Here is a 224756-nt window from a genome sequence, read left to right as displayed (position 1 = left end):
AAGGACAATGAAGCGATCCTGCGCCGCGTGATCGCGCGAGGCCGCGTGTATCTGTCGAATGCAACGGTCAATGGCCAGTTCGCACTGCGAGCGTGTTTCGTCAATCATCGAACGAACGGGGATGACGTACAGGCGATTGTGTCCGAAGTCCTTGCTGCTGCCGACGAGCTCAATCGCTGAGCCGCAGGCGAGTCTTCGACCTTGGCTTGCGCTCAAACCACCTCTGCCCGCAGCCATGCCTTCAAACCCGCGACATCGCCGTCGCCGACGGCCGCTGCCACCCGCCTGCCGACGGCGGCGCCGAACTTGTAGCCATGGCCGGAACAGGCGGAGACGATCAGGCACTTGCCCTTTTCACGCGCCATGAATTTGTCGTCGGCGGTGAAGGTGTAGGCGCAAGTGACAACCTCGGTCACCCTGTACTCCCCGATACGGGCGATCGGCGGCGAAAACAGGTTGCGGATCGCCTCGCCCTCGCCCGGCACCGGCTGGCGGTTCCCGTCGGCGTCGCTGGTCGGCACCCGGTGCAACCCTGAGCCGAATTTCATGCCGGCGCCGCGCGTGAGCGGGATCATGTAGCCATCAGTCGCGCCGCCGACGAGGATGGCCGGCGCCGCCTCCCATGCCGCCTTGAGATCCGCCGGTGGTTCGACATAGGCGAGCGCGGTGCGATAGGTCTTCAATTCGCCGCCCAGTTCCGGAAACAGTTTCAGCACCCAGGCGCCGGCGGTGACGACGATGCGGTCGGCCTGCATCGTCTCGCCATGCGCCAGTACGATGCGCCCGGCATCAGCGTCGACCTCAACCACCTTGCTGTTTTCGTAGACGTTGGCGCCATTGGCGCGCAGCCAACCTGCCAGCCCCGCTGCAATCTTGCGGCAATGCAATGCACCACCCTCCGGCGAGAGGAAGGCATAGCGGAACGAACCAGCCTCGAGGAACGGCCAGCGTTTCACGGCGGCGTCCGCCTCCAGCAATTCGAAAGGAAAGTTCCCCTCCTCGAGGCCCTCGCGGTATTCATCGCCCTTGTCGCCCGGTTCGAGCGAGACGCACAGCACGCCGCGCGCATCGAGATGGTTTTCCCTCAGGTCGGCCCACATCTCGTTCCAGGCCGCAAAAGCTTCGGTGATCAGCTGGCCATAGCCGGTTCCGGCGCGGTAGGCGCGGCGGATGATGCGGTGATGGTCGCCGGACGCAGCCAGCGGATTGGGGATCGGCCCTTGCTCGACGATGGAAACGCTGTGGCCGGCCTTGACCAGCGACCACGCCGTCGAAAGCCCAGCAATACCCGCGCCAACCACGATCACATTCATCAAAACCGTCTTTCCGCAGCCGCGTCGGCTGGCTCAACGCATTGGGCCGTCGGGCGCCAACATACGGTCTGGCGCCTGTCTGGCAAGCCGCGCTAATGATCTGGAATGACCGATTTGACGCCACCCTACCTGGCCTTTGATCCAGCCAGCCGCCATGTGCGACTGGATCCACACGAGCCGGCTTTTTTCCAGAACCCCTACGCGGCCTATGCCTTTTTGCATGGCGCATCGAACGCCTTCTTCTGGGAAGACTACGGCTTCTGGTGCTTTGGCGGCTTCGACGACGTCAACCGGTTGTTGCGCGACCGCCGTTTTGGCCGCCAGAACCCGGCGGGCATTCCCGACAGCCGCGGCGTCGGTCAGGACCGCACGCATCTCGCCGCCTTCGACGGCATCGAGGCCAACTCGATGCTGGAACTGGAGCCCCCGGTTCACACCAGGCTCAGAACGCTGGTCAACCGCGCCTTCGTATCGCGCCAGGTCGAGCGGCTCAGGCCGCGTGTCGAGGCGCTGGCCAACGAACTGATCGACCGCTTCGAACCGGGCGAGGTCGACCTGCTGCCTGCCTTCGCCGCACCCTTGCCGATCACCATCATCGCCGAAATGCTCGGCGTTCCCATCGAAATGGGGCCGCAATTGCTCGACTGGTCGCACGAGATGGTGGCCATGTACATGCATCGCCGCACGCGCGAGACGGAGGTGACGGCCAATCGCGCTGCCCGCGATTTTTCCGATTTCCTGCGCGGCTATGTTGCCGAGCGACGCAAGAAACCTGGCGACGACCTGTTGTCGCTGCTGATCTCGGCGCAGGAAGACGGCCAGAAACTGTCGGAGGACGAACTGGTATCCTCGGCCATCCTGCTGCTCAACGCCGGCCATGAAGCCACAGTCCACCAGACCGGCAATGCCGTGCGCTCGATCCTGGCGCAAGGCGGTGACATCAGGCGCTTCTTCACGTCGCCGGAGGCGACCGCGGCAACCGTCGAGGAGTGCCTGCGCTTCGACGCCCCACTGCACATGTTCCTGCGCTATGCCTATGAGGAGATCGAGGTCGGGCCTGGAATCGTGCTTAAGCCCGGCGACAAGATCGCGCTGCTGCTCGGCATGGCCAATCATGACCCCGGCGCCTTTGCCGAACCTTTCGCCTTCAGGCCCGGCCGCACCGACCAGAAGAATGTTTCGTTCGGCGCCGGTATCCATTTCTGCATCGGGGCGCCGCTCGCCAGGCTCGAATTGCAGGTGTCGCTGAAAACCCTGTTCGAGCGGCAACCGCGGTTGCATCTTGCCGAACAGCCGCGCTTCCGCGACACTTATCATTTCCATGGGCTGGAAAGGCTTGCCGTCAGTTTTTGATGTCGCGGGCCGGGGGTCGCGACATGAGACTGTCTTTCACGCGGGCGACGGCATTCGCCCTGGCGCTGGTGTGCGCAGGCATCGCCGGCGCGTTCGCCCAGCAGCAGCCTGAAAACATCCCGCAGGAAAACAGCGATGCCATAGCTCGGGCAATGGCTGGCAGACTGCTCGAACGCCAGACGGGCGCGGCCGTGCCGGCGGACAAGTTCTGGGCGTACGAGGTCGATTTCAATCTCGACGGGTTTTCCGAACTCTACGTCTATGTCGCCGATCCCGCCTGCGACGGGGTGAAGTGCGGGCTGTTCCTGTTCGTGCTCGAAGGCGACAGCTACCGCGAGGTTCTTGGCGACATTCCAGGCGCAAGGCTGACGGCCACGGACAGGGTCGGGCTCGGCGCATTCAAGCGCAACGGCTTCATCGATCTGCAACTCGACCAAAAACTGTTTGGCTGGACGGGCGATCGCTACGCTGAAGTCTCGACCTTCCCCGCCACGTCGCTCGACGGTACTACCTTCATCGCGGCCTGCCAGAAAAGCAAATCGAGCGAACAGCCTGAAGAAGGCGAGGCCGAACAGGTCGCCAACGAATGCCAATGCCAGTTCAACCGCTTTCAGGCGATCGGCTTTGCACAGGCCGACCTCGACCAATATGCCGCCTCCCTGGGCGAGAAATTCGACTATCCCGTCGGTGACAAGGAGAAAGCCTGGCTAGCCGTCTCCAGGGACGCCGGCGACGTCGCAACGGGCTGCGAGGTCGTCGCCGGCAAGGGCCAATGGCAGCCGGCCTATTTCAATCACGGCGACCAGCCGCAGGAGAAACTGAGCTTCGATGGCTTCATCGAAGCTTGTCCAGGCCAGGATTTTATCCTCGCCAACCGCAAGATCGGCTCGCCCGATCGCGCGCTTGGCCTGTGCGGTTGCCTTGCCCGGGAAATGCCGACCCAGGGCGTCACGCAGATCGGACTGGACCTGTTGGCGCAGTATTATCGCGACGAGATTTCCGATTCGGATGTCGAGGCTGAAGACGTCGATCTGCTGGCAAAGCACGACAAGGCTTCCGAAGCCTGCCTCAGCCAGTTTCCTGGGAAGTAGGTAACGAGCCGCCCTCAAGGAGGCCATCGCAGGACCGAGATCGCATGACTGAAAAAATGAGATTCGCTTTTTTGCAGGAGCCTCCCTTCTGCTTCACCGACGGTTCGGGAACTCTCGGCGGCTGCGACGCCATACTCGCGCAGAAGCTCTGCCAGGCGCTGGGACTGGAAGCGTTTTCACCCGTCGAGACCGAGTTCGCCAATTTGCTTCCCGGCCTGATCGATGGCCAGTGGGACATGACCACAGGCCTCTTCGTTTCGGACGAACGCAGGAAGCTGGTCGATTTCTCGCGGCCGATCTGGGTGTTGCAGGACGGATTGCTGGTGGCGAAAGGCAATCCGCGCAATCTCAGGGGCTATCGTTCCATCGCAGGCGACCCGGCGGCTCTGATCGGCGTCATATCAGGCCAGGTCCAGCATCAGACGGCTTTGCAAAATGGCGTTCCGCCGGAGCGGATAAGGATTTTTGCCACGCAGGCGGAAGCGGCAGCGGCCGTTACTGCCGGCGTGGTCGATGCCTATGCCAGTGTCGCCCTGGCACATCGCGGCTATTTGGGCAGGCGACCCGACGCGCCGCTTGAGGTGATCGACGTTCCGGTGACGGAGAAACAGCCGGCCGCAGGCGCCTTCGCGCTCGCCAAAGGCAATGCAGCGCTGCGCCAGCGCGTTGATGCAGGTCTGGACGATCTGCTGGGAAGTCCCTGGCACAGGGCGATGATGGGTGAGTACGGATTTTCCGATACCGACATCGATCGGCTTTTGTGATTGCTATCCTTTTGTTTGACCATGATCTTTTCCGAAAACCGGCGACCACTTTTCGGGATCATGGTCTAAAGCTTGATCACATACTCCTTGCGGGTCGTTTCAAGCACTTCCCAGCTACCGCTGAAGCCGGGCCTGAGCACAAAGCTGTTGCCGGCCCTGACGGTGCGCGTCACGCCGCCCGTCTCCGATATCACCGAGACGCCTGACAGGATATGGCAGAACTCCCACTCGTCATATTCGATGCGCCATTTGCCCGGCGTCGCTTCCCAGATGCCGGCATAGAGCCCGCCATCCCGTTCCTCGACGTTCCAGGTGCGGAATTTCGGATCGCCCGCAATCAGACGATCCGGCGCCGGCGCGCCAGGTTCCGGCGCGACGGTATCGACGCCGATGGTGAGAAATTTTGGCGCGGTCATGGGCGCTCCTTGTTTGCCCGGGGTCAGACCTTGGCGAGGGCCTGTTCCAGATCGGCGACGATGTCGTTGACGTCCTCGATGCCGACCGAAAGCCGGACCGTGTCCGGCCCAGCGCCCGCCTTGACCTTCTGCTCGTCGGAAAGCTGGCGGTGTGTGGTCGAGGCCGGATGGATGACCAGCGACTTGGTGTCGCCGACATTGGCGAGGTGCGAGAACAATTCCAGGGCCTCGACGAACTTGATGCCGGCGGCATAGCCGCCCTTCAAGCCGAAGGTGAACACCGCACCCGCGCCAAGCGGCGAGTATTTCTTCTGCAGCGCGTTGTTCTTGTCGCTGGGCAGGCCGGGATAGTTCACCCAGGCAACCTTGGGATGATTGGACAGCCAGCCGGCGACGGTGACCGCATTGTCGCAGTGACGCTGCATACGCAGCGGCAAGGTCTCCAGGCCGGTGAGGATGAGGAAGGCATTGAAAGGCGAAATCGCCGGACCGATGTCGCGCAGGCCGAGCACGCGCGCGGCAATGGCGAAAGCGAAATTGCCGAAGGTCTCGTGCAGGACGATGCCACCATATTCGGGACGCGGCTCCGACAGCATCGGATATTTGCCCGACTTCGACCAGTCGAAGGTGCCGCCGTCGACAATGGCGCCACCGATCGAATTGCCGTGACCGCCAATGAACTTGGTCAGCGAATGGACGACGATGTCGGCGCCATGCTCGATCGGCCGCACCAGATAGGGCGAGGCCAGCGTGTTGTCGACGATCAGCGGCAGGCCGTGCTTGCGGGCGATGTCGCCGATCTTCTCGATGTCGACGAAGACGCCGCCCGGATTGGCCAGGCTCTCGATGAAGATCGCCTTGGTCTTGTCGTCAATCTGGCTTTCGAAGGTGGAGACGTCGTTGGTGTCGGCCCAGCGCACTTCCCAGCCGAAATTCTTGAAGGCGTGGCCGAACTGGTTGATCGAGCCGCCGTAAAGCCTTGTCGCAGCAACGAAATTGTCGCCGGGCTGCATCAGATTGTGGAACACCAGAACCTGCGCGGCGTGGCCCGAGGCGACGGCAAGTGCCGCCGTGCCGCCTTCAAGGGCGGCGATACGCTCTTCCAGCACCGCCTGCGTCGGGTTCATGATACGGGTGTAGATGTTGCCGAACGCTTTCAGCCCGAACAGCGAGGCGGCATGGTCGGCATCGTCGAAGACGAAGGAGGTCGTCTGGTAGATCGGCGTGGCCCGCGCGCCGGTCGCCGGATCCGGCTTGGCGCCGGCATGGACGGCGAGCGTGTTGAAACCGGGCGTGCGGGTCATCGAAAACCTCCCTTTCTGAAAACGTCTGAAATCGCCGGGCATTGTTGGCGAAGCCCGGGTGTGAATGCAAAGAAGAAAATACCTTTCGGCGGACGATCTTCGGTGAACGCGCGAGGAAATCCACTTCTTCCCGGAATAAATTTGCGCCTACTTCTGGCGCACTCCGAAGCTCTGGAAACCCGCGCGCATCAGCGGCTTCTTCGACGACAGCACGCCGGAATTGACGCCGGTCCAGCCGATCTCGCCGGAGAGCTTACCGTATTCGATCTTGGGGCAACGGTTCATCACCACCTTGATGCCGGCGGCCTCGGCACGCGCCGCCGCCTCGTCATTGCGCACGCCAAGCTGCATCCAGATGACTTTCGGCAGCGGATCGAGCCGAAAAACCTCGTCGACAATTCTCGGTGCGGCGGCCGCGGCACGAAAAACGTCGACCATGTCGATCGGCTCGGGAACATCGGCAAGCCTGGCATAGGTCATGCGGCCGAGGATTTCCTTGCCGGCCTGGCCGGGGTTGATCGGAAACACCGAGAACCCCTTGCCCAACAGGTATTTCAGCACGAAAAAGCTCGGCCGCACGTCGTTGGCCGACGCGCCGACCATGGCAATGGTTTTCACCGAATTTAGAATACCGCCGATATAGGCGTTGTCGTAGGCGTCGTGATTCACTCGTCGGTCTCCCTCAGCGCTTCCTCCATAAAGGACTGCGGGTCCGTGCAGAAGTCGCGCATCATGCGAAAATGATCGGTGTCGCTGAAATCAGTCGGATCGAGCCCGAAGCGGCTGATGCGGAACAGCCGCGCGCCGGGACAGGCCATCAGCAGCGGCGAATGCGTCGCCATGATCACCTGCGCCGTGCCTGACTGGTCCATGCGCCGCAGCATCTTCAGCAGTTCGATTTGTCTCGACGGAGACAGCGCGCTTTCCGGCTCGTCGAGGATGTAGATGCCTTGCCTGCGGCAGCGCTCCTCGAAGAAGCGGATAAAACCCTCGCCATGCGACCAGGACAGGAAATCCGGTGGCGTCCCGCCTGAACTCAGCGCCGCCTGGTCGAGATAGCGGGCTACCGCGTAAGATTCGGCGCGGAAGAACCAGCCCGCAGTGACCTTCGGCAGCCAGTGGCCGCGCAACGTGTCGGCAAGCGCCGCACCGCTCTTGTCGATGGCGCCGGAGTGGTCGACGGGCATGTAGCCCTTGCCGCCGCCTGCCTCGTCATAGCCGGCCAGTGCGCCGATTGCCTCGAGCAGCGTCGATTTGCCGGTGCCGTTCTCGCCGACGATGATGGTGATCGGCGTGGTGAATTCCAGTTCGAATTCACGGCCGCGGAAGAGCGGCAGGTTCCAGGGGTATATTTCCCAATCCTCGACGCGCGCCGGGTCAATCAGGATGCGCTTGAGGTAGGGCGCCTTCAATCGGGTCAGCTGCTTGCGATAGGCCACTGGCGAGCGTCAATCCGGCAGCGAAATCGATCCGTCTTCCGCGATCGGAAAAGCCGGATTATGCGCCACTTCCCAGACATGTCCGTCCGCATCGGCGAAGTAGCCATACCAGCCGCCCCAGAAGGCACGACCGGCCGGCTTGACGATTTTGCCGCCGGCCTTCTCGGCCGCCGCCAGCACCTCATCGACTTCGGCGTCGGATCGGGTGTTGTAGGCGAGGTAGACCGCCGACGGTGCGCTGCCGAAGGCGATGCCGGAATCCTCCTCGGCGCTTTGGCGCGGAAACAAGCCGAGAATGGCGCCGCCCATCTGGAAGAAGGCAACGCCATCGGTGATGCCGGCGTGACGCTTCAGCCCCATCGCCTCGTAGAAGCGCACGGCGCGGCCGAGATCGTCGGTGGCGACGGTGATGATGGAGATGCGCGGTTCCACCTCTATTCCTCAGGCCATTCCGGCTTGCGCTTGCCGATGAAGGCGCCGATGCCTTCCTCGGCATCCCGCGCCAGCATGTTCTCGACCATCACGCGGCCGGTATAGGCATAGGCGTCGGCCAGCCCCATTTCGGCCTGCGCGTAGAACGCCTCCTTGCCGGTCTTGACCACCAAAGATGATTTGGAAGCAATGGTTTGCGCGTATTTGGTGACAATCTGATTCAGGTATTCGCGCGGCACGACGCGGTTGACCAGGCCGAATTCCTTGGCCGTTGCGGCATCGATCGTCTCGCCGGTCAGCAGCATCTCCATGGCGTGCTTGCGCGAGACGTTGCGCGACAGCGCCACCATCGGCGTCGAGCAGAACAGGCCGATATTGACGCCCGGCGTGCAGAAGGTCGCTTCATGCGAGGCGATCGCCAGATCGCAGCTGGCGACCAATTGCAGCCCGGCGGCGGTGGCCAGGCCATCGACCTCGGCAATCACCGGCAAGGGATGGCGCACGATCGCCTGCATCAGGGCCGCGCAGGCGGCAAACGTCGTCTCGAAGAACGCCTTGCCCTTGTCCGCGTCAGCGCGGCGCGCGGTCATTTCCTTGAGGTCGTGGCCGGCACAGAACACTTTTCCGGCCGCCGACAGAATGATGACGCGCACGGATTTGTCGGCCTTGGCCAGCTCGAGTTCCGCCGTCAGCGCCGCCATCACCGCCAAAGACAAGGCATTCGCCGGCGGATTGGCGAGCGTCAGGCGCAGCACGCCCTTGTCCAGCCTGGTGACGACAGGGCCTTCGGCGACAGCCGGCTTGATGGCGACGATTTCGGCCATGGGTCGCTTCTCCGCGATTCTGGATCAGGTTGGATCCGACTAATCTAGTATGCCGCCTCGCTTCGTCCAACACCTTGCGCGGTGACAGACAGGGGTGTTGCCAGAAATGCCGCGCTGCGTTCATACAGGCATGGCTCAAACGGAGACAGACATGCCCGCCCAAAGCAATCTCAAGCCGGTGCTGAACGCGGCGCAGGTCAACGCGCTGATGGCAACTGTCTATCCGCAGCTCAACGACCAGTTCGCCTTCTATCAGGCGCTTGAGGTGTTTCCCGGTGGCTGCACCGTGCGGCTCAATGCCGACGAGCGGCATTTGCGCCCCGGCGGCACCGTGTCAGGCCCTTCCCTGTTCACGCTGGCCGACATCGGCGGCTATGTCTGCGTGCTCTCGCATGCCGGGCCGGACGCGCTTTCGGTGACCACCAATCTCAACATCAATTTCGTCCGCAAGGCCGAGGCCGGGCCGATCGACGGCCATTGCCGTATCCTGAAGCTCGGCAAGAACCTGATGGTGTTCGACATCGACATCGTCGCCGGGCCGGAAGGACAGACGGTGGCGCACGCCACGGGAACCTATTCGATCCCGCCGAAGCGCATTGTCGATGTGGTAAAATAATACCTTTTACCCAAGACATTGTTTTTGCTTCACTTTACCTGCCACAAGGCTTTTCTCTCGCCTTGACGCACACACCACCCTCGCCTATAAGCCCTCACGAAGCAGCGGCTCGCAAAGGCCGCCGTTTTGTTATTGGCGACGAGCAAGCAGCTTGGCGCCAATCCAAGCAACAAGAAACGCCTTCTCCGGAAGGTCCGAACCGAAAGCAGAAATCCATGACAACCTTTTCGCAGAAGCCTGCGGATGTGGTGAAGAAGTGGGTGTTGATCGACGCCGAGGGTCTCGTCGTTGGTCGTCTCGCCACTGTCATCGCCAATCATCTTCGCGGCAAGCACAAGCCCACCTTCACCCCGCATGTCGACGATGGTGACAATGTCATCGTCATCAATGCCGACAAGGTGGTGTTCACCGGCAAGAAATTCACCGACAAGGTCTATTACTGGCACACCGGTCACCCCGGCGGCATCAAGGAGCGTACTGCGCGCCAGCTGCTCGAGGGCCGTTTCCCCGAGCGTGTCGTCGAAAAGGCCGTCGAACGCATGATCCCGCGTGGCCCGCTCGGCCGTCGCCAGATGAAGAACCTCCGCGTCTATGCAGGCACGGAACATCCGCATGTCGCCCAGCAGCCCGTCACCCTCGACGTCGGCGCGCTGAACGCCAAGAACAAGAAGGTTGCATAAGATGGCTGAGCTTTCCTCGCTCGCAGAATTGGGCGCCGCCACCGGCAACACCAACACCCAGCCGGCAGCACCCGTCCATGTCCAGAAGCTCGACAAGTCGGGCCGCGCCTATGCCACTGGCAAGCGCAAGAACGCCATCGCCCGTGTTTGGGTGAAGCCAGGTTCGGGCAAGATCGTCGTCAACGACAAGGAATTCGCGACCTATTTCGCGCGCCCTGTCCTGCAGATGATCCTCAACCAGCCGATCATCGCCTCCAACCGCGCCGGCCAGTACGACATCGTCGCCACTGTTGTCGGCGGCGGCCTCTCCGGCCAGGCGGGTGCGGTTCGTCACGGCATCTCCAAGGCGCTGACCTACTACGAGCCGGCGCTGCGCGCCGTGCTCAAGAAGGGCGGCTTCCTGACCCGCGACAGCCGCGTCGTCGAGCGCAAGAAGTACGGCAAGGCGAAGGCCCGCCGCAGCTTCCAGTTCTCGAAGCGCTAAGCGCCTCGAAACTGCCAATCTCCAAAGGCCGCCTCCGGGCGGCCTTTTTGTTTGGGTTTCGGCAGTCACCCCACCCGCGCCTTCGGCGCGACCTCCCCATCAAGGGGAGGTAGAAGGTCGCGTGTTTTCGCCGTGCCAGCGCAATGTCGGAATGATCGGGGTTCGCGGTGGGCGGTCCAGAACCTAGCGCCCCACCTCCCCTTGATGGGGAGGTCGGCGCGCAGCGCCGGGTGGGGTGACGGCGCCGGCGCAGTACATGCCCGGCGACAGATCTCAGGGCTCGCCGGCCTTGATGAAGTCGATGAACGCCCTGAGCGGCGCGGGCACGAGGCGCCGGCCAGGGTAGTAGAGGAACGGCCCGGAGAAACTCTGCCACCATGGCTCGAGCACAGGTTCGAGCGCACCACTCTCGAAATGCGGGCGCAGCCAGTCTTCGAAAAGCCATAGAATGCCCAGGCCGGCGATCGCCGCATCGACGACGAGATCGATGCCGCCGCCGATCCCAACGATCAGCGGACCCGTAGGATCGACCAGCACCACCTCGCCGTCACGCTCGAATTCCCACGACGGCATCGCCCCGCTGGGGAAACGGCCGCGCAAACAGGCATGGCCGAGCAATTCGCTGGGGTGTTGAGGCCGACCATGGCGATCAAGGTAGGCCGGCGAAGCGGAGGCGGTGAAGCGCTGGACGCGTGGTCCTATCGGCACGGCAATCATGTCTTGTTCCAACCGCTCGTCGTAGCGGATGCCGGCGTCGCAACCAGCCGCCAGCACATCGACGAAACTCTCCTCGTTGACCACCTCCAGCTGGATGCCGGGGTAGGCAAGGAGAAACCTCGGAACGATGCCGGGCAATACCAGCCGCGCCGCGCTGACCGGCACGTTGAGGCGCAGCGTGCCCGTCGGCCGGTCGCGGAAGCCATTGACCACGTCAAGTGCCGCCTGGACTTCGTTCAAAGCTGGGCCGAGCCGCCCCAGCAACCCGGCACCCGCGTCGGTCAAGGCGACGCTGCGCGTCGTGCGATTGAGCAGCCGGACACCGAGCCGTGTTTCCAGGCGGCGGACCGCCTCGCTCAGACCCGAGGCGCTGCCGCCGCTGGCGCGCGCGGCTTCGCGAAAGCCGCCAGCGCGCGCCACCGCCAGGAAGGCGTTGAGATCACTCAGTTCGACATTCACTGTTCGCAATCCTGTACAGCCCGTGCAGATTATACAGGGTTATCAGGACAGCGGACAGCGCCTATTTCTGCCTGGTCATTCAAGGAGAAAGATCATGGCCAACATAGACCAGTCCGGCACGTTCACCCTCGGCAGCCACACCGTAAAGCGGCTCGGCTACGGCGCCATGCAGCTCGCCGGACCCGGCGTGTTCGGCCCGCCCAAGGACCGCGACGCCGCATTGGCGGTGCTGCGCGAGGCGGTTTCGCGCGGCGTCAACCATATCGACACCAGCGACTTCTACGGTCCGCATGTCACCAACCTGCTGATCCGCGAGGCGCTGGCGCCCTACCCCGACGGCCTCGTCATCGTCACCAAGATCGGCGCCCGCCGTGGCGCGGATGGCGCATGGCTGCCGGCCTTCTCGCCGGAAGCGCTGACCCAGGCGGTGCACGACAATCTCAGCAATCTCGGCCTCGAGGCGATCGACGTGGTCAACCTTCGCGTCATGTTCGACACGCGTGGCCCCGCCGAAGGGTCGATCGAAGCGCCGCTCACCGCCCTGGCCGAGCTGCAGCGGCGGGGCCTGGTCAGGCATATCGGGCTGAGCAACGTCACCCCTGCGCAGATCGCGGAAGGACGCGGGATCGCCGAGATCGTCTGCGTGCAGAACCAGTACAATCTGGCGCATCGGGACGACGACGCCCTGATCGACGACCTTGCCCGCGACGGCATCGCCTATGTGCCGTTCTTTCCATTGGGTGGCTTCAATCCGTTGCAGTCGTCCACCTTGTCGGCTGTGGCCAGGCGCCTCGGCGCCACGCCCATGCAAGTCGCGCTGGCGTGGCTGCTGCGTCGCGCTCCCAATATTCTTTTGATCCCCGGCACCTCGTCGGTCGCGCATCTCAGGGAAAACCTCGCCGCGGGCGATCTTGAGCTGTCGAAGGACGCGCTGAGCGAACTTGAAGGCGTGGCGATGGCGGCGTAAGGGCGCGGGACCAATCTCCCCCCTTGCGGGGGAGATGTCGCCAAAGGCGACAGAGGGGGTCGGTACGACCGGGCGCTGCTGCCTGCGGCAGATGGAGGTTGGCGCTCTGTGCGCGGTGACCCCCTCTGGCCTGCCGGCCATCTCCCCCTCGAGGGGGGAGATTGCAGTTCCAGCGGCGAGCCTCAGTTGATGCTTGCCGTGTGCGCCGGCTCCGCTTCGGTGGCATAAGGCACGCGAAAGCCGTTGGCTGCCAGCCATCCGATCGCCGCCTTCGGCTCGTCGGTCTGGATGATGGTGGCGCCGCGCTCGACCCAGAACCCCCAGGTTTCGCGCGGCAGGCTGGCGAGCACCGCCAGCTCGTCGCCGCGGCCGCCGGCCAGGAAGCCGCCCGGCTTGTTGACGATGGCGTAGGTGTCGGCCCAGATGTGCCAGTCGCCCCTCGCGGCCTCCGCGCGCATGTGCGGGCTGAACAGCGGCCCGCCGGTTTGGGTCAGCGTCTCCGCGCCGGCGCGCCAGTTGATCAGCTCGATGGCATGCACCGGAAAGGCGTGGGCGACAGTTTCGGCGAAGCCGGCATCGTGAACAGCATCGTCGGCGATGATCGGCATGAACTGGAAGCCGCCGCCGATCGCATCCATCGCCGCTTTCACCGTGGCGATCCGCTCCTGGTTCCAGAGGTTTTCCTTGACGATCACCTGCTCGGCCATGCCGAGGTCGCGGGCGACCGCGATCATGTCCTGGAGGTCTCCGACGGCGAGCTTGTTGTCGAGGTTGATGAGGATCCGGTCCCTGGTCGCCATCAGCATCTCGCGCAGCGTCGAAACCGTCTCGTTGGTGGCGACGCCGGTGCCTTCAATCACCAGCCGGCACGTCTTGAGTTCGGCCAGCGTGCGCTCGACCACCTCGCCCTTGCAGGTCGTGGTGCGGTCGAGCCAGCTGTCATGCATGACGACGAGCTGGCCGTCCTTCGAGCGCCTGATGTCGACCTCGACGATTTCGGCGCCCATGGCGATCGACGCTTCGACGGCGGCGATCGAGTTTTCCGGGTAGAGCGTCTTGCCGGCCTGCATACCGCCGGCGCGGTGGGCGGCCACCAACACATGGTCGCGCCATTGGTTGGCGTGTTCGAAGCGGTCGAGGATCTGCCTGGCCCGGGTTTCGCCGGCCACGGCCTGGCCGACGGAGACCGCCAGTGCGGTTGAAAGCAGAAGGCTCAGCCAAATGGTCCGCATCGAGAATCGTTCCTTGCCGGATCGAACCGGGGATAGGCGATGCCCGTGACATCTCGGTGAACGAAGCCGGCTTCGGAAGATGTGGAAGTTAGGTCAACGCCGGCTGGAGCAGCCGTTTGTCGACATCGTGTGGATGGCCGACCGGCCCAAACAGGCGGCCGGCGAGGCGCCGGAAGAGGCGCTGGCCCGGTTGCTCGATCAGCCGATAGGTCACGTAGCTGGCCGCGATGGTGACCGCCACCATGGCGACAATCAGCAGATCGCCGGCAAACAGGCTACCGAGATCGATGCCGTCGCCATAGCGGTCGGTGCGGCCGACCTGCCGGACGAGGGACATTCCGGCGATGATGTCCACCAGCCGGGCCACGTTCAGCAGCCGCAACTGGATGAACAGGTGGATCATGTAGATCGAATAGGACAGTGTGCCGATGAAAATGAACGGGCGCAGGCGCAGCAGGCGGCTGACCATCCCCCTCTCCCTGGCGAAAACCCAGACCAGCAGCGCGAAGACAAAGGGCAAGCCATAGCTCAGCGGGGTCGCATGCGTCTTCCAGGCGACCACGACGGCCAACGCCGTCACCGACAGCTCGATCACGGTCCAGCGTAGCGATCCCGCCCGGCTGGCGGGAGCGGCATGCTGCAACAGCATCGAGCGGAAGGAAACCACGTACAAAAGCGCGCCAATGGAAAAGCCGTAGATGGCGCGCAGGAAGCCGGTCCCCGATGCCGAGGCCATGCCTTGCGCCGAGGCCTGCCAAAGCACGAGTGGTGCGGCGAACATGGCGAGGACAAGCCACAAAACGACCCGTTTGCGCTGTGTCAGCACCGCGACGGCGAACAGGACATAGGCCAGATACTCCGCCGAAATGCTCCATGACGGCGTGTTCCAGCTCAGCGAATCCGCAGGCCAAAAAGCCTGGAGCAGCAGCGCGTTGCTGGCGAGATAGGAGAGATCGTTGGTGCCGGAGAATGAGGGATCGGAAGCGTTGACCAGTCCCGGCAGGAAGGTTTTGGCGATCTCGAACAGGAGGAAGAGCGCGAGCATGAAGATGTGCAGCGGATAAAGCCTACCCAGTCGCAAGACGAAGAAACGTCCCATGTCGCGAGGGGTCGAAAGCCTGTCGAGGTAGGCATGGGCGATGACGAAGCCCGACAGGACAAAGAACAGGTCGACGAAGGCTTCGCCCGAGCGGACGATGCCGATCAGTCGAATGTTGCTGACGATCTGGGCGTGAAACAGCACCACCATGATTGCGGCGAGGCCGCGCCAGCTGTCCAGCGCTTCGAACCTGATTGGTGCAGGTCGCGCCACATCCGGCGATCGGGCGGAAGTTCGCAACGCTGGCGCGCCCATAGTTGTTCCGTTCCCCGGCCGATTCCGTCCCACGACGGGACGGATGCTTGCTTTCGGCTGTCTTCATGCTTGTTACCGCAATTTGCGTGCCAGCACCGCAGTTCGCCCGGCACGCAAGAATTTGTGACCGAGTTCCAGCGGCCATCGCCTGCGGAAGGGGTCGCATTTCTGAAAATTATGTCCAATAAGGTCCGCGTCGACGCATAGGAGATCGCTATATGGCCAACCAGAACATCGACCACGCCTTCACCGCCCGCTCCAAAACGGGCGCTGCCTTCGAGCCGACCTATGCCGGCGCGCTGTCGTTCATGCGGCGCAAATACACGAAGGACGTGAAGGGCGCGGACGCCGTGGTGTGGGGCATTCCCTTCGACGCCGCCGTCACCAACCGGCCGGGCGCTCGTTTCGGGCCGCAGGCGATCCGCCGTGCTTCGGCCATCCTCGACAACGACCCGCAATATCCGTTTTCGCGCGATCTGTTCGAACAGCTCGCGGTGGTCGACTATGGCGATTGCCTGCTCGACTCAGGCAACCACCAGAAGACGCCAGGAACGATCGAGCGCGAGGCGGCGAAGATTCTGAAATCCGGCGCCTTCCTGCTGACGCTGGGCGGCGACCATTTCGTCACCTGGCCGCTGCTCAAGGCGCATGCCGCCATTCACGGGCCGTTGGCGCTGGTGCAGTTCGACGCCCACCAGGACACCTGGCCGGACGACGGCAAGCGCATCGACCATGGTTCGTTTGTCGGCCGCGCCGTCAATGAAGGCATCATCGACCCCGACCGCTCGATCCAGATCGGCATCCGCACCCACGCGCCGGATACGTTCGGCATCAAAATCCTCTATGGCCATGAAATCGAAGAGATGCGGGCGTCCGACATCGCCTATGCCATCGTCGATCGCACCGGTGGCAGGAAGACCTATCTCACCTTCGACATCGACTGCCTTGATCCGGCCTTCGCGCCGGGCACGGGCACGCCGGTCGCCGGCGGACCGTCGTCGGCGAAGATCCTGTCGACGTTGCGCCAGCTCGGTCAGGTCGACATTGTCGGCGCCGATGTCGTCGAGGTTGCGCCGGCCTATGACCATGCCGATATAACGGCGATTGCCGGTTCGATGGTGGCCATGCAGTATCTCGGCCTGCTGGCCGAGCGAAAGGCCCGGCTTGGAGAGATGAACAACGGCAATCATGCTGCAGTGAATCACGCAAGCGGCATATAGCTTTGAACTAGCAGGGAAATTGGACAGGCAATGAAACCGAAAATCTTCATCGACGGCGAGCACGGCACCACCGGTCTGCAGATCAGGGCGCTGCTTGCCGAACGCGGCGACCTCGAGATCATCTCGATCCCGACCGAGCGCCGCAAGGAAACGGCGGCGCGCGCCGAGTTCCTCAATGCCGCCGATGTCGCGATCCTGTGCCTGCCGGACGCCGCCGCCAAGGAGAGCGTTTCGCTGATCACCAACGACACCACCAAGGTCATCGATGCGTCGACCGCGCACCGCGTCGCCGAAGGCTGGGAATACGGTTTTGCCGAAATGGACAAGGGTCAGGCGAAAAAGATCGCCGGGGCCAAGCGCGTCGCCAATCCCGGCTGCTGGCCGCAAGGGCCGATCGCAACGCTGCGGCCGCTGCTGACGGCCGGGCTGCTGCCGCCTGATTTTCCGATCACCGTCAACGGCATTTCGGGCTATTCGGGCGGCGGCCGGCCGATGATCGAGGAGTATGTCGCCAAGGGCGAGGATGCCTCGGAGTTCCTGCCCTACGGGCTGACCCTGCAGCACAAGCATGTGCCGGAGCTGAGGACCTATGCGAAACTCTCACATGATCCGATCATGCAGCCGGCGGTCGGCAATTTCGCGCAAGGCATGATCACGGTGGTGCCGCTGCAACTCGGCGGCCTCGACCATGTGCCGACCGGTGCCGAACTACATGCGGCGATCGCCGACCACTTCGCGGCAATAGAAGGCGGCGTGGTCGAGGTGGCGCCCTATGCGCATCTCGAGCGCATGCCGGAGATCGATCCGGAAATCTACAACGGCACCAACCGCATGAAGGTCTATGTCTTCGCCAATGACGATCGGGCGCAGGCGCTGCTGCTCGCCGTCTACGACAATCTGGGCAAAGGCGCCTCGGGTGCTGCCGTGCAGAACATGGATCTGATGCTCGGCCTTTGATGGACGCGCCGGCGCTGGCAGGTCGGCGCCGGATGTGCAGGTAACCGCCTGTTCACCATGATGATCTACTGAAAGACCGGCACCTTTCAGGGAATTCCCATGGTCAGCGCGATTTCGGCTTCGTCCCAGGCGACACAGATTTCTTCGTCCGGCGCGTCGAGCAACGCCTCGCAGGAGGCCGCGCTCGAAAAGCAGATCAAGGCCAAGGAAGACGAGGCCAAGACGGTCGAGGATCAGGTCCAGGCGGCCAAGCTGCAGCAGGAGATTGCGGCACTCAAGGCCAAGCTCGATGCGCTCAAGGCCGCCGACAAGGCCGCTGCTGCCGGCCAAGGCCAGTCGGCCCCATCCGCCGCGGCGCTGCGCCAGGCCGAGTTCGACGGCGAGACGAAAGACACGTCGACCGTACTCTGGATTTGACGAAGCAGCGAGCCCGCCGTCAGCCTCTGACGGCGATCCGGTTGGGCAAGGGATAAGCGCCCTTGGTGCCGCGCCAGTGCGCGGCGGCAAAGCCGAGCACCACCAGCGCAAACCCCTGATGTGTTAGCGCCATGTGCAGCGGCACATGCATCAACAGCGTGCCGATGCCGATCGAGGCTTGCACCAGCACCAGCAGGAAGAGCAGCGTTGCGCGACGGGCATGTGTCGAGCCGGGCAGACGCCAGCGCGTGGCGATCATGTGCCAGAGCGCCACGGCGAAAAGCGTGTAGGCGCCGACCCGGTGAACGAACTGCACCGTCTTCGGATTCTCGAAAAAGTTGCGCCATGCCGGTTCGAGCAGCAGCAGGTCGCCTGGCACGATCTTGCCGTCCATCAGCGGCCAGGTGTTGTAGCTCAGGCCCGCGTCGAGCCCTGCAACGAGGCCGCCGAGATAGATCTGGATCAGCGCCAGCAGCACCAGGAAGCCGGCCAGCCGTTGCGTCGAACGGTCGGCGGCGGGCTCCGAATGCGGGGCGAGCCCGCGCGCGACGACCATGGTCGCGGTGAAGATCAGTGCGGCAAGCGTCAGATGCGTGGCCAGCCGGTACTGGCTGACGGAGACACGGTCGACCAGTCCTGACGCCACCATCCACCAGCCGATGGCGCCCTGCAGGCCGCCGAGCAAGAGAATGCCCAGCAGGTTCGGCCCCAGGCCGCGTTCGACGCGGCGCGTCGCCCAGAAGAACAGCAGCGGCAAGGCAAAGACGACGCCGACGCTGCGCGCCAGGATGCGGTGCGCCCATTCCCACCAGAAGATCGTCTTGAACGCCTCGATGCTCATACCCTTGTTGAGCTCGGCATATTGCGGGATCTGCCGGTAGCGCTGGAATTCCTCCTGCCATTCGGCGTCGTTGAGCGGCGGGATGACGCCGTGGATCGGCTGCCACTCGGTGATCGACAGGCCGGATTCGGTGAGCCTGGTGGCGCCGCCGACCAGCACCAGCGCAACCAGCACCAGGAGCACGACATAGAGCCAGCCGCGCACCAGCGCCCGGTTGCGCAGGTCGCGGTCGCGAGCGATGTAAGGCGCGGCAGCTGGTATGGCAGCCATGGGCTTGTTCCAACGGTTTGAAGTCGCGGATTGGTGAACCATCGCAACCCGGCTGACAAGACCGGACGGCGCGGCACGCCGTCGCGCCGTCTGTCGCGGGTTGCGCGTCGCTGTCCCAGGGCTTATTCGAGGCGCTTGCAAGAGGCCGGACAATGCCCATTCGCCTGAAAAAGCTGATCGGAACGTTTCTGCTGGTGGCACTGGTCATCGTCTACGCGCTGGTCGCGTCGATCGTGGCGGTCGCGCAGCTGTCGCAGTCGGGACCGCTGGCGCATTTTCTGTTCTTCCTGCTGAGCGGCCTGCTGTGGGTGCTGCCGGCCATGGGCATCATCAAGTGGCTGATCCTGGAGCCACCAGCGAAGAGCTGACGTGCCTAGACCGTTACGACCATCTTGCCGGCATTGGCCAGCGGCGTCGTTACCCCCGACAGCATGGTGCGAATGTGGGCGACACTCTGGTAGCGGCCATTGACCGAAATGCGCGGCAGCGCGTGCAGGAAGCCTGAATGCTCGGCGCGCAGCACGCCGTGGCGCGTCGTCACCGCCGAGGCATAGCCGGCATCGCGGGCAAAACCGACTTCGCGACAGCCGACGGCGCTGGCATAGCCATAGGGATAGGCGAGATGGCGCGGCTCCTCGCCCAGTTCCGCCTGCAAAATACACCTAACGTCGCCGATCTCGTGGCGGGCATCGGCTTCGGAAAGCCGCTTCAGATTGCGGTGGTTGACCGTATGGGCACCGATCGTCACCAGCGGATGCGCCGCCATGGTGCGGATATCGTCCCAGTTCATCAGCGTGCTCGAGCGCAGCCCGTCGAGCTCGATGCCGTTGGCGCGCGCCAGGTCGCGCAACACCGCGCGCTGGTCCTCCTCGCGGATCTCCAGCGTCAGATAGCTATGCAGGCGCGCATTGGCCTGGAGCTTTTTGCCTGGGGTCGAGCAGTCTATGGTCACCGGGCCGGCCGGCGTCGGCAGCGTCAAGCGGTCGCGCGCGTTGACGATGTCCTCGACCACGTCCCACCACAGGTCGGCGGCACCATTGATCAGCCCCGGCGCGACATAGATGGTGATCGGCGCGCCATGCTTTTCCAGCACCGGCAGCGCCTCGGTCATGTTGTCCCGATAGGCGTCGTCGGCGGTGATGGTGGCGAACTGGCCGCCCTTGCCGCCGGCCTTGATGCGCTCGATGGCCTCGTCAAGCGTGACGAAGGCATAGCCTTTCGCCTTCATGTCGGCGATCACGGCGTCGAGGAAGTCGGGCGCGATGTTGAGATGCCGGTTGACGCCATTCGGTTTCTCCGGCGTCGCGGTCACCCGGTGCAGCATGAGGATGGCGCCGATGCCGCCGACGAACGGCTTGGCCAACGGTGCAAGGCCGGTATAGCGGGCGACATTGAGCGCCAGTTTCCGGATTGCCTCGCCTCCGTCGATCATTCATTCACCTTTTACGCCTAGGCTCATCCAAGCACGGAACGCGCCTATGCGAACCTCCAAATCGCGATGAATACGCCCTAAGGATTGAGGTATGGTTGACGCCACCGCGTCATTTGACGGCAATCGGCTTGCGGCAACCGAAGCGTCGCCGCGCGCGGTTTCCGTTGACCAGGCCGGCCTGTCGGCCTCGGTCTCCGACGGCACAGCCCTTGCGGCCTATGGCGAATTCAGCCGTTCGGCCTTGGTCGCCCCGGCGCAGAGCGCGTCGTGGATCCGGAACTGGACGGCGCAGGCCGGCCCGGACGTTGTCGTGGCAACCCTTAGCATTGAGGACAGGCCGGTTTTTGCGCTGGCGCTGGAAGTCACCCGCACAGGCCCGTTTCGTGTCGCCCGCTTCATGGCCGGCCGCCATGCCAATGGCAATTTCGCCGCCGCCGATCCGCGCTGGCTGGCCAAGCCGGACGGTTCGGCCATTCGCTCGATGCTGGCGGCAATCGGCAAGACCCGGCCCGATATCGACCTGCTCGCGCTGGAACGGCTGTTGCCGAAGCTCGACGGCGCTGCCAATCCGCTTGCCAGCTTCCCGCATTTTCCGAGCCCCAATCTGTCGCTCGCGGTCGACCTTGCAGGCGGTTTCGATGCCTTGCTGTCGCGCGCCAGCGGCAAGCGCAAGCGCAAGAAGCACCGTTCGCAGACTCGAAAATTCGAAGCCGTCGGCAGCTACCGCCGCATCGCGGCCGGCACGGCGGACGAGGTGAACCGGCTGCTCGACGCCTTCTTCGAGATGAAGGAATTCCGCTTCCGCAAGATGGGCATCGCCAATGTGTTCGGCGACGCGCCAGTGCGCTCCTTCTTCCGGGCGCTGTTCGTGGAAGCGCTTCAAGAGAAAAACCCGCCCTTCGTGCTGCATGGACTCGAGGTCGCCGGCAAGCTGCGCGCCATCACCGGATCGAGCCGTTCGGGCAAACGACTGATCTGCGAATTCGGGGCGATCGCCGAGGACGATCTCGGCCACACCAGCCCCGGCGATTTCCTGTTCTTCGACAACATCCAGGAGGCCTGCGAGACGGGCTTCGACGTCTATGATTTCTCGGTCGGCGACGAACCCTACAAGCGGCTGTGGTGCGATATCGAGACTCAGCATTTCGAGGTGCTGGTTCCCCTGACCTTGAAAGGCCGCGCGCTGGCGCTTGTGCTGCAGCAAAGCGCGCGACTGAAGGCCTTCATCAAGAACAGCCCGACGATCTGGAAGCTGACCAAGATGCTACGCCGCAAGGCCGCCGGACAGGCTGCGCCTGCGGCTGCCGAGGACGACAGCTGAAGCTGGATGCGGCGCAGAAACTGCCTGATCTCCCCCCTTCCGGGGGAGATCGGATGTCACGCCTGCTTTCGCCAATCGCCGCGCCGCCAGAGTAGGTATCGCATATCTCAGGCGGCGCTACGTCGTCCCGGCACCGGCGTTCCCGGTGTCTCGTGGCCGATCGGCGTCACCAGCGTGAGCTCGGGATAACCGTTCTCGATCAGCTTGACCGCCGCCTGCGCCACCTCGTCATGGGGTTCCAGCATGGAGAGGAAGACCTCGGTGCCCTCGCCCACCAGGCGGCTGATGCCTTGAGCGTCGGTGGGGCCGCATTCGACGACGACCAGATCGTAGGCGGTGGTCAGCGACTGCATGATGATCGGCAACCGGTCGGCGGCACGCATGGCGCGGACCGGGTCGGCGGTGCCGACGGGAATGACGTGGCAGTCAGAATAGAGATCGGGATGGATGACGTCGCTGAACTGCGCCTCGGAGGCGAGCAGATTGGTGATGCCGGGGAAAAGCCCGCTGTCGAGCATCGGCCGCGAGGCGGCGCCCGAAGCGGTGAGATCGAGCAGCAAAACGCGCAGCCCGGCGTCGGAGACTTCGCGCGCCACCAGCACCGCCGAGGCCGCCGCTTCGTCGCCTTCCGGCGACACGAATATGGCGCGGGCCGCACCGCTGGCGATCAGCTTTTCGGCTGCCTTTTCGACGTCGACTTCGCCGAGGCTGGAGCGCACCGGCTCGGCCCTCGCGGCAGCCGTTTCCGCCACGGCAGCCGCTGCCGGTTCCGCGGCGGTTTCAGCCAAAACCGGTTGCTCGTCCTGTTTCGCGATCTCGACAATCGCCGGCTCCTGGCGAGCAGCCGGCATCGCAACCTGCCCGATGTGCTCGAAACGGGCGCCGGGGGCCGGGCGCATGGCGCGACCGGAGAACAATTCCTGGAGAAGCGTCACGATCGCCATAAGCAGTAGCGAACCGACGAAAGCCGCGCCGACGATCGGGACGATCTTGGGGAAATAAGGCTCCGACGGCATCCGCGCTTCGGAAAACACACTGGCATCGACCGGCAGATAATTGCGGTCCTTGCGCGAGGACGCCTCACGGAAGCTGGTCATGTAGGATTCGAGTTGCTGGCGCCGGGCGGTCGCTTCGCGCTGAAGCGCATCGAGTTCGACCTGTTCCTCGCCGGCGCGCGCCGATGCAGCCTTGAGCGTATTGACGTCGGCGATGAGCTGGCTTTCACGGGCCTTGGCCGTCTGCGCCTGGGTCAACAATCCGCGCATGATCTTTTGCGCCTCGTTGCGAATCTGGCCGTCGAGATCGGCGAGCTGCGACCGCAGCGCCCGGATGCGCGGATGGTTGTCGAGCAAGGTGGTGGAGAGGTCGGCGATGTTGGTCTTCAGCTCGACCTGGCGCTCGCGCAAGCGCTGGATCAGATCGGACGACAGCACCTCCGGCACCGCATCCAGCGAGGCGCCGTTCTGCAATGCCTTGCGCACGCTGTCGGCAGTCGCTTCGGCCGCGGCGCGATTGGCGCGCACCCGCGACAGTTCGCTCGACAGCTCGGACAGCTGTTGTGTCGCCAGCACTGAATTGTTGCCACCCATCAACAGGTCCGACTGCGCCCGGTAGGCAGCAACCTTGGCCTCGGCAGCTTTCACCTGCGCCTGCAGGTCGGTAATTTCCGGCCCCAGGAAGGCCGTGGCCGCGGAATTCGATTTGGTCTTCGCCGCCGCCTGGTAGGCGATGTAGGCGGCTGCAATGGCGTTCGGAATGTCGGCGGCAAGCTTGGGATCTTCGGAGGAAAATTCGATGGCGATGGCGCGCGTCTTCTCGACGCCGTAGACATTGAGCTTGTCGCGCATCTTCTTCAGCACGCGCTCTTCCTGCTGCATTTCTTCCGGATCGCTTTTCAGGCCGGCAATGACCAGAAAGCGGGTAACCGGCGACATGTTCAACGCATCGTCGAACTCCGGCTTATTTGCCAAATTGAGCTGTTCGGCCACCTTATTGAGGATATCGGATGAGGAAATGACCTGAACCTCGGTGGCCACACCTTCCGCATCAAGGACCGGCTTGTCGTCGTCATTGGTGCCGGCAGGACGGGTGAAGGCCGATTCGTTCATCTGGATCTTCAGCAGCGTCGTGGCCTTGTAGTGCGGCGTGGCGAGCCAGGCAAAGGCGAACGCCAGCCCTGTCACCACCAGCGTGACCACAAGAATACGCAGCCAGTTCCTCGCAAGACTTGCGAAGAGCTGCCTGAGATCGACATCGACATCTGCGGCCGCGGACTGAACGGACATGCATTCCTGCTCCGGTACTGAGTCTAGATTGCACGGTAAACAACTATGGTAACTCAGCCGTTAAGAACGCAGTAAGCAGCCGTCAGAGTTTGGCGCGCAGGCGGCAAACAACGACCGGAAAACAAGCCGGTTTCTATCGATTGCCGCCACATCGGCCGCGCCCCTTTACCGGCCATTAACCCTAACGGGATGATAACGAACCCGGATCCCTTAAGGTTTGCCGCGATGTCCTGGCGGCCAGAGTGATGAAGGTTCGTGTCCGCTCATGAAAAGCACTGCTTCCCTCTTTCGCGCTCTGCTTGCCGTGTCGATGCTTGCCGGCTGCTCCAGCTACAGGCCGACGCCAGCGGCGTTCCACGAAGTGCTCGATCAGCCCTACCGCCTTGGCGCCGGCGACCGTGTCCGCGTCACCGTGTTCGAGCAGGAGGGATTGACCAACACCTATAGCGTCGACCAGTCCGGCTACCTCTCCTTCCCGCTGGTCGGCGCCGTGCCGGCACGTGGCCACACGGCCGTACAGCTGGAGAAAGAGATCGCCGACAAATTGCGCCAGGGCTATCTGCGCGACCCCGATGTGTCGGTCGAGATCGACCGCTACCGGCCGATCTTCGTCATGGGCGAAGTCGGTGCCGCCGGCCAGTATTCCTACGTGCCGGGCCTGACCGTGCAGAAGGCGATCGCGATTGCCAGCGGCTTCTCGCCGCGCGCCAATCAGGAGAGCGTCGACATCACCCGCGACATCAACGGCAAGGTGATGACCGGGCGCGTGGTCACCTCCGACCCGCTGCTGCCCGGTGACACCGTCTACGTCCGCGAACGCCTGTTCTAGACCACGTGGCGGACACGCTCAGGATCGTCCACTGTTTTCGCTCACCCGTCGGAGGGATTTTTCGGCATGTGCGCGACCTGACCGAGGCGCAGGTCGCCGCCGGTCATTCCGTCGGCATCGTCTGCGATTCGACGACGGGTGGCGATTTCGAGGAACACCTGTTCGAACAGATGAAAGGCAGCCTGGCGCTCGGCATCCATCGCACGCCGATGCAGCGTCATGTCGGGCCGGGCGACCTCGCCTCGGCCTGGCGCACCTACAAGATTATCAAGGAATTGCGGCCGGACGTGCTTCACGGGCACGGCGCCAAGGGTGGCGCCTATGCCCGTTTGTTCGGCTCATTGTTGCGGGTATCAAGGTCTCGCGTAGCCCGCCTTTATTCGCCGCATGGCGGCTCTCTCCACTATGACGAAACCACGGCCACGGGAAAACTGTTCTTCGCGCTCGAACGCTTCATGGGCCGCTTCACCGACTGCCTGCTGTTTGTCTCCGATTATGAGAGGCGAACCTATCGCCGGAAAGTCGGCGAGCCGCCGATCCCCAACAGGCTGGTCTATAACGGCCTGCGCGCCGCCGAATTCGAACCGGTCGGCACAGTGCCGGATGCTGCCGACCTGCTCTACATCGGCATGATGCGCGACCTCAAAGGGCCAGACATTTTCATCGATGCGCTGGTGCTGGCCGCAACCCGGCTTGGCCGTCGCTTGAGCGCCGTGATGGTCGGCGATGGCGACGACCTGCCGCGCTATCACGCACAAGTGAAGCGGCTCGGGCTCGACGGCCAAGTCCGCTTCCTGCCGCCGATGCCGGCAAGGGATGCCTTTGCGCTGGCCGATTTGGTCGTCGTTCCGTCCCGCGCGGAAGCCATGCCCTATATCGTGCTAGAGACGCTGGCGGCAGGCATGCCGATGATCGCCACAGCCGTTGGCGGCATACCGGAGATTTTCGGCGAGACCTCCCCTGCCCTGATCCGCCCCGACCCTAAGCAGCTCGGCGACAAGGTCAGCGAAGCGCTGGCCGACCTCGGCGCCTACATCAGCCTGATGCCCGGCACCGCCGACCTCAAGGCGCGCTTCGGCGCCGACGTCATGGCGGCCGAGATCGAGAAAGCCTACTTCGCCGCCCTCGGGCGCTGAACCCTTTCCAAAGCCACCTGTTGCTTCAAGGCTTTCTTAGCTCTCTTTTGCTAATCCAGTTGGGCGAAGCCCGCGGGAAAGTTCCATGAACGAAATCGACCCCACGCGCCGTTTTTCTGCCGACGCGGTGCGCAAACTCGAGAGTCCTGCTGAAGGCGATGCGCCCGGCAGCCTGAACATTGTCGCCCGTCAGGTCGCTTCACAGTACCGGCGCGATACGATGTCGCCGATCATGGTCAGCGGCGTGTTGCGCCTGGTCGAATTCGGGCTGCTGTTCGCGTCCGGACTCCTGCTCTATTTCCACTATGTCGGCTTCTTCAACTATCTCGCCTGGCAGTATCCGCTGACCATCGCCGCCGCCTCGTTCGTCGCCGTGGTGCTGCTCGACGTCAGCGACTGCTACCAGATCGTCGCCTTGATGCGGCCGATCGCCAATTTCGGCCGCATGCTGCTGGTGTGGGCCGGCACCTATGCGCTGATGGCGCTGACGGCGTTCACCTTCAAGATATCCGAGGACTATTCGCGCCTGCTTTTCGGCGCCTGGTTCGTCGTCGGTTTCGTGCTGATCTTCTGCCTCAGGCTGGTGATGTCGAAGCTGATCCGCAGTTGGGCGCGCAACGGGCGCATGGAGCGCCGCGCCGTCATCGTCGGCGGCGGCAAGGCAGCGGAGCAGCTGATCCGTTCGGTCGAAAAGCAGCCTTACAACGACATCCGCATCTGCGGCATCTTCGACGACCGCGACGACAAACGCTCACCGCCCATCGTTGCCGGCTATCCCAAGCTCGGCAATATTTCCGAGCTGATCGAGTTTGCCCGCATCGCGCGCATCGACATGCTGATCGTGTCGCTGCCGCTGACCGCCGAATCGCGCGTGTTGCAGCTGCTGAAGAAGCTGTGGGTGCTGCCGGTCGACATCCGGCTGTCGGCGCATTCGAACGCGCTGCAGTTCCGCCCGCGCGCCTACTCCTATATCGGCTCGGTGCCGATGCTCGACATCTTCGACCGGCCGATCAACGACTGGGATTCGGTTGCCAAGCGCGCCTTCGACATCATCTTCTCGATCATCGGCATCATCCTGTTCTCGCCGGTCATGCTGGCCACGGCCATCGCCATCAAGCTCGACAGCAAGGGACCGGTGCTGTTTAGGCAGAAGCGGCACGGCTTCAACAACGAGATCATCGAGGTCTACAAATTCCGCTCGATGTATACCGACCGCTCGGACCCGACCGCCAAGCAGACGGTGACCAAGAACGATCCGCGCGTCACCCGCGTCGGCCGCTTCATCCGCAAGAGCTCGATCGACGAGCTGCCGCAGTTCTTCAACTCGCTGCTCGGCTCGCTGTCGCTGGTCGGTCCGCGCCCGCACGCCATTGCCGCCCAGTCGCACAACCTCCTTTATAACGAGGTGGTCGACGGCTATTTCGCCCGCCACAAGGTCAAGCCCGGCGTCACCGGCTGGGCGCAGATCAATGGCTGGCGCGGCGAGATGGACACCAACGAAAAGATCCGCATGCGCACGGAGTACGACCTCTACTACATCGAGAACTGGTCGCTGCTGTTCGATCTGCGCATCCTGCTGTTGACGCCGGTGCGGCTGCTCAACACGGAAAACGCGTATTGAACGCCTTCACGCATGCGCCGGCCGCGGTCAACACGTTGCCGCCTTCGGCGGTCAACGCCAAGCTGATCGCGCTGATTGCGTCGGGCGCGGTGTTCCTCGGCGTGTTTCTCTCCGGTTTCGTCATCGACGAGCCGGCACCCTATGATCTCTACATGGTCGGGCTGATCGGCGTGTGGGCGCTGTTTGGCCTGCGCATCTCGCGCGCGGCGGTGCCGCTGCTGGTGCTGTTGCTGACGATGAACATCGGCGGCATGATCGCGATGACGCAGATGTCGGACCTCGCCAACACGCCGCTCTATCTCGCCGTGTCGCTGTTCCTCGCCTTCACCGCGGTGTTCTTCGCCTCGGTGACAGCGGTGCAGCCCAACCTCTACCGGCTGATCTTCATCGCCTATGTCTTCTCCGCGGTAGCGACTTCGCTGCTCGGCATTGCCGGCTATTTCCACGCTTTCCCCGGCGCCGATATCTTCACCAGATACGACCGCGCCCAGGGCGCTTTTCAGGATCCGAATGTGTTCGGGCCGTTCCTGGTGCTGCCCGGCATCTATCTGCTCTATCTCCTGCTGACCGGGTCGATCGCGCGCATGCCGCTGTTGGCGGTGCCGCTGCTGATCATCACCGCCGGCATCTTCTTCTCGTTCTCGCGCGGCGCCTGGGGCATGTTCGCCGTCTCGGCAATCCTGCTCACCGGCTGCCTGTTCCTGCAAAGCAACAGCGGCAGGTTCCGGCTGCGTGTCGTCGTCATGACCATCGCGGCACTTGCGCTGCTGGTGATCGCGATGATCGTCATTCTGCAGCTTCCCGGCGTTTCCGAGATGTTTTCCAGCCGCGCCCAGCTCGAACAAAGCTATGACACCGCTCGCCTTGGCCGCTTCGCCCGCTACACGATCGGCTTCCAGATGGCGCTGGAACATCCGCTCGGCATCGGCCCGCTGGTCTTCGGCACGATCTTTGGCGAAGACACGCACGACATCTGGCTGAAGACGCTGATGGACTATGGCTGGCTCGGCTTCGTCTCTTTCCTGTCGCTGACCTTGTGGACGATCGCTGCCGGCTTCCGCATCCTTTTGCGCGACCGGCCATGGCAGCCCTATCTCTTGTGCGCCTATGTCGCCTTCATCGGCAATATCGGGCTCGGCACCTTCATCGACATCGACCACTGGCGCCACGTCTATCTGCTGCTCGGCCTGATCTGGGGCGCCATCGCGCTCGAATACCGCCACCAGCGGCTGTTGCGGCCGGCGCTGCAGCCCGTGCCGAAGGCGCCAAATCCATCCAGCAGAAAAGCCGCCGAATTCGGTTGACCCGAACCGGCTTATCACGATACATCGCGACCGGTCCGGAGTGTAGCGCAGCCCGGTAGCGCACTTGACTGGGGGTCAAGGGGTCGTCGGTTCGAATCCGGCCACTCCGACCATTAGTTCCTTGAAATCCCTAGTTTTTATTGAAGGCGCCCTCCGGCGCCTTTTCTCGTTTTCGGAACGAAAGGCGCCCATATCGCCCGTTTCGGAACCCGGAGTCCCGAAAAAGTCCCGAACTAACCGCGCGAATGTTCTGCATCCGTGCACGTTGCGATTCCGGAATTCGCCTACCAATCGCTCCCAAGGAACCCGAAATGCTAAGTCCGTCAATGGTTGATAATGCAACGGCCTGGCTGGCCTTCGCAGGCGTCGTTCTGTCGCTTGCGTGGTGGTGCTGAAATTGCTTACTCCGCCGCCCCCTTGGCAAAAGGTGACGCGCTCGGCACGCACAGCAGCGACCAACCGGCAGGCGCCGGCTGTTTTTGATATTCGGTGATAGCAGCAGCGCATTGTTCATGTGTGTCGAAAGAGCCGGGCAGAATGGCCATTCCCCCTTGCGGACCGGCGACTACCAAATACCAGATCAACGCTGCGGTCGAAGCCATGGCCTTCCTCGTCAGGGGGTTTGGAGCAGCAAACTAGTCGCCTAGAGGATGCTAGATATGCAGGACTGACCAGTGATAACACCCGCACTCCCGTCGCCCCAATGGGCGACGGGCTGCAGCCGTCTGCTGTGTTCAGTCGTAGACTTTGATGATCTTGTGCGTGCCCGGATCGACCACCACCGTCCGATTGTCGATCACGGTGTAGCGGTACTTCACATTCGGAACTTCATGAAGCTCCACCGTATCGGGGAGAGCCGTGCCGATATTGAGTTCCACACCGGGCAGCTTCAACGAAGCCAGGGGCTGCTTCTTCACGTATTCCCGGATGACCGTTTCCTGTTCCGGCTGAATGATGATGTCCTCGGCCGCGGCTGCGCCGAGACCGGCAAGCAACAAAACCGCCGCAGCGGTGCTGGTAAGATGGGTTCTCATAATCTGCTCCTTTCTGGGCTCGGCAGAGCGATATTGGCTCCGCGCAAAACCAACCGGACCTGCGAAAAAATGTTCCCCGGGCTGGACTTCGGTCGGAAGTGAGTCAGACCTAGGTCTGATGATGACAAGCAATGGTCTTACCAAGCGCGCTGGCCGGAACGAGGCCCCATCTGCAGCCGTTGTTTCACGTCTTCAACGGGAGGAATTCATGGATAGGAGTGTTGGCCAAGCGCGCTGGTTGCTCGCACCAATCTTCGGTGTGGCCATCACCGTCATGGTGATTGGATTGGCCCTTGGCTGACAGTTTGCACATTGGCGCAGCTGTGTACCATTCCTGCGCCAATAGGGGTTCGCCCGCTACGGCGGGATGGCGAGCGAACCCGCATTTTGGTGAGGGAGAGGCGGACCTAATGTTCAACGATAAGGAAACCCGATTTTGGGAAACTGGGCTGGTCCTGGCGGTGCCGCTCACCGTGTTGATCGCAAGCCTCCTTGGCCTATTGTGCATGCCTGGACTGATATGAACGCGGTCGTCGCTTTTGCGTGAAGAAGCCTCGTCTAGACCCGCGCGAAGTCGGCAAGCCCTAGACGTCGCCGCTGGCCTTCCGCGAACACGAGCGCGAATGCCTCCAATTCGAATGAGCGGGTAAGTTCCTGGTCTTCCTCGACCACGCGGACGAACCATTCGCCGCAGGCCTCAACCACTTCAACACAAGCACGGACCTTGTCTCTGCCTGTCACGTTGTCCACCGCAACCTCCTTAGAAAGCAATGGGGAACGCCGTTTTTTATGTCCGTCAAAACGGGTCTTTCAATTAAAAAAGACATACGCTTGCATTTTTCGAGCGGCCTTCAATAGGAACCATCGCCGCCGGGTTTCGTTTTCGTCCCGCGGATGGCTCCGTGACTGCCGGGCCTTCCACTGTTTGTTGGGAGCGACAAATGATCAGAAAGCTCAAATCCGGGAAATACCGTCTCTATTCGCGCAAGAAGGATGAAAAGACCGGCCGCCGACGCAATCTCGGTACTTTTGATAACCGCGAGGCCGCCGAAAAACATGAACGCGAAGTCCAGTATTTCAAGCGTCATTGAGGCGGATCCCGCCAATCACGAACTAGCGACCTGTTTCGTGATTGTCGTCGGTTCGACCCTAGTTGTTATCGAAGGGTGCCCGCAGGCGCCTTGTTGTTCCCCGAACGAAAGCCGCTCGAACCGCCTGACGGCGGCCGGTGGAACAAGTGCGGCGATGCCGACACGCTGTTGATTTGCCAGATCGGCAAGAGGTGCCAGTGACTCCTGGCCAGGCTCGAAAAGAGATCCCGTTGGTTTCCTCTCCGATCGAAATGCACCGCGAGGCCCTGGTCCGCTGCGAACAGGACCACGTAGCGCTCGATCTGATCGTCCGATAGCTCGCAATCGCAGACTGTATCCCGCACCAACTGAACTGCCGAAAACGTTGAGATGATGCGTCCGGGAGCACAGCAGTCGATATATCGCGCGACAGCGTCGATGACGTCGTCAGGAACGAGAAAGTTGAATTGGCGCGAACTGGTTTTGGTCGGCGCTACGATCCGCTTTAGCATTTCGCCTTCTGAAAGCCCCGCGCGATGCTAGTCTGGGGCAGATACATCAGCAAGGACTAATGGACAGCAGGTGGATGTTATGCACCGGATTCTAACATGCCCAGGAAACACCCGTCCCGCGCATCACCCTACTGGCAGACATCGACCCACTCGGCGTCGACGATTTGCGCCATAAGCTGCGGGTTGAGCCGCACGGCTGCGTTGGTTGCGCCTGCCGCGGGCACAACCTCGTCAAAGCCGCGCAGCGACACGTCGCAATAGACCGGGAGCGGCGCCGGCAGACCAAACGGGCAGACCCCGCCGACAGGATGGCTTGTCGCAGCGAAGACCTGCTCGGCGTCCAGCATGCGCGCCTTGCCGCCGAAGCGGTCCTTGAATTTGCGGTTGTCCAGCCGGGAAATCCCGCTGGCGACGACGAGCATCGTTTGATCGCCAACGCGCAGGCAGATCGTCTTGGCGATCTGCGCCGGCGTCACGCCATGCGCCTCTGCCGCCAGAGCCACCGTCGCCGAGCTGGCCTCCGTCACGAGGACCTCGACGTCGGGGGCACGGGCAGCGAGAAAGGCACGGACCGATTCAAGACTCATTTCGCCGTTGTTTCCTTCGAAATGGGGGCTGGAGCTTACTGGATAGCTTCCCCATCAACCGGCGGCAACCTTGCCGCCTTTCGACGCCCGCGGCGAGAACAAGCCGCTCGAATACAAAAAGCCCGCCAGGGCAAACCGTGGCGGGCGTGTTGAGAAGACGCTTGCCGTCGCTGCTATCAGACGGCTCGCCTTTCCGCGGGTTGCGCCAGCACTGCCGGATCGATCAGCGCACTTTCCGGAAGTCGAAGTGCCGCGGCGATGCGTCGAAGCCTCGACGGATCATGATCCTTGCCGTTCTCGATGTTGGCAATCTCATCGGTCGACAGGCCGCATGTCAGGGACAGCTCTTCCAAACTGTATCCCCGGCTTTCCCGTATGGCGCGCAGCGCGCTGTGGTCGGGCGCAATGTCAGTCGCCGCCAGTTCGGAGAGGGCTTCGCGTTTTGCATTTTGGGGCATTGGCAACTCCGTGGGCTGAAAGGGTTTGGATCAAATCATGGGTGTTGCCTGAGACGCGGGAGAATGCCTGCTCACTAACTATTTGCCAAGTGGCAATGGAAGCGTCACGGCATCGTGAACCAACGCTGGAACGGCCGTCTTGCCGACGAAGCCGGCGCTCCTCAAAGACTGTCCCATCAAATTCTTTTGAAGGACTGCGGATCGAATTGTTCGACGGTTTCAGGCCGCCCGTTCGTTGAACTGCTGTGGCTGGCAAACCAACCATCCTGGCCAACCACCCTGGCCAGCTTTTCGCAGAAGGACAAAACCCATGAATTTGAAGACATTCGCGATCGTGCTCGGCACGATTTCAAGCCTCGCCGGCACCAGCCTCGTCGCGGCTCAGGCAGCGGACACCACGCGCGTGCGCGGCACGGCGGTCGGTTTTGCCGGATCGACGCTGACGGTGAAGACCCGCGAGGGCAACACGGATGCGATCACGCTGGCACAGGGGTGGAAAATCTCCGGCGTCGCCAAGGCATCCGCCCAGAACATCAAGCAAGGCGACTTCCTCGGCATCGCGTCGGTCTCGAAAACCGACGGCGGCAGCGGCGCGCTGGAAGTCGTGGTCTTTCCGGCTGCTCTGAAGGGTGCCGGCGAAGGCGACCGCCCGTGGGATCTGCAGCCCAACAGTCGCATGACCAACGGCACTGTCGCCGATGTCACCAACATCGATGGCCGGACGGTGACGCTTACCTATGACAATGGCCAGAAGAAGCAGATCGCCATTCCGCAAACGACGCCGATCGTCACCTTCGCCCCGGCCGTCCCTGGCGACCTCAAGCCCGGCGCGACAGTGTTTCTCACCGCCGAGCGGGGCAGCGGTGGCGCACTCACCTCCGCCAGGGTCGTCGTCGGAAACAACGGCATCGTGCCGCCGATGTGAGGTGTCGAGCCCGTGAACCCCTCGGACACAATCCGGAAACAAAATTCTACAGTCGGGAAAACCTGTCGAAAAAATCCAGGAGGATAGTTCCAATCGCGGCGCTCATATCACCGGCATGATCCGGTGCCCCTCAAAGGCGGTCCGCGCAGAAAAGGAACCGAAGTCATGAAGAAGTCTCTCCTGTCGGCCCTCGGCCTGGCTTTTGCCCTGGCCGTCTCGCTGCCGGTCATCGGCGCCAGCAGCGCCGATGCAGCGCCGCTGCACAAGAAGCATCACCACCATCATCGTCATCACCACAAGCATCACTGGCATCACTACCACCACCACCACCATCATCATCACAAGAAGGTGGTTGCGAAGAAGATTTAGTATCCGTCTTGTCCAGTGGGAAGGCTGGCTTTGGACCTCTAACCAGGCTGCCTTTCTGCTGGTTTTTCATGCGCCGTGCTCGCCTCGCCAAATGAGGGCTTGATGCGGCCAGGGTGATGTATGCTAGGGGGATGACTTCGGGTCGATCGGCCCGCTTGCCGGCCTGACAGGGACTTTCCCGAGAGGTATCCCTAGTGAAGGCCAACATCCCGGTCAGACACCGTCTCGTTCTGGTTGTTGCGCGCCTGCTGCTGACGCTTCGCCACCCGGCCCTGGTCGTTCGGTTCGTCATGAAGCTGGGCTATTTGCCCAATCCGGCCGCCCCTGAGAGCTATCACGAGCGATTGCTCTGGCGAAAAATCTTCGACCGCAATCCACTGTTCGTGACGCTGACCGACAAGCTCGCGGCCAAGGCCCATATCCGCGACGCCTGCCCGGAACTGGCCTTGCCGCGGACGCTCTGGTCCGGACGCGACGCCATAGACATTCCTCGCGACCTGCTGGCCGGCGATGTCGTCGTTAAGACAAACCACGGCTGCGCGATGAACATATTCGTTGCCAGTGGCGACCCCAATCCCGGCTTCATCGTCGCCAAGGCGAAGCACTGGCTGAGAAAACGCTATGGCCGCCGCGATGGCGAATGGGCCTATTGGCCGATCGTTCGCACCGTGTTCGTGGAAGAGCGGCTGGCGCTCTCCGGCGCAAGGATCGCAACCGATATCAAGGTGCATGTCTGCGGCGGCGTGGTAACGCATGCCTGGGTCGAAGATAAGGCTGCGGAGCGTTCGCTGCTCTTGGATCGAGACGCCAATCCATTGCCCGGGCGCGATCCGGACTATCCCCGCGAGGATCAGGCGGTGCCCGTCAATGCGCGACTTCTCAGCTATGTCCGCCAGGCGGTGTCGATCGCCCCTGCCATCGCCGGCGACCTCGACTACCTCCGCATCGACTTCCTGGTCACCGATCATCGTCTCTATGCCGGCGAGATCGTCGTCTATCCCGGCGCCGGCTATGGCACCACCACCAATCCGGCGTTCGCCGGCGAAATCGAGCGGCTCTGGCGGCTCGATCGGTCGCATTTCATGGGGCGGCGGCACAGCGGTCTGGCGCGCTTCTATGCTGGCGCGCTGCACGCCAAATGCATGATCGATGCCGGCCATTCCCGACAGATACCGGCAGATTGCGAAGCCTGAAATTGACGCCGAGAATGACGCTTTGATGCCTGCGGCGCTCAAAAAAGTTTGAACCGCCGCGTGAACCTTTCCCCTCTGGGCCGCACCAAGTCGGCATGGACGCCAAGAAGGCGATCCCAATCCAGAAGGACGCCACAACGGCGATCCACGATCCAGAGAAGGAAATGCTCAAATGACCAACTATTCGAACTTCAAGCGCCTGTCCCTTGCCGCTGCTGTCGCCATTTCGGCGCTCGGCTCGATCTCGGTGCCGGGCTCGGCTTTCGCCAATGGCACGCATCCCACCGGCGACGGCGGCGCGGTTTGCAAGGGCGCAGGCCACTGTCTGGTGCTCGAGATCGAGTGCAAGGGCACCTACACGGACGCCACCGACAAGAACGGCACCGTCTATGGCAAGTGCAGCCAGACCGCGCAGGTTTCGCCGCAGGGCAAGATCAAGCTCGCGAAGTAATCGACTGCCGATCAAGGAAATGGCGGTCGTCCGCGGGACGGCCGCCATTTTCTTGTGTCCGGTACAGAGCGCCGCTACCTGCGGCTGAAGAGCAGGCTGGCGACCAGCCCGACCACCACTAGGCCCACGGCAGCGGCAGTCGCGGGATGATCGCGCGCCGTCCTTTCGATCGCCCTGCCCTGCTTCCTGATCGCGGGCAAGGCGTCACTGATGCGGTCGGCAAGCTGCGCATAATAGTCCGACGCGGCATCACGCCCGTCTTCGTAATAGGCGCCGCCCCGCTTGGCCACGACCTTGCGCAGTGCAGCCAACTCCTTGGAAAGGACAGCGACCTGCTTGTCCAGGTCGATATCGGTGATGGTCGAAAGCGATGCCATGATGTGTTTCCTTCATTGCAGAAGGAGAGGTAACGCATGGCTGCAAAGCCGGTTCCGGCTTTTGGAGGAACAAGGCGCTGACGCAGCGATCGGCCTGCGGTCAGCGCACCTGATCCAGCAGGCGCTTGCACTCGAGAAGGTCGAACAGCGCCTCCTGCAGCAAAGCGCGGTTGTCGCGCGACAGTTTCGACGCGCCCGGCTGGACAGGACCTTCGTCGTCGGTCTTGCCGAGGCCGAAGAAGCGGCGGCTGGGTTTCACCTTGGGTTGGCCGACCAGCATCTCGTCGTCCATGCCGCGCGGCTGGGCCGCAGGCGTCAGCGGCACGGCGTCGGCCTGCCGGCGCTGCGAGATCGCCTCGACCGCCGCCATGTCGCCATTGCCGATGGCGACCAGGAAATGGTTGCCGTTCTCGCGCAGCAGTTTTTGCACGCCCTTGATCGTATAGCCCTGGTCGTAGAGCATATGACGGATGCCCTTGATCAGTTCGACATCCTGCGGCCGGTAGTAGCGGCGGCCGCCGCCGCGCTTCATCGGCTTGATCTGGTTGAAACGCGTTTCCCAGAAGCGCAGCACATGCTGCGGCAGGTCGAGATCCTCGGCGACCTCGCTGATGGTGCGGAAAGCATCGGGGCTCTTGTCCATGGGCGAATCCTCTCGCTGGACGGCGATCCGGCTCATTTTGCCGAATCGAGCTTTATTTCAGCGGTTTATGAAACAACATTCAAGCCCGGCGTCAAAGAGGACCACCGTTTTCAACCACAGCTTTGAGGCGGTGCCTATTTGCTGCCCTTGGCCTTGCTGTTCTGGTGAGAGCGCAAGATGCGGCTCTTCAGCACGTTCGACGACTTGAAGGTCATCACCCGGCGCGGCAGGATCGGCACTTCCTCGCCGGTCTTCGGGTTGCGGCCGATGCGCTCATTCTTGGAGCGGACGTGGAACGTCGCAAAGGACGACAGCTTCACCGTCTCGCCGCGAACGATCGCTTCGCAAATCTCGTCCAGAACCGCTTCGACAAGCTCAGCCGATTCCGTGCGCGACAAACCGACCTTGCGGTAAACAGCTTCGGCAAGGTCGGCGCGCGTAAGTGTCTTTCCCCCCATGCGACCGTCCCATCAGCTCAAAAACATAAATCGATACAAGCAAAGGCAGAGCCTAAGTAATTGATCCGGCAAGGTCAAGGACCGAACCCGTCCGTTCGGCACTTACCAGCGGACCAGCACCGCGCCCCAGGTGAAGCCCCCGCCCATCGCCTCGAGCAGCACCAGATCACCCTTCTTGATGCGGCCGTCGGCGACCGCCACTGAGAGAGCCAGCGGCACAGAAGCAGCCGAGGTGTTACCGTGCAAATCGACGGTGACCACCACCTTTCGCTCTTCTATCCCGAGCTTTTTGGCCGAAGCGTCAATAATCCGTTTATTGGCCTGATGCGGCACGAACCAGTCGAGGTCGGCGGCGGTGATACCGGCCTGAGAGAACGTCGCCTCGATGACGTCGGTGATCATGCCGACGGCGTGCTTGAAGACTTCGCGACCTTCCATCCTGAGATGGCCGACCGTCCCGGTGGTCGATGGTCCGCCGTCGACAAAGAGCTTCTCCTTGTGGACGCCGTCGGAACGCAGGCTCATCGCCAGCACGCCATGGTCGGCAATGCTGCCTTCCCCCTCGCCGGCTTCCAGGACGATCGCGCCGGCGCCGTCGCCGAACAGCACGCAGGTCGAGCGGTCGCTCCAGTCGAGGATGCGCGAGAAGGTTTCCGCGCCGATCACCAGAACCCGCTTGGCCTGGCCGCCGCGGATATAGAGGTCGGCGGTGGTCACCGCGTAGACGAAGCCCGAGCACACCGCCTGCATGTCGAAGGCGAAGCCATGATGCATGCCGAGCCGGTTCTGGATCTCGACGGCGGTCGCCGGAAAGGTGTTGTTGGGCGTCGATGTCGCCAGCACGATCAGGTCGATATCGGCTGGCGTCAGGCCGGCGCTGTCGAGGGCGGCACGCGCCGCAGCCTCGCCCAGCGAAGCCGTCGTCTCGTCATCGGCCGCGATATGGCGCTGGCGGATGCCGGTGCGCTGGGCAATCCACTCGTCGGAGGTCTCGACCATGCCTTCGAAGTCGGCATTCTTCATGATGCGGCGGGGCAGCGCGGCACCGGTGCCGCGCACGACTGATCTGATCAAAGCTCTGTCCTATTCCTTCGCGTCGACAACGACGTCGGATTTCCTGTTTGCCTGGGCATGCGGATTGCGCGCATGGAACAGATCGAGGTCGGCCTCGATGCGGTCAAGCAAATTGTTGCGCACCATGTCGTAGCCAAGCTCGATCGCCGCCGCAAAACCATTCGAATCGGCGCCGCCATGGCTTTTCACCACGATGCCGTTCAGCCCGAGGAAGACGCCGCCATTGGAGCGGCCGGGATCCATCTTTTCGCGCAAGCGGTCAAAGGCGCCCTTGGCGAAGACGTAGCCGATCCTCGCCATCAGCGTCCTACTCATCGCCGCGCGCAAATAGCCGGCGATCTGCCTCACCGTGCCTTCCGCCGTCTTCAGCGCGATGTTGCCGGCAAAGCCTTCGGTGACGACCACGTCGACCGTGCCCTTGCCGATGTCGTCGCCCTCGACGAAACCGTGATAGTTCATCGAGGCCAGATTGGCCTCGCGCAGCATGCGCCCGGCTTCCTTGACCTCTTCCTGGCCCTTGATCTCCTCGACGCCGACATTGAGCAGGCCGACCTTCGGCCGGTCGATGCCGAAAACCGAACGCGCCATGCCGGTGCCGAGAATGGCAAAATCGATGAGCTGGTGCGCATCGGCGCCGATTGTGGCGCCGACGTCCAGCACCACGCTTTCGCCACGCATTGTCGGCCAGATCGCCGCGATCGCCGGACGGTCGATGGTCGCCATGGTGCGCAGGCAGAATTTCGACATCGCCATCAGCGCGCCGGTGTTGCCGGCCGAGATACAGGCTTGCGCCGTGCCGGATTTGACCGCCTCGACGGCTTTCCACATCGACGACTTCCAGCGGCCGTGGCGCAGTGCCTGGCTCGGCTTGTCGTCCATCCTGACGGCGATCTCGCAATGGACGAACTCGCTGACATCGGCCAGCTTGGGAAATTTGGCGAGCTCCGGGCGCACCACGTCCTCGCGCCCGTAGATGATGAAGCGGATATCAGGACGCCTTGTAGCGACCGTCATGAGCGCCGGGATGACCACGCCTGGTCCGTGATCGCCGCCCATGGCATCGATGGAAATCCTGATCACGCGGTGTTCATCTCACTTGCTTGGGGCCAGCGGCCTCGCGAAATACGGGGCTCGCGAAGGTTCGGCGAAAATAGCGGTTTTGGGCTGCCGCACAACCGACTTTTCTAATATTGGATCGGCTTTTAGGATTTTCCCAACAAGGATCGCAGCTTTTTCTGGAAATCGCTCTCCGCGGGCTCCGAATCGCCAACGGCGTCCAGGGATACACCTTGCTTGCGCGGATAAGGGTCGATGGCCAGTCCGAAGAACTGTTCGGCGAGCGCCCCGACATCGATCGTGTCGCCGGAAAATGTCTCCGGGCTGTCCGGCCCTTCGGCATCCAGCAGGATTTCGCCGCCGCCGTCAAAGCCCTGCCGCCCAAGCTTGGACTGCTCCGGCAGCAACAGTGCATCGACCGGCTCTTCGATGTGCGCCGCGACCGGTTCGAGGGTGACGATGCAGGCCTGCGTGATGTCGGCCACCACATGGCCGCTGACCTTGACCCCATTGCGCTTCCACGGCGCCACCAGCAGTTCGGCTCGGTAGCTTTCGACCGAAAGCAGATCGTGCTCTTCGGCCAGAGCGATGCGCTGCGCGGCATCGGCGTCGACCACCACCATCAGGCCCTTGTGCGGCAGGCGGGCGACATTTGCCTTGAAGGAGACGGGGCTTGGGAGATCCGCAGGGTTCATCGGATTCCTCCTTCAGCCTGGCCTGGGACAGGAAACACCAGCGTGCCGGAAACGATCGATTCGGTCGGCTGTGCCGCCAGGCGCTGGTCGACATTGACGACATAGGACGCCAGCAGCGCTGCTTGCGGCCAGGCGCCGGCGTCGGGCCTGATATTGCGGGCAAGGGCTACAGCAAGCGCTTCGCGGTCGTCGCGCTCCAGCGCGTCGTCATAGGCGGCAGTGCGGCCATAGAACATTTTCGCCAGTTTCTTCATGCGCTTCGGCACGCCGACGTCGCCAATGCCGAGTTCGCGCAGCGAATGCTCGACATCCAGGAAAAACTCGTCGATCAGCACCTGCGCCACCTCCGCGGCAACGCCGCTCTCGCCGCGCAGCCGGTGCTGAAACAGGAACATGTGCAGCGACAGCATCTCGAAACGGCCGAGCGGCGTGTCCGGCACATTCCATTCGGAATAAAACAAAGTCTGCCGCGCCGCTGCCACGATTTGTGCGTAAAGCGCCTCGGTGATAGCGCGGTTGGCGTGACGTTCGCGGCCAAAAAGGCGCTGGAACATTGAGGGTGGTCTCCTGGGGACCGTATGTTGAATGGGCCTTGTTGCATCGGCAAGCAAGCTGGTTTACCGGTTTTGCGGCCCAGCGCAAGTTGCGGCCAGCTTATGGAGTTGTAGTTGCGCGCGCTGAAATTCAAGTCGACTTTTTTACCCATGCCTGCCGGCGCGATTTCGCTGCTGGTGATCGCTTCGGCGCTCTCCGCCTGCAACTCGTCCAAGATGATCGGCGATCTCAATCCGAGTGAGACGCTGACTCAGGGTTATGTCATCGATCAGCAGGCGGTCGACTCGGTTCCGGTCGGTTCCAGCCGCGAACAGGTGCTCCTGGCGCTTGGCACGCCGTCGACGACGGCGACCTTCGACAACGAGGCGTTCTATTACATTTCGCAGACGCGCAAGCGCTACGTCGCCTTCGACAAGCCGAGGCTGGTCGATCAGAAAGTGCTGGCGGTCTATTTCGGCCCTGACAGCCGTGTCACCCAGATCGCCAATTACGGCCTGAAGGACGGCAAGATGTTCGATTTCATCTCGCGCACCACGCCGACCGGCGGCAAGGACCAGAACTTCCTCAGCCAGATCATCAACGGCGCCAGCAAGCTGGCGCCCGGCCTGCCCGGCGGCGGCGGCACGCCCTGATCACCAGATTCTGCGTTCCCTCCAGGGAAAGCAGCACCACCTCAGGCGACCAAAAACCCGTGGGAGCAATCCCACGGGTTTTTGTTTTGAGACGGCAAGCTATGGTCGCCAGACATCAATCTCCCAACACGCAAAGAAAAACCCGCGGGATTGCTCCCGCGGGTTTGTTTTCGAGCGTTGGGCGCTGATCAGCCGTGCGCGAGCACGGCCAGCAGCAGCAGCGCGACGATGTTGGTGATCTTGATCGCCGGGTTGACCGCCGGACCGGCCGTGTCCTTGTAGGGATCGCCGACCGTGTCGCCGGTCACCGAAGCCTTGTGCGCCTCGGAACCCTTCAAGTGCTTGACGCCGTCCTTGTCGACAAAGCCGTCCTCGAAGGACTTCTTGGCGTTGTCCCAGGCGCCGCCGCCCGAGGTCATCGAGATGGCGACGAACAGGCCGTTGACGATGACGCCGAGCAGCGAGGCGCCGAGGGCGGCAAAAGCAGACGCCTTCGAACCCGAGATCAGCAGCACGCCGAAATAGACGACCAGCGGTGCCAGCACCGGCAGCAGCGACGGGATGATCATTTCGCGGATCGCCGCCTTGGTCAGCAGGTCGACGGCGCGCGCATAGTTCGGCTTCGAGGTGCCGGCCATGATGCCCGGATCCTCGCGGAACTGCTTGCGCACCTCCTCGACGATGGCGCCCGCCGCGCGGCCGACGGCCGTCATGGCGATGCCGCCGAACAAATACGGGATCAGGCCGCCAAAGATCAGGCCGGCGACGACGTAAGGGTTGGAGAGGTCGAAGGAGACATCGCCCATGCCCTGGAAGTAGGGATATTTGTCGCCATTGGCGGCAAAGAACTTCAAATCGTTCGAATAGGCGGCGAACAGCACCAGCGCACCGAGGCCGGCCGAACCGATGGCGTAGCCCTTGGTCACCGCCTTGGTGGTGTTGCCGACCGCGTCGAGCGCGTCGGTGGATTGGCGCACTTCCTTGGGCAGGCCGGCCATTTCGGCAATGCCGCCAGCATTGTCGGTGACCGGGCCGAAGGCGTCGAGGGCTACGATCATGCCGGCAAGGCCGAGCATGGTGGTGACCGCGATCGCCGTGCCGAACAGGCCGGCGAGCTGGTAGGTCGAGATGATGCCGCCGACGATGACGATCGCCGGAAGCGCCGTCGATTCCAGCGACACCGCAAGGCCCTGGATGACGTTGGTGCCGTGACCGGTCACCGAGGCCTGGGCGATGGAGTTCACCGGACGCTTGCCGGTGCCGGTGTAGTATTCGGTGATCACCACGATGAGGCCGGTCACCACCAGGCCGATCAGGCCGCAGATGAACAGGTTCTTGCCGGTGATGACCATGCCGGCGACGGTGCCGACTTCGCCCCAGCCGAGGGTTGCCGAGGTGGCGACACCGAGGCCGACGATCGACAACAGGCCGGTGACGATCAGGCCCTTGTAGAGAGCGCCCATGATCGAGCCGTTGGAACCGAGCTTGACGAAGAAGGTGCCGACGATCGAAGTCAGGATGCAGGCGCCGCAGATGGCCAGCGGATAGAGCATCGCCGCACCCAGGGCGGCGGTGCCGCCGAAGAAGATGGCGGCCAGAACCATGGTGGCGACAACGGTCACCGCGTAGGTCTCGAACAGGTCCGCGGCCATGCCGGCGCAGTCGCCGACATTGTCACCGACATTGTCGGCGATGGTGGCCGGGTTGCGCGGATCGTCTTCCGGAATGCCGGCTTCAACCTTGCCCACGAGATCGCCGCCGACATCGGCGCCCTTGGTGAAGATGCCGCCGCCGAGACGGGCGAAGATCGAGATCAGCGAGGCGCCGAAGCCGAGCGAAACCAGCGCGTCGATGACGATGCGATCGTTGGGCTCGAGGCCCATGAAGTGGGTCAGGATGAGGTAGTAGATCGAAACGCCGAGCAGTGCGAGGCCGGCCACCAGCATGCCGGTGATGGCGCCCGACTTGAAGGCGATGTCGAGACCAGCGGCGAGGCTGTTGGAAGCCGCCTGCGCGGTGCGCACATTGGCGCGCACCGAGACGTGCATGCCGATGAAGCCGGCAGCGCCCGACAGCACGGCGCCGATCAGGAAGCCGATCGCAGCGGTGATCGAAAGCAGCCACCAGGCGAGCAGCAGCACGACCACGCCGACCATGGCGATGGTGGTGTACTGGCGCGCCAGATAGGCCTGCGCGCCCTCGCGGATGGCCGCGGAGATTTCCTGCATGCGTGCATTGCCCTGATCGGCCGCAAGGACCGAACGCGTCGCCCAGATGGCGTAAAGGATCGAAAGCAGGCCGCAGGCGATGACAGCGGAAATTATGGTCATTGCCGAATTTTCCTCGATTGGTGGCCCAAAAGAACCCCTCCCTGGGCCGTTGAGACGGAGAGCGGATGCCGCCAGGCGGAATCCGTCCCTTCGCAGCGGCTTATGCGAAACAGGGCTCGGAACGTCAAGATATTGTTCGGTTTTTGCCCGGCTTTCACCGAAAAGGCGTATGTGCCAGCGCGTCTGCGGGTGCCGTCGTCCTATTAGATCGATTGAAATTGGTTCTGGCGCCGTACGGAACTACTCTGCCTCGCGCCCCATCCGGCGCGCGGTGTAGCGCTCGATCGCCGACAACCCGTCATAGATCAGCACCGCAAGGGCGGCGACGATGAGGCCGCCCTGCAGGACGAAGGCAAGGTTGTTCGACAACAGCCCGGCGATGATCACCTCGCCCAGCGTCTTGGCGGCAACGGTCGAGCCGATGGTGGCAGTGGCCAGGCTGATCACCACCGACAGCCTTATGCCGCCCAAAATGATCGGCGCGCTGAGCGGCAGCTCGACCTTGACCAGCCTCTGCCAGCCGGTCATGCCGGCGCCGCGCGCCGCCTCCACCACATTGCCGGGCAATGCCGTAAGGCCGGTCAGCGCATTCTCGAAGATCGGTAGCAGGCCGTAGAGAAACAGAGCGATCAGCGTCGGTTTTTCGCCAAAGCCGACGGCCGGCACGGCCAGCGCCAGCACCGCGACCGGCGGAAAGGTCTGGCCGATATTGACCAGGCTGCGCGACAGCGGCAGGAACTCGACGCCGGCCGGACGGGTGACCAGGATGGCGAGCGCCACCGCAACGATGGTGGCGGCCACGGTGGCAATCAGCACGGTCCTCAGATGCAGCAGCGTCAGCGTCAGCAGGCTGCCCTGATTGTAGATCGCCGGCGCGTTGTTTTCGGTCAACGGCTTCAGCAGCGGCTCGAACCAGCCGGGATTGGTAACAAAGGCGACAAGCAGCACCACCAAAGCAAGCCTGAGCAGTGACGGCAGCCAGGCTTTCATGCCGGCCTCGCCGCGCGCTTGACAAGCCCGTCGATGGTGACGCGGCCGAGCGGCTTGCCGTCGGCGCCTTTGACCGGCAGCGCCGGACGGCCCGACCACAGAAGTTCCGCCAGCGCATCACGCTGGCTGGCATCGCCGGGAATGGCTTCGCCTTCGGCGGCGCCTTTTTCTACGGCGTCGCGCACGCGGCCGAGCGACAAAAGCCGGAACGGTCTTTCGCTGGCGCCGACCAGGGTTTCGACGAAGGCGCTGGCCGGCCGCGCCAGGATCTCTTCCGGCTTGGCATATTGCACCAGCTTGCCGGCATCCATGACGGCGATCTTGTCGCCCATGTGCACGGCTTCTTCCATGTCATGGGTGACGAGGATGATGGTGGTGCCGAAGCGTTCTTGGATCGCCAGCAGATCTTCCTGCGCCTTGGTGCGGATGATCGGGTCAAGCGCGCCGAACGGTTCGTCCATCAACAGCACGTTGGGTTCGGCGGCGAGTGCGCGGGCAACGCCGACGCGCTGCTGCTGGCCGCCTGACAGTTCGTGCGGATAACGCGGCCCGAAGGCATCGGGATCGAGCTGGTAGAGTGTCATCAACTCGTCGACGCGGGCCTTGATGCGGCCCGCATCCCAGCCGAGCAGCACCGGCACCGTGGCGATGTTCTGCGCCACCGTGCGGTGCGGAAACAGGCCGTGGCCCTGGATGGCATAGCCGATGCTGCGGCGCAGCTGGTAGCCGGGCAGCGAGCGGTTGTCGGCGCCGTCGAGCTTGATGACGCCCGCGGTCGGCTCGACCAGCCGGTTGATCATGCGCAGCAACGTCGTCTTGCCGGAGCCGGAGGTGCCGACGATGACGCAAACCGTCCGCGGTTCGATCACCATCGACACGTCGTCGACGACCGTCGTCGCGTCATAGCGCTTGGTAATGCCTTCGATCTCGATCATGCCGTTTCAACCCTGCGTTTGGTCGTCGTCATTTCGATCACCGCGTCGAGGACGATGGCGGCGGCAAAGGCCAGCGCCACCGTCGGCACGGCGCCGAGCAGCACCAGGTCCATCGCCGTCTGGCCGACGCCCTGGAACACGAACACGCCAAAACCGCCGCCGCCGATCAGTGCGGCAATGGTGGCGAGGCCGATGTTTTGCACCAGGACGATGCGGATGCCGGTGAGGATAACCGGGAAGGCCAGCGGAAACTCGACACCGAACAGGCGCTGGCGGTCGGTCATGCCCATGCCCCGCGCCGCATCGTTGGCCGCGCGGGGTACACCTGCAAGCCCAACCACGGTGTTGGCCACCACCGGCAGCAGCGAATAGAGGAACAAAGCGACGAAGGCGGGCGCGGTGCCGATGCCGCGAATGCCGAGCGCGGCTGCCCCCGGAACGTGCGTCGCAACCCAGCCGAGCGGCGCGATCAAGAGGCCGAACAGCGCGATCGAGGGAATTGTCTGGATGATGTTCAGCACATTGAGCACGCCGGCGCGCAACCGTTCGACGCGGTGACAGAGGATGCCGAGCGGCAGGCCAATGATCACCGCTGCCGCCAGCGAACCCAGCGCCAGCGTCACATGCTTGGAGCCTTCGGCCCAGAAACTGTCGGCGCGATTGGCATATTCCTTGAGGATGGAGAGACTGTCCCAGCTCCCCGACACCAAAAGCAGGCCGATGGCCGCAGCCGCGACGACAAGCACGCCGACCCGTCCCCAAGGCGACAGGTTAAGCCTGGTCAGCACATCGGCGAGCAAGAGCGTGAAGGCGAAGATCAGCAGCCAGAAGCCCGAGGCCGGCGAGATGCGAGCGAAAGTGTTGCCCGCCGGGGTCAGGAAAGTGCCGGCGACACCGATCAGAAACGTCAGCGCGGCGAGCGCGACAACACTGGCGGCAAGGCGCAGAACCAGCGGCGTCTTCAGCAGCGCGATGAGCGCCGCGACGGCGACGACCGCCAGCAGCAGCAATCCGGTCGTTGCCGGCAGCGCTTCAAGAATGGAGCGCGCCTGGCCGGGAACGATGCGGTTGGCGCGAAAGGTGGCGAACGGGGCGAGGAATGCCGCATAGGCCATGATCGCGGCGATGACCACGCCGAGCTTGTCGAACCGGATGCGCACGCCCTGCCCCGTCAGTCGATCCGGCGCGCCACGAATGCGGCGCGCCGGGATCGCCCTATTTCAGGAAGCCGTTCTTCTTCAGGAAGTCCTCGGCGACGCCCTTGACCGGCTCGCCGCCGACCTGCACGCGGCCATTGAGTTCCTGCAGCGTGACCAGGTCGAGCTTGGCGAAGACCGGCTTCAGCAGCGTCTCGATCTCGGGATGCTCCTTGAGCACCGCCTCGCGGATGATCGGGGCCGGCTGGTAGACAGGCTGCACGCCCTTGTCGTCGTCGAGCACGACCAGTCCGGACGGCGCGATGCCGCCGTCTGTGCCGTAGACCATGGCGGCGTTGGCGCCGTTGGTCTGGTTGGCGGCCGCGGCAATGGTCGCCGCCGTGTCGCCGCCGGACAGGGTGATCAGCTGTTCCGGCTTCAGCGTGAAGCCATAGGTGGTCTGGAACGCCGGCAAGGCTGCCGCCGAATTGACGAACTCGGCCGAGGCAGCCAGCACGACCGTGCCGCCGCCCGCGATATATTTGCCGAAGTCGGACAGGGTCGCCAGCTTGTTGCTGTCGGCAACCTCCTTGCGCAGCGCGATCGCCCAGGTGTTGTTGGCCGGCGATGGCGACAGCCAGACGATCTTGTTGGCGTCATAGTCGAGTTTTTTCGCCGACTCATAGGCTTTCGCGGCATCCTTCCAGACCGGATCATCGGCCTTTTCGAAGAAGAAGGCGGCGTTGCCGGTGTACTCAGGATAGATGTCGATCTCGCCGGCGGTGATCGCCTTGCGCACCACCGGCGTGCCGCCGAGCTGGATGCGATCCGTGGTCTTTATGTTGTTGGCGTTCAGCACCAGCTGGATGATGTTGCCGAGCACGCCGCCCTCGGTGTCGATCTTCGAGGAGACAACCACCTGGGCGCTGGCGGAGGCGGCGGTGATGCCGAGCGCAAGGGCTGCGCCGGCGAGAGCCTTGATTGAAAACATTGTGAAAACCCCTTGCTGTGAACCGAAATTCGGTGGCCGCATATGAGCATGGCTTCAACGCCCAGTCGGGGCACACGGTTTCATATCAAAGGGGATCAGCGCAATAATTTTGTTCGGAAGCGGCCATTCCGGCTTGGCCAGTCCCGACAGCGTGTTGTCAGCTGGGTTGGCGCAAGTCCGTGAACTTCAATGTCCCCAGCGCGACGAAACACAGCACCGTCACCGGGAAGACGATCCAGTTCAGCATTTCCCAGCCCCAGGTATTGTAGATCATGCCCGACATCAGCGACGCGAAGGCGACGGAGCCGAACAGGACGAAGTCGTGAAAGCCCTGAACCTTGCTCTTTTCGGAAGGATGGTAGCTGTCGGCGACCATGGCGGTGGCGCCGATGAAAGCGAAATTCCAGCCGAGGCCAAGCAGGATCAGCGCCGTCCAGAACTGCCACAGATGAAGGCCCGACAGCGCCACCGCGGCGCAGCCGATGAGCAGGACCAGGCCCGTTGCGACGATGCGTTCGGCGCCGAAGCGGTGGATCAGCGAGCCGGTGAAAAAGCTTGGCGCAAACATCGCCATGACATGCCAGGAAATGCCGAGCGTGGCGTCGTCTGTCGTCAGGCCGCAGCCGACCATGGCCAGCGGCGCGCCGGTCATGACGAAGCTCATCAGCGCATAGCTGCCGACGGCGCAGAACAGCGCCGCGACGAAGCGCGGCCTGGTGACGATCTCGGATAGCGGTCGGGCGTCGCTGTCGGCGATCTCCGCCTTGCCGGCGGTTTTCGCAGGAATGCGCAGGAACGACAGGATGATGGCGCCGACCGCGGCCAGCGGCAGGATGGCGGCGAACGAGCCGGCAAACATCACCGGCGCAAACAGTTCGCGGGTGAAGATGACGATCTGCGGCCCGAGGATGGCGGTGATGATGCCGCCGGCGAGCACGAAGGAGATGGCGCGCGCCTTGAATTCGGGCGGCGCATTGTCGGCGGCAGCGAAGCGGAACTGCTGGACGAAGGCGCCGCCGACGCCGATCACGGCCAGACTGAACGCGAACAGCCAGAAGCTTGACTGAAACAGCGCCAGCGTGGCGACCAACCCGCCGAGTGCGGTGATGACCGTGCCGGTCATGAAGCCGCCGCGCTGGCCAAGCTGGCGGATGATTGCCGCGGCCGGCAGCGCACCGACCGCCACGCCGACATTGAAGCCGGTGATCGGCGCCGTCGCCAGCGACTTGTCAGTGGCAAGCAGATATTGGCCGGCCAAGCCGCCCATCGAAATGGCGATCGGCGCAGCCGAACCGATGATCGCCTGCGAGACGGCCAGGATGATTGCCGTCCGACGCGCTTCCTTTGCGACCCCGGCGGCGACAGTCATACAGCGTCCTTGCCGCGCCCCTCGCCGCGCACCCGGCGCGACACGCGATCGAGCACGGCATTGACCAGCTTCGGCTCGTCGTCTTCGTAGAACGCCTTGGCGATATCGACATATTCCGAAACGATGACCGCCACCGGCACATCCTCGCGCTTCATCAATTCGTAGACGCCGGCGCGCAAGATGGCGCGCAACGTCGAGTCGAGCCTGGAAAGCGGCCAGTCTTCGGTCAGCGCCTGGCGGATGATCGGATCGATGCTTTTCTGGTTCTCGACGACGCCGGCGAGGATGGCGCGAAACCATTGCGCGTCGGCCTCGCGGTAGAGCGCGCCGTCGACTTCCTTGCCGAGCCGGAAGGCCTCATATTCGGCCGTGATTTCGATCACGCCGCTGCCGGCAACGTCCATCTGGTAGAGCGCCTGAACGGCGGCAAGACGGGCGGCGCCACGCTTGTTGGCGTGGCGGATCGCGGGCTGGCCGGGCGCAGCGGGTTCGCTCACGATCCGGCTCCCAGCTGCTGTTTGAGCGCGATCATGGTCAGCGCCGCACGCGCGGCAAAGCCGCCCTTGTCGCCTTCCGAACGCTTTGCCCGCGTCCAGGCCTGTTCGTCGTTCTCGGTGGTCAGGATGCCGTTGCCGATGCAGACGGAGTCCTGCACGGAGATATCCATCAGCGCGCGGCTGGATTCATTGGCGACGATGTCGAAATGATAGGTGTCGCCGCGGATGATGGTGCCGAGTGCGACAAAGCCATCATAGTTTGTACCGCCTTCGGCCATGCCGTCGAGCGCGAAGGAAATTACCGCGGGGATTTCGAGCGAACCGGGAACGGTGACGACGTCATAGGTCGCGCCCGCGTCCTTGAGCGCGCTTGTTGCGCCGTCGAGCAACGCGTCGGCAAGATCGTCGTGAAAACGCGCCTCGATGATCAGAAGGTGGGCCTTCTTCTTCGGACGGATGAACGCTTTGCCGTGTTGGGATGTACCAGCCATAGATGTCTCCGGGGGTAGCCGGTGACTTAGGCCGAAGCAGGTTTGATCGCAAGCGGAAGATTGCTGAAGGTGTCCGTCCTATCGATCCTCTCGGGTGTGCCACAAGCGCAGCACATAGATCGTCGACTTTTGAATCTCGTAGCGCATTTCGTAATTCCCCACCAAAATACGGCGCACTTCACGTGGCTCGAATTCTTCCAGTCTTTCGCCGATGCGTGGATGTTCGGTCAACCGGGCGGGCGCAGCAGTCAGAGATTGCACAACGTGAGCGGCTGCTTGGCTATTTACCGGCGCGAGAAAATCATGAAGCCTCACCAGATCGGACAGAGCCTTGCTGGTCCACTTCAGCTCCATCAACGTGGTGCCGGCAGCGGCTTTTCGGTATCGAGGCTCTCGGCCCATGCCTGCACGGCTTGGTGGTCGATAACGCGACCGGCATCCACATCGGCCAGCGCTTCGAGCGTGAGACGCCGACGCTCGTCCTCCATGTCGACCCAAGCGGAAAGGGCCTGCTTGACGATCCAGCCACGTGGACGCTCGAGGCGTGCGGCCAATTGGTCTACCCTTTCTGCGAGCGGCAGCGGCACATGTGCGGTAATTACTTTGGTGTCCATCGGGAGTCTCACTTAATCACGCCTATTGATAGCGATTAAACGTGATTAAGTCGAGACCAGAGTGCCAGCGCCCACCTTACCTCAAAGCCCCTCTTTGGCCGCCTCGACCAGCCGCGCCGCGTAGCGGGCCATGGTGTCGATCTCGAGGTTGACGCGGTCGCCGACGTTTCGCTCGCCCCAGGTGGTCACGGTCAGCGAATGATGGATCAATAGCACGTCGAAGCGCGTGCCTTCGACCTTGTTGACGGTAAGCGAGGTGCCGTCGAGCGCGACCGAACCCTTGGGCGCGATGAATTTTGCCAGTTCGCGCGGCGCCTCGAGCGTGAAACGCACGGCGTCACCCTCTTCCTTGCGCTCGACAATCTCGGCCATCCCGTCGACATGGCCCGATACGATGTGGCCGCCGAGCTCGTCGCCAATCTTCAGCGCCCGCTCCAGATTGATCCTTGTGCCGGATTTCCAACCCATGGCAGTCGTCAGCCGGAGCGCCTCTTCCCAGGCCTCGACCTCGAACCAGCGCGCATTGGCGCCCCTTTCCGGCAGTGCCGTCACCGTCAGGCAGACGCCGCCGCAGGAAATCGAGGCGCCGATTGCGATGGTGTCCGGGTCGTAAGCGGTGTCGATGCGCAAGCCGACCCCTTCCCGCAGCGGCCTCACGGCAGCGACGGTTCCGACATCGGTGACAATTCCGGTAAACATCGATGCTGATCCTAGAAGTTTCGTATCCACTCGGCATAGCTGTCTTCGCCGAACTGCATGTCGCGCAATTTGCGAAATCCTGCCGGGATATGGTTGGCGTCGATTGGCGATGGAATGCCGTCCTTGCCGATCGCTTCCGGCCCCTGGAATAGGATGATGCGGTCGACCAGCCCGTCGGCTAGGAAAGCGCCGGCGACCTTGGCGCCGCCCTCGACCAGGACGCTGGCCATGCCAAGCGCCGCAAGGTCCTCGAGCAGTTCCGGCAGGGCGACGCCGCCTTCATGCGTTTCCGTGCCGATGAAGCGTACGCCGGCACGCTCCAGCGCTGCGCGCCGCTGCGGATCGGCCTCCAGGCACGCGGCGACATAGAGCGGAACCCGGTCGATGCCGGAGACCAGCTTCGACGTCTCCGGCAACCGGATCTGGCGGTCGAGCACGATGCGTGCCGGCGAGCGGTTTTCCAGTCCTGGCAACCGCACGGTCAGCGCCGGATCGTCTTCCAGAGCCGTGCCGATGCCGACCAATATGCCGTCGGCCTCGGCCCGCATCAGATAGACTTCTCGCCGGGCGATGTCGCCGGTGATCGAGACCTGCCCCTCGCCTTCCACGCCGATTTTGCCGTCGCTGGAGAGCGCAAGCTTCACAACCACTTCCGGGCGTTTTTTGAGCGATCGAATCAGATAGCCGGCCATCTGCTCGGCGGCTTCCGCCGCCAGCACCTTTTCGACCACCTCGACACCGGCGGCGCGCAGGATGGCATAGCCCTGGCCGGACACGCGTGGATCGGGATCGCTCGCCGCCCCCACAACCCGTGCCACGCCGGCATTGACCAGCGCGTTGGCACAAGGCGGCGTGCGGCCGTGATGGGCGCAAGGTTCCAAAGTAACGTAGGCGGTGGCGCCACGCGCAAGTTCACCGGCCTCGGCCAGTGCTTCTGTCTCGGCGTGCGGCCGGCCGCCGACAGCGGTGACGCCGGTGCCGACGATCATCGGACCTTCGCCATCATCGCGCACGATCAGCGTGCCGACGGAAGGATTGGTCGAGGTCCGCCCGGCATTTTTGCGCGACAGCCTGAGTGCTGCCGCCATAAACCGGCGATCAAGAACCTCTTGCGCGGCTTTGTCAGGCCTTGCCATGCTCAGCCGGCTTCCTCTTCGCCCTTGGCCTCATCGCCCTTGAGCTCGCCCAGCACGTCATGGAAATCCTTGGCCTCGCGGAAATTGCGATAGACCGAGGCGAAGCGCACATAGGCGACGTCGTCGAGCGACTTCAGCGCCTCCATCACCAGCCGGCCGACCTCACCAGAGGCAACTTCGGTCTCGCCCGAGCTTTCGAGCTGGCGCACGATGCCGGTCACGGCGCGGTCGATGCGTTCGGGATCGACATTGCGTTTGCGCACGGCGATCTCGACCGAGCGCAGCAGCTTGTCTCGGTCGAACGGTACTTTGCGGCCGGATTTTTTCACCACCACGAGATCGCGCAGTTGGACGCGCTCGAAAGTGGTGAAGCGGCCACCGCAATCGGGGCAGACGCGCCGCCGGCGGATCGCCGCGCCATCTTCGGCGGGGCGCGAATCCTTCACCTGCGTATCTTCGGACTGGCAGTAGGGACAGCGCATGAGAAGCCTTCGGTTCGAGATTCTTAGTGGGCGAAAGGCTTAAAACCTTCCGCGCCTCAGAGATAGCGAGGCGCGAGGAAGATTGCCAGCACCGCCATCAGCCAGACGGCAGTGCCGCCTTGCTCAAGGCGCGACGTCCTTGGTCGGGAAACCGCAAGATGTGCCGAGATTGCGATAGGCCTTGGTGAAGCCGTCCATTGGGATACTGGTGACAGTCTGTTTGCCGAAAACGACATCGAGCGAGACGACTTTGCGCATGGCGCGCAACAATGCGAGGCTGGTCTTGGCTTGATTGTCGACCGTCCAGCTCGGGCGCCCTTTGATGGCATCATTGGAATAGACCGTCGCGGAAACCTTGACACCGGGATCGCCGAAGGTCGCCGCGATCTTCTTGCCAGTCGGCAGGTCCTTGTTGCCGACGGTGATCACGATAGAAGGATAGGCGTCGGGCGGCAGCGCATCGCCGGTCGAGATCGAAAGCGTCAGCGTGCCCGCATTGCCGCTGCCATCGACAAAGGCCGTGGAGGCGGCACAGGTCTTGTGCGAGTCCTGGCCGGTGTCGAGCCTATCGATGATGGTGGTCCACCTGCCAAAGGTGTTGGTGGCCGGACCATCCGTGCTCGGCTGCTCCTGGGCAACCGCTCCTGACACAGCGAAGGCGGCAAACGCGCCGAAAAGGGCCAGAATGGCAAGACGGAAAGTGCGCATCATCAAGTCTCCAGTAAGCCGCGCCGCCCGATCAAGGAGCGGCGCAGAATGCAGGATAAAAGAGGACGCGCCGCTGGCGGTCAACCGAGATAGGGATAGAGCGGGAAACGATCGGTCAGTGCCACAACCTTGGCCTTCACCGCCGCCTCGACCGCCGCGTTGCCTTCGTCGGAATTGGCGACTTTCAGCCCGTCCAGCACTTCGGCGATCAGCTTGCCGATCTCGCGGAACTCGGCCTGGCCGAAGCCGCGCGTGGTGCCGGCCGGCGTGCCGAGACGCACGCCCGAGGTGACGAAGGGCTTTTCCGGATCGAACGGAATGCCGTTCTTGTTGCAGGTGATGTTGGCGCGGCCAAGGGCTGCCTCGGCGCGCTTGCCGGTGGCGTTTTTAGGGCGCAGATCGACCAGCATCAGGTGGTTGTCGGTGCCGCCGGAGACGATGTCGAGCCCGGTCTCCTTGAGGCTGGAGGCCAGCGCCTTGGCGTTGGCGGCGACACTCTCGGCGTAAACCTTGAAGCTCGGCTTCAACGCCTCGCCGAAGGCCACTGCCTTGGCGGCGATGACATGCATCAGCGGGCCGCCCTGCAGGCCGGGGAAGACGGCCGAGTTCATCTTCTTGGCGATGTCCTCGTCATTGCACAGGATCATGCCGCCGCGCGGACCGCGCAGCGACTTGTGCGTGGTGGTGGTCACGACATGCGCATGCGGCAGCGGCGACGGATGCACACCCCCGGCAACCAGGCCGGCAATGTGGGCCATGTCGACCATCAGATAGGCGCCGACCGCGTCGGCGATCTCGCGAAACCGCTTCCAGTCCCAGACGCGCGAATAGGCGGTGCCACCGGCCAGGATCAGCTTCGGCTTGGTCTCATGCGCGGTCTTCTCGATCGCGTCCATGTCGAGCAGGTGGTCTTCCTTGCGCACGCCGTAGGAGACGACCTTGAACCATTTGCCGCTCATATTGACCGGCGAGCCGTGGGTCAGATGGCCACCGGAATTGAGGTCGAGACCCATAAAGGTATCGCCGGGCTGCAGCAGCGCCAGGAACACCGCCTGGTTCATCTGGCTGCCGGAATTCGGCTGGACGTTGGCGAAGTTGCAGCCAAACAGTTTTTTGGCGCGCTCGATGGCGAGCTCCTCGGCCACGTCGACGAACTGGCAGCCGCCATAGTAGCGCTTGCCCGGATAGCCCTCGGCGTATTTGTTGGTCATGATCGACCCTTGCGCCTCGAGCACGGCGCGCGAGACGATGTTTTCCGACGCAATCAGCTCGATCTCATGGCGCTGGCGGCCGAGTTCGTTGCGGATGGCGCCGAAAATCTCCGGATCGGCGTCGGCCAGCGTGGTTTCGAAGAAGGATTCGAATTTGTTCGACACTGCCGCTGCTGTTGCCATGGCCTGAAATCCTCGGGTTCGGGGGCAATTTACCTATGCATATCGTTGCCCCAAAACCGCTGCACACGTTTGGGCGACATGCATTGCCGCGCCATTAACACAGTTGTTTTCGCCTCGCCACGTTTGCAGCGCGAAATTTGCTGGCCGGTTTGCGCCAGCAGGGCGGGTAGTCGCTATTTCCTGGACTGCCGGCCTTTCAACAAGGCCTCGGTCAGCGTGATCTCGGCAAACAGCGCCTGTGCCGTATGGTCGTTGATTTCGCCGCTGCGCAACATGGCGCGTATAGCGGTGCGCTCAGCCTCGATGGCTGAGAACCGGAGTTCCAGCTCCAGCCGCCCGGCTTCGCGAGCCTCGGCTCGGGCTTCATTGGCTTCGTCGGAGGCGGCGATGCGGCGGCGGTAGCCGGCAACGATGCTGTCAGCCACCGCCAGGCGGGCATCGGCCGCCTCCCCTTCGCTTGCGTCATTGGCGACGGCCTCGATGCGGGCGATGGCGGCATTGGCCGCACCGACGCGTGCCCGGCGCTCCTCGGCGGCGCCCGGATCCTCGCCCGGCTCGACCAGCCCGCGGGCGATCTTCGGCAAAGCCAGGCTGGCGATGACCAGCGAGCAGATGATGACGCCGGCGGCCAGGAAGATCACCAGATCGCGCGCCGGAAAGGGCGAACCGTCCGGCATGGCGAGCGGCAGCGACAGGATGCCGGCCAGTGTTATTGCGCCACGCACGCCGGCCACGGAACCGGCGAGACGCACGCGCAGCCCGAACGGCTCGGCCTCGCGCTTGCCCAGGCGCGCCGCGATACCGGCCGCGATATCGCCGACCCAGATCCACAGGAAGCGCAACGCGATCAGGCACAGCGTCAGGATCAGCACCGTGGCAACAGGCTCGACCAGCCAATGCCGGGTCGAAAGTTCGGGTGGCACTTTTCGGATGATATCCGGCAGCTGCAAGCCGAGCAGGATAAAGAGCGCGCCGTTGAAGACGAATGACAGCGTCGTCCAAAGCGACATCGTCTGCATGCGCGCCGAGACGCCGAGATAGCGGAAAACGCCGGAGCCACCGGTGAGCAGACCAGCGGTGACTGCCGCCAGAATGCCGGAGGCGCCGGCATGTTCGGCGCCGAGATAGGCGATGAAGGGGATCAGAATCATGACCAGCACCTGAGCCTCGGCCGGCACGCCGCCGATGCGGTTCAGGAGCTGAAGCGTCTTGGCGGCGGCGAACAGCGCAGCGACGCCGACCAGGATGCCGACCGCGACGGCGTAGAGGAAGGTCAGGGATGCGGCGGCGAAAGAAAAACTGCCGGTCAGCACTGCCGCCACGGCGAAGCGGAACATGACCAGGCCCGACGCATCGTTGAGCAGCGACTCGCCTTCCAGAATGTGCATCAGCCGCGCCGGCACCACATTCCGGTCGACGATCGACGACACCGCCACCGCATCGGTCGGCGACAGCACTGCGGCAAGCGCGAAAGCGACGACAAGCGGTATGCTCGGCACCAGCCAGTGCAAGGCATAGCCGAAACCGACGATGGTGAAGAAGACCAGCCCGATGGCAAGGTCGAGGATCGGCCCGCGCAGTGCCAGCAATTCACGCTTCGGCGCGGTCGCGGCGTCGCTGAACAGTAGCGGCGGGATGAACACCAGCAGGAACAGTTCGGGATCGATCTCGACATGCAGGCCGCGCATCGGCCAGGCAAGTGCGGCGCCTATGGCAATCTGCAGCACCGGCAGCGGTACCCGCACCAGCCGTACCAGCGCGCCGGAGACGGCGACGAAGACCAGCACGACCAGGATGAAGACGGCGACTTCCATGTTGCGGTTCCAGACGCGTTGTTGCCGAGCATGCGCAAAGCCGGCCGATCCGTCCAGCCGGCAGGAAACAGCCGCGCCGACCAGGAATTCAAAAACAAAAGGCCGCCATATCGGCGGCCTTTTAATAAATAAAATCAGTTTCTTAGAGCGCGGAAGTGATCTGCAATTCGCTGGCTCCGTCGAGGCCGTAAATGTCATCGCGCAGCTGCACGACGCCTGGCCCCGTCGACCAGGCCGAGACATAAAGAAAATGAACCGGTACCGGATTGGTGACCTGCACCGGCGTGTTCTCACCGGTTTTGATCGCCGCCTCGAAGTGCTGGCGATCCCAGCCTGGCGTGTCGCGCAGGATCCAGGTGACGAGGTCGCGCACATTCTGCACGCGCACGCAGCCCGAGGAATCAAACCGCATCATCTTGCCGAACAGGCTCTGCTGCGGCGTATCATGCATATAGACGCCATCCGGGCTCGGGAAGTTGATCTTGACCGAGGCCATGGCGTTGCCGGACCCCGGATCCTGGCGGAAACGGTACTTTTCTGCATCGTCGGTCGACCAGTCGACCGTCATCGGATCGACTTCGCTGCCATCCGGCGCGAACAGCCGGATATGGCTGTCCTTGAGATAGTCGGGGTTCTTCCGCATCAGCGGAATGATGTCCTTGCGCACGATCGAGACCGGAGCGTTCCAGTAAGGATTGACGATGATCTCGTTGATCTTGGAATTGACGATCGGCGTCTGGCGGTCGATCTTGCCGACGATGGCGGTGTGGCGCAGCACGACACGATCGTTCTCGACCGCCTCGATCTGGGCGCCGGGAATGTCGACCAGTACGTAGCGGTTGCCCAGCGTACCGGCCTTTTCGCGCAGGCGCTGCAGATTGGTCTGCAACTGGCCAAGCCGGATTTGCGCCGATACATTCATCGCCGCGTAAGTGTATTTGCCCATCGAGCCGTCCGAAGGCAGGCCGTGGCGCGCCTGGAAGCGCTTGACGGCCGCGTCGACATAGGAATCGAAGGACGTCGAAATGCCGGCGCTCTGCGCCAGGTCACCCGACATCATCAGCCGCTTGCGCAGCGGCACCACGTCGGGATCATCGACGCCAAGCTGCAGCTTCTTGGTCGCGGGAACCTCGACCCAGCCGCCTTGGGCGACGATGTTCTGATACTGCGCGACGGCCTGCTCGGTGAAGGCAACGGTCTGCAGGCTGAAGATCGGCAGCGTCGAGGCTACCTTACCACCTTCTGAGGCGCGGGCATCGAACTGGTCGTCCCAATTGCCGCGGGCCGAGGATTTCAGGATATCCCCGATCACATCCTGCGCATTGGCGCTGTTCGCAACCATTGCGACGGCGAGCGCGGAGGCTCCGGAAAGGAAGAAACGGCGGCTGGTTCTCATGGACGTTCCAGACATTCTTGTAGCAATCGGATCACCGGGCGATCTCGCCCGCACTCTAAGATTGGCAATCTTAACAATTAGCCAACCATGGCTTGCATCACTTGGGCGTGAAACGCACGGGTGCGATGCCAGTTCCGGATGAGCACTCTGCCTTGTGAAATCTTGGCCTTCACCGCAGCATCACCCGTATCCTCGCTTTCACCGGGAATATGGCGGCAACGTGGCTGCTGCCCGAATTTGGATTGGCCGGAGCGGCGAAAAGCGGGGACCGGTGCTTTTCGGCACCGTCATCGCTCAGCGCGAAGTCTCAACCCTTCGGCTCCTGACCCGGCGGCGCCTTCAATTCCGAGCATCGCTGTAACACCTCATTTTGGGGATAGCGCAGGACCTTGTTGTCCAATTTGAGCAGCATCTCCCGTCTCTTGTCCGGGCTGCCCTCGCCGTCCGTGCAGCTCATGTCCAGAATGATCGCGTCCAGGCGGTTGATCTTCTGGACTTTGATCAATGTGCAGCGGACTTCCCACATCTCCACCGCCTTGTCGGTGAACGTCACGATGGAGTCATTGTTGTCGCATGGGGCGCTGCCTTGCGCGGCAAAGGAATCCTTCCACCACTCCTCCGCAAACGCCGGTTGCGCGGCCAGCAAAAACACCGCGGCAAGCGAGCAAATCGTCGAGCGGTTCCCCAGGTCCATCATGCGCTCCCTCCAGGCCGCGACAATTAAGCACCGTTGCCGCAACCCTGCCAAGGAGGCTGCCGACGAGGCGGCTGAGCTTTGGGCAAGGTTTCTGCGCCACCAAAGAAAAAAGGACCGGTGCCCCCCGGCGCCGGTCCTTGATTTCCTTCTGCCCCGGCCGCGCTTCTTTCTGGCGCGGCTCGAATCTTGCTGCCTGGGATGCCTTACATCCGGTAGGCGATGGTGTCGTTCCAGAAGCGATCGAGCCGCTGCAGCGCGCGGTTCATCTGCTTGAACTCTTCGCTGTTGATGCCGCCGACCTGTTCGATCGAACCAACATGGCGCTCATAGAGACCGGCAACGACATCTGCCACCTCATTGCCTTTCGGCGTCAGCGAAACGCGGACCGAACGACGGTCGATGCGCGAGCGCTGGTGGTTGATGAAGCCAAGATCGACCAGCTTCTTCAGATTGTAGGAGACGTTCGAGCCGAGATAATAGCCACGCGAGCGCAGTTCGCCGGCGGTCAGCTCGGAATTGCCGATGTTGAACAAAAGCAGCGCCTGGATGGCATTGATGTCGGAGCGGCCGTTGCGGTCGAATTCGTCCTTGATCACGTCAAGCAGACGGCGGTGCAGACGCTCCACCAGCTGCAGCGATTCCATGTACAGCGAACGGATCGCCTCGCGGCGGTCGTCGGATACGTTGGCGGTCTTCGCCGCCGGACGCGAATTGATCATTGTCTTTGCCTCTCGTTTGTCGCCCTGGTGATTTTTTGTTTTTCACCTTGATCGCGACACTATCGAATACTCATAAAATTCGACTTAAACGCTAGGGCTAACAAGAGCTTACCGGTAATAGGTTTCGCAAGAGGCTTAACGAACGGTCACCCGAGCAAGGATAATTAACCTAAAGATTTAGCCAATGATTTCGAGCCAACCAGGGCTCACGCTCGCGTCGGGCGTTTGCGCATCCAGATCACGACGCGGAAGACGATATAGAGCAGCGCCGCCGCCACGTGGGAAAAGATGATCAGCGGCCGGTGGCCGAAAAGATCAGGGAAACCGGCATACATGATGGTCTCGGTGATCGCGCAGATGAACCAGATCACGGGGCCCCACGACGCCAGCATCCACAGGCCGGCGGCGGCGAAGGGAAAGAACACGGCGAGCACCACGGCCGCCACCTGCCAGTGCACCGGCATCAGATCGAAGCGCCACAGCGGGCCGGGATAGAAACCGATCAGCCGGATCCAGTAGAGAATGCCGAACAGCAGGCAGTAGCCCGCTATGACGCGCTGGAACCAGGCGAAGATGATCTCGACGCCGGAGGGCTGCAGCACGATGCGTCTCGAGGCGGCCTCGCTCACAGTTCGAGCTCCCGTTCGAGTGGAGCGAAATAGGCATCGATGTCGGCAGTGCCGACCGCATCGATGCTGGCCGGCTGCCAGTGTGGCTTCGAGCCCTTGTCGATGATGACGGCGCGGATGCCTTCATAGAAATCGCGGCCTGACAGCATGCGGTTGAGGATGCGGAACTCCATCTTCATGCATTCGTCCATCGACAATGTCAGGCCGGCGCTGATCTGGCGCCAGGCGACATGCAGGCTGGTCGGCGAGCGGGTGCGGATGGTCGCCAGTGTCTTGGCGGCGAATTCGTCGGCTGCTGCCGCCCGCTCCAGGCTGTCGATGATATCCCTGAGCGAGGCTTGCGCAAAATGCTGGGCGATTGCCGCCAGCGTCGGCCTGTCGGTCTCGCGCCTAACCGAGATGAAAAACCCGCGCAGCACCGATTCCGGATCGCCAGTCGCCGCCAGCCGGTCGAGAAAGCCGGCCTGGTCCTCTGCCTTGATGGTGTGCGTGGCGAGGCCCGACCACAGCGCGTCGCCATAGCGGATGCGGTTTCCGGTCAGCGCCAGATACATGCCGAAGCTGCCGCCGAGATCCGGCAGCAGATGGCTGCCGCCGACATCGGGGAAGAAACCGATGCCGACTTCCGGCATGGCGAACTGGGCGTTCTCGGTCAGCACACGCTGCGAGCCGTGGAAGGAAATGCCGACGCCGCCGCCCATGACGATGCCGTCGATCAGCGCGACATAGGGTTTTTTGAACCGCTTGATGCGGGCGTTCAGGCGGTATTCGTCGGCGAAGAACTCGACCGGCGGCTTTCCCGCCCGGGCCTCGTAGACGTGCATTATGTCACCGCCTGCCGAAAACGCCCTGCCCTCGGCCTTGACGACGACGACATCGACGCCGTCATCGCGCTCAAAGGCGTCGAGCGCCTTGTCCAACGCCTTGATCATGCGATGCGTCAGCGCATTGAGCGCCTGCGGCCGCGTCAACGTGACGACGCCAGCCTTGCCCAACCGTTCGAAGCGAATTTCGTCGCCTCCGCCAAAATCCATCGTGAAAGAATCCCTCCCCGCGCCTGCGGGACTGAAGTGCTAAAGCGTGGCGCATGGGTGCGTCAATGGCGCGAGTGTATTCACCCCACCTTGGCCACCGCCACCGCCCGATGTTAGAAAGTCCGCCGCCATCGCAGCCGGGGCGTACTGTCTTTCAGCGGCTATGACCGTCTTCGGGGGATTGTGAGCCATGCCTGGACATTCGCGCCTCTCGCTGGTGATGATCGGACTGATGGCCGTTTACGCAACAGTTCGGCCTGTGTCCGCCACGTCACTCGACGAACTCTACCAGGCGCAGACCATCGTCACCGGCCAGGGCGAGGTGAACCGCCAGATCGGCTTCAAGGCCTGCCTGGACTCGGTTCTGGTGCGGGTTTCCGGCGACCAGCGCCTGCCGAACAGGCCGGAAATGGCTGATCTGCGCGACAAGGCCGGCAGTTTCGTCGCCGAGTTCCGCTATCACGACCGGCTGGAAGGCATTCCGGTCCATGACGAACAAGGCACGCACGACCGGCCGCACGACCTCACCTGCCTCTACAAGCCGGCCGCAATCGACCCGGTGCTTGCCACGCTCGGCAGCAAGCCTTGGCTTGGCGAACGGCCGCGCCTGGCGGTGTTTTTGACGACCGAGCAAGGCACAAGGCATTTCGCGCTGACCGCGGATGATGAGCACGGCCAAGCGATGCGCGAATCCTTCGTCAACGCCACCGGCCCGCTGGTGATGCGGATCGCCTTTCCCTCGGCATCGCTGCTCTCCGGTGCCGGTCTCGACGACAAGACGCTGCGCAATGCCGATTTGGCGATGCTGGATCAGTTGGCCAAGAAAGCCGGCGCCGACCAGGCGCTCGCCGGCAGCATCGTCTGGAGCGACAAGGATCTGGGCTGGATCGCCGACTGGCGGCTGGCCATGGGCGGCAAGACCTACACTTGGCAGGTGCGCGGCGTCAGCTTTGATGAGGCGTTCCGTGTTGCGATGCGGGGCGCGGCTCAGGTTCTGAGCGGCAACGGTCAGCCTAAGTCAGGCTGATATTCAGGTGATGCCGGTCTGCAAATGGCGACTTCTTGCGCTTCCGGTGCTCACGTACCCAAAAGTACGCTCCGCTCCGGATCTTAAAACCCACCATTTTCGACTCGGCCTGACCTGAAACTCAACCTGCCTTTGCCTCAGAGCGCACCCGCATCCCTGGCACAATCGTGTCGCATTGGTCAGCGGCAAGGGCTCGTGGTAAAAGCCGCCGATCCGGAGTCTTGGCGATGAACAAATTCACCCCTGCAAAAGCTGCCGGCGCACGCAGCGTCGACGATATCACCGGCAGCCACCGTCTGCGCCGCATGCGCAAGGCCGATTGGTCGCGCCGCCTGGTCCAGGAGAACCGGCTTTCGGTCGACGATCTGATCTGGCCGATCTTCGTCGTCGACGGCAAGAATATCCGCGAACCGATCGCCGCCATGCCGGGCGTCTTCCGCCTGTCGATCGACCTTGCGGTGAAAGAGGCCGAGCGTGCGGCCAAACTCGGCATTCCGGCCATCGCCACCTTCCCCAATGTCGAACTGGGCCTGCGCGACCAGACCGGCTCGCACATTCTCGACCCGGAAAACATCATCAACCGCACCACACGCGCCATCAAACATGCGGTGCCGGAGATCGGCATCATCACCGATGCCGCGCTCGATCCGTTCACCTCGCACGGCCATGACGGCATTTTGCGCGACGGCATCATCGTCAATGACGAGACGGTGGAGCAGGTAACGGCGGCAGCCGTCATCCAGGCGGCGGCGGGCGCCGACATCATTGCCCCCTCCGACATGATGGACGGCCGCATCGGCGCCATCCGCGACGCGCTCGACGCCAATGGTTTTCAGGATGTGGCGATCATGTCCTATGCGACGAAGTTCGCTTCGGCCTTCTACGGCCCCTATCGCGAGGCGGTCGGCACCGCCGGCCTGCTCAAGGGCGACAAGAAGACCTATTACATCGACCACGCCAATTCCGACGAAGCGGTGCGCGAGGCAGAGCAGGACATCGCCGAGGGCGCGGACATGCTGATGGTCAAGCCCGGCCTGCCCTATCTCGACATCATCCGCAGGCTGAAGGACGAGTTCCAGATGCCGACCTTCGCCTACCAGGTGTCGGGCGAATATTCGATGATCAAGGCCGCCGCCGCCAATGGCTGGATCGACGGCGAGAAGGCGATGCTGGAATCGCTGCTCGCCTTCAAGCGCGCCGGCTGCGACGGCATTCTTACCTACTTTGCGCCAGAGGTGGCGGCGATTCTGAAGGGATAGGGTGGCCGCCGCGGCCGCCCTGCTCCAGCGTTCTCAAAACTCCACGTCGAGTTCGATGATGTCCTCGGGCTCGGCAAGCGCGTCCTGCGTCCATTCCTGCATCAGCGGCCAGGCGAGGATCGCCTCGCAATAGGCGGCGAGCGGTGCTTCGAGCTCAACCGCGTAGGTGCGAAAACGGGTGCAGACCGGTGCATACATCGCGTCGGCAACGGTCGGCGAGGAACCGAACAGCCAGGGACCACCATAGGTCGCCAGACATTCGGACCAGATCGTCTTGATCCGCTCGACATCGGGGCGCGCGCCGGAAAAGATCTTGAAGCTCTGGTGCCGGGCTTTGAGGCTCATCGGCAGCGCCGAGCGCAAATTATGAAAGCCTGAATGCATCTCGCCGGACACCGCCCGGCAATGCGCTCGCGCCACGCGGTCGGCCGGCAGGAGGCCGGCACCCGGCATTGTCTCGGCTAGATATTCGGCGATCGCCAGCGTGTCCCACACCGTCACCCCATCATGGGTCAGCCGCGGCACCAGCACCGATGGCGACAGCAGCAACAATTCCTGCCGCTGCTCGGGGTCATCGATATCGATGCGCTTCTCCTGGAACTCCAGCCCCGCCATGCGGCAGAGCAACCAGCCGCGCAGCGACCAGGAGGAATAGTTCTTCGACGATATCGTCAACGTGGCCTTTGCCATGCGATCGGCCCTCCGAGCCCCTTTGCCGGCAACAATCCTCTCGCAATGCACAAAATTTTGCACTAGATTTTTTTGCACTGCCACATGGCCGCTTCGGAACGGGATGCATCTCGATGCTGTACCAGGCCTACCAGCTACAGGACGATCTCATCGCCCCGTCGCGTTTTTTCGCCGATCTCATGCGCTCGGCGATGAGCAGCATGGTTTCAGGCGACAGCGTGAAGCAACGGCTGGCCGCCGGACTGGAGATGATCGGCCGCTTCAAGCTCACCCATGCACGACCGGATTTCGATATCAAATCGGTCAAGGTCGGCAATCGCGATGTACCGGTCACCGTCGAGACGGCGCTCGAGCTGCCGTTCGGCACGCTTCTGCGCTTCGCCAAGGACATGGATACGCGCCAGCCCAAGGTGATGGTGATCGCCCCTTTGTCGGGCCACTTCTCGACCTTGTTGCGCGGCACGGTGGAGACGCTGCTGGCCGACCACGAGGTCTACATCACCGACTGGGCCAATGCCCGCGACGTGCCGCTTGCCGCCGGCCGTTTCGGCGTGGACGACTATGTCGACTACGTCATCCGCTTCCTGGAGGCGATCGGCCCGGGCGCGCACATACTGGCGGTCTGCCAGCCCTGCGTCCAGGCGCTTGCCGCCGTCGCCGTGATGTCCGAGGACAGGCACCCCGCGACACCGCGCTCGATGACGCTGATGGCGGGACCGATCGATCCGCGCGAAAGCCCGACCAAGGTCAACGAATTCGCGGTCAGCAAGTCGCTGGCCTGGTTCCAGAGCTCCGTCATCTCGCGTGTGCCGTGGCGGCACGCCGGCGGCGGACGCCGGGTCTATCCGGGCTTTCTCCAGCTTGCGGCGTTCATGGCCATGAACATGGACCGTCACAACAAGGCTCACCAGAAACTCCACGACCATCTGGCGGCCGGCGAGACCGCCGAGGCCGAGAAGATCAAGACCTTCTATGACGAGTATCTGGCGGTGCTCGACCTCACCGAAGAGTTTTATCTCGAAACCATTGATAGGGTGTTCCAGAAGGCGGAGCTCGCCACCGGTACGTTCACGTTCCGCGGCAGCCCGGTCGACCCGGGCGCAATCCGCAACACGGCGCTGCTCACTGTCGAGGGCGGACGCGACGACATCTGCGCGCTTGGCCAGACCTCGGCCGCGCATGAATTGTGCCGGTCGCTGCGCCCGCATCTGAAGCGCCATCATCTGCAGGCCAATGTCGGCCATTACGGCGTCTTCAACGGCAAGCGCTGGGAGCGCGAAATCTATCCGGCCGTGCGCAATCTCATCCTGTCGATGGAATAGTTTTTGCTCGACAGGGATAGAGACTCTGAAGAGGTAGCCGGAACCCGGAAACGCCGGGTTCCGGATGCTCCTTACGCCTTGGGCAAATAAGGTATCGTTCCGGCCAGATCGGTATTGTCGATCATCTGGAAGCGGCTGTCGCTGCCGGCCTGACGCGCCGCCACGAACGGAGCGTATTGCGGATCGGTGGTGAAGGCCTCGGCGGCCTGAGCCGAGGGAAACGCCATGATGGCGATGAGGCTGGTGTCCAGCGGCTTGCCCTCAAGCGTCTTCACATTGCCGCTGCGCGCCAGATATCGGCCACCATGCTTGTGCACGAGATCGTGCACCGAAGCGGCATACGCCGGCACCCACTTGTCGTCCTTCACCTTGATGTCTGCGATCACATAAGCGGTCATTGTCTTTCAAACTCCTCATTGATCGGCACCGGACTGCCCGGTGACGTGACCGCTGCTTCCCACGGCGATGACGCATCCCTCCAGTCACCGAACTGTACCAGGGGGCCAGTACAGGTTCTGTACTGGCCCCATGATCGGCTTTTGGGTAATGTCGGTCATCTTCTGTTGGAGATCACCACATGACCCAAGCCGGATACAAACAGTTCTGTCCGCTTTCGATGGCCGCCGAACTGCTCTGCACACGCTGGACCATGGTGCTGCTGCGCGAACTGGTGGCGGGATCGACCCGCTTCAACGATCTGCGCCGCGGTGTTCCGAAAATGTCGCCAACCCTTCTGTCGCAACGGCTGAAGGACCTTGAAGCCGGCGGCATTGTCGAGCGCACGGAGGTCAAATCCGAGAAGGGCGTGTTCGAATACCGGCTGACCGAGGCCGGCAGAGATTTGCGCCCGGTGGTCGAAGCGATGGGCTTCTGGGGCCAGAAATGGGTCGAGGCCCGGCTCTCGCTGAAGAACCTCGATCCGTCACTGCTGATGTGGGACATGCGCCGCAATCTGAACCCCAGTCCGCTGCCCGACGGACGCACCGTGATACAGTTCCTGTACCATGACCTGCCGGCGACAAAGCGGTCCTGGTGGCTGATCGTCGAGAAGCAGGGTGATGTCGATCTGTGCTGGTACGATCCGGGATTTGACGTCGATCTCTACGTGTCGACCGACCTGTGCACCATGACCTCGATCTGGATGGGGCTGACGACAGTGCACAAGGAACGCGACAAGATCAGCCTGACCGGAGACCTCGATATCGCCGCCAAAATGCAGACCTGGCTTGGCCTCAGCCCGTTTGCGGTGATGCCGAAGCGTGCCGCGGCGTAGCTGACGTCACCGGCCTCTCGACTAACCGCTTGCAATTCGCAATCAGTTTGCTACAAAGAAGGCAATTGCAAATCACAATCGGTTATCTCGGAGGCACTCATGTCAAAGCTTCGCGTCAATGCATTCACCCTGTCGCTCGACGGCTACGGCGCCGGTCCAGACCAGACCCTGCAAAATCCGCTCGGCGTTGGTGGTGAGGAGCTGCACAAATGGATGACAAGCACCCGCAGCTTCCACCAAATGGTCGGCAAGGATGGCGGCACCACCGATGTGGACGACCGCTTCACAGTCCGCAGCTTCGACAATCTCGGCGCCTGGATCCTCGGCCGCAACATGTTCGGGCCGATCCGCGGCGACTGGCCGGACGACAGCTGGAAAGGCTGGTGGGGCACCAATCCGCCCTACCACGTGCCGGTCTTCGTGCTGACGCACTACAAGCGCGACCCTATCGAAATGGAAGGCGGCACCATTTTCCACTTCGTTACCGGCGGCATCCATGATGCGCTCGACCGGGCGAAAACCGCTGCCGCCGGCAAGGATGTCCGCGTCGGCGGCGGCGTCTCCACCATCCGGCAGTATCTCCAGGAGCAGCTCATCGACGAGTTGCATCTGGCGGTTTCGCCGATGCTGCTCGGCAAGGGCGAGAACCTGTTTGCCGGTCTGGATATGCTGAAGCTCGGCTATCGGTGCACCGAGCAAGTGGCGACGGCGCTTGCCACGCATGTGACGATCAAGCGGGTGTAGGCTCCTTTCTCCCCGTCCCTATGCGGGGAGAAATGCCCGGCAGGGCAATGAGGGGCGGCGCGACCTTTGGAGACTATCGGCAAACTACCAATGGCAACGAATTGGGGCTCAATCGCCCGACGCTGGCGCCGCCCCTCATCCGCCCTTCGGGCACCTTCTCCCCGTTAGACGGGGAGAAGGAAGAACCCCTCAATATTTCTCCGGCACGTAAAGCTCGCGTGGTAGCGTCTGGCGCTCATATTCGGGATTGAAGACGCGATCGGGTAGCGTGATCTCCTCGTGCGGTACTTCCTCATAAGGCATCTGCTTGAGCAGATGATCGATGCAGTTCAGCCGCGCGCGCTTCTTGTCGTTGCCCTCGACGATGTACCAGGGCGCTTCGGGAATGTTGGTGCGGGCGAAGGTCTCTTCCTTGGCCTTGGTGTACTGCTCCCAGCGCACGCGCGACTGCAGGTCCATCGGCGACAGCTTCCACTGCTTCATCGGATCGTGGATGCGCATCAGGAAGCGCATCTGCTGCTCCTCGTCGGTGATGGAGAACCAGTATTTGACAACCGTGACGCCGGAGCGGACCAGCATGCGCTCGAATTCCGGCACGTCGCGGAAGAACTCCTCGACCTGATCTGGTTCGGCAAAGCCCATCACGCGCTCGACGCCGGAACGGTTGTACCAGGAGCGGTCGAACAGGACGATCTCGCCACCGGCCGGCAGATGCGGCACGTAGCGCTGAAAGTACCATTGCGACTTCTCGCGCTCGGTCGGCGCTGGCAGTGCCACGACGCGGCAGATGCGCGGATTGAGCCGCTGGGTGATGCGCTTGATGACGCCGCCCTTGCCGGCCGAGTCGCGGCCCTCGAAAATGACCACCAGCTTCTTCTTGTGATAGGCGACCCAGGACTGCAGCTTGATCAACTCGGACTGCAGGGTGATGAGGTCACGAAAATACTGCATGCGATCGATCGAAGGCGGATGCGCGTTCTTGTAGATCTTGGCAATCTCCATCGACAGCGCCGGCTCCGACATTTCCAGTTCGTAGTCTTCGTCGAGCGTGTCGGCCAGCTCCGCTTCAAGCCAATCCCTGGCTGGAGAATTCTGTTTTAACTCGGTCATTTGCGCTGCTCCGCTTGCCGGCTGACATGAAACCCTGAGCCGACTTGATATAGGCCGGTAGTGACGGTTTTATTGCAGCCACCGGACGCCGCAAATCCGCGAGGCATGGTCGATCCGTCGCCGTGGCATGGCGACAAGCCACTCATATTGTCCTACAAATGCCGAACCCGTTCGGGCTCCCCTGCCCTCCCCACCGAAATTGCGAGGATTTGACATGGAATACCGCACGCTTGGCCGTTCCGGCCTGAAAGTTTCGACGCTGACGCTGGGCACCATGACCTTCGGCGGCACCGGGCCGTTCGCCGCCGTCGGCAATTCCGACGTGGCGGAAGCCAGGCGCATCATCGACACCTGCATCGATGCCGGCATCAATCTCATCGACACCGCCAATGTCTATTCGAACGGGCTTTCGGAAGAGATCATCGGCGAAGCGCTCGGCGGCAAGCGCAAGGGCGATGTGCTGATCGCCTCCAAGGCGCGCATGCGGATCGGCAAGGGTCCGAACGACGAAGGCCTGTCGCGCTACCACCTGATCCGCGAGTGCGAGAAGAGCCTGAAGCGCCTCAGGACCGATGTCATCGACATCTATTTCCTGCACGAATGGGACGGCGTGACGCCGCTCGAGGAAACCATCGCCGCGCTCGACACTTTGGTGGCGCAGGGCAAAGTCCGCTATGTCGGCTGCTCCAATTATTCCGGCTGGCACGTGATGAAGGCGTTGGGGATCAGCGACAGAAGTCATCAGCCGCGTTTCGTCACCCAGCAGATCCACTACACGCTGGAAGCGCGCGAAGCCGAATACGAACTTCTGCCAATCTCGGTCGATCAGGGGCTTGGCGTGCTGGTATGGAGCCCGCTTGCCGGCGGCCTCTTGTCGGGCAAATACCGGCGCGACAGCCCGACCGCGCGCCAGCTTGCCGGCTGGTCGGAACCGCCGATCCGTGATGGGGACCGGCTGTGGCGGATCGTCGACGTGCTGGTCGAGATCGGCAAGAGCCGTGGCGTTTCGGCGGCGCAGGTGGCGCTGGCCTGGCTGCTCGGCCGCCCCGCGGTCAGTTCGCTGGTGATTGGTGGGCGCACCGAAGCGCATTTCAAGGACAACATCGCCGCTGCGAGCCTGGTGCTTGCCGAGGACGAGCGCAGCCGACTCGACGCCGTCAGCCGGCCGCCCTTACTCTATCCCTACTGGCACCAGCAGCTGACAGCCAAGGACCGGTTCGGTCCCGCCGATCTGGTTATCGACCGGAGCGATGTCTGAGCGGCTTGGGTTTCGGGAGCGCCGGCGCTAGCCCGAGATATAGCGCCAGACCTCGGCGTCGGGCTCCACCTGGCCGCTGAGCACGAAATATTTGTAGAGCACGAGCAGCGAGATCGCCTGCTCGGTCTGCTCGTTGCAGAACTTTCGGCAATAGGCGTTGGCGGCGGCAATGATGCGTTCGGCCTCCGCCGGATGCTGCTCGAAATACCGCATTTTTTCGGCAAGATCGGAGAAATCCGCTGCGAGCGGCACATAGTGGATATCAGCTTCTATCTGCTTTTCGGCGAACCAGGTCTCGTATGTCGGCGGCGGCATAAGGCACAGCGAATTCGAACTCATGATCCATTTGAGGTTGGTCGCCACATCATTGCCTTCGAGCGAAACGATGTAGCGGTAGTGCCGCTGCTGGTCGATGCTGAGATATGGCTTGCGGTAAGCCGCCGCGGTCGACTTGGGTGAGCCGACATCGCAGAACGGCAGATCGCGCACCGCCTTCAGGAACAGCGTCCGGATCGGATTGTTGAGTTCGCCGCGCCAGACCACGGCCGGACGCTTGTCCGCGAAACGCATGGTGTCTGCGGGCATGTTGAAATGCCGAAACTTGTCGAGCTTCATCAGCACGGCATTGCTGTTGTCGTCCTGGATTGGCCGATCCTTGACGATCGAAGGCACTTTTGGCACGTCAATGACGTCGCCGAACTCCAGATCGATCAGCAGGCCCGGATCGAAATAGCGGGCGAATTCCTTCAGGTCGTAATAATACATGCTCGGCCTGAACGGCAATCGGCGGACAGGCACGGCATTCGGGCTCGGCACGAAGGCGTGCTGCAGCTTGTTGTAGTAATCCAGCCGTTCGCGCACCGCCGCGTCGGAAAGGCTTGCCTGGCGAAGCCGACCGGCCAGCCTGCCGCGGAACAATGCCTGCGGCGCCAGATCGCGCACGACGTTGCGTGCGTAATAGAACACCTTGACTGAGTTGCGTAGGACTGTGGCCATCGGTCACTTGATCAAAACAGACTGGCGGCCCCAGCATTTCGGCGCCTCAAGTCTTTCCTACACCATTGTGCCGCCTATCTTGCAAGCCCGGAACCACTCGGAAGCTCACCGCAGGGCATCTATGGGTGCCGATCGTCCCCTGCGGTGTTGTGTTTGCAGCCCAATGCTCCTAGGCAGGGGCAAGTCGAGAGAAAGGATACGACATGGCACGACCACCGAACTACGGGCAGGAACGCAAGGAGCGTGACCGGCAGAAGGCTGCCAAGAAGGCGGAGAAGCTGGCGGCCAAGGTCGCGGCCAAGGATCGTTCGACGCCCGAGAGCGAGACCAACGCTGAAGCCGAGACCGAAACGGCAGAATAGAGCGGCATCCGACCCGGCGCGGCAGACCGGCTTACGCCTCCCGGTTACGCCAAGCTCGAGCCGGTCCTTGCCGTGCTCAGGCCGGCATCTTGTCGCTGACGAAGACGTTCACTTCGCGCGCGGCGGCGATGAAGGCGCGCCTTGCGTTCATCGCCGGCTTGTCGCCGGCCAGCGCGTCATGACAGGCCTGCAGCGCTTCGCGGTGCTTCATGCTGCGCTTGCCGGGCCAGCTGTTGAGCAGATAATCGGAAGCCTCGCGCGCCGTACGCAAGAGCTGAGTGCTTCCCTCCGCGACCGACTTGACGGTCACGGGTGTTTCAAATCGGTTGTTTTCCATGGCCGCTCTTACGCCATCGGCGTTCGCGAAGCGAGGCCGAAAGTGATTGCACTGCCCGTTCTGCCTTTTTCTTGATGACGTGCGTCAGGCGGCGACGACGGCAAATCCCCTGGCGCGCAGGCCGCGTCGGTCATTGTGCAGCGACGTCACCAGCCGGTCGCGGCTGCCCACGATGTGGGTTGAGAGCCGGCCTGCCGCCTCGTCGGCGTCGCCAGCCCGCACCGCCGCCAGAATGGCGTGGTGCTCGGCCCAGGCCCGGCCAAGGGCTGCCTCGTCGCGGACTTCGAGCCAGCGGGCGCGCGACAGACGCGTCATCGCATCGCGCACCGCCCTGAACAGAAACTCGTTGCCGGACAGACGCGCCAGCTCGATGTGGAAATCCATGCCGACGCGGTGCCATTCCTCGCGCGGGGTGCCGGCATCGCAGGAGTCGAGCATCGCTTCGATGACGTCGACGGCGCTCCTGTCCTCAAGGGCGCAGGTCAGGCGCAGCGCCCCGACCTCGACCGCCTCGCGGTAGACGGCGATCTGCTCGAGCTCGGCAAGGTTGATCGGCGACACCGTCCAGCCGCGCCCGTCGCGGCAGATCAGCCCCTCCGTCTCCAGCCGCAGCAGTGCCGCCCTGACCGGCGTGCGCGACGCGCCGAAGCGGCCTTCTATCCAACGCTCCGTCAGCCTCTCGCCAGGGCCGATCTCGAGGCCGAGAATCATCTCGCGAAGCTGTTTTTCGACATTCTGCATCTGCGACATTTTTATTCCGTTGTCCTTGTGAATGGACCAATCGGCCGACCGTTCGAGGAGGCCGCATTGACAGCAGCCGGACTTGCGTCCATGACGGATACCAGATTGGTATCCCAAAATGGTATCCGCAGCAAGCCATCGGCTGCCCGGGACAGGACAAAGACATGCCGCAAGACAGCGCAGGCACATATAACGCCCATTGGCGGCGCAATCTGTTCGTCTGCGTTGCCGGCTCGTTCAGCACGCTGATCGCCATGACGCTGCTGCTGCCGTTCCTGCCGCTTTATGTCGAGCAGCTCGGTGCTGAGGGCCACGCGGCAATCGTGCAATGGTCCGGCATAGCCTATGGCGCGACCTTCTTTGCCGCAGCACTGGTCGCGCCGCTGTGGGGACGGCTGGGTGATCGCTATGGCCGCAAGCTGATGCTGGTGCGCGCCAGCTTCGGCATGGCCATCTGCATGTCGCTGACCGGCATGGTGCAGACTGTCTGGCAACTGGTGCTGCTGCGCCTGCTGATCGGATTTGCCGGCGGCTATTCCTCGGGCTCGACCATCCTGGTGGCCATGCAGACCCCCAAGGAGCGCTCCGGCTGGGCGCTCGGCGTGATGTCGGCCGGCATTACCGCCGGCGCCTTGGTCGGCCCCCTGCTCGGCGGCGTGCTGCCGCCATTGATCGGCATCCGCACCACCTTCCTCATCTCTGGCGGCGTCATTTTCCTGGCCTTCCTGGCCACGACCTTTCTCATCAAGGAGAACCCTCGCCCCGTCGTTGCAGAGCCGAGGTCGAAGGAGAAACCCAGAGGCGGCTGGGCGCAGATTCCCGACAAGCGTCCCGTGGTCGCCATGCTGGCGACCGGCATGCTGTTGAGTTTCGCCACCATGTCGATCGAGCCGATCATCACCGTCTATGTGCAGCAGCTCATCGAGAACCAGAGCCGGGTCACGCTGATCTCCGGCGTCGTCATGTCGGCGGCCGCGCTCGGCGCCATCCTGTCGGCCTCGCGTCTCGGTAAGCTCGCCGATCGCATCGGCCACTGGAACGTCGTCGTCGGCGCTCTTGCTGTCTCGGCGCTGCTGCTCATCCCGCAGGCTTTCGTCACCGAGGGCTGGCAGCTGGTGGCCTTGCGTTTCCTGATGGGCCTGGCGCTGGGCGGTCTGTTGCCCTGCATCACCAGCGTCATTCGCCACAATGTTCCGGACGGCGTCGGCGGCAATGTGCTTGGCTTGTCGATCTCGGCGCAGTATGTCGGACAGGTTGCCGGGCCGCTGCTTGGCGGCTTTGTCGGCGGCCATTTCGGCATGCGGGCGGTGTTTCTCGGCACATCGGTGCTGATGGCGGGCGGCGCGGTGTATAACTGGCTGGTCCAGTCACACCGCACACGCGACATGCTGGCGCAAGCCGGCAAATCCTGACACTGCTATTTCAGATCACGGAGACATTGACATGGCCGAGCAGCTTGCTGGCAACAATGGCCGCATCCTGGTTTTTGCCGGCGGCCTGTGCGGCGCGGCGGGCGTAGCGCTGTCGGCCGCGGCGGCGCATCTGGGCGGCGCTTTCGTCGGCACGGCCGCGTCGTTCCTGATCATGCATGCGCCGGTGTTTCTTGCCGCCGGCCTTATCGGCGCAAACCGGATGCTGCGACGCGGAAGCTTCATCCTTCTCGCCGGGCTGCTGCTGTTCGCGGGCGATCTTCTCGCCCGAGACTTCCTTGGCTCAAGGCTGTTTCCGATGTCGGCGCCGATCGGCGGCACCTTGCTCATCGCCGGCTGGCTGGTGATTGCCGGCTCGGCGCTGGTGCGCCAGCGTTCCTGACGCGACAGACCCAAGCCCCACCCCGCCAGCCGGCAAGGCTCAGTCCTGCCGCTGTTCAGTCCTGCCGGCGTTCAAGCCTGCCCAGCAGCTTCCAATTGCGCGGGACACGCTTGGCTGCCCGCCGCTCTTGCCGATTGGTGGCCAGCGGGATGCCCCAATAGTGGCGAAAGATGTCTTCGAACACTTGGTTGACGGGATGCATGGCTTGGTCTCCTCAAAAAATTGAATCGATCCAATCGGTTGGCAAAAAAGATGCCTTGCCGATCAGCTCCGCTTGCGCCCCGCCAGAAGACGTGAATCACGCTTCCACGGTCCGGTCCTGACACGGCGCTTCTCAGTTGCGGCCACCGGGGCGATACCCCAGTCGTTGCCGTAAATGTCTTCGAACAGATAGTTGACGGGATGCATGGCACCCTCCTCTTCAAGCGATCCAACCACAATTGGCACGACACTTGGATCGATTCAAACATAGGTCTTGACAGGCGGATGTCAAGCAAAAATTTGAATCGATCCAACGAAAGTGCTAGATGCTGCCAGCGAACGTGCTAGATGGGAGCTGGAGGCAAGCAACAATGGCGCTACGCGGCGAAGGCAGCACAAGACCCATCCGGCTGGCGGACATCGCCAGAGCCGCCGGTGTTTCGCACGGCACTGCCTCCAATGTCTTCAGCCGTCCCGAGATCGTACGCGAGGAAGTGCGCGAGCGGGTCAAGGCGGCGGCGGAAGCGATGGGCTATGCCGGGCCCGACCCCAAGGGCCGGCTGCTGCGCGCCGGCAAGGTCAATGCGATCGGCGTCGCGACAGGCGAACCCCTCGCCTATTTCTTCGACGATCCCTATGCCCGGGCCATGATGGCCAGCATTTCCACGGCATGCGACGCCACCGGCGCCGGCATAGCACTGGTGTCCGCCAACAATGAGGAAAAGCTTGCCTGGAACATCCAGAGCGCGCTGGTCGACGGCTTCATCCTGTTCTGCATCGAGGGCGGCTCGCGCCTTGTCGAGCTGACACGCGAGCGCAAGCTGCCCTTCGTTGCGCTTGAGCTCGGCTTCGAGGACGAGACGGTTTCGGCGATCGGTGTCGACAATGTCGCCGGCGCCCGCATGGCGGCGCGCCATCTCGCCGAGCTTGGCCATCGCCGCTTCGCCGTGCTGTCGCTGCAGTTCGCCGACGGCCGCACCGGCCTTGTTTCGCCTGAGCAGGTCGCGGCGGCGGTCTACACCGGCACGCGCGACCGCCTTGCCGGCTACTTCGAGGTGCTTTCAGGCTTCGGCGTCGACACCGCCAAGGTGCCGGTTTACGAGACCGAAAACGACGAAGCCAGCACGAGAGCCGGCCTCGAAACCATTTTCGCAAGCGGTGAGAAGCCCACAGCTATCCTGGCGATGTCGGACCGGATGGCCATGATCGCCATCGAATGGCTGGCTGCGCGGGGTATAGCGGTGCCCGGCGATGTCTCCATCGTCGGCTTCGACGGCGTGCCTGGCGCCGCACTTTGCGATCCTGCGCTGACCACGGTCGCCCAGCCGATTGCCGAGATGGGCCGCCGGGCGGCGCGGGCGATCCTTGATTTCGACGGCAAGGTGCTGCGCGAAATACTCGATGTCGAGCTGATCGTCAGGGCTTCGGCCGGGCCGCCCAAGAAAGCTTGAACCCGAATCTATCGGTTGGCGCCTGCCGCCGCCGGCTGCGCGCTGAAGGAGGCCCGCCCGGAGGCTGCTTCGCTGCGTATCGGCCTCTTGCCGGATGCACCAACGGTCGAAAACCATTCGAGATAGAAGGCGAGCGCGAACTGCGTGGCGATGCCTGCAGCGATCAGCAGACTGTCATAGGCAAGGCCTCCGGGATTGATCAGCTTCAGCACCTGCGCTGCCATGGCGAGCACCGTGCCGGCGATGAACACCGGCAGCGAGCGCTTGCCGAGTACGGCGAGCGGATGATCGCGGGCAGTGCGAAACAGGTTCGAGATGGCCGGAAAGGCGACGATCAAATAGCTCACCGCCAGAATGTGCAGCAACCGCGGCAACGACAGGAACGTCTTGTCGAAGCCGGTCAGCACCACCGGCAGATCCAGCCATGACACGTGCCCCCAGAGCGGGCTGTGCACCCAGACAAGCGCTCCCGCGACATAGATTGCCGCCGCGCCGACCAGCCAGCGATTGACTGGAATGGTGCCGCCGCGCCTGACATGCAGCGTGCCCGCCAGGCCGATGTTGAAGAGGAACTGCCACGACAGCGGATTGAGAAACCAGAACCCCGGCTCGGGATAATTGGGCGGCGCGATCTGGTAGATTCCGGCAACCAGCCACAACGTGCCGGACACGGCCAGCGCCAGCAGCGGCCGGTAGCTGACGAACAGCAGGAAGGCCGGCGCCATCAGCAGCAGCGCTGCATAGACCGGCAAGATGTTGTTGTAGCCGAGCTGATGACCAAGCGTGACGATGCCGATCAGCACCTCCGGCGTGTTTTTCATCAGCGGCTCGATGTTGATCAGTTTCAGCAGCTCCGGGCGCCGGGCGAACACCGCTGCCGCGCAGAACATGGCCATCACCGCCATCGTGGTGACGATATGGGCGGCATAGAGCACACCCGCCCGCCGCCACATTTTCAGCGTCGCCAGCAGCCGGCCTCCCGGCTGAAACTTGCTGCCATAGGCAAGGGCGACCGACATGCCCGAGATCAGCACGAACGCTTCCGCCGCGTCCGAAAAGCCGAAATTCTTGTAGGTCAGGGTTTCGAAAGCGGTGCCTGGCACGTGGTCGATGAATATTGTGATCAGCGCGAGTGCGCGAAACACATCGATACGCGTGTCGCGTTCGGACGAAACTGGCATGGACATCGACAAAAGGCCTCAAAGCTGGTCGTTCATTGGGGCAATGCGACCCCCGACGCACCGCTTCGATTCATCCCGTGAGGGAGTGTATCGGCACAGAAACGGACTGAAGTTAGCCTGGTTCAATCAACTTTCACGGAACATGAAAATATTCCGTTTTGAAGCCGGCAAATGAACAAAAGTGACGTTATATCAAAAGGATGTGATGATGACTGAAGAAGCCGCCGAAGACGGACTTCTGAGGCGCGACCTGGATTTTTTCTATCGCGTCTACAGGCCTGCCGATGCAACCGGCGAAGTGCTTTTTCTGCTGCATGGTTCCGGCGTCGACGAGACCACGCTGGTCCCGCTCGGCCGGCAGATCGCGCCGCGCGCGGTGCTGGTGGCGGTGCGTGGCCGCATCCCCCAGGAGGACGGGTTCCGCTGGTTTACACGCATCACGCCGACGCGCTTCGAACAGAACAGCATCCGCACGGAGACCGATGCATTCGCGGACTTCATTGCCGAAGCCGCGAAGCGCCAAAACCTCGATCTCTCCCGCTCCACATTTCTCGGTTATTCGAATGGCGCCAATCTGGTTTCCAGCACCATGCTGCTGCATCCGGGCCTCGTCGAACAGGCGGCGCTGTTACGCGCCATGCCGGTGCTGGACGATGTGCCGCCGGCAGACCTCAGCAAGGCGCGGGTGCTGATCATTGCCGGTGCCGCCGACCTGACCTACGCACCCTTCGCGCCGGCGCTGGTGTCACTGCTCAGCCAGCGCGGCGCCGAGATCGACGCCCGGATCATCCCATCAGGTCATGAATTCGGCGACCGGGATGCCGAAATCGTCAGGCAATGGCTGGCCGATCCAGCGGCCATCACACAGGCGGATTGACCGCTCAGCGCGCGGCGACGGCCACAGGGCGTTCGGCGGCGAGATCGACTACGCCATGCGGGTCAAGATTTACGGCACGTCGCCGGAAAGCGTTGGGAGATTGCAGACATCGTTGCGCTTCATTGGAGCTATCTAGCGGAATGTGCTATGATTCCTGCCGTGGGCAAGAAGGCAAAGCAGAGGATCGAACCCCTGGCAGATCGCGAAATGGCGATCGAAGCCGCCTTCTTTGCCCGCAAGTTCGGCCTCACCAAAGAGGAGGCACTCAAAACCCTCAAAGAGGCCCGCGTCGTGAAACCTAGCAGAAATCTGACAAAAACTCGATAAGCGCTGGGTTGGACGACAACCGCCTTTTGGCAAGAAATCGAACGGCACTTCAGGCCATAGATTTTGCGTCAGATCTCTATGGACGCCTCATCGCCCATATTCAGATTTCGGCGCCCGCTCCGCGTCAGCCGCCCAGGCGCGTGACAAAATAGGTGAGGGCCGAAATGGCGGCCGTGGCCGGCAAAGTGACGATCCAGGCAATGACGATGTTCCCGGCGATGCCCCAGCGTACGGCCGAGATGCGGCGGGCGGCACCGACGCCGATGATGGCGCCGGTGATGGTGTGCGTGGTCGACACCGGAACGCCGAGCCAGGTGGCGGCAAACAGGGTGATCGCGCCGCCGGTCTCGGCGCAGAAGCCCTGCATCGGGTTCAGCCGGGTGATCTTCGAACCCATTGTGTGGACGATGCGCCAGCCGCCGAACAAGGTGCCGAGCGCCAGCGCCGTCTGACAGGTGAGGACGACCCACAGCGGCACATAGAAATTGGCGCCGAGCATGCCTTGCGAATAGAGCAGCACGGCGATGATGCCCATGGTTTTCTGGGCGTCGTTGCCGCCATGGCCGAGCGAATAGAGCGAGGCGGAAAAGAACTGCAGGACGCGGAAGGTGCTGTCGACGGCGAACGGCGTCTGGCGCACGAACAGCCACGAAACGACAAGGATCAGGGCAAGCGCCAGAACAAAACCTGTCGCCGGTGACAGGACGATCGCGGCGACCGTCTTGCCAAGCCCCGTCCAGACGATGGCGCCAACCCCACCCTTGGCAACGCCGGCACCGACCAGCCCGCCGATCAGCGCATGCGAACTGCTCGACGGGATGCCGGCAATCCAGGTGACGATGTTCCAGACAATGGCGCCGACAAGGGCTGAGAAGATCACCGCCGGCGTGACGATAGAGACGTCGACAATGCCCTTCCCTACTGTCTCGGCGACATGAAGGCCGAAGAACATGAAGGCGATGAAATTGAAGAAAGCCGCCCACAAAACCGCATATTGCGGCCGCAGCACGCGGGTGGAGACGATGGTGGCAATGGAATTGGCGGCATCGTGCAGGCCGTTGAGAAAATCGAAGAACAGCGCCACGGCGACAAGGCCGATCAGCACGGGAAAGGCAATGGTGGCTTCCATCACCTAAACATTCTCGATGACGATGCCGCTGATCTCGTTGGCGACGTCCTCGAAACGATCGACCACCTTTTCCAGCTGGCCATAGATCTCTGAGCCGATCAGGTAGGCCATCGGGTCGCTGCGGCCGTGCCGCTTGAACAGGTCCTTCAGCCCTTGCTCGTGCAGATCGTCGGCTCGGCTTTCGACGCGCATGACCTCTTCGGCGATGGCGTTGAGGCGCACGGTGTGGGTGCCGACCTTGCTCAGCAGGGGGATCGCCTCGGCGACCAGCTTGGCGGCAGCGACGATGACGCCGCCCATTTCCTGCATCAGCGGGTCGAATTCCTTCTTTTCGAACAGCTTCACCGTCTTGACGGTCTTGTGCATCATGTCGATGGCATCATCCATCGACTGGATCAGGTCCTTGATGTCGCCGCGATCGAAAGGCGTGATGAAGGAGCGCCGCACCGCCAGCAGGACTTCGGCGGTGATATGATCGGCCTCATCCTCGAGATCGATGATCTTCTGACACCAGCGATCGATGTCCTTGCCCTGGAGAAGCTGCTCCAGCGCCTCGGCGCCGCCGACCACGGTGCGGGAATGTCGCTCGAACAGCTCGAAGAAACGATCCTCGCGCGGCAGCAGCTTGCGGAACCAGCCCAGCATGTCCGACCTCCCGTCGCGCTTCCATGACCCTGTCCATTCACATAGCGCCCCAGCGAGCCACTGGAAACAGTAAGCCGGCTGAAAGATGTGGATGCGGACGACGAGGCTTGAGACGGAAACCGACTTTCGAGAAGCGCAGGATATCTGCGATGAAGATCGCCGGCGTGCGGCCGGCGGAAATCGAAGCGGTGCTGCCGATGCCTTCGGCCGACGTCATGCTGTCGCTGCTCGCCCAGATGGAAGGCTGAGCAGAAGTAACCGCCTACCCTCGCCCGATCCTGTTCCAGGCATCCAGCCCGGCGATCTTGTAGGCTTCGGCGAGCGTTGGATAGTTGAAGGTGTTGTTGACGAAGAAATCGACGGTGCCACCGAGGTTGATCACCGCCTGGCCGATGTGAATGAGTTCGGTGGCGCCCTCGCCGACGATGTGCGCGCCGAGCAGGCGGCGGGTTTCGATCGAGAACAGCAGCTTCAGGAAGCCGGTGTTGACGCCCATGATGTGGCCGCGCGAGGTCTCGCGGAAGCGCGCCACGCCGACTTCATAGGCAGCGCCGCTGTCGCGCACCTGTTCCTCGGACTGGCCGACGGTGGAGATTTCCGGAACCGCGTAGATGCCATAGGGAAAGGTTTCAGGCGGCGGCGGCAGCGGCACGCCGAAGGCATGGCAGGCGGCCACCCTGCCCTGCTCCATCGAGGTGGAAGCGAGGCTGGGAAAGCCAATGACGTCGCCAGCGGCATAGATGTTGGGCACGCTGGTCTGGAAAGTCTGCGGGTCGACCTTGATGCGGCCCCTGGAATCGGCGTCGATGCCGACCAGGTCGAGGCCCAAGGTTCCGACATTGCCGGTGCGACCGGCGGCGTAGAGTACGACATCCGAACGGATGGTGCGGCCGTCGGCCAGTTCGACTTCGGCGGCTTCCGGCTTGGAGCGGATTTCCTTCACCGCGCTGCCCAGCCGGATCGTCATGCCGCGGTCGCGCATCTGGTGGATGAAATCGTCGACGATCTCGCGGTCGACGAAATCGAGGATGGTGTTGCGCGGCTCGACCAGCGTCACCGGCACGTCGAGCGCGGAAAAAATCGTCGCGTATTCGACGCCGATGACGCCGCCGCCGATCACCGTCAGCGTGCGCGGCAACTGGCCAAGCTCCAGCATCTCGTCGCTGTCGAAGACACGGGTCTTGTCGAAGGGCACGTCACGCGGCCGATGCGGCCTGGTGCCGACCGCGATCAGCGCATGGGCGAATCCGACTTCGCTGTAGTCGCCGGTGTCGGTGGTCAGGCTGACCTTGTTGGGTCCGAGGAACTTTACCGCGGCGCGCGCGCTCTTGACCGTATTGCGCATGAACTGGTGCTGCAGCACCTCGACCTCGTGATCGAGCGTCTTGTGCAGGCGTTCGACCAGATCGCCAACCGAAATGTCCTGCTTGACCCGGTAGCCGCGTCCGTAAAAGCCACGCTCGCGCCAACCGGAAAGGTTGAGCACCGTCTCGCGCAGTGTCTTCGACGGGATGGTGCCGGTGTGTACGGACACGCCGCCGAGGCGCCGCCCCCTGTCGACCACCAGCACCGATTTGCCGAGCTTGGCCGATTGCACCGCGGCGCGGCGCCCGGAAGGCCCGCTGCCGATGACCAGCATGTCATAATCCATATTGCCCCGTCCCTCGCCCCTGGCGCCTGACTGCCTTTGTTGCGCCGCAGCAAGCTAACGCCATCCGTGCGGTGAATTCAACCGATTCGCACCGCGCCGGCGCAGCTTCGTCATCGATGCCGCTGAAAGGCCCGATCTTGATTATGCCGCAGGCCTTCACCATTTCATCACAGCCAGGTCCGCACCCTATTGCGGCCCCGATTACGAGGATATGACATGAACGCGCGCGTACTTGACGGCGAAATCATCACCAGCAGGCTCGAAGATATCAGGGCCTATGAGGGCGTGCGCTCTCGGCGCATCTTTGCCTTCATCATCGACTATTGCATCGTCGCGCTGCTGACCATTCCGTTCGCGATCCTGGTGTTCCTGTTTGGGCTACTGACGCTCGGTCTCGGCTGGATGCTGTTCTCAATCCTCGTGCCGGCTGTCGCCATCCTCTACATTTGGAACACGCTGGGCAGCATCGACCAGGCCACGACGGGCATGAAGATGATGGGCATCCGGCTCGACCGCCTCGACGGCACCCGCATCGACGGGCTTACCGCCGTCGTGCATTCGGTGCTGTTCTGGGCCGGCAACGTCATGCTGACGCCGCTCGTGCTTCTGGTGACCCTGTTTTCCGACCGCAAACGCACTCTGCACGATCTGCTGCTCGGCACGGTGGTCAGCCGCAGCGACCGTTGAAACAGCTTTTTGCGAGTCCCGGGAGCCGCTTTTGCATAAATGTGAAGGCGTCCGGTCAACCAAGCGTCTATAATCCTGTTGAATTTTTCGCCGTCCGCGCCAAAGGTAGGACGATTCGCAGGAGTGTTTCCAAGGCTCGATGACGCAGCACCCGACCCAGTCGCCGCAGTTCTTCCTGACCGCGCCGTCGCCGTGCCCGTATCTTGAGGGCCAGTTCGAGCGCAAGGTGTTCACGCATCTGGTCGGCGACAAGGCGCCGGAGATGAACGACCTGCTGACGCAAGGCGGGTTCCGGCGCTCGCAGAACATCGCCTACCGGCCGGCCTGCGAGACCTGCCGAGCCTGCGTCTCGGTGCGCATCCTGGCGCAGGAATTCACCGCCAGCCGCAACATGAAGCGGGTGATCCAGCACAATTCCGATCTCGTCGGCGCCATGCACGACGCGCAACCGTCGACTGAGCAGTACTCGCTGTTCCGCAGCTACCTCGACGCCCGCCACCGCCGTGGCGGCATGTCCGACATGACGGTGCTCGACTACGCCATGATGGTTGAGGACACCCATGTCGACACCAAGGTCATCGAATATCGCCGACGCGGCCCCGACACTTTCATCACCGGCAAGGGCCAGGGCGAGCTGATCGCCGTGGCGCTGACCGACAAGATGGCCGACGGCCTGTCGATGGTCTATTCCTACTTCAATCCCGACTTCGAGGACCGTTCGCTCGGCACCTTTATGATCCTCGACCACATCGCCCGCGCCAGAGCCATGGGCCTGCCCCATGTCTATCTCGGCTACTGGGTCAACGGCTCGCGCAAGATGAACTATAAGATGCGCTTCATGCCGCAGGAGCATCTCGGCCCGAAAGGCTGGGAGCGCTACGACCACGAAGCGGTTTCGCGCTGATTTTTTCCTTCGCTGTTCATCCTTAGACTGTTTCAAGGGGATGCCGCTGGTCTTCCGGTCAATCGACTGGAAACAGACGCTGGGCCGGTTTACGGCTGCCTCAAATTCATTGAGAGAACTGCCCGCATGTCGGCCCACCACGACCACCAGAAAGGCCTTCTCATCACCGCCATAGGCGGGCTGGCGCTGACTTTCGACATTCCGCTGATCCGGCTCGCCGACGGCGGCGCCTGGACAATCCTCTTGCTGCGCACCGGCACAACTTTCCTCGCAGCGCTGGTCATCTGGGCCGTCTGGCGCTCGCTGAGCAAGGACGCGCCGCAGCTCATCCCCGGCTGGTCGGGGCTGATGGTCGCCGCGCTCTACGGGCTGGGCTCGATCTGCTTCGTCACCGGCGTCTTCAACACCTCGACCGCCAACCTTGTCTTCATCCTCGCCTTCACCACCATGTTTTCAGCCCTGCTGTCATGGCTGTTCCTGAAGGAGCGGCCGCGGCCGATCACGCTCGCCGCTCTCGCCCTGATGATCGTCGGCGTCGCCATCATCGTCGGCGATTCGATCGGCACCGGGCATCTGTTCGGCGACCTGATGGCGCTGTGTGCGGCGTTCATGATTGCCGCCGCCATCACCATCTCGCGCGCCAGCGGCAAGGACATGGGTTTTACCGCGCTGATCGGTGTCATCCTGCCCTGTGCCGTCGCCGCGTTCATGGTCTCGAGAACCGGTGTTCAGGTGAACGCGCCGTGGTGGATCATCTTCAACGGCGCCGTCATCATGCCGATTTCGTTCTTCTGCCTCGCCAACGGCCCGAAATACATTTCCGGCCCGGAAGTGGCGATGTTCTATCTGCTGGAAACCGTGCTGGCGCCGGTCTGGGTGTGGGTGATCTTTGCCGAGACGCCGTCGCGCAACAGTCTGATCGGCGGCGCCATCCTCATCGTCACGCTGGTCGCCCATTCGCTGTGGCAATTGCATGAGGGGCGCAAGCGCCGCGCCACGCTTGCCGTGAGTCACCCGGCTTAGAGCGCGGACAGCGGTCGTTCCAGAGCTGTCGCGATGCAAGTGCGATCAACGCGTTGCCGTATCTGAAAAAGGCTCTGCAACGATCTGGTATTCGTCCTCGTAAACGACATATCCCAGACGGGAACTCTTCATGACATCGACATGATGCCCATGGAGCGCAAGGAGCGCCGCGAGGTCATAGGCCCTTGCCAAATGTTCCGCTGCCGTTGGCTTGAACCAGCTTAATCCTTGGGTCGTCTGTTTCCGGTAAAAACCTTTCGATCTTGAGAGATTGAAACGTGGCGGTATCGCTAGGTTCTGTCGAAACCAGGCAAGACTATCTTCCAGCCGATCCAACGTGTGTTGATCGACATCCGTTTGCCCTCGCAATTCGTAGGCAGCGCCAAAAAAACCTTCGCGCGCCTGCGTTCCCGCGATGGTTTTTGACCGAACAAATCGCAAAAACATGCGCAGGATACTCCCCAAACGCGACGTCACGTGACCTACGTTTTGATCCTGACGATCATGCCCTGGCCTTTTTCTCGGCAACAATTTCGATCTGCGGTGGACCACCCGCCGGCTCCTCGGGCGCAACGACGGCAAGTTCGTCCACCAGTTCCACCTCGCGCAACCATTCGCGCCAGATCGCGACCAGCAGCGCCATCAGCACCGGGCCGATGAACAGGCCGAGAAAGCCCATCGTCTTGACGCCGCCGATCAGACCGAAAAAGGTCGGCAGGAAGGGTAGCTTGATCGGCCCGCCGACCAGCTTCGGACGCAATGTTTTGTCGACGATGAACAGCTCGACCGCGCCCCAGATGAACAGCGCCAGCCCGGCCATCGGCGAACCGCTGGCGGCGAGGTAGATCGACACCAGGGTGAACGAGAGCGGGGCGCCGCCGGGAATCAGCGCCATGACGCCGGTCAGCGCGCCGAGCGTCACCGGCGACGGCACGCCGGCCAGCCAATAGGCGATGCCCAGCACCAGCCCCTCGCCGATGGCGATGACGGTCATGCCGGTGACGGTCGAGGAGATCGTTGCCGGCACCACACGCGAAATCCGCTCCCACCGCGTCGGCAGGATGCGCTCGCCGAGACGGTCGACCTGGCCCGCGAAATGCTCGCCGTCGCGATAGGCGAAGAACAGCGCGATCATCATGAACAGCAGCGTCAGCAACAGGCCGAAGGCGCTGCCGCCGGCGGCCAGCACGCCGCGATAGATGCTGCCGATATTGGCGCCGCTGATCAACTGGATCAGCTCGCCGATGCCGCCGGGATGGCCGATATTGGTCGTCCACTGATCGTTCAGCCACTCGCCCACTACCGGCAGTGTCGCTATCCAGTGCAGCGTCACCGCGCCGTGCCGGTTGGTCTCGATCGCCCAACCGACCCATTCGCGGACCTCGTTGATGGCATAGGTGCCGGCAAGTGCGATCGGCACCACCAGGAAGGTGAGAATGAACAGGATCGCCAGGGTGGCGGCAATGGTGCGATTGCCACCAACACCGGCGAGCAGCCGCCGATAGAGCGGCCAGCTGGCGAAGGCGATGACCAGAGCGGCCAATACCGGGAACAGGAAGCCATGGAAGAAATAGACGCCGGCGGCAACAATCAGCACCAGCAGCCAGCGCGCCGCCGACAGCGGCGGGATGACGGCGGACCGAACCGGCGTCGACAGGCCGAACAGGCGCTGATGCCGCTCCGGTTTCTGGATTTCAGCCTGCTTCAAACGCCCATCTCTTCCCTGCCATCTCAGCGTTTATGCACTGTTATAGTGCCGCAATCGTGACGATAGTCCAAATGCGTGGGAATCTCCCCCCTCGAGGGGGAGATGGCCGGCAGGCCAGAGGGGGTCGCCGCGCGTGAAGCGCTAGCCTCTCCTGCCGGCAAAGGGGTGTCGCGTCTGGACGTACCGACCCCCTCTGTCGCCTTCGGCGACATCTCCCCCTCGAGGGGGAGATACCTACCCAAATTTCCCCGTCCTCGGGAATCCCTTCGGCACCATGCGCCCTGCCGAAGCGCGAGCCCCGATCCACTCCGCCAGTTCCTCTCGCGATCTGGTGAAGGTGCGGTCGGCCGAATCTTGCCACGACAGGCCGCTCTCCAGCACGAAAGGCTTGAGGTCGAGCACGCCGCCATCCTTGTATTTCTGCAGGCGAACGCCCTTGCCGCGGCCCATTTCCGGGATCTCGGAGAGCGCGAACACCAGCATCTTGCGGTTCTCGCCGACAATGGCGAGATGATCGCCGGTGACCGGCACGCAGCGCTTGGCCTCGTCGGGCGCCTTGACGTTCATCACCTGCTTGCCCTTGCGGGTGTTGGCGATGACCTCTTCCTCCGGCACGACAAAGCCGTTGGCGTCGTGCGACACCAGGAGCAGCTTGCGCTTGGGATCGTGGATAAAAGCGGTGACGATGTCCTGGTCGTTGTCCATGTCGACAATGATGCGGATCGGCTCGCCATGGCCGCGGCCGCCCGGCAGCCGGTCGGCGCCGATGGTGTAGAACTTGCCGCCGGTGGTAAACACCAGCACCTTGTCGGTGGTCTGGGCATGGAAAGCGAGCTTGAGGCTGTCGCCCTCCTTGAAGGTCAAGGTGGAATGATCGGTCAGGTGACCTTTCATCGCCCTGAGCCAGCCCTTTTCCGAGACCACCACGGTGACCGGCTCGCGCTCAATCATGGCGTGCGCGATGTCGGTCAAATCGTGTTCGGGCGCGTCGGCGAACTGGGTGCGGCGCTTGCCGAGATCGGTCTCCGGTCCGAATTTGTCGCGGATGCTGGTGACTTCCCACTTGATCGTCGACCACTGCTTGGCGTCGGAGGCAAGCAGCGCCTCGATCTGCTTCTTCTCGGTGGAGAGGCCGTCGAATTCCTTGCGGATCTCGAATTCCTCCAGCTTGCGCAAGGCGCGCAGCCGCATGTTGAGGATGGCTTCGGCCTGGGTGTCGGTGAGCGACCAGCGCGCCATCATCACTTGCTTGGGCTCATCCTCCTCGCGGATGATCCTGATCACCTCGTCGATGTTGAGGTAGGCGATCAGATAGCCGGCGAGGATCTCGAGGCGTCTTTCGATCTCGCCAAGGCGATGCTTCGAGCGGCGGACCAGCACCTCGCGGCGGTGCTCCAGCCATTCCCTGAGCACGCCCTTCAGCGACAAGACGTTGGGCACCTTGCCGCGCGACAGCACGTTCATGTTGAGCGGGAAACGGCTTTCGAGCTCGGTCAGCTTGAACAGCGATTCCATCAGGATGCCGGGATCGACCGAGCGGCTCTTTGGCACCAGCACGACGCGGATGTCTTCGGCACTTTCGTCGCGGATATCTTCCAGCAGCGGCAATTTGCGCGCCATCAACAGCTCGGCGATCTTCTCGATCAGCCGGGCCTTCTGGACGCCATAGGGGATTTCGGTGACGACGATGCTCCAGGTGCCCCTGCCCTGGTCCTCCTGGCTCCATTTCGCCCTGACGCGAAAACCGCCGCGGCCGGTTTCGTAGGCTTCGAGGATCGAAGCGCGGCTGTCGACGATGATGCCGCCGGTCGGGAAGTCCGGTCCCTGGACGAAATCCATCAGCTTGGTCACCGGTGCATCCGGATGCTCGATCAGATGCAAGGCAGCATCGCAAAGCTCGGCGGCGTTGTGCGGCGGGATCGAAGTCGCCATGCCAACAGCAATGCCGGACGAGCCGTTGGCGAGCAGGTTCGGGAAGGCGCCCGGTAGGACGACCGGCTCTTCGTCCTCCTCATTGTAGGTCGGCCGGTAGTCGACCGCGTCCTCGGTGATGCCGGCAAGCAGCTCGGTCGCCACATCGGTCATGCGCGCTTCGGTGTAACGCATGGCGGCGGCGTTATCGCCGTCGATGTTGCCGAAATTGCCTTGCCCGTCGACCAAGGGGTAGCGCATCGAAAAATCTTGCGCCAACCGCACCAGCGCGTCGTAGATCGACTGGTCGCCATGCGGATGGAACTTGCCCATCACCTCGCCGACGATGCGGGCGCATTTGGCAAAGCCCTGGTCGGGGTTGAGCCGCAGCAGCCGCATGGCATGCATGATGCGGCGATGCACCGGCTTCAGCCCGTCGCGCACATCCGGCAGCGCCCGGTGCATGATGGTCGACAGCGCATAGGCGAGATAGCGCTCTTCCAGCGCCTTCTTCAGGTCGACCGGTTCGATATGATCGCCGCCGCCATCTTGAGGCGGCAAAAGCCTTTTTCCCATGGGCTGGGACTAGCCGAGCGGGTGATTCGCGGCAAGCCGCCGGTGTGGGAATCCGCGTTGGCGCGACCCTGGACGGTCTATGAGCCCACATTCCGGCAATGGGAGCACCGCCATTGACCGCGCTGTGTGATGGATTTCACTGAATTGCCGGCGCGAGAACTCCAATTTGCCGACCTTGTGCAACAGCATCGGAAGCGGTGCGGGGGCCTGCCAACATCAATCTGTTACACGCGCTGTCTAAGGCATGTCGCGACGACGCATGGACCCGATCTTCATGACAAATTCACCGCATCACGCAAAGGCTGGCGATCGGGTTTGCGTTTCGCCGTGATTTTCGGCCATTCTAATGGACAAATGCCTTTATCCGGTCCAGTTCGTCACGGAATGGTGACGACGCAACGAATGAAACCATTCTTTCAAGGACATCTCAGGGGACTTGCAATGACAATCCAACGCTCATTTTACAAACTCGCTTTTTCGACCTTTCTGCTGACGTTGCCGCTGAATGCGGCCCTTGCGCAGAACACGGCGGTCGCCGACCGGCTCAAGGCTCTGGCTGCCGCCCAGGGCATGGACATCTCCTGGACCGGCGTGACCGGTGACGACTCCAATTTGGTGCTGCAGGGCGTGACCGTGAAGCCGGCGGCAGAAAAGGAAGCGCTGCCGATCGGCGACGTCAAACTTGAAGGCGTGACCGAGGCCAATGGCGGCTACGATATCGGAACCGTCTCGACCTCCGCGTTCACGCACAGCAAGGATGGCGTCACGCTCGATCTCAGCCCCTTCGTGATCCACGACATGAACGTTCCGGCCGAGGGCGCCACGGGCCCGATGGGTTCGATGATGATGTACAAGTCGGCCGAACTCGCCAACATGACGGTGAAGGTCGCTGACAAGACGGCCTTCTCGATGGACGGGCTCGCCGTCGAAATTACCCCGCCGGCCGACGGCAAGGCGATGGAGTTTTCCTTGACGACGGAAAAATTCAACGGCGACCTCACCCTCGTCGACGATGCCCAGTCCAAGGCAGTGATCGAAGCGCTCGGCTACCAGAACATATCAGGCAATATCGAAATGGCCGGCACCTGGCAGCCCGCGGACGGCAAGATGGAATTGTCGAAATACGACATGTCCGTCGACAATGCCGGTACGCTCGGCATGACTTTCGATATCGGCGGCTACACGCTCGATTTCGTCAAGTCGATGCAGGAGATGCAGAAAAAGATGGCGGCACAGCCCGAAGGCGCCGACAATTCGGCGCAAGGCATGGCCATGCTCGGCCTGTTGCAGCAGCTTTCGTTCAACGGCGCCTCGATCCGCTTCGACGACGATTCGCTGACCGGCAAGCTGCTGGACTATTTCGGCAAGCAACAGGGCATGTCCGGCAAGGACATTGCCAACCAGGCCAAGGCGATCGTGCCCTTCGGCATGGCGCAGCTCAACAATCCCGAGCTGACGGCTGAAGTGTCGGCCGCCGTAAACAAATATCTCGACGATCCGCAGAGCCTCGAGATTTCGGCAGAGCCGCCGGCATCGGTGCCGTTCGCGCTGATCATGGCCGGCGGCATGTCCAACCCGTACGACCTGCCGAAGACGCTCGGCGTCCACGTCAAGGCGAACGAAGACTGATAAACGCGCTTTCAAATACAAAAAGCCCGGCAGCGATGCCGGGCTTTTTTGTGGGTCGATTCTCGAATCGAAAGAACCGGTTGAGCCAGGTTCTTAAACCTCTTTCTTCGTCACCGCGACGCGCAGCGACAAGTCGCGAAGCTGCTGCGGGCTCGCTTCCGACGGCGCGTTCATCAGCAAGTCGTAGGCCTGCTGGTTCATCGGGAACATGGTGATTTCGCGCAGGTTCTTGGCCCCGACCAGCAGCATGACAACGCGGTCGACACCCGCCGCCATGCCGCCATGCGGAGGCGCGCCGTACTGGAAGGCACGATAGAGACCGCCGAAGCGTTCCTCGACCGTCGCACGGTCCAGCCCGACCGTCTCGAAAGCCTTGACCATGGTTTCCGGCAGATGGTTGCGGATACCGCCGGAGGCGATCTCGAAGCCGTTGCAGACCATGTCGTACTGGAACGCCTTGATGCCGAGCAGATCCTCGCCGTTGAGCGCGTCGATGCCGCCCTGCGGCATCGAGAACGGATTGTGGGCGAAATCGATCTTCTTCTCGTCCTCATTCCATTCGAAGAACGGGAAGTCGACGATCCAGCACAGTTCAAAACGCTCGCGGTCGACAAGGTTCAGCTCCTCGCCGGCCCGCGTGCGCGCAGCGCCGGCGAAGGACACGAACTTCTTCGGATCGCCGGCAACAAAGAAGGCGGCGTCGCCGTCGGCGAGGCCGAGCTGGAGGCGGATCGCTTCGGTGCGCTCCTCGCCGATGTTCTTGGCCAGCGGTCCGGCGCCTTCGAGCTTTTCGCCCTCCTTGCGCCAGAAGATGTAGCCCAGTCCCGGCTGACCCTCGCCTTGCGCCCAGGAATTCATACGGTCGCAGAAGGCGCGTGAACCACCGGTCCTGGCCGGGATGGCCCAGATTTCGGCCTTCGGGTCGTTGGCCAGGATGTTGGCGAACACCTTGAATCCGGACTCGCGGAAATGATCGGAGACAGCCTGCATCTCGATCGGGTTGCGCAGGTCCGGCTTGTCGGAGCCGTATTTGCGCATCGCCACGTCATAAGGAATGCGCTGGAAGTTCTGCGTCACCGGCTTGCCGTTGGCAAAAGTCTCGAAGACGCCGCGCATCACCGGCTCCATGGTCGACAGCACATCATCCTGCTCGACGAAGCTCATCTCCAGATCGAGCTGGTAGAATTCGCCGGGCAATCGGTCGGCGCGCGGGTCCTCGTCGCGGAAACATGGGGCGATCTGAAAATAGCGGTCGAAGCCCGACACCATGATCAATTGCTTGTACTGCTGCGGCGCCTGCGGCAGCGCGTAGAAGGTGCCGGGATGGATGCGCGACGGCACCAGGAAGTCGCGCGCGCCCTCGGGCGATGAAGCGGTCAGGATCGGCGTCGAAAATTCGGTGAAGCCGACCTCGCCCATGCGCTTGCGCATCTCGGCGATGATCCTGGTGCGCGCCACGATGTTCTTGTGCAGCGTCTCGCGGCGCAAATCGAGGAAGCGGTATTTGAGGCGGATGTCCTCGGGATAATCCGGTTCGCCGAACACCGGCAGTGGCAATTCCTTGGCCGCTGACAGCACTTCGATCTCGCGCGCGAAAATCTCGATCTCGCCGGTTGGCAGATTGGCATTCGCGGTCTCGGCCAAACGTGCCTTGACCTCGCCGTCGACGCGGATGACCCACTCGCCGCGCACGGTCTCGGCGATCTTGAAAGCCGGCGAATCCGGGTCGGCGACGATCTGGGTCAGGCCGTAGTGGTCGCGCAGGTCGATGAACAGCAGGCCGCCATGGTCGCGCACGCGATGCACCCAGCCCGACAGGCGAACGGAAGCGCCGACGTCGCTCTTTCGCAATTGGGCACAGGTATGGCTGCGGTAACGATGCATTGTCATAGGGATTAAGTCCGGATGCTGGGGTTGCGGGCCGACGGCCCGGCTCGAAATTTGCGCGAAAAGCGCATGAGAGCCCAGCTTTGTCAAGGCAAGCGGGTGCGGGCGCTGCCTGTTCAGGCGAAGTGGATTTCGGCGCCCTGCCGTTCGAAATCCGCGAGGATCGCTGCCGGCGCGGTCTTTTCAACCACCAGATGGCGGATCGCTTCAGGCCCAGTGACGCGGTAGGGCGCGGCGGTGGCCAGCTTGTCGTTGGTGACGGCGATGACGATGCCGGCGCTGTTCCTGGCCATGGCCCGCTTCACTTCGGCCTCTGCCGAATCGAAAGCGGTGACGCCGCGTGAGGCATCGAGACCGCAGGAGCCCAGGAAAAACAGATCGGCGCCAAGCTGGGCGACGGCCGCCAGCGTATCGCCGCCGACACAGGTTCCAAGGTCGCGATCGAACCTGCCGCCCAGCACGATCAGTTCGACCAGGGGATGATCGGACAATGCCGAAGCAACACTGAGCGAATTGGTGGCTATGGTCAGATCGAGGTCGCGCGGAATGGCCCTGGCGATCGCGGCATTGGTGGTGCCGCCATCGATGAACAGGCTCTGCCCGCTGGAAAGCAGCGCCACCGCCGCGCTCGCCAGCCGCATCTTCTCCTCGACCGCATGGCCACCGCGCTGGCCGACCGGCGCCGCGGCGAAGGGCGCCGGAGCGACCGCGCCGCCATAGACGCGGCGGCACTGCCCGGCCTTTGCCAGCTCCCTCAGGTCGCGGCGGACCGTGTCTTCCGAAACGCCGAACCGGGTTGCCAGCTCGCCGGCCAATACCCTGCCCTGCGCCGCAAGCCGGTCGCGGATGAGCTGATGCCGTTCATCGGTGAGCATTGCATGATCCTGTTTCTTTATGCACGTTCTTGCATGTTTTGCACGTTTATGCAAGAAGCGAGGCGCGCCTGCAGTTGGACAAGCCAACTGACGGCCCCCTCCTTCGTTGAAAGCATTGCGATGATTTTTGACCTCAGCCTCGCCCCTCAACACCGGGTTTATGCCGGGTTTGCGATCTATTCGTTTGGCATGGGCAACATCTTTCCGCGACTGCCTGACATCAAGCACGCCATGGACATCCAGGACGGCACGCTGGGGCTCAGCCTGATCGGCACGCCGATCGGCACCTTGACCGCGCTCACCCTGGCGGCGCCGATACTGGAGCGCGTCGGCTTCCGCCGCGCGCTGCTCGGGCTGGTTCCGCTGCTGACGGTGGCCTATGCGATCGCGGTGCACGCACCGGGGCCTGTCTCCCTGTTCCTCATGCTGTTTCCGGTCGGGCTGATGATCGGCAGCATTGAGATCATGCTCAATGTCGAGGCCGACAGGACGGAATTCCTGGTCAAGCGCCGGATCATGAACCGGGCACATTCGTTCTGGAGCATCGGCTTCTTCGGCGCTGGCCTGTTCGGCGCGGCACTCGCGCATCTCGGCGTCTCGCCGCAATTGCACCTGGCGATGGTCGTGCCGATGGTAGCAATATCGACGGCGCTGTTTCTCGGTGGTTACCAGCCTGCGCCAAGCCGCTTTGCCGGCAATGGCGACGAGCCTCCCATGCGGGCACCCACGCTGGCACGGCCGACGCTGCCGATCCTTGTCCTCGTTGCGGTGACGCTGTCGGCAATGCTGATGGAAGGCGCCAGCATGGACTGGTCGGCGATCTATATGCGCACCGTGTTCGAATCGGGGCCGTTCGTCGCCGGGTTCACGGTGGCGCTGTTTGCATTCTCGCAAGCAACCACGCGCTTTTTCGCCGACAGCTTCGTCGAACGCCACTCGCCAAGCGGCGTGGCGCGCGTGCTGTTGGCGAGCATGGCGGCGGGCGTGCTGCTGGTCTTCCTGTCGCCTGCCCCATTCCTGTCCATGCTGGGCTTTGCCCTTCTGGGCATCGGCAGCAGCGCGCTCTTTCCGCTGGCGATTTCCGCGGCCGCCCAGCGAACGGATCGCCCCGCGGCAATCAATGTCGCGGCGCTGTCGCAGATCTCCTTCGTCGCCTTCCTGCTCGGTCCGCCGCTGCTCGGCTTCGTCTCGGAGCATTGGGGCATCCGGTCGGCCTTTGCCATCGGCATCCCGTTCATCGCGCTCAGCCTGCTGACCGCCGGATCGCTTGGCCGACGGGCGCCGTCGGACAAGCCTGAGGCGCCGTCGAGCGAGGCGCCCGACCCGGCCCGGCGGAAAATGTCGGCGCAGGCCAGCGAGGCATGAACGGCTCTCACTGCTAAAAGCACAGGTCGTCGCAACAAGACGCCCTGTTGGCGGATAAGCCGCTGGCAATGGCCGCACCGATGGTTCAGAAAAGCATAGCCATCCAACCGCGGTCCTCCATGTCCTCGATCCGCCCGCTGATCCCGCTCCTTCTCGCCGCCGGCATCCTGCTTGGCGGCAATGGGCTGCAGAGCACGTTGATCGCGCTGCGCGGCGCGCAGGAAGGCTTTCCGGCCTCATCCATCGGCCTCATGGGCACCTTCTATTTCGCCGGCTTCCTGCTCGGCTGCCTCGCCGTCACCCGCATCATGAAGGCGGTCGGCCATGTGCGTGCCTTCGCGGCGCTGGCCGCGATCGCCTCCGCCGGCACGCTGCTTCTGGTGCTGGTCATCGATCCGGTGATGTGGTGCGCGGTGCGTTTTGCCGGCGGCTTCTGCTTTGCCGGTTTGTTCACCATCATGGAAGCCTGGCTCAATTCCGGAGTCACCAACAAGGATCGCGCACGGGTTCTGGCCATCTACCGCATGGTCGACATCGGCTCGGTGACCGGCGCGCAGTTCCTTATCCCGATCTTTGGCGCCGGCGGTTTTGCCATCTTCGCCATCATGTCGATCATGATCACTTTGTCGCTGGTGCCTGTCTCGCTCGGCGACCGTTCCAACCCTGCGCCACCCGAAGAGGTCAAGCTCGATCTGGCGCGCGTCTGGCGGATTTCGCCGCTCGGCTGCTTCGGCTGCATCGCCGTCGGCGTCACCAACAGCGCCTTTCGCACGCTGTCGCCGGTCTATGCCGAACAGATCGGCATGTCGGTCGCCGATGTCGTCACCTTCGTCAGTGTCGGCATTTTCGGTGGCGCCATCATCCAGTATCCGCTCGGCTATCTCTCCGACCGCTGGGACCGACGCCGGGTGCTCTTGATCACCACCTGCTGCGCCATGTTTGCCGCGCTGGCGCTGGTGTTCGTGGCGGGCACCAACCCGACGCTGAACTTTATCATCATCTTCATCTTCGGCTGTTTTGCCATGCCGCTCTATTCGCTTTCGGCGGCGCATTCCAACGACCGCGCCGACAAGGGCGAGTTCGTGCTGATCAACGCGGCCTTGATGCTCTTTTATTCCTTTGGCGCCATTGGCGGCCCGTTTGCCGCTTCGACGGCGATGCAATATTTCGGGCCAAGCGCGCTGTTCGTGTTCAGCGCCACCGTCTACGCTGTCTTCATCGTCGTCATCCTCTACCGCATGCAGGTGCGCTCCGGCGTGCCGGCAGGCAAACGCAGCCGGTTCATCGCGCTTTTGCGCACATCGACGGTTTTCGCCCGGCTGGCGAGGCGCAGCGGCGATTCCGACGGGTCCGCTGAGCCCTGATAAAGGGGCTGCGGCTTGACGAAAGCCCGCGCGGCTGAAATTGAAAGAGACCGTACCCTTGCCAAAAGCGATTTGATGCACGTCATCACCACCCAGAATGAACTTGAGACCGTTCTCGCCGCGTTCGAAAAGTCGGAGTTCGTCACCGTCGACACCGAATTCATTCGCGAAACGACCTTCTGGCCGATTCTCTGCCTGATCCAGATGGCGGCGCCGGGCGTGACGGCGCTGATCGATCCGCTGTCGCCCGACATCGACCTGAAGCCATTCTTCAAGCTGATGGCCAATGAGGCGGTGGTCAAAGTCTTCCACGCGGCGCGCCAGGACATCGAAATCATCGTCCATCTCGGCGATCTCGTTCCGCATCCGGTGTTCGACACCCAAGTGGCGGCGATGGTGTGCGGCTTCGGCGACAGTGTCTCCTACGACCAGCTGGTGCAGCGGATCACCGGGGCGCGGCTCGACAAATCCTCGCGTTTCACCGACTGGCGCCATCGGCCGTTGTCCGACAAGCAGCTCGACTACGCGCTGGCCGACGTCACCCATCTGATCGATGTCTACCAGCACCTCAGCGCCGAACTGGTGCGGGAAAACCGCGCCCATTGGCTGAACGAAGAGATGGAGGTGCTGACCTCCCGCGAAACCTACGATCCGCATCCCGAGGATGCCTGGAAGCGGCTGAAGATGCGGCTGCGCAAGCCGCAGGAGCTGGCGATCGTGCAAGCGGTGGCCGCCTGGCGTGAGCGCGAGGCACGCGAACGCGATGTGCCGCGCGGCCGGGTGCTGAAGGACGACGCCATCTACGAAATCGCCCAGCAGGCGCCGCGCGATGCGGCCGCACTTGGCAAGCTGCGCACCACGCCGAAGGGCTGGGAACGCTCGTCGACAGCAACGACGCTGCTTGGCGTGACCGCCACGGCGCTTGCTTTGCCCAGAGAAGAGATGCCGAAGCTGCCGAAGAGTTTTCAGCCGCCGGAAGGTTCAAGTGCTGCAGCCGAACTGCTGAAAGTGCTGCTGCGCATCGTCGCCGAAAAGGAAGGCGTCGCCTCGAAGGTGTTGGCCTCCAGTGACGATATCGACCGCATCGCCGCCGAGGGCGAGGCCGCCGACGTGCCGGCGCTGCAGGGCTGGCGGCGCGCCGTGTTCGGGGACGCGGCGCTCAAGCTGGTGCGCGGCGAGATCGGCATCAAGTTCGACAAGCGCAGAATAGCGGTGTTCGACCTCTAGACGCCGTGACCCCGCTCCGCTCGGCGGAGCGACCCTCCCCACAAGGAGGAGGGTAAACAACTTCCCTACACCGCTCCGAGCAGGTGCAGTGCGAACCAGATCCATGCCAGCAACAGAATCACCGCGCCCACGTAGAAGGCGCGGCTGCGAAAGCGCAGATTGTTGCTGGTGAGATGGACCCAGGCGTGGGCATAGCGCGAGATCACGAAGATCCACATCAGCGTCAAGGTCAGGTAGTTGACGCCGTTGGTCACGTGCAACGTCAGGCATAGCACGTAGAAAAGCACCGGCAGCTCGAACTGGTTGATGAGATTGTTGGCGACGGTGACGCTGGACGCCGGCTCGGTGGTGCGCACCTTGTATTGACCAACCCTGGCCTCGCCTGATCTGACCGCGCCGTAACGGCGCCGGGCCATCACGCCATAGACGAGATAGATCAGCAGAACCTGCGCCAGCATCGGCCAGAAGATCGCAGTCTGGTTCACAAGCTGTTCCCTGCCCCGTTAGATTATTTTGCTCACGCCTGACGCCGGCGCTGGCCGGCCAGCGTGAAGGCCGCAATGACGATCGCCGGCACCGCCAGAAGCGCGAATTTGGTGACGATCAGCGACGAGGCGAAAGACAGCGAATCCGGATTGGCCGACAGGAAATCGGACAAAAGCCGCGCAACCGCGATGTTCTGCGCGTAGTCGGCAAGCGTATAGGGCAGCACCAGCACCAGTGCGACCAGCGATTGTAGCTGCGTCGACAAGGCGCGAAAATTCGTCAGCCGCCGCCCGGTGGCGAGAATCAGGCTGACCATGGTCACCGACAGCAGCGCCGGGAACAAAAGGTCAAAAGTCAGATAATGCCAGACCAGGATGATCTCGCTGCCGCGCCGGCCGAGCGCCGTCAGCCAGGCCATGCCCTCGTCCGGGGTGAAGCCGGCAAAGCGCAGGTCGAGCGACGGCAGCCCACCGCTCAGGCTGCGGAAATAGAAGAACTCCATCGCCGTCATGGCGATGAAAACCGCCGCTGAGACCACGCAGAGTGCGGCAGCATGGCGCGACAGCCGCAGGATCATGGCCGTCAGGCCGCGCCAGAGCGCATACTGATCGGGCTGATCAGGCTCCGCCGGGATAGTTCGGGCTTTCGCGGGTAATCGTGACGTCATGGGCGTGGCTTTCACGAAGTCCGGCATTGGATATGCGTACAAAGGTGGCGCGTTCGCGAAAATCTGCAAGGTCGCGGCCACCGACATAACCCATAGCGGCTTTCAGGCCGCCTGCAAGCTGGTGCAGCACGCCAGACACAGGTCCTTTGTAGGGAACCTGCCCTTCAATGCCTTCCGGGACCAGTTTCAGCGTGTCGCGCACCTCGGCCTGGAAGTAGCGATCGGCCGAGCCGCGGGCCATTGCCCCGACCGAACCCATGCCGCGGTAGGCCTTGAAAGAGCGGCCCTGGTGCAAATAGACCTCGCCCGGGCTTTCATCGGTGCCGGCCAGCAGCGACCCGATCATGGCAGCACTCGCGCCGGCGGCGAGCGCCTTGGCGAGATCGCCGGAAAATTTGATGCCGCCATCGGCGATGACCGAGACACCCGATTTGTGCGCGGTCTCGACCGCCGACATGATCGCCGACAGCTGCGGCACGCCGACACCGGCGACGATGCGGGTGGTGCAGATCGAGCCAGGGCCGATGCCGACCTTGACGGCGTCGGCGCCGGCGTCGATCAGCGCCAGTGTGCCTTCTGCCGTGGCGACGTTGCCGGCCAGGATGCGCACCGAATTGGAGAGTTTCTTGGCCCGCGTCACCGCGTCCAGCACGCGCTGCGAATGGCCGTGTGCTGTGTCGATGACCAGAAGATCGACGCCGGCATCGATCAGGCGCTCGGCGCGCTCGAAACCGTCATCGCCGACGCTGGTGGCGGCAGCAGCGCGCAGGCGGCCCTGCGCGTCCTTGGTGGCGTGCGGGTTGAGCTGCGACTTCTCGATGTCCTTGACGGTGATCAGGCCGACGCAATTGCCGTCCTTGTCGACAACGACCAGCTTTTCGATGCGGTGCTGGTGCAAGAGCCGCTTGGCCTCGTCCTGGTCGACGTTTTCCTTGACCGTGATCAGGTTCTCACGGGTCATCAGCTCGTAGACTTTCTGCGTCGGGTCCGAGGCAAAGCGGACGTCGCGGTTGGTCAGGATGCCGATCAGCCGGCCAACCTTCTGGCCGCCTGAGCCGCCATTCTCGACCACCGGAATGCCTGAGATCGAGTAGGTGCGCATCAGGCCGAGCGCGTCGGCGAGCGTGGCTTCAGGGCCGATGGTGACGGGATTGACCACCATGCCCGATTCGAACTTCTTGACCTGCCGCACCTGCTCGGCCTGTTCGGCCGGCGAGAAATTGCGGTGGATGACGCCAATGCCGCCGGCCTGGGCCATGGCGATGGCCAGCCGCGCCTCGGTGACGGTGTCCATGGCGGCCGACAGGATCGGCACGTTGAGGTCGATGTCGCCAGCGATGCGGGTGCGGATATCGGTTTCACCGGGCATGACCTCGGAATGACCGGGCTGCAGCAGCACGTCGTCAAAGGTCAGCGCCAGCGCGCCGGTGGACGTTTCGATGATTTTTGCCATGGCCAGTCCTCGGAATACAGAAAAAGCGCTTGACCAGAATGGACAGCGCCGACTCGTCTTCTTCCCTTTCAGGATTGGCGCTGGCTCGTAACACGTCGCGGCGCCGATGAAAAGCCGATGATTGCACGCTCCCGGAAAGGTGACGTTTCGCTCAGGAAGACACCACCTCTGGTTGCCGGTCGCGCAAACGTGACAGCAATTTAATGCGACATGCGGGCCAAGCCATGATAACCGCCCCTCGTGTCGGCTTGCCCCCAGTCGGCGACACAAGAATCAAGTCCGGACGCGTTCGTTGAACCGCACCATTCCGCTCATCCTGGCGGTCGCCCTGTTCATGGAAAACATGGATTCGACCGTCATCGCGACGTCGCTGCCGGCGATCGCCATCGACATCCATACCAGCCCGATCGCGCTCAAGCTGGCGCTGACCGCCTATCTGGTGTCGCTGGCGATCTTCATTCCGATCAGCGGCTGGATGGCCGACCGCTTCGGCGCCAAGAACGTGTTTCGAGCCGCGATCGGCGTGTTCATCGTCGGCTCGGTCGCTTGCGCGATCTCCGATTCGCTGCCGGCTTTCGTGGTCTCGCGCTTCCTGCAAGGCATAGGCGGCGCGATGATGACCCCGGTCGGGCGGCTGGTGCTGGTGCGGGCGACGCCCAAGAGCGAGCTGGTCGCCGCCATGTCGTGGCTGACCGTCCCGGCCCTGGTCGGGCCGCTGGTCGGGCCACCGATCGGCGGCTTCATCACCACCTATTTCACCTGGCACTGGATTTTTCTGATCAACGTGCCGATCGGCCTGGTCGGCATCTGGCTCGCCACCCGCTTCCTGCCGCAAACCGAAGCGACCGAGACGCCGCCGCTCGATTTCATCGGTTTTGTGTTGAGCGGGCTCGCCGCCTCAGGCGTCGTGTTCGGCCTGTCGGTAGTCAGCTTGCCTGCGCTGCCGCCGATGGCCGGCTTCATCACCGTCGCCGTCGGATTGGCGTCGGGCGCGCTTTACCTCCTGCATGCGCGCCATGCGAAAAACCCGCTGCTTGCGCTCGAATTGTTCCGCCACCAGGTGTTCCGCTCCTCGGTGCTCGGCGGCGGGCTGTTTCGCATCGGCATTGGTGCCGTGCCCTTCCTGTTGCCGCTGATGTTCCAGATTGGCTTTGGGCTGACGCCGTTCCAGTCGGGCATGATCACTTTCGTCTCGGCGATCGGCGCCATCGGCATGAAATTCGCCACCGCGCTGATTTTTCGGGTTGCCGGGTTCCGCCGCGTGCTGGTGGTCGGTTCGCTGGTCGCCGCGGCGTCAATCGCCGTCAACGGCCTGTTCACGCCCGACACGCCCTATGCGCTGATGCTGGCCATGCTGCTGGCCAGCGGCTTCATCCGCTCGATGTTCTTCACCGGCGTCAACGCGCTCGCCTATGCCGAGATTTCGGCTGCCGACACCAGCAAGGCGACGCCGATCGCCGCCGTCTTCCAGCAACTGTCGATCGCGCTCGGCGTCGCCGTGGCGGGCGGCATCCTGGAGGTGTCGCAGACGCTGCATGGCGGGCCGCTGACGCTGGCCGACTTCCACACCGCCTTCTTCATCGTGGCCGTGATTTCGGCAGCGGCATCACTGTCGTTCATGCGGCTGGCGCCCGATGCAGGCAACGCCGTGTCGGGCCATGGCAGGCTGACAACGCCCAAGGAATTGGAGCCGATTAGCCCTCCCGGCAATTGAGGCCACGCAACGGCGACCTCAACCTTCGGTCGGCGCGCGCCCCTTGAAGTCCTTCGCCAGCAAATACAGCTCCACCGACTCATCACGCGAAGCCGGCGGCTTGACGTGATGGACCGAACGGAAATTCTGCTTGAGCAGGGACAGCAGCTCGTTTTCGGCGCCGCCCTGAAAGGTCTTGGCCAGAAAATGGCCGCCCGGCTTCAGCACCGCCAGCGCGAAATCTGCCGCCACTTCGCACAGATACATGGTGCGGATGTGGTCGGTCCTTTTGTGGCCGGTGGTCGGTGCCGCCATGTCGGAGAGCACTATGTCGGGCGGGCCGCCCAGCGTCTCGGCAAGCTTTTGCGGCGCCTCGGGGTCGAGGAAATCCATCAAAAGCACCGGCGCGCCGGGCACCGCGGCCATTTCGAGATAGTCGATGCCAACGACATGCGGGCTCTCCGCCGTCGATTTCGTCCGCGCCGCGGCCACCTGGCACCAGCCGCCGGGGGCGGCGCCGAGGTCGATGACCTTCATGCCGGGCTTCAAGAGATGATGCTTGTCGTCGATCTCGATCAGCTTGTAGGCCGCGCGCGACCTGTAGCCGTCGGCCTTGGAGCGTTGGACATAGGGATCGTTGATGTGGCGCTGCAGCCAGCGGCGCGACGATTCCTTGAGGCCGCTTTTCTTCTTGATCCGCGTCTTCAGCACGCGAATGCTGGCGGAGCCTGGTTTTTCTGGTTTCTTGGTCATTGTTTGATTTCTTGTTTGAGCATGATCTCTTCCGAAACCCGCTCCCCACTTTTCGGGATCATGCTCTGCCCCGCCCGCTGTTGCGCCAGACACCGTCGTCGGCCATCAGTTCGCTCAGTATGCCTTCGCGCAGGCCACGGTCGGCGACACGCAGCCGCTCGGATGGCCACACGGCGCGGATCGCTTCCAGGATGGCGCAGCCGGCCAGCACCAGATCGGCGCGGTCGGCGCCGATGCATGGGTTGGCGACACGCTGCTGAAAATCCCAGCCGACCAGTTTTTCGACCATGCGGTCGACGCTGTCGCGGTCCATCCACAGCCCGTCGACGCGGCGACGATCGTAGCGTTCCAAATCAAGGTGAACGCCGGCCAGCGTCGTCACCGTGCCCGAAGTGCCCAGCAGGTGAAACTTCGGGCTGGACAGAACATGGGCCAGCCGGTCGCGGCCGTCGAAGGCACGAAGGCGCACCGCGACATCCTCGACCATGGCGGAAAAGATCTCGCGCGTTACCGTGCGGCCGCCAAAACGTTCGGCCAGCGAGACGACGCCGACCGGCAGCGATGTCCACGAGACGATGTGGTTGGCAAGCCGTGGCGAGCGATGGCCGGTGAGATCGATCAGCGCGATTTCCGACGAGCCGCCGCCAATGTCGAACAGCACGACGCCTTGCGTGTCGCGCTCGACCAGCGAGCCGCAGCCCGACACCGCCAGCCGCGCCTCGGTCTGGCGGTCGATGATCTCGAGTTTTAGCCCGGCCTCGCGTTCGACCCGGTCGAGGAACTCGACGCCGTTTTCGGCAGTGCGGCAGGCCTCGGTGGCGATCAGCCTGGCTTTCCTGATCTTGCGGTTGCGCAATTTGTCGCCGCAGATCTTTAGCGCCTCGACGGCGCGGTCCATCGCCGGCTGGCCAAGCCGGCCATTGGCGGTGAGCCCCTCGCCCAGCCTGACGATGCGCGAGAAGGCGTCGATGACGCGGAACTGGCCATGGCGCGTCGGCACCGCGACCAGCAGCCGGCAATTGTTGGTGCCGAGATCGAGCGCGGCGAACACCGGCAGTTCCTGCATCGGCGGCCGGTAGTCGCGCTGCTCCTGCCTTGCCGGCGCGGTTGCAGGCGAAGGGGCCGCCACGGGCGGCTGGATTGCTGGAGCGAGAATAACCGCTGGCGCCAAGAGCCCACCGGGCTGATTCTCGTCGCGCGCAAAAACCTTGCGCCCGCGCCGGCGCTTGCGCCGCTTTCTCGCCTTGCCCTTCTGATGTTGGGCGTCTCCTGCCTGCCCGTCTCCGGACTGCGGACCCGCCCGGCGGTCGTGATGCCGCCCGGCGGATGGGCTTGCCTGGCCTGACGGCGGCGAAGCCCTGGACACGCCCACTTCCGGCGCGCCAACGCCGGTGTCGTGGTCTTCCACTTCAGTTCCTTCCGGCGCCGCGCGAACCGGAAACCGGACGCAGCAGGCGCTTTCATGTGTTTTAAGTTGCCGCCAGACTAGCAGCGCCGGGCCGGATCACCAAGAGTGCAAGGGCCGAATTTTGCCGGCGTCAGGCAGCGGCAAGGTCATGCCGGTTGAATAGCCGGCTTCAATAAGGCATTTCTCAAGTGAAGGGGTGAATGCTGATCACATCTTTGCGCCCCGACCCCGGAACCGAGCTGCAACGCATGACGACACCGCCATGAGGGCCATGAACTGGAGGCGCTATCTCTGGCCGGCCATCGGCATTGCGGCGGTGATTTTTTCACTGCTGCTACTCTGGCACGAATTGCGCGGCATCTCGCTCGACGATGTCTGGGCCGGCATCGTCGCCATCCCGGCGCGCGGCTGGGTGCTGGCCGGCCTGAGTTCGGTGGTCGCCTATGCCTCACTCGCCGGCTACGACCACATCGCGCTGCTGCATATCGGCAAGAAAGTGTCGTGGCTGTTCGTCACCTTCTGCTCCTTCACCACCTATGCGCTGTCGCACAATATCGGCGGCTCGGTGTTTTCAGGCGCGGTGATCCGCTACCGCGCCTACGGCACCAGGGGCCTGACGGGACAGGATGTCGGCATTCTGGTGGCGATCTGCTGGATCACCTTCATGCTGTCGACGATCTTCGTCTCCGGCATCGTGCTGGTGCTCGAACCCGAAATCATCGACCGCTTCTCCGGCGCCCCACACCATGGGCTGGCGATCGCTGCCGGCCTCGCCATGCTGATCCTCGTCGGCGCCTACATCTTCGGCAGCTGGCTGCATCTCAAGCCGCTGACGGTCGGTCGCTTCCAGCTGCACTACCCGGCGCTGCCGATCGTCGCGCGGCAATTGCTGATCGGCCCGATCGAGCTTTTGGCGGCGGCAGCGATTATCTTCTTTGCCCTGCCCTCAGGCAATCCCGGCTATTTCGTCGTGCTCGGCGTCTTCCTGGTGTCGTTCTCGATCGCTCAGATCTCGCACGCGCCGGGCGGGCTCGGCGTGTTCGAGGTCGTGTTCCTCGCCGGTCTGTCGCATATGGACCCGGTCGGCGTGCTGGCGGCATTGCTGGTGTTCCGGCTGTTCTACCTGATCATCCCGCTGCTGATCGCGCTCGGCATCGTGCTGTTCTTCGAACGCTCGCAATTTGGGCGGGCCGAGAGCTGAGGCGCTGCGCCTAAAGCGCTTGCCTGAAACAGATCGATGAAACCCGGTGATTGAAACGCTCGGCAGGCTTGACTATTTTCCGTCGGCGGCTACAAGGCACGCGCAGCTGCTTTGGCGGCCACCAGCGCGACAAGCGCCTGCTGGGGAATAGGTTAACGGTAGACCCACGGACTCTGACTCCGTTAGTCCTGGTTCGAATCCAGGTTCCCCAGCCAGACATTCCATAAGAAAAACAATCGTTTAATGGGACAGTTTGACCCCGTTTCATTTTTTGCATCGGCGAGATCCCCCGGCGCGAAAAAGATCGCTGGCCGCTGGCGAGTGCCATTGGCTAAGCTTCCTTAAAGGTCCCCAGACGAGGCCGCTTCATGCCCACCGATAGCCAGTACATTCTCGACAGCATCAGCCAGGGATGCGTGGCGCTGTCCGATGACGAGTTCGTCATCGACAGGCTGGTGAAATATTTCGGCAACGGCAGAATCCGGTGGCACGTTGAATTCCGTGGGCATCGCATCGAACTGACGACAGGCCAGCTCAAGAAACAGCCTGCCTTCCGCAGGAAGGTGCTCGAACAGGCTGGCGTATTGCCGCCGCAGCGTGCGGGGGTCGACTACAGGCGATGGGCACTCGATCTGAGAAAGAATGCCATCGAGCTTCCCTGGCGGGATAGGCCGGTCGATGTCGATTTCGCCATCGACAGGCTCACCAGCCACGGCGATGGGCGCTGGACGGTTGAATACCAGGGCAAGCCAATCAAGTTCACGACCACCAAACTGCGCCGGCAAGTCAGCTTCCGCAAACGTATGCTGGCCAAGGCCAAGGTGCTGCCGCCCCAACTGGATCCGGTTGCTTATCGGAAGTGGATGGACTGGCTCATTCAAAACGCCACCGAGACTGCGCCGCAGGCCGGCGATGCCTTGATGACGGAGAAAAGCTGGCTTGACGACCTGCCGGAGCTGGCGGGCTGGCAAGAATGAAGCGCCGCCCCAAGGGACCAACTTGAGAAAGTCCGACCCGCTCAAATCCCGCCACCGGCAGAGGCGCCTAACTCCGTCACCTCCCCCGCGCGGGGGATGTGCTCAGGCATGGGCCTTGGTAGGCCCCGGCGGTTCGTGGCTCAGCCTTGACGCTTGGGTGCCACGCCTTGTGAAAGATGGAGAGATTTCGATGCTTAGATTTGCCTCGACGCTGGCGCTGCTGCTTCTTGCGACGGCACCGCTGTTTGCCGACGACATGCCTGTGAACGCCGACAGCATCAAATGGGGCCCTGCTCCCGCTGTCCTGCCCGCTGGCGCCGACATGGCCGTTGTCGCCGGAGATCCGTCAAAGGATGGCATCTATGTGCTGCGGCTGAAGCTGCCCGCCGGCTACAAGATCCCCGCGCACAATCACCCGACGTCGGAATATGTGACGGTGATTTCCGGCAACTTTCATATCGGAATGGGCGACAAGCTCGACGAGGCGAAAGGCGTCGAACTGACTGCCGGCGGCTTCGGCGTGGCCCCGACCGGAATGAACCACTACGCCTGGACAACAAGCGATACGATCGTCCAGGTTCATGGCTTAGGGCCCTTCGCCATCACCTATGTCAACCCGGCGGACGATCCGAGCAAAAAGTGACGGTTCGCTGTCTGGCTTTGAACAGTCGAACGGCCGAACGCCGTTCTGATCTGCCGGGCTAGCCAGATCTTAACCCCGGCCCGGTGCCGGGGTTCTTTTTCTAAACTTACTCCGCTACCTGCACCCGGTTGGCCTGGATGATCGCCCGGATTTCGGCGCAGCAGAAGCCGCAATTGGTGCCGGTCTTCCGCGCGCTGCCTATGGCTTCGCCGGTCGCGCAACCCGTCCGCACCGCCGCTGCGGCTAGCTGCCAAGCTGCTGTGATGCAAGTTATATTAGCAATCAACGATATGTTAACAGCTATGGTGCAGCCTTTCCGTATCGGGGACGAGATGCAACCTCCGATCGACGTTCCAGCGCCTCTCAGCGCCTGGACGTGCGACCGATGCGGAGCAAAACGCATGAGTGTCGGAATAGGACTGGCACAGCTGCTGCGGATGATTCACCGTCGCGCCCTGAAAATAGCGGCGTTGCCAGACGATGAGAGAGATCCGCACTACGATCTCATCCGCCTGTCATGCTGCGGAGCCGCTGAACAGATTGGGCAAAGTCCCGATAAGGCAGCTGTCACGGCAAACAGTATGGTTGAATTTACGCGCGCGATGGTTGGGATCATTGAGTTAGGCCGCGGATCAGACGCGCGGCGAAGCGCCAATTGGCCGCTGGGCGAGAGTTCGACAGTTTGGCGGCCTGGGCGATCGCAGTAGGCATGGTCGCTGGCCCGCTTCATCACCCATAGCTGCTAGCCTTCTAGAGGTCGACGCTTCACGAAAACCTAGAGCCTGTTCCATCCCGATGGGATCGGGATGGGGCTCTATCTCTTCGTTTGAGCATGATCTCTGGACAAAACGGTTCCCGTTTTTGTCCGAGAAAACCGGATTCCACTTTTCGGGATCATGCTCCAGCAGCCTGGGCTCTGCGCCTTCACTCCGCCGCCTGCACCCGGTTGGCCTGAATGATCCCCCGCATTTCGGCACGGCAGGAGCCGCAATTGGTGCCGGCCTTCAGGGTGTTGCCGATGGCTTCGACGGTCGCGCAGCCCGCCGCCACCGCCGCCGCGATCTGATTGGCGCCGACGCTGAAGCAGGAGCAGACGATGGCGCCGGCATCCGGCCGCTCGGCCCCTGCGCGGCCGGCGACGATGCGGAAGCGCTCGCGCTGGCCGGCATGGGCCGCCTCAAGCTGCTCGGCCGCCCAGCCGCGAGACACGGCGACCGGGCCGGGTGCGACGAACAGGGCTCCCGACAAGCGGTCGCCGTCGAAAGCGGCGATGCGATGCTGGCCGGCGTCGCGGTCGTGATAGGCGAGGATATCGGCACTAGGTGACGTGTCGAATAACGATCCGGCGAAGGCGGCCCAGTCGATGTCGTCATCGGCAAAGGCCAGTTCGACGCGCCAGCCGCCCCGGCATCTGGCCACGGCCCAGTAGCTTGCGGCAACCGCCACCGGCAGCCTTTGCATCACCGCGAAGCCGAAGGCTTTGGCGGCGAATTTCTCGATGCGGGCCGCGACATGTTTTAGCGCCGGCTGGCCGGAAATCGGGTCGGTGAGCGGCGCGGTCAGCGCGTCGAGCCGCCCTTTTGCGGCAAACTGGTCGGTCCAGTGCATCGGAGCAAACACGCTGCCCTGGCGCTGGCGTGACGTCACCAGGGCGCGGACCAGCACCTCGCCGCGCGGGCTGGAGACGCGCACGATGTCGGCGTCGCCGATGCCGTAGTGCTGTGCATCCACCGGGTGGATTTCGACAAAGGGCTCGGCGATGTGCTGGGACAGGCGCGGGCTTTTGCCGGTCCGCGTCATCGTGTGCCAATGGTCGCGGACGCGGCCGGTGTTGAGGATCAGCGGATAGTCGGGGCTGGTGCGGGTGTGTGTAGTCGGGCGGATGGCGATGAAGCGCGCCCTGCGGTCGGGCGTGTAGAAATTGCCGTTGGCGAAGAAGCGGGTGCTTTCGCCTTCCGGCTGAAGTCGAGCTTGAGCACCCCCCTCTGGGCTCGGAGCAGGCCATTGGAAGGGAGCCAATTGCTCATACGCCTGCGCATCGATCCCGGCATGGTCACCAATGTCGAAATCCCGCGCGCCGTTATTCTCGAATCCCGACAGCGCGGCGTGTTCGGCGAAAATCTCCACTGGCGCATCATGTGCAAACGCCTCGGCAAAGCCCATCCGCTTGCCGACTTCGGCGATGATCTGCCAGTCGGGCCGCGCTTCGCCCGGCAGGCCCAGAAACGCCCGCTGGCGCGAGATGCGGCGCTCGGAATTGGTGACGGTGCCGTCCTTCTCGCCCCAGGCGGCGGCGGGCAGCCTGACATGGGCATGGCGGACCGTGTCGGTGTTGGCCAGCACGTCCGAGACCACGACGAAGGGACAGGCCTTGATCGCCGCTTCGACGGCGTCGGCGTCCGGCATTGAATCGACCGGGTTGGTGGCCATGATCCACAGCGCCTTGATGCGCCCGTCGGCCACCGCTTGGAACATGTCGACCGCCTTCAGGCCGGGTTTTTCGGCCACGGCCGGCGCGTTCCAGAAGCGCTGCACGCGGTCGCGATGCTCCGGGTTTTCGATTTCCATATGGGCGGCGAGCATATTTGCCATGCCGCCGACCTCACGGCCGCCCATGGCATTGGGTTGGCCGGTCACCGAAAACGGCCCTGCCCCCGGTCTGCCGATGCGGCCGGTGGCGAGATGGCAGTTGATGATGACGTTGACCTTGTCGGTGCCCGACGAAGACTGGTTCACGCCCTGGCTATAGACGGTCACGGTTTTCGCGGTGGCGGCAAACAGGCTGTAGAAGCGGCCAAGCTCGTCCTCGCTCAGGCCGGTGGCGGCGGCGATGCCGGCAAGATCGAGCGCTGACGCAGCAAAAAGCGCTTGCCCGAAGCCGGTCGTGTGCTTGGTGACATAGGCGCGGTCGAGCGCGTTGTGCTGGCCGAGATAAGCGAGCAACCCGGTGAACAGGGCGACGTCGCCATCCGGTGCGATCGCCAGATGCATGTCGGCGATATCGGCGGTCATGGTGCGGCGCGGATCGACCAGCACGATCTTCATCTCGGGCCGCTTTTCGCGTGCGGCCGCGATGCGCTGGTAGAGCACGGGATGGCACCAGGCCAGATTGGAGCCGACCAGCACGATCAGATCAGCGAGTTCGAGATCCTCGTAATTTCCCGGCACGGTGTCGGAGCCAAAGGCGCGGCGGTGGCCGGCAACCGAAGAGGCCATGCACAGGCGCGAATTGGTGTCGATGTTGGCCGAGCCGATGAAGCCTTTCATCAGCTTGTTGGCGACATAGTAATCCTCGGTCAGCAACTGGCCGGAGACGTAAAAGGCAACTGAGTCAGGGCCATGCTCGGCGATGGTTTGCGAGAAGGTCGAAGCGACGCGATCGAGCGCCTCGTCCCAGCCGGCATGGCGGCCATGGATTTCTGGATAGAGCAGCCGGCCGTCGAGATCGATGGTTTCGGCCAGCGCCGAGCCCTTGGAACAGAGCCGGCCGAAATTGGCCGGATGGTCGGGGTCGCCGCGGACGCTGACTTCACCGTCCGCGGCGACCTTCGCCAGCACGCCGCAACCCACCCCACAATAGGGGCAAGTGGTCCTCACCTCGCGCGCTGTGTCAATTTCCATGGTTCAGGCCGCGCGGCTGGCCAGCGCTTCCAGCGCAATGAACAGAAGCTCCCCGTCGATCCTGACCGGAATGGTTCGCACCGCGCCCTCGTCGGCGCCGAGCGCCTTGCCCGTTTCCAGCGAAATCACCCAATTGTGCAAGGGACAGGTTACCGCCGTGCCGTGGACGATACCCTGGCTGAGCGGCCCGCCTCTGTGCGGGCAATGGTCGTCAATGGCATAGACCTGATCGTCCTGCGTGCGGAAGACGGCAATTTTTCCCTGAGGTGTGGCGACGCAGCGCGCGCCGCGGCGCGGAATATCTGAGATTGAGCCGATCGATATCCAGTTCATTTGCTCCATCCCCCTACTCCGCCGCCTGCGCAAATCCGACCGAAGCCATCGGCCGGAATTCGTGCTTGTCCTTGCCGGAGACGCGTTCCGACCATGGATCAACCTGGGCAAATTTCTGGCTGAACACGAAGCGCTCGTAATAGGCCTTTCGCTTCTCGCCATCGTCCATGATCTGGCGCTTGATCTCCGGGATGCCGATGCGCTTGGCCCATTTGTAGATGCGCTCGAGATAGCGGCCCTGCTCGCGGTACATCTGCGTCAGCGCCACGATATGTTCCAGCGCCTCGTCCTCGGTCTTGACCATGCCGAGCACCTCGGTGCCCTTGATGTCGAGGCCGGCGGCCCCGGCGAAATGTATCTCGTAGCCACTGTCGACGCAGATGACGCCAACATCCTTGCAGGTCGCCTCGGCGCAATTGCGCGGGCAGCCCGACACCGCCATCTTGACCTTGGCCGGGGTCCACGAGCCCCACATGAACTTTTCGATGCGAATGCCGAGGCCCGTCGAATCCTGCGTGCCGAAGCGGCACCAGTCGGAGCCGACGCAGGTCTTCACCGTGCGCAGGCCCTTGGCATAGGCATGGCCGGAGACGAAGCCGGCCTGGCCGAGATCGGCCCACACCGCCGGCAGGTCTTCCTTGCGGATGCCCAGCATGTCGATGCGCTGTCCCCCGGTGACCTTGACCATCGGTATTTCGAACTTGTCGACAACATCGGCGATGGCGCGGAGCTCCGCGGCATTGGTGACCCCGCCCCACATGCGCGGCACAACCGAATAGGTGCCGTCCTTCTGGATGTTGGCGTGGACGCGCTCATTGATGAAGCGCGACTGGTAGTCGTCGGCATAGTCGTTCGGCCAGTCGCAGACGAGGTAATAGTTCAGCGCCGGCCGGCATTTGGCGCAGCCGCAGGAGGTCGTCCATTCCAGTTCCTGCATGACGGCGGGAATGGTCTTCAGGCGCTTGGCGATGATCAGCCGGCGAACCTCGTCATGGCCGAGCGTGGTGCAGCCGCACATCGGTTGCACGGCGGCCGGGTTGTACTTGTCGCCGATGGTCAACACCATCAGCTTTTCGACCAGCCCGGTGCAGGAGCCGCAGGAGGCCGACGCCTTGGTGTGGGCGCGCACGTCGTCCAGCGACGTCAGACCCTTGGCAGTGATCGCGCCTGTGATCTTTCCCTTGCAAACGCCGTTGCAGCCGCAGATTTCCGCATCATCCGGCAAGGCTGCAACGGCCGCCATAGGGTCCAGCGGGGCACCCCCCTGGTAGGACTGGCCGAAGATGAGCGTGTCGCGCATTTCGGAAATATCGGTCTGTTTTTTCTTGAGGTCGTTGAACCAGGCGCCGTCGGCCGTCTCGCCATAGAGCACGGTGCCGATGATGCGGTCGTCTTTCAGCACGAGGCGCTTGTAGACGCCGGCCGCGGCATCGCGCAGCACGATCTCCTGGCGGTCTTCACCTTCGGCGAAGTCGCCGAGCGAAAACAGGTCGATGCCGGTGACTTTGAGCTTGGTCGGCGTGTCCATGTGGACGAAGGCCGCCGCCTCGTTGCCGGCCAGCTGGCTCGCGGCGACGCGCGCCATCTCGTAGAGGGGTGCCACCAGCCCATAGACCTGGCCGTTGACCTCGGCGCATTCACCGAGCGCGTAGATGTCGGGATCGTTGCTGCGCATGCCGGCGTCGACGACGATGCCGCGATTGACGGCAATGCCGGCCTGTTTGGCCAGTGCAGAATTCGGCCTGATACCAACCGCCATGACGACCAGCGTCGCCGGAATGACGGTGCCGTCGGCGAGCTCCACCTGGCCGACCTTGCCGTTGCCTGTGATCGCCTGGGTGTTGGCCTTGGTGATGACCTTGATGCCGCGTTGCTCGACGGCGCGCTGCAAGAGATAGCCTGCCGCCGGATCGAGCTGGCGCTCCATCAGCGTCGGCATGACATGCAGCACGGTGACGTCCATGCCTTGCGCATTCAGCCCGGCCGCCGCCTCCAGCCCCAGCAGCCCGCCACCGATGACGACCGCCTTGGCCCGCGACTGTGCCGCGAGCATCATCGCCTGCACGTCGTCGAGATCGCGATAGGTCAGCACGCCCGGCAGATTGTGGCCGGGCACCGGAATGATGAACGGCACCGAGCCGGTGGCGATGACGAGCTTGTCGTAGGGCTCGGTGACACCGTGATCGGAGGTGACGGTCTTTGCCTCGCGGTCGATGGCGACGATCTTGTGGCCCTTGTAGAGGGTGATGTTGTTGGCGATGTACCAGCCGTCGCCGTGGATGATGATTTCCTCAAATGCCTTTTCGCCCGACAGCACCGGCGACAGCATGATGCGGTCGTAATTGACGCGCGGCTCGGCGTTGAAGATGGTGACGGTGTAGCGGCCCGGCGCCTGTTCCAGGAGATGCTCCAGCATCCGCCCGGGGGCCATGCCGTTGCCGATGATGACGAGTTTTTCGCTCATGATGCTACTCCGCGGCTTCGACGAAGCGGTGGCGTTCGTAGAGGAACTTCAGCACCGCCTCGCGGCAGCGCAGGAAGGTGCGGTCGGAAGAGAGCTCGACGCGCCGGCGCGGCCGGGCGAGCGGCACTGGCAGCACCTCGCCGATGGTCGCCGCTGGACCGTTGGTCATCATGACGATGCGGTCGGACAAAAGCACCGCCTCGTCGACATCATGGGTGATCATGATCGTCGTCGAGCCGAGCCTGGAATGGATGTCCATCACCGCGTCCTGCAGATGGGCGCGGGTCAGCGCGTCGAGCGCGCCGAACGGCTCGTCGAGCAGCAGGATCTTCGGCTCCATGGCGAGCGCCCGGGCAATTCCGACGCGCTGCTTCATGCCACCCGAGATTTCCGCCGGCCGCTTGTCCTTGGCATGCGCCATCTGCACGAGATCGAGATTGCGCATGATCCAGTCATGCCGCTCGGCCCGGCTCTTGCTGCGGCCAAACACTTTCGACACGGCCAGGTTGATGTTTTCGTAGACGGTGAGCCACGGCAAAAGCGAGTGGTTCTGGAACACCACGGCGCGTTCGGGTCCGGGGCTGTCGACCTCCTTGTCCTGCAGCAGCACGGCGCCGGCGGAGACCTTGGTCAGCCCGGCGATCAAATTGAGCAAAGTCGACTTGCCGCAGCCGGAATGGCCGATGATCGAAACGAATTCGCCCTTGTCGATGGTCAGCCTGATGTCTTTCAACACCTCGCTGACCTGGCCGCCACGGGCAAAGGATTTGTCGATATGGTCGAGTTTCAGATAGGCCGTCATCGCCCTCTCCTCACTTTGCCGTTGTGCCGCGGGTGACGAAGGCGCCGACGCCAGCGACCAGGCGGTCGAGGCAAAAACCGGTGACGCCGATATAGGCGAGCGCGACGATGATGTCGGGCAGCCGCGACGAGTTCCAGGCGTCCCAGATGAAGAAGCCGATGCCGACGCCGCCGGTGAGCATTTCGGCGGCGACGATGGCGAGCCAGGACAGGCCGATGCCGATGCGCAAGCCGGTGAAGATGTAGGGGGCCGCCGCCGGCACCATGATCTTCACGAAGAATTCGAGCTGGTTGAGCCTGAGGATGCGCGCGACGTTGCGGTAGTCCTCAGGGATGTTGCGCACGCCGACGGCGGTGTTGATGATGATCGGCCAGATCGAGGTGATGAAGATAACGAAGATCGCCGACGGGCTGGAATCGCGGAACGCCGCCAGCGACAGCGGCAGCCAGGCCAGCGGCGGCACGGTGCGCAGGATCTGGAACACCGGATCGAGGCCGCGCATCGCCCAGATCGACTGGCCGACCAACGCGCCGAGCGCAACGCCGACGATAGCCGCCAGGCCAAAACCGATGGCGACGCGCTGCAGCGAGATCAGCACCCGCCAGGCCAGACCGATGTCTTGCGGGCCATTGTTGAAGAACGGATGCGCGATCAGATCGTAGGCCTCGTTCCACACCTGGCTGGGCGGCGGCAGGCTCGATGTGGGTGACGAACAGGCGATCTGCCAGACGACCAGCATGAGGGCGATGACGATAGCCGGCGGCACCAGCGCGCTCGCCAGTCTGCCGGCGATCACCACCGGGTCGAAACGGCGTCGCGTCTTGGCGGTGAAGGCGATGACCTCGGCCGGCTTGGCCGGCGCGGGAAACGCCTTCACCTTGGTGTCCTCGATGGCTTGGATGGACATGTTTTCGAAAAGCTCCTTGGGCGGCATTTGGGGCGGCAAGCGGCGCTAATGGCGCCGCTTGCCATCAGGCTTAAGCGGAAGCCTTGATCTTCAGGCTGTCGAGATAGGCGGACGGGTTGGCCGGATCGAAGGTCTTGCCGTCGAAGAAGGTCTCGACGCCGCGCGACGAGGATGCCGGAATATCGCTTGCCGCGACGCCGAGATCCTTGGCCGCCTCGCGCCAGATATCCTCGCGATTGACCTGGTCGACCAGCGCCTTGATGTCGGTGGTCGGCGCGAATTTGCCCCAGCGGATGTTTTCGGCGAGGAACCACGTATCGTGGCTCTTGAAGGGATAGGACACGCCGCCGTTCCAGAACTTCATGTAGAGGTCGGTGCCGTTGGCGACGCGGCCATTGCCGTAGTTGATGTCGCCCTTGAGGCGGCCGATGATGTCGGCGACAGGCACGTTCATCCACTGCCGCTTGCCGATAATGGCGGCCATCTCGTCCTTGTTTTCCTTGGCCTCGCACCATTGCTGGGCGGCCATGACGGCCATCACGATCGCCTTGGTGGCGTTCGGGTTCTTGTCGATGAATTCGGCACGCAGGCCGAGCGCCTTTTCGGGATGGCCCTTCCAAAGCTCGCCTGTCGTGGCGGCGGTGAAGCCGACGCCCTGGTGGACAAGCTGCTCGTTCCACGGCTCGCCGACGCAGAACACGTCCATGTTGCCGACCTTCATGTTGGCGACCATCTGCGGTGGCGGCACCACGATGGTGGAAACGTCCTTGTCGGGATCGATGCCGCCGGCGGCCAGCCAGTAGCGCAGCCAGAGGTCATGCGTGCCGCCCGGGAAGGTCATGGCGGCCTTGACGTCCTTGCCGGCCGCCTTCTTGGCGGCAAACGCGTCCTTCAGCTTGGAGGCGTCGAGGCCGACGCCGGTAGCGGCGTATTCTTGCGCCACCGAGATGCCCTGGCAGTCGTAATTGAGCCGCGCCACGATCGCCATCGGCATCGGCTGGTTGTTCTGCGTCACCTTGCCGGTATGCATGAGGTAAGGCAGCGGCGTCAGGATATGGGCGCCGTCGATGCCGTTGGCTTGCGCGCCGAGCATCAGATTGTCGCGCGTCGCGCCCCAGGAGGCCTGCTTCAGCACCTCGACATCGGGCATGCCGAATTTGTCGAAAAACCCCTTCTCCTTGGCGATCATCAGGGGCGCCGCATCGGTTAGCGCGATGAAGCCGAGCTTGGCGCCGGTGACTTCCGGAGCTGCGGTGGCGGCATAGGCGCCGGAGGGCAGCAGCGCACGCGCGGCCGCCAGGGTTGCCGCGGTGGCAGCACTTGCCATCAGAAACTTGCGGCGGGTCATGCCCTCGAGAGGGACTTCGGTCTTGATGCGGTTCGTCATCGTCGTCTCCGGTTGGGCGCAGCTTGGGATTCGCGCCATCGATTGCGTTTCGATCAAAACAAAAAAGCCGCCAGCCAGGTCTTCGCGTCCGGGGTTCCGGGAGCGCGTATTACCTGAGCGGCAGCTTTGCCTGTGGCGCCCGCCATTGGACGCCTGTTCCGTGGTCCAGCAGAGGACCTGACTATCTCAAAGCAGGAACCGTGCCAGTTTTGAACGGCACGGGAATTATCAATGAAATCAGCGGTATTGCCCGATCATGCACTCATCCATCTACAAGCCGGACAGGCCAAAGATTGTTCATTAGCGCATTTGCACGCACAATTTTTGTGCAATGCACAAGAATGGCGCGGAAATGATCAAGCCTCTGCGCGGGCCAATTTCTGGCCGGCGATGTAGGCGTCGATCTCGTCGGGATCGAAGATCTGGCCATCGAAGAAGCCGTCGGGACCGAGCACGAGGCTTGCCCCTGCCGAACCGACCGGAGTCGCCGCCTTCAGCGCGCCCTCGACCTTGGCATTGGCGCCGGGAAGCGCGACGCCAAGCGGCTTCAGCGCCGAGCGGTAGAGGTCGGGACGGTAACAGTCGCGGGCAATGGCGAGGTTTTCCGGCGTGTGCGCCACATGCCCCCAGCGCACCATCTGCGTGTAGAACCACAGCGCGTGGCTCTTCCAGGGAAAGTTCGCCGCCTTGTCGAAGGGCAGGAAAAAATCGTCGATGGTCCGCTCCGCGCCCTCGCCCAGCCTGAGATGCCCGGTCAGGATTGGCATCTGCACCGCCGGCGGCAGGCCAAGGAATCCGGGCTGCGCCATCACGGCGGCCAGTTCGCCATGGTTGGCCGGGTCCTGGCACCAACGGGCGGAATGATGCAGCGCGCGCAGCAGCGCCGCCAGCGCCTCGGGGTTTTCGTCGGCCCAGGCCTTGCGCACGCCGATCACCTTCTCCGGGCTGTTCTTCCACAGCAGCGCCTTGACGGTGACGATGTGGCCGGTGCCGGCGGCGACCGCAGCACTGTTCCAGGGCTCGCCGACGCAGTAGCCATCGATGCGGCCCGCCGCCAGCGCGTCGGCCATGAAGGGCGGTGGCACGATGACGATCTCGATCTCTTGGCTGGGATCGATGCCGCAGGCGGCGAGCCAGTAGCGCAGTTCGTAATTGTGCCCGGAATGCGGATGCACGACGGCGAAGCGCAGCGGCTCGCGGCCGGCGGCGGCGCGCTCACGGATGAAGGCACCGAGGGCTGCACCAGCCCGCGCGGGCTCGAGATCGGGCACAGCACCATGCACCGCCATGCCTTTCCAGACGGCGTTGGAGATGGTGACGCAATTGCCGCCCAAGCCCAGCGAGAACGGCACGATCGTCTCGGAAGCGAGCGGCGTCAGCCCGAGATTGCAGGCGAGCGGCATCGGCCCCAGCATATGGGCGAGATGGAAATGGCCGATGGCGATGCGGTCACGAATGTTGGCCCAGGATGTCTCGCGGTGTAGCGTAAGGTCGACGCCCTCGCGCGCGGCAAACCCCAGTTCGCTCGCCGCGACCAGCACGGCGCTGTCGAAGAGCGGCATGAAACCGGCGGTGATCTGGTGTATCGCGCTCATTCGTCCTCCGACGACCCGAGCAGCCCGGCGGCGGTCACCAGGCTCTGGGCGATGTCGCTGATCTTGCGGTTCTGGTTCATCGCCGTCTTGCGCAGCAGTGTGTAGGCGGCCTCTTCGGAGAGGCCGCGCGACTTCATCAGGATGCCCTTGGCGCGGTCGATGACCTTGCGGCCCTCGAGCTCGCCGCGAACCTCTTCCAGCTCGCGTGCCATGCGCGAAAAAGCGTTGAAGCGGCTGACCGCCATGTCGAGGATCGGCTTGACGCGTTCCTGCCGCAGACCGTCGACGACATAGGCCGACACGCCGGCATCGACCGCCGCCTCGATCGAAGCCTGGTCGGAGCGGTCGACGAACATGGCGATCGGCCGCTTTACCGCACGCGACAGCTGGAACATGTTTTCCAGCATGTCGCGGTTCGGGTTTTCGAGGTCGATGACGATGACGTCGGGCTCGATCTCGGCGATCCGCCGCGCAATACCCGACACGTCATGGATGACGGTGACCCGCTCATGGCCGGCCTCGCGCAAACCGGCCTCGATGATCGAGGCACGGATGCGGTTTTCGTCGATCACCAGAACGGCGAGTGAGGAACGGACCATGCCTCAATATGTACAAGCGGGCAGATTGTGCAATGCGGCATGGGGGGGGTCGGCGCTCGCCGTGCGTGGCGGGGCGATAAAAGCGGATGCTGGAATGGATAGCCAGGATTTGTTGGAGCTGTTGGAACCGACTGCGGCTAACGCATTCACTACTTCTCCCGGTCTGGGACGACCGGAACAGCAACTGAAAGGCGGAGATCAAGAAGCCTATGCCGCTGATCGCGTTTGAGATTACAAACGACGACGACACTAAGCACGCTTGAGGACAAAAATGATCGACAAGAAATCTGAGACTGAGGCTGAAAAAGAGATCTGTGAAGTCGTGGGCCGAATCGTACTAATGGCTTCACTATTAGACAATCAGTTAAATGCTGTCTTGGTAGCAGCTCTATCTCTTGGCGGGAAGGCACTGACGCTCGCGGTTGTCGCTGCCCTGGACCCGGCCCGAAAAGTCGAAATCCTAAAGGCATTTGTTAGCCAGATCTCCAACGACGAATGGAGGAAGCCAGTCCTGCGTTATGCAGACGGCGTCGAAAAAATAAACCGGGCTCGGAACCTCGCAGCTCATAGCATGGTTATCGACAGCGGTGGAGAACATGTTCTAGCGACCAATAGCGTTGCGAAATTATTGAAGGCCACTGATCGCAAAAGCCGAGCGATCCAACGTGTGCCACTCAATACGCTGAGTGATGCTTCAGATCTCGCCCTGAAAGTCTATAAAGAGGGTGAGAACGTTATCGTCAATTTTGGTCGAGTTGAGTTAGAGAGAAATCGGCGGGTTCTAGTCAAAACCCCGCAACATTAGATGGTTCGGAAATCCAGGGGGCTGTGAGCGTGCGGCTTCGCTGGGCCCAATCAGCCGCATCATGGAAAGTGTGGCACTAGCGATCTCCTAGATCGGTCGAGGCTTATGTGTTCTGCGCCGACCGCTAAACGATCCATGCTGGGAAATGAGCTTCTTTGATGAATTGGAATGTACTCGCTGCGCTTCCGAACATCGTCGTCACTGACGCGATTGATGCGGAGTACTTCTCTCTCATCGGCAGCGACGACACTCGCCTGTCCGACAATTTTGCTCATCATCCAAATGTTCAAACATTCTTCAGAAGTTTTACAGACAGCCACGGAGTCAAAATTACGCCTGCGGCGCTCGTTGCGAAATCTAACACTCCCGCCGAGTTTTTGAACAGCGAGGCTGTCGCGGGTTTTCGTGATGCTGTAGCCGCGTCCGTCATCCCATTTGCACGTGCAGCGGCCATAACTCATCGTCATAACTTTCGACCGATGTACTCAGACTCTTTCGATCTTTATCCTTGGATGATCGATCGGAATGGCGAGCACCTTATCGCAAACACTCCTGCCGTAAGCGCGCTTCATCAAATCAAAGGATTTAGAGGACTTTCCTCGCCAGGTCTTTCGGTTATCGAGATTCGCGATTGGGACATCGATGAAGTGTTGCTGAAAGCTTTGCTAGATCGATGGAGTAAGCGATTTTCCGGTGAAACAGGTAGCTGGGAACAGCTTGCACTATTTCGCTCCTTGAATGCCGCGAATGCCGCAATGCAAATGCCTCAGAGCGCTGGGGCCACAATATATGACTGGGGCCGATCTCTTTCGCTCTGGATAAGTGCATTCGAGATACTTGTGCACCCTGGCCCTGGCGGTGAAGCCAATCGAACTAGAGTCTTTGCTTTGATTGAAAGCAGCGAATGGGAGCGGGAAGCTGTTCGCGATCAAATCCATGACGTGCGGTTGAGCAAAACGAATGTCGTGAAAAAAGCATTCCCCAGCTACCTATATAATCTCGCTTACCAGGCAAGAAACAATTTCCTCCATGGCGAGCCAGTTGGACGCGAGCACTTGGTTTTGCCTTCCGGTCAGCCAGTGGTGTTTCTAATCTCAGCGCTTTTTCGAAGCGCGCTGGCCACTTTCCTAGGCTTGAAAGCTACCGTAGGTATCAACAGAAAAGCATCTGCTAAGGCAATCGCTCAGGCAATATCCGAAATGTCCGACCTTCGTAGAGTTCCGCGCGTGGTCGAGGATGCCTTCATAAAGGCTATGGCACCTCAGCCTGAAGACGATGATGATGACGAGTAGCGACAAATGGAATGATGGCGTTCAGTTCGGTCATCGAACAGTGGCGCACACCGCCAACATGCGGCGAAGCGGCAATCCTGCCGATAGGCTCTTAGTTGCCGCAGCCGAGGGCATGCGGGCCGCGACTTCGCGGGCTTTCTGGATGTCCTTGGCCTGGATGTAGGAGGCTAGGCCGTAGACGGTGTCGTTGGCGGTATGGATAACCTCGCCGACAATGTCATAGGCGTGATCGTCAGCATCGGCCCGAAGATTTGTTCGCGCGCAGCACACACGCAGTCGACCCCCAAGCCTACCTTGTCGGCTAGCCCAGCGAGGCGGCTGAGGTGCTCGCCAAGATCTTGCTTCGCGCCTGCGCATATTCCCAAGCGGAGAACGGTGGATCAATCTTCTGCCGAGGTTCTGCCAAGACGAACGGATCCGGGCCAAACAGACTGTATAGTTCAAACAGTTTCTCGGCGGTCATGCCCGGTTTGAGTGCGTTCTCCAGGTCGGCGTCGACTATGGCTCGACATCGCTCCACTGCCTCATCGTAAGTCGGAAATGTTGCGTCCAGGTAGCGTTCACTCTCATCCCTGTAATGAAAGTGGTCATCGACAAAGACCTGGTATTGAACGATTTGCGACAACCACTTGCCCCCCGGCAAAATCCCTCGGGACTCTAGCTCGTCCATTGTGGCTCAGACAAGGAGGTGGCTCCTGGCGGCGATATTGGTCGAGCGGCGGCCGCCCTTCCCGGAGGCCGACACCCATCGCCGGCCCCAAGCAGGTCAAGCCTACGAAACGCTCACTCCTCGAAGGAACTCGCCGCGACATAGATCGAAGCCAGTTGCTCGATGCCGGCCTGGTCGGCCTTGTCGAAGCGGCCGGGTGACGGGCTGTCGAGATCGAGCACGCCGAAGACGCCGTCATTGTCCCTGAGCAGCACGACCAGCTCCGAGCGCGAGGCGGCGTCGCAGGCGATATGGCCGGCAAAGTCGTGCACATCCTTGACCAGCATCGACATTTCGAGATCGATCGCGGTGCCGCATACGCCCTGGCCGACGGCGATGCGCACGCAGGCCGGCTTGCCCTGGAAAGGCCCAAGCACCAGTTCTTCGTCGGATGCCATGAAATAGAAGCCGGCCCAGTTGAGATCGGGCACCATCTGGAAGATCAGCGCTGATGTGTTGGCGGCATTGGCGATCGAGTCTCGCTCGCCGTCGAGCAGCGCCTTCAGCTGCGTGGCGAGGTCGCGGTAGAATGCTGCCTTGTCGGTGCTGTCGATGGCCTTGGCCGCAAACATCGTGGGTTCTCCGTTGCCGGCGTGCCGAAACGCCCGCTCCCTGTCTGCCACCAATGCAGCGGTTGGGAAATACACAAACGCGAATGTATGTCGCCAGCCGAAAGCGCGACCGCGCTCAGCGATCCACGCCACCTGATCCAAGCAGCAGCTGTCAGTTCGGCCGGCGGCCAAAGACGCGAGCGGCGCGCCCAAGCAGGCCGGAGCCGGCACTGGCTGACGGGGCCGGTTGCGCCGCATTGTCGGCTGGAGGATGATTTCTTTTGTCGGACGCCATTGCCATGACCGCTTTGTTGGCGTCGAAGGCGGAGGTTGGCCGGGCGTCTCTCATTCTTTGCTGGGTCAGCGGCGAACAGGTCGGCTGGCCGTCGGCGCCGAGAATCTCTCCGACAGTCAGTTGGTTGGTGAAGCGGTAAATATCCCAAACGGCATATTTGACGGCCTGTGCGTCATAGGCGCCGCTTCTGTGCTTGGCATGCATGTCCATCAATTGCGGGATCAGGAATTGCGCCTTGTCCGGCGCGGCTTCGCCTTCGTATGGCAGCGTGCTCCAGCCAGACTTTATCAATGTCGACCTGAGTTCGGCCGGCCCTCGCCACAGCGCGACAGAAGTTGCCGGATCGACAAAGGCCGCGACGTAATTGCCCTTCATGTTGTGGGCGATGCCGACCTGGGCCAGCAGGTCCTTGCATTCGGGGACGAGCCAGACGGCCTTCGGAAAGATCGATTGCAGTTCGAAGTCGTAGTTGAGTTCCACCGCCATCGTTCCATCGCCATGACCTGCTGCCAGTCTCGCCGTTTCCGCTTAAGGTTTTGCTATCCCGCTTGGTGAACGGTTGGTTCGCTGGCAGACAGGGCGGGGCGTAACATCGTTTGTCGTCTCCGTTGCCAGCGTGCCGAACCGCCCGCTACAGTTCCCCCTGTCAGCCACCCATTGCGCGAAAGTCACCATCGTGAATGTCACCAGCCGAAAACGCGACCGCGCGCAGCCGACGACAAACGAAGGCCCCCTTACCTTCGCCGTGCTGGTGTTTCCCGGCTTTCCGATGATGGCGTTCAGTTCGGTGATCGAGCCGCTGCGCGCGGCCAATGTGCTGGCGAAAAAGGACTGCTACCGCTGGGTGATCGTTGGCGCCGCCGAGGGGGCGGTGGAGGCCTCCAACGGTGTCGTTATCCAACCCGGCTTTTTCGCCGGTGATGCGCCCAAGGTCGACCGCATCGTCGTCTGCTCGGGCGGCAATGTCGACCATGTCGTGGCGGACGACGCGATGAACTGGATCCGCAAGAGCCTGCGCAATGGCGCTCATATCGGCGCGGTGGCGGATGCCGCGTTCTTCCTCGCCCGCGCCGGCCTGCTCGACGGCCATGCCTGCACATTGCACTGGACCAGCCAGGCGGCCTTCACCGAGGCGTTCCCGGACATTGAGCTCAGGCGCGATCTCTATGTCATCGACCGCAAGCGCTTCACCTCGGCCGGCGGCGTCGGCAGTCTCGACATGATGCTGGAGATCATCACCAACGATTATGGTGCCGAGCTGGCGGCCGGCGTCGCCGAATGGTTCGTGCACAGCCCGCTGCGCTCGAGTGTCGACCGCAAGCTGATGCCGCTGCGCCTGCGCACCGGCGTCCAGAACGAACTGGTGCTGTCAGCCATCGCCATCATGGAGGATGCGGTGGAGGAGCGCCTCGCCATGACGGAACTGGCGGAGCGGCTCGGCGTCTCCTCCGACAAGCTCGAACGCAATTTCCGCTCCGAGCTGAGCATCTCGCCCAATGGCTACTACCGGCGGCTCAGGCTGAAGCGCGCCGCCGACCTTTTGGCGCATTCAACGCTGATGGTGCGCGACGTGGCGCTGGCCTGCGGCTTCGCCTCGATGTCGAGCTTTGCCCGGGCGTTTCGCGAAGAGCATGGGCATGCGCCAAAGGTGGCGCGGCGGCATTAGCTGTAGCGGCATTTCGCACGACATTTGCGGGAATCCGCACAGAAATTGTCCGACGCACCGCTATGTTCTAGCCTTCAGGAGGCACCCATGAGCATCGTCGTTTTCGACCCCGACAGCACCGAGGATGTGGACTTCAAAGACCGCATGCGCCACCCGGCCACCGCGGACCCGGCCGGCGGTATGTGGCTGTCCGACACCGAGCCGTCCTTTATCGACGCGGATGCTTTGCGCAAGGGGCGGTTGGCCAAGCTGCGCGGCTGGATGCGCGAGGCCGGCTATGGCGGCGTGGTGCTGTTCGACCCCTACAACCAGCGCTATGCCACCGGCTCGCGCAACATGTTCGGCTATTTTCTGCGCAACTCGACCCGCTATTTCTTCATCCCCGCCGATGGGCCGATCGTGCTGTTCGAATACCCGCAGAGCTACCATGTCTCAATGGTGCTCGACACGATCGACGAGGCGCGGCCTTCCAAGCTCGTCTGGTCTTCGGTGTCGGGCCGCGACGACGAGACCGCCGGCCCCTTCGCCGACGAGATCACCGAACTGTTGAAGCAGCATGGCGGCGGCTCGATGAAGCTCGGCCTCGACCGCTGCAGCCACCTGCAGGCGCTTGCTTTGGAAAAGCGCGGCTGCGACGTTCGGGACTGCCAGGGCGAGATCCTGGCGGTGCGCGCGGTGAAGACGCCGGAGGAAGTGAAATGCCTGCAAGTGTCGATGGCTGGCGCCGAGGCCGCCGTCTATGCTGTGCGCGAGGCGATCAAGCCCGGCGTCTCCGAAAACGAGTTGTTCGCCATCATGTATGGCGAGGTGATCCGGCAAGGCGGCGAGTTCATCGAGACGCGGCTGCTGACCTCGGGCCAGCGCACCAATCCGTGGTTCAACGAGGCGAGCGGCCGCAAAATCCGGCCGGGCGAACTCCTGGCGCTCGATACCGACACCATCGGCTGCTACGGCTATTATTCGGATTTCTCGCGCACCTTCCGCTGCGGGCCGGGCAAGCCGACCGATTATCAGAAATCGCTCTACCGCATGGCGCATGACCAGGTTCAGCACAACATCTCGATCGTGAAGCCGGGCATGGCGTTTCGCGAGATCGCCGAAAAAGCCTGGAAAATCCCGGACCGTTTCGTCGACCAGCGCTATACCTCGGTCATGCACGGCGTCGGCATGCATGGCGAGACGCCGTTCATTGCGCATGCCATGGACTACGAGACCTATGGCCGCGACGGTTTTGTCGTGCCCGGCATGGTGGTGAGCGTGGAAAGCTATATCGGCGAGAAAGGCGGCCGCGAGGGCGTCAAGCTGGAAGACGAGATGCTGATCACCGAGACCGGGACGGAGCTTTTGTCGCGCTTTCCCTATGAGGATGAGTTTCTGGAGAAGCAGGTTTGATGAAGGTTGCACGCCTCGATGAACCATCGCCGGCTGTTGGGAATAGCCGCAGCGCCCATCGCTTCGTCATCCTAGGGCGAAGCAAGGAGCGCAGCGACGCGGCGCAGGCCCTAGGATCCATGCCGCGACTTCCGAGCGCAGCTACGGTACTCATTTGGTCTGCTGCATTCCTCGGCCAAGGTCACGGCATGGATCCTCGGGTCTGCGCGTCCGCTTCGCTTCCGCTCCGCCCGTGGATGACGAAGTCGGGGAGGCTTCGGCCAATCACCAAGGGCGATAGCCCACTGAAAGCGACTGCGTTGCCTCTTGCAGGCCCGTCCGCATGAAGGCCCCCATCTCCATCAAACGCGGCACGGTGGCGGCGGTGTTCATCGATCTCCAGGAAGAGCATCGGCAGGACAAGCGCTATCTGGTCGAGGGTTTTGGCGACATCCTCGCCAACGTGCAGCACCTGCAGGCGGCAGCGCGCGCCAATGATGTGCCGCTCTACCACTGGGCTTATATCGTCGATACCGCCAAGGCGCGACCGTTCCATCCGCTCGATGCCGACGGCAAGTCGGCCTTCTCCGACAAGAGCGATCCGCTGACCGCGATCTGCCCGGAAGTGGCGCCGGCGGCGGGCGAGACGATGCTGGTCAAGACGCAGGCCAGCGCCTTCGGTTCGGGAACTGCGGCCAACGAATTGAAGGCGCGCGGCATAGAGTGGCTGGTTGTATCAGGCGTGTGGACCGAGGCCTGCATCGACGCCACCGTCAGGGACGCGGTGGCATCAGGCTTTCGCGTGCTTTTGGTCAAGGATGCCTGCGGCAGCGCGAGCAGCGCCATGCACCAGACCGCCATCCTCAACCTCGCCAACCGGCTCTATGGCGGCGCCGTCACCAACGCCGAAGGCGCCCGCCGGCTGATATCGGGCGATACGGTGACCGCATGGCAGGTAGAGGGCTCGGTGCCTTTGCGCTTCACTTATGAAAACGCGGCCCGGCTCTACGACGAGCTTTGACGATTGGATTGCAGTGGGCACGATCCACCAGATGACGGAGCGCGGGAAATACGCCAGGCGGCTCGATCCGGCTTTGTGGGCTTATGTCGATCGGGTCAATGACTGGTACCCGACCGAGATCGCCGAACAGCCGATCAACAGGCAGCGCGAGGTCTATGACGCGATGTGCCGGGCCTTCCACCAGGGTCATCCGCCGGGCGTATCCGTCAGTGACGGCCTGATCGCCAGCGCCGACCACGGCATTCCAGTCCGCCGCTACCAGCCTGCCGGCAAGGCCGCGCGAGCAATGGTCCTCTATTTTCATGGCGGCGGCTTCGTGCTCGGCGGCCTCGACAGCCATGACGACATCTGCGCTGAAATCTGCGCCGGCACCGGCTTTGCCGTGCTTTCCGCCGACTACCGGCTGGCGCCCGAACATCTGCATCCCGCCGCCTTTGACGATGCGCTGGCGGTGTTCGAATGGGCAGCCGCGACGACCGCTCTGCCGCTCGTCCTGTGTGGTGAAAGCGCCGGCGGCAATCTCGCCGCCGCGGTCGCTCACGCCACGCGCCGCCAGGCGAGTGCGACAGCCGGCCAAGTGCTGATCTATCCCGACCTTGGCGGCGACGAGAGCGCCGGATCCTACATCGAGCACGCTGAGGCGCCGCTGCTGTCCGCGCGCGACGTCGAGACCTATCGCAGCATCCGCTCGGGCCCAGCGCAGTCGCCGGACGATCCGACGTTTTCACCGCTGCGCGACAGCGATTTCTCAAACCTGGCGCCGACGGTCATCATCACCGCAGAGTGCGACCCCCTGTCCTCGGACGGCGAGACCTATCGCGACCGCATTCTGGCCGCCGGCGGCAAGGCGTGGTGGCACGAGGAGAAGCGCCTCGTGCACAGCTTTCTGCGCGCCAGAACGACTGTACCCGCCGCCGGCGAGGCTTTTACGCGCATCATCGCGGCGGTTGCGGCGCTGGGTAAAGGTGAGTGGCCTTACTGAGGGCCAACGAAGCAGCGCCGATCTCCCCCCTCGTGGGGGAGATGGCCGGCAGGCCAGAGGGGGGCGCGAAGGATCACCACCGTCGATCTGATTATCCGAAATCCATCTGAGAGCACTGCTGAACTTGGCTGAGAGGTCGGCGGGACAGCGCCCCCCTCTGTCCTGCCGGACATCTCCCCCACTTGGGGGGAGATTGGCTGTCATCCCCACTGCGGAGCGCCGCACAACAACTGCGGAAACGCGAACACTCCGCTGCGTAATCCCGCCCTATCATCCCTCTCAGGCAATGGCGTCCCGGCGACCGCATCCGCCCCCGCGTCGGCGTTCCGCCGGGACGCCCAACAAGAGGGAACGACGATGAAATTCATGCTGACCAACCGAAGATTGCATCCCAAAGCCAAGCCCGTCGCCGACGATTTCAGAAAGGGCGGCCTGAACCGGCGCGAATATCTCGCCACCATGGCCGCCTTCGGCGTCAGCGCTGCCGGCGCGCTGGCGCTTGGCGGACTTGCGCCCTCGCCTGCCCACGCCGAGGAACCGAAGCGCGGCGGCACCTTGCGCGTCGCCATGAACGTCAAGGGTTTCAAGGACCCGCGCACCTTCGACGGTGTCGAAATGTCCAACGTCGCCCGCCACTGCAACGAATATCTGGTGCGCTGGAACACCGATTTTACTTTCGAGCCCTGGCTGCTCGAAAGCTGGGAGGCGAGCGACGACGCCAAGACCCTGACGCTGCATGTACGCAAGGGCATCTCCTGGTCGAACGGCGACGCCTTCAACGCCGACGATGTCATCCACAATCTCACCCGCTGGTGCGACGCTTCGGTCGCCGGCAATTCGGTCGCCGCGCGCATGGGCGCGCTGGTGAATGCTGACAGCAAGAAGGTCGTCGATGGCGGCATCGAGAAGGTCGACGACTTCACCATTAAACTCAATCTGCCCAAGCCCGACATTTCGCTGATTGCCGGCATGGCCGACTATCCGGCGCTGATCATGCACCGCTCCTATGAGGGCGAGGCGGACCCGTTGAAGGCGCTGGCGATCACCACCGGACCGTGCGAGTTGGTGAAGTGGGATGCCGAGACCGGCGCCGAGGTAAAGCGCAAGGACAAGCCGTGGTGGAAGGGCGACTTCCACCTCGACGGCATCAAATGGGTCGATTACGGCTCCGACCCCAACGCCATGCTGTCGGCCTTCGAATCCGGCGAGATCGATACCGACCACGAAACCGCTTCGGACGCGGTGTCGCAGACCGAACAGATGGGCCTGCAAAATTCCGAGATCGCCACCGGCTCAACCATCGTGGCGCGCTTCAATGTCGGCAATCCGCCCTATGACGACGTCAAGGTGCGCCGCGCGGCCCAGCTCACCGTTGACAATTCCGCCGTGCTGGCGCTCGGTCTCGGCGGTCGCGGCAAGCCCGCCGACAACCATCATGTCGGCCCGATGCACCCCGAATATGCCGATATCGGCCCGGCCAAGCGTGACATCGATACGGCGAAGAAACTGCTCGCCGAGGCCGGCAAGGCCGACCACGAATTCGACCTCATCTCCGTCGACGTCGAATGGCAGAAGAGCACCGGCGACGCCGTTGCCGCGCAAATGCGCGAGGCCGGGCTGAAGATCAAGCGCACCGTGCTGCCGGCCGCCACCTTCTGGAACGACTGGAGCAAATATCCTTTCTCCTGCACCGAATGGCTCGGACGCCCCCTCGGCGTCCAGGTGCTCGCGCTCGCCTACAAATCGGGCGCCGCGTGGAACGAGAGCGCCTATGCCAACAAGGAGTTCGATGAACTTCTCGACAAGGCGCTGGCGATGCCTGACGCCAAGGCCCGCAAGGAGATCATGGCCAAGATCGAGCAGAATTTGCGCGACTCCGGCATCATCATCCAGCCCTACTGGCGCTCGGTCTACCGGACCTATCGCAAGGGCGTGCATGGCTGCGAGCAGCACCAGTCGCTGGAGCAGCACTTTGAGAAGGTCTGGCTGGAGAGCTGATCCGTTTTGACCGGATGCCTGACGCGGCCACCGACTGTGGGCGCGTCAGGCAATAGCCTGCCTGACGACGTCCGGAACCCGTCCGACCGACATCCGCTCGATGATGGTGGTCGGAAGAACGATCCTTTCGGGCGGCCTGTCATCGCCTTTCAGGCGGCGTATCAGAAGCTCCGCCACGGATTTTCCTAGCGCATAGACCGGCTGGTCGATGACGGTGATCGGAGGCGTCGTCACGCTGGTCCAGTCGGCATCGTGGAAGGTGATCAGCGACATGTCCTGCGGAATGCGCAGCCCGCATTCCCGGATCGCCTTGAACAGTTCGAGTGCGACGACGCTGTCGGATGCGAGAATTGCGGTCGGCCTCTCGGCGCTCCGGAGCAACGCATGCATCGCCGCCCGCGATGTCTCGGACGGTCCGGTACCGAAATGGATGTTGCGCTCGGCTCGCTCTATGCCGGCGTCCCGGCAGGCATCGAGGAAGCCGACAATGCGCTCGCGCACGCTTGAGGTGTTGATCCTCGACTCGCCGCCGCGAAAATCTCCCGACAACACCGCAGCGGTCACATAGGCGATCCTGGTGTGGCCCGCCCGCGTCAGGATGCGCGTGGCGCGCAGCGCCGCATCCCGGTCATCGACGGTGACGGTGTCGACATCGAGGCCCGGCAGCGCCCGGTCGAGCAGCGCCAGCGGACAGGCGGAGTGCGCAATTTCGACGAGATGGGCGATTTCTCCGGATTGGGCGGGCGTGACGATCAGCCCGTCAACCTGCTTTGCCATGAGCACGCGTATTGCATTCTTCTCGGCTTCGACCTGTTCGCCCGAATTGGCCAGAATGACATTGATCCCCGACAGGCGCGCCGCGTCGCTGATGCCGCGCACCGCAAGCGAGAAGAACGGATTCTCGATGTCGCCGACGACCACGCCGATGCTGCCGGAGCGTCCGGTCGTCATGCTGCGCGCCAACTCGTTCGGACGATAGTCGAGCACCTTTGCGGCTTCGAGCACGGCGGTGCGCACCTCCTTGCTCACCCGACCATAGCCACCCAACACGCGCGCTGCCGTCGCTTTCGAGACCTTCGCCTGGCGGGCGACGTCGCTGACAGTGATGGAAGCAGCCTTGGTCGGACGTTTCATTCTCGAAAAAATCGCTTCTGAGTTCGTTGACGGATGGTCATTCCTGTGGCTACAAATGTCAAGAGACCGGTCTCAATTGCATTTGAGACCGGTCTCACAATAAAAGAGCGCCTGGAGGCGTCGTACTGAAAGCCGTTTCGAAAATTGGCGCGTGTCCGTTGTGAAAGCTTCAGCGCCCCCTGCGGACCGATCTTCAGAGTGGAGAACAACAATGAGCATCAATGGCCTTTTCACATCGAGCCCGCGGCAGCGTGTCGGCTCGATCATTTTCGCCATCGCACTGGCTGCCCTGTCCTTGCCCAAGGCATGGGCCGCCGGCGACAACCCCTACAATCTGATCGATGCCAAAACGATCAGCGTCGGCACGATGGGCGATGCCAAGCCCTACGCCTTCACGACCGCCGATGGCAAGTTCACCGGCTTCGATCTCGAGTTCTTCCTGAATGTGGTGAACCGGATGGGATTCAAGGCGGATCAGGTGACCTTCACTGGGCAGGAATTCTCGGCACTCATGCCCTCGGTCGCCAATGAGCGTTTCGACGTCGCGGTCGCCGCAATCGGCACCACGGCCGAGCGGAAAAAGAACGTCGATTTCTCCGACGGCTACCTGGCCGGCTACCTCTCGGTGCTGACGTCGGACGCCAAGATCACCGATGCCGAAGGCCTGGCCGGCAAACGCCTCGGGGTTGTCCAGGGCACGCTGCAGGAGATCTATGCCGCGAAAAGCTTCAAGAACACCGACCTGGTAAAATTCCCGGACAACAACTCCGCAATCGCAGCTCTCAACAATGGCACGGTCGACGCGCACTTCCTCGATTACGAGGCGGCGAAACAGTACGGAGAGCGCTATCCGGCGTTGAAGATCGCGATCAATATTCCCTCCTTCGACGCGCCGGCAGGCTTTGTCATCCGCAAGGGCAACGACGCATTTCGTGAAGCACTCAACAAGGGCATTCATGAAGCGATGCAAGACGGCACCTGGAGGGATCTCTACCAGAAATGGTTCCCCGGATCGCCGATGCCGGAACAATATCTTCCCAAGAAGAACTGAGCCGCGTAGGGCCGCCGGCGCGAATGCCGGCGGCCCTCACCTATGAGCGATCGCGCGACCGGTGGCCTTGCCGCCGCGCAAGGCAGGTTTGCAGATGAACTGGCTTGAGAACATTCAGCGCAGCTTTTTCGACTGGGACGCGATGGCATCGGTCCTGCCGACGCTGCTTGCCGTCGGGCTGAAAAATACCCTGATCCTCGCGGCGGCTTCCACCGTGCTCGGCATCCTGCTTGGCATGGTCCTCGCTGTGATGGGTATCTCGCGCTCAGCCTGGCTGCGCATTCCGGCACGCATATACACCGACATCTTTCGCGGCCTGCCCGCCATTCTCACCATCCTGCTGATCGGCCAGGGATTCGCCCGCATCGGCCGCGAGATTTTCGGCCCCTCGCCCTACCCGCTCGGCATCCTGGCGCTCAGCCTGATTGCCGGCGCCTATATTGGCGAGATCTTTCGCTCGGGCATCCAGAGCGTCGAAACCGGTCAGATGGAAGCGTGCCGCGCGCTCAGCATGAGCTACGGCCAGGGCATGCGGCTGATTGTGATCCCGCAGGGCGTGCGCCGCGTGCTCCCTGCCCTGGTCAACCAGTTCATCGGCAACGTCAAGGATTCCAGTCTCGTCTATTTCCTCGGCCTGCTTGCCTCCGAACGCGAGATCTTCCGCATCGGGCAGGACCAGGCGGTGGTCACCGGCAACCTGTCGCCGCTGCTTCTGGCCGGAATGTTCTACCTGATCATCACGGTGCCACTGACCCATGTGGTCAACACCATCGACAATCACCTGCGGCTCGGCAGGCAAAAATCCGGCGGCGTCGTCAGCGGCCTTGTAGAAGTCGGCGAGCTTGAGACCACGTCAGGCAAAGCCTCGGTGTCGAGCGGCGCCGCGCCGCCAGCCATCAAGGCCGGCAGCTTGGACGTCCGCGATCTCGACATGGCCTATGGCGATTTGCAGGTGCTCAAACAGATACGGCTCAAGGTCGAGCCGGGAACGGTCACCTGCGTCATCGGACCGTCGGGTTCCGGAAAGTCGACGCTGCTGCGCTGCCTCAACCGGTTGGTCGAGCCGAAGGCGGGCGACGTACTGCTCGATGGCGAAAGCATCCTGGCGATGAAACCGGAGACGCTGCGGCGTCGCGTCGGCATGGTCTTCCAGCATTTCAATCTGTTCCCGAACCATACCGCGCTCGAGAACGTCATGCTCGCCCTCACTGAGATCAAGGGCATGGCGAAAAGCCAGGCCAGGCGCCAGGCGGAAGCGCGCCTTGCCGAAGTGGGCCTGGCCGCGCGCAAGGACTACCGGCCGAGCCGCCTTTCGGGGGGCCAGCAACAGCGCGTGGCGATCGCGCGCGCCCTGGCGATGGACCCGGAGGTCATCCTCTTTGACGAGGTAACCAGCGCGCTCGACCCCGAACTCGTCAAAGGCGTTCTCAATCTCATGGCCGATCTCGGCCGGCGCGGCATGACGATGATCGTCGTCACCCATGAGATGGGCTTTGCCCGCAAGGTGGCGGATCAGGTCGCCTTCATGGACGAGGGCCGCATCGTCGAGGTTGGCCCGCCGGCGGAGATATTCGACAGGCCGATGAGCCCGCGGCTCAAGCAATTCCTCGCCGAGGTGCTGTGAAAGATGCCGCCGCGCCAACCGGCCAGGCTCGGCGCATCCCTGAAAACCCACCATCCGATCATCGAAAGCTGCTTCTATGACTGATAAATCCGCCCTCAAGGTCGTCGTCGTCGGCGGCGGCATCTTCGGCGTCTCCACCGCCGTCCATCTCGCCCGCCTCGGCGCTAAGGCGACGATCGTCAATGACGGTCCAGCCGCCAATGGCGCATCGTCGCGTTCGCTCGCCTGGCTCAACTCGGCGCGAAAGCGCTCGGCCGCCTATCACAGGCTCCGCATGCAGGGCCTCGACCGCTACAGGACGCTGGCCGCCGGACAGGACTGCGGCGCCTGGCTCCGCCTCGACGGCGGACTCACCTGGGACACCGATGATGCTTCCAACCAGCTCCCGGAAATCTTCCGCCACGAACAGGCGATCGGCTATGAGACGCGTCTGCTCGCGCCCGGCGACATCGCCGCCGTCACGCCGGGTGTCGATGAAAGTGCCGTCTCGCCCCAGGGCGCGATCTTCAATGCGGGGGAAGGATGGGTCGACCTGCCTTCGTTGATCAGCCTAATGCTGAAGGAGTTTCTCGAACGCGGCGGCCGCATCCTCACCGATGCCGGTTCCGCAGACGTCACTCTCGCCAATGGCCGCGTCAGTGGCGTGAAGACTGCGTCCGGCCAGGTCGTTGATGCCGATGCCGTCGTGGTCGCGACCGGTTCGGCAGTGCCGGACATGGCCGCGAAAGTCGGACGACGCATCGGCGACGGCACGACGCGCGCGCTGCTCGTCTTCAGCAGCCCGATCCGGCATCCGCTGCGAGCAGTGTTGAACACGCCGCGTATCGCCATCCGTCCGACGCCGAACGGGGCCTTCGCGCTCGACTCGGCCTGGTCCGAAGACGAAGTCGTCGTGCGTGCCGACGGCACGTACGGGGCAAGGCCATCGACGATAGCGGGACTGCTCGACGAAGCCTCCAAGGTCCTGGATGGAAACCCGACGCTTGCCCTGCAGAGTTATCACACCGGGCCAAAACCAATTCCGGCGGACGGCGAGCCGGTGATCGGCCAGTTGACCGGCATTCCAGGCTATCACGTCGTCTTCAGCCATAGCGGCGCGACGCTCGGGCTCGTCGCCGGAGAATTGCTGGCCGGCGAGATCGTCAGTGGTAAGCCCAATCCGTTGCTCGAAGGGTTTCGCCCCGGAAGATTCGACGACTGACCCGGGGCACGCAGCGGTGGAATGCCATTTGCCTTGCGCACGCATTCGTCACAGATTGCACTGACCAAACTTATCGGCTCAGGTCAGGAATTTGCGCGAGACGCACGCAGGCATGCACCACTTCAACCTTGGCACCTATCGGCGCCCCATTTCCACCCGCTCAGCAGAAACCCAGCGCTGGTTCGATATCGGCCTGAACTGGTGCTACGGCTTCAACCACGAGGAAGGCATCAAGTGTTTTGAGAAGGCGTTGGAGACGGACCCCGATTGCGCCTTCGTGCATTGGGGCATCGCCTATGCCGCCGGGCCTTTCTACAATCTGACCTGGAAGGAGCATGGCGAGGCCGAAGCCAATGCGGCGACCAAACGCTGCTTCGAGCATGTCCAGCTCGCGCGTGCCAACGCCGCTCACGCCAGCGCGGTGGAGAAGTGGTTGATCGAGGCGCTGGCCTGTCGTTTCCAGAAGCCGTATGCGGTGGCGCCGCCAGAATTCGAGCAATGGGACAATGCCTATGCCGCCGAGATGCGGCGCGTGTACGAAAACTTTCCCGACGATCACGATGTGATGGCGCTGTTTGTCGAGTCGCTGATGATGCGCACCGTGCGGCGACTGTGGGATCTGAAGACCGGCAAGCCGGCGCCGAACTCGGACGTCGTCGAGGCGCTCGAGGTTTGCGAGCGCTCAATCCGGCTCGCTGACGAGACCGGCGTCGCGCAGCATCCGGCGATCGTTCACCTGCACATCCATCTGCTGGAAATGTCGACCATGCCCGAACGCGGCATGCGCTCGGCGGATCTGCTTGGCGAAATGTGCCCCGACGCCGGGCACATGAACCATATGCCGGGGCATATCTATGTGCTGTGCGGTGACTATGAAAAAGCAAAACGCGCCAGCGAAAAGGCGGTGCGGGCCAACGACCTCTATCTCGCCTATGCGGACGAGCCGACCTACTATCTGCTCGGCTGCTGTCATGACCTGCATCTGATGATGTTTTCTTGCATGCTGCTCGGCCAATACCAGCCGGCGCTGTGGGCGGCCGACAAGGTGCGCAGTCTGGTCACCCGCAGTGTCGTCAGCATTCCGGACCGGCCAAAGCTCACCCAGACGGTGGAAGGCTATCATGCGATGAAATCGCATGTGCTGGTGCGGTTCGGGCGTTGGCAGGAGATCATCGACGAACCGATGGTCGAGGAGCCCGAACTTTATGTGCTGACGACGGCCATGCAGCACTACGCCAAGGGCGTCGCGCACGCGACACTACGAAACTTCCCCGAAGCTGAACAGGAGCGCGAGCGGTTCCATCAGCACCTGTCGCGCATCCCGCCGGAGCGGCGTTTCCTCAGCAATCCGACGCGGGACTCGCTCGCCGTCGGTGCTGCCCTTCTCGATGGCGAGCTTGTCTATCACCAGGGACGGCACGAGGAGGCCTACCGCCATCTGCGGCAAGCGGTCGAGCTTGACGACAATCTGTCCTACACCGAGCCATGGGCGTGGATGCACCCGCCGCGCCATGCGCTGGCAGCGTTGCTGCTCGACCAAGGCCACGCGCAAGAGGCCGAGCAAGTCTATCGCGACGATCTCGGCTTGAGCGGCAAGGTGCAGCGCTGTGCCCAGCATCCCGACAATGTCTGGGCGCTGCATGGGCTGGTGGAGTGTCTGAAACGCCGCGGCGAGAGCGTGGAACTGGCAGGTTTGCAGGCCAAGCTCACCGCAGCACTGGCCAAGGCGGATGTGGCGATCACCTCATCGTGCCTTTGCCGGACGAGCGTGCAATCGAACCGTAGTTGCTGTCACTGAATCCGTTGGGGCCTCGGGAATGCCTGATGCCCCGGCTGCGACCCCTGCCGGGATCGGCCTGATGTCTCAGGCCGATCTTCGATGCAGCGACGCCTTTCCTATGAGAAGACTTCCGCCAGTTCTTCGACGCTGGTGCCTTCCTTGACCTGACGCAGCTCGACGTAGCTGACTGCCGCCGCAATCGACAGCACCATCGACACCACCGTCTGCACCAGGGCTGCCGCCACATAGGCGACAATTCCACCAAAGAGCAGAACCACCAGCGCTATCGCCCATTGGATGACCGCTGCGATGATGATCAGGATCAGGAACAGGCCGAAGAGCGGCCAGCGGTTGCCCTTGGTCAGGACACGGCTGCGCGACATCGAGCCGAAAACGCCGAGCCGCTCCTGGATCAGAACCGGCACCGACACCGACCAGCCAAGCCACAGGATAATGCCGGGCACCACCAGGGCAATCATGGCCAGGGCCGACCCAAGGCCGACGAGCAGGCCGATCCCCAGTGTCGGCAGCAAAAAGCGGATGGCGATCTGAATACAGTCGCCAAAGGTCGGCCGCTTGCCGTTCAAGTCCTCGATGGTCGCCCGCACAAGCGCCGACTGGAGCAGTAGGGCGAGAACAAAGGATATCAACGAGGCGGAAATCGTGACCCAAGGGTTACCAAACATCGCAGCAGGGTTGGCCGCAGCGCCGGGTTCGGCTTGCAGAATCGCGTCAATTTGCGGTTGGGTCAGCAGTCGAATGACAATCGCCGGCAGGCCTGAGAACAAAAAAGCCAACCCGAGGCACAGGCCGATATTGCGGCCGATGACGGCGAAGCTGTTGTTGAACACCCTGCCGATTCGGAATTTGTCCGTCCCACCCAGTGTTACAGAAGTCATGATGCGTCCCCCCGTGATCACCGCCGAATAGCCGCGGCTATCTTAACAGTAAATCTGTCAAGTTTGATCTCCGGCGTCCAGCCCACTTGCAATTTTCTTGCTGCATTGCCAGTGTCCGCGCGGAACCGCAGGTTGCAGGGGGAGTGGGTGACAGCTGCACAGCCAGACGCTGCGGGAGCCGAGTGGCTGGCCAAGGTGCACAAGCAGCTGCTCGCAGATGATTCGATTCAGTTCGACCTGCCGACCCTTGTGCAGCCCGAGCCGCCGGCATGGCTGAAGCCTTTGCTGGACGGATTGGGGAAGATTGGCCCCTACATGATTTATCTGTTCTGGGGCGCGGTGATCATCGGCCTAGCAATCATCGCGCTGCTCGTCGCTCTCGAAGCAAAGGGCGTGGCGTGGCGCCTGCCGTGGCGGCGTGCCCGCAAACAGCCAGAGGCGGAAGAGGAATGGCGCCCGGATGCCGGTGCGGCGCAGATCCTGCTCTCCGAGGCCGACGCGCTCGCCGCGCGCGGCGCGTATGACGAGGCGGTGCATCTTCTGCTTCGGCGCAGCGTCGCCGACATTGCAGGGCGGCTGCCCGACTTCCTACGCCCGTCGCTGACATCACGCGACATTGCCACTGCCCCTTCCCTGCCGTCGCGGGCACGCCAGGCATTCAGCGAGATCGCGCGCATTGTCGAGGCTGCCCTGTTTGCCCGCCGGCCGGTCGGCGTCGAAGGCTGGCAGCAGGCGCGCGGCGCCTACGAGCGTTTTGCCTTCAGGGATGCCTGGACATGAGTGCGCCTGCCGTCGATGCCGCGCAGGAACCGTTCAAGCGCAGAACCTTGTTCTGGGGCATTTTTGCCAGCCTGCTCGCGGCAGCGGGATTTTTCCTGCTGTCGACCTACGCGCCGGACTTCCGCCAGCCGGCAGGCGGCGCCACGCCGCTCTCCAAAGGCGGTTCTGGGTATGCAGGGCTTGTCGAATGGCTGAAACTTGCCAACGGACAATCACCACCAATGGTGCGTAGCGAGGAAGATCTCAGTTCCGGTCTGACGTCCGGTTTCCTTTTGATCGTCACCATCGCTCCGAACAGCGACCCAGCTGCGCTCGAAAGAATCATCAGGCTTCGCTCGGGCAAGGACACGCTTTTCGTGTTGCCCAAATGGGTCACCATGCCGTCGTGGGAGCATGAGGGCTGGGAGATGAAGATCGAGCGGCTGCCAGATACAGCCGTCAACGACTGGCTCGGCCGCATCGCCAAGGCGAAACTCGGTGCCGGCAAGACCACAATGGAACAGATCAGCGTCGAGGGTCGCATGGTGGCCACGCCGGACGAGTTGCAGTGGGTTGCCGACGAACATCCGCTGATCGCGGCAGGCAACGGCAAGGCCGTTCTCACCGAGCTCGACGATGAGCCGTTCTACATCCTGACCGACCCTGATCTGATCAACAATGCGGCGTTGAAGGATCCGCAAAAGGCTGCCGCGGCACTCGACATGATCGCCATGCTGGAGCCCGGCAAGGGCGCGGTGATGTTTGACCTCACCTTGCACGGCATCGGGCAGAAATACGATCTCGCCAAGCTTTTGGTCGAGCCGCCCTTCCTGGCACTGACATTGTCGGTGCTGGCGGCGGCCGCACTTGCCTTCCTGCACGGTCTCGGCCGGTTCGGGCCGCCACGCACAGAGACCCGCGCCTTCGCCTTCGGCAAGCGGGCACTGGTCGACACCACGGCGATGCTGCTCAGGCGCGCCGGACGGCTGCAGGAGCTCGGCGATCGTTATGCGGTGCTGATGCGTGCGCGCGCCGGAGCGTTGCTCGGCGCGCCGCAGGGACTGCAGGGGGAAGCCCTCGACCACTGGCTAGACTCCCGCGACAAGGACGAAGCCGGCGGATTTACCGCGCGCTTCAAGGCCGCGAACAATTCCGGCACATTGGCTAAAATGCACGCGGCAGCGCAAGAGCTGCATGACTGGACGACAAGGAGGCTTGGTGAACGTCGATGATGTGAAGGCCCTGGCGAACGCGATCAGGGAAGAGGTGGCGAAAGCCATCACCGGGCAGCGCGACACGGTCGATCTGATGCTGACGGCATTGTTCGCCGGTGGGCACATATTGCTCGAGGGTCCGCCAGGTACGGCCAAGACCATGACCGCGCGCTGCTTCGCGCAGGCACTCGGCGTCGTCTACGGGCGCATCCAGTTCACGCCCGATCTGATGCCTGGCGACATCGTCGGCTCGAACATCTACAATTTCCAGAGCGGACAATTCACGCTGACGCGCGGTCCGATCTTCTGCGACCTGCTGCTTGCAGACGAGATCAACCGCACGCCGCCGAAGACGCAGGCGGCGCTGCTGGAAGCCATGCAGGAACACGCCGTTACCTTCGACGGCACCACGCATGCGCTCAGCCAGAACTTCATGGTGGTAGCGACGCAGAACCCGATCGAGCACCAAGGCGTCTATCCGCTTCCCGAAGCCCAGCTCGACCGCTTCCTGTTCAAGCACAAGGTGAGCTATCCCGACGCGCAGGAGGAACGCGCCATCATCGTCCATCACGGCGGCGGTTCCGCCTCCCACGACATCAAGCAATACGGCATCACGGCACAGGCCGACAGCAAGACGCTGGAGAAGGCGCTCGCCACCGTCGGCCAGGTCACACTGGTCGACGATGTCGTCGGCTACATTGCGGCACTCGTGCGCGGCACGCGCGAAAGCCCCGACCTGGAGGTTGGCGCCAGCCCGCGTGCGGGCGCCATGCTGGCGCGCGCCGCGCGCGCCAGGGCAGCGCTCGACGGCCGCGCCTATGTCATCCCCGACGACGTCAAGGCACTGGCGGTGCCGGCTCTGCGTCATCGCGTCATCCTGTCACCGGCGGCGCAAATCGACGGGCGGCTGGTGGAACAGATCGTTTCCGACCTCGTCGACCAGACGGCAGCGCCCCGTTGATCTATCCGAGCGGCCGAGCGGTCTGGGCAGCGGCGGCGGGCGCCATCCCCGCCTTCCTGATCGCGCTTGCGCTACCTTCCTTCTGGTATCTCGGCCTGTTGTGGATCTGCGCGCTGCTTGCTTTCCTGGCGGTCGACGCGGCCGCCGGGCGTGGACGCGCCTCGCTCACCGCCAGCCTTTCAGCGCCGCCGCAAGTCGGCGTCGGCGGGCGGTTCACCCTGCATATCGCGGCGAGCTTCGGCGGGCGGGCGCGCATGCTGCAGGCGCGAGTCGGTCATGACCAGCGGCTGGCGCCGGTCGGCGGCACCGGTGGCGCACTGCCGGCCAATGGCGGCACGCTCGACCTCGAATTCGATGCGCTGAGGCGCGGCATCGCCAGCTTTGATCGGCTATGGCTGCGCTGGCGTGGACCGTTCGGACTGATCTGGAACCAGGTCGTCCTGCCGATGGACCGGAAAGTGGCGGTGCTGCCCGACGTCAGCAGTGCGCGCGACGAAGCGATCACATTGCTGCAGCGCTCCACCCTTGCCGACGGCCACGCGCAAAAGCGGGCCGGCCAGGGACGCGAATTCGAGTCGCTGAAGGATTACCAGCCGGGCATGGGCCGGCGGATGATCGACTGGAAGCGCAGCGCCCGCCACGGCAAGTTGCTGGCGCGTGAGTTCCGCATCGAGGAGAACAACAACATCGTGCTGGCCATCGACAGCGGAAGGCTGATGTGCGAGCCGGTCGACGGCGTCCCGAAGGTCGACCGCGCGGTGACTGCCGCCTTGCTCACGGCTTTCATCGCATTGAAGGGCGGCGATCTGGTCAGCCTGTTTGGCTTCGATGCGCGGCCGCGCGTTTCCAGCGGTGCGGTGCGCGGCTCGGCCAGCTTCGCGATGATCCAGAAGCGCGCCGCCGAGATCGACTATTCGACCGAGGAGACAAATTTCACCTTGGCGTTGACGACATTGGCAGCCAAGCTCGACAGGCGCTCCCTGGTCATCATCTTTACCGACTTCGTCGATCCGATCAGTGCCGAGCTGATGCTGCGCACGGTGGGACGGCTGACCGAGCGCCATCTGGTGCTGTTCATGATGATGAAGGATGTCGAGCTGGAAACCTTGGCCGATATGCCACCCGCGACCCCGGAGGATGTCGCGCGGTCGGTGACCGCCGGCGGTCTGTTGAGGGAGCGGCAAGTGGTCATCGGGCGGCTGAGGCTGCTCGGCGCACATGTCATCGAGGCCGACCACCAGCGCCTCGGCCCCACGCTGATCGAGCGCTATATCCAGCTCAAGGAGGAGAACCTCTTATGACGCTGCCCGCCGGCACCGATGCGGTACGCCAGTCATTGGCCAGCTTCCGGCAGGAGCGCGAGGCCGACTGGAAGGCGTTCGAAGCGCTGCTCGCCCGCGTCGAGAAACGGGCGCCGCGCGTGCTTTCGGAAGACGAGCTGCTGTCGCTGCCGCTGCTCTACCGCTCGGCGCTATCCTCGCTTTCGGTAGCCAGGGCCACTTCGCTCGACAGCGCCCTGGTAGCCTATCTCGAAGCGCTCTGCCTGCGCGGCTATTTCTATCTCTACGGTGCGCGGCGCGGGCTGCGCCAGCGCATCGGTGATTTTTTCCTGCGTGACTGGCCGGCGGCGATCCGCGATCTGTGGCGCGAGACCTGGGCCTCGGTCGGATTGACGCTTGTTGGCGCCATTGCCGGTTACTGGCTGGTCGCATCCGACAAGCGCTGGTACGACGCCATCATTGCGCCCGGCCTCGCCGGCGGGCGCAATCCGGATTCGTCGGCCGAGATGCTGCGCAGCGTGCTTTATGATGGCGGCAGTCACTTCCTGTCCGGCTTCGCCGCCTATCTCTTCACCCACAACACCCAAGTGGCGATCCTGGCCTTTGCCCTCGGTTTCGCTTTTACGGTGCCAAGCGTGCTGATTATCCTGATGAACGGATGCATGCTGGGCGCCATATTCCAGATCTATGCCGCCAAGGGATTGGGCTTCGAACTTGGTGGCTGGCTGTCGATCCACGGCACCACCGAATTGTTCGCTATCGCGCTGGCGGGTGCCGCCGGCATGCGCATCGGCACGCGCATCGCCTTCCCCGGCGAGCTGAGCCGCATGGCGGCAGCTGCCCAGGCCGGGCGGATTGCGGCGACCGCCATGGTTGGGGTGATGATGATGCTTTTGTTTGCCGGCCTGCTCGAAGGCATCGGCCGGCAGACGATTACCGGCGATACGGCACGCTACGCCATTGGCGGTGGCCTGCTCGCGCTATGGATCGCCTATTTCTACCTGTTGCGGATGGTGCGGCATGGCAACGGCTAGAAACCCGGCCGCGCTGACAAGGCCTTTGATTACGCCGGAGGGCGTCGACCTCAAGGTCAAGCTGGCGGATGCCGGCACTCGGGCTGCGGCCTTCCTGCTCGATGTGGTCATCATCGTCATCGCTGCAATCGCGGTCACTCTCGTTGTGATCTTCGGTCTTGGGGGGCTCGGCGCGCAAGAAGCGGAGCCGCTCTTCATCGCCTGGATGATCTTCATCTTCTTCTTGCGCAACATCTATTTCATTGCCTTCGAGGCTGGCCGGCGCGCCGCAACGCCGGGCAAGCGGATGGTCGGCGTTCGGGTCGCTTCCCGCAGTGGCGCCGGTCTCACGATCGATCAAGTCATCGCGCGCAACCTGATGCGTGAGATCGAGGTGTTTTTGCCGCTTTCGATCATCGCAGCGCGCGGCGGGGCCGGCGTCGCCGATACGCTGTCAACGATCTTCGGTCTGGTATGGGCGCTGCTCTTTTCGCTGTTCCCGCTGTTCAACCGCGACCGCATGCGCATCGGCGACCTGCTGGCCGGAACCTGGGTGGTCGAGGCGCCGAAGGTCGCGCTGGTCGAGGACCTGTCGACACGAAAGGATCCTGGCGCCGGAACCTTCCGCTTCAGCCAGGCCCAACTCGACGCCTATGGCATCGCCGAACTGCACAAGCTGGAGGAGGTGCTGCGTCGCGACGATTATTTCGCGCTGAAGACGGTGGCCGAGACGATCGGGCGCAAGATCGGCGCGGCCCCGCAAGCGCATGATGCCCGCGCGTTCCTGACGGCATACTACGGAGAGCTACGCGCGCATCTCGAACGAAAGCTGCTGCTTGGCACCCGCAAGGCCGACAAGCACCAGCGGTAGGTCGTCTTTTGGACGCGCCCTACCCCACCCACTTCTCATAGTCCGATACCAGCAGATGCAGCGGCGCTACATCCTCGTCGATGTTGGAAAAGCGGCCGATCGGCTCGCGGAAGACGTTATCGGTGAGATCGTCATTGACGGTCGAGACCTCGCCGATCAGCACATCCTTGCCCTCGGCCCAGAAGGCATGCCAGACGCCGGGCATCAAGGTGACGCTCTGGCCCGGATCGAGCTTCAGCAGCCCGCCCGCCGGCAAGCGGTGGATGGTGCCGTCGACCGGCACCGACACCTCGGCCTTCGGATCGATCCCGCCGTCGCGATCATGCATGAACAGTTCGAGCACCAGCTTGCCGCCGCCACGGTTGATGATGTCCTCGGCCTTGATGTTGTGGCGGTGCATCGGCGACAGCTGGTCCTTGCGCGAGATCATGATCTTTTCGGCATAGAGCATGCCCATGCCCTTCTTCATGTCGGCGTAGACGCCGTTGCGCACGGTGAACAGAAACAGGCCGAGTTCATCGAACTTCTCCTGTCCGTAGTCGGTGATGTCCCAACCGAGCCGCGAGCTAAAGACGGCGGCGGAGTCCGCCTTGCGCGCCTTCATCTCTTCCGGGCTCCAGTAGGCGAAGGGCGGCATGATGTAGCCGAACGAGCGGATGAAGGCGTCGGCGTCGCGGATAATGTCGTTGATGGTGGAGCGCTTCATGATCATGATCCCTTCTTCAGGCGGTGCCTACAGCGCATAACCGAACACCGATCCGGTGTCGACGTAAACTGCATGCTGGCCTCATGACATCCGGCTCGATCGAGGCCATAAGTCTGGGCAAATTTCCCAAGGTGATATTCATGCTCAGCATAGACGATCTCGATACGCCGGCGATCCTGATCGATGCCGGCCGCGCCGAAGCCAACATCGCGCGTGCGCAGGCCCATGCCGACCGGCATGGGTTGAAACTTAGGCCGCACATCAAGACCCACAAACTGCCTTACTGGGCCAGGAAACAGGTCGCCGCCGGCGCCGTCGGCATCACCTGCCAGAAGATTGGCGAAGCCGAAGTGATGGCCGATGCCGGGCTTGCCGATATTTTTCTACCCTACAACATTCTCGGGCGAGCCAAGCTGGAGCGCTTGCTGGCGCTGCATGGCCGCGTGACGCTTTCGGTAACCGCCGACAGCAAGGAGACGCTTGAGGGACTGGCCGCCACCTTCACCGATGCCGGCCACCCTCTGCCGGTGCTGGTCGAATGCGACACCGGCATGGGGCGCTGCGGCGTCCAGTCGGCCAGCGAGGCGGTGGCGCTGGCGAAAGAGATCGACAGGGCAACGGGGCTTAGCTTCGGCGGGCTGATGACCTACCCGGCTGCCGGTCGGGCCGACGAGGCCGAAGCCTGGCTTGCCGAGGCCAAGCAGGCGCTTGCCGCGTCCGGCCTTGCCTGCGAGCGCATCTCCAGCGGCGGCACACCGGATATGTGGCGCTCCGGCGAGGACAGCGTCGTCACCGAATACCGGCCCGGCACCTACATCTATCTCGACCGCTACCAGGTTGCCAAAGGCGTCGGCAGCCTTGACGATTGCGCGCTGACGGTGCTGTCGACGGTGGTCAGCCATCCGACGCCGACCCGGGCCATCCTCGATTCCGGCAGCAAGGCCTTGTCCAGCGACACGCTGGGGCTTGCCGATTTCGGCGAGTTGCTGGGCATTCCCGGCGCCAGGATCACCGGCCTCAGCGAGGAACATGGCAACATCACGCTTTCGGGCGACGCCAAGCTTCGTATCGGCGAGCGCGTGCGCATCGTGCCCGACCATTGCTGCGTCGTCACCAATCTGTTCGACCAGGTGCATCTGATTGCGGGCGAACAGGTGCTGGAAACGTTGCCGGTGGCCGCGCGCGGCCGCACAGGGTGACGCACATAATCCAAACTCCGAGTTCAAGGTAGCCCTCGGTCGCCCCTGTCTAAGGTCCGGCTTGTCGCCTGCGTTCCCTTACGTCAATCTGCGTTCAGCAGGCTGGCCATTGGATGGATTCCGGCTTTGCTCGGGAGGAAAAAATGGCTTACGCAATCATGCATTATTTTCCTGGTGGCACGAAGGAGCAGTACGAGGCGTCCATCGCCGCGGTGCATCCAGCAGGCGGAAAAAGCCTGCCAAAAGGCCAGGTCTTCCATGTTGCCGGTCCGTCGGCCGGTGGCTGGTCAATTGTTGCGGTTCACGAATCCAAGAAGAATTGGGAGCAGTTCCGGGACGATATCCTGATGCCTCAAATGAAAAAGGGCATCAAGGGCGGGTTCACCTCGCCGCCTCAGGAGACTTCGTTCGAAGTTCACAATCTGCAGAAATGACAGGCCGTTCAGAGACGGCAGACACTTGATTTGTCGGGGCGCCGGCGCAGCGGGCCTTAGATCGGCTACCCCTCCGCCTGCCTCGCCGCCACCCGCCGCATGGCAATCACGCGGCGGCGGCGGATTTCCGTGCGCATCGCCATAAGGTGCAGGGCGAAGAACAGCACGGTGAAGCCAAGCGCCATCACCAGCAAGGGCCACAGCAGGCTGGGATCGATGGTCGGCCCGCCGAGGCGGAACACCGATGCCGGCTGATGCAGCGTGTTCCACCAGTCGACCGAGAATTTGATGATCGGGATGTTGATGAAGCCGACCAAGGTGATGATGGCGGCGGCCCAGGCGGCGCGGCTGGCGTCGTCGAGCGCGCGGGTCAGCGCGATGATGCCGAGATACATCAGAAAGAGGATGAAGACCGAGGTCAGCCGCGCGTCCCACACCCACCAGGTGCCCCACATCGGCTTGCCCCAGATCGAACCGGTGATCAGCGCCAGGGCGGTGAAGACGGCGCCAATGGGTGCGGCGGATTTCAGCGCGACGTCGGCCAGCGGATGGCGCCAGACCAGCGTGCCGAGGGCGGAGATCGCCATCACCGTGTAGCACATCATGGCGAGCCAGGCGAAAGGCACGTGGATATACATGATGCGCACGGTGATGCCTTGCTGGAAATCTTCCGGCGCCGTGAAGCTCATATAAAGCCCGATGGCGAGCACAATGGCGGCGATGGACGCCAGCCAAGGCACGATCCTGTCGGCCAGCCCGACAAAGCGCGTCGGGTTGGCAAGATCCATCCAGCCGGCAAGGCGTGAAGTCGTGTCGCTCATGCGGTTCTACATAGACCGGCGACGCATGGGGGGCAATCGAGTGGTGGTGTCGCAGGGCGCTCTTACCTTCTCTCCTTGTGGGGTGAGGAGCGGTCCGCGCTGGCGGACGAAAAGCCAATTGCTTGGCTTTTCGAGCTTCGAACGCCCTGAGCCTGCGAAGGGCCGGGGTCGCCGATCCACCCTGCCGGGTCCCCGCTGCTTCGCAGCGTCCCGGCGTTCGCCGGCCTTTCATCGTGCCACTGGCACGATGAATTCGCTTACGCGAACCGGCTGCTCACCCCATAAGGGGAGAAGGTAAAGGCACCTGTCAGGCAGCCTGTTCCTGCTGTTGCTGCACGGTGCGGCTGAGGCGGCGAACCTCCTCGTCGTTGAGCAGGCCGCCGGCGCGCAGCAGGCTGGCAAAGCGGCCGTTGCGGATCGACAGTTCGGCGAAACCGCCCATCTCGATCACACGTCCCTTGTCCATGAACACGACAAGGTCGGCGTCGCGAACCGTGGTCAGGCGGTGGGCGATGATGAAGGTGGTGCGGCTGCGCCGCAATTCGTCGATCGCTTCCTTGACGCGGTCCTCGGTCTCGACGTCGAGCGCGCTGGTCGCCTCGTCGAGCACCAGGATTGGCGCGTCCTTGAGCACGGCGCGGGCAATGGCAATGCGCTGGCGCTCGCCACCGGAAAGCTGTCCGCCGCGTTCGCCGACGACCGTATCGTAGCCGGCGCTCTTCGACAGGATGAAATCCTGCGCGGCAGCGGCATTGGCGGCGGCGTGAACCTCGTCATAGGTCGCTTCGGCGCGGCCGACGCGAATGTTGTCCTCGATCGTGCGATTGAGCAGGCCGGCATCCTGGAACACGGTGGCGATCGAGTGGCGCAGCGACTTGCGGGTCACCGCGCGGGTATCGACGCCGTCGATCAGGATGCGGCCGCTGGACGGCGTGAAGACGCGCTGCAAGAGATTGATGAGCGTGGTCTTGCCAGCGCCGGTTGGGCCGACAATGGCGACGGTCTGGCCGGCCTGGACCTCGAAGGACACGTCGTCGACGCCCTGCCCCGAATTGGCGAATTCGAAGCCGACATTCTCGAACCGGACGTGACCGGTGACATTGGCGAGATCGCGCAAACCATCGGGCTCGGCGGATTCGGCCGCGGAGTCCTCGAGCTGGTAGAACTCCTCGAGCTTGGCCCTGGCTTCGGAAATCTGGTTGGCGAATGCCGACATCTGGTCGAGGCGAGCGATCAGCAGCGTGGCAAAGCCGGTAAAGGCAATGACGTCGCCGATGCGCAACTGGCCATGCATCACCAGATAGGAGCCGATCAAAAGCACGATCATCATCGAAATGGTCGACGACAGGCGATGCAGCGCGTTGGCCATCGCCCACCAGTCGAGCACGGGGTTCTGCGCATCGAGCAGGTTCTTGACGTAGCGCTTCAGCGCCTCGGTCTCATGGCCGATGCGGTTGTAGCTCTGCAGCACGGCGACGTTGCTGACGGAATCGGTGACATGCGCGAACACCTGGTGATAGTGCCGCTCGACGGCTGCCTGGCCCTCCTTGGTGCGACGCATGACCAGCCGACCGATGCCGACATAGAGTACGCCGAGGCCCAAGAGCACCAGCGACATCCGCAGATCCATGCTGATCGCGGTCGGCACCAGCAGAACCAGGGCGACGGCGGTGGACAGATGCTGGCGCATGAATTCGAGCCAGAGGCTGAACAGGGTCTCGACCGCGCGCAGCAGCGTGTGCAGCGCGTTGGAGGTGCCGCGCTGATGATGCCAGGCAAGCGGCATGGTGATCACGCGCTCGAACGACTGGCAAAGCACCTCGCTGCGGCGCTTGTGGGCAAAGCGGTCGGCGCCACGCGCCACCAGAACGAAGGCGACGATGTTGAAGGCGCCAAGGCCGGCCCACATCGCCAGCGTCTGGAAGACGGAGCCGCGTTCCGAGATGGCACCGATCACCCGTCCGAACATGATCGGCTCAAGGATGGCTATGGCTGCGAGGGCGACATTCGCGCCGCAGATAAGCGCGACGCGCTTCCTGTCGGCTGCGAGATAACCCAGCGCTCTCCAGTAGATTTGCAGAAGGGACACTTCAGCTTACTCCGCCAAACTATTTATTGTGCACTGCATCATTTTCAGACTCGTACCTGTTGATGCGTCGCAAAACAATGCCCCTGTACCGCGTCAGTTCCCATTTCGCGAACAAAACATGGCGACGGCACGAAATCTGGCGTGATCATCTAACGGTTTGAGATAAAAGGTGAAATGCCAGCCTTGCGGCAAAATCATGGCAGCGGACGGACCCTGCCACAATTTTAATCAGCAAGTGATTGCGCGCGTCCCCGAAGCCCTCGGGCGGCTTGCCGGAGATTATCTCGGGCCAAGTAAAAGCGATGAGCACCGTACGGCCCGCGGACGCTCTCCGATTTCGAATGGATACTGTGGCGCGCCCCAAAAAGGGGCGCGGCATTCCGGAACGCGGCGCTTTAGGCCGGAATCCTGACGATCACGTCGGTCTTGTCGCCGGCCTTGGGTTCGAAAGACGACCCTTTTGTCTTGGTGCCGTTGACCTCGAGCGAGATAGCCTTGGCTTTTTTGTCGCGGATGACGCGAAGCTTGATTTCGGCGCCCAGCATTTTGAGGGTGGCCGAATAGCCATCCCAATGTCCCGGCAGTTTCGGCCTGAACTGGATGCTCTGGCCGCGCCGTTCGATGCCGAGGATGCTTTCGACCGCGGCCCGGTACAGCCAGCCGGCAGAGCCGGTGTACCAGGTCCAGCCGCCCCGCCCGCCCTTGCCTTCGCCGGCATAGATATCGGCGGCGACGACATAGGGCTCGACCCGATAATGCTCGGCCGCACCCTCATCGAGGGCGTGGTTGGCCGGGTTGAGCATCGCGAAACAGCGGTAGGCGTCGTCGGTGCGCCCCATCTCGGCGAGCGCGATGACGAACCAGGTCGCCGCATGGGTGTACTGGCCGCCATTCTCGCGGACACCCGGCGGATAGCTCTTGATGTAGCCCGGATCCTTCTCCGTCCTGGAGAAGGGCGGGGTGAACAGCTTGACGATCTTGAGCTCGTCATCGACGAGCATCTTTGTCGCCTGCTGCATGGCCGTGGTCGAGCGCGCCGGATCGCCCTCGCCCGAGAGCACGCTCCACGACTGGGCGATCGAGTCGATCTTGCATTCGTCGGAATCGTGCGACCCCAGTGGCGTGCCGTCGTCAAAGCTGCCGCGGCGATACCATTGCCCGTCCCAGGCGGTGCTTTCCAGCGCCCGCTTCAGCACGTCGGCATGCTTGGTCCAAGCCTGCCCTCGCTTGCTGTCGCCTTGCGTCTTGGCGACAGCGGCAAAGTCGCCCAGCGTCTTCAGAAGGAACCAGCCCAGCCAGACGCTCTCGCCCCTGCCCTGCTCGCCGACGCGGTTCATGCCGTCGTTCCAGTCGCCGCCAAGGATCAGCGGCAGTCCGGCAGGGCTGCTGCGCTTGACGGCAAGGTCGAGCGCCCGCGCGCAATGGTCGTAGAGCGAGGCGGTGGTCTTGGAGATTTCAGGGGTGAAGAAGGCATCGTGCTCGCCCTCACCCAGCACCTGCCCGTCGATGAAGGGCAGTTGCTCCTTGAGGATCGCGGTGTCGCCGGTCACCAGCAGATAACGTGCGGTGGCGTGCGCCAGCCAGACCACGTCGTCCGAGATCATGGTGCGCACGCCCGCATCGGTGCGCGGCAACCACCAATGCTGCACATCGCCCTCGGGGAATTGCCGCCGCGCCGCGTTGAGGATCTGGTCGCGCGCCAGTTTCGGATCGTGCGCCAGAAGGGCCAGCGTGTCCTGCAGCTGGTCGCGGAAGCCGAAGGCGCCACTCGCCTGGTAGAAGGCGGAGCGGGCGCGGATGCGGCAGGCAAGGCTCTGATAGGGCAGCCAGTGGTTGACCATGGCGTCGAGCGCCTTGTCCGGCGTCTCGACCTGGATGGTGTCGAGGAAGCCGCGCCACTCGCGCTCATTGTCGGCCAGCCGCTGATCGAAATCCTTACCGCGGTGGGTCTGCACCAGGGCACTGGCCTCCTCGGGAGAAGCTGCGTCGCCGAGCAGCCAGAGCAGTGTCACGTCGCCGCCGGCGGGGATGTCGACGTCGCGTGCGATGGCAGCACAAGGATCGTCGCCAGCCTCGACCCGGCCCGACAGGCCAGCACCGCTCAGCACAGCGTGCGGCAGCTGGCTGGTGCCGTTCCTGCCGATGAACTCGCCGCGGTCGGATGTCACCGAATGCACGGCGCCATCGGCGGCCAGGAAAGCCACCCGTTCGGCAAAATCCAGCCCGTAGGGATTTTGCGCCAAGAGCGCGCCGGTGGCGGCATCCCTTGACGAAACGATGGTTGCAGCCGTGCGCGACCGATGACCGCCAAGCACCCATTCGGCATAGGCGTAGACGCGCAGCCGCGCCGGCAGCGAACCCGAATTCTGGATGCGCAGCCGCGTGATCTTCACCGGGTCGAGCGGATCGACGACATGGGTCAGGTCCATCGACAGCGGCCCGCGCCTGGAGCGGAAGGTCGAAAAGCCCTGGCCGTGCCATGTCTCATAGGTCATGGCCGGATCGCGCACCACGGCGGCTGTCGGCGAGAACGCCCGGCCGCTGGCATGGTCGTAAATGTAGATGCCCTCGCCCGGCCGGTTTGAGACCGGATCGTTCGACCACGGCGTCAGCTGATAGTCGCGACTGTTGCGGCTCCAGGTGAAGGCAGCGCCCTCCGCCGAAACGTGGAAGCCGAACGAGGCGTTGGAGACGACGTTGATCCATGGCTGCGGCGTTGTGCGCCGGCCGGCAAGGCGGGTGACATAGTGGCGTCCGTCGCCTTCGAAGCCGCCAAACCCGTTCCACAGGCTGAGACCGCTGCCGTCAGCACTGCTATCGACCGGAGCATGAAATACCGGCGCGCTCGGCACCGGCAAGGACGGTTCGCGAAGGGTTGTCGTACCCGGCGGCAACAGTGCATCGCGCGCCTGCAGCGCTGCCGCCTCGGCGCGCTCGATCTGGTCGAAGATGGTGCCGTTGCGGGTGTGCAGCACGACGCGGGCGACGGCGAGCAAGGTCTTGTAGGTCGCCTCGTCCATCAGGTCGCGGCGCACGGCAAAGATGTGCTGGCGCGGCCCGAGTTCCTTGCCGCGCAAGCGGCTGTTTTCGCACAGCGTCTCGACGGCGCGCTGCAGGTCCTGCACGTAGGACGAAGCCTGCTCGTTGACGACGACGAAGTCGATCATCATGCCGCGGGCGCGCATGTACTCCTGGAAGCGAAGCGCCTGGGCGACGATCTCCAGATCGGCGACGTCGCCGATCCTGACCAGGAAGATCGGGAAGTCGCCGGAGATGCTGGTCGGCCACAGGCTGGATTGCTTGCCGAGCCCCGACGCGATGGATTCCGCGGGAAGGCGCAGGAACGGATCGGGATAGATCAGGTAGCGCGCCAGCTTCTGCACATTGGCGGCGTCGGTCAGGCTGAGGCCGAGATGGCGTGTCTGCACCTGGCTGCGCGTCCAGGCGAGCATCGCCTGGCGGGCGAAGCTTTCGGGATGATCGAGCCGCGCGACGGCTTCATCCAGTTCGGCACGGTTGGCGCCAACCACGGTCCAGAAGGTCAGCGAGATCTTCTTGTTGGCGGGAACGCGCACTTGCCGGCGCAGCGAAGCGACCGGGTCGAGCGTGAAACCGGAATGGCCGCCAAGCTTGGCGCCCTGGTCGAAGGCAGCCGCCTCGGCGATGGTGCGGCCGCGACCGATGAAGGCGCGACGATCGGTCTCCGCCTCGGCGTCACGCGCCGACCCGGACGGATCGGTGACGAAATGCACCACGGTGACGTCTGGTTCATTCTTGTCGCGCTTGCGCCGAGTGGCGAAGATCGCCGCGTTGTTGGCCGCGATCTCGGTTTCCACGAACATCTTGGAAAAGGCCGGATGTGCATTGTCCGACGTCTCGGAACCCAGAACCAGCTCGGCAAAGGAGGTTACTTCGATATGACGGTCGGTGGCGCCGTCATTGAACAGCGTGACCCGCCGTCCCTCGCCATTGCCTTCCGAGATGACGATGCATTCGACCTCGGAACGTAGCGATCCCACCGATTTGACGAAACTCGCCTTGTCGTCGGAAAACAGCGTCTGCACGCGTTCGTCGGTTGCACGCTTCGGCTCTGATGTCGCCGACCACCAGTCGCCGGTGCCGGCATCCCTAAGGAAGATATAGGAGCCAAGCCGGTCCTCGGTCGGGTCCGGCTGCCAGCGGGTGACGGCAAGTTCGCCCCAGCGGCTATAGCCGGAGCCGGTGGCGGTGACCATGACCGAGTAGCGGCCATTGGACATGACGCTGGTCGAACGCAGCGCCTTGGCCGGATCGAGGATGATGCGGGAATCCGGGCTCTCAAGCTCGGTTTCGTCCTTCGAGCGCTCGTCGGCCTCGGTCCTGACGGTGGCGGTCGGGATGTCGCGCGGCGCCCTCTCCTGCAGCAGCAGTTCGGCCGATTCGATTACCGGGTCGCTGTGGAAGCGGTCGCGCAGGCGGCCTTCGAAGATAGCGTTGGCAACGGCGGCGATCGACATGCCGGAGTGGTGGGCCATGTAGTTCAAGACGACGGCATGGTCAGTGCCTTCAGGCACGCGCTGCGGCGTGAAATCGACTGCGTCGTAGTAGCCGTGCCGGCCAAGGGCGCCGATCGCCTTCAACCTGGCCAGATTCCGGACGGATTCGCGCGGCGTGAACTGCGCCGCCAGCACGGTCGCGTAAGGCGCGATCACCGTGTTCTGGCCCAGGCCGCGCTTCAGGCCGAGGCCGGGCACGCCGAAATTGGTGTACTGGTAGGTCAGTTCGCGATCGCGGGCGTTGTAGGCCGCTTCCGAAATCCCCCATGGCACGTTCTTCGAGCGGGCATACTGGATCTGGCGCTTGATGATCAGCTTGCTGGTCTGGTTGAGGATCGAGCCTTGCGGCTCCTTCATCACCAGCGGCGGCATCAGATATTCGAACATCGAACCGGACCAGGACATCAGCGCACCCTGGAAACCGATCTCGACGATCGGCCGGCCAAGCCGGAACCAGTGCTCGGTCGGCAGGTCGCCCTTGGCGATGGCGAACAGGCTGGTCAGCCGCGCCTCCGAGGCGAGCAGGTCGTAGCAACTCTCGTCGAGCTGGTGTTCCTCGACCCGGTAGCCGATCGACAGCAGCTTGCGCTCCTGCCGCAGCAGGAAGGCGAATTCCATCTCGAAGGCAAAGCGGCGCGTACGCTCGCGCAACGCCAGCAGCTTGGCACGCAAGGCTTCGATGGCGTTTTCGTCGCTGTGCGAGTCATGCACATGCGCCTCGCAGGTCGCCTCCAGCCGCGCCGCCCAGTCGGCGATGACGTCGCTGCGCGGCGATGCGGCTTCGGTGTGGATGGCGGTCGCGAGCTTGCGAATCTCGCCGGCGAGCACCGCCAGGTTGATGGTACGGATCGACGCCATTTCCGGCTGCGCCTTGATCGTCATCACCGCGCGCCGCATTCCGTCAAGGCGGTCGGCCAGACGCTGGCGCAACGGCCTGAGCTGACGGCGGTCGTCGGGCAGTTCCTCGAGGCTCTCGTCGAGGATCGTCACCGTATCGAGAACGCCTTCGAAATCGCCCTGAAGATGCACGGACGGCGCTTCGGCCCATTCGGCGCAGGCGGCAGCCACTGCCACCAGGTGGCCAGCGAGATTGCCGCTGTCGACGGCCGAGATGTAGAGCGGATAGAGCGGCTTCAGCGTCGTCGTGTCGTACCAGTTGAACAGATGGCCGCGGTTGCGGGGCATGCTCTCGATGGTCGTCATCGTGGCATCGATGCGGGTGATGGCATCGGACAGGCTGATCCAGCCGAAATCGCGCGCTGAAACCACGGATAGCAGATAGACGCCGATATTGGTCGGCGACGTGCGCGGCGCGACGACCGGCGCCGGGCTTTCCTGGAAATTGTCCGGCGGCAGATTGTGATGTTCTGACGTCACGAAGGTTTCGAAATAATGCCAGGTGCGACGCGCCACCGTGCGCAGCGCATGGATGTCGGCCGCCGATATGCGCAGCCGGTCCTCGGTTTCGGCAGAACGGCTGATCCAGGCGGCAATGGCCGGCGAACCGATCCAGAACAAAGCGAAGAAGAAGGCAACGAAGGCGCCGGTGGAATCGGCCAGCACCGGAATGGCGAGGCCGACGAAGCCGATGATCACGGCGCCATACATCATGCCGTAATAGGAGCCGATATCGTTGTCGCCGCTCTTATGCGCCTGCGACGCCGTGCGCCATTCCAACAGGTTCTGTCGGCTGACGAACAGGCGGTAGAGCGTACGCACAATGGCATCGCCCATCATCCAGGCATTGTGCGCCATCAGCACGATCTTCAGCGCCACCATGGCGGTGCCAAAGGCGACATCGCGCGCCAAAGCGGAGAAGTGGCCACGCGCCGTCTGGTCGCCACTCTTCGGCAGGATGGCGTTGACGATATTGAAGGTCGGCGCCATGAACAGGCTGAGGATCAGCAGGGCCTGCCATTGCGCGGCCTGCGTGAACGGCAGCAGCGTCCAGCCGGCGATCGCCGCCATCACCCAGAAGATCGGCGTCAGCGAGCGGCGCAAATTGTCGACCATCTTCCAGCGCGACAGCGCCGGCACGCCGGAGCGCGGGTCGAGGATGAAACCGAGAAGCTGCCAGTCGCCACGCGCCCAGCGATGGTGACGCGACGCATCGACCGAATAGCGGGTCGGATAGTCCTCGACCAGCTCGACGTCGGTGACCAGCGCCGAGCGCGCCAGCGCGCCTTCGAGCAAGTCGTGGCTGAGAATGGTGTTTTCCTCGATGCGGCCTTTCAGCGCCGCCTCGAAGGCGTCGACGTGATAGAGGCCCTTGCCGGTGAAGGAGCCGTCGCCGAAGACGTCCTGGTAGAGATCCGACACGGCAAAGACGTAAGGATCGAGACCGCGATTGGCGGAAAACACCCGCTGGAAGAACGAGGCGTCGTCGCCGCTGGTCAGGGACGCGGTGATGCGCGGCTGCAGGATGGTGTAACCGGCGGTCACAACGCGCTTGGCCGCGTCGAAATGCGGACGGTTGAGCGGGTGGCAAAGCTTACCGACCAGCGTGGCGACTGCGTCACGGGTGGTGCGAGTATCGGCGTCCAGCGTCATGACGTGAACGACGTTCTCCGGCAACGGCACACCGGGCGGCAGGAAAGTCGTATCGCTGTCGCCGCGCAGCAGCAGATCCAGTTCGTGCAACTTGCCGCGCTTGCGCTCCCAGCCCATCCAGCAGCCTTGAGCGGCATTGTAGAGCCGGCGGCGGTGCAGGACATAGAAGCGCGGTGCGCCCTCTGAGGGATAGCGGGCATTCAGCCGGGCGATCTCGTCGCGGGCATATTGCAGGATCTCGACGTCGGCCGCATCGATTTCGGTCTTCGAGTCCGGCCAGTCCGAAAGCAGCGCGAAATGGATTTCATCGGCCGTGTTGGCGAGATGATGCACTTCGATGTTGCGGATGCTTTCCTCGACGTCGTCGCGCGAGCCGATCAGCGATGGCACCACGACCAGCGTGCGCGCCTCGGCCGGCACGCCGTGCCTGTAGTCATAGCCGATGAGCCGCGTCGGCTTCAGGAACAGCGACACGACGGTGTTGAAGAAGGCGAGTGCGCCTTCGCTCGCCGGCACGGCAAACAGCACCAGCATGAGGACGATCGACGGCACCGACAGGCCGAGATTGGCCAGCGCATTGCCGGAAAGGACCAGAAGCAGCGCCGTCAGCGCAAACACTGGCACGACGATGCCGAGCCAGCCGGTCCTGGCGAATGCCCGTTTGACCGCAACACTGATGGTCGGCCGATAGCCGATCGCCTTTTCCAGCTCCTGCCGGCGCGGACCGACGAGAAAGAACCCGACATCGGCCTTGGCAACCGGATCGGAAGGGGTCGCATAAGTGCCTGAGGCATCGCCTGGAGCGGCATGGCCGGCAAGCTCGATCGCCGTTTCAGCGACACGAAATTCGGAAAGATCGGAGCGGCGCGCCAGCTCCTCGATCGAAGTCCGATACTGGTCGCGCGAGAAGAAATCGAGTGCGGCGAAATCGGTGCGTTCGCGCAGCAGCGTGTCGATGCGGCTGACGCCCTCGAACCACACCGTCCAGTCGACGTCGTTGATGAGACGCAGGCCGCGGATGATGTTGCCGGTGGTGACGTTGCCGCCGGACAGCGTGCGATGCTCGCTGATGATGATTTCCTCGGCGTCGGAGCCGGTCTTCTCGAGCTCACCCTCCAGCCATTCCAGCGCCCGGCCGGCATTCTGCGATCCATCGCGCAGGCGGTAGAGCAACTGGGTGGCGAAGGTGGTGTCCTGCGCATGGGCGCCGTAGTTTGCAAGGATCGCCTGGCGGTCGGCGCTGTCGTCGGTGGCCAGCACGCGGTCGGCGACCTCATTGGCAATCTGGCGCATCTGCCTTGTGCGGTTGACGCGAACCGCGATGCGGCGAAGGTTTTCGATCAGGACGAAGCGCAGCAGCGACGGCAGCGCCCACAGCTCGCCGATCTTCAGCGGCTCGATGAACTGAAAACCCTCGACGATCGACTTGAACATGGTCGCCGAGACCGAGCTGTCGGAATGCGCGACATAGGTCCATGCCAGCGCCAGCGCGCGCGGCACGGTGGCGCGTTCGGACAGCTTCAGGGTCGGCAACTGGCGGTAGAAACGGCGCGGCAGGTCGCGCTTGACCTGGAAAATGGTCTCTTCGACCAGATAATTGTTGTCGAGCAGCCATTGCGCCGCCGGTGTGATGGTTTCGCCCCGCGCCTGCGCGGCATTGGTCGAGCGGTAGACTTCGAGAATCTTCTTGGCGCTGTCGCGGATGCGCGCCTGGAAGTCGAATGGCGTCAGGCCAAACAGATCCGCAAGGTCGCCCTTGGCAAGGCTGACGCCCAGCGTGCGCAGACGATCCTCCGGCAGGAAATTGGAGCGTATCGGCTCTTCGGTGATGGCCGGGAAGCTGGCGCTCGTCTTTTCGATCTGGGCAGGATTCGTCTGAATATTCATTGAAAATTCCGCATGGGGGGACGCAATGCGGCGTCACCGCCACGGCAATGTCCCTAAAACCGTTTCAAATGCAATTGGTTGCATCGCAACACTTGGCCGAAAGTTTGTTTTCGCACCGCGACAGGGCGTCATCCCTCAGCAACTCAAAGACGAGCGCCCCACGCTCCCGTCCGCATTTGATCGACGGAAGGATTCGGGCTTTTTCGTGATACGGCCAACAGCTTACGCGATATTTCGCCAGGGTTGCGATCATGTTTGGCAACAGGCGTTAATCGTTGCCGGAAACACCTTCGATGCGGATGACGAACAGGGTCGTCTCCCCGGCCGGCTCGAGGCGCAATTTCCCGGCCCCAGGCCCGAGCAGCAGCGCGTCGAGCGGTCCGATGCTGACCGGTGCTACACCGGCCACCGTGACATCGCCGTCGAGAGGCAGAACGAGGGTCGTATCGGCCGCCGGCTGAACCTCGGTTGGAGCGGAAAGCAGCAAGCGCTCGACCGTGTGGGTCATCCGCCCGCGGCGGGTCATGACGTTGAGATCGGTGATCGGACCGGCGATCAGCGCGGCTGATGTCGACACATCGGCCGGAAAGGCAAGCGGAGCGGAAACCCTGGTCAAGGTGGCCGGCGGCTGGCCGGCGATATCAAGGATGATGCCCTCGCCTTCCAGCACGGCCAGCGTTCGATCGACGCCGGCAAAGCCGGAGAATGGCCCGCCGCTGTCGACCCGCGCCATCGACACGCGCCAGTCGAAATCGTCGAGCCCGGCGCCGTCAGGTGAAACGGCGATCTCGGTCGTCGTGCCGCCGCCATTCTTCCACGGCATGACGCGGTAGTCGGCTGCCCGCAGGATGCGCATTTGTGCTGCTCAGCCGAGAATGCCTGGCAAATTGAGCTGGTGCTCCTTGGCGCAGGCAATCGCAATGTCGTAACCGGCATCGGCGTGGCGCATGACGCCGGTCGCCGGGTCGTTCCAAAGAACGCGCTCCAGGCGCTTGGCCGCTTCGCGGGTGCCGTCGGCGACGATGACCATGCCGGCATGCTGCGAAAAGCCCATGCCGACGCCGCCGCCATGGTGCAGCGACACCCAGGTGGCGCCAGACGCGGTATTAAGCAGTGCATTGAGCAACGGCCAGTCGGAGACGGCATCCGAGCCGTCCTTCATCGATTCCGTCTCGCGGTTCGGCGAGGCGACCGAGCCGGAATCGAGATGATCGCGGCCGATGACCACTGGTGCCTTGAGTTCGCCCTTGGCCACCATCTCGTTGAAGGCCAGTCCCAGCCTGTGCCTATCGCCGAGACCGACCCAGCAGATGCGGGCCGGCAGGCCCTGGAAGGCGATGCGCTCGCGCGCCATGTCGAGCCAGTTGTGCAGATGGGTGTTGCCGGGCGTCAGTTCGCGAACCTTGGCGTCGGTCTTGTAGATATCCTCGGGATCGCCGGAGAGAGCCGCCCAGCGGAACGGGCCGATGCCGCGGCAAAACAGGGGGCGGATATAGGCCGGCACGAAGCCCGGGAAGGCAAAGGCGTTCTCGAAACCCTCATCCTTGGCCACCTGGCGGATGTTGTTGCCGTAGTCGAGCGTCGGCACGCCGGCGTTCCAGAACGCGACCATGGCCTCGACATGCTCGCGCATCGACGCACGCGCCGCCTTTTCGACCACCTTTGGATCGGAGACGCGCTTCTCGCGCCATTCAGCCATCGTCCAGCCCTTCGGCAGATAGCCGTTGATGGGGTCGTGCGCCGAAGTCTGGTCGGTGACCATGTCGGGGCGAATACCGCGCCTGAACATTTCCGGGACGATCTCGGCCGTATTGCCGAGCAGGCCGACCGACTTCGCCTCGCCGGCCTTCGTCCAGCGCTCGATCATCGCCATCGCCTCATCGAGCGTCTCGGCCTTCTCGTCGACGTAGCGGGTGCGCAGGCGGAAATCGATCGAGTCCGGATTGCATTCGATCGCCAGGCAACACGCGCCGGCCATGACGGCCGCCAGCGGTTGGGCGCCGCCCATGCCGCCGAGGCCGCCGGTCAGGATCCATTTTCCCTTGAGATTGCCGCCATAGTGCTGGCGACCGGCTTCGACGAAGGTCTCGTAGGTGCCCTGCACGATGCCTTGCGTGCCAATATAGATCCACGAGCCGGCCGTCATCTGGCCGTACATCATGAGACCCTTCTTATCGAGCTCGTTGAATTTATCCCAGGTCGCCCAGTGCGGCACGATGTTGGAATTGGCAATGAGTACGCGCGGCGCATCGGCGTGGGTGCGGAACACACCGACCGGCTTGCCCGACTGCACCAGCAGCGTCTCGTCGTCGCCAAGCGTCTTCAGCGAGGCGACGATCTGGTCGAAATCGTTCCAGGTGCGGGCGGCACGGCCGATACCGCCATAGACGACCAGCTCATTGGGGTTCTCGGCGACCTCCGGGTCGAGATTGTTCATCAGCATGCGCAAAGGCGCTTCGGTCTGCCAGCTCCGGGCGTTGAGCTTGTTGCCGCGGGGGCTGCGGACTTCACGAATGTTGTGGCGAGGATCGTTCATGTCGTTCCCTTTCGAATGAGATGTGCGGCGCGGCTCAGCGCTCAGCCCATGAAATCGCGTTTTCGAGAATTTTCTTCAGCGTCGCGCGGATCGGCGCTGCGAATTCGGCGTCATAAGGCACGGGCCAAGTGTCGGGTGCGCCCTTCCCCTCGGGCTCACGCATGTAGCCGCGATTAGACAACTCCATCTGCAGCGCATGGACGCCGTTCTGCGGTTGGCCGAAATGGCGCGTAATCCAACCGCCCTTGAAACGGCCATTGACAACAGACGTTTCGCCGGTCTCGGCCATGATCTGGCCGACCATCGCTTGCAGCACAGGGTCGGCGCTCTTGCCGTCATTGGTGCCGAGGTTGAACACCGGCAGTGTGCCCTCGAACAGGCGTGGCAGCACCGAGCGGATCGAATGGCAGTCATAGACCACGATTTTTTCGTGGAGGGCACGCAGCCTATCGATCTCGGCCTGCAGGGCAGCATGATAGGGCACGAAGAATTTCTCGCGCCGTTCGTCGACCTCCGATGGCCCCGGCTCCTCGCCCTCGCGGTAAAGCGGGTCGCCGTCGAAAGTCTCCGTCGGGCAGAGACCGGTCGTCGCCTGGCCGGGATAGAGTGAAGCGCCCGAGGGATCGCGATTGACGTCGATGACGGTGCGCGAGATCGCCGTGTGAACGACGGTCGCTCCGAGGCCGGCGGCGAAATCATAGAGATTGTCGATCCACCAGTCGCAATCGCGGCGGCCGAGCCAAGGCGATACCAGCCGGTTTTCGAGGCCGGAGAGATCGATGCCGGTATGCGGGATCGACACCAGCAGAGGTGCCGTGCCGCGCGTCACGGTGAGCCAGTTGGTCACAATGCCGCTCCCGAAATGGATGGCAGCGCGATTGCGCTTGCCGCCCTGACAGCTGCGCCGCTGCGCACCATGACGATGGCCTTTTCCATGTCTGGGTGGAAATGCCGGTCATTGTCGAGATGCGGCACTTCGGCCCGCACCAGCTTGCGCACCGCTTCAAGGGCTACGCTCGACGCCAAAGGCGCATGGAAATCGCAGCCTTGTGCCGCGGCCAGCAATTCGATGCCGATGACTGCCGTCGCGTTCTCGACCATGCCAATCAGCCGGCGCGCGCCGTGCGCTGCCATCGACACGTGGTCCTCCTGGTTGGCGGAGGTCGGGATGGAATCGACGCTGGCCGGATAGGCTTTCTGCTTGTTCTCGGAGACGAGTGCGGCCGCCGTCACCTGAGGGATCATGAAGCCGGAGTTCAAGCCGGGCTTCGGCGTCAGGAAGGCCGGCATGCCGGACAGCGCCGGATCGACCAGCATGGCGATGCGGCGCTCCGACAGCGAGCCGATCTCGCAGACGGCAAGCGCGATCATGTCGGCGGCGAAGGCCACCGGCTCGGCGTGGAAATTGCCGCCGGAAAGTGCTGTGTCGTCCTCGGCGAAGATCAGCGGATTGTCGGTGACGCCATTGGCCTCCGTGCCGAGCGTATCGGCGGCCTGGCGCAGCACGCTGAGGGCAGCGCCCATCACCTGCGGCTGGCAGCGCAAGCAGTAGGGATCCTGCACGCGCTCGTCACCAACGCGGTGCGATTCACGGATGGCACTGCCGGCCATCAGATTGCGCAGCGCCTGCGCCGTCTCGATCTGGCCGGGGTGTTTCCTGAGTAGATGGATGCGCGGATCAAAGGGCGCGTCCGAGCCTTTTGCGGCATCGGTCGACAGCGCGCCGGCGACCAGCGCCGACTGATAGAGCACTTCAGCCTCGAACAAGGCAGCCAGCGCATAGGCGGTCGAAAACTGGGTGCCATTGAGCAGCGCGAGGCCTTCCTTGGCGCCGAGCGTCACCGGCTCCAGCCCGTGCGAGACGAAAGCGACCTTGGCCGGGAAACGGCCATGCGGGGTAAAACATTCGCCGACACCGATCATCACCGCCGTCATATGCGACAGCGGCGCGAGGTCGCCTGAGGCGCCGACCGAGCCTTGCGCCGGCACAACAGGAATGACGTCGTTGGCCAGCATCGCTTCCAGAAGTTCGATGGTCTGTGGCCGCACGCCTGAAGCGCCCTGCGCCAGACTGGCCAGCTTCAGCGCCATCATCAGCCTGGTAACAGCGACCGGCATCGGCTCGCCGACACCGGCGGCATGCGACAGCACGATGTTGCGCTGCAGGGTTTCGAGATCGGCAGCGGGAATGCGGACGCTGGCCAGTTTGCCGAAGCCGGTGTTGATGCCATAGACCGGTTCACCCTTGGCGACGATGCGGGCGACCGCCTCGGCACTGGCCTTGATTTTGGGACGGCACGCATCGTCCAGCTTCGGCACGGCGCCACGATAGATGGCGCGCCATTCGGCCAGCGTTGCGTTGCCGGGCTTGAGGGTGAGTTCGGTCATTGTCCTCTCCAGATGCGGGCATGCAGCGGGTTGAAGCCCATGCGATAGACGAGTTCGGCCGGGCGCTCGATGTTCCAGATCGCCAGGTCGGCGGATTTTCCCGCCTCGAGTGTGCCGGTCTGGCCCAGCAGCCCAAGCGCACGCGCGGCCTCGCGGGTGACGCCGGCCAGACATTCGTCGACCGTCAGGCCAAAGAGCGTCGCCGCCATGTTCATGGTCAAAAGCAGCGAGGTCAGCGGTGAGGTGCCGGGATTGTTGTCGGTGGCAACCGCCATTTTGACGCCGTGCTGGCGAAACAGGCCGACCGGCGGCTTCTTGGTCTCGCGGATGAAGTAGTAGGCGCCGGGCAGGATCGTCGCCACGGTTCCGGCCTTGGCCATCGCCGCGGCGCCCGCCTCGTCGGTGTATTCGAGGTGATCGGCCGACAGCGCATCATAGCGCGCGGCGAGTTCGGCGCCGTGCAGGTTGGAGAGCTGATCGGCATGGAGTTTTACGGGCAGGCCTGCCGCCTTGGCTGCATCGAAGACGCGCGCCATCTGCTCCGGCGAAAAGGCAATGCCTTCGCAAAAACCGTCGACGGCGTCTGCCAGGCCTTCGGCGGCGACCGCTGGGAGAATCGTCTTTGCCACCAGATCGATAAAAGCATCCTTGTCGCCCTTGGCTTCCGGCGGCAGGGCGTGAGCGCCGAGGAAGGTTGTGCGCACCGTCACCGGCCGCTCTTTGCCCAACTGCCGCGCCGCGCGCAGCGATTTTGTCTCGTTTTCGAGGTCGAGCCCGTAGCCCGACTTTATTTCGACTGTGGTGACGCCTTCGGCGATCAGCGCATTGAGGCGCGGCAGCGACTGAGCGACCAGTTCGTCCTCGCTGGCGGTTCGCAGCGCCTTGACCGAGGAGACGATACCGCCGCCGGCCCTGGCGACCTCTTCATAGGTGGCGCCGGCAAGCCGCATCTCGAATTCGTTGGCGCGGTTGCCGGCATGGACGAGGTGGGTATGGCAGTCGATCAGCCCAGGCGTGATCCAGCGGCCTTCGCAATCGATGGTCTCCGCGCCCTGAGCGAGCGCCGCCGGCATCTCCGTTTCGGGGCCGGCAAAGACAATGAGACCATGGCGCGCGGCAACAGTCCCGTGTTCGACGATGCCGAGGCCAGCGGCGCTTTCGGCCATGGTCGCCAGGCGCGCATTGCACCAGATGCGAACCGCCCCTGCCCGGCTTTTGCTTTCTGCAGCCATCATCTTTTCCGTTTGATTGGATGACGATTATGTATATACATATTGAAACGCACTGCAAGTGCTATCATGCCATGAGACACAGAGAACCGGAGAGAAAAGTGACGGCGATCTTTGCAGAACAGGCGCTCCTGCCTGACGGCTGGCATGCCAATGTGCGGATCTCTACAAGCGACGGCCGCATCGCCAAGGTCGAGCTGGACACGTCACCGCTGCCCGGCGATGAGCGCCACGGCATTCTCTTGCCGGGCATGCCGAACCTGCACAGCCACGCCTTCCAACGCGGCATGGCCGGTCTCGCCGAATTGCGCGGCCCCTCAGCCGACAGTTTCTGGAGCTGGCGCGAGGTCATGTACCGTTTTGCGCTGTCAATGACGCCGGACCAGGTCGAGGCCGTCGCTGCCCAGCTTTATGTTGAGATGCTGGAGGCCGGGTTCTCGCGCGTCGGCGAGTTTCATTATCTCCACCACGACCGTGATGGAAAACCCTATGCCAATATCGCCGAGATGGCCGAACGCATCGCGGCTGCCGCTTCAGAAACCGGCATCGGCCTGACGCTGCTGCCGGTGTTCTATGCGCATTCGTCCTTCGGCGGTGCCGCCCCCAACGAAGGCCAACGGCGATTCATCAACGATGTGGGCAGGTTCGCGCGGCTTGTTGAGAAAGCCCGCGAATCGGTCCGCGCGTTGAATCACGCCGTGGTCGGCGTTGCTCCGCATAGTCTGCGTGCCGCGACGCCGGAGGAACTCACTGCAGTCGCCGCGATAACGCCCGATGGGCCGATCCATATCCACGTCGCCGAACAGGTCAAAGAAGTCGAGGATTGCCTGGCCTGGTCCGGGTCGCGGCCGGTCGAATGGCTGCTCGCCAATGCCAAGCTCGACCACCGTTGGTGCCTGATCCACGCCACCCACATGACCGAGGCGGAAACGATCGGCATGGCCAAAAGCGGCGCCATCGCCGGCCTCTGCCCGATCACCGAGGCCAATCTTGGCGACGGCACGTTTGCCGCACCTTTGTTCACGCAGCACGGCGGCCGCTTCGGCATCGGCTCCGATTCCAACGTGCTGATCGGCCTGCCCGACGAGTTGCGGCAGCTCGAATATTCGCAGCGCCTGGCGCACCGCGCCCGTAACGTGCTGGCCGTCGCCGGTGGCTCGACTGGGCGTGCTCTGTTTGATGCGGCACTCGATGGCGGTAGTGCAGCGCTTGGCGCCCGTCCGTCACGCATCGCTGCCGGTGCTCCGGCTGATTTCGTGTCGCTGGACGGCAACCACCCCTCGCTGACCGGCAAGAGCGACGATGCCGTGCTGGACGCCTGGATCTTCGCCAATGGCAGCAAGGTCGATTGCGTCTGGGTGCATGGCCAGAAACTGGTCAGCGGTGGCAGGCACGCGAGGCGCGATGCCATTGCCGCGCGCTTTCGCCAGGTAATGACGGTACTTGCGGCATGAGCATGATCGCGGCATTGGATGCGGAGGGTGGCGGCTCGCTCCACCAGCGCATCCTGTCCGACATCAGCGAAAAAATCCTGTCCGGCGCCTGGGCGCCCGGCCACCGCATCCCGTTCGAGCATGAGCTGACGGCGGAATATAATTGCTCGCGCATGACGGTGAACAAGGCGCTGTCGCAGCTAGCCAAGGCCGGGCTGATCGAGCGGCGGCGGCGCTCCGGCAGTTTCGTGCGCCGGCCGCAGTCGCAAGCGGCGGTGCTGGAAATCCACGACATCAGGATCGAGGTTGAGGCGCTCGGCCTGCCCTACCGCTATGAGCGGGTGGCGCGGCTGAAACGGCGCAGCAGCACCGACGATCGCAGCTTGCTGGAACTCAGCGCCGCAGGACCGGTTGTGGCGCTGGAATGCCGGCATTTCGCCGGCAAGCGGCCGTTCGCCCATGAACAGCGGCTGATCAACCTGACCGCCGTTCCTGAAGCTGCGGACGAAGAATTTCTCGGCACCGCCCCTGGCCCGTGGCTGATCGGCCGCGTGCCGTGGAGTGCGGCCGAGCACCGCATTCGCGCCATTGCTGCCGACAAGCACATTGCGGCGGCACTCGATATCGAAGCCGGCGCGCCGTGCCTGGTGGTCGAGCGCAGGACATGGAGCGCCGAGCACCCGGTGACGCATGTGCGCTTTATTTATCCGGCGGAGAGCCACACGTTGGTTGCAAGGTTCACGCCGTCGCAGGGGTGATTGATCTCCCCCCTTGTGGGGGAGATGTCCGGCAGGACAGAGGGGGGCGCCGTAGAGCGCGACTCTTGATTTTGCCTGCCTTGGAATTCTCCGAGACGGCACCAGTTAAGCTGCAAGGCTGGAGGGACAGCGCCCCCCTCTGCCCTGCCGGGCATCTCCCCCACGAGGGGGGAGATTGGCAGCTTCAACTTTGCCTCAAATCGCCGCAGTAATAATAATCTCGACCGTGTATTCCGGGCCGGCAAGCTTGGCCTCGCCTGTGGCGCGGGCGGGCGTGTTGCCTTGCGGCACCCACTTGTCCCATTCCTTGTTCATCTCGGCGAAGGTGCCCATGTCGGCCAGCCAGATGATCGCCTGCAGGATCTTGGTCTTGTCGGTGCCGGCCTTGGCCAGCAATTCGTCGATAGAAGCCAGGATCGACTTGGTCTGCTCGCCGACGCTTGCGCCGGGCGTACCGACCTGACCGGCGAGATAGACGGTGTTGCCGTGAATGACGATCTGGCTCATGCGCGGGCCAACATCGATGCGACGAATACTCATGGGATGTTTCCTTCCTTTTTGTCGGTTGCGCCTCTTTAGAGTCGCCGCCGGTTTCGGGCAAGGTCGCCCACGCGAATCCTTTTGAGCCAAGGCGTTCAAAAAGGCACACGGCAAGTTGACCGGGGCGCCGCAATTCCGCCGGATTGGCTTGTTGACTAATGTAATAACATCACATATCCAATCGGCCGCTGCCCGCTGCCGCCCGTATCGCCCACGGATCGTTGAATGACAACAAACTGCCTGACCTTCCGCGACCTGACGCTTGGCTATGGCAGCCACCCGGCGATCCATCATCTCGACGGCACCATACGCAAGGGCTCATTGACCGCCGTGGTCGGTGCCAATGGTTCGGGCAAGTCAACTTTGATGAAAGGTATCGTCGGCGTATTGAAGCCGATGGCGGGTGCTGTGACGCGGGCCCCCGGCGTGCGTGCCGCCTATCTGCCGCAGCAGTCGGAACTCGACCGCTCCTTCCCTGCCCGCGTCGTCGATCTGGTCTCGCTTGGCCTGTGGCCAAAGCGAGGCATGCTCGGCCGTTACACCAATGAAGATCGCGAGTCCGTCAGCCAGGCGCTGATGGCTGTCGGCCTCGGCGGTTTTGAGAAGCGGCCGATCGATACGCTGTCGGGCGGCCAGCTGCAACGCACGCTGTTTGCCCGCGTGCTGTTGCAGGACGCCGACCTGATCCTGCTCGACGAACCGTTCAACGCCGTCGACAGCAAGACGGTCGGTGACCTGATCGCGCTGATCAAGCGCTGGCACGGCGAGGAACGCACCATCATGGTCGTCGTCCACGACCTCGATCTGGTGCGGCAGAATTTCCCCGAAACGCTGCTTTTGGCGCGCCAGCCGATCGCCTGGGGCGAGACGAAGGAGACGCTGCGGCCGGAAAACCTGTTGCGCGCCCGCCGCTTCCACGAGGCCTGGGAAGAGAATGCGCCGTGGTGCGAGCCGGACGGCCACGATCACGCGCATGACCACAGCGGCCACGACCATGCTCATGGGCACGACCATGATCATGACCATCATCACGGCCCAGGACCGAGGGCGGCCTAATGGACTTTTTCTACGGCCTCTTCATCGCGCCCTTCGCCGATTTCGGCTTCATGCAACGGGCGCTGTTCGGCTCGCTGATGCTGTCGCTCGGCGCCTGCCCGGTCGGTGTGTTCCTGATGCTGCGGCGCATGAGCCTGTCGGGTGACGCCATGGCCCACGCCATCCTGCCCGGCGCTGCCGCCGGCTTCCTGCTGTACGGCCTGGAAATCCTGCCGATGACCATTGGCGGCCTGATCGCCGGCATCATCGTCGCGCTCGGCGCCGGCGCTGTATCGCGCTTCACCATCCAGCGCGAGGACGCCTCGATGGCGGCCTTTTATCTGATTTCGCTGGCCATCGGCGTGCTGATGGTGTCGATCAGAGGCTCCAGCGTCGATCTCATGCATGTGCTGTTCGGCACCGTTCTGGCGCTCAACAATGAAGCGCTGACGCTGATCGGCGGTATCGTGTTGCTGACGCTGGTCAGCCTCGCCATTTTCTGGCGGGCTCTGGTCGCCGAATGCCTCGACCCGCTGTTCCTGCGCTCAGTCAGCCGGCTCGGCAGCCCAGTGCATTTCATCTTCCTCGGCCTCGTCGTGCTCAACCTCGTCGGCGGTTTTCAGGCGCTCGGCACGCTTCTGTCGGTCGGGTTGATGATGCTGCCGGCCGCCGCCGCCCGCTTCTGGACGACACGTGTCGAGCCGATGTGCGTGCTGGCGGTGCTGATCGGCTTTGCCTCATGCATTGCCGGGCTGCTGTTGTCCTATCACGCCTCGCTGCCATCCGGCCCGGCCATCATCCTGTCGGCGGGCGTCGTCTACTTCGCTTCGATCCTGTTCGGCACGCGCGGCATTCTGCGCGCCCGCATCGTCCACCACCGTCACAGAACGGCCTGATCCCCCCTAACAAGGAGACCTCTAAATGCTGAAATCGATCCGCGCCGCCTTGGCGATGAGCGTTATAACATTATCCGCCTTTGGCGCTTCATCGGCCTTCGCAGCACCGCTGAAAGTGGTCGCCAGCTTCACCGTCATTGCCGATTTCGCCAAGAACGTTGGCGGCGACCGCATCGCTGTCACCACCATCGTCGGGCCGGATGGCGACGCCCATGTCTACGAGCCGAGCCCGGCTGACGCGGTGGCGATGGCGGGAGCCGATCTGGTGCTGGTCAACGGCCTGCATTTCGAAGGCTTTTTGCAGCGCCTGGTCGATGCCAGCGCCACCAAGGCCTCGATCGTCACCTTGACCAAGGGCGTGACGCCGATCGATTTCAAACCCGAATTCGCCGATGCCGATGCAGCCGAAGGAGCCGACACCGGCGGTGGCAAGACGGTCACCGATCCGCATGCCTTCCAGTCGATCGCCAATGCCAAGATCTACGTGAAGAACATCGCCGACGCCTTCTGCGCCGCCGATTCAGCTGGATGCGTCAGCTACCAGACCAATGCCGCCGCCTACACGAAGAAGCTCGATGCGGTCGAAGGCGAAGTGAAGGCGGCGATCGCCTCGATCCCTGAGGAAAAGCGCGTCGTCATCACCTCGCATGACGCTTTTGGCTATTTCGAGCACGCATACGGCCTGACCTTCCTCGCCCCGCAAGGCGTGTCGACCGACTCCGAGCCTTCGGCCGCCGACGTCGCCAAACTGGTCAATCAGGTCAAGCAGGACAAGGCCGCGGCGATCTTCGTCGAGAACATCACCAACCCGCGGCTGATCGAGCAGATCGCCAGCGAAACCGGCATCAAGGTGGGCGGCACGCTCTATTCGGATGCGCTGTCGCAGCCCGATGGCCCGGCCGCGACCTATATCGACATGATGCACAACAACATCGCCCAGATCAAAGGCGCGATCCTTGGCAGTTGATTGCCTGGCCATTTCCATTCGGTCGGGCTGAGACAGCCCGGCCGGATTCTACCTGACGGCAGTTGCCGATCCCATCAGGGAGTGGCAAGACTCCCTGCAAATCAGATTGCGAGGACAGTGCCATGGAATATCGTGAGATCAGCGAGGACTATTCGGTCTCGGGCCAGATCCAGCCCGAAGACGTCGCCGCCATCAAGGAAGCCGGCTTCAAGAGCGTCATCTGCAACCGGCCGGATAACGAGCAGCCAGGCCAACCCTCAGCCGGCACGCTCAAGGCCGCGGTCGAAGCCGCAGGTCTCGCCTTCCGCTACATCCCCGTCATCAGCGGCCAGATCACGGCCGAGAATGTCGAGGACCAGGCCGAGGCGCTCGACGAACTCGACGGCCCGGTGTTCGCCTACTGCCGCTCCGGCGCGCGCTGCACCAACCTTTATGGGCTGATCCAGCAGTCGAAGGGTTAGATCGGCAGCGCGCCGGTTTCCTTGAGCGTCTCCAGCACGATCGCCGTCTTCACGTGCTGTACGGATTCGTGCGGCAAGAGCACGCCGTTGACGAATTCCGACAGCGACTTGAGGTCGGGCGTCACCACTTTCAATATGTAGTCCATCTCGCCGGTCAGCGCGTGCGCTTCCTGCACCTCCGGCAGCCGCGCCAGCAGCTCGCCGAAGCGCCTGGCATTGTCACGGTTGTGGGTGGCCAATGTCACCGAGATGACATTGACCAGTGAAAAGCCGAGCTTGTCGCGGTCGAGCACCGCACGATAGCCCTTGATGTAGCCGTCTTCCTCCAGCCGCTGGCGGCGGCGCGAGCATTGCGACGCCGAGAGGTTCACCCGCTCCGACAGGTCGTTGTTGGTCAGCCGCGCGTCGCCCTGTAGAAGCGCCATTATCTTGCGGTCGAACTGATCGATACGCGTTTCATCCATGATCTTTATCCAATTCATGCACGACTTACGCATGATCTGATCATTTCAAGCGTTTGAATGCAAGCATCGTGCGACCGATCCGCGCTATGATTGCGCAAATGTGGCCCGATGCGGCCGCTGCCAGTTTTGGAGCACTGCCATGGGTCCCTTCCCGCACGACGCACCGCCCGCAAAGATCAGCGCCGCCAACCCGGCCGGCACAGACGGTTTCGAATTCGTCGAGTTCGCGCATCCGGAGCCGGAAAAGCTCGCCGAACTGTTCACCCGCATGGGCTATGTGGCGGTGGCCAGGCACCGCACTAAGGCCATCACCATTTGGCGGCAGGGCGATATCAACTATGTCGTCAATGCCGAGCCGGGCTCGCATGCAATGAAGTTCGTCGACAAGCACGGCCCGTGTGCCGCCTCGATGGCCTGGCGGGTGGTCGATGCCAAGCATGCCTTCGACCATGCCGTTGCCAAGGGCGCCACGCCGTATGAAGGCGCCGACAAGGCGCTGGATGTACCGGCCATTGTCGGCATTGGCGGCTCGCTACTCTATTTCGTCGAAACCTATGGCAAGAAGGGTTCGGCCTATCACGCCGAGTTCGACTGGCTGGGCGCGCGCGACCCGCGGCCGCAAGGCGTCGGCTTCTATTATCTCGACCACCTCACCCACAATGTCTATCGCGGCCAGATGGACAAATGGTGGGCGTTCTACCGCGAGCTGTTCGGCTTCAAGCAGATCCATTTCTTCGACATTGACGGCAAGATCACCGGCCTGGTCAGCCGGGCGATTACCTCGCCCTGCGGCAAGATCCGCATTCCGCTGAACGAATCCAAGGACGAGACCAGCCAGATCGCCGAATATCTGAAGAAGTACAATGGCGAAGGCATCCAGCACATCGCCGTCGGCACCGACGAAATCTACGCTGCCACCGACAAGCTGGCCGACAACGGGCTGAAGTACATGCCCGGTCCGCCGGAGACCTATTACGACATGTCGTATGACCGCGTGAACGGCCATGACGAGCCGATCGAGCGGATGAAGAAGCACGGCATCCTGATCGACGGCGAAGGCGTGGTCGACGGCGGCATGACCAAGATCCTGCTGCAGATTTTTTCGAAAACCGTGATCGGCCCGATCTTCTTCGAGTTCATCCAGAGGAAGGGCGACGAAGGCTTTGGCGAAGGCAATTTCCGCGCCCTCTTCGAATCGATCGAGCAGGACCAGATCAAGCGCGGCGTGATCAAGGTCGACGGAAAAGCGGCCTAGCGCTCAGATTACCAACGTCGAGCTGCCCCTCACCTGCCTGCCGGCATCCTCTCCCCGTAAACGGGGCGAGGGACGCTGTTGCGACTGCTTTCGCGAAGTGCCACCGTCGGAGAAGATGGCGCCGGCGTTGCGGCCAGCCTTTTTCGCCCCGTTTACGGGGAGAAATGCCCGGCAGGGCAATGAGGGGCGGCGCCAACATTGGGAAGCGGTCGATCACAGTCCCAGACGCTCGACCTCTTCCTTCCTCACCTTCAAATCATAGTCGAGCAGAAACTCATCCAGCTGCGGTGGCGCGACCGAGGTGCCGGACAGCATCGCGTGCACCTGGCCGCGGTGATGGATGTCATGCAGGAAAACGTGGGCGAGGATGTCGCCGATGCGCTCCGGGATCATGCCATCCTCGCGCCGGTCGGTGGCGACCTGACGGTCGAGATCCCCCGCCGATAGGCGGTCGCAGAACGCGATCAGGCGCCGGTCGGCCGCGACCTGCGCGGCAAACAGCGCCTCAGGTTCGTCGATGAGCAGGAAATCGTCATAAGCGGCCGCCCCCACACCACCCTCCTCGAGGAAATCGAGATAGAGATGATCGACCGCGAGGATGTGGTTGAGCGTTGCCTTGAGCGACGGAAAAAAGCTGGTGCGTTCGGCTTCGAATTCCCCGGGCTTGAGCTGCAGCACGGCGCGGTAGAGCCGGTCGTTCGACCAGAGATTGTTGCCGGCCATGCGGCGCAGATGGTCGAGCAGGTTCATGATTTCATCCGGCCGACCGGACCAGATACAAGCCAGCCCACATAAGCACGAATCCGGCGAGAACGATCAGCAAAAGCCTGTTCATGCGCTGGCGCAGCGCCTGTGTTTCCTCATCCCGCGCCACATTCGTGTTGGTGACGGTGTGGAACATCATCGCCTTGCGTGGAAAACCGCTGCGATTGGTCAGGTCAGGCGAGCGCGCCTCGATGCGGTAGCTCAGCCGGATCGCCTGGATGAAGACCGCCAGTATGGCAAGCGCCCAGACGCCGGCCAGCAGATAGAACGCCTCGCCTGTCATTCACTTATCCCTCGTACTTCTCGACCTTCTGCTCGATGGCGCCGAAGACCGAACTTCCCGCCCTATTCTTCATCTCGATGCGCACCGTGTCGCCAAAGCGCAGGAACGGCGTTTTGGGTTCGCCTGCTTCTATGGTCTCGATCATGCGCAATTCGGCGATGCAGGAATAGCCGGCGCCGCCCGCCGAGACCGGCCTGCCCGGCCCGCCATCGAGCTTGTTGGAAACGGTGCCGGAGCCGATGATGGTGCCGGCGGCCAGCGGTCGCGTTTTCGCGGCATGGACGATCAGCGCCGGGAAATCGAAAGTCATGTCGACGCCGGCATTGGCGCGACCGAACGGCTTGCCGTTGAGATCGGCGAGCAGCGGCAGGCTGACCTTGCCGCCATCCCAGGCGTCGCCGAGTTCATCCGGCGTCACCGCGACCGGTGAAAAGGCCGAAGACGGCTTTGACTGGAAGAAGCCGAACCCTTTCGCCAGTTCCGGCCCGGTGAGCGCGCGCAGCGTGACGTCGTTGACCAGCATGACCAGCCGGATCGAGGCCCTTGCCTCGTCAAGGCTCGCGCCCATCCGCACGTCGTCGACAATGACGGCGACCTCTCCCTCCATGTCGATGCCGAAGGCCTCGTCGGCCATACGGATCGGGTCGCGCGGCGCGATGAAGGAGTCCGAGCCACCTTGATAGATCAGCGGGTCGGACCAGAAGCTCGCCGGCATCTCAGCCCCGCGCGCTTTTCGCACCAGCTCGACATGGTTCACATAGGCCGAGCCATCCGCCCATTGATAGGCGCGCGGCAGCGGCGAATGGGCGTCATGCTCGTGAAAGCGTGCCGAGGGCACCGCATTGTTCTCTAGGGATTCCGCGATTGTCGCGAGGTGCGGCGAAATCCTGCGCCAGTCGTCGAGCGCGGCCTGCAGCGTGCGCACCAGGAACGAGGCATCGGTGAAGCGCGTCAGGTCGCGCGAGACGACGACGAGCTTTCCGTCGCGCGTCCCGTCCTTCAATGTGGCAAGCTTCATGCGGTTTCCTCTCCTGCTGCGGCTTTGGCGCCGCTTAACTCCACAACAAGGCCGTCGCGGGCAATCGTCAAGTCGCCGGCCCATGTTTTCCTGACAGCGGTGGTCCAATCGGCCTCGCCGATCTCGGCATCGTCGGCCGGGATGAGGTGGTTGAGCACCAGTCTCTTCACGCCGGCATCGCTGGCGATGCGCCCTGCCTGCTCAGCAAAACTGTGGCTGGCGAGCAGATGCTCCTTCAGCCGAGCACCGTTGCCGGTCTTGGCGACGAGCCGCTCGATGCCTTGTTCCAGCATGGCTTCATGGACGAGGATGTCGGCGCCCTTGGCGAAATCGGCGAGTGGCGGGAAGAACGCCGTGTCGGCGGAGAAGACAACGCTTTTGCCCGCATGGTCGAAGCGCAGCGCAAAACAGTCAGTCACTGGCGGATGGTCGACGCGCAGCGCCGAAACCTTCAGGCCGCCCTCCTCGATTACCTTGCCTTCGCCGAATTCAACGATCGAAACCATCTCCCTGACATCAGGTCGGCCTTCGTCGACGATGCGGATGTCGATGTCGAACGCCATCGCCTGGCAAAAATGCTGCCAGTAGAGCCGGGTGCCGGGTGGCCCGAACACCGTCACCGGCGTCGCCAGCCCCGCCGTCCAGGCGGTGTGGATCAGGGCCCCAAGTTCCAGCATATGGTCGGAATGCTGATGGGTGATGAAGATCAGGTCGAGCGCCTTGAGGCTGATGCCGGCATCGGCCAGCCCGCGCGTCACGCCAAGTCCGCAATCGACCACGATGCTGCGGCCGCCGAATTCCAGCAGCGATGAACTCGGCCACGGCCCACCCGGCCGGATCGCCGGGCCGCCCTTCGAGCCGAGAAGCACCAGCCGATCGCGCCCCAGATCAGCGCTCAAGACCAGTCGCCCTCGGGCGTGCCATTGAAACGCTTCTTCAGATCGGCCCAGCAGTCGATGTAATTGTCCTGCCGGGTTTCCAGCTCGGCGCCGTAGCGGGTCAGCATTTGCGGGTAGCGGGTCTCGAACATGAAGGCCATGGTGTTGTCGAGCTTGACCGGTTTCAGCTCGACTTTCGAGGCCTTTTCGAAGCCTGAGGCATCCGGCCCGTGCGCCAGCATCAGATTGTGCAGGCTGATGCCCCCGGGAACGAAGCCTTCCTCCTTGGCATCGTACTGGCCATGGATCAGGCCCATGAACTCGCTCATGATGTTGCGGTGGTACCAGGGCGGCCGGAACGTGTCCTCGGCCACCAGCCAGCGCGGCGGGAAGATGACGAAGTCGATGTTGGCGGTGCCCTCCTCGCCGCTCGGCGCGGTCAGCACGGTGAAGATCGACGGATCGGGATGGTCGAACAGCAGCGCACCGACCGGCGAAAAGGTCGCCAGATCATATTTGTAAGGGGCATAGTTGCCGTGCCAGGCCACGACGTCGAGCGGCGAATGGCCGATCTCGGTGACATGGAAATTGCCGCACCATTTCACCGTCAGCCGGCACGGCGTTTCCTTCTCCTCGAACCAGGCGCAAGGGGTCTTGAAATCGCGTGGGTTGGCCAGGCAATTGGCGCCGATCGGGCCGCGATCCGGCATGGTAAGCTTGGCGCCATAATTCTCACAGACATAGCCGCGCACTTCGGCATCGACGAGCTCCACCTTGAACACCAGCCCGCGCGGCAGCACGGCGATCTCGCCGGGCCTCAGCTCGATGACACCCATTTCGGTGACGAAGCGCAAAGCGCCGACCTGCGGCACGACCAGCAATTCGCCATCGGCGTTGAAGAAATGGTCGTCGACCATCGATTTATTGGCGACATAGACATGCGCCGCCATGCCGCTCTGCCCGAGCACGTCGCCGGCGGTGGTGATCGAGCGCATGCCGGCGATGAAATCGGTCGGCTCCTTCGGCATCGGCACCGGGTTCCAGCGGTACTGGCCGAGCGCCAACTCGTGGTCGCCGACATTTGGGGCGGTTTTCCACAGTGGATAGTTGGCTGCCTTGAAGCGGCCGGTGTGCTTCACGCTTGGCCGGATGCGGTAAAGCCAGGAGCGCTCATTGGTGCCGCGCGGCGCGGTGAAGGGCGAGCCGGAAAGCTGTTCGGCATAGAGGCCATAGGCCGGCCGCTGCGGCGAGTTTCGCCCCTGCGGCAGCGAACCCGGCAGCGTTTCGGTTTCGAAATCGTTGCCGAAGCCCGGCATGTAGGAATAGGCCATCGCTTCCTCCCTTGCGCATCCGCGAAGATGTGAGGCATCGCCGTGGATTGACCAAACTGGTTTCGTTTGTAACCATCGAAAATGTAACCATCAATGGCGACTTTGAAAAATGGCAAGCAAGGATGAAGCTTCTGACGAGCCTGAAGTTCTCGATCTGGAGAACTTCCTGCCCTACAGGCTCTATCGGCTTGCTGACGCCGTCAGTCGCGAGTTCTCGCGCGTCTACAAGGAGCGCCATGGCCTGACCCGGCCCGAATGGCGGACACTTTCAGGGCTGGGACAGCGCGGCACTATGACTGCGACGGCTCTCGGCGAGCAGTCGGCCATGCACAAGACCAAGGTATCGCGGGCGGTGGCGGAACTCGAGCGAAGGCGCTGGCTGGTTCGCACGCCGAGCGAGAATGATCGGCGAGTGGAACATTTGGCGCTGACCAAGGCGGGGCTCGCCGCCTATCGGGAGATGGTGCCGCTGGCGAAGGCGTTTGAGAGGGAATTGCTGGCGAGGCTGAGCGCGGAAGAGCGGGCGGCGATTGTCAGCGGTGTGACGGCACTGGAAGTGGCGTTGTCCGTTCCGTAGCGATCCTTCACACCCCCCTCTGTCCTGCCGGACATCTCCCCCGCAAGGGGGGAGATCAGATGTCACGAAGGCTTTCGCCAATCTCGAACGTTCCAGAAATCAGCAAGGCGGCGAGGCTGCTAATCTCCCTCCTTGCGGGGGAGATGGCCGGCAGGCCAGAGGGGGGTGCTGTCCCTCCCTCGTCTCCAATAGGAGGCGCGACTCGGCCCGCCTACCAGTCCATCACCACCTTGCCCGAACTGCCGTTCCTCATCGCATCAAACCCCGTCTGGAAATCGTCAATACCAATGCGATGCGTGATCAGGCCCGACACGTCGAGCGGCCCCTGTACCAGTGCGATCATCTTGTACCAGGTCTCGAACATCTCACGCCCGTAGATGCCCTTGAGATGCAGCATCTTGAAGATGACCTTGTTCCAGTCGATCTCGAAGCCGGTCGGCGCGATGCCCAGAATGGCGATCTTGCCGCCATTGTTCATGGTGTCGATCATGTCGCGGAAAGCGGGGGCGGCGCCCGACATCTCCAGGCCGACGTCAAAACCCTCGGTCATGCCGAGCGCCGGCATCACGTCGCGCAACCTTTCTTTGGAGGCGTCGACGACATGCTGGACGCCGAGCTTCCTGGCCAGAGCCAGCCGCACCGGGTTGATGTCGGTGATGACCACCTTTCTAGCGCCGACGCATTGCGCCACCAGCGCGCCCATGATCCCGATCGGCCCGGCGCCGGTGACCAGCACGTCCTCGCCGACCAGATCAAAGGACAGAGCGGTGTGGACGGCGTTGCCCAGGGGATCGAAGATCGCGGCGATCTCGTCCGGCACATTGTCGGGGATCGGCACGACATTGTGCTGCGGGATCGCTAGATACTCGCCAAAAGCGCCGGGACGGTTGACGCCGACGCCGAGCGTGTTGCGGCACAGATGCCCCCTGCCTGCCCGGCAATTGCGGCAATGGCCGCAGACGATGTGGCCTTCACCGGAAACGCGCTGGCCGACCTTGTATTCCGTCACCGCCGCGCCGAAGTCGGCGACTGTGCCGACAAATTCGTGGCCGGTGACCATCGGTACCGGCACTGTCTTTTGCGCCCACTGGTCCCAATTGTAGATGTGGACGTCGGTGCCGCAGATCGCAGTCTTCTTGATCTTGATCAGCACGTCGTTGGGGCCGATCTCCGGCACCGGCACCTCTTCCATCCAGATGCCCGGTTCGGCCTTGGCCTTGACCAGCGCCTTCATCATGTTCGACATGCTTTTGTCCCTTGAATCTCTTGATCCGGAATCGCTTTTCGCTTCCGGCCTTTCAGGAAATGACCCCGAGTTCGCGCCCGACGGCAGCAAACGCCTCGACCGCACGGTTGATGTCGGCGCTGGAGTGCGCCGCCGACATCTGTGTGCGAATGCGCGCCTGGCCCTTTGGCACCACCGGGAAGGAAAAACCGATGACGTAGATGCCGCGCTTCAGCATGCGCGCCGCCATCTCTTGCGCCAGCGTCGCGTCACCCAGCATCACCGGGATGATCGGGTGATCGGCGCCGGCAAGCGTAAAGCCGAGCTTACCCATCTGCGACCGGAACTGCTCCGCATTTGCATAAAGCCGTTTGCGCAGACCGTCACCATCCTTGACCAATTCGAACACCTTGATCGAGGCGCCGGCGATCGCCGGCATCAGCGTATTGGAAAACAGATAGGGCCGGGAGCGCTGGCGCAGCCAGTCGACCACCTGCCTCTTGCCCGATGTGTAGCCGCCGGAAGCGCCGCCCAGCGCCTTGCCGAGCGTGCCGGTGATGATGTCGACCCTGCCCTCGACGCCGCAATGTTCGGCCGAGCCGCGGCCGTTTGCGCCGACGAAGCCGACGGCGTGGCTGTCGTCGACCATCACCATCGCCCCGTATTTGTCGGCGAGATCGCACACGCCCTGCAGATTGGCGATGATACCGTCCATGGAAAAGACACCGTCAGTGGCAATCAACCGGAAACGGCAGTCCTTTGCCTCCTTCAGCCGGGCTTCGAGATCCGCCATGTCGTTGTTGGCGTAGCGGAAGCGTTTGGCTTTTGACAGCCGCACGCCATCGATGATCGAAGCGTGGTTCAGCGCATCGGAGATGATCGCGTCCTCTTCGCCGAGCAGCGTTTCGAACAGGCCGCCATTGGCGTCGAAGCAGGAGCCGTAGAGGATGGTGTCGTCCATGCCGAGGAACGAGGAAATCGTCGCTTCGAGCTGCTTGTGCTCTTCCTGCGTGCCGCAGATAAAACGCACCGACGCCATGCCGTAGCCGTAGCGGTCGAGCGCCTGCTTGGCGGCATTGCGCAACTCGGCGCTGTCGGCGAGGCCGAGATAGTTGTTGGCGCAGAAGTTCAGCACCTTGTCGCCGCCGACCTCGATCTCAGCCGATTGCGTGGAGGTGATCACCCGCTCGGATTTGTAGAGCCCGGCCGATTTCAGCCCGGTGAGCTCGCTGTCGATATGGGAGAGGAATGAAGCGGTCATGATCAAGCCCTTTTGAGAGTGTGCAGGACTGTCGCCCCGCAGGTGCGAAAAATCCATCGCAAAAGCGACGGCTTCGGTGGCACGACAAAGCTCAACCACAACGCGCAGCGACGGCATGGATTGCATGCTGAAGTAGCATCCAGACAAATACAGCTGGATCATGAAAGCACATGATAACCATTTCGGCAGCTTTCCTCGGCGGCTTTGCTGGCCAGTGCACCGGCTTCCGGACCTGTTAACCCTTTCACGCCAATGGTCTTCTCGCCAGGAACCTATGGCAGGAATCCGTTGACCGGAGGGTCACCCAGAAATGTCGCAGCAGCCAGTGCATAGCGTCTCGCGCAAGCTGATCATGGTAATCAAGAGCGGCTACTGGCTGGCGCTGATTATCATCGCGGCCATGGTGATGGCCTCTTTCATCCTGCTGCAGCAGATGATGGCGGCGCAACAGCATAATGATACGCTGCTCGACATCGTCAGCACCGAGAAGGCGCTATCGCAGCGCATCGTCTTCCTTGCCAGCGCAACAGGTGCCGCCTCACGCGACAAGCAGCCGGCGCTGGTTAGCGCGCTCAAGCAGGCGACCGTGGAGTTCGAGACGAATTACGATCTGTTGCTCGACCAGACTGGGGCCGATCCGCTGTCGCCGGCACGGCTCGATCCAAAATCGATCGAGAGCGTGCTTTACACCAAGCCGTTTCACCTCGATTATTTCTCGGTCGGGCTTATCGCCAATAGCCAACGGCTGATCTCGTCGTTTGAATCCCAGCTCACCTTGGCTAGCAATGGCGGCTACAAGGGCGGCGACGAGCGCGTTAATCTCGACGCCTCCGTCGCCAACGCGACGCTGTCCGGCTATGCGGCGCTTGGCCAGCGCATCAGCACCTATGCCGACGAGCGGTCGGAAAAGCTCCTCGATCTCCACCGCACGCTGTTCTACTCCACCATCGGCGTCATCGTGCTGGTGGCGCTGTTCATCTTCCGGCCGATGTCGAAAGCTATTCTGCGCAAGACGCATGAACTGGTCGATGCGCGCAATTCGATGGCCTTCATCGCCGTGCATGACGGGCTGACCGGCCTGCACAACCGCACCTTCCTGACCGATCATTTCGAGACGCTGATCAAGGGCGCGCATCGACGGCGCGAGCGCCTGGCGGTGATCCAGCTCGACCTCGACCGGTTCAAGCAGATCAACGACACGCTCGGCCACGCAGCCGGCGACTATGTGCTGGTCGTCACCGCGCAACGCATGCGAGACGCCTGTCGGGCTTCGGATCTGTGCGCGCGCCTCGGCGGCGACGAGTTCGTGATGATCCTCAACGGCGCCGGCGGCACCGAGGACATCAACATGGTCGCCAGGCGCATCCTGGAGCAGATCAACGAACCGATCACCTTTCAGGGCACGACCATCCTTCCGGGCGCCAGCGCCGGCATAGCCGTCTATCCGATCGACGCCGACAATGCGCAGGATCTGCTCGTCCACGCGGACCTCGCCCTTTATTCGGCCAAGAAGCTCGGCGGTGGCAGCTTCTCTTTCTTCTCCGAGGAATTGCGGCGCGAGCTCGACTATCGCAAGCAGCTCGAGCACGACATCAAAGTCGCCATTTCGGAGAGTGCCTTCCAGGTCTACTTCCAGCCACAGGTTTCGCTCACCGATGGCACGATCAGCGGCATCGAGGCATTGGTGCGCTGGAAGCATACCGAACGCGGCATGATCTCACCCGGCGAATTCATCCCGGTCGCCGAAAAATGCGGCTTCATGCCAGAAATCGGCCGCATCGTCATCGCCAAGGCGATCAACGAGGCCGCAGAATGGGACCGCGCCGGCATCGCTTTCGGGCGTCTTGCCGTCAACGTCTCTGGCACCGAACTGCGTGAGCCCGATTTCGACAGGTTCCTGTTCGACACGCTGGAGAAGGCAGGTCTCGCGCCGCAGAAACTGTCGCTGGAAATCGTCGAATCCGTCATTCTCGACGACGAAAAGACGGGAATCGCGGCGAAGCTCAGGCACATCCGTGCGGCCGGCGTTCACCTCGAACTCGACGATTTCGGCACCGGCTACGCCTCGCTCAGCCACGTCAATCCGAACGAGATCGACCGGCTGAAGATCGATCGCCGTTTCGTCCAGAACATCAACGAAAACGGTGACAACACCAAGATCGTGCGCGCCATCACCGAGCTTGCGCGTGGCCTCGGCATCTCGATCGTCGCCGAGGGCGCCGAAACCGAAGCCGAACTCGATTCGCTGATGGCGATCGGCTGCGACCAGGTGCAGGGCTATTCCATCGCCTTCCCGATGCCGCAGGACAAGGCGCGCGAATGGCTGTTGGCCCGCGCCCCAAAAAAGAAGGCCAAGCTCAAGGTGTTGCAGGGCAGCCTGGCTTAAGGATGGCAGAGCCACGCACGACAGTCACCCGGCGCTAGCGTTCCACATTCGCCCGCAGCGCCGCCAGCACCTCGGCAAACTCAGCCAGCCTCTCCTCCGGCAATCCCGTCCGCAGCCGCTTGTCGAAGACAAGTGCTGCCGCGCGTAGTTTGAGGAACATCGCCTCTCCGGCTGTAGTCAGCTCGACCAGATGAACACGGCGGTTCTCCGGATCGCGGCGCCGCGTCAGCAGGCCCTGCGTCTCCATGGCGTTGAGATGGTGGGTCAGCGTCGCGCCCTGGATGCCGATCATGCCGGCCAACTCGCGCTGGTTGGCCAGTTCCCGGGACTTGACCGAAAGCAGAGTGAGCCAGACCGGCAGCGTGCCGCCGGCCTCGACCAAAGCAGCGTCGAAGGCCTGAGCGACAAGTTTGGCGGTGCGGCCGAGATTCATGCCGACTGGCGGGCGGTCAAAGGGTGTCATGAGCAGACACTAGAGCAATGGATATGCGGATGGAACTGGCTCGGTCAAAAACATTGACATCGAATCATTCGATATCTAACTTTGTGATCTGCAGCAGGCAAAAGAGGAATGCGATCATGCAATATGTCACTATCATCGTTCTCGGTCTTCATGTCATGGCCGGCGTGTTCTGGGCCGGCACGACCATCACACTGGCCCGCGACCCAGACATAAGGGCTGAGCGCTTCATCCAACCGCAATTGGGCGCAGCCGGCATGGTTTTCCTGACCGGCGCGCTGCTCTGGTATTTCTTCCATGGCGCCTATTTCGGCTCGATGGAGCGGGTGCTGGCGCTGGGCATCGTCACCGCCTTTGCGGCCGCCGGCGTTCTAAGCGCCCTGGTTCGTCCCGCCACCAGGCAGCTTGCCGGCGCGGATGCGGCGACTGAATCCCACCTGCGCGCGAAGATGGCACGGGGCGAGCGCATTGCCGCCTGGCTGCTGGTCATCACGGTGCTCTGCATGGCCGTCGCCAGAATGTTTTGAGCGTCGCTGCCGCAGTCGCAGCTCACAGGATCGCACGCTGCCGGCGCCACGCTGGCGACGTGCGCGGCGCGCAGACCGGACCGACGTGCCTGATGGCTCTCCGTACGGCGGTTCGGCTGCGCGCCACCAATTCGGACGGCAAAGGATCGTCGCCTCACACGGGGCATTGGCAACGTGCCCTAAATCACCTCGACCGAACCTCCACGCAGATTGACCCGGCGCAATTTCAGATATGTGCGCAAATTCGGCGCGATACGAAAGCCTTCCAGCTTGGTTTCCTGGAGCGCGGCAGCCCAAGCCATGTTCTCATATCTCCCGGCATAGGCTTCGGTGGTCGCTGCGAGGCTTTCGCGGTCCAGATGCCTGGCCAGTGCAGCGCAGGCAGCGATTCGCGATCGTAGTGACTGGCCGTATTTGGGAGCAAACGCCAAGCCGCCGTCCGCCAGGTCGTCAAGCTCGTGGGCAAGCACCACAAAAATGAGGTCCTCGTCACCGGCCGGCACGCCGTCAGTGATAAGGCGCTCGGGGTCACCCGTCTCGAAATTCATGTCGACCAGGCGCGCGACAAGACCTTCAACGTCGGGACCAATCTTTTGCTTCAGCCATTTGCGATGGGCATCGCTGCGCTTGCCGGATTTGCCGTCTGGAAACTGGCCGCAATCGTAGGCGGCATGAAACATCGCCGCCAGCACCAGATCGATCCTCTTGTCGAAATGCGCGACTGCCGACGCAGCGCCGACCGCATGACAGATGAAAGGCCGCCCCGTCTTGCGGTATCGGCCGTTGAACATGGCGCAACAGACACGATAAGCCTCCTGGACGCGGAGGATATCGGCGACAGGGTGCCCAGCCTCGTACAGCTGCATATAGAGCGCCGTGTTGGTCTGGCGCGGAACGAAGAGTTCTTCTTTGGTCAAATCGGCCCCCGACTTCGTTTGACGTGCCGTCAACTTTTCGCAGGAAAAGCGATCCGCGTCAGGATTCCCGTACAGACCCTTCGGCAGTGCTCTTCCCGCCTGGATCAGCCGGAGCGCGGAAAGTTACAAATATGACCGGCCAAGTCCAGTCCAAGCGAGGCCTAGCGGACGCTCAGATCCTGATGCCGAACCGGATGCCATCATAGATCGCGGCGTGGATGTTGCGCGAGGCGACCGCGTCGCCGATGCGGAAAAGCACAAAGCCACCTTGCGCATTGCGCGCCGGAAAAATGTCGCCGCCATTGACCAGCCGCTCGTAATCGACCGCGCCGGCGTTCTTCGACAGCGGCTTCAGCGCCAGATAGAGCTCGTCGAGCGGCAGCGTGCCGTGCTCGACCACCACCTGGTCGACCCGCCGCTCGCCGCGCCAGCCATCGGCGAAGTCGGAAGCCAGTTCCGCCACCAGTTGATTGCCCTCGCGCCGTACCGACCGCAGCCGCGTGTTGATGGTGACGGTGACGCCCTTTTCCTGGAACGCGCGCATATAGGGCACATGGTTCATGCCGCCCATTTCCGGGGCGAAGAAACGCTCAGGCGAAACCAGTTCCAGCCGCGAGCCGCTATTGGCGATCAGTTCTGCCGCGCCCATGCCCTGGTGGCCGCCATTATCGTCATAGAGCAGCACGTTCTCGGCCGGCTTGACGCTGCCGGCCATGATGTCCCAGCTCGACGTGACAAGATTGTCGCCGGCCGCAAGCGGCGGGTTCTGCGGCAAGCCGCCGGTGGCAACCACCACCACATCGGGCGACAGCGCCAGCACATCGTCCTTCTCGGCCCAGGTGTCATAGCGGATCTCGACTCCGAGCCGCTCGAGCTCGGCCAACCGCCAGTCGATGATGCCGATCAGCTCCTTGCGGCGCGGGTTCTGCGTCGCCAGTCGAACCTGGCCACCAGCCTGGCTCGACGCTTCCAGCACTGTCACCTGGTGCCCGCGCTCGGCCGCGACGCGCGCCGCCTCCAGCCCGCCGGCACCGGCGCCGACGACGATCACCTTGCGCTTTGGTCCTTCGGTCTTGACGATGATGTGCGGAATCTCGGCCTCGCGCCCGGTCGCGGCATTGTGGATGCAGAGCGCCTCGCCGCCCTCATAGATACGGTCGAGGCAATAGGTGGCGCCGACACAGGGGCGGATCTCGTGCTCGCGGCCTTCCATCACCTTTTTGATGATATGCGGATCGGCGATGTGGGCGCGGGTCATGCCGACCATGTCGAGCTTGCCGGTGGCGATGGCATGGCGTGCGGTGGCGACGTCGGAGATGCGCGCCGCATGGAAGGTCGGGAACTTCGTCGCCGCCCTCACCTCGCCGGCAAAATCGAGATGCGGCGACGAGCGCATGCCGGTCACCGGGATCACCCTGGTCAGTGCTGCATCGGTCTCGATCGAGCCGCGAATGATGTTGAGGAAATCGACCTTGCCGGAGCCGGCCAGCCGCTTGGCGATGCCGACGCCCTCCTCTTTCGACAGACCCTTCTCAAAATCCTCGTCGGCGACCATGCGGATGCCGACGACGAATGTCTCGCCGACCGCCGCCCGCACCGCGTCGAGCACCATGTTGGTGAAGCGCAGCCGGTTGTCGAGCGAGCCGCCGAACTCGTCGTCGCGCTGGTTGGTGGCCGGCGACCAGAAGCCGTCCATCAGATGGCCGTAGGCCTCGAACTCGATACCGTCGAGGCCGGCCGCCTGGCAGCGCTGGGCGGCCGAAGCGTAGTCGGCGACGATACGCTCGATATCCCAGTCCTCGATGGTCTTGGGGAAGGCGCGATGCGCCGGCTCGCGCACTGGCGACGCCGACAGCACCGGCAGCCAATCGGCCTTGTTCCAGCCGGTGCGGCGGCCGAGATGGGTGATCTGGATCATCACCTTGCAATCATGCTCGTGACAGGCATCCGCCAGCTCGGTGAGCCACGGCACGATCCTGTCGTCATAGACATGCAGATTGCCGAAGGCCGCCGGGCTGTCGCGCGAGACGATCGCCGAGCCGGCGGTCATGGTCAGCGCCATGCCGCCTTTGGCCTTTTCGGCGTGGTAGAGCCGGTAGCGCTCTTTCGGCATGCCGTCCTCGGAATAGGCCGGCTCGTGGCTGGTCGACATCACCCGGTTCTTCAGCGTCAGATGTTTGAGCTGATAGGGCTGGAGAAGCGGATCGTTGCTGGCCATCGTCTTCCTGTCGTTTCAAATTGTGCGGAAGCAGCGTGCTGCTCCCGCTTCTATTTCACGCATCGGATTTTTCCGAAAACCGCTGCGCACTTTTCGGTCCGATGCTATTGAGCGGCAAAATCGAAAGGCCACCGCCCATGACTGTCACCAAAGACCTTACCCAGCTCGGCGCACACGTCGAGCCGCCAAAGAGCCCCGAGACGGCGGTCCTCGAAACCGTGCCATTTGCGCGCGGCGACGGCCCGCCGGCGATCGTGCGCTTCGTCTGTCCGGAGTTCACCTCGCTGTGCCCGGTCACCGGCCAGCCGGATTTCGCCCATATCGTCATCGACTATGCACCCGATACGGCTCTGGTGGAATCGAAGTCGCTCAAGCTGTTCATGACCTCGTTTCGCAACCATGGCGCCTTCCATGAAGAATGCACCGTCATGATTGGTCGCCGCATTGTGGCAGCGACCAAGCCCTTGTGGTTGCGCATAGGCGGCTATTGGTATCCGCGCGGCGGCATTCCGATCGACGTGTTCTGGCAGACCGGCGCGCCGCCGGAAGGCGCCTGGCTGCCCGACACCGGTGTTGCGCCCTATCGCGGGCGCGGCTGATTGAGCATCAGCCATTGTCGACACCGATCCGGCACAGCGTTGTTGCGAGGAAGGGAAGGACCGCATCGCGATAGCGCGGCTGGTCGTAGCGCCACCGGCAGCGACGAGCCCGACCAGCGCGATCGCGAGCAGAACGCGAAGCTTCATTGCCGATCACCAGGGCGCGGCCAGCAGCTCATTCGCACTGATACTGGCTGAGCGCCCATTCGCCGGTCACCGACAAAAGGTCCGATATCTTCCAGTCGCCGTCGACCTTCTTGAACTTCCATTCCAGCCGATGCGGATTGCCTGACACGACGAAGGCGACGATGACCTTGGCTTGGTCGCCATTGACCGCTTCAAGCGTCCTCAGGCTCTTGTCGACCTCGGCCTTGTCGTAGTCCGCATTGTCGAGCGCCATGTTGGGGTCGAGGCATTCGCCCTGCCCCGATTTGCGCAGGGCGTCGCTCTTGTCGAGCACGGTCTTCGCCGGGTCGACGAAGTGGCTGCGCTGTGCCGGATCGATCTCCAGCCCGACCTGATCGTAAAATGGCCGGACCACCGCCGTTGGCGATCCCGGCTGGATCGGCACTGGCGCGCTGTCGGCCGGCGGGGCCGCGAGCGGTGGCGTTGCCGGCTCCGAAGCACCGCCTGGCGCATTGGCAGGGGGTGCACCGAGCAGGCCTTGAGCAGTGGCTATGCTCACTATTGGCAGGCACACAGTCGCCAGGACCAGAAGACGGCAACGGGCCATAGCATCACTCCGGTGCCTTGTCGGGCATGCATTCCAGCGCGCTCAGCGTCCAATTGCTGGTCTTCGAGCTGATATCGGCGACCTTCCATTTGCCGTCGACCTTCTTCAGCGACCACAGCATTTCGCGCTTGGAATCGTCGCCTTCCGGGAAAAGGCTGAAGGTTGCGGTGACTTCGGCGGTGTCGCCGTTGACGACTTCGGCGAGCTTCAGCGTCTTGGCCACGGTCTTCTGGTCGAAGTCCTGTGCGTCGAGGCCTGGATCGAAATCGATGCAGGCGACCTCGTCAGGCTTGTTCTTCTGCGCTTGGTCGTTGAGATCGAAGAGTTTCGTCACCGGTTCGGTGAAGCGGTCGCGGTACTTTGTGTCCGCCTCGAATTTCACTTCAGGCACATAGAAAAACTTCACGGCCTTGGAAGCCGGCCCGGCAAGTGCAGCGGCGGGCAAGGCAATTGAAAAGACAGCGGCAAGCACCATCGGTTTCATGCAGGATCTCCGGAGTCGGCGGCAAGGCGGCAATACCACACATCCTGCATATCGGCTTTTTTGCGACTCATGAAGTCTTCCCGGCAACGCGTCAAAGACCAAGCGCCACCTTGCGGCCATCGTGAATGGCGAACGCCGCCTGTCTGGAAGCGGTACAGTCACCGATGGCGGTATGCGCGATTCCGCGTTTTTCGAGCTCCACCGACAGACTGTCCTGCGCCATGCTGGTGGCAGCGAACACCAATGCGTCGGCTTCGCATTCCTGTTCGGTCCCGTCGAGCAACGACGTTATCCGGGCCACCTTGCCATCCCAATGCACGACGGCGCTTTCTGTCACAAATCTGACCTTCAGCGCTGCAAGCGCGCGGCGCAGCGGCGCATCCACGGCCATTCGCTGAAGTTCCTTGCCAACCATGGCGTCGGGCGTCACGATCGTCACATCATGACCGTCCTCCGCCAGTTTCCAGGCGGTGCCGCATCCTTTCCAGTTGCCACCATCGTCGAGGACCAGCACGCGCTTGCCCGGCCTCGCCTCCCTGGACATCACGGCTTCGGCCGAGAAGACCGCGCCTCCGCCCGGAACGTTTTCCCATTGCGGCAGCGCCCTTTGGAAAGCGCCGTCCTGGGGCATGGCGCCGGTCGCGACGATGACGTGATCGGCGCCCTCGCGCTCTATGTCCTCTGCTTCGACATATTGGCCATAGCGCACATCGACCTGAAGCTGGCCAAGCTGGCGCTGGTACCAGTCGATGAGGTCGAGAATCTGCGCCCGGCGCGGCTGCAGGCCGGCGAGCCGGAATTGTCCGCCGAGACGGTCCGACGCCTCGGCGAGCGTCACGCGGTGGCCGCGCTCGGCCGCCACGCGCGCGGCTTCGAGACCCGCTGGCCCACCCCCAACGACAAACACATGTTTCGGCTGGGTGGCCGGGGTGAAGCGATCGCCTCCCCATTCCCATTCCCGCCCCGCCGATGGATTGATCACGCAGCTGATCCAGTAGTCGCGGCCGCGCCGGCCCCAGCACATCTGATTGCAGGACAGACAGCCGCGAATGTCCTCATGCCGGCCACCCGCAGCCTTTGCAGCCAGATGCGGATCGGCGATCTGCCCGCGCACGATCGAGACAAGATCGGCGCGACCTTCGCTCAACACGCTCTCGGCGTTTTCCGGAGTGCGGATGTGGCTTTCCGCCGTGATCAACGCGTGCCTCACCGTCGATTTCAACACGGCGGCAAGGTCCGTCCCAAGCTTTTCCGGATAAAGGAAGGTCGGCATGATCTTGTAGAAATCGAAATACGAACCCGTTCCGCAAGTGACGTAGTCCATCAGATTGTCACGGTCGTGCAGGTTGACTATCTCGGCCAATGCTTCTCGCTTTAACGCCACCTCGACTTCCGGTTCGTCATTGATTGCGAGACCGACGATGAAGTCGTCGCCGCACACCTTGCGGATGCGGCTCATCACCTCACGGCTCATGCGGGTGCGGTTTTGCAGGCTGCCACCCCATTGGTCGTCGCGACGGTTCGACCAGGGCGTCCAGAACTGATCGAGCATCGAATGATAGGCGGCCCAGACCTCGACGCCGTCGAAACCTGCCTCGCGGCAGCGGCGCGCCGCCTGGACGAAACCGTCGATCGTCTCTTCGATCTGGCGCTCGGACATGCGGTGCGACCCGTCTGAATCGTGATAGCTCGGCAGGCCGGACGGCGACCAACCGGCGTGGAACGAGTTGTCTGCATCGGCATGCTGGCCAACGTGGTAGAGTTGTTGGATGGCGACAGCACCGTTGCCGCGGATGGCATCCGTCACCTTGCGGAAATGGGGGATGACGCTGTCGTCCGAGGGGCGGAAATTGCCGCGTGTAAGCACCGCGGCCTGATGCACCGGCATCGGCTCGATCACGATCATGCCCGCTCCGCCGATCGCGCGTTCGGCGTAGTAGCCGACATGGCGGGCAGTCGGCAGGCCATCCTCGGCCATGTTTGCGGTATGGGCTCCAAAAACGATGCGGTTGCGCAATGTCTTGCCGCGCAAAGTTGCTGGCTCGAACAGTCGCTTGAAGACCCGCCCAGACATTCGCGTACTCCCTGCAATTTTGGCGGGTGTGTCGATACTTTTCATTCCATGCCAAGCTAGACTTCGAACAGACCCGGGCGCTGTCTGTTGCACCGTTTTTCAGGAAGACCCGCCGGCACCGTAGATGGCGCCGGCGCAGCTTGCGGCCAGCGTCGTGCGCTAGCTGTCCAGCCAGACGTTCTGGAAGTCCATTTCGTAGGTTTGGTGCATTCCGTAGTTCTTCACCTTCTTGCTCATGTGGCAGTAGAGTTTCTGCCAGAACGGCTGGATGATGACGCCGGAATCCTGCAGGATCTGCTCGACGTCCTTCATCACCTCCTTGCGCTTGGCAGGATCGGCCAGCGACAGCGCCTGCTTCAGCTTGGCGTCGAAATTTGGGTTGGCATAGGCCGTCTCATTCCAGGCTTCGCCCGAGCGATAGCCGAGCGCCAGCACCTGGACGCCCAGCGGCCGCATGTACCAGATGGTCATCGAGTACGGATATTTCGTCCAGTCGTTCCAGAAGGTCGAGCCCGGCAGCACCGTGCGCTTCACCTTGATGCCGGCATCGCGCAACTGGCCGGCGATCGCGTCGCCGGTGTTCTTCTGCCATTCGTCCTCGACGGTGATCAGCTCATGCTCGAAGTCGGCCTGCCCGGCATCCGCCATCAGCTTCTTGGCGGCGGCGGCATCGCGTGTCTTCTTGGGCAGCGGATAGTATTCGGGATGGATCGGTGCGACGTGGTGGTTCTCGCCGACTGTGCCGAGCCCGGCGTAGCCGAGTTGCATGACGGCATTGTTGTCGACGGCCATCTGCAGCGCATTGCGCACCCGCTGGTCGTCATAGGGCTTGTGGGTGATGTTGGTGCGGGCAACGAGCGTGGTCGCCGTCGCGACCTCCGACTTTACCAGATCCATCTTGTCGAGGGCTTCGATGAAGTCGGCCGGCGTTTCGAAATCGAGGTCGATCTCGCCGGACTCGAAGGCATTCAGCGTGGCGTTGAAGTCGGTGCCGTAGTCGATGAACTCGACACCGTCGAGCGGCGTTTCGCCACCCCACCACTTGCCGTTCTCGCGACGCTTGACGACCGCCTTCGTACCCACCGCATAGGACACCAGTTCGAAAGGTCCGGTGCCGATTGGCTTCTTGATCGGGTCGGCGCCATCCTTGTCGAAGTCGCGATGCACGACCAGCGCCGGATAGTCGGTGAAGCCCGGTATGATCGCGACGTCGGGTTCGGACAGCTTCAGCTTGACCGTGAGGTCATCGACCTTGGTGATGGCGCCATCCTTGGCCTTGCCGGTCTTTGTGTCGATCAGCGCGCCGACGCGTGCCGCCATGGAATTGCCTGAAGCACCCTTCTCACACCAGCGGTTCAGATTGGAGACCACGTCATCGGCGTTGAAGGCATCGCCATTGTTCCAGGTGATGCCTTTGCGCAGATGCAGTGTGTATTCGGTGGCGTCGTCATTGACGTCCCAGCTTTCGAGCAGGACGGGCTCGAACGTGAACTCGTGCGTGTAGCGGACGAGCGGCTCCAGCCAGCAACGGGTGACGTTTGCCATCTCGGTCCAGTCATAGGTGCGCGGATCCTTCTGCGCCTTGACCGACATTGCGGCACGCAGCGTTCCGCCCTTTTTCGGTTCATCGGCCAGGGCTTTGGTCGGCGCGGCAAGGCCGATCATGCCGTAGGCGAAAGCCGTCGAGGCGCCGAATGCGCTGGCAAGCGCGAGGAATTCGCGGCGGTCCATATGGCCTGCACGCGCCTCTTTCGCCATTGCCTCGATGGTATCAGGCACGCGGTCGCCATTGCTTCTGAAGAATGTCATTTTCTTCTCCCTTTTATGTTCCCGTCAGTTGTTCGTGCGTCGCGTCAACTGACGCTGTTTGGCAGCGCCTCTTCGCGCCGCGCGATGAAATCCGCCAGCCCCTCAGCGACACCCTCGTCGAGCTTCGGCTCCTGGTAATCCGCGAGCATGTTGCGAGCTTTCTCGCGGCCGCGCGTGTCGTGATCCTTGGCCCCTTCGGCCTTCCACTGTTCGTATGAATTGAAGTCCATGATCGAGGGTATGAAGAAGGCCGACTCGAAATGTTCGAGCGTATGCTGTGTGCCGAGGAAATGGCCCTGAGGCCCGACCTCGCGGATCGCCGCCATCGCTTCCTTGAAGTCGTCGAACGGCAGCCCGCCGGCATATTTGTACCAGCCAACGAGCTGTTCGCAGTCCGTCGCGAATTTCGAATAGCCGCAGCTCAATCCGGCCTCGAGCCAACCGGCGGAATGCCAGATGTAGTTGGCACCGGAGAGGATTGCGGCATGCATCAGCATGTTCGCCTCGTAGCCCGCCTGGGCATCGTTCAGCTTCGACCCGACATGGAAGCCCGACGTGCGCCATGGCAGGCGGTATTTGCGCGCCAGTGCCCCCATCAGATACATCATCTGGGCCGCCTCCGGCGTGCCGCCCATTGGAGCGCCGGTCTTCATGTCCACCGTAACCATGAACTGTCCGTAGAGCTGCGGCGAACCCGGACGCAGGAGTTGCGTGAACGCGACGCCCGCCAGCGCTTCGGCATTGACCTGCGCAACTGCTCCCACTGCAGAGGCTGAAGTCGAGGCGCCGCACAGCGCGAATGGCGCCAGGATCAGCGGCTGGTTGCTGCGCGCATAGACCTTCATGGCGTCAAGCATGGTGGCATCCCACACCAGCGGCGAATTGCAATTGGTGATCGACACCAGCACCGGGTTGTCGCGGACATAGTCCTCGCCGAAGACGATGCCTGCCATCGCCATCGTGTCCTCGGCTCGTTCCTTGGACGTCACGATGCCCATGAACGGCTTGTCGGAGTGCTTCAGCGCCGAATGGATGATGTGGAGATGGCGCTTGGGCACCGCGATTTCCATCGGCTCGCAGATGACCGAGCTCGACGAGTGGAGCGCCGGCGCCATGTAGGCGAGCTTGTGGAAATTCTGCAGGTCGGCGAGCGTGCCATAGCGCCTGTTGTTGTCGAGGTCGCGCACGTAAGGCGCGCCATACATCGGTACGAAGATGGAGTTGTCGCCGCCAACGCGCACCGTGCGCTGCGGATTTCTCGCATTGAGTGTAAACTCCGACGGGACCTTCGATATGAGCTCCATCAGGAGCGCACGGTCGATCCGGACACGCGTTTCCGACACATCGGCTCCCGCCGCCTTCCACAGTGCAATGGCCTCGTCGTCGCGGAACTCGCATCCCACCTCTTCGAGGATCGAGAGCGACTCCTGGTGGATCAGTTCCACCGCCTCATCCGGGACCATCTGATACACCGGGATCTTGCGGACCAGGGTCGGAAACGACGCCATGGGAATCCCCCGCAGCACCTTGCGCCCCAGGCGGCCACCCGCTCGACGGTTGGCAGGTTCGGTCACTTCGACGGCCGGTGCGTTCATGGAAATCCCATCCTCCCAGAGCCAGTCAATTTAGCGAGACAAAATACAGCTGTGACGCTGGAAAATCCTGATCTCTTGTATAAGCTCTGCTTATGCGAAGCTTGCGCCATCTGCTGCCATCCGCCGGCAGCCTCATTGTCTTCGAGGCCGCCGGGCGGCTGTCGAGCTTTACTGCGGCCGGGCGGGAGCTCGGCATGACCCAGGCCGCGGTGTCCTATGCGATCCGCAGACTGGAAGAGCAGCTTGGCGCCAAACTCTTCCAGCGTCGCCATCGACAAGTCAGCCTTACCGAAGCCGGTGACCGCTTCCATGCCGACGTCTCGCTCGGCCTGTCGCACATCCGCAAGTCGGCCGAGGATCTACGCCAGATCGCCGTCGGCGCGCATGTGACGCTGGCGGCGTCGACCGCTTTCGCCTCGTTCTGGATGATGCCGCGCCTGCAGCAGTTTCGCGACGAGCTGCCGGGCGTCGACCTGCGCATCCAGACCGCCGACCGCGACCTCGACATCATCGCCGAGGACATTCCGCTCGGCATTCGCGGCGGTGAGCCCAGGGAATGGCCGGACTATCATGCGCTGCCGCTGGCCGATGAGGAGATATTCCCGGTTGCCGGCGCAAGCTATGTGGCGCGCTTCGGGCTGCCGCAGACCGTCGAGGATCTTCCGGCACACCGGCTCATCCATCTCGAAGAGCCGTTTCGCGAGGCTGCGAGCTGGGACGAGTGGTTTCAGTCCGCCGGGGTCGATATCATCGATGCCGGGCGTGGCCTGCGCATCAACGACTATGCTCTGGTGATCCAGGCGGTGATGGAGGGCCAAGGCATTGCGCTCGGCTGGGGACACCTTGCCGAGCGGCTTTTGGCCTCGGGGCTGCTGGTGCGCGTCACCGGCCACACGATGCGAACCGGCAAGGGCTTTCACATCATCTGGTCGAGGAACCGGGAACTCAGTGACAACGCCCGCAAGGTAAGGGATTGGCTGGCTGCGCAGGCGTGAGGCGGTGAATGGAGCCCCTGTCATCTCCGCTGGCACGCCGGCATCGAAAGCTTCCGCAGTGGCCTCGAATCCGCCTATAGTGGCCCCATGCCCATTCGCCAACTTTCCGAAACGATGATCAACCAGATCGCCGCCGGCGAAGTCATCGAGCGTCCGGCCAGCGTGGTCAAGGAACTGGTCGAGAACGCGCTGGATGCCGGGGCTTCCCGTGTCGAGATCGTCACCTCCGGCGGCGGGCTGAACCTGATCCGCGTCACCGACGACGGCTCCGGCATTCCCAAGCCGGAACTGGCGCTGGCGATCGCCCGCCACTGTACCTCGAAGCTCACCGAGAACATCCACGACATCCGCTCGCTCGGCTTTCGCGGCGAGGCGCTGCCGTCGATCGGTTCGGTGTCGCGGCTGTCGATCCGGTCGCGCACGGCATCAGGTGACAGCGCCGCCGAGATCGGCATCGAGGGCGGCCGCGTCTCCGCCGTCAAGCCGGCGGCAGCCAATCGCGGCACCACGGTCGAGGTGCGCGACCTGTTCTTCGCCACACCGGCGCGACTCAAATTCATGAAGGGCGAGCGCGCCGAAAGCTCGGCGACCAGCGACGTGATCAAGCGCATCGCGATTGCCTTTCCCGCGGTGCGCTTCACACTGGCGGGCTCCGACCGCTCGACGCTGGAGCTGCCGGCGACCGACGACAGCCCGCAAGGCCGATTGCGCCGCGTCGCGCAGGTGATGGGCACCGACTTTCCCGACAATGCCATTGCCATCGACGCCGTGCGTGACGACGTGCATCTGACCGGCCATGTCTCGATCCCGTCCTTCAGCCGCGCCAACGCTCTGCAGCAATATGCCTATGTCAACGGCCGGCCGGTGCGCGACAAGCTGATCGCCGGCGCCATTCGCGGCGCCTTCGCCGATGTACTGCCGCGCGACCGCCATGCGGTGACCGTGCTGTTCCTGACGCTCGATCCCGGTGTCGTCGACGTCAATGTCCACCCGGCCAAGGCCGATGTGCGTTTCCGCGACCCCGGACTGGTGCGCGGGCTGATCGTCGGCGCCATCCGGCAAGCGCTGGCCGAATCCGGCATCCGTGCCGCCACATCAGGGGCAGCCGGCATGATGGCGGCGTTCCGGCCGGGTGCGGCGTCCTATGCCCATGGCGGCCCGGCCAACGGCCATCGCAGCTATGACGCTGCCTACCGTGCGTCTGGCTCCACCGGTTTCGATGCCTCGCGCTCGCCGCAGCGACCGCTCGACATGGGCTTCGAGCATACAGGGCCGAGAAATGGGGGCTTCAGCGAAAGCGACCAGCCGGTATTCGACGCTGGCCCACTTGCCAGCGCCGATGCGCGCGCCGGGTCGGATGAAGCGGCGCAGACGCTGCTCGGCACGGCGCTGGGCGCCGCCCGCGCGCAGGTGCATGAAAACTACATCGTCGCCCAAACCCGGGATTCGCTTGTCATCGTCGACCAGCATGCGGCGCATGAGCGGCTGGTCTACGAAGCCTTGAAGAATGCGTTGCATTCGCGCGCGGTGCCGTCGCAGATGCTGCTGTTGCCGGAGATCGTCGATCTGCCGGAAGAAGACGCCGAGCGGCTTGCCATGCATTCGGAAACGCTGGCCCGCTTCGGCCTCGGCATCGAACGCTTCGGCCCTGGTGCTGTGGCGGTGCGCGAGACACCGTCGATGCTGGGCGAAACCAATGTCCAGCAGTTGGTGCGCGACCTCGCCGACGAGATCGCCGACAACGACACGGTCGAGACGCTGAAAGAGCGGCTGGACAAGATCGCCGCGACCATGGCCTGCCACGGCTCGGTGCGTTCGGGCCGCCTGCTCAAACCCGAGGAAATGAACGCGCTGCTGCGCCAGATGGAAGCGACGCCGGGTTCCGGCACCTGCAACCATGGCCGCCCGACCTATATCGAGCTGAAGCTTGCCGATATCGAACGGCTGTTCGGGCGGCGGTGAGCCTGTGGGCGACGAGTCGACGCTCCAGTTCCGGTTCGAAGCCGAAGTGATCCACTGGCGGGGCCCTTCGCCATACTTCTTCGCGCCAATCCCCGAGCATCATGGCGACGAGATCAAAAAGGTGGCGAAGTTGGCGACCTATGGCTGGGGGGTGATCCCTGTCGAGGCGGCCATTGACGGCGTCATGTTCGGCACGTCGCTACTTCCCAAGGATGGAAGCTATCTTTTGCCCCTGAAGGACGACGTTCGGCGTCAGTGCGATCTAACGGCAGGCGATTCGATTTCCGCTGTCATCACGATACGCCTTTGCGGACGATAACGACCCCGACCGTGGCGGCAGAGAGGTGGAGCAGAGTAATTCCGGTGCAGCTCTCATTTTAATTCGGGATAGGCGCCCAACCCTTTGATCTAGCGGCTCAAATTCACCACGATAACACCGCCCAGCGCCAGCGCGCCGCCGAGGATGCCGAGCAGGGTCGGGATCTCGCCCAGCCAGAAGAAGCCGATCAGGGCCGACATGGGCGAAACCAGATAGAGGAAGTTCGAGGCACGTGCGGCCGGCAGGCGCGAGAGCGCGGTTGCCCAGGCGGCATAGGCGATCAGGCTGGGCACGATGCCGAGAAAGACCACGGCGCCGAGGCCAGCCGTGTTGGCCACCGCTGCCTGCGCAAAGCCGCTTGGCAGGAAGGGCGATAGGCAGAGTGCGCCGAGCAGCATGTTCGAAGCCGAAATGGTGAGCGGATGGTGGCGAGCAAACAGCGGCTTCTGGACGATGGTGTTGACGGCCGAGCAAAGCGCCGAACCAAGCACGAGCAGTGCACCGACATTGAAATGCAGGCCCTGCCCGTCTGCCACGGCTATGACGCCGATGCCGGCGAAGGATATCACTGTGCCAGCCCAGGCCCAGCTTGAGAAACGCTCACCGAGCAGTGCCATCGCCATGATGGCGGTGAAGATCGGGCTGACGTTGATGATGAAGCCGGCAGCGCCGGCCGAGACGGTCAGTTCACCGTAATTGAGCATCACGGTGTAGAGTGCGACGAAGATGGCGCCGCCAAAGACCAGGCGCCACAATTCGTCGAGCCTTGGCAGCGCCGGACGCTTGACGGCAAGGAAGATCGCCGCCGGCACGGCGGCGATGGCAAAGCGCAGCGCACCGAGTTCCAGCGGCCCGAAGGCGGCGAGGCCGGCGCGGATCGCCGGAAAGGCCGAGGCCCAGCCGACCACGGTCAGCGCCACCGCGATGGCTGCGGTGGTGTCCATCCGCTGTGTCGGATTCAACGTGCTGGTCATCGCGCTCATCTCACTGTCCTCGTGTTCCTGCGTCTCTAAATGCAGAAAACGCCTTTTCCGGCTGGTTGACAAACGACCAAATCGAGGATCACCTGTGACTATGGATCACAGCTCAGACACGATGGTGCCACTCGAAACGCTCCGCGCCTTCGACGCAGCGGCGCGAACAGGCAGCTTTTCGGCCGCCGCCGAGAAACTCAACATCACCCACGGCGCCGTCAGCCGGCAGATTGCCAAGCTCGAGGACTGGCTGGGCTTGAAAGTGTTCGATCGCGGCGCGCGCGGTGTTTCGCTGACAATCGAGGGCAACCGCCTGCATCTGCGTACGGCGGAGGCCTTTGCGCTGATATCAAGCCATTCGGACCGCTGGGTCGAGCCGCGCGGCACCGCCGTGGTGCGGCTGACCTCGATCCCCTCGGTAAGCGGGCTTTGGCTGATGCCACGCATGGCGGCACTGGAAAACCACCCGTCAAAGCTGCGCATCGTGCTCGACGTCGACATCCGCCAGGCCGACCTTGCCGACGAAGGCATCGACCTGTCGATCCGCTGCGGGCGCGGCGGCATTCCTGGCCGGGTCTCGGTACAGCTTTTCGAGGAGCATGTTTTCCCCGTCGCCTCGCCCGAGCTTGCCCGCGAGATCGGCCGCGGCGAACCTGCGCGGCTGCTCAAATTTCCGCTGGTCAACGATTCCGATGCCTCGGCCTGGCGCGCCTGGTTCGCGGCGCAAGGCATGGACTACCGCCCGCGCCCGCAGGACCGCCGCTTCGAGGACTACAATCTGGTGCTCGACGCCGCCGCCCACGGCCTGGGCATCGCGCTGGCGCGCCCGCCGCTGACCGAGCACCAACTGAAGTCGGGCCGCATCGTCACCGTTGACGACCGCACCGCGCTCAACCCGGTGTCCTACTGGCTCGACCGGCCAATTGGGCGACCGCGCAGCGCTGCCGCGGAACTGGCGCGGCGCATTGCTGCCCAGGCCGGTCTGGCCATGGAAAAGATGGACGCGTTCATCGAGGCCGAGCGCTAGCGGAGTATTAGCAGGACGAACCCGACTATCGCCGCGGCCAACAGCCCAGCCGCCAGCGACATCAGCCCGACGCTCATCTGCCTGTGTTCAGGCCTTGCCGCATCGCTTGGCTGGGAGGTTGCCTGCCCTCTCTTCGCTGCCGCAGCGGTGATGGCGGCACGGCGCAAGGGCGAAAGCTCGGGTGTTAGAAATGCCAACCATGGCAAGCCAGTAGGCCGAACGGCTCCACCATCATCAGGTCTCGCGAGCGGCACCGCGAGGCCGCGTTGTGCCTCGCCGCCGTCCGCTCGTCTCACCGCAGCTGTCGCCGGTGCGGCATCGCTGGCAGCATCCGGCTCGGCCAAGGCCAGATAGGCCTGCATGATCTCAGCCGAGGCTGCCCGCTGCACCTTTGCGGCGGTTGCAGGCAACAAGATCGGCGGGTCCGGCGCTGCCGATTGCGGGGACGCGCCTGCCGGCACTGGCGGTAGCACCAGTACCTTGATCAGCGCCGTCCTGACCGGGTCGGCCCTGGCCGACGGCACGGCCTGCGATGTCACGGCCTCCTTCAGCAACGCGGTCAGGCGGGCAGATGAAATATCCATGCCGTTCCCACAATAGGTGGTTTCCAGCCTGACAATAGAGCTTCTGCATTGCGTCAAGCTTGACCTTGCCGGCAATTTGTGGCGATGAAATCATCATGAACCTTGGCGTCCCCTCATGATGAACCGCTTCGAAGGCCCCGGCGGCAAGGAAGCCCGTATCCGTTATCTCGACGGTGACTTCCAGGTCACCAGCCCGGGCGCATTCGTGCGCTGCGCGGTAACCGGCGAGAACATCCCCCTGGACGAGCTCAAATACTGGAGCGTCGCCAGGCAGGAGCCCTATGTGAGTGCTGCCGCCTCACTGCGCCGTGAGATCGAAACGCATCCGGAACTGCGCAGCCGGCGCTAGATCGGCATTTTTATCCCGCAGGGCTATGGGACTGAGGATGCCGGCGCGTTTTCGACCCTGAACTGAAATTCGTGAATCAGTCGGTCGCCAACGAGCACCTTGATGGAATACGGCCCAGTTGGATCGCCGTCGGCCACGCACCAGCCATGCGAGATCCATCCGTCCTTCGGCTTATAGAACAGGGTTGTCTCGGAGACTTTTCGATCGCCCGATATCTTGCTGGAGCTATACTCGTCGCCGTCTATGCCACCCCACTGCTTCGGCTCTGCGGGAAGCGTGAACACCTCCGTGGCCGATACCAACTTGTCGCCCGGCCCCAGCTGTATGCGCCATGCATAGCAGGCGCGATCAGGAATAAGCGGAACGACATTGGAGGGCTTGACGTGGGCGACACCGTCCGCATCGGTGACCGAGACCAGAAATTCGCTGTCGGTCATGGCGGGCGTTTGCGCCGAAGATGGGTTTGCGATCCCCGCAAGAACACAGCCGACAAAGAGCGCCCGCAACCTGACCATTCCATCCCCCGCGCGAAAGCCGATCTGGATCATAGTCCTGAAAGGCGGCCAGAATATTCCTGCCGCAGAATCGATTGCTGGAACGCGATCAGCCCCTCAGTTTGCGCTGGCGCCAGGCATCCAGCGTCTCGTCGATAATGCGTTCCGGCACGTTTTCGAGCTCGAACACGGTGTCGATCTCGAGCACGTCAAGCTGGTCGAGAAACTCCGGCGATGCGCCGTGGCGCAGCCGGGCGGCGTCCTTGGCGGTGGTGATGATCCCAAGGCCGTCCTTGCGCGCCGTCGCCGCCAGTTCGGCAAGCTCGTCCTCGCCATAGAAATGATGGTCCGGGAACGGCCGGGCCAGCGCCACGTCGCCCCCGGCGTCGCGGATCGTATCGAAGAATTTGTCGGGGTGGCCGATGCCGGCAAAGGCGAGAAACCGCCGGCCGACAAGCCTTTCCCTGCGGCTTGGCTCGGTATGCGCCTCGAAGATCGCCCGGCCGGCGCGAGCCGCCTGGCGCACGACCGTGTCGGCAGCGGTGCCCTCGCCCATCTTCAGCAGCCCGCTGGTGAAGACCAGCTGGTCGACGATGTTTGCCCTGAGCGGCCCGCCTGGAATGACGCGGCCATTGCCGATGCCGTAACGCGCATCGACCACGACCAGCGCATAATCGATATGGATGCGGGCGCTCTGGAAGCCGTCGTCCATGATCAGGAAATCGCAGCCGTGCTTTTCCATGAGCAGCCTGGCGCCGGCGGCGCGGTTCGGCGTCACCGCCACCGGCGCCTGTTCGGCCAGAAGCAGCGGCTCGTCGCCAACATGTTTGGCGGTGTCGTGATGCGGATCGACGACATGCGGCTGCGCAAAGGAGCCGCCATGACCGCGCGACAGGAAACCTGGATTGAGCTGCATGCGTTTGGCCTGCCTGGCCAGCGCGATCGCCACCGGCGTCTTGCCGCTGCCGCCGACGGTGAAATTGCCGACGCAAAGCACTGGCGCGTCGATCTTTTCGCGCACTGCTTGCCGCATGCGGCGGCCGGCAACGAGGGCATAGGCCGCGGACAGCGGCGACAGGGCGAACACACGCCAGTCCGGCTCCTCCCACCAGAAGGGCGGTGCTTCGCTGGACACGCTAGCGCCCGTCGGCGCCCTTCAGGCGCGACTTGACGATCAGCGGCTGGATGTAGGGTTCGAGCGACTTCAGCGTGCGCGCCAGCGCGCCGCGCATCTCATCGACGGTCGCCGCGCCTGCCGCCATCATCTCGTGGCGGGCGACCTCGTTGCTCAACAGGAAATTGACGGCGCCGGCCAACATGTCGCGGTCGCGCACCAGCTTGGCGCCGCCGCTGTCGAGCAGGCGCTGATAGGCTTCGCGAAAATTCTGGACATTGCGGCCGGCGAGCACCGCGGTGTCGAGCATGGCCGGTTCCAGCGGGTTCTGGCCACCCTCCGAGGTCAGCGATCGGCCGACGAAGGCGATTTCCGTCAGCCGGAGATACAGCCCCATCTCGCCGATCGTATCGCCGAGCAGAATATCGGTATCGGCGGTGATCCTGTCGCCCTTGCTGCGCCGCGCGACCTTGAGGCCCAGCCCGGTAATCTGCGCGGCAAGCGCTTCGGCGCGGTCGGGATGGCGCGGGACGACGATCGTCAAAAGACCGTGGTGGCGCTTGTAGAGCGTGGCGTGAACTTCGGCCGCCACCACCTCTTCGCCGTCATGGGTCGAGATCGCCGCCCAGGTTGGGCGGGTGCCGATCTGACGCCGCAGCGTCGACAGCACCCTTTCATCGACCGGCGGCGGATTGGTATCGACCTTGAGATTGCCGGACACGGTGACCGGCCGCGCGCCGAGCGAGCGGAAGCGTTCGCCGTCGACATCGGACTGGGCGACGACATGGGCGAGATTCTCGAACAAGGCCTCGGCGATGTTGGCGCGCTTCTTCCAGGAGGTGAAGGAGCGGTCGGACAGCCTGCCATTGACCAGCACCTGTGGCACGCGCCGCGCCCCGAGTTCCAAGATGGTCATCGGCCAGATCTCCGATTCGGCGATGATCGCCAGGTCTGGCCGCCAGTGGTCGAGAAAACGGCTGACCGCCGGCTTGAGGTCGAGCGGCACATATTGGTGGATGATACGGTCGCCCAGCCGCTCGTCGGCAACCTGCGCCGAGGTGACCGTCCCGGTCGTCAGGACGATGTTGACGCCGTAGTCGAGAATGCTCTCGACCAGCGGCACGACGGCGATGGTCTCGCCGACGCTGGCCGCATGGATCCAGATCACCGGACCGTCGGGACGCGCGCGCCCGGCGACGCCGTAGCGCTCGCGGCTGCGGCTGCGGTCTTCCTTGCCTTGCGAGGTGCGCCAGGCAACATAAGGTCCGATCACCGGATAGATGGCCGCACCGGCGAAACGGTACGCCGTCAGGAAGGCACGTGCCCAGCGCACGCTCATTGCTTGATATCCACGAGGCGATAGGCCTCGGCGGTCGCGGCGTTGAGCGCGACTGTAAGTTCGAGGCGCTTGCGTTCCATCTCGGCATCGTCGGCGTCAGCGGGCACAAAGATCGGTGTGCCGATGACGATGGACGAGCGGCCGAACGGCAGGTTGATGGTGGTCTTGTCCCAGCTCTTCTCCAGTACCTTGCGGCGGCTGGTGGTGATGGCGACAGGCAGCAGCGGCCGGCCAGAGAGGCGCGCCAGAAGAACGATGCCAAGCCCCGCGTCGCGCGGCGTGCCGTGGGGAATGTCAGCAATCATGGCGACGTTCTTGCCGATGGCGAGCGACTTTTTCAGGGCAATCAGCGCCTTGGCGCCGCCCTTGTCGAGATGTTTGGTGCTTTCGCGCCCGCCGGAACCGCGCACGGCCTCGATGCCGAATTTCTCCAGCATCAGCGCGTTGAGTTCGGCATCGGCACTGCGCGATACCATGGCGACCAGCGGCTTGCGCTTGGGATAATAGGCCGGCGTCAACAAATGCTGGCCGTGCCAGAGCGCGATGATGCCAGGTTCGAACTCGGCATAGGCGCCGCCCGAGAACTGCGCCGATCCTTCGACCACGCGGTTGGTCAGGCCCACCAGTCGCACGAACTGGGTGAGCAGGCTGACAATGACATTCTTGACGAATCGCGACTCTGCCAGCGGCTGGCGAATCCGGCGCCAGAAAGCCTTGGTGGCACGGCTGCCGCCACGGTTCGCGGGGGCGGCCTCATTGGCCGGCCCTTTGACCGCTTCATGATCCATCGAAGTCAACCGGCAGCCTTGCTGTCTGGGTCGAGCAGCCGGTGCAGGTGAACGACGAAATAACGCATGTGGGCATTGTCCACGCTGGCCTGCGCCTTGGCTTTCCACGCGGTGTGCGCGGATTGATAGTCCGGAAAGACACCGACGATGTCGAGCCCATCGAGATCGCGGAACTCGGTTCCGCCCAGCTTCTTGAGTTCGCCGCCGAACACCAGGTGTAAAAGCTGCTTCTTTCCGTCTTCCGCGGCCATGTCGGTCCTTCACATATTGTGAGTTTGTGACAGGTCTAGACCAAAGCCGCCGACTTTGGAACCTTCGATCACGCTTCCGTACCGGCAATTACACCGGCAAGAACGGTCAGCAGTTCGCCGCTGCCGGCGGCCAAAGCGCCGTGACGGATGATTTCGCCGGCATAGAGCGGCGCCCGACCGTGCCGGTCGAGCAAGGCGCCACCGGCCTCGCGCAGGATGAGGTCCGCGGCGGCGATGTCCCAGTCATGCGCATTGGGCTTGACGAAGCTCGCATCGAGCGCGCCGGCGGCGATCATCGCCAGCCGGTAGGCCAGTGAGGGAATATGGGACACGCGCTGCATCCAGCCTTGCCACTCAGCCGGCATCTGGTCGAGCAATAGCTTCGGTCCGCCAATTTCGACCATCGCTACCGGGCGGCGCACGGCAATGCGCTGGCCGTTCAGGAACGCGCCCTGCCCGGGCAGCGCCCAATACGTCTCGTCCCTGGCCGGGCATTCGAGCACGCCGGCAAGCGTGCGGCCATTCTCGACCACCGCGACGCTGACGCACCAGGAGCGAAGGCCTTCGAGGAAGCCGCGCGTGCCGTCGATGGGATCGACGACGAAGGTGCGGCGTGCCGAAAGCCGCACCGGATCGTCGGCTGTTTCCTCCGACAGCCAGCCATAATCGGGCCGTGCGGCAAGCAAGGTCTCGCGCAGATAGGCATCGGCGGCGTGGTCGGCCTCGCTGACCGGCGACGTCCCCTCCTTCATCCACACTTGCGGGTTGTTGCCGAAATAGCGCATGGCGATGAGGCCAGCCTCGCGGGCGGCTTCGCGCAGCACGGCCAAGTCTTCAGAGGCCCCGGCTGATATGACCGGGTCACGCACCGGCAAGGGTCATGCCTTCGATGAGCAGTGTGGGTGCCGCGGTGCCGAAATTGCGGTCGAGATCGCTGGCCGGAACCATGTTGAGGAACATGGTCTTCAAATTGGAGGCGATGGTCACTTCGGCAACGGGATAGGCCAGTTCGCCGTTCTCGATCCAGAAGCCGGACGCGCCACGGCTGTATTCGCCGGTCACCATGTCGACGCCCTGGCCGAACACTTCAGTGACGTAGAAGCCCGTAGTCAGCGACTTGATCAGGTCCTCCGGCGACCTTTCACCAGGTTCGATGGCAAGATTGGTCGATGACGGCGAGACGGAGGAGCCGCTGCGCGATCCCCGGCCATTGGTGGTCAGCCCCAATTCGCGTGCCGCCGAGGTCGACAGGAACCAGTGGTTCAGCACGCCCTTTTCGACCATGAGCAGCTTTTCGCCCTCGATGCCTTCGCCGTCGAACGGCCGCGAGGCCTGGCCACGGCGCCGCAGCGGTTCGTCGGTGACGGTGATCGCCGCCGAGGCTACCTGCTTGCCCATCATGTCGCGCAGAAAACTGGTCTTGCGCGCCACCGAGGCGCCGTTGATGGCGCCGGCGAGATGGCCGGCAATGCCGCGCGCGACGCGTGGGTCGAACACCACATTGACCGGTCCCGTCGCCGCCTTGCGCGCGCCGAGGCGCCGCACGGCGCGTTCGCCGGCCTTGCGGCCGATCGTTTCCGGCGCATCGAGATCGGAAAAATGCTGGTGCGAGGAATATTCATAGTCGCGCTCCATGCCGGTGCCTTCGCCGGCGATGACGCTGGCCGAGCGCGAAAAGCGCGACGCAACATAGTGGCCGACAAAGCCGTTCGAGGTGGCAAGGACTAGCCCACCGAGCCCAGCGCTGGCGCTGCTGCCGGCGGAATTGGTGACACCCGTGACGGCCAGGGCTGCAGCCTCCGCGGCCAATGCCGCTTCCTTCAGCTGGTCGGTCGAAACCTCGGTGGCATCGAATAGATCGAGGTCGCGCGGCGTGACAACCAGGAGGGCCGGATCGGCGAGGCCCTGATAGGGATCCTCGGGCGATACCCTGGCCATGGCCACCGCGCGCTCGGCCAGTGCCTTCGGATCCGATGCCGCCGTCGCCGAGACGCTCGCCACCCGCTTGCCGACGAAGACGCGCAAAGAGACATCGTCTCCCTCGGAAGCTTCGGTGCTCTCAACCTTGCCGAGCCGCACCGACACGCCGGCTGAGCGGCCCCGCACCGCAACCGCGTCGGCGGCATCGGCGCCGGCGCGTTTGGCAGCCTCGACCAAGGCCGCGACGCGGTCGGTCAGTTTGGCTGCGTCGAGCGTATCGGTCATGCGCATAATCCTGTTTTTTCAGCAGGCTTTGGGAGCAGCTGCTGGTGCACCATCTATTGTTCCGCTGCCGCTTGTGCAATGGGAGAAGCGGCAATCAAGATGCATTAGCAGCCTGTTTGGAGCCTTCGCCATGACGCCGTTCCACCTCGCCTTTCCGGTCCGTGATCTCGATGAAACCCGCGCTTTCTATGGCGAGGTGCTTGGCTGCGCCATCGGCCGCTCGTCGGCGACCTGGGTCGATTTCGATCTTTTCGGCCACCAGATGTCGGCGCATTTGCGGCCGCAGGCTGTTCAGGCCGCCAGCGACGGCAAGGTCGACGGCATCGTCGTGCCGATTCCGCATTTCGGCGCGGTGCTGCTGATGGACGAATGGCAGCGGCTCGCTGCACGGCTGGAAGCGCGCTCCGATATCGACTGGCTCGAACGGCCGATGGTGCGCTTCAAGGGCGAACCTGGCGAACAGGCGACGCTGTTCATCCGCGATCCCTCCGGCAATGCGCTGGAATTCAAGGGCTTTCGCTCGCTGGAGCAGATTTTCGCGCATTGAGCTACGGGTTGGCGATCGGCGTCCAGATCACGTCATCGATCTTCTGCGCACCGGTGGCCAGCATCACCAGCCGGTCGAAACCGAGTGCTGCACCGCTGGCCTGTGGCATGATGGTCAGCGCGTCGAGAAAATCCTCGTCGAGGGGATAGCGCTCGCCATAGACGCGCTCCTTCTCGTCCATCTCGGCGGCAAAGCGCCGGCGCTGCTCGACGGCATCAGTCAGTTCACCGAAGGCGTTGGCGAGTTCGACGCCGCAGCAGTAGAGCTCGAAGCGCTCGGCAACCCTGGGATCATCGGCGCTCGGCCGGGCAAGGGCGGCTTCCGAGATCGGATAGCCGTAGAGGATGGTGGCACGCCCCTGCCCCAGCGACGGTTCGACCTTTTCCACCATCACCCGGCTGAACAGATCGGCCCAGTTGTCATCCGGCGCCGTGCGCAGACCGGCCTTGGTCAAAGCACTATGGAGCGCCGCGCGGTCAGTGCTGCCGTCCGCAGCCACAGTGGCCAGAAGGTCGATGCCGGCGTGGCGCATGAACGCGTCGGCGACGCTCAGCCGCTCCGGTTCGGCGAACGGATCGGCCTCGCGGCCGCGAAAACTGAACCGTTTGGCGCCTGCCCGCTGGGCAGCCAGCGCCAGCAGTTCGGCGCAGTCGCGCATCAGGCTCTCATAGGTTTCACCGACCCGGTACCATTCGAGCATGGTGAATTCGGGATGGTGCAAGGGCCCGCGCTCGCGGTTGCGCCAGACCGCGCCTAGGCTGAAGATGCGCTGCTCGCCGGCGGCAAGCAGCTTCTTGCAGGCGAATTCCGGCGAGGTGTGGAGGTAGAGCGGCTGGCGCGACCCATCCGCCCCGATCGCCTCGGTGGCAAAAGCCGACAAATGCGCCTCGTTGCCGGGCGAGACCTGCAGGGTAGCGGTTTCGACCTCGATGAAATCGCGGTGGGCGAACCAGTCGCGCACGGTGGCCGAAATGGCGTTGCGCAGCAGCAACCGCGGCCGGCGGTCGGCATGAACATGCGGCATCCACCATGGCGAAGCGGTGGTCATGAGCAGCGGATTTGCACGGAGGACTGGCGGATGCGGCCAAGATGCGCTAGGGCGACGGCTTCCGTAGCCGAATTGCGCCGAACAAACGTTCCAGGCCAACAAACTTTAGCAGGATTGAAAACCGTGGTGAAAGTCATCGCCAGTTCGCTCCGCAAGGGCAATGTCGTCGACAAGGACGGCAAGCTTTATGTGATCCTCTTTGCCGAAAACATCCACCCAGGCAAGGGCACGCCGGTGACCCAGCTCGACATGCGCCGCATCGGCGATGGAGTGAAGGTTTCGGAGCGCTACCGCACCACCGAGCAGGTCGAGCGTGCCTATGTCGAGGAACGCGAGCACACCTTCCTCTATCGCGACGGCGAAGGTTTTCATTTCATGAACCCGGAAAGCTACGACCAGGTGGCGGTGTCGGAAGCCGTGGTTGGCGACATGGCGCCTTACCTGCTGGAAGGCATGGCCGTGCAGGTGTCCCAGTTCAATGGCATTGCCATTTCACTGGTGCTGCCGCAGCGCGCCACCTTCGAAGTGGTCGAAACCGAACCGACGACCAAGGGCCAGACGGCCTCGTCGTCCTACAAGCCGGCCGTGCTGTCCAACGGCGTGCGCACCCTGGTGCCGCCGCACATCGCCCCTGGTACCCGTGTGGTGGTGATGACGGCCGACGGCGCCTATGTCGAGCGCGCCAAGGACTGAGAACTGACATCAGGCTACGGACGTGCGTAAAGCTGTCTACGGCGTCCGTCCCTGACCTAGCGCGATCGAAGCTTTCTGCTGCTCGGATGCGATGAGCATTTCGACGAAGGCGGTCACCTTGCGCGGCCGGAAGCGCGCCGCCGGATAGACCGTATGGATGCCTCCGGAGGGCAGCGACCATTCCTTGAGGATTTGGATCAGCCGCCCCGACGCCAGTTCGTCAGCCACCGAGAAATCCGGCAGGATCGCAAGACCGCCCCCGGCTCGAACGGCCTCGAGCACCCCTGGCGTGGTGTCGATGGCTATTCTCGCCTGCATGCGAACAGCGCGCCGCTCGAGGTCTCCGCGCGAAAATTGCCACAGCAGCGGTTCGCGCAGCGCCATGTTGGCGACGAATGGCAGCTTCGCAACATCGTCCGGATCGAGGACCGCCGCAACCCGGTCCGTAAACTCCGGTGCTGCGACCAACAATTGCCGGAAGGAACCGATCCTGCGCGCCTGGAGTGTGGAATCCGTGAGCCAGCCGACGCGAACCGCCATGTCGATCTTGCCGGATGTGAGATCGATCGTGTGGTCGCTCAGCGTCTGCTCCACGCGGCAGGCGGGATAGCGCGCCGCAAACGCGGCGACGACCGGAGCGACCACCGCAGTGCCATAGTCGTTGGGCGCGGTTATCCGCAACGTTCCGGTCGGCTCGATGGCGGCCTGGGCAAGTTCGTCGAAGGCATCCTCCGCCTCGCGCAAGATCATCACACAACGGGCGTGAAACATGATGCCCGCCTCGGTCGGATGGACGCGTCGGGTCGTGCGGACGAGAAGGCTTGCCCCGACATCCTGCTCAAGCTGTGCCACCTGGTGGCTCACCACGGCCTTGGTGATGCCGAGCCGCTCCGCCGCACGGGTGAACGATCCGGTGTCAACGACCGCGGCGAAATAGGTCAATCGATTGAGGTTCATGGGTTTCGATCAAAGCTAGTGGGTTGATTGTCAAATAATAGCATACATTATGTCTTATCCGTCGATCTTCTTCAACCAATCTCCATCTGCCATATCTGGTGCCAGAGGACCCCGGATATGACCGCAACCATCCACATCACCTATCTCTTCGACCCGCTTTGCGGTTGGTGCTATGGCGCCTCCGCGGCCGTCGAAAAACTCGCCACCAGGCCGGACTTCGTCATCGAGCTCGCGCCGACAGGTCTTTTCGCCGGTGCCGGCGCCCGGCCGATGGACGACGGATTCGCGACCTATGCCTGGACCAATGACCAGCGCATTTCCCGATTGAGCGGCCAGCCCTTCAGCGAAGCCTATCGGCACGACGTGCTTGGCGACCGCACGCGCCTTTTCGACTCCGGCCCGGCGACGCTGGCGCTCATCGCTGTCGCCGGCACCGCGCCGAACCGGGAGTTCGAAGCGCTGAAAGCCATCCAGCGGGCTCGCTATGTCGACGGCCGCGACATCACCGATATTGCCGTCCTCTCCGATGTGCTGCGCGCGCTCGGCCTGCGGAAGGCCGCCGAACGCCTGGCAACGTCCGATGACAATCTGATTGCCGCCTATCGCCAGCGCATCGAAGCCGCGCGCGTCGAGATGCGCCGCTTTGGCGCCGATGGCGTGCCGGCCCTGATCGAAGGCGTCGCAGAGAGCCGCCGCCTTGTGCCTGGAAATGCGCTCTACGGCAGCCATGACGTTCTCGTCGCCAGGCTGCAAGGCCTGAGCCTGGCCGCCAGCTAGACAGCCCCTCACATCCTCAACCACCACCAAGGAGACAGTCATGTTCACACGGAGAACCATCATGAAAACGACCCTCGCCGCCGGTGCCGCCGCCGTCTTTGCTCCCGCAGGGCTTGGCCATGCTGCCGCAGGACTTGCCTGGAAGCATTTTCCCGCAGGCGAAAACGGCTTCTTCCGCGCTCCGGTTCTGATCTCCGGAGCGACTGAAGCCGTGCTGATCGATAGCGGTTTCACATTCCCCGATGGCAAGGCCGTGGCCGAGGCGATCAAGGCGACGGGCAAGAAGCTCACCACCATCTATGTCAGCCAGTCCGACCCGGACTATTATTTCGGCCTCAAGCCGATCAAGGAGGCTTTCCCCGGCGCGCGCGTGATCGCGGCGTCCGAGACGGTGGCCGCCATCAAGGGCAGCGTCGACAAGAAGCTCGCCGTCTGGGGTCCGCAGCTCAAGGAAAACGGTCCGCAGACGCTCGCCGATGTCGTCATCCCGGAGGTCTTCGACGACAAGACGCTGACCGTCGACGGCGAGACCATTGAGATTGTCAGTGCCGACGGCCTCGCCAACCGGCGCTATCTGTTCGTTCCGTCGCTGAATGCAGTGTTCGGCGGCGTGATGATCTTTGCGGGCGTGCATGTCTGGACCGCCGACACGCCGACCAAGGAACAGCGCGCGGCATGGATTGCCAATCTTGAGAAAATCGCGGCCCGCAAGCCGGCGATCGTGGTTGCCGGCCACATGACGCCGCAATCCCCTACCGACCTCTCGGGTGTCGAGCACACCAAGGCTTATCTCATTGCTTTCGAGGAAGAACTGGCCAAGGCCAAGGACGCGGCCGCGCTCAAGACCGCCATGGAAGCCCGCTTCCCCGGCCTCGGCATGGGGGTCGCGCTCGACATCGGCTCCAAGGTTGCCACCGGCGAGATGAAGTGGGGCTGAGATGGGCACCCATCTCGATCTGATCCGCGCCACCTATGAAGGCGCGTCGGAGGACAACGGCCGCAATCTGCTAGCCGCTCTCGCCCCCGATGCACGGTGGACCGAAGCCGAGGGTTTCCCCTATGCCGGGACCTATGTCGGTGCGGATGCGATCATCGCCGGTGTCTTCCGGCGCCTCGCCACCGAATGGATCGGCTACCGCGCCGACGTTCACACCTATCTCGAGGACGGCGACCGTGTCGCCGCCTTCGGGGTCTACTCCGGCACCTACAAGGCGACGGGCAAGTCGATGCAAGCCGCCTTTGCCCATCTCTATGAGATCAGAGATGGAAAGATCGCCAGCATGACGCAGTATGTCGATACAGTCCTGGTCCAGCAGTCGCTGACGCCGGATGCTTGACCGGGTTGCTGTCACCTTGATCAGCCGAGGCAGATATCCGCCGCGCGGTGCGGAGAGCCTCAGCTGAAGCTGGTTTGTAACTCGGGTCCGATGCCCTAAATCTTCAGATGCTGCATCACTCGGGCCGCCGTTCCGTCCGTTACTACGCCGGCATCGTCGATGCGGCCAAGCTTCAGCACCGCCCAGCTGTCGGCTATGCCAAGCGCGAAGGGCAGATTCTGCTCGACGATCAGGATCGTCGTGCCGTTGGCCCGGCGTTCTTCCTTGAGTGCGGTGGCGATGCGTTCGACCACGGAGGGCTGCAGGCCCTCGGAAATCTCGTCGATCAAGAGCAGCTTCGGCTGGAGCATCAGCGCGCGGCCGAGGATCAGCATCTTCTGCTCGCCGCCAGACAGCGTTCCGGCGCGTTGCGACAGGCGCTCCCGCAGGAACGGAAAATGCCCGTAGACCCGCTCCACGGCTTGCGAGAAACCGCGGTCCGAGCGCAGTGCGAGCCGCAGATTGTCGCGCACGCTGAGATCCTGGAACAGGGCCTGCTCCTGCGGCGCATAGCCGACGCCCGATGCGATCAACGAGGCCTGGGAAACGCCTGACATCGACATACCGTCGAGGCGGACGTCGCCCGAACGCAGCGCCACGAAGCCGAGAATGGTTTTGAGCACCGTGGTCTTGCCCATGCCGTTCTTGCCCATCAGCGCAAAGATCTGTCCGGGCGCGATGGCGAGCGACAGCGCCTCGATGATGGCAACTGGCCCATAGCCGCTCGAAACGTTCGACAGCGACAGTTTCGGCACGGTGGTTTTGGCCTCCTCAAGCATGGGCGGCTCCCGAATAGATCGTCCTGACCACTTCGGAATTGACCACCTCGGCGACGCTGCCGTCGAGGACAAGCTTGCCCTGGTGGAGAACGACGATCCTAGTCGAGATGTCGCGGACGAAATCGAGATCGTGCTCGACGAGGATGGCGGCGAAGCCGAGCTCGCCGGTCAGTTTTTGCAGCGTGGCGCCGATGGTGGTGCGCTCGACCTTGGTCAGTCCGGCCGTCGGCTCGTCGAGCAGGATGAGTTTTGGCTCGAGCGCAACGACCATGGCGAGTTCGAGGCTCTGCTTTTGCCCATGCGACAACAGCGACACCGGCTGGCCAAGCATGCGATCGAGCCCGGTAGAACGCAAGATATCGGCGGCGGCTGCCGGCAATCCAAGCGTGGTGGAGCGGCGCAGCAGGCTCGGCGCCTGGCGCGAGGCGCGTGCCATGCGCAGGCAGTCGGCAACGGTCAGGCTGTCGAAGACGCTCGCCACCTGGAACTTGCGGCCCACGCCGAGCGCCACGATTTCGTCCGGTGTCATGCCGTTTATGTCCTGGCCAGCGATGCTGACGCTTCCGGTGGTGGCTTCGGTGCCGTCGCTGAGACAGCGCATCAGCGTCGTCTTGCCGGCGCCATTAGGACCGACGAGGCTGACCAGTTCGCCGGGACGTACGTCGAGGTCGATGCCTTGCAGCACCTGCAGGCTGCCGAAGGATTTGCCGAGACCACGGACGGAGAGCACACGGTTGCCGTCCTCTCTATCATTGCCGGCCCGCGCAACGGCGATGGCTGGGCTGCCGGCTTGGTTGGCTTGCGCGGCATTGCGGCGCGGCAGAACCATTCTGGCCAATTGCGCCAGCCCGTTCGGTAACAGGATGATCATGGCGACGAACAGGGCGCCAACGATGAGATTCCACAGGAAGGGTAGATCGCCCGAAAGCTGGGCGCTGAGGTAGTCAATGCCGATCGCACCCATCACCGGCCCGAAGATGGTGCCGCGGCCGCCAAGGGCCGTCCAGATGACGATCTCTGTGCCGAAGACGAAGCCGGTATTTTCGGGCGCCACCACGCCTGAAGCATTGGCGTAGAGGAAGCCGGCAATGCCCGCGACCCCGGCGAGGATCGTTGTCAGCACGATCTTGAGGCGTTGCGGATTGAGGCCGAGATAGGCGCAGCGCGCCTCATTGTCGCGAATGGCGATGAGCAGCTTGCCGGCATCGGAGCGGGTGAAGACCAGGGCGACGACAGTGGTGACAATCAGGCAGATGCCGGTCAGCCGGAAATAGCCAGGCAGGCCGAGCGGCAGGCCGGAATAGCCGACCAGCCCGCTGCTCGATCCCGTCCATACGCCGCCGGAAAACACCAGCTGCGTCACCACGATCGGCACGACGAGCGAGATCACCGTCGCATAGAGCGGCGTCGAGCCGTGGCCGAACGACAGCCAGCCGACGAAACCGCCAAGCAGCACCGGCACGAGGATCGCCAAGGCAAGCGCCAGTGCCAGAAAGGCGGGCGTCGAGCCGAGATGGCTGAGCACCATGGCGCTGGCGTAGGCGCCGGTGCCGAAGAACGCCGCCTGGCCAAAGGTCAAGATGCCGGTGTAGCCCCACAATATGTCGACGGTCACCGCCAGCATGGCGTAGATCATCGAGCGGGTCAGCACGTTGAGCGTAAAGCGGTCGAACAGCGCTGGCCCGACGATGACGACGACCGCCGTCGCAAGCGCAAGGGCTGCAAACAGCCAGGCCCTCGGCGGGATGGAACGGCTTTCAGGCACGGGCAAATCCCTTCGGGCTGATGCGCAGCACCAGGGCGCACAGGACCGCCACCGTGATGCCGCCGAGAATGGGGCTGACGAAGGTACTGACCAGAACCTGCGCGCCACCGAAGACGAGGCAGGCAATGGCCAGCGTCGAGAAGGACGAGCCGGCGACCATGACCAGCATGAACGAGCCGATCAGCCAGGCGACGCCCATGTTCGGATCGACGCTGGTCAGCGGCGTCAACAGCACGCCGGCCAGCGCCGCCAGTCCGGTGCCGACCATGAAGGTGGCGAGCCGCACGCGCGCCGTGTCGATGCCGAGCGCCCGCGCCAGCATCTCGTTCATGATCACCGCTTGCGCCGACAGGCCGAGCCGCGTGCCTTCGAGCAGGAAGGTGAAGGCGAGCCCGATGATCAGTGCGGCCGCGACGGCGAACAGGCGGTAGAGCGAATAGCCGACGCCAAAGACATCAACCGTGCCCGACAGGAGATTGGGAGTGAACTGCACGTCGCGCCCGAACCACAGCGTGATTAGCTGGCCGATGACGATGCCGAGCCCCCAGGTCGCCAGGATGGCGTCGAGCGGCCGGCGATAGAGCGGCCGCACGATCAGCAGTTCGGTGATGCCGCCAAGGATGGCGCCGACGGCGAAGGCAATCGGCAACGCTGCCCAGGGATTGAGCCCGAGGCCGGCGGTTGCAACCGCGCAGTAGGCGCCGATCGTCAGCCAGGCGCCGTGGGCGAAATTGATGATCTTCAGCACGCCGAAGATCGCAAGCAGGCCGGCGGCAACGATGAACAGGATCGCCGCCGTCGTCACCATGTCCAGGAGTAGCGTCATGGCAGGTCCCCGATGGTGTGGAACGGAGCGGCGTTAGCGCCGCCCCGTTGCGAATAGAGGCGCGATTACAGGTTCGGGCACTGTTGCCCGGGGTCGACGCCTTCGAATTTGTCGACGACGGTCACCGAGCCGTCCGCCTTTACCTGGCCGAGATACATGGTCAGCGGAGCGTGGTGCTGCTTGTTCATCGAGACCGTGCCGCGCGGGCCGGTGAAGGATACCTCGGCAAGTGCTGCGAGCACAGCGGCGGTGTCGGTCGATCCGGCTTTCTCGACCGCGGCCTTGTAGAGGTAGATACCCTCATATTCAGGCACGGAGAGGTCGTTGGGGGTGCGCAGCTCCGCGCCGAACTTCTTCTCGATCGCAGCAAGGAAGCCCTTGTTGGCATCGCTATCGATGCTGGTGACATAGGAAGCGGAAATGAAGATGCCGGCAGCATCCGCGCCCATGCTCTTGGCGGTTCCCTCATCCACAGCAAGATTGCCATAGGGGATGGTGACACCGGCACCGCGCAGCTGCTTGGTCAAGGTGACGTTCGGCGCGCCGCCGGCCGTCGAGGTGATCACCGCATCGGCGCCGGAGCTCTTCAGATTGGAGATGATCGCCGTCCAGTCGCTGCCTTCCATCGGCAGATATTCCTCGCCCACGACGCTGGCGCCGGACTTCTCGATATAGGCCTTGGCGAATTCCAGCATGCCGCGGCCGAATGAATAATCCGAGCCGATCAGGAAGAACTTCTTGGCGCCTTGCGTCTTGATGAAATTGTCGACGATCGGCGGCACCTGCTGTTCCGGCACCCAGGCATTGACGAACAGATTGGCATTGCAGGATTTGCCCTCGTAGAACGAGGTGTAGATGTAGGGGATATCACCCTTCGAGATGATCGGCAGGCCGGCATTGCGCGCAGCACTCGTCTCCATGGTGATGACCGCGTTGACCTCCTTCTGGAAGACTAGCGAATCGAAGGCTTTTTGCGCACCAGCGGCGCCTGAGGCGTCGTCGGCGATCTCGAGGGAAAGCTGCCGTCCCAGCACGCCGCCGGCGGCGTTGATTTCGGCGACCGCCAGTTCCGCCGATTGCACGACCGACGGCGCCACGACGCTGTTGGCGCCGGACAGACCGACCGGGATGCCGATCTTGATCGGACCATCCGCGGCGAAAGCGGCGCTGGTCAGGGCGGCGCTGGCGAAGGCAAGGATCACTGCTCTGTTCTTCATGGTATTCCCCTTTCTCTGGTTGATCTTACCGGGTGGTGCCGGCTTCTTCTTGGTTATCCGTAGACGTCACTGCGGCGGTCGCCGATGGCGTCGTTGCGCTCGCTCAGCGCGCGCGCCCTGGCGACCTCGCCGAGGTTGATCGTGGCGATGAGGATCTCCTCGTCGGCTTCGCTGGCCGGCCCGGCGATCGGCCAGCCGGTCGGGCCGACGATCAGGCTCCTGCCGACAAAGGGCTGGCCGCGCTCGATGCCGACACGGTCGGCGCAGGCGATGTAGATGCCGTTGCTGTGGGCGGCGGCCTTGTGCAGGATGTTGGCCATGGGCTCCGGGTGGTCGCCCTGAGCGGGCATCGGCACCCAGTTGGTCGGCACGCAAACCAGCTCAGCGCCCTTCAGCGCCAGTTGCCGATAAGTCTCCGGGAACCAGCCGTCATAGCAGATCGCCACGCCGATCCGGCCGATCGCGGTATCGAACACCGGCAGGCCAAGATTGCCCGGCTGGAAGTAGAGTTTTTCGCGGTTCCACAAATGCAGCTTGCGATAAGTGCCGATGGGACCCGATGGCCCGCACAGCGTTGCGGCGTTGAAGAACCGGTCGCCGTCGCGCTCGGCAAGGCCACTGACGATGTGGAGGCCGAGTTCGCTGGCCAGCGAGCACAGCAGTGCTGCACTGCGCCCCTCCGGAATGGGTGCTGCGAGTTCGGCGAGCTCTTCCCGGCTGTCGAAGACATAGCCGCTGTCAGCGAGTTCCGGCAGCACCACCACCGAGGCGCCGAGACCGGCGGCCTGGCGAATCAGCCGCTCCATCGATCTGAGATTTTTGTCCAGCCGGCCGATCGTCGGTTGGAACTGGATGCAGGCCAGACGGAGGTCCGTGGATGCTGTCGCCAATAGTGCCAAAGCCTGTCTCCAAACGCAAAAAACCCCTGGGCGCGGAAGTCATCCGCGAGCCAAGGGCTACATAGCCATCAATGTGAAACGGCATTCCTGCCGAAGAGCAAACCTGCTCGTGCTTTAAGAAGTTGCACAGCCGGGAGATCGCGTCAAGGGCCAAAGATTCCGGCTGCGAATGACGGGGCTTAGCGTCTTTTATAGTATCAAAATCAGTATGTTACGAAAGGTATCTGCTGTGACCTGCCGTTGGCACCCTATCGATCGTTCGGCTGCTTCTGCTTGCCCTGCGCGGAAATGCCGAAGCCGAAAGTCCGCATTGCTTCCTGCGCCGCGAGGATGCCATCGGCCACCGAAACCAGCGCAATGCGTTTCGATGTCGCCTGGTCACGGATCAATTTGTAGGCGGTTTCCTCGTCGACGCCGTTCATCTCGACCAGCACCTTGACCGCCTTCTCGATCGTGCGTCGCCCCTTCAGCGTATCCTCGAGCTTCCGCACCTTGTTGGCCAGCCGCCCTTCATAGCCGTAGCGATAGCGGGCCAGCGCAAATTGCGTCAGCACGCCAAGCTGCCGCAGCGGCTTGGTGATGACGCCATGGGCGTTGAGGTCGATGATCGCCTTGATCGAGGTCGGGCTTTCATAGGTGACGATGGCGACGACGGCGGCGCTGGCGCCTTCGATGAGCGACACCATATCGTCTGTCGGCGCTTCGCCCACCTGCACGAAGACCGTGTCGATATCGCCAGGGATCGAGGCTGGGGGCGGCCACGCCGCTCGGACCTCGCAGCCCAACCGCCTGAGGTGATCGACCAGCGCAGCGCCATCCTCATCCTTCGGGTGGATGACCAGGATCTTCGCCTGCCTGAGATCGTTGAGGATGCGTTTTAGCGTCGCCGTCATTACAGCCACGGCTCCTCGAAATGGGTCGCGGCGAGATAAGGGTCTGGCCGGATCGGCGCCTGCGACTGCCAGGCGATGTCGAACTGGCCGGCAGCGTTGGCGATGCCGATGCGTGGTGTCGACCAGACGTGGCGGTTTTCCTGGTCGAACATCATCCGTCCCTCTGGCGACGCATAATCGACTTCAAGCGCTGCCTGGCTAAGGCGGAAAGTGTCGAGGGTTCCCGCCTTCTCCAGCGCGCGGGCGAACAGATGCACCTGCGTATAGGCGGTTTGCGACCACATGGTCGCCGTGGTCCGGTCGCCGAACCGGCGGGCAAGCTCGCCGACGAAGCGCAGGTTCTCGCCGCTGTCGACACTCGCCAGATAAGGAGCAGCCAGCACGTGGCCGGTGCAGTGCTCGGCACCTATGACGCGGATTTCGCCTTCGGCCAAGGTCAGGCTGGCGATCGGCCGCTTCGTCCGGTCGATGCCGGCTTCGGCGTAGAGCCGATAAAGGATTTGCGCGCTGCGCCCGATCACCGTGGAGAAGACGGCGTCCGGAGCGGCCTTTTCGATATCGTCCATCAGCCGGCGCATGCGGCGTTCGTCGGCGTCGAGCGGCACATATTGTTCCTCGACGATGGTGCCGCCCTTGCATTCCAGCAGGTCGCGCATCACCCGGTTGGATTCATGCGGGTAGATGTAGTCGGACCCGGCCATAAAGACGCGCGATCCGTAGCGTTGCAGGATGAAGTCGGCGAGCGCAAAAGTGTTCTGGTTTAGCGTGGCGCCGGTGTAGAGGACGTTTTCGGAATATTCGAAACCCTCATAGATCGAGGGATACCAGAGCAAGCCGTTGTAGCGCTCGACGATCGGCAGCACGGCCTTGCGGCTGCCCGACATCGAACAGCCGAAGATCACGTTGACGTCGTCCTCGGTCAGAAGCTTGCGGGCCAGCGACCGAAACGCCTCGGGGTCGCTACCCGGGTCGTAGGCGATCGGCTCGATCTGCCGCCCGAGCACGCCGCCGCCGGCATTGATCTCCTCGATGGCAAGCGCCGTCCCGTAGAAATGCTCGCTTTCGGTGACCGAGGTGATGCCGCTGCGCGAAAAAAGGATGCCGACGCGCCATGTCTGGGCTGTTCCTGTCACGGCAATCCTCCCCTGCACTTTTCCGGCAAAGGCCTATTGCACGCGGGGCGCCATGGCAATCGTCATCACGCGCCAGCGCGCTGGTGGCGTCCGGATCTGCAGCTGCCCGGGCGGCCCCTCATCAGCCGCATTGCCTTCTGCGGCCGCCCGCTGGATAGTCCTGCCGATGTTGCAGACCCTAGCGAGTCACTGGCCCCAGATCCTGGTGATCATTCCAGCGGTGATGGCGACCATCGGCATCGTCCACGCCATCATGACGAAGGAGGATGTCCGTGCAGCCACGGGCTGGGTGGGCGTCATGCTGTTGTCGCCGTTCGTTGGCGCGATCATCTATGCGGTGGCCGGCATAAACCGGATCCGGCGCGCAACGATCAGCGCACAGCGGCCGCTCGATGGAGAGGCGGCTTCGGCAAAACGTGACGGCGACATTGCCGCGGAAAAACTGATTGCCGAGCGCTACGGCCTGCGCTTTACCGGACTGAAGACATTGGGCGACAGGGTGGCGCGGCGCGCCCTGACATCGGGAAATGCGATTGCGATCCTCAAGACCGGTGACGAGGCCTATGCCGCGATGCGCCGGGCGATCGACGGCGCATCGCGCAGCATCCTGCTTGAGACCTACATCTTCGACAATGACGAGGTTGGCCAGCTTTTCGTCGAAGCGCTGGCCGGAGCGGTGCGACGGGGTGTGACCGTTCGCGTGCTGATCGACGCCGTCGGCGTGCGCTACTCCGTCCCCAGCATCCTCAAGCTTCTCAAAGACGCAAACATCACCGTCGATCTCTTCAATGGCAACATCGTCATGGGCCTGCGTCTTCCCTATGCCAACTTGCGAACGCACAGGAAGATCCTGGTCGTCGACGGCACGGTCGCCTTTACCGGAGGGATCAACATCCGCAAGGGATTCTCGGCCGAGTTCTCGGGGTCCGCCAGCTCGGTGGACACGCATTTCCAGGTCACCGGACCGGTGGTGGCCGACCTGTTCTCGGTTGCCGCCGAGGATTGGCGCTTTGCCGGCAACGAGGCCCTCAAGGGCGACGTCTGGCAGGTGGACGTGCGCTCGCCGCCTGCCGGTCAGCCAATGCTGGTGCGGGCGGTGGCGTCGGGGCCGGATGCCCGCATCGAAACCAACCAAAAGCTGCTGATGGGGGCATTTTCCGTGGCCCGCCATTCGATCCTCATCATGTCGCCCTATTTCCTGCCGGATCGCGAGCTGATCAGCGCGCTGACGACGGCGGCCCGGCGCGGCGTCGAGATCGACATCGTCGTGCCGGCGGTGAACAATCTCTTCCTTGTCGACCGTGCGATGACGGCGCAACTCGATCAGGTGCTGAAGCATTATTGCCGGGTATGGCGCCACGCGGGCGCGTTCGACCATTCGAAGCTGCTTTCGGTCGACGGCGTCTGGGCCTATGTCGGCTCGTCCAACCTCGATGCCCGCTCGCTGCGGCTGAATTTCGAAATCGACATGGAGGTTCTGGATGCAGGCTTTGCCGCCGAGATCGAAGCGCGCATCGGATCGGCAATCGCCTCCGCCACACAAGTGACGCTCGAGACCTTGAAAGCGCGGCCATTTGTCATTCGCGTCTTCGACCGATTGCTGTGGCTGGGATCGCCCTATCTATAGAAGCTGAAAGCCGGAAAGACATAAGCAGCGGATATATGCAGAGAACCGTACGCAGCCTTCGGGCGAACATGCTTTCAACCATCCGCCGCAGAAAAGCCCGGGCGGCAGGGTCGGCGCCGCATGAGCGGACGGAGGCCGCTGGCACGCTGGTCGCGTCCTACAACGTCCACAAATGCGTCGGCGTCGACAGGAAGTTCGACCCGGACCGGATCGTCCGCGTCATCCGCGAAATCGGCCCCGACGTCATTGCGCTGCAGGAGGCGGACAACCGTTTCGGCGATCGCGCCGGGCTTCTCGATCTTGCGCGCCTCGAAATGGAAACGGGCCTGGTGCCGGTGCCAATATCGGGAAACGGCAAGGGACATGGCTGGCACGGCAACGTCTTGCTGTTCAAGCGCGGAACGGTGCGCGATGTCCATCAGATAAAGCTGCCGGGCCTGGAACCGCGCGGGGCGCTGGTTGCCGAGATCGACCTGGACGAAAAACGGACGCTGCGCATCATTGCCGCGCATCTCGGCCTGCTGCGCCGGTCACGCTCCGAACAGGCCCGCGTCGTGCTCGATATCATGAACCGCCCGGACGAAACGCCAACGCTGCTGCTTGGCGATCTGAACGAATGGCGGCTCGGAAACCGGTCGGCGCTGAAGACGCTGCATGCGACTTTCGGCTCCTCGCCGCCGGCGGTTCCCACCTTTCCGTCGAGCCTTCCGCTCCTGGCGCTCGACCGGATCATGGCCAACCGACACGACATGATCTCGACAGTGGAAGCTCACGACACGCCGCTGTCGCGGGTTGCCTCCGATCATCTGCCGTTGACAGCTTTCCTGCGGCTTTAGCCTCAACCGTCCCTCAGCCAGACCAGCATCTCGCCGGGTTCGCGATTGTCCCAGGCAAAATACGGAACGGCGGTGATCTTGGTCTCGCTCACCGCCGGCGGTGCGGTGCGGTAGAGCCCGGTCTCCCAGTTTTCCTGGGCTTCCGTGCTGGCTATGGCCGAAAGCGTGACGATGCCGCCGAGCAGGTTCGGCTCGGGATGCGCCTCGATTTTTGTCGTTCGCGGCAAAGCGATACGGTGCAACTGGCCGGCATTGTCGGTCGCCTCGACGCAGTAGATCAGCGGACCGCGGGCAAGGGCGACGCGGCCGATATCCTGGCGTACTTCCGGATTGGCGAAGAGCCGGGCGATCGACATTTCGAGATCGAGTTCCACCCGGTCGCCCTGGCGCCACTCGCGCCGGATCGCGGCATAACCGTCACTGGTGATGCCATCCAGTTCGACCGCGGCGCCGTTGACCTTGAGCGCTGCCTTGCCGCACCAGGAGGGCACGCGCAGGTGCAAGGTGAACTCTGCCGGCGCGTCGGTTTCGACTCGGATCGAGACCGCGCCGTCCCAGGGATAGTTGCTGGTCTGAATCAGACTGACCGACCGGTTCGATATGTCGAAGCGGGCGGTGCTATCGCCGTAGAGATGAACGGCCAGCGCGTCGTCCGACAGCGAGTAAAAATAACTGCCGATGGAAGCGACCATGCGGCCGATATTGGGCGGACAGCACGGGCAGCGATGCCATTTCCAGCGATTGTGCTTACCGCGGCTCTCCAGCGGGTTCTCGTAGAAGAACAGCGAGCCATCGAGCGACAGGCCGGAGATCGAGCCGTTGTAGAGCGCCCGCTCCATCATGTCGGCATAGCGCGCGTTGGGTCCCATGCCGAGCATGCGGCTGGCCCAGAACACCAGCCCGACCGAGGCACAGGTCTCGGCATAGGCGGTTTCGTTGGGCAGGTCGTAGTCGCTGGTAAAGCCCTCATTGTGCGCCGACGGCCCGATGCCGCCGGTGATGTAGAGGTTCTTGGTGGTGAGATCGTTCCACAGCCGGTCGAGCGCCACCCTGAGCGTGTCGTCGCCATATTCGGTGGCAATGTCGGCCATGCCTGAGAACAGGTACATCGCCCTTACCGCATGGCCGACGACCTTGTCCTGCTCGCGCACCGGTTTGTGCGACTGGTTGTACTCGTAAGTCTTGAAATGATAGGCTTTCGGGTCCGCGCCGCGGGCCAGCGCCTCCTCGTCGAAGTAGTGCGGCTGCTGGCCGCGCTGGTCGATGAAATACTTGGCCAGGTCCATGTATTTCTGCTCGCCCGTCGCCCGCGCCAGCTTGACCAGCGCCAGCTCGATCTCCTCATGGCCGCAATAGCCCTTCTTCTTGCCGGGCTCGGGACTGAACGTGTCGGCGATATGATCCACATAACGGCACATAATGTCGAGCAGCTTGCGTTTACCCGTGGCCTGGTAATAGGCGACCGCGCCTTCGATCAGATGGCCGGCGCAATAGAGTTCGTGGCAATCGCGCAGATTGGTCCAGCGCTTGCCGGGCTGGATGCGCTGGTACCAGCTGGAGAGATAACCGTCGTCCTGCTGCAGTCTGCCGTACAGGTCGATGACGGCGTCGATCTTCTTCTCGAGTGCCGCATTCTTGCGCCGGTAGAGCGAATAGGCGGCGGTCTCGATGGTCTTGCCCCAGTCGGAATCCCAGAACATCTGCGTCGTCACTGTCGAGCCGGTGAAGCCGGGGCTGGCCGCCTCGTCGGGCGACGGCGAATGGAACGGAATGACGACGCCTGGCGATGGCCGGTCCGGGTCGATCTGTTCCAGCATGCGGGCTTCGACGCAGCGCTCGTAGAGGATGTCGGCGGTGCGCGACGCCACGGCGTCGACACGGTCGCCCCAGAAGCCGCGCACGTCGACCTGCGGCACCGGCAGCGGACGGAAGGCGAGTTTTGGTTTGCCGGTGGATAGTTGGGCGGTCATCGTGTCACTCCGTTGGATATTGGTCATTTCACAGCCCCTGCCATCAGGCCGCGGATGTAGAAGCGCTGCAGCAGCAGGAAGAGCACCAGGCACGGCACCATCATCACGGTGACGCCCGCCTGCACCGCGCCCCAGTCGATGGCGCCGAAGCGGCCGGACTGCAGCGCCGTCATCATGATCGGTAGCGTGAATTTGGATTGGTCGGTCATCAGCACCAGGGCAGCCAGGAACTCATTCCAGGCGCCGAGGAAGGCGAACAGCGCGATGGTGACGATGCCCGGCCAGACCAGCGGGAGCATCACCTTCAACAGCATGGTGACGTTGTTGGCGCCGTCCATGCGCGCGGCCTCCTCGATCTCGCGCGGCACCGCGTCAAAGGCGTTGCGCATCATGAAGATCGAAAACGGCAATTGCAGCGTGGTGTAGACCAGGACCAGCCCGGTCAGCGTGTTGTGCAGGCCGATCTTGGTCAGCACCAGGAAGATCGGCGTCAGGATCGACTGGAACGGGATCATGATCGTCGACAGGATGACGATGAACAGCAGGTCCTTCATGGGAAAGCGGAAGCGCGAAAAACCGTAGCCGGCGAGCACGCTGACGATCACCGACAACACCACCGTCATCGACGCGACATAGAGGCTGTTTTGCGCCGGCAGCCAGAGGCCGTCGCCAAAGGTGTTGAGCGTGCGGTAGTTCTCGATCGAAAAGCCAGTCGTTGGCCACGGCGGCAGCGGCGGCTGGCGCGCCTCCTGCGCCGGCTTGAAGGTCGACAGCACGGCCCAGACGATCGGCGCGATGAACAGCGCCGACGCTATCATGCCGGTCGAATGCTCGGCGATGTTGAGCCCGAGACGGCTCCTGCGGCTTCTTGCCTGCGCCATCAGTCGATGCCCTCGGGTTTGCGCAGCAGCCATAGCTGAACCAGGCTGAGCGCGACCAATATAGCCAGCAGGATCATCGACAATGCCGCGCCGTAGCCGAGTTTGAACGAGACGAAGGACTGGTTGAAAATCCAGTAGACGGCGGTCAGCGTCTGGTTGCGCGGGCCGCCGCGCAGGATGATGTAAAACTGGTCGAAGGCGAGGATCGAACCGGCGACCGACAGGATCAGCGCCAGCGCCAGCGTGCGGCGCATCAGCGGCAAGGTGATGGCGCGGAAGCGGGCGAACGGCCCTGCCCCGTCGATCATCGCGGCTTCCTGCAGATCGGTCGGGATCGACTGCAGCCCGGTCATCAGGATGATCATGGTGAAGCCCGCCACCTTCCAGACGACCATGGCGATGATCGACCAGAAGGCCGGCTGGAAGGTGGCCAAAAGGTTGAACTTTTTCGCGGTCAGGCCGAGGTCGAAGGCGGCCGGGCTGAACAGGCCGGAATCGACATTGAGCAGCCACGACCAGAGCAGGCTGGCCGAGGCGAAACCGACGACGGCCGGCATGAAGAAGGATGTCCGGTAGAAGCCGGTCAGCGGCCGCGGCCTTTCGATGAACAGCGCCAGCGGAAAGGCGACGGCGAAGATCACGATGGTCACGATCACGGTGTAGTAGCCGGTGAAGCTCAGCGCGTTCCAGAAGCGGTTGTCGCGCAGGATCGCCCGGTAATTGTCGAAGCCGATATAAAAATGTTCGCCCATCAGCGGCCAGTTGTGCAGCGACATCCACGCCGTCATGCACAGCGGGATGATGAAGAACACGACGACCAGCGCCACGGCCGGCGCCACATAGAGCAGGCCGATCCACTGCCGGCGGCCGGCGCCGACCAGCTTTCTGGCGCGTGGCGGGGTGGTGGTGATGGCGGTCATAGGTAGGCTCCGGGTGCGGTGGTCCCCTCCCCTCGAGGGGAGGGTCCGGCCGAAGGCCGGGGGTGGGGTCCTCTGCGCAGTGCGCCGACGAAAAAGGAACGTCGAGCACTGCCGAGACGACCCCACCCGGACCTGCGGTCCGACCTCCCCTCAAGGGGGAGGTAGGGCGATTGCATGTCCGGCCGCCCGTCCAGGGAGAACGGACGGGCGACCGGATCAGGACTTTTGACGGCAAAGGCGTTGCGCCACCCCTGCCGCCGGCCAGTCCTTATTTCTGCGCCTGGTCGATGATCGACTGCATGGTCTCCTGTGCATTCGCTATTGCGCCATCGACGTCGTCGCCGAAGAAGACCTCATTGATCATCTGCGTCCACGGACCGTTGGCCGAGTTGATCAGATCGTTGAACACCACGGAATAGGGCGTGCGACCCTTGGCCATGGCTTCGGCGGCGATCTGGTAGCGCGGATCGAGATCCTTCAGCGCGTCCTTGGCGATGTCGCCGCGCACCGGCAGGCTGCCGTATTTGGCCAGGATGGTCTGACCCTCGAGCGAATAGGCGAAGTCGAGGAACTCCTTCACCACGGCGAGCTTCTTGGTGCCCTTGGTGACGACGAAATTGTCACCGCCGGCAAAGGACGACCAGCCGCTGTCCTTGCCCGGCAGGAAGGTGACGCCATAGTCGATGTCTGGATACTGGGTGTTGAGCGCGCCGATGGCAAAAGCGCCGGACGGCGAGATGCCGATATTGCCGCCGGCAAAGGCGGCGAAGAAATTGGCGCCGGTGTCGGTCTGCGCGCCGGCCGGCACCAGATCCTTCTTGACCATAGAGCGGTAGAGGTCGATGGCGCCGCGCAATTGCGGGCTGTCGAGCGTCGCCTTCGAGCCGTCTTCGCTCAGAATGTCGCCGCCCGAGGCCCAGATCAGCGGCGTGAAGGTGAAGATGTTACAGCCGCCGCAATTGCCGGAGAAGTAGAAGCCCTTGATGTCGCCACCCAGCGCGTTGACCTTTTCGGCGTCGGCAGCGATCTCGGCCCAGTTGGTCGGGCCCTTGTCGGGATCGAGACCGGCCTGCTTGAACAGCTTCTTGTTCCAGATCAGCACCGAGGCGTCGGCCGAGAACGGCAGCCCATAGATGTGGTCCTTGTAGGTGCCGGTCTTGACATGCGCCGGCGACAGGCTGGCGAAATAGGGCAGCGATTTCGCCCAGTCGGTGATGTCTTCGAGCTGGCCGGCGGCGGCGAAGGACGGCGTGTAGATCAGGTCGAGCGACAGCGCGTCGGGCGCCGTGCCGCCGGCGGCGGCAGCGCCATATTTCGGGATGATTTCGGCATTGGGAATGATGTCCAGCTTGATCTGGTTCTCATGGCCCTTGTTGAAGGCATCGACGATGCGCGGCATGAAGTTCGAGCCGTCAGCGCGAACCCAGATGTTGGCGGTATCGGCGGCTGAAGCTGTTGCCAGCGTGCCCAGAATGCTCGCAAAGGCGAGCCCGGCGATCATGGTCTTCATGGTTCTCCTCCTCATGGTTTCTTCTCCTCCCTGTGGCCGCGCTCCCCGCGCAGCCTTTCGTTTGATGCATGTCGTTGTCCCAAAACCGCTGAACACTTTTGGGCGACATGCATTGGTCTCAACCGCCCGGCGGGC

The 224756-nt window shown here is 63.2% G+C and carries 217 protein-coding genes, 2 tRNA genes and 1 pseudogene (2 of these 220 only partly in view); 90 read left to right on the top strand and 130 right to left on the bottom strand.

Features of this window, described 5'->3' with window-relative positions; translation table 11 throughout:
- Positions 1–180 carry the 3' portion of a pyridoxal phosphate-dependent decarboxylase family protein gene (locus tag AC1D0N_RS07970; protein WP_477242883.1) on the top strand. It extends 1263 nt beyond the left edge of the window, so 180 of the gene's 1443 nt are visible here — the last part of the coding sequence; the start codon falls outside the window, past its left edge; it ends in the stop codon at positions 178–180.
- A gap of 32 nt (positions 181–212) precedes the next feature.
- Here the strand turns inward: AC1D0N_RS07970 and AC1D0N_RS07965 are convergent, their stop codons facing one another.
- Positions 213–1313 (bottom strand): NAD(P)/FAD-dependent oxidoreductase, encoded by a 1101-nt coding sequence (locus AC1D0N_RS07965; RefSeq protein WP_477242882.1) that lies wholly within the window; start codon positions 1311–1313, stop codon positions 213–215.
- Positions 1314–1418: 105 nt separating this feature from the next.
- Between AC1D0N_RS07965 and AC1D0N_RS07960 the strand changes: the two genes are divergently transcribed.
- The 3 genes from AC1D0N_RS07960 to AC1D0N_RS07950 are packed head-to-tail and all read left to right on the top strand — an operon-like array spanning position 1419 to position 4521.
- Positions 1419–2666: a cytochrome P450 gene (locus AC1D0N_RS07960; RefSeq protein WP_477242881.1), complete on the top strand. Its 1248-nt coding sequence runs from the start codon at positions 1419–1421 to the stop codon at positions 2664–2666.
- A gap of 23 nt (positions 2667–2689) precedes the next feature.
- Positions 2690–3757: a hypothetical protein gene (locus AC1D0N_RS07955; RefSeq protein ID WP_477242880.1), complete on the top strand. Its 1068-nt coding sequence runs from the start codon at positions 2690–2692 to the stop codon at positions 3755–3757.
- Positions 3758–3813: 56 nt separating this feature from the next.
- The gene (locus tag AC1D0N_RS07950) at positions 3814–4521 is read left to right on the top strand and encodes a transporter substrate-binding domain-containing protein (protein WP_477242879.1); all 708 of its coding nucleotides are present in this window, start codon (positions 3814–3816) and stop codon (positions 4519–4521) included.
- Between the two features lie 65 nt (positions 4522–4586).
- On the opposite strand, the gene AC1D0N_RS07945 is transcribed toward AC1D0N_RS07950, so the two are convergent.
- From AC1D0N_RS07945 to AC1D0N_RS07920, 6 genes are all read right to left on the bottom strand, one after another.
- Positions 4587–4937, bottom strand: a complete 351-nt coding sequence (locus tag AC1D0N_RS07945) for a cupin domain-containing protein (protein ID WP_477242878.1) — start codon at positions 4935–4937, stop codon at positions 4587–4589.
- A gap of 23 nt (positions 4938–4960) precedes the next feature.
- On the bottom strand, positions 4961–6241 hold the full coding sequence (locus AC1D0N_RS07940) for an O-acetylhomoserine aminocarboxypropyltransferase (RefSeq protein WP_477242877.1): 1281 nt from the start codon (positions 6239–6241) through the stop codon (positions 4961–4963).
- A gap of 147 nt (positions 6242–6388) precedes the next feature.
- The gene (locus AC1D0N_RS07935) at positions 6389–6910 is read right to left on the bottom strand and encodes a CoA-binding protein (protein ID WP_477242876.1); all 522 of its coding nucleotides are present in this window, start codon (positions 6908–6910) and stop codon (positions 6389–6391) included.
- A complete protein-coding gene (locus AC1D0N_RS07930; RefSeq protein WP_477242875.1) occupies positions 6907–7680 on the bottom strand; it encodes an AAA family ATPase in 774 nt (257 codons plus the stop codon). The genes AC1D0N_RS07935 and AC1D0N_RS07930 overlap by 4 nt, the downstream gene beginning before the upstream one ends.
- 9 nt (positions 7681–7689) lie before the next feature.
- The gene (locus tag AC1D0N_RS07925) at positions 7690–8112 is read right to left on the bottom strand and encodes a VOC family protein (RefSeq protein WP_477242874.1); all 423 of its coding nucleotides are present in this window, start codon (positions 8110–8112) and stop codon (positions 7690–7692) included.
- A 2-nt stretch (positions 8113–8114) separates the two neighbouring features.
- Positions 8115–8936, bottom strand: a complete 822-nt coding sequence (locus tag AC1D0N_RS07920; RefSeq protein WP_477242873.1) for an enoyl-CoA hydratase — start codon at positions 8934–8936, stop codon at positions 8115–8117.
- 151 nt (positions 8937–9087) lie between these two features.
- Here AC1D0N_RS07920 and AC1D0N_RS07915 point away from each other — a divergent pair, with 151 nt between their 5' ends.
- The 3 genes from AC1D0N_RS07915 to rpsI all read left to right on the top strand — a co-directional run bounded on the left by AC1D0N_RS07915 (position 9088) and on the right by rpsI (position 10716).
- Positions 9088–9552, top strand: a complete 465-nt coding sequence (locus tag AC1D0N_RS07915) for a PaaI family thioesterase (RefSeq protein ID WP_477242872.1) — start codon at positions 9088–9090, stop codon at positions 9550–9552.
- 215 nt (positions 9553–9767) lie between these two features.
- Entirely contained in the window at positions 9768–10232 is a 465-nt protein-coding gene (rplM, locus tag AC1D0N_RS07910) for a 50S ribosomal protein L13 (protein ID WP_477242871.1), read from the top strand.
- Position 10233: 1 nt separating this feature from the next.
- Positions 10234–10716 carry a 30S ribosomal protein S9 gene (gene rpsI, locus AC1D0N_RS07905; RefSeq protein WP_027042360.1) on the top strand — a complete coding sequence of 161 codons (483 nt, stop codon included), beginning with the start codon at positions 10234–10236 and terminating at the stop codon, positions 10714–10716.
- 273 nt (positions 10717–10989) lie between these two features.
- Here the strand turns inward: rpsI and AC1D0N_RS07900 are convergent, their stop codons facing one another.
- Positions 10990–11892: a LysR family transcriptional regulator gene (locus AC1D0N_RS07900; RefSeq protein WP_477242870.1), complete on the bottom strand. Its 903-nt coding sequence runs from the start codon at positions 11890–11892 to the stop codon at positions 10990–10992.
- Between the two features lie 94 nt (positions 11893–11986).
- Here AC1D0N_RS07900 and AC1D0N_RS07895 point away from each other — a divergent pair, with 94 nt between their 5' ends.
- A complete protein-coding gene (locus AC1D0N_RS07895) occupies positions 11987–12859 on the top strand; it encodes an aldo/keto reductase family oxidoreductase (RefSeq protein ID WP_477242869.1) in 873 nt (290 codons plus the stop codon).
- Positions 12860–13041: 182 nt separating this feature from the next.
- On the opposite strand, the gene AC1D0N_RS07890 is transcribed toward AC1D0N_RS07895, so the two are convergent.
- Complete coding sequence (locus AC1D0N_RS07890) at positions 13042–14091, bottom strand: glycerophosphodiester phosphodiesterase family protein (RefSeq protein ID WP_477242868.1); 1050 nt, start codon at positions 14089–14091, stop codon at positions 13042–13044.
- A gap of 88 nt (positions 14092–14179) precedes the next feature.
- The gene (locus AC1D0N_RS07885) at positions 14180–15403 is read right to left on the bottom strand and encodes an acyltransferase family protein (RefSeq protein WP_477242867.1); all 1224 of its coding nucleotides are present in this window, start codon (positions 15401–15403) and stop codon (positions 14180–14182) included.
- A gap of 260 nt (positions 15404–15663) precedes the next feature.
- Between AC1D0N_RS07885 and speB the strand changes: the two genes are divergently transcribed.
- The 3 genes from speB (at position 15664) to AC1D0N_RS07870 (ending at position 18039) form a co-directional block, all read left to right on the top strand.
- Positions 15664–16665, top strand: coding sequence for an agmatinase (gene speB, locus AC1D0N_RS07880; RefSeq protein ID WP_477242866.1), 1002 nt, complete (start codon positions 15664–15666; stop codon positions 16663–16665).
- Positions 16666–16695: 30 nt separating this feature from the next.
- Positions 16696–17622 (top strand): N-acetyl-gamma-glutamyl-phosphate reductase, encoded by a 927-nt coding sequence (gene argC / locus AC1D0N_RS07875; RefSeq protein WP_477242865.1) that lies wholly within the window; start codon positions 16696–16698, stop codon positions 17620–17622.
- A gap of 99 nt (positions 17623–17721) precedes the next feature.
- A complete protein-coding gene (locus AC1D0N_RS07870) occupies positions 17722–18039 on the top strand; it encodes a hypothetical protein (protein WP_477242864.1) in 318 nt (105 codons plus the stop codon).
- Positions 18040–18058: 19 nt separating this feature from the next.
- Here AC1D0N_RS07870 and AC1D0N_RS07865 read toward each other — a convergent pair whose 3' ends face one another.
- Entirely contained in the window at positions 18059–19150 is a 1092-nt protein-coding gene (locus AC1D0N_RS07865; protein ID WP_477242863.1) for a COX15/CtaA family protein, read from the bottom strand.
- Between the two features lie 152 nt (positions 19151–19302).
- Here AC1D0N_RS07865 and AC1D0N_RS07860 point away from each other — a divergent pair, with 152 nt between their 5' ends.
- The gene (locus tag AC1D0N_RS07860; RefSeq protein WP_477242862.1) at positions 19303–19518 is read left to right on the top strand and encodes a DUF2842 domain-containing protein; all 216 of its coding nucleotides are present in this window, start codon (positions 19303–19305) and stop codon (positions 19516–19518) included.
- Between the two features lie 5 nt (positions 19519–19523).
- Here the strand turns inward: AC1D0N_RS07860 and AC1D0N_RS07855 are convergent, their stop codons facing one another.
- Complete coding sequence (locus AC1D0N_RS07855; protein WP_477242861.1) at positions 19524–20582, bottom strand: polysaccharide deacetylase family protein; 1059 nt, start codon at positions 20580–20582, stop codon at positions 19524–19526.
- Positions 20583–20673: 91 nt separating this feature from the next.
- Here AC1D0N_RS07855 and AC1D0N_RS07850 point away from each other — a divergent pair, with 91 nt between their 5' ends.
- The gene (locus tag AC1D0N_RS07850) at positions 20674–21903 is read left to right on the top strand and encodes a GNAT family N-acetyltransferase (RefSeq protein ID WP_477242860.1); all 1230 of its coding nucleotides are present in this window, start codon (positions 20674–20676) and stop codon (positions 21901–21903) included.
- A gap of 107 nt (positions 21904–22010) precedes the next feature.
- On the opposite strand, the gene AC1D0N_RS07845 is transcribed toward AC1D0N_RS07850, so the two are convergent.
- Positions 22011–24188, bottom strand: coding sequence for a GumC family protein (locus tag AC1D0N_RS07845; RefSeq protein WP_477242859.1), 2178 nt, complete (start codon positions 24186–24188; stop codon positions 22011–22013).
- A gap of 265 nt (positions 24189–24453) precedes the next feature.
- Between AC1D0N_RS07845 and AC1D0N_RS07840 the strand changes: the two genes are divergently transcribed.
- The 5 genes from AC1D0N_RS07840 (at position 24454) to AC1D0N_RS07820 (ending at position 29191) form a co-directional block, all read left to right on the top strand.
- Entirely contained in the window at positions 24454–25017 is a 564-nt protein-coding gene (locus AC1D0N_RS07840; RefSeq protein ID WP_477242858.1) for a polysaccharide biosynthesis/export family protein, read from the top strand.
- A gap of 5 nt (positions 25018–25022) precedes the next feature.
- Complete coding sequence (locus AC1D0N_RS07835; RefSeq protein ID WP_477242857.1) at positions 25023–26153, top strand: glycosyltransferase family 4 protein; 1131 nt, start codon at positions 25023–25025, stop codon at positions 26151–26153.
- Between the two features lie 85 nt (positions 26154–26238).
- On the top strand, positions 26239–27774 hold the full coding sequence (locus AC1D0N_RS07830) for an undecaprenyl-phosphate glucose phosphotransferase (protein WP_477242856.1): 1536 nt from the start codon (positions 26239–26241) through the stop codon (positions 27772–27774).
- Positions 27771–29078, top strand: coding sequence for an O-antigen ligase family protein (locus AC1D0N_RS07825; RefSeq protein ID WP_477242855.1), 1308 nt, complete (start codon positions 27771–27773; stop codon positions 29076–29078). The genes AC1D0N_RS07830 and AC1D0N_RS07825 overlap by 4 nt, the downstream gene beginning before the upstream one ends.
- 36 nt (positions 29079–29114) lie before the next feature.
- Positions 29115–29191 (top strand) — tRNA-Pro (locus AC1D0N_RS07820).
- A 288-nt stretch (positions 29192–29479) separates the two neighbouring features.
- Here the strand turns inward: AC1D0N_RS07820 and AC1D0N_RS07815 are convergent.
- From AC1D0N_RS07815 to AC1D0N_RS07805, 3 genes are all read right to left on the bottom strand, one after another.
- Positions 29480–29680, bottom strand: a complete 201-nt coding sequence (locus AC1D0N_RS07815) for a hypothetical protein (protein ID WP_477242854.1) — start codon at positions 29678–29680, stop codon at positions 29480–29482.
- Between the two features lie 132 nt (positions 29681–29812).
- Positions 29813–30112 carry a DUF1236 domain-containing protein gene (locus AC1D0N_RS07810; RefSeq protein ID WP_477242853.1) on the bottom strand — a complete coding sequence of 100 codons (300 nt, stop codon included), beginning with the start codon at positions 30110–30112 and terminating at the stop codon, positions 29813–29815.
- Positions 30113–30670: 558 nt separating this feature from the next.
- The gene (locus AC1D0N_RS07805) at positions 30671–30862 is read right to left on the bottom strand and encodes a hypothetical protein (protein ID WP_477242852.1); all 192 of its coding nucleotides are present in this window, start codon (positions 30860–30862) and stop codon (positions 30671–30673) included.
- A 191-nt stretch (positions 30863–31053) separates the two neighbouring features.
- Here AC1D0N_RS07805 and AC1D0N_RS07800 point away from each other — a divergent pair, with 191 nt between their 5' ends.
- Positions 31054–31203 (top strand): hypothetical protein, encoded by a 150-nt coding sequence (locus AC1D0N_RS07800; RefSeq protein WP_477242851.1) that lies wholly within the window; start codon positions 31054–31056, stop codon positions 31201–31203.
- A gap of 619 nt (positions 31204–31822) precedes the next feature.
- Here AC1D0N_RS07800 and AC1D0N_RS07795 read toward each other — a convergent pair.
- Positions 31823–32281 carry a YbaK/EbsC family protein gene (locus AC1D0N_RS07795; RefSeq protein WP_477242850.1) on the bottom strand — a complete coding sequence of 153 codons (459 nt, stop codon included), beginning with the start codon at positions 32279–32281 and terminating at the stop codon, positions 31823–31825.
- Between the two features lie 176 nt (positions 32282–32457).
- Positions 32458–32739 (bottom strand): helix-turn-helix domain-containing protein, encoded by a 282-nt coding sequence (locus AC1D0N_RS07790; protein WP_477242849.1) that lies wholly within the window; start codon positions 32737–32739, stop codon positions 32458–32460.
- Between the two features lie 310 nt (positions 32740–33049).
- Here AC1D0N_RS07790 and AC1D0N_RS07785 point away from each other — a divergent pair, with 310 nt between their 5' ends.
- The 4 genes from AC1D0N_RS07785 (at position 33050) to AC1D0N_RS07770 (ending at position 35677) form a co-directional block, all read left to right on the top strand.
- Positions 33050–33664 carry a hypothetical protein gene (locus tag AC1D0N_RS07785; RefSeq protein WP_477242848.1) on the top strand — a complete coding sequence of 205 codons (615 nt, stop codon included), beginning with the start codon at positions 33050–33052 and terminating at the stop codon, positions 33662–33664.
- Positions 33665–33829: 165 nt separating this feature from the next.
- Positions 33830–34033 (top strand): hypothetical protein, encoded by a 204-nt coding sequence (locus AC1D0N_RS07780; RefSeq protein ID WP_477242847.1) that lies wholly within the window; start codon positions 33830–33832, stop codon positions 34031–34033.
- Positions 34034–34227: 194 nt separating this feature from the next.
- Positions 34228–35226, top strand: coding sequence for an ATP-grasp fold amidoligase family protein (locus tag AC1D0N_RS07775; RefSeq protein WP_477242846.1), 999 nt, complete (start codon positions 34228–34230; stop codon positions 35224–35226).
- Between the two features lie 172 nt (positions 35227–35398).
- The gene (locus AC1D0N_RS07770; RefSeq protein ID WP_477242845.1) at positions 35399–35677 is read left to right on the top strand and encodes a hypothetical protein; all 279 of its coding nucleotides are present in this window, start codon (positions 35399–35401) and stop codon (positions 35675–35677) included.
- A 74-nt stretch (positions 35678–35751) separates the two neighbouring features.
- Here AC1D0N_RS07770 and AC1D0N_RS07765 read toward each other — a convergent pair whose 3' ends face one another.
- The 7 genes from AC1D0N_RS07765 to AC1D0N_RS07735 all read right to left on the bottom strand — a co-directional run bounded on the left by AC1D0N_RS07765 (position 35752) and on the right by AC1D0N_RS07735 (position 40534).
- Positions 35752–36054 (bottom strand): hypothetical protein, encoded by a 303-nt coding sequence (locus AC1D0N_RS07765; protein ID WP_477242844.1) that lies wholly within the window; start codon positions 36052–36054, stop codon positions 35752–35754.
- A 100-nt stretch (positions 36055–36154) separates the two neighbouring features.
- A complete protein-coding gene (locus tag AC1D0N_RS07760) occupies positions 36155–36697 on the bottom strand; it encodes a MerR family transcriptional regulator (RefSeq protein WP_477242843.1) in 543 nt (180 codons plus the stop codon).
- Between the two features lie 134 nt (positions 36698–36831).
- Complete coding sequence (locus AC1D0N_RS07755) at positions 36832–37155, bottom strand: integration host factor subunit alpha (RefSeq protein ID WP_477242842.1); 324 nt, start codon at positions 37153–37155, stop codon at positions 36832–36834.
- Positions 37156–37257: 102 nt separating this feature from the next.
- Entirely contained in the window at positions 37258–38229 is a 972-nt protein-coding gene (locus AC1D0N_RS07750) for a beta-ketoacyl-ACP synthase III (RefSeq protein WP_477242841.1), read from the bottom strand.
- A 9-nt stretch (positions 38230–38238) separates the two neighbouring features.
- Positions 38239–39309: a phosphate acyltransferase PlsX gene (gene plsX, locus AC1D0N_RS07745; protein WP_477242840.1), complete on the bottom strand. Its 1071-nt coding sequence runs from the start codon at positions 39307–39309 to the stop codon at positions 38239–38241.
- A gap of 122 nt (positions 39310–39431) precedes the next feature.
- The gene (locus AC1D0N_RS07740; protein ID WP_477242839.1) at positions 39432–39980 is read right to left on the bottom strand and encodes a YceD family protein; all 549 of its coding nucleotides are present in this window, start codon (positions 39978–39980) and stop codon (positions 39432–39434) included.
- Positions 39977–40534 carry a ubiquinol-cytochrome C chaperone family protein gene (locus AC1D0N_RS07735; protein ID WP_477242838.1) on the bottom strand — a complete coding sequence of 186 codons (558 nt, stop codon included), beginning with the start codon at positions 40532–40534 and terminating at the stop codon, positions 39977–39979. Before AC1D0N_RS07735 ends, AC1D0N_RS07740 begins: the two co-directional genes overlap by 4 nt.
- A gap of 114 nt (positions 40535–40648) precedes the next feature.
- On the opposite strand from AC1D0N_RS07735, the gene AC1D0N_RS07730 reads away from it, so the two are divergent.
- Positions 40649–41167 (top strand): outer membrane protein assembly factor BamE, encoded by a 519-nt coding sequence (locus AC1D0N_RS07730; protein WP_477242837.1) that lies wholly within the window; start codon positions 40649–40651, stop codon positions 41165–41167.
- A gap of 188 nt (positions 41168–41355) precedes the next feature.
- Here the strand turns inward: AC1D0N_RS07730 and AC1D0N_RS07725 are convergent, their stop codons facing one another.
- The 21 genes from AC1D0N_RS07725 to AC1D0N_RS07625 form a co-directional block, all read right to left on the bottom strand.
- The gene (locus AC1D0N_RS07725; protein ID WP_477242836.1) at positions 41356–43497 is read right to left on the bottom strand and encodes a sodium-translocating pyrophosphatase; all 2142 of its coding nucleotides are present in this window, start codon (positions 43495–43497) and stop codon (positions 41356–41358) included.
- A 240-nt stretch (positions 43498–43737) separates the two neighbouring features.
- Positions 43738–44487 (bottom strand): ABC transporter permease, encoded by a 750-nt coding sequence (locus AC1D0N_RS07720; RefSeq protein ID WP_477242835.1) that lies wholly within the window; start codon positions 44485–44487, stop codon positions 43738–43740.
- Positions 44484–45422, bottom strand: coding sequence for an ABC transporter ATP-binding protein (locus AC1D0N_RS07715; protein WP_477242834.1), 939 nt, complete (start codon positions 45420–45422; stop codon positions 44484–44486). The genes AC1D0N_RS07720 and AC1D0N_RS07715 overlap by 4 nt, the downstream gene beginning before the upstream one ends.
- Positions 45419–46582, bottom strand: a complete 1164-nt coding sequence (locus AC1D0N_RS07710) for an ABC transporter permease (RefSeq protein WP_477242833.1) — start codon at positions 46580–46582, stop codon at positions 45419–45421. The genes AC1D0N_RS07715 and AC1D0N_RS07710 overlap by 4 nt, the downstream gene beginning before the upstream one ends.
- 55 nt (positions 46583–46637) lie before the next feature.
- Positions 46638–47549 carry a glycine betaine ABC transporter substrate-binding protein OsmF gene (gene osmF, locus AC1D0N_RS07705; protein ID WP_477242832.1) on the bottom strand — a complete coding sequence of 304 codons (912 nt, stop codon included), beginning with the start codon at positions 47547–47549 and terminating at the stop codon, positions 46638–46640.
- Positions 47550–47706: 157 nt separating this feature from the next.
- Positions 47707–48918: an MFS transporter gene (locus AC1D0N_RS07700; protein ID WP_477242831.1), complete on the bottom strand. Its 1212-nt coding sequence runs from the start codon at positions 48916–48918 to the stop codon at positions 47707–47709.
- On the bottom strand, positions 48915–49415 hold the full coding sequence (nusB, locus tag AC1D0N_RS07695) for a transcription antitermination factor NusB (protein WP_477242830.1): 501 nt from the start codon (positions 49413–49415) through the stop codon (positions 48915–48917). Before nusB ends, AC1D0N_RS07700 begins: the two co-directional genes overlap by 4 nt.
- Positions 49412–49906: a 6,7-dimethyl-8-ribityllumazine synthase gene (gene ribH, locus AC1D0N_RS07690; RefSeq protein ID WP_477242829.1), complete on the bottom strand. Its 495-nt coding sequence runs from the start codon at positions 49904–49906 to the stop codon at positions 49412–49414. The genes nusB and ribH overlap by 4 nt, the downstream gene beginning before the upstream one ends.
- 78 nt (positions 49907–49984) lie before the next feature.
- Entirely contained in the window at positions 49985–50260 is a 276-nt protein-coding gene (locus AC1D0N_RS07685) for a type II toxin-antitoxin system RelE/ParE family toxin (RefSeq protein ID WP_477243116.1), read from the bottom strand.
- Positions 50260–50520, bottom strand: coding sequence for a CopG family ribbon-helix-helix protein (locus AC1D0N_RS07680; RefSeq protein WP_477242828.1), 261 nt, complete (start codon positions 50518–50520; stop codon positions 50260–50262). The genes AC1D0N_RS07685 and AC1D0N_RS07680 overlap by 1 nt, the downstream gene beginning before the upstream one ends.
- An 81-nt stretch (positions 50521–50601) precedes the next feature.
- Positions 50602–51219 carry a riboflavin synthase gene (locus AC1D0N_RS07675; RefSeq protein ID WP_477242827.1) on the bottom strand — a complete coding sequence of 206 codons (618 nt, stop codon included), beginning with the start codon at positions 51217–51219 and terminating at the stop codon, positions 50602–50604.
- Positions 51220–51230: 11 nt separating this feature from the next.
- Positions 51231–52355, bottom strand: a complete 1125-nt coding sequence (ribD, locus tag AC1D0N_RS07670) for a bifunctional diaminohydroxyphosphoribosylaminopyrimidine deaminase/5-amino-6-(5-phosphoribosylamino)uracil reductase RibD (RefSeq protein WP_477242826.1) — start codon at positions 52353–52355, stop codon at positions 51231–51233.
- A gap of 2 nt (positions 52356–52357) precedes the next feature.
- Positions 52358–52837 carry a transcriptional regulator NrdR gene (gene nrdR, locus AC1D0N_RS07665; RefSeq protein ID WP_477242825.1) on the bottom strand — a complete coding sequence of 160 codons (480 nt, stop codon included), beginning with the start codon at positions 52835–52837 and terminating at the stop codon, positions 52358–52360.
- A gap of 123 nt (positions 52838–52960) precedes the next feature.
- Entirely contained in the window at positions 52961–53545 is a 585-nt protein-coding gene (locus AC1D0N_RS07660; RefSeq protein WP_477243115.1) for a hypothetical protein, read from the bottom strand.
- Positions 53546–53625: 80 nt separating this feature from the next.
- Complete coding sequence (glyA, locus tag AC1D0N_RS07655) at positions 53626–54939, bottom strand: serine hydroxymethyltransferase (protein WP_477242824.1); 1314 nt, start codon at positions 54937–54939, stop codon at positions 53626–53628.
- Positions 54940–55112: 173 nt separating this feature from the next.
- Positions 55113–56753: a Na+/H+ antiporter gene (locus AC1D0N_RS07650; protein WP_477242823.1), complete on the bottom strand. Its 1641-nt coding sequence runs from the start codon at positions 56751–56753 to the stop codon at positions 55113–55115.
- 142 nt (positions 56754–56895) lie between these two features.
- The gene (locus tag AC1D0N_RS07645) at positions 56896–58149 is read right to left on the bottom strand and encodes a L,D-transpeptidase family protein (protein ID WP_477242822.1); all 1254 of its coding nucleotides are present in this window, start codon (positions 58147–58149) and stop codon (positions 56896–56898) included.
- Between the two features lie 307 nt (positions 58150–58456).
- Positions 58457–58846, bottom strand: a complete 390-nt coding sequence (locus tag AC1D0N_RS07640) for a hypothetical protein (protein ID WP_477242821.1) — start codon at positions 58844–58846, stop codon at positions 58457–58459.
- A gap of 203 nt (positions 58847–59049) precedes the next feature.
- Entirely contained in the window at positions 59050–59565 is a 516-nt protein-coding gene (gene ldtR / locus AC1D0N_RS07635; RefSeq protein WP_142869475.1) for a transcriptional regulator LdtR, read from the bottom strand.
- A 206-nt stretch (positions 59566–59771) separates the two neighbouring features.
- On the bottom strand, positions 59772–60194 hold the full coding sequence (locus AC1D0N_RS07630; RefSeq protein ID WP_477242820.1) for a DUF6163 family protein: 423 nt from the start codon (positions 60192–60194) through the stop codon (positions 59772–59774).
- Positions 60191–61228, bottom strand: coding sequence for a 3-hydroxyisobutyryl-CoA hydrolase (locus AC1D0N_RS07625; protein WP_477242819.1), 1038 nt, complete (start codon positions 61226–61228; stop codon positions 60191–60193). Before AC1D0N_RS07625 ends, AC1D0N_RS07630 begins: the two co-directional genes overlap by 4 nt.
- A gap of 190 nt (positions 61229–61418) precedes the next feature.
- Here AC1D0N_RS07625 and AC1D0N_RS07620 point away from each other — a divergent pair, with 190 nt between their 5' ends.
- Both AC1D0N_RS07620 and hemB read left to right on the top strand, forming a co-directional pair.
- Entirely contained in the window at positions 61419–62255 is an 837-nt protein-coding gene (locus tag AC1D0N_RS07620; RefSeq protein ID WP_477242818.1) for a DUF2066 domain-containing protein, read from the top strand.
- 227 nt (positions 62256–62482) lie between these two features.
- Positions 62483–63514: a porphobilinogen synthase gene (gene hemB / locus AC1D0N_RS07615; RefSeq protein WP_477242817.1), complete on the top strand. Its 1032-nt coding sequence runs from the start codon at positions 62483–62485 to the stop codon at positions 63512–63514.
- Positions 63515–63547: 33 nt separating this feature from the next.
- Here hemB and AC1D0N_RS07610 read toward each other — a convergent pair whose 3' ends face one another.
- Entirely contained in the window at positions 63548–64204 is a 657-nt protein-coding gene (locus AC1D0N_RS07610; protein WP_477242816.1) for a glutathione S-transferase, read from the bottom strand.
- A gap of 113 nt (positions 64205–64317) precedes the next feature.
- Here AC1D0N_RS07610 and AC1D0N_RS07605 point away from each other — a divergent pair, with 113 nt between their 5' ends.
- Positions 64318–65526: a polyhydroxyalkanoate depolymerase gene (locus AC1D0N_RS07605; protein ID WP_477242815.1), complete on the top strand. Its 1209-nt coding sequence runs from the start codon at positions 64318–64320 to the stop codon at positions 65524–65526.
- A gap of 71 nt (positions 65527–65597) precedes the next feature.
- Here the strand turns inward: AC1D0N_RS07605 and AC1D0N_RS07600 are convergent, their stop codons facing one another.
- Positions 65598–65924, bottom strand: a complete 327-nt coding sequence (locus AC1D0N_RS07600) for a DUF1330 domain-containing protein (RefSeq protein WP_477242814.1) — start codon at positions 65922–65924, stop codon at positions 65598–65600.
- Between the two features lie 179 nt (positions 65925–66103).
- Here AC1D0N_RS07600 and AC1D0N_RS07595 point away from each other — a divergent pair, with 179 nt between their 5' ends.
- Together AC1D0N_RS07595 and AC1D0N_RS07590 are read left to right on the top strand one after the other, a co-directional pair.
- Entirely contained in the window at positions 66104–66799 is a 696-nt protein-coding gene (locus AC1D0N_RS07595; RefSeq protein WP_477242813.1) for a winged helix-turn-helix transcriptional regulator, read from the top strand.
- Positions 66800–66898: 99 nt separating this feature from the next.
- Positions 66899–67543: a dihydrofolate reductase family protein gene (locus AC1D0N_RS07590; protein ID WP_477242812.1), complete on the top strand. Its 645-nt coding sequence runs from the start codon at positions 66899–66901 to the stop codon at positions 67541–67543.
- A 189-nt stretch (positions 67544–67732) separates the two neighbouring features.
- Here the strand turns inward: AC1D0N_RS07590 and ppk2 are convergent, their stop codons facing one another.
- Positions 67733–68653 carry a polyphosphate kinase 2 gene (gene ppk2 / locus AC1D0N_RS07585; protein ID WP_477242811.1) on the bottom strand — a complete coding sequence of 307 codons (921 nt, stop codon included), beginning with the start codon at positions 68651–68653 and terminating at the stop codon, positions 67733–67735.
- A 214-nt stretch (positions 68654–68867) separates the two neighbouring features.
- Between ppk2 and AC1D0N_RS07580 the strand changes: the two genes are divergently transcribed.
- Positions 68868–69911: an aldo/keto reductase gene (locus AC1D0N_RS07580; protein WP_477242810.1), complete on the top strand. Its 1044-nt coding sequence runs from the start codon at positions 68868–68870 to the stop codon at positions 69909–69911.
- Positions 69912–69938: 27 nt separating this feature from the next.
- Here AC1D0N_RS07580 and AC1D0N_RS07575 read toward each other — a convergent pair whose 3' ends face one another.
- Positions 69939–70907: a glycosyl transferase family 90 gene (locus AC1D0N_RS07575; RefSeq protein ID WP_477242809.1), complete on the bottom strand. Its 969-nt coding sequence runs from the start codon at positions 70905–70907 to the stop codon at positions 69939–69941.
- A 203-nt stretch (positions 70908–71110) separates the two neighbouring features.
- Between AC1D0N_RS07575 and AC1D0N_RS07570 the strand changes: the two genes are divergently transcribed.
- The gene (locus AC1D0N_RS07570) at positions 71111–71269 is read left to right on the top strand and encodes a hypothetical protein (RefSeq protein ID WP_477242808.1); all 159 of its coding nucleotides are present in this window, start codon (positions 71111–71113) and stop codon (positions 71267–71269) included.
- Positions 71270–71345: 76 nt separating this feature from the next.
- Here AC1D0N_RS07570 and AC1D0N_RS07565 read toward each other — a convergent pair whose 3' ends face one another.
- Both AC1D0N_RS07565 and AC1D0N_RS07560 read right to left on the bottom strand, forming a co-directional pair.
- Complete coding sequence (locus tag AC1D0N_RS07565; protein ID WP_477242807.1) at positions 71346–71579, bottom strand: DUF982 domain-containing protein; 234 nt, start codon at positions 71577–71579, stop codon at positions 71346–71348.
- Between the two features lie 111 nt (positions 71580–71690).
- Complete coding sequence (locus tag AC1D0N_RS07560; RefSeq protein WP_477242806.1) at positions 71691–72356, bottom strand: GntR family transcriptional regulator; 666 nt, start codon at positions 72354–72356, stop codon at positions 71691–71693.
- A gap of 155 nt (positions 72357–72511) precedes the next feature.
- Between AC1D0N_RS07560 and AC1D0N_RS07555 the strand changes: the two genes are divergently transcribed.
- Together AC1D0N_RS07555 and AC1D0N_RS07550 are read left to right on the top strand one after the other, a co-directional pair.
- Positions 72512–73759, top strand: a complete 1248-nt coding sequence (locus AC1D0N_RS07555) for a multidrug efflux MFS transporter (protein WP_477242805.1) — start codon at positions 72512–72514, stop codon at positions 73757–73759.
- Between the two features lie 31 nt (positions 73760–73790).
- On the top strand, positions 73791–74159 hold the full coding sequence (locus tag AC1D0N_RS07550) for a DUF423 domain-containing protein (RefSeq protein ID WP_477242804.1): 369 nt from the start codon (positions 73791–73793) through the stop codon (positions 74157–74159).
- 55 nt (positions 74160–74214) lie between these two features.
- Here AC1D0N_RS07550 and AC1D0N_RS07545 read toward each other — a convergent pair whose 3' ends face one another.
- Together AC1D0N_RS07545 and AC1D0N_RS07540 are read right to left on the bottom strand one after the other, a co-directional pair.
- A complete protein-coding gene (locus AC1D0N_RS07545; protein WP_477242803.1) occupies positions 74215–74361 on the bottom strand; it encodes a hypothetical protein in 147 nt (48 codons plus the stop codon).
- A gap of 62 nt (positions 74362–74423) precedes the next feature.
- The gene (locus AC1D0N_RS07540; protein ID WP_477242802.1) at positions 74424–74567 is read right to left on the bottom strand and encodes a hypothetical protein; all 144 of its coding nucleotides are present in this window, start codon (positions 74565–74567) and stop codon (positions 74424–74426) included.
- Positions 74568–74731: 164 nt separating this feature from the next.
- On the opposite strand from AC1D0N_RS07540, the gene AC1D0N_RS07535 reads away from it, so the two are divergent.
- On the top strand, positions 74732–75811 hold the full coding sequence (locus AC1D0N_RS07535; RefSeq protein WP_477242801.1) for a LacI family DNA-binding transcriptional regulator: 1080 nt from the start codon (positions 74732–74734) through the stop codon (positions 75809–75811).
- A gap of 8 nt (positions 75812–75819) precedes the next feature.
- Here AC1D0N_RS07535 and AC1D0N_RS07530 read toward each other — a convergent pair whose 3' ends face one another.
- On the bottom strand, positions 75820–76998 hold the full coding sequence (locus AC1D0N_RS07530) for an OpgC family protein (RefSeq protein WP_477242800.1): 1179 nt from the start codon (positions 76996–76998) through the stop codon (positions 75820–75822).
- A 202-nt stretch (positions 76999–77200) separates the two neighbouring features.
- Here AC1D0N_RS07530 and AC1D0N_RS07525 point away from each other — a divergent pair, with 202 nt between their 5' ends.
- Together AC1D0N_RS07525 and AC1D0N_RS07520 are read left to right on the top strand one after the other, a co-directional pair.
- Entirely contained in the window at positions 77201–77869 is a 669-nt protein-coding gene (locus AC1D0N_RS07525) for an alpha/beta hydrolase (RefSeq protein ID WP_477242799.1), read from the top strand.
- 147 nt (positions 77870–78016) lie between these two features.
- The gene (locus tag AC1D0N_RS07520; protein ID WP_477242798.1) at positions 78017–78196 is read left to right on the top strand and encodes a hypothetical protein; all 180 of its coding nucleotides are present in this window, start codon (positions 78017–78019) and stop codon (positions 78194–78196) included.
- Between the two features lie 124 nt (positions 78197–78320).
- Here the strand turns inward: AC1D0N_RS07520 and AC1D0N_RS07515 are convergent, their stop codons facing one another.
- The 3 genes from AC1D0N_RS07515 to sthA all read right to left on the bottom strand — a co-directional run bounded on the left by AC1D0N_RS07515 (position 78321) and on the right by sthA (position 81621).
- Entirely contained in the window at positions 78321–79325 is a 1005-nt protein-coding gene (locus AC1D0N_RS07515) for an inorganic phosphate transporter (protein ID WP_477243114.1), read from the bottom strand.
- Between the two features lie 3 nt (positions 79326–79328).
- A complete protein-coding gene (locus AC1D0N_RS07510) occupies positions 79329–79970 on the bottom strand; it encodes a DUF47 family protein (protein WP_477242797.1) in 642 nt (213 codons plus the stop codon).
- Positions 79971–80232: 262 nt separating this feature from the next.
- Positions 80233–81621: a Si-specific NAD(P)(+) transhydrogenase gene (gene sthA, locus AC1D0N_RS07505; protein ID WP_477242796.1), complete on the bottom strand. Its 1389-nt coding sequence runs from the start codon at positions 81619–81621 to the stop codon at positions 80233–80235.
- 216 nt (positions 81622–81837) lie between these two features.
- Between sthA and AC1D0N_RS07500 the strand changes: the two genes are divergently transcribed.
- From AC1D0N_RS07500 to AC1D0N_RS07490, 3 genes are all read left to right on the top strand, one after another.
- Positions 81838–82308, top strand: coding sequence for an RDD family protein (locus tag AC1D0N_RS07500; RefSeq protein ID WP_477242795.1), 471 nt, complete (start codon positions 81838–81840; stop codon positions 82306–82308).
- A 139-nt stretch (positions 82309–82447) separates the two neighbouring features.
- Positions 82448–83212 carry an arginyltransferase gene (locus AC1D0N_RS07495; RefSeq protein WP_107647332.1) on the top strand — a complete coding sequence of 255 codons (765 nt, stop codon included), beginning with the start codon at positions 82448–82450 and terminating at the stop codon, positions 83210–83212.
- A gap of 126 nt (positions 83213–83338) precedes the next feature.
- Positions 83339–84235 (top strand): DMT family transporter, encoded by an 897-nt coding sequence (locus AC1D0N_RS07490; RefSeq protein WP_477242794.1) that lies wholly within the window; start codon positions 83339–83341, stop codon positions 84233–84235.
- A 45-nt stretch (positions 84236–84280) separates the two neighbouring features.
- Here AC1D0N_RS07490 and AC1D0N_RS07485 read toward each other — a convergent pair whose 3' ends face one another.
- The 3 genes from AC1D0N_RS07485 to parC form a co-directional block, all read right to left on the bottom strand.
- Positions 84281–84682, bottom strand: a complete 402-nt coding sequence (locus tag AC1D0N_RS07485; protein ID WP_477242793.1) for a hypothetical protein — start codon at positions 84680–84682, stop codon at positions 84281–84283.
- A gap of 55 nt (positions 84683–84737) precedes the next feature.
- Positions 84738–85943: an AI-2E family transporter gene (locus AC1D0N_RS07480; RefSeq protein ID WP_477242792.1), complete on the bottom strand. Its 1206-nt coding sequence runs from the start codon at positions 85941–85943 to the stop codon at positions 84738–84740.
- A gap of 234 nt (positions 85944–86177) precedes the next feature.
- A complete protein-coding gene (gene parC, locus AC1D0N_RS07475) occupies positions 86178–88430 on the bottom strand; it encodes a DNA topoisomerase IV subunit A (RefSeq protein ID WP_477242791.1) in 2253 nt (750 codons plus the stop codon).
- A gap of 441 nt (positions 88431–88871) precedes the next feature.
- Between parC and AC1D0N_RS07470 the strand changes: the two genes are divergently transcribed.
- The gene (locus AC1D0N_RS07470) at positions 88872–90059 is read left to right on the top strand and encodes a hypothetical protein (protein WP_477242790.1); all 1188 of its coding nucleotides are present in this window, start codon (positions 88872–88874) and stop codon (positions 90057–90059) included.
- Positions 90060–90152: 93 nt separating this feature from the next.
- On the opposite strand, the gene aspS is transcribed toward AC1D0N_RS07470, so the two are convergent.
- Positions 90153–91949 (bottom strand): aspartate--tRNA ligase, encoded by a 1797-nt coding sequence (aspS, locus tag AC1D0N_RS07465; protein ID WP_477242789.1) that lies wholly within the window; start codon positions 91947–91949, stop codon positions 90153–90155.
- A gap of 113 nt (positions 91950–92062) precedes the next feature.
- Positions 92063–92821: a DeoR/GlpR family DNA-binding transcription regulator gene (locus AC1D0N_RS07460; RefSeq protein ID WP_477242788.1), complete on the bottom strand. Its 759-nt coding sequence runs from the start codon at positions 92819–92821 to the stop codon at positions 92063–92065.
- Between the two features lie 120 nt (positions 92822–92941).
- Between AC1D0N_RS07460 and AC1D0N_RS07455 the strand changes: the two genes are divergently transcribed.
- The 3 genes from AC1D0N_RS07455 to rnd all read left to right on the top strand — a co-directional run bounded on the left by AC1D0N_RS07455 (position 92942) and on the right by rnd (position 96777).
- A complete protein-coding gene (locus tag AC1D0N_RS07455; protein WP_477242787.1) occupies positions 92942–94186 on the top strand; it encodes an MFS transporter in 1245 nt (414 codons plus the stop codon).
- Between the two features lie 119 nt (positions 94187–94305).
- A complete protein-coding gene (locus AC1D0N_RS07450) occupies positions 94306–95550 on the top strand; it encodes an MFS transporter (protein WP_477242786.1) in 1245 nt (414 codons plus the stop codon).
- A gap of 75 nt (positions 95551–95625) precedes the next feature.
- Complete coding sequence (gene rnd, locus AC1D0N_RS07445) at positions 95626–96777, top strand: ribonuclease D (protein WP_477243113.1); 1152 nt, start codon at positions 95626–95628, stop codon at positions 96775–96777.
- Positions 96778–96842: 65 nt separating this feature from the next.
- Here rnd and AC1D0N_RS07440 read toward each other — a convergent pair whose 3' ends face one another.
- The 3 genes from AC1D0N_RS07440 to guaB are packed head-to-tail and all read right to left on the bottom strand — an operon-like array spanning position 96843 to position 99383.
- Positions 96843–97262, bottom strand: coding sequence for an MAPEG family protein (locus AC1D0N_RS07440; protein ID WP_477242785.1), 420 nt, complete (start codon positions 97260–97262; stop codon positions 96843–96845).
- A 32-nt stretch (positions 97263–97294) separates the two neighbouring features.
- Positions 97295–97930: a hypothetical protein gene (locus AC1D0N_RS07435; RefSeq protein WP_477242784.1), complete on the bottom strand. Its 636-nt coding sequence runs from the start codon at positions 97928–97930 to the stop codon at positions 97295–97297.
- Positions 97881–99383, bottom strand: a complete 1503-nt coding sequence (gene guaB, locus AC1D0N_RS07430) for an IMP dehydrogenase (RefSeq protein ID WP_477242783.1) — start codon at positions 99381–99383, stop codon at positions 97881–97883. The genes AC1D0N_RS07435 and guaB overlap by 50 nt, the downstream gene beginning before the upstream one ends.
- A 292-nt stretch (positions 99384–99675) precedes the next feature.
- Between guaB and AC1D0N_RS07425 the strand changes: the two genes are divergently transcribed.
- Positions 99676–101097 (top strand): MFS transporter, encoded by a 1422-nt coding sequence (locus tag AC1D0N_RS07425; protein WP_477242782.1) that lies wholly within the window; start codon positions 99676–99678, stop codon positions 101095–101097.
- Between the two features lie 18 nt (positions 101098–101115).
- Here AC1D0N_RS07425 and AC1D0N_RS07420 read toward each other — a convergent pair whose 3' ends face one another.
- Both AC1D0N_RS07420 and AC1D0N_RS07415 read right to left on the bottom strand, forming a co-directional pair.
- Entirely contained in the window at positions 101116–101829 is a 714-nt protein-coding gene (locus tag AC1D0N_RS07420; RefSeq protein ID WP_477242781.1) for an RlmE family RNA methyltransferase, read from the bottom strand.
- A gap of 58 nt (positions 101830–101887) precedes the next feature.
- Entirely contained in the window at positions 101888–103237 is a 1350-nt protein-coding gene (locus tag AC1D0N_RS07415) for a Ppx/GppA phosphatase family protein (protein WP_477242780.1), read from the bottom strand.
- Between the two features lie 271 nt (positions 103238–103508).
- On the opposite strand from AC1D0N_RS07415, the gene AC1D0N_RS07410 reads away from it, so the two are divergent.
- From AC1D0N_RS07410 to AC1D0N_RS07395, 4 genes and pseudogenes are all read left to right on the top strand, one after another.
- Positions 103509–104438, top strand: coding sequence for a putative bifunctional lysylphosphatidylglycerol flippase/synthetase (locus AC1D0N_RS07410; protein ID WP_477242779.1), 930 nt, complete (start codon positions 103509–103511; stop codon positions 104436–104438).
- A 141-nt stretch (positions 104439–104579) separates the two neighbouring features.
- Positions 104580–104653 (top strand) — tRNA-Gln (locus tag AC1D0N_RS07405).
- A 153-nt stretch (positions 104654–104806) separates the two neighbouring features.
- A pseudogene (locus AC1D0N_RS07400) lies at positions 104807–105437 on the top strand (hypothetical protein); the annotation flags it as partial.
- A 168-nt stretch (positions 105438–105605) separates the two neighbouring features.
- Positions 105606–106058 (top strand): cupin domain-containing protein, encoded by a 453-nt coding sequence (locus tag AC1D0N_RS07395; protein ID WP_477243112.1) that lies wholly within the window; start codon positions 105606–105608, stop codon positions 106056–106058.
- A gap of 924 nt (positions 106059–106982) precedes the next feature.
- Here the strand turns inward: AC1D0N_RS07395 and AC1D0N_RS07390 are convergent.
- From AC1D0N_RS07390 to AC1D0N_RS07355, 8 genes are all read right to left on the bottom strand, one after another.
- Positions 106983–109679: a nitrate reductase gene (locus tag AC1D0N_RS07390; protein ID WP_477242778.1), complete on the bottom strand. Its 2697-nt coding sequence runs from the start codon at positions 109677–109679 to the stop codon at positions 106983–106985.
- Positions 109680–109682: 3 nt separating this feature from the next.
- Entirely contained in the window at positions 109683–110012 is a 330-nt protein-coding gene (gene nirD / locus AC1D0N_RS07385) for a nitrite reductase small subunit NirD (RefSeq protein WP_477242777.1), read from the bottom strand.
- A 13-nt stretch (positions 110013–110025) separates the two neighbouring features.
- Entirely contained in the window at positions 110026–112476 is a 2451-nt protein-coding gene (gene nirB, locus AC1D0N_RS07380) for a nitrite reductase large subunit NirB (protein ID WP_477242776.1), read from the bottom strand.
- A 4-nt stretch (positions 112477–112480) separates the two neighbouring features.
- Complete coding sequence (locus AC1D0N_RS07375) at positions 112481–113278, bottom strand: ABC transporter ATP-binding protein (RefSeq protein ID WP_477242775.1); 798 nt, start codon at positions 113276–113278, stop codon at positions 112481–112483.
- A gap of 10 nt (positions 113279–113288) precedes the next feature.
- Complete coding sequence (ntrB, locus tag AC1D0N_RS07370) at positions 113289–114185, bottom strand: nitrate ABC transporter permease (RefSeq protein WP_477242774.1); 897 nt, start codon at positions 114183–114185, stop codon at positions 113289–113291.
- A 70-nt stretch (positions 114186–114255) separates the two neighbouring features.
- Entirely contained in the window at positions 114256–115572 is a 1317-nt protein-coding gene (locus AC1D0N_RS07365; protein ID WP_477242773.1) for a CmpA/NrtA family ABC transporter substrate-binding protein, read from the bottom strand.
- 356 nt (positions 115573–115928) lie between these two features.
- Entirely contained in the window at positions 115929–117167 is a 1239-nt protein-coding gene (locus AC1D0N_RS07360; protein WP_477242772.1) for a CmpA/NrtA family ABC transporter substrate-binding protein, read from the bottom strand.
- A complete protein-coding gene (locus AC1D0N_RS07355; RefSeq protein WP_477242771.1) occupies positions 117164–117766 on the bottom strand; it encodes an ANTAR domain-containing response regulator in 603 nt (200 codons plus the stop codon). The genes AC1D0N_RS07360 and AC1D0N_RS07355 overlap by 4 nt, the downstream gene beginning before the upstream one ends.
- 271 nt (positions 117767–118037) lie before the next feature.
- Between AC1D0N_RS07355 and AC1D0N_RS07350 the strand changes: the two genes are divergently transcribed.
- Positions 118038–118571: a hypothetical protein gene (locus tag AC1D0N_RS07350; protein WP_477242770.1), complete on the top strand. Its 534-nt coding sequence runs from the start codon at positions 118038–118040 to the stop codon at positions 118569–118571.
- Positions 118572–118729: 158 nt separating this feature from the next.
- Positions 118730–119863 carry a hypothetical protein gene (locus AC1D0N_RS07345; RefSeq protein ID WP_477242769.1) on the top strand — a complete coding sequence of 378 codons (1134 nt, stop codon included), beginning with the start codon at positions 118730–118732 and terminating at the stop codon, positions 119861–119863.
- Positions 119864–120164: 301 nt separating this feature from the next.
- On the opposite strand, the gene AC1D0N_RS07340 is transcribed toward AC1D0N_RS07345, so the two are convergent.
- The 3 genes from AC1D0N_RS07340 to AC1D0N_RS07330 all read right to left on the bottom strand — a co-directional run bounded on the left by AC1D0N_RS07340 (position 120165) and on the right by AC1D0N_RS07330 (position 121904).
- Positions 120165–120533, bottom strand: a complete 369-nt coding sequence (locus AC1D0N_RS07340) for a hypothetical protein (protein ID WP_477242768.1) — start codon at positions 120531–120533, stop codon at positions 120165–120167.
- 113 nt (positions 120534–120646) lie between these two features.
- Positions 120647–121144 (bottom strand): GAF domain-containing protein, encoded by a 498-nt coding sequence (locus AC1D0N_RS07335; protein WP_477242767.1) that lies wholly within the window; start codon positions 121142–121144, stop codon positions 120647–120649.
- 151 nt (positions 121145–121295) lie between these two features.
- The gene (locus tag AC1D0N_RS07330) at positions 121296–121904 is read right to left on the bottom strand and encodes a hypothetical protein (protein WP_477242766.1); all 609 of its coding nucleotides are present in this window, start codon (positions 121902–121904) and stop codon (positions 121296–121298) included.
- Between the two features lie 283 nt (positions 121905–122187).
- On the opposite strand from AC1D0N_RS07330, the gene AC1D0N_RS07325 reads away from it, so the two are divergent.
- The 5 genes from AC1D0N_RS07325 (at position 122188) to AC1D0N_RS07305 (ending at position 128456) form a co-directional block, all read left to right on the top strand.
- Positions 122188–123084 carry a GlxA family transcriptional regulator gene (locus AC1D0N_RS07325; protein WP_477243111.1) on the top strand — a complete coding sequence of 299 codons (897 nt, stop codon included), beginning with the start codon at positions 122188–122190 and terminating at the stop codon, positions 123082–123084.
- 87 nt (positions 123085–123171) lie between these two features.
- Positions 123172–124476 carry a M24 family metallopeptidase gene (locus AC1D0N_RS07320; protein ID WP_477242765.1) on the top strand — a complete coding sequence of 435 codons (1305 nt, stop codon included), beginning with the start codon at positions 123172–123174 and terminating at the stop codon, positions 124474–124476.
- A gap of 322 nt (positions 124477–124798) precedes the next feature.
- Entirely contained in the window at positions 124799–125476 is a 678-nt protein-coding gene (locus AC1D0N_RS07315) for an isochorismatase family protein (protein ID WP_477242764.1), read from the top strand.
- Between the two features lie 31 nt (positions 125477–125507).
- Positions 125508–126458 carry an alpha/beta hydrolase gene (locus AC1D0N_RS07310; RefSeq protein WP_477242763.1) on the top strand — a complete coding sequence of 317 codons (951 nt, stop codon included), beginning with the start codon at positions 125508–125510 and terminating at the stop codon, positions 126456–126458.
- 357 nt (positions 126459–126815) lie between these two features.
- Positions 126816–128456 (top strand): ABC transporter substrate-binding protein, encoded by a 1641-nt coding sequence (locus tag AC1D0N_RS07305; protein WP_477242762.1) that lies wholly within the window; start codon positions 126816–126818, stop codon positions 128454–128456.
- Positions 128457–128501: 45 nt separating this feature from the next.
- Here the strand turns inward: AC1D0N_RS07305 and AC1D0N_RS07300 are convergent, their stop codons facing one another.
- On the bottom strand, positions 128502–129590 hold the full coding sequence (locus AC1D0N_RS07300; protein ID WP_477242761.1) for a LacI family DNA-binding transcriptional regulator: 1089 nt from the start codon (positions 129588–129590) through the stop codon (positions 128502–128504).
- A gap of 211 nt (positions 129591–129801) precedes the next feature.
- Between AC1D0N_RS07300 and AC1D0N_RS07295 the strand changes: the two genes are divergently transcribed.
- The 4 genes from AC1D0N_RS07295 (at position 129802) to AC1D0N_RS07280 (ending at position 135264) form a co-directional block, all read left to right on the top strand.
- Positions 129802–130641 (top strand): ABC transporter substrate-binding protein, encoded by an 840-nt coding sequence (locus AC1D0N_RS07295; RefSeq protein ID WP_477242760.1) that lies wholly within the window; start codon positions 129802–129804, stop codon positions 130639–130641.
- Between the two features lie 94 nt (positions 130642–130735).
- Positions 130736–132265: an amino acid ABC transporter permease/ATP-binding protein gene (locus AC1D0N_RS07290; RefSeq protein ID WP_477242759.1), complete on the top strand. Its 1530-nt coding sequence runs from the start codon at positions 130736–130738 to the stop codon at positions 132263–132265.
- A 76-nt stretch (positions 132266–132341) separates the two neighbouring features.
- Positions 132342–133466, top strand: a complete 1125-nt coding sequence (locus tag AC1D0N_RS07285) for an NAD(P)/FAD-dependent oxidoreductase (protein ID WP_477242758.1) — start codon at positions 132342–132344, stop codon at positions 133464–133466.
- 112 nt (positions 133467–133578) lie between these two features.
- Positions 133579–135264, top strand: coding sequence for a tetratricopeptide repeat protein (locus AC1D0N_RS07280; protein WP_477242757.1), 1686 nt, complete (start codon positions 133579–133581; stop codon positions 135262–135264).
- Between the two features lie 98 nt (positions 135265–135362).
- Here the strand turns inward: AC1D0N_RS07280 and AC1D0N_RS07275 are convergent, their stop codons facing one another.
- Positions 135363–136145, bottom strand: coding sequence for a hypothetical protein (locus AC1D0N_RS07275; RefSeq protein WP_477242756.1), 783 nt, complete (start codon positions 136143–136145; stop codon positions 135363–135365).
- A gap of 147 nt (positions 136146–136292) precedes the next feature.
- On the opposite strand from AC1D0N_RS07275, the gene AC1D0N_RS07270 reads away from it, so the two are divergent.
- The 6 genes from AC1D0N_RS07270 to AC1D0N_RS07245 are packed head-to-tail and all read left to right on the top strand — an operon-like array spanning position 136293 to position 142243.
- Positions 136293–136925, top strand: a complete 633-nt coding sequence (locus tag AC1D0N_RS07270; protein ID WP_477242755.1) for a DUF4129 domain-containing protein — start codon at positions 136293–136295, stop codon at positions 136923–136925.
- Positions 136922–138136, top strand: a complete 1215-nt coding sequence (locus AC1D0N_RS07265; protein WP_477242754.1) for a DUF4350 domain-containing protein — start codon at positions 136922–136924, stop codon at positions 138134–138136. The genes AC1D0N_RS07270 and AC1D0N_RS07265 overlap by 4 nt, the downstream gene beginning before the upstream one ends.
- The gene (locus tag AC1D0N_RS07260) at positions 138123–139079 is read left to right on the top strand and encodes an AAA family ATPase (RefSeq protein ID WP_477242753.1); all 957 of its coding nucleotides are present in this window, start codon (positions 138123–138125) and stop codon (positions 139077–139079) included. Before AC1D0N_RS07265 ends, AC1D0N_RS07260 begins: the two co-directional genes overlap by 14 nt.
- The gene (locus tag AC1D0N_RS07255; protein WP_477242752.1) at positions 139076–140380 is read left to right on the top strand and encodes a DUF58 domain-containing protein; all 1305 of its coding nucleotides are present in this window, start codon (positions 139076–139078) and stop codon (positions 140378–140380) included. The genes AC1D0N_RS07260 and AC1D0N_RS07255 overlap by 4 nt, the downstream gene beginning before the upstream one ends.
- Positions 140377–141393 carry a stage II sporulation protein M gene (locus tag AC1D0N_RS07250; protein WP_477242751.1) on the top strand — a complete coding sequence of 339 codons (1017 nt, stop codon included), beginning with the start codon at positions 140377–140379 and terminating at the stop codon, positions 141391–141393. Before AC1D0N_RS07255 ends, AC1D0N_RS07250 begins: the two co-directional genes overlap by 4 nt.
- The gene (locus AC1D0N_RS07245; RefSeq protein WP_477242750.1) at positions 141380–142243 is read left to right on the top strand and encodes an RDD family protein; all 864 of its coding nucleotides are present in this window, start codon (positions 141380–141382) and stop codon (positions 142241–142243) included. The genes AC1D0N_RS07250 and AC1D0N_RS07245 overlap by 14 nt, the downstream gene beginning before the upstream one ends.
- A 19-nt stretch (positions 142244–142262) precedes the next feature.
- Here AC1D0N_RS07245 and AC1D0N_RS07240 read toward each other — a convergent pair whose 3' ends face one another.
- A complete protein-coding gene (locus tag AC1D0N_RS07240) occupies positions 142263–142949 on the bottom strand; it encodes a D-lyxose/D-mannose family sugar isomerase (RefSeq protein WP_477243110.1) in 687 nt (228 codons plus the stop codon).
- Between the two features lie 140 nt (positions 142950–143089).
- Here AC1D0N_RS07240 and AC1D0N_RS07235 point away from each other — a divergent pair, with 140 nt between their 5' ends.
- Positions 143090–144148 (top strand): D-TA family PLP-dependent enzyme, encoded by a 1059-nt coding sequence (locus AC1D0N_RS07235; RefSeq protein WP_477242749.1) that lies wholly within the window; start codon positions 143090–143092, stop codon positions 144146–144148.
- A 143-nt stretch (positions 144149–144291) separates the two neighbouring features.
- Positions 144292–144582, top strand: coding sequence for a hypothetical protein (locus AC1D0N_RS07230; protein WP_477242748.1), 291 nt, complete (start codon positions 144292–144294; stop codon positions 144580–144582).
- A gap of 65 nt (positions 144583–144647) precedes the next feature.
- Here AC1D0N_RS07230 and AC1D0N_RS07225 read toward each other — a convergent pair whose 3' ends face one another.
- From AC1D0N_RS07225 to hutI, 8 genes are all read right to left on the bottom strand, one after another.
- Positions 144648–145403, bottom strand: coding sequence for a heme ABC transporter permease (locus AC1D0N_RS07225; protein WP_477242747.1), 756 nt, complete (start codon positions 145401–145403; stop codon positions 144648–144650).
- A 307-nt stretch (positions 145404–145710) separates the two neighbouring features.
- Complete coding sequence (locus AC1D0N_RS07220) at positions 145711–147492, bottom strand: glucan ABC transporter ATP-binding protein/ permease (RefSeq protein ID WP_477242746.1); 1782 nt, start codon at positions 147490–147492, stop codon at positions 145711–145713.
- A 395-nt stretch (positions 147493–147887) separates the two neighbouring features.
- Positions 147888–156464 carry a glycoside hydrolase family 94 protein gene (locus AC1D0N_RS07215; RefSeq protein ID WP_477242745.1) on the bottom strand — a complete coding sequence of 2859 codons (8577 nt, stop codon included), beginning with the start codon at positions 156462–156464 and terminating at the stop codon, positions 147888–147890.
- A gap of 268 nt (positions 156465–156732) precedes the next feature.
- A complete protein-coding gene (locus tag AC1D0N_RS07210; protein WP_477242744.1) occupies positions 156733–157320 on the bottom strand; it encodes a HutD/Ves family protein in 588 nt (195 codons plus the stop codon).
- Positions 157321–157329: 9 nt separating this feature from the next.
- Positions 157330–159000 carry a urocanate hydratase gene (hutU, locus tag AC1D0N_RS07205; protein WP_477242743.1) on the bottom strand — a complete coding sequence of 557 codons (1671 nt, stop codon included), beginning with the start codon at positions 158998–159000 and terminating at the stop codon, positions 157330–157332.
- Positions 159001–159034: 34 nt separating this feature from the next.
- A complete protein-coding gene (gene hutG, locus AC1D0N_RS07200; RefSeq protein ID WP_477243109.1) occupies positions 159035–159850 on the bottom strand; it encodes an N-formylglutamate deformylase in 816 nt (271 codons plus the stop codon).
- On the bottom strand, positions 159844–161388 hold the full coding sequence (gene hutH / locus AC1D0N_RS07195) for a histidine ammonia-lyase (protein ID WP_477242742.1): 1545 nt from the start codon (positions 161386–161388) through the stop codon (positions 159844–159846). Before hutH ends, hutG begins: the two co-directional genes overlap by 7 nt.
- Entirely contained in the window at positions 161385–162620 is a 1236-nt protein-coding gene (gene hutI / locus AC1D0N_RS07190; RefSeq protein ID WP_477242741.1) for an imidazolonepropionase, read from the bottom strand. The genes hutH and hutI overlap by 4 nt, the downstream gene beginning before the upstream one ends.
- Before the next feature lie 98 nt (positions 162621–162718).
- Between hutI and AC1D0N_RS07185 the strand changes: the two genes are divergently transcribed.
- The gene (locus AC1D0N_RS07185) at positions 162719–164071 is read left to right on the top strand and encodes a formimidoylglutamate deiminase (protein ID WP_477242740.1); all 1353 of its coding nucleotides are present in this window, start codon (positions 162719–162721) and stop codon (positions 164069–164071) included.
- Positions 164068–164808: a histidine utilization repressor gene (gene hutC / locus AC1D0N_RS07180; RefSeq protein ID WP_477242739.1), complete on the top strand. Its 741-nt coding sequence runs from the start codon at positions 164068–164070 to the stop codon at positions 164806–164808. Before AC1D0N_RS07185 ends, hutC begins: the two co-directional genes overlap by 4 nt.
- A 195-nt stretch (positions 164809–165003) precedes the next feature.
- Here hutC and AC1D0N_RS07175 read toward each other — a convergent pair whose 3' ends face one another.
- Positions 165004–165348 carry a RidA family protein gene (locus AC1D0N_RS07175; RefSeq protein WP_354459415.1) on the bottom strand — a complete coding sequence of 115 codons (345 nt, stop codon included), beginning with the start codon at positions 165346–165348 and terminating at the stop codon, positions 165004–165006.
- A 225-nt stretch (positions 165349–165573) separates the two neighbouring features.
- Between AC1D0N_RS07175 and aztA the strand changes: the two genes are divergently transcribed.
- The 4 genes from aztA (at position 165574) to AC1D0N_RS07155 (ending at position 168707) form a co-directional block, all read left to right on the top strand.
- Positions 165574–166404, top strand: a complete 831-nt coding sequence (aztA, locus tag AC1D0N_RS07170; protein ID WP_477242738.1) for a zinc ABC transporter ATP-binding protein AztA — start codon at positions 165574–165576, stop codon at positions 166402–166404.
- Positions 166404–167279, top strand: a complete 876-nt coding sequence (aztB, locus tag AC1D0N_RS07165) for a zinc ABC transporter permease AztB (protein ID WP_477242737.1) — start codon at positions 166404–166406, stop codon at positions 167277–167279. The genes aztA and aztB overlap by 1 nt, the downstream gene beginning before the upstream one ends.
- A gap of 25 nt (positions 167280–167304) precedes the next feature.
- Entirely contained in the window at positions 167305–168246 is a 942-nt protein-coding gene (gene aztC / locus AC1D0N_RS07160; RefSeq protein WP_477242736.1) for a zinc ABC transporter substrate-binding protein AztC, read from the top strand.
- Positions 168247–168368: 122 nt separating this feature from the next.
- Positions 168369–168707 carry a protein tyrosine phosphatase family protein gene (locus AC1D0N_RS07155; RefSeq protein WP_477242735.1) on the top strand — a complete coding sequence of 113 codons (339 nt, stop codon included), beginning with the start codon at positions 168369–168371 and terminating at the stop codon, positions 168705–168707.
- Here the strand turns inward: AC1D0N_RS07155 and AC1D0N_RS07150 are convergent.
- Complete coding sequence (locus AC1D0N_RS07150) at positions 168704–169171, bottom strand: Lrp/AsnC family transcriptional regulator (protein WP_477242734.1); 468 nt, start codon at positions 169169–169171, stop codon at positions 168704–168706. The two genes, AC1D0N_RS07155 and AC1D0N_RS07150, sit on opposite strands and share 4 nt — an antisense overlap.
- 139 nt (positions 169172–169310) lie before the next feature.
- Between AC1D0N_RS07150 and hppD the strand changes: the two genes are divergently transcribed.
- Entirely contained in the window at positions 169311–170426 is a 1116-nt protein-coding gene (hppD, locus tag AC1D0N_RS07145; RefSeq protein ID WP_477242733.1) for a 4-hydroxyphenylpyruvate dioxygenase, read from the top strand.
- A 213-nt stretch (positions 170427–170639) separates the two neighbouring features.
- Here hppD and AC1D0N_RS07140 read toward each other — a convergent pair whose 3' ends face one another.
- The 5 genes from AC1D0N_RS07140 to hmgA are packed head-to-tail and all read right to left on the bottom strand — an operon-like array spanning position 170640 to position 174701.
- The gene (locus AC1D0N_RS07140; RefSeq protein ID WP_477242732.1) at positions 170640–171176 is read right to left on the bottom strand and encodes a DinB family protein; all 537 of its coding nucleotides are present in this window, start codon (positions 171174–171176) and stop codon (positions 170640–170642) included.
- A 4-nt stretch (positions 171177–171180) separates the two neighbouring features.
- Positions 171181–171474, bottom strand: coding sequence for a hypothetical protein (locus AC1D0N_RS07135; protein WP_477242731.1), 294 nt, complete (start codon positions 171472–171474; stop codon positions 171181–171183).
- A gap of 4 nt (positions 171475–171478) precedes the next feature.
- On the bottom strand, positions 171479–172492 hold the full coding sequence (locus AC1D0N_RS07130) for a fumarylacetoacetate hydrolase family protein (protein ID WP_477242730.1): 1014 nt from the start codon (positions 172490–172492) through the stop codon (positions 171479–171481).
- On the bottom strand, positions 172489–173391 hold the full coding sequence (locus AC1D0N_RS07125) for an MBL fold metallo-hydrolase (RefSeq protein ID WP_477242729.1): 903 nt from the start codon (positions 173389–173391) through the stop codon (positions 172489–172491). The genes AC1D0N_RS07130 and AC1D0N_RS07125 overlap by 4 nt, the downstream gene beginning before the upstream one ends.
- Complete coding sequence (hmgA, locus tag AC1D0N_RS07120; RefSeq protein WP_477242728.1) at positions 173388–174701, bottom strand: homogentisate 1,2-dioxygenase; 1314 nt, start codon at positions 174699–174701, stop codon at positions 173388–173390. Before hmgA ends, AC1D0N_RS07125 begins: the two co-directional genes overlap by 4 nt.
- A 109-nt stretch (positions 174702–174810) precedes the next feature.
- On the opposite strand from hmgA, the gene AC1D0N_RS07115 reads away from it, so the two are divergent.
- Positions 174811–175278: a MarR family winged helix-turn-helix transcriptional regulator gene (locus AC1D0N_RS07115; RefSeq protein WP_477242727.1), complete on the top strand. Its 468-nt coding sequence runs from the start codon at positions 174811–174813 to the stop codon at positions 175276–175278.
- Positions 175279–175489: 211 nt separating this feature from the next.
- On the opposite strand, the gene tdh is transcribed toward AC1D0N_RS07115, so the two are convergent.
- Together tdh and AC1D0N_RS07105 are read right to left on the bottom strand one after the other, a co-directional pair.
- Complete coding sequence (gene tdh / locus AC1D0N_RS07110) at positions 175490–176524, bottom strand: L-threonine 3-dehydrogenase (protein WP_477242726.1); 1035 nt, start codon at positions 176522–176524, stop codon at positions 175490–175492.
- 52 nt (positions 176525–176576) lie between these two features.
- On the bottom strand, positions 176577–177764 hold the full coding sequence (locus tag AC1D0N_RS07105; protein WP_477242725.1) for a glycine C-acetyltransferase: 1188 nt from the start codon (positions 177762–177764) through the stop codon (positions 176577–176579).
- A gap of 310 nt (positions 177765–178074) precedes the next feature.
- Between AC1D0N_RS07105 and AC1D0N_RS07100 the strand changes: the two genes are divergently transcribed.
- Positions 178075–180150, top strand: a complete 2076-nt coding sequence (locus AC1D0N_RS07100; RefSeq protein WP_477242724.1) for a putative bifunctional diguanylate cyclase/phosphodiesterase — start codon at positions 178075–178077, stop codon at positions 180148–180150.
- A gap of 34 nt (positions 180151–180184) precedes the next feature.
- Here the strand turns inward: AC1D0N_RS07100 and AC1D0N_RS07095 are convergent, their stop codons facing one another.
- Positions 180185–180613, bottom strand: coding sequence for a MarR family winged helix-turn-helix transcriptional regulator (locus tag AC1D0N_RS07095; protein WP_477242723.1), 429 nt, complete (start codon positions 180611–180613; stop codon positions 180185–180187).
- Between the two features lie 116 nt (positions 180614–180729).
- Here AC1D0N_RS07095 and AC1D0N_RS07090 point away from each other — a divergent pair, with 116 nt between their 5' ends.
- Positions 180730–181137 carry a hypothetical protein gene (locus AC1D0N_RS07090; protein WP_477242722.1) on the top strand — a complete coding sequence of 136 codons (408 nt, stop codon included), beginning with the start codon at positions 180730–180732 and terminating at the stop codon, positions 181135–181137.
- Between the two features lie 179 nt (positions 181138–181316).
- On the opposite strand, the gene AC1D0N_RS07085 is transcribed toward AC1D0N_RS07090, so the two are convergent.
- Together AC1D0N_RS07085 and AC1D0N_RS07080 are read right to left on the bottom strand one after the other, a co-directional pair.
- Entirely contained in the window at positions 181317–182054 is a 738-nt protein-coding gene (locus AC1D0N_RS07085; protein WP_477242721.1) for a hypothetical protein, read from the bottom strand.
- A gap of 172 nt (positions 182055–182226) precedes the next feature.
- Entirely contained in the window at positions 182227–184272 is a 2046-nt protein-coding gene (locus AC1D0N_RS07080; protein WP_477242720.1) for an oxidoreductase, read from the bottom strand.
- Between the two features lie 137 nt (positions 184273–184409).
- Between AC1D0N_RS07080 and queF the strand changes: the two genes are divergently transcribed.
- The gene (gene queF / locus AC1D0N_RS07075) at positions 184410–184871 is read left to right on the top strand and encodes a preQ(1) synthase (protein ID WP_477242719.1); all 462 of its coding nucleotides are present in this window, start codon (positions 184410–184412) and stop codon (positions 184869–184871) included.
- Between the two features lie 175 nt (positions 184872–185046).
- On the opposite strand, the gene AC1D0N_RS07070 is transcribed toward queF, so the two are convergent.
- The 5 genes from AC1D0N_RS07070 to AC1D0N_RS07050 all read right to left on the bottom strand — a co-directional run bounded on the left by AC1D0N_RS07070 (position 185047) and on the right by AC1D0N_RS07050 (position 191566).
- Positions 185047–185604 (bottom strand): hypothetical protein, encoded by a 558-nt coding sequence (locus AC1D0N_RS07070; protein ID WP_477242718.1) that lies wholly within the window; start codon positions 185602–185604, stop codon positions 185047–185049.
- Between the two features lie 4 nt (positions 185605–185608).
- Positions 185609–186088, bottom strand: coding sequence for a DUF3828 domain-containing protein (locus AC1D0N_RS07065; protein WP_477242717.1), 480 nt, complete (start codon positions 186086–186088; stop codon positions 185609–185611).
- Positions 186089–186179: 91 nt separating this feature from the next.
- Complete coding sequence (locus AC1D0N_RS07060) at positions 186180–188162, bottom strand: oxidoreductase (RefSeq protein WP_477242716.1); 1983 nt, start codon at positions 188160–188162, stop codon at positions 186180–186182.
- A gap of 159 nt (positions 188163–188321) precedes the next feature.
- Positions 188322–189971 (bottom strand): ABC transporter substrate-binding protein, encoded by a 1650-nt coding sequence (locus tag AC1D0N_RS07055; protein WP_477242715.1) that lies wholly within the window; start codon positions 189969–189971, stop codon positions 188322–188324.
- Positions 189972–190015: 44 nt separating this feature from the next.
- On the bottom strand, positions 190016–191566 hold the full coding sequence (locus tag AC1D0N_RS07050) for a trimethylamine methyltransferase family protein (protein WP_477242714.1): 1551 nt from the start codon (positions 191564–191566) through the stop codon (positions 190016–190018).
- A gap of 92 nt (positions 191567–191658) precedes the next feature.
- Here AC1D0N_RS07050 and AC1D0N_RS07045 point away from each other — a divergent pair, with 92 nt between their 5' ends.
- From AC1D0N_RS07045 to AC1D0N_RS07035, 3 genes are all read left to right on the top strand, one after another.
- The gene (locus AC1D0N_RS07045; protein ID WP_477242713.1) at positions 191659–192561 is read left to right on the top strand and encodes a LysR substrate-binding domain-containing protein; all 903 of its coding nucleotides are present in this window, start codon (positions 191659–191661) and stop codon (positions 192559–192561) included.
- A gap of 87 nt (positions 192562–192648) precedes the next feature.
- Positions 192649–194523: a DNA mismatch repair endonuclease MutL gene (mutL, locus tag AC1D0N_RS07040; protein ID WP_477242712.1), complete on the top strand. Its 1875-nt coding sequence runs from the start codon at positions 192649–192651 to the stop codon at positions 194521–194523.
- Positions 194489–194842, top strand: coding sequence for a DUF1905 domain-containing protein (locus AC1D0N_RS07035; RefSeq protein WP_477242711.1), 354 nt, complete (start codon positions 194489–194491; stop codon positions 194840–194842). The genes mutL and AC1D0N_RS07035 overlap by 35 nt, the downstream gene beginning before the upstream one ends.
- Positions 194843–194931: 89 nt before the next feature.
- Here the strand turns inward: AC1D0N_RS07035 and AC1D0N_RS07030 are convergent, their stop codons facing one another.
- Positions 194932–195825, bottom strand: a complete 894-nt coding sequence (locus AC1D0N_RS07030) for a DMT family transporter (protein ID WP_477242710.1) — start codon at positions 195823–195825, stop codon at positions 194932–194934.
- 91 nt (positions 195826–195916) lie between these two features.
- Here AC1D0N_RS07030 and AC1D0N_RS07025 point away from each other — a divergent pair, with 91 nt between their 5' ends.
- The gene (locus tag AC1D0N_RS07025; protein ID WP_477242709.1) at positions 195917–196843 is read left to right on the top strand and encodes a LysR substrate-binding domain-containing protein; all 927 of its coding nucleotides are present in this window, start codon (positions 195917–195919) and stop codon (positions 196841–196843) included.
- Here the strand turns inward: AC1D0N_RS07025 and AC1D0N_RS07020 are convergent.
- The gene (locus tag AC1D0N_RS07020) at positions 196840–197427 is read right to left on the bottom strand and encodes a hypothetical protein (RefSeq protein ID WP_477242708.1); all 588 of its coding nucleotides are present in this window, start codon (positions 197425–197427) and stop codon (positions 196840–196842) included. The genes AC1D0N_RS07025 and AC1D0N_RS07020 overlap by 4 nt on opposite strands.
- 115 nt (positions 197428–197542) lie before the next feature.
- Between AC1D0N_RS07020 and AC1D0N_RS07015 the strand changes: the two genes are divergently transcribed.
- Positions 197543–197776, top strand: a complete 234-nt coding sequence (locus AC1D0N_RS07015; protein WP_477242707.1) for a DUF2093 domain-containing protein — start codon at positions 197543–197545, stop codon at positions 197774–197776.
- Between the two features lie 23 nt (positions 197777–197799).
- Here the strand turns inward: AC1D0N_RS07015 and AC1D0N_RS07010 are convergent, their stop codons facing one another.
- The 7 genes from AC1D0N_RS07010 to AC1D0N_RS06980 form a co-directional block, all read right to left on the bottom strand.
- Positions 197800–198324 (bottom strand): hypothetical protein, encoded by a 525-nt coding sequence (locus AC1D0N_RS07010; protein ID WP_477242706.1) that lies wholly within the window; start codon positions 198322–198324, stop codon positions 197800–197802.
- Between the two features lie 55 nt (positions 198325–198379).
- Positions 198380–199405, bottom strand: a complete 1026-nt coding sequence (gene lpxK, locus AC1D0N_RS07005) for a tetraacyldisaccharide 4'-kinase (RefSeq protein WP_477242705.1) — start codon at positions 199403–199405, stop codon at positions 198380–198382.
- Position 199406: 1 nt separating this feature from the next.
- Positions 199407–200723 (bottom strand): lipid IV(A) 3-deoxy-D-manno-octulosonic acid transferase, encoded by a 1317-nt coding sequence (gene waaA / locus AC1D0N_RS07000; RefSeq protein ID WP_477242704.1) that lies wholly within the window; start codon positions 200721–200723, stop codon positions 199407–199409.
- Positions 200720–201511 carry a lysophospholipid acyltransferase family protein gene (locus AC1D0N_RS06995; RefSeq protein WP_477242703.1) on the bottom strand — a complete coding sequence of 264 codons (792 nt, stop codon included), beginning with the start codon at positions 201509–201511 and terminating at the stop codon, positions 200720–200722. The genes waaA and AC1D0N_RS06995 overlap by 4 nt, the downstream gene beginning before the upstream one ends.
- Before the next feature lie 5 nt (positions 201512–201516).
- A complete protein-coding gene (locus AC1D0N_RS06990; protein WP_477242702.1) occupies positions 201517–201762 on the bottom strand; it encodes a DUF4170 domain-containing protein in 246 nt (81 codons plus the stop codon).
- Positions 201763–201830: 68 nt separating this feature from the next.
- Positions 201831–202637 (bottom strand): 3'(2'),5'-bisphosphate nucleotidase CysQ, encoded by an 807-nt coding sequence (locus tag AC1D0N_RS06985; protein WP_477242701.1) that lies wholly within the window; start codon positions 202635–202637, stop codon positions 201831–201833.
- The gene (locus AC1D0N_RS06980; protein WP_477242700.1) at positions 202624–203967 is read right to left on the bottom strand and encodes a TldD/PmbA family protein; all 1344 of its coding nucleotides are present in this window, start codon (positions 203965–203967) and stop codon (positions 202624–202626) included. The genes AC1D0N_RS06985 and AC1D0N_RS06980 overlap by 14 nt, the downstream gene beginning before the upstream one ends.
- 130 nt (positions 203968–204097) lie before the next feature.
- Between AC1D0N_RS06980 and AC1D0N_RS06975 the strand changes: the two genes are divergently transcribed.
- The gene (locus AC1D0N_RS06975) at positions 204098–204514 is read left to right on the top strand and encodes a VOC family protein (protein WP_477242699.1); all 417 of its coding nucleotides are present in this window, start codon (positions 204098–204100) and stop codon (positions 204512–204514) included.
- Between the two features lies 1 nt (position 204515).
- Here AC1D0N_RS06975 and epmA read toward each other — a convergent pair whose 3' ends face one another.
- Positions 204516–205562 carry an EF-P lysine aminoacylase EpmA gene (gene epmA, locus AC1D0N_RS06970; protein ID WP_477242698.1) on the bottom strand — a complete coding sequence of 349 codons (1047 nt, stop codon included), beginning with the start codon at positions 205560–205562 and terminating at the stop codon, positions 204516–204518.
- A 123-nt stretch (positions 205563–205685) separates the two neighbouring features.
- Here epmA and efp point away from each other — a divergent pair, with 123 nt between their 5' ends.
- The gene (gene efp, locus AC1D0N_RS06965; RefSeq protein WP_027038615.1) at positions 205686–206255 is read left to right on the top strand and encodes an elongation factor P; all 570 of its coding nucleotides are present in this window, start codon (positions 205686–205688) and stop codon (positions 206253–206255) included.
- 36 nt (positions 206256–206291) lie between these two features.
- Here efp and AC1D0N_RS06960 read toward each other — a convergent pair whose 3' ends face one another.
- Complete coding sequence (locus AC1D0N_RS06960; protein ID WP_477242697.1) at positions 206292–207212, bottom strand: LysR family transcriptional regulator; 921 nt, start codon at positions 207210–207212, stop codon at positions 206292–206294.
- A gap of 117 nt (positions 207213–207329) precedes the next feature.
- Between AC1D0N_RS06960 and AC1D0N_RS06955 the strand changes: the two genes are divergently transcribed.
- From AC1D0N_RS06955 to AC1D0N_RS06945, 3 genes are read left to right on the top strand one after another with little or no spacing between them, the layout of a single operon-like run.
- On the top strand, positions 207330–207989 hold the full coding sequence (locus tag AC1D0N_RS06955) for a DsbA family protein (RefSeq protein WP_477242696.1): 660 nt from the start codon (positions 207330–207332) through the stop codon (positions 207987–207989).
- A gap of 40 nt (positions 207990–208029) precedes the next feature.
- Positions 208030–208926: an MBL fold metallo-hydrolase gene (locus tag AC1D0N_RS06950; protein WP_477242695.1), complete on the top strand. Its 897-nt coding sequence runs from the start codon at positions 208030–208032 to the stop codon at positions 208924–208926.
- 1 nt (position 208927) lies between these two features.
- Positions 208928–209326, top strand: a complete 399-nt coding sequence (locus AC1D0N_RS06945) for a nuclear transport factor 2 family protein (protein ID WP_477242694.1) — start codon at positions 208928–208930, stop codon at positions 209324–209326.
- 95 nt (positions 209327–209421) lie between these two features.
- On the opposite strand, the gene AC1D0N_RS06940 is transcribed toward AC1D0N_RS06945, so the two are convergent.
- The 7 genes from AC1D0N_RS06940 to AC1D0N_RS06910 all read right to left on the bottom strand — a co-directional run bounded on the left by AC1D0N_RS06940 (position 209422) and on the right by AC1D0N_RS06910 (position 216877).
- Entirely contained in the window at positions 209422–210144 is a 723-nt protein-coding gene (locus AC1D0N_RS06940) for an ABC transporter ATP-binding protein (RefSeq protein WP_477242693.1), read from the bottom strand.
- The gene (locus AC1D0N_RS06935) at positions 210137–211915 is read right to left on the bottom strand and encodes a branched-chain amino acid ABC transporter ATP-binding protein/permease (protein ID WP_477242692.1); all 1779 of its coding nucleotides are present in this window, start codon (positions 211913–211915) and stop codon (positions 210137–210139) included. The genes AC1D0N_RS06940 and AC1D0N_RS06935 overlap by 8 nt, the downstream gene beginning before the upstream one ends.
- Complete coding sequence (locus AC1D0N_RS06930) at positions 211902–212735, bottom strand: branched-chain amino acid ABC transporter permease (RefSeq protein ID WP_477242691.1); 834 nt, start codon at positions 212733–212735, stop codon at positions 211902–211904. Before AC1D0N_RS06930 ends, AC1D0N_RS06935 begins: the two co-directional genes overlap by 14 nt.
- A gap of 65 nt (positions 212736–212800) precedes the next feature.
- Positions 212801–213952 (bottom strand): substrate-binding protein, encoded by a 1152-nt coding sequence (locus AC1D0N_RS06925; protein WP_477242690.1) that lies wholly within the window; start codon positions 213950–213952, stop codon positions 212801–212803.
- Between the two features lie 53 nt (positions 213953–214005).
- Positions 214006–214851 carry a nitrilase family protein gene (locus AC1D0N_RS06920; RefSeq protein WP_477242689.1) on the bottom strand — a complete coding sequence of 282 codons (846 nt, stop codon included), beginning with the start codon at positions 214849–214851 and terminating at the stop codon, positions 214006–214008.
- 248 nt (positions 214852–215099) lie between these two features.
- Entirely contained in the window at positions 215100–215744 is a 645-nt protein-coding gene (locus AC1D0N_RS06915) for an ANTAR domain-containing response regulator (protein ID WP_477242688.1), read from the bottom strand.
- Positions 215744–216877: a transporter substrate-binding domain-containing protein gene (locus tag AC1D0N_RS06910; RefSeq protein WP_477242687.1), complete on the bottom strand. Its 1134-nt coding sequence runs from the start codon at positions 216875–216877 to the stop codon at positions 215744–215746. Before AC1D0N_RS06910 ends, AC1D0N_RS06915 begins: the two co-directional genes overlap by 1 nt.
- A 166-nt stretch (positions 216878–217043) precedes the next feature.
- On the opposite strand from AC1D0N_RS06910, the gene AC1D0N_RS06905 reads away from it, so the two are divergent.
- Both AC1D0N_RS06905 and AC1D0N_RS06900 read left to right on the top strand, forming a co-directional pair.
- Positions 217044–218504, top strand: a complete 1461-nt coding sequence (locus AC1D0N_RS06905; RefSeq protein ID WP_477242686.1) for a phospholipase D-like domain-containing protein — start codon at positions 217044–217046, stop codon at positions 218502–218504.
- A gap of 35 nt (positions 218505–218539) precedes the next feature.
- On the top strand, positions 218540–219340 hold the full coding sequence (locus AC1D0N_RS06900; protein WP_477242685.1) for an endonuclease/exonuclease/phosphatase family protein: 801 nt from the start codon (positions 218540–218542) through the stop codon (positions 219338–219340).
- Positions 219341–219342: 2 nt separating this feature from the next.
- Here the strand turns inward: AC1D0N_RS06900 and AC1D0N_RS06895 are convergent, their stop codons facing one another.
- The 5 genes from AC1D0N_RS06895 to AC1D0N_RS06875 all read right to left on the bottom strand — a co-directional run.
- A complete protein-coding gene (locus tag AC1D0N_RS06895) occupies positions 219343–221310 on the bottom strand; it encodes a glycoside hydrolase family 127 protein (RefSeq protein WP_477242684.1) in 1968 nt (655 codons plus the stop codon).
- A 23-nt stretch (positions 221311–221333) separates the two neighbouring features.
- Complete coding sequence (locus tag AC1D0N_RS06890) at positions 221334–222191, bottom strand: carbohydrate ABC transporter permease (protein ID WP_477242683.1); 858 nt, start codon at positions 222189–222191, stop codon at positions 221334–221336.
- Positions 222191–223111 (bottom strand): carbohydrate ABC transporter permease, encoded by a 921-nt coding sequence (locus tag AC1D0N_RS06885; RefSeq protein ID WP_477242682.1) that lies wholly within the window; start codon positions 223109–223111, stop codon positions 222191–222193. Before AC1D0N_RS06885 ends, AC1D0N_RS06890 begins: the two co-directional genes overlap by 1 nt.
- Before the next feature lie 268 nt (positions 223112–223379).
- Positions 223380–224621 carry an ABC transporter substrate-binding protein gene (locus AC1D0N_RS06880; RefSeq protein ID WP_477242681.1) on the bottom strand — a complete coding sequence of 414 codons (1242 nt, stop codon included), beginning with the start codon at positions 224619–224621 and terminating at the stop codon, positions 223380–223382.
- A 118-nt stretch (positions 224622–224739) separates the two neighbouring features.
- Positions 224740–224756, bottom strand: partial view of a LacI family DNA-binding transcriptional regulator gene (locus tag AC1D0N_RS06875; protein ID WP_477242680.1) — the final stretch only. 1021 nt of this gene lie beyond the right edge of the window; 17 of the gene's 1038 nt are visible here — the last part of the coding sequence; its start codon lies off the right edge, out of view; the stop codon is at positions 224740–224742.

The organism is Mesorhizobium sp. P2_E10 (genome assembly GCF_056404235.1).
Note: the sequence above shows the minus strand (reverse complement) of the source record. Positions and strands in the feature narration are given on the sequence as shown.

What these genes read in the sequence shown, in the direction of transcription:
- AC1D0N_RS07355 (WP_477242771.1), bottom strand. Translation starts at nt 117,766, where the DNA reads ATGGTCCGTTCCTCACTCGCCGTTCTGGTGATCGACGAAAACCGCATC.
- ldtR (WP_142869475.1), bottom strand. Translation starts at nt 59,565, where the DNA reads ATGATCAATTCGCGTCCGGCGGCGAAGACCGCCAACGTATCCGACGAC.
- AC1D0N_RS07550 (WP_477242804.1), top strand. Translation starts at nt 73,791, where the DNA reads ATGGCCGAGCAGCTTGCTGGCAACAATGGCCGCATCCTGGTTTTTGCC.
- AC1D0N_RS07300 (WP_477242761.1), bottom strand. Translation starts at nt 129,590, where the DNA reads ATGAAACGTCCGACCAAGGCTGCTTCCATCACTGTCAGCGACGTCGCC.
- parC (WP_477242791.1), bottom strand. Translation starts at nt 88,430, where the DNA reads ATGGGAAAAAGGCTTTTGCCGCCTCAAGATGGCGGCGGCGATCATATC.
- tdh (WP_477242726.1), bottom strand. Translation starts at nt 176,524, where the DNA reads ATGTCGAACATGATGAAGGCGCTGGTCAAGGCCAAGGCCGAACCGGGC.
- AC1D0N_RS07450 (WP_477242786.1), top strand. Translation starts at nt 94,306, where the DNA reads ATGTCCTCGATCCGCCCGCTGATCCCGCTCCTTCTCGCCGCCGGCATC.
- AC1D0N_RS07915 (WP_477242872.1), top strand. Translation starts at nt 9,088, where the DNA reads ATGCCCGCCCAAAGCAATCTCAAGCCGGTGCTGAACGCGGCGCAGGTC.
- AC1D0N_RS07325 (WP_477243111.1), top strand. Translation starts at nt 122,188, where the DNA reads ATGATGGCGTTCAGTTCGGTGATCGAGCCGCTGCGCGCGGCCAATGTG.
- glyA (WP_477242824.1), bottom strand. Translation starts at nt 54,939, where the DNA reads ATGGCAACAGCAGCGGCAGTGTCGAACAAATTCGAATCCTTCTTCGAA.
- AC1D0N_RS07680 (WP_477242828.1), bottom strand. Translation starts at nt 50,520, where the DNA reads ATGGACACCAAAGTAATTACCGCACATGTGCCGCTGCCGCTCGCAGAA.
- AC1D0N_RS07455 (WP_477242787.1), top strand. Translation starts at nt 92,942, where the DNA reads ATGATTTTTGACCTCAGCCTCGCCCCTCAACACCGGGTTTATGCCGGG.
- AC1D0N_RS07645 (WP_477242822.1), bottom strand. Translation starts at nt 58,149, where the DNA reads ATGAGAACCAGCCGCCGTTTCTTCCTTTCCGGAGCCTCCGCGCTCGCC.
- speB (WP_477242866.1), top strand. Translation starts at nt 15,664, where the DNA reads ATGGCCAACCAGAACATCGACCACGCCTTCACCGCCCGCTCCAAAACG.
- AC1D0N_RS07740 (WP_477242839.1), bottom strand. Translation starts at nt 39,980, where the DNA reads ATGAACCCTGCGGATCTCCCAAGCCCCGTCTCCTTCAAGGCAAATGTC.
- AC1D0N_RS07345 (WP_477242769.1), top strand. Translation starts at nt 118,730, where the DNA reads ATGAATTGGAATGTACTCGCTGCGCTTCCGAACATCGTCGTCACTGAC.
- AC1D0N_RS07135 (WP_477242731.1), bottom strand. Translation starts at nt 171,474, where the DNA reads ATGACAGGCGAGGCGTTCTATCTGCTGGCCGGCGTCTGGGCGCTTGCC.
- AC1D0N_RS07515 (WP_477243114.1), bottom strand. Translation starts at nt 79,325, where the DNA reads ATGGAAGCCACCATTGCCTTTCCCGTGCTGATCGGCCTTGTCGCCGTG.
- AC1D0N_RS07525 (WP_477242799.1), top strand. Translation starts at nt 77,201, where the DNA reads ATGACTGAAGAAGCCGCCGAAGACGGACTTCTGAGGCGCGACCTGGAT.
- AC1D0N_RS07130 (WP_477242730.1), bottom strand. Translation starts at nt 172,492, where the DNA reads ATGAAGCTTGCCACATTGAAGGACGGGACGCGCGACGGAAAGCTCGTC.
- hemB (WP_477242817.1), top strand. Translation starts at nt 62,483, where the DNA reads ATGAACAAATTCACCCCTGCAAAAGCTGCCGGCGCACGCAGCGTCGAC.
- sthA (WP_477242796.1), bottom strand. Translation starts at nt 81,621, where the DNA reads ATGGATTATGACATGCTGGTCATCGGCAGCGGGCCTTCCGGGCGCCGC.
- argC (WP_477242865.1), top strand. Translation starts at nt 16,696, where the DNA reads ATGAAACCGAAAATCTTCATCGACGGCGAGCACGGCACCACCGGTCTG.
- AC1D0N_RS07115 (WP_477242727.1), top strand. Translation starts at nt 174,811, where the DNA reads ATGGCAAGCAAGGATGAAGCTTCTGACGAGCCTGAAGTTCTCGATCTG.
- AC1D0N_RS07435 (WP_477242784.1), bottom strand. Translation starts at nt 97,930, where the DNA reads ATGACGTCACGATTACCCGCGAAAGCCCGAACTATCCCGGCGGAGCCT.
- AC1D0N_RS07395 (WP_477243112.1), top strand. Translation starts at nt 105,606, where the DNA reads ATGCTTAGATTTGCCTCGACGCTGGCGCTGCTGCTTCTTGCGACGGCA.
- AC1D0N_RS07590 (WP_477242812.1), top strand. Translation starts at nt 66,899, where the DNA reads ATGTCAAAGCTTCGCGTCAATGCATTCACCCTGTCGCTCGACGGCTAC.
- AC1D0N_RS07795 (WP_477242850.1), bottom strand. Translation starts at nt 32,281, where the DNA reads ATGAGTCTTGAATCGGTCCGTGCCTTTCTCGCTGCCCGTGCCCCCGAC.
- AC1D0N_RS07510 (WP_477242797.1), bottom strand. Translation starts at nt 79,970, where the DNA reads ATGCTGGGCTGGTTCCGCAAGCTGCTGCCGCGCGAGGATCGTTTCTTC.
- AC1D0N_RS07640 (WP_477242821.1), bottom strand. Translation starts at nt 58,846, where the DNA reads ATGATGGACCTGGGGAACCGCTCGACGATTTGCTCGCTTGCCGCGGTG.
- AC1D0N_RS07950 (WP_477242879.1), top strand. Translation starts at nt 3,814, where the DNA reads ATGAGATTCGCTTTTTTGCAGGAGCCTCCCTTCTGCTTCACCGACGGT.
- queF (WP_477242719.1), top strand. Translation starts at nt 184,410, where the DNA reads ATGACTGTCACCAAAGACCTTACCCAGCTCGGCGCACACGTCGAGCCG.
- AC1D0N_RS07765 (WP_477242844.1), bottom strand. Translation starts at nt 36,054, where the DNA reads ATGGCATCGCTTTCGACCATCACCGATATCGACCTGGACAAGCAGGTC.
- AC1D0N_RS07650 (WP_477242823.1), bottom strand. Translation starts at nt 56,753, where the DNA reads ATGGAAGTCGCCGTCTTCATCCTGGTCGTGCTGGTCTTCGTCGCCGTC.
- AC1D0N_RS07595 (WP_477242813.1), top strand. Translation starts at nt 66,104, where the DNA reads ATGACCCAAGCCGGATACAAACAGTTCTGTCCGCTTTCGATGGCCGCC.
- AC1D0N_RS07870 (WP_477242864.1), top strand. Translation starts at nt 17,722, where the DNA reads ATGGTCAGCGCGATTTCGGCTTCGTCCCAGGCGACACAGATTTCTTCG.
- AC1D0N_RS07785 (WP_477242848.1), top strand. Translation starts at nt 33,050, where the DNA reads ATGAATTTGAAGACATTCGCGATCGTGCTCGGCACGATTTCAAGCCTC.
- AC1D0N_RS07945 (WP_477242878.1), bottom strand. Translation starts at nt 4,937, where the DNA reads ATGACCGCGCCAAAATTTCTCACCATCGGCGTCGATACCGTCGCGCCG.
- rpsI (WP_027042360.1), top strand. Translation starts at nt 10,234, where the DNA reads ATGGCTGAGCTTTCCTCGCTCGCAGAATTGGGCGCCGCCACCGGCAAC.
- AC1D0N_RS07830 (WP_477242856.1), top strand. Translation starts at nt 26,239, where the DNA reads ATGAACGAAATCGACCCCACGCGCCGTTTTTCTGCCGACGCGGTGCGC.
- AC1D0N_RS07155 (WP_477242735.1), top strand. Translation starts at nt 168,369, where the DNA reads ATGGAATATCGTGAGATCAGCGAGGACTATTCGGTCTCGGGCCAGATC.
- nirD (WP_477242777.1), bottom strand. Translation starts at nt 110,012, where the DNA reads ATGAACTGGATATCGATCGGCTCAATCTCAGATATTCCGCGCCGCGGC.
- AC1D0N_RS07095 (WP_477242723.1), bottom strand. Translation starts at nt 180,613, where the DNA reads ATGACACCCTTTGACCGCCCGCCAGTCGGCATGAATCTCGGCCGCACC.
- AC1D0N_RS07250 (WP_477242751.1), top strand. Translation starts at nt 140,377, where the DNA reads ATGACGCTGCCCGCCGGCACCGATGCGGTACGCCAGTCATTGGCCAGC.
- AC1D0N_RS07275 (WP_477242756.1), bottom strand. Translation starts at nt 136,145, where the DNA reads ATGACTTCTGTAACACTGGGTGGGACGGACAAATTCCGAATCGGCAGG.
- AC1D0N_RS07755 (WP_477242842.1), bottom strand. Translation starts at nt 37,155, where the DNA reads ATGGGGGGAAAGACACTTACGCGCGCCGACCTTGCCGAAGCTGTTTAC.
- AC1D0N_RS07720 (WP_477242835.1), bottom strand. Translation starts at nt 44,487, where the DNA reads ATGAAAGCCTGGCTGCCGTCACTGCTCAGGCTTGCTTTGGTGGTGCTG.
- aztB (WP_477242737.1), top strand. Translation starts at nt 166,404, where the DNA reads ATGGACTTTTTCTACGGCCTCTTCATCGCGCCCTTCGCCGATTTCGGC.
- AC1D0N_RS07530 (WP_477242800.1), bottom strand. Translation starts at nt 76,998, where the DNA reads ATGTCCATGCCAGTTTCGTCCGAACGCGACACGCGTATCGATGTGTTT.
- AC1D0N_RS07850 (WP_477242860.1), top strand. Translation starts at nt 20,674, where the DNA reads ATGGTTGACGCCACCGCGTCATTTGACGGCAATCGGCTTGCGGCAACC.
- AC1D0N_RS07500 (WP_477242795.1), top strand. Translation starts at nt 81,838, where the DNA reads ATGAACGCGCGCGTACTTGACGGCGAAATCATCACCAGCAGGCTCGAA.
- AC1D0N_RS07045 (WP_477242713.1), top strand. Translation starts at nt 191,659, where the DNA reads ATGCGAAGCTTGCGCCATCTGCTGCCATCCGCCGGCAGCCTCATTGTC.
- AC1D0N_RS07920 (WP_477242873.1), bottom strand. Translation starts at nt 8,936, where the DNA reads ATGGCCGAAATCGTCGCCATCAAGCCGGCTGTCGCCGAAGGCCCTGTC.
- nirB (WP_477242776.1), bottom strand. Translation starts at nt 112,476, where the DNA reads ATGAGCGAAAAACTCGTCATCATCGGCAACGGCATGGCCCCCGGGCGG.
- AC1D0N_RS07210 (WP_477242744.1), bottom strand. Translation starts at nt 157,320, where the DNA reads ATGCGCATCCTGCGGGCAGCCGACTACCGCGTCATGCCGTGGAAGAAT.
- AC1D0N_RS07940 (WP_477242877.1), bottom strand. Translation starts at nt 6,241, where the DNA reads ATGACCCGCACGCCCGGTTTCAACACGCTCGCCGTCCATGCCGGCGCC.
- AC1D0N_RS07010 (WP_477242706.1), bottom strand. Translation starts at nt 198,324, where the DNA reads ATGATCCAGATCGGCTTTCGCGCGGGGGATGGAATGGTCAGGTTGCGG.
- AC1D0N_RS07955 (WP_477242880.1), top strand. Translation starts at nt 2,690, where the DNA reads ATGAGACTGTCTTTCACGCGGGCGACGGCATTCGCCCTGGCGCTGGTG.
- ribH (WP_477242829.1), bottom strand. Translation starts at nt 49,906, where the DNA reads ATGGCTGGTACATCCCAACACGGCAAAGCGTTCATCCGTCCGAAGAAG.
- AC1D0N_RS07810 (WP_477242853.1), bottom strand. Translation starts at nt 30,112, where the DNA reads ATGAGAACCCATCTTACCAGCACCGCTGCGGCGGTTTTGTTGCTTGCC.
- AC1D0N_RS07960 (WP_477242881.1), top strand. Translation starts at nt 1,419, where the DNA reads ATGACCGATTTGACGCCACCCTACCTGGCCTTTGATCCAGCCAGCCGC.
- AC1D0N_RS06950 (WP_477242695.1), top strand. Translation starts at nt 208,030, where the DNA reads ATGTTCACACGGAGAACCATCATGAAAACGACCCTCGCCGCCGGTGCC.
- AC1D0N_RS07560 (WP_477242806.1), bottom strand. Translation starts at nt 72,356, where the DNA reads ATGTCGCAGATGCAGAATGTCGAAAAACAGCTTCGCGAGATGATTCTC.
- AC1D0N_RS07235 (WP_477242749.1), top strand. Translation starts at nt 143,090, where the DNA reads ATGCTCAGCATAGACGATCTCGATACGCCGGCGATCCTGATCGATGCC.
- AC1D0N_RS07225 (WP_477242747.1), bottom strand. Translation starts at nt 145,403, where the DNA reads ATGAGCGACACGACTTCACGCCTTGCCGGCTGGATGGATCTTGCCAAC.
- AC1D0N_RS07780 (WP_477242847.1), top strand. Translation starts at nt 33,830, where the DNA reads ATGAAGAAGTCTCTCCTGTCGGCCCTCGGCCTGGCTTTTGCCCTGGCC.
- aspS (WP_477242789.1), bottom strand. Translation starts at nt 91,949, where the DNA reads ATGACAATGCATCGTTACCGCAGCCATACCTGTGCCCAATTGCGAAAG.
- AC1D0N_RS07350 (WP_477242770.1), top strand. Translation starts at nt 118,038, where the DNA reads ATGATCGACAAGAAATCTGAGACTGAGGCTGAAAAAGAGATCTGTGAA.
- AC1D0N_RS07335 (WP_477242767.1), bottom strand. Translation starts at nt 121,144, where the DNA reads ATGTTTGCGGCCAAGGCCATCGACAGCACCGACAAGGCAGCATTCTAC.
- ppk2 (WP_477242811.1), bottom strand. Translation starts at nt 68,653, where the DNA reads ATGACCGAGTTAAAACAGAATTCTCCAGCCAGGGATTGGCTTGAAGCG.
- AC1D0N_RS06940 (WP_477242693.1), bottom strand. Translation starts at nt 210,144, where the DNA reads ATGCTTGAGGAGGCCAAAACCACCGTGCCGAAACTGTCGCTGTCGAAC.
- aztC (WP_477242736.1), top strand. Translation starts at nt 167,305, where the DNA reads ATGCTGAAATCGATCCGCGCCGCCTTGGCGATGAGCGTTATAACATTA.
- AC1D0N_RS07535 (WP_477242801.1), top strand. Translation starts at nt 74,732, where the DNA reads ATGGCGCTACGCGGCGAAGGCAGCACAAGACCCATCCGGCTGGCGGAC.
- epmA (WP_477242698.1), bottom strand. Translation starts at nt 205,562, where the DNA reads ATGACCACCGCTTCGCCATGGTGGATGCCGCATGTTCATGCCGACCGC.
- AC1D0N_RS07420 (WP_477242781.1), bottom strand. Translation starts at nt 101,829, where the DNA reads ATGACCAAGAAACCAGAAAAACCAGGCTCCGCCAGCATTCGCGTGCTG.
- mutL (WP_477242712.1), top strand. Translation starts at nt 192,649, where the DNA reads ATGCCCATTCGCCAACTTTCCGAAACGATGATCAACCAGATCGCCGCC.
- AC1D0N_RS06890 (WP_477242683.1), bottom strand. Translation starts at nt 222,191, where the DNA reads ATGGCGCAGGCAAGAAGCCGCAGGAGCCGTCTCGGGCTCAACATCGCC.
- AC1D0N_RS07150 (WP_477242734.1), bottom strand. Translation starts at nt 169,171, where the DNA reads ATGGATGAAACGCGTATCGATCAGTTCGACCGCAAGATAATGGCGCTT.
- AC1D0N_RS06880 (WP_477242681.1), bottom strand. Translation starts at nt 224,621, where the DNA reads ATGAAGACCATGATCGCCGGGCTCGCCTTTGCGAGCATTCTGGGCACG.
- AC1D0N_RS06915 (WP_477242688.1), bottom strand. Translation starts at nt 215,744, where the DNA reads ATGACGGCGACGCTAAAACGCATCCTCAACGATCTCAGGCAGGCGAAG.
- AC1D0N_RS07215 (WP_477242745.1), bottom strand. Translation starts at nt 156,464, where the DNA reads ATGAATATTCAGACGAATCCTGCCCAGATCGAAAAGACGAGCGCCAGC.
- AC1D0N_RS07715 (WP_477242834.1), bottom strand. Translation starts at nt 45,422, where the DNA reads ATGATCGAGATCGAAGGCATTACCAAGCGCTATGACGCGACGACGGTC.
- AC1D0N_RS07030 (WP_477242710.1), bottom strand. Translation starts at nt 195,825, where the DNA reads ATGAGCGCGATGACCAGCACGTTGAATCCGACACAGCGGATGGACACC.
- AC1D0N_RS07620 (WP_477242818.1), top strand. Translation starts at nt 61,419, where the DNA reads ATGCCTGGACATTCGCGCCTCTCGCTGGTGATGATCGGACTGATGGCC.
- AC1D0N_RS07685 (WP_477243116.1), bottom strand. Translation starts at nt 50,260, where the DNA reads ATGGAGCTGAAGTGGACCAGCAAGGCTCTGTCCGATCTGGTGAGGCTT.
- AC1D0N_RS07845 (WP_477242859.1), bottom strand. Translation starts at nt 24,188, where the DNA reads ATGTCCGTTCAGTCCGCGGCCGCAGATGTCGATGTCGATCTCAGGCAG.
- AC1D0N_RS06900 (WP_477242685.1), top strand. Translation starts at nt 218,540, where the DNA reads ATGCAGAGAACCGTACGCAGCCTTCGGGCGAACATGCTTTCAACCATC.
- AC1D0N_RS07055 (WP_477242715.1), bottom strand. Translation starts at nt 189,971, where the DNA reads ATGACATTCTTCAGAAGCAATGGCGACCGCGTGCCTGATACCATCGAG.
- AC1D0N_RS07855 (WP_477242861.1), bottom strand. Translation starts at nt 20,582, where the DNA reads ATGATCGACGGAGGCGAGGCAATCCGGAAACTGGCGCTCAATGTCGCC.
- AC1D0N_RS07675 (WP_477242827.1), bottom strand. Translation starts at nt 51,219, where the DNA reads ATGTTTACCGGAATTGTCACCGATGTCGGAACCGTCGCTGCCGTGAGG.
- AC1D0N_RS07965 (WP_477242882.1), bottom strand. Translation starts at nt 1,313, where the DNA reads ATGAATGTGATCGTGGTTGGCGCGGGTATTGCTGGGCTTTCGACGGCG.
- AC1D0N_RS07485 (WP_477242793.1), bottom strand. Translation starts at nt 84,682, where the DNA reads ATGTTTTTGCGATTTGTTCGGTCAAAAACCATCGCGGGAACGCAGGCG.
- guaB (WP_477242783.1), bottom strand. Translation starts at nt 99,383, where the DNA reads ATGGCAAAAATCATCGAAACGTCCACCGGCGCGCTGGCGCTGACCTTT.
- AC1D0N_RS07320 (WP_477242765.1), top strand. Translation starts at nt 123,172, where the DNA reads ATGAGCATCGTCGTTTTCGACCCCGACAGCACCGAGGATGTGGACTTC.
- AC1D0N_RS07140 (WP_477242732.1), bottom strand. Translation starts at nt 171,176, where the DNA reads ATGAACCTGCTCGACCATCTGCGCCGCATGGCCGGCAACAATCTCTGG.
- AC1D0N_RS07240 (WP_477243110.1), bottom strand. Translation starts at nt 142,949, where the DNA reads ATGAAGCGCTCCACCATCAACGACATTATCCGCGACGCCGACGCCTTC.
- AC1D0N_RS07175 (WP_354459415.1), bottom strand. Translation starts at nt 165,348, where the DNA reads ATGAGTATTCGTCGCATCGATGTTGGCCCGCGCATGAGCCAGATCGTC.
- AC1D0N_RS07540 (WP_477242802.1), bottom strand. Translation starts at nt 74,567, where the DNA reads ATGCATCCCGTCAACTATCTGTTCGAAGACATTTACGGCAACGACTGG.
- AC1D0N_RS07315 (WP_477242764.1), top strand. Translation starts at nt 124,799, where the DNA reads ATGAAGGCCCCCATCTCCATCAAACGCGGCACGGTGGCGGCGGTGTTC.
- hutC (WP_477242739.1), top strand. Translation starts at nt 164,068, where the DNA reads ATGAGCATGATCGCGGCATTGGATGCGGAGGGTGGCGGCTCGCTCCAC.
- AC1D0N_RS07865 (WP_477242863.1), bottom strand. Translation starts at nt 19,150, where the DNA reads ATGGCTGCCATACCAGCTGCCGCGCCTTACATCGCTCGCGACCGCGAC.
- AC1D0N_RS07815 (WP_477242854.1), bottom strand. Translation starts at nt 29,680, where the DNA reads ATGGCTTCGACCGCAGCGTTGATCTGGTATTTGGTAGTCGCCGGTCCG.
- AC1D0N_RS07065 (WP_477242717.1), bottom strand. Translation starts at nt 186,088, where the DNA reads ATGAAACCGATGGTGCTTGCCGCTGTCTTTTCAATTGCCTTGCCCGCC.
- AC1D0N_RS07295 (WP_477242760.1), top strand. Translation starts at nt 129,802, where the DNA reads ATGAGCATCAATGGCCTTTTCACATCGAGCCCGCGGCAGCGTGTCGGC.
- AC1D0N_RS07375 (WP_477242775.1), bottom strand. Translation starts at nt 113,278, where the DNA reads ATGACGGCCTATCTGAAACTCGACCATATCGACAAATCCTTTGCCCGT.
- AC1D0N_RS07840 (WP_477242858.1), top strand. Translation starts at nt 24,454, where the DNA reads ATGAAAAGCACTGCTTCCCTCTTTCGCGCTCTGCTTGCCGTGTCGATG.
- AC1D0N_RS07895 (WP_477242869.1), top strand. Translation starts at nt 11,987, where the DNA reads ATGGCCAACATAGACCAGTCCGGCACGTTCACCCTCGGCAGCCACACC.
- AC1D0N_RS06905 (WP_477242686.1), top strand. Translation starts at nt 217,044, where the DNA reads ATGTTGCAGACCCTAGCGAGTCACTGGCCCCAGATCCTGGTGATCATT.
- AC1D0N_RS07050 (WP_477242714.1), bottom strand. Translation starts at nt 191,566, where the DNA reads ATGAACGCACCGGCCGTCGAAGTGACCGAACCTGCCAACCGTCGAGCG.
- AC1D0N_RS07025 (WP_477242709.1), top strand. Translation starts at nt 195,917, where the DNA reads ATGGATCACAGCTCAGACACGATGGTGCCACTCGAAACGCTCCGCGCC.
- AC1D0N_RS07020 (WP_477242708.1), bottom strand. Translation starts at nt 197,427, where the DNA reads ATGGATATTTCATCTGCCCGCCTGACCGCGTTGCTGAAGGAGGCCGTG.
- AC1D0N_RS06930 (WP_477242691.1), bottom strand. Translation starts at nt 212,735, where the DNA reads ATGACGCTACTCCTGGACATGGTGACGACGGCGGCGATCCTGTTCATC.
- AC1D0N_RS07700 (WP_477242831.1), bottom strand. Translation starts at nt 48,918, where the DNA reads ATGACTGTCGCCGCCGGGGTCGCAAAGGAAGCGCGTCGGACGGCAATC.
- AC1D0N_RS07575 (WP_477242809.1), bottom strand. Translation starts at nt 70,907, where the DNA reads ATGGCCACAGTCCTACGCAACTCAGTCAAGGTGTTCTATTACGCACGC.
- AC1D0N_RS07305 (WP_477242762.1), top strand. Translation starts at nt 126,816, where the DNA reads ATGAAATTCATGCTGACCAACCGAAGATTGCATCCCAAAGCCAAGCCC.
- AC1D0N_RS07330 (WP_477242766.1), bottom strand. Translation starts at nt 121,904, where the DNA reads ATGGCGGTGGAACTCAACTACGACTTCGAACTGCAATCGATCTTTCCG.
- AC1D0N_RS07090 (WP_477242722.1), top strand. Translation starts at nt 180,730, where the DNA reads ATGCAATATGTCACTATCATCGTTCTCGGTCTTCATGTCATGGCCGGC.
- AC1D0N_RS06995 (WP_477242703.1), bottom strand. Translation starts at nt 201,511, where the DNA reads ATGGATCATGAAGCGGTCAAAGGGCCGGCCAATGAGGCCGCCCCCGCG.
- rnd (WP_477243113.1), top strand. Translation starts at nt 95,626, where the DNA reads ATGCACGTCATCACCACCCAGAATGAACTTGAGACCGTTCTCGCCGCG.
- AC1D0N_RS07555 (WP_477242805.1), top strand. Translation starts at nt 72,512, where the DNA reads ATGCCGCAAGACAGCGCAGGCACATATAACGCCCATTGGCGGCGCAAT.
- AC1D0N_RS07390 (WP_477242778.1), bottom strand. Translation starts at nt 109,679, where the DNA reads ATGGAAATTGACACAGCGCGCGAGGTGAGGACCACTTGCCCCTATTGT.
- AC1D0N_RS07015 (WP_477242707.1), top strand. Translation starts at nt 197,543, where the DNA reads ATGATGAACCGCTTCGAAGGCCCCGGCGGCAAGGAAGCCCGTATCCGT.
- AC1D0N_RS06885 (WP_477242682.1), bottom strand. Translation starts at nt 223,111, where the DNA reads ATGACCGCCATCACCACCACCCCGCCACGCGCCAGAAAGCTGGTCGGC.
- AC1D0N_RS06925 (WP_477242690.1), bottom strand. Translation starts at nt 213,952, where the DNA reads ATGAAGAACAGAGCAGTGATCCTTGCCTTCGCCAGCGCCGCCCTGACC.
- AC1D0N_RS07105 (WP_477242725.1), bottom strand. Translation starts at nt 177,764, where the DNA reads ATGACCGCTTCATTCCTCTCCCATATCGACAGCGAGCTCACCGGGCTG.
- AC1D0N_RS07360 (WP_477242772.1), bottom strand. Translation starts at nt 117,167, where the DNA reads ATGAGCGCGATACACCAGATCACCGCCGGTTTCATGCCGCTCTTCGAC.
- AC1D0N_RS07080 (WP_477242720.1), bottom strand. Translation starts at nt 184,272, where the DNA reads ATGGCCAGCAACGATCCGCTTCTCCAGCCCTATCAGCTCAAACATCTG.
- AC1D0N_RS07735 (WP_477242838.1), bottom strand. Translation starts at nt 40,534, where the DNA reads ATGTTCCAGCGCCTTTTTGGCCGCGAACGTCACGCCAACCGCGCTATC.
- hutU (WP_477242743.1), bottom strand. Translation starts at nt 159,000, where the DNA reads ATGAACGATCCTCGCCACAACATTCGTGAAGTCCGCAGCCCCCGCGGC.
- AC1D0N_RS07365 (WP_477242773.1), bottom strand. Translation starts at nt 115,572, where the DNA reads ATGACGAACCGCATCAAGACCGAAGTCCCTCTCGAGGGCATGACCCGC.
- hutI (WP_477242741.1), bottom strand. Translation starts at nt 162,620, where the DNA reads ATGGCTGCAGAAAGCAAAAGCCGGGCAGGGGCGGTTCGCATCTGGTGC.
- AC1D0N_RS07245 (WP_477242750.1), top strand. Translation starts at nt 141,380, where the DNA reads ATGGCAACGGCTAGAAACCCGGCCGCGCTGACAAGGCCTTTGATTACG.
- AC1D0N_RS07600 (WP_477242814.1), bottom strand. Translation starts at nt 65,924, where the DNA reads ATGACCGCTTATGTGATCGCAGACATCAAGGTGAAGGACGACAAGTGG.
- AC1D0N_RS07285 (WP_477242758.1), top strand. Translation starts at nt 132,342, where the DNA reads ATGACTGATAAATCCGCCCTCAAGGTCGTCGTCGTCGGCGGCGGCATC.
- ribD (WP_477242826.1), bottom strand. Translation starts at nt 52,355, where the DNA reads ATGGCAAGGCCTGACAAAGCCGCGCAAGAGGTTCTTGATCGCCGGTTT.
- waaA (WP_477242704.1), bottom strand. Translation starts at nt 200,723, where the DNA reads ATGAGCGTGCGCTGGGCACGTGCCTTCCTGACGGCGTACCGTTTCGCC.
- AC1D0N_RS07230 (WP_477242748.1), top strand. Translation starts at nt 144,292, where the DNA reads ATGGCTTACGCAATCATGCATTATTTTCCTGGTGGCACGAAGGAGCAG.
- AC1D0N_RS07280 (WP_477242757.1), top strand. Translation starts at nt 133,579, where the DNA reads ATGCACCACTTCAACCTTGGCACCTATCGGCGCCCCATTTCCACCCGC.
- AC1D0N_RS07800 (WP_477242851.1), top strand. Translation starts at nt 31,054, where the DNA reads ATGATCAGAAAGCTCAAATCCGGGAAATACCGTCTCTATTCGCGCAAG.
- AC1D0N_RS07890 (WP_477242868.1), bottom strand. Translation starts at nt 14,091, where the DNA reads ATGCGGACCATTTGGCTGAGCCTTCTGCTTTCAACCGCACTGGCGGTC.
- AC1D0N_RS06975 (WP_477242699.1), top strand. Translation starts at nt 204,098, where the DNA reads ATGACGCCGTTCCACCTCGCCTTTCCGGTCCGTGATCTCGATGAAACC.
- AC1D0N_RS06945 (WP_477242694.1), top strand. Translation starts at nt 208,928, where the DNA reads ATGGGCACCCATCTCGATCTGATCCGCGCCACCTATGAAGGCGCGTCG.
- AC1D0N_RS07290 (WP_477242759.1), top strand. Translation starts at nt 130,736, where the DNA reads ATGAACTGGCTTGAGAACATTCAGCGCAGCTTTTTCGACTGGGACGCG.
- AC1D0N_RS06955 (WP_477242696.1), top strand. Translation starts at nt 207,330, where the DNA reads ATGACCGCAACCATCCACATCACCTATCTCTTCGACCCGCTTTGCGGT.
- AC1D0N_RS07580 (WP_477242810.1), top strand. Translation starts at nt 68,868, where the DNA reads ATGGAATACCGCACGCTTGGCCGTTCCGGCCTGAAAGTTTCGACGCTG.
- AC1D0N_RS06895 (WP_477242684.1), bottom strand. Translation starts at nt 221,310, where the DNA reads ATGACCGCCCAACTATCCACCGGCAAACCAAAACTCGCCTTCCGTCCG.
- AC1D0N_RS07520 (WP_477242798.1), top strand. Translation starts at nt 78,017, where the DNA reads ATGATTCCTGCCGTGGGCAAGAAGGCAAAGCAGAGGATCGAACCCCTG.
- AC1D0N_RS07610 (WP_477242816.1), bottom strand. Translation starts at nt 64,204, where the DNA reads ATGGCAAAGGCCACGTTGACGATATCGTCGAAGAACTATTCCTCCTGG.
- aztA (WP_477242738.1), top strand. Translation starts at nt 165,574, where the DNA reads ATGACAACAAACTGCCTGACCTTCCGCGACCTGACGCTTGGCTATGGC.
- AC1D0N_RS07725 (WP_477242836.1), bottom strand. Translation starts at nt 43,497, where the DNA reads ATGACCATAATTTCCGCTGTCATCGCCTGCGGCCTGCTTTCGATCCTT.
- AC1D0N_RS07495 (WP_107647332.1), top strand. Translation starts at nt 82,448, where the DNA reads ATGACGCAGCACCCGACCCAGTCGCCGCAGTTCTTCCTGACCGCGCCG.
- AC1D0N_RS07760 (WP_477242843.1), bottom strand. Translation starts at nt 36,697, where the DNA reads ATGGACAAGAGCCCCGATGCTTTCCGCACCATCAGCGAGGTCGCCGAG.
- AC1D0N_RS07490 (WP_477242794.1), top strand. Translation starts at nt 83,339, where the DNA reads ATGTCGGCCCACCACGACCACCAGAAAGGCCTTCTCATCACCGCCATA.
- AC1D0N_RS07060 (WP_477242716.1), bottom strand. Translation starts at nt 188,162, where the DNA reads ATGTCTGGGCGGGTCTTCAAGCGACTGTTCGAGCCAGCAACTTTGCGC.
- hmgA (WP_477242728.1), bottom strand. Translation starts at nt 174,701, where the DNA reads ATGGCCTATTCCTACATGCCGGGCTTCGGCAACGATTTCGAAACCGAA.
- rplM (WP_477242871.1), top strand. Translation starts at nt 9,768, where the DNA reads ATGACAACCTTTTCGCAGAAGCCTGCGGATGTGGTGAAGAAGTGGGTG.
- AC1D0N_RS06980 (WP_477242700.1), bottom strand. Translation starts at nt 203,967, where the DNA reads ATGACCGATACGCTCGACGCAGCCAAACTGACCGACCGCGTCGCGGCC.
- AC1D0N_RS07070 (WP_477242718.1), bottom strand. Translation starts at nt 185,604, where the DNA reads ATGGCCCGTTGCCGTCTTCTGGTCCTGGCGACTGTGTGCCTGCCAATA.
- AC1D0N_RS07660 (WP_477243115.1), bottom strand. Translation starts at nt 53,545, where the DNA reads ATGCGCACTTTCCGTCTTGCCATTCTGGCCCTTTTCGGCGCGTTTGCC.
- nrdR (WP_477242825.1), bottom strand. Translation starts at nt 52,837, where the DNA reads ATGCGCTGTCCCTACTGCCAGTCCGAAGATACGCAGGTGAAGGATTCG.
- AC1D0N_RS07310 (WP_477242763.1), top strand. Translation starts at nt 125,508, where the DNA reads ATGACGGAGCGCGGGAAATACGCCAGGCGGCTCGATCCGGCTTTGTGG.
- AC1D0N_RS07410 (WP_477242779.1), top strand. Translation starts at nt 103,509, where the DNA reads ATGAACTGGAGGCGCTATCTCTGGCCGGCCATCGGCATTGCGGCGGTG.
- AC1D0N_RS07570 (WP_477242808.1), top strand. Translation starts at nt 71,111, where the DNA reads ATGGCACGACCACCGAACTACGGGCAGGAACGCAAGGAGCGTGACCGG.
- hppD (WP_477242733.1), top strand. Translation starts at nt 169,311, where the DNA reads ATGGGTCCCTTCCCGCACGACGCACCGCCCGCAAAGATCAGCGCCGCC.
- hutH (WP_477242742.1), bottom strand. Translation starts at nt 161,388, where the DNA reads ATGACCGAACTCACCCTCAAGCCCGGCAACGCAACGCTGGCCGAATGG.
- AC1D0N_RS07340 (WP_477242768.1), bottom strand. Translation starts at nt 120,533, where the DNA reads ATGGACGAGCTAGAGTCCCGAGGGATTTTGCCGGGGGGCAAGTGGTTG.
- AC1D0N_RS07770 (WP_477242845.1), top strand. Translation starts at nt 35,399, where the DNA reads ATGACCAACTATTCGAACTTCAAGCGCCTGTCCCTTGCCGCTGCTGTC.
- AC1D0N_RS06990 (WP_477242702.1), bottom strand. Translation starts at nt 201,762, where the DNA reads ATGGCCGCGGAAGACGGAAAGAAGCAGCTTTTACACCTGGTGTTCGGC.
- ntrB (WP_477242774.1), bottom strand. Translation starts at nt 114,185, where the DNA reads ATGTCCATCCAAGCCATCGAGGACACCAAGGTGAAGGCGTTTCCCGCG.
- AC1D0N_RS06960 (WP_477242697.1), bottom strand. Translation starts at nt 207,212, where the DNA reads ATGAACCTCAATCGATTGACCTATTTCGCCGCGGTCGTTGACACCGGA.
- AC1D0N_RS07625 (WP_477242819.1), bottom strand. Translation starts at nt 61,228, where the DNA reads ATGGATTTTGGCGGAGGCGACGAAATTCGCTTCGAACGGTTGGGCAAG.
- AC1D0N_RS07265 (WP_477242754.1), top strand. Translation starts at nt 136,922, where the DNA reads ATGAGTGCGCCTGCCGTCGATGCCGCGCAGGAACCGTTCAAGCGCAGA.
- AC1D0N_RS07860 (WP_477242862.1), top strand. Translation starts at nt 19,303, where the DNA reads ATGCCCATTCGCCTGAAAAAGCTGATCGGAACGTTTCTGCTGGTGGCA.
- AC1D0N_RS07470 (WP_477242790.1), top strand. Translation starts at nt 88,872, where the DNA reads ATGACAATCCAACGCTCATTTTACAAACTCGCTTTTTCGACCTTTCTG.
- AC1D0N_RS07460 (WP_477242788.1), bottom strand. Translation starts at nt 92,821, where the DNA reads ATGCTCACCGATGAACGGCATCAGCTCATCCGCGACCGGCTTGCGGCG.
- AC1D0N_RS07100 (WP_477242724.1), top strand. Translation starts at nt 178,075, where the DNA reads ATGTCGCAGCAGCCAGTGCATAGCGTCTCGCGCAAGCTGATCATGGTA.
- AC1D0N_RS07605 (WP_477242815.1), top strand. Translation starts at nt 64,318, where the DNA reads ATGCTGTACCAGGCCTACCAGCTACAGGACGATCTCATCGCCCCGTCG.
- AC1D0N_RS07545 (WP_477242803.1), bottom strand. Translation starts at nt 74,361, where the DNA reads ATGCATCCCGTCAACCAAGTGTTCGAAGACATCTTTCGCCACTATTGG.
- osmF (WP_477242832.1), bottom strand. Translation starts at nt 47,549, where the DNA reads ATGTTTTCAATCAAGGCTCTCGCCGGCGCAGCCCTTGCGCTCGGCATC.
- AC1D0N_RS07790 (WP_477242849.1), bottom strand. Translation starts at nt 32,739, where the DNA reads ATGCCCCAAAATGCAAAACGCGAAGCCCTCTCCGAACTGGCGGCGACT.